This is a genomic window from Massilia sp. DD77 (assembly GCF_036961685.1).
GTDB lineage: Bacteria > Pseudomonadota > Gammaproteobacteria > Burkholderiales > Burkholderiaceae_D > Telluria.
In genome coordinates, this window is sequence record NZ_JBAMDH010000002.1 from 1 (window position 1) to 202270 (window position 202270).

Below are 202270 nucleotides of genomic sequence, written 5' to 3' on the forward strand. Positions count from 1 at the left end.
CACCTCACCGCAGTGATCGTGGCGACAATTATGTTATGGCTCCTCTGAACTCAGTCAGACAGACCCTAGGGCGCCTGTGCTTACACCGACTGTCATGGCCGACAACAGGAGCACTGCACTTTTCATAAGGTTTCGTTCTTTGTCATCGAATCATACATGTCCGCTCTTGGCCGACAGCAGCCCATCATGACCGGTAGCTCTCGACCCAAAGGAGACGGTCGCGTATTGCGCTAACGTCAACGAGGATTGTTCCAATTTTCTGCGATTGCATCATACAAACCCCCGTTTCTGCCGAGTCCATCATTGCACGAGAAGTAACAGATGGCGAGTGCGTTGTATTGGTTGCGATACCTCGCAACCTGTCTCATAGCTGCACCTGCGGTGCCAACGGGAATCAGTCCGCCTGATATGACTGTTGAGAATACCAAATCGAGCCGTGTTAGCAGGGGATGCCTGAAGCGTTGTTGTACGCATCGGTAAATTCGCAACCTTGTTTCTACTGAAACGCTAGATGATCTCGGAGGGCGACATAGCTCATGAATAATCATGAACACTGCATTTGGAGAAATGTTGCGTGCTACTGCTATCAAACGACGCCATTCGCGAGGGGCATCGTAGGGGAATCGGCAATCAATACTTGCAATGAAGTCTTCTTCAGTCATACGACAGCACACCCTAAGAACTAGCATAAGATTAATCCGAGACGGAATGTGAACGTCCGCTCCTGGCCGATACCAGACTCGCGCAGGCCGCGGCCCTAAGCTAGAACACCTTCGCCAGGGCCCTGCGCGCCTGCGGACGGCTGGTCGACTGACGCACCACCAGCCTGCCCTGCAGGCGCCGGCGGACACGCGCCTCGCCCTCGCCCTCACCACGAATGCGCTGGAACAGCAGCTCGGCCAGCTCGCGCCCCATGGCGTAGGTCGGCTGGGCGATGGTGGTCAGGCGCGGCGCGGCGAAGGCGGCGCAGCCCAGGTCGTCCCCGCCGATCACCGACAGGCGCTCCGGCACGTCGATGCCCGCCTCGCGGGCTGCGCACAGGGCGCCCAGCGCCATCAGGTCGTTGCAGGCGAACAGCGCGCTGGGCGGCGCGGGCAGCGCCAGCAGGCGCTGCGCGGCGTCGTAGCCGCCCTCGCAGTCCGGCTGGCCATGCACGAGGTAGGCGTGGTCGAGTTCCAGCCCGGCTTCGCCCAGGGCGCGCAGGCAGCCCGCCAGGCGCTCCTGGCCCGCCGGCTGGGAGGGCGGGCCGGCCAGGCAGGCGATGTGGCGATGGCCCAGTTCGATCAGGTGGCGGGTCGCCGCGTAGCCGGTGGCTTCGTGGTCCAGGCCGATGAAGTCGGTGTCGACGCCGGCCACCTCGTGGTCGGCCAGCACGATCGGCACGCGCTGGCTGGCCAGCAGCGGGGCCAGCTCGGCGCGCGCGCCGCCGGGCACCAGCACCAGGCCGTCGATGCGCTTCTCGATCAGGCCGCGCAGGTGGGCCGCCTGGCGCTGCGCGTCCTCGTAGCCGTTGCACAGCATGATGTTGTAGCCGACGGCGAAGGCCGCATCCTCGATACCGCGCAGCAGCTCGGCAAATCCGGAATGGGTATTGTCGGGAACGGAGACGCCGATGGTATAGGTCTTGTCGTTCTTGAGGCTGCGGGCCACGGCGCTCGGGATGTAGCCCATGTCGTCGATGACGGCCTGCACCCGCTTGCGCACGTCTTCGCTGACCGCCCGCGTATTGTTGATGACGTGCGAGACAGTCGAGGTGGAAACCCCCGCCCGGTCCGCGACCTGCTTCATTGTTGCCATCCTGCCTCCCTTTCCGGCAGGCATTATCCCCCGAATGTTACAAGACGGGCAATGCGTATTTACATAGATCTACGGAAAGTGTGACATTCCTGTCGTGTACAATTAATCAAGAACCACCTATAGTGGTCGCGATGCGACCCTTTCCCCGTGTCTCGACAAGGAGCGTGTAATGGCAATCAGTTTGCAGAAAGGCGGCAACGTCAATCTGAGCAAGGAAGCCCCGGGCCTGACCAAGGTCATCATCGGCCTGGGCTGGGACCCGCGTTCCACCGACGGCGCGGCTTTCGACCTGGATGGCAGCGCCTTCCTGCTGAAAAACGACGCCAAGGTGCGCAGCGACAGCGATTTCATCTTCTATAACAACCTCAAGTCGGCGGACGGCTCCGTGGTCCACGCGGGCGACAACACCACCGGCATGGGCGCCGGCGACGACGAGAAGATCGCGGTCGACCTGGCGCGGGTGCCGCCCGAAGTCGAGAAAGTCTCCTTCTGCGTCACCATCCACGAAGCGGATGCGCGGCGCCAGAACTTCGGCATGGTCGCCAAGGCCTATATCCGCTGCCTGAACGCCAGCGGCGACGCCGAGATCGCCCGCTACGACCTGTCCGAGGACAGCTCCACCGAAACCGCCATGATCTTCGGCGAACTCTATCGCCATGGCGGCGAGTGGAAGTTCCGCGCCGTGGGCCAGGGCTTCAAGGGCGGCCTGGGACCGCTGGCCCGCTCCTTCGGCGTCAACGTGTAATCCGATTTGCCCCGCTTTGGTCCGCGCCCGCGCGGGCCCGCTTGTCCCTCCAACCCGAGAAACCGCATGCGCGTCTGGTACAACAGGACGTTCTCGTCCGTCTACGCCGCTATCGAGCTGATCCGCAAAGCCGATGCCGATAGCCGCTTCACCCTCATCCACAGCAATCCCAACCGGCATGCGCCGGCGGGACGCCTGGCCCACGCCTTCCACGGCGAACCGACCGGGCTGGACACCGAGGCCTATGTCGACTGGTGCCTGGCCTTCTGCCGCGAGCACGCGATCGACATCTTCGTGCCGGGGCGCGAGGCGACCGCGCTGGCGGCCGAGCATGCGCGCTTTGCCGACGCGGGCACGCGGGTGCTGAGCGCCGCCAGCCAGGCTAGCTTGCAGCTGCTGCACGACAAGGCGCGTTTCTATTGCGAGACCGACCTGCCCCAGGCGCCGGTGGCGGACTTCCGGCGCTTCGAGACGGTCGAGGAATTCGACGAGGCCTACCGCCAGCTGCGCCCGCGCCACGCGAAGCTGTGCGTCAAGCCGACCCACTCGATCTACGGCCTCGGCTTCGCCCTGATCGATGAAGAGCGCAACAGCGCCGAGCTGCTGCTGGCCGGCGCCGAATACCAGGTCGGCCGCGACGACCTGCGGCGCGGGCTGGCCGCGCTGGGAAGCTTCCGCGGCATGCTGCTGATGGAATACCTCGACGGGCCGGAGTACAGCGTCGACTGCGTCGGCGACGAGGGGCGCCTGGTCTGCGCGGTGGTGCGCCGCAAGCTGTCCGGTTCCGGCAACGGCCAGCTGATCGACCAGCGCGCCGACATCCTGGACGCCACCGCGCGCCTGGCCGCGCGCCACCGCCTGAACGGCGTGTTCAACGTCCAGTTCCGCGAAGGCGGCGGGCGTCCGCGCCTGCTGGAGATCAATCCGCGCATGTCCGGCGGGATCGGTATGGCCTGCGTGGCCGGTCCCAACCTGCCCTATCTTGCGCTGCGCGGTTTCGCCGACGGCTTCGACGGGCTCGAGATACCGGAGGTGCGTAACGGGATCCGGGTGGCGGAACTGTCGCACGCCGTGGAGCTGGCATGAACGCGCCTTCGCCTCAGTTCAACCCTGCGCTGCTGGCGCGGCGCAGGGTCGAGCTGCCGACCGGGACACTGGACCTGAACCTCGAGCGCGGCGTGGAGGAACTGGACGAGCTGCTCGGCTTCGCCGCGCGCGCGAACGCCAAGCGCGGCTTCCTCTTCCTGAGCAAGGTGCTGGGCAAGCACTGGCCGGCCAAGCCGTCGGACATGCTGGCCGTCCATGCGCGCCTGGCCGCCACCGTGCCCGCGGTGGACGGGCCGGTCGTGTTCATCGCGATGGCCGAAACGGCGATCGGCCTGGGTCAGGGCGTGTTCGAAGCCTGGCTGCGCCGGCATCCCGGCCACCCCGCCCTGTTCCTGCACACCACGCGCTACCGTGTGGGCGCCGGCGAGCTGATCGAATTCGAGGAGGCGCACAGCCACGCGCCGCGCCAGTTCCTGCACGTGCCCGACGACCCGGCCCTGCGCGCCCTGCTGCTCGGGGCGCGCACCCTGGTGTTGGTGGACGACGAGGCCAGCACCGGCAATACCTTCGTCAATCTGGCCGCCGCCTGCCGGCGCCTGAACCCCGGCATCGAACGCGTGCACCTGGCGACGATCACGAATTTCATGGGCAGCGCAGCGGGTGCCCGCTTGGATGCGCGCTTCGGCCTGCCGGTCACCCAGGGTTCCCTGGTCGAAGGCGAATACCGCTTCACGCCGGGGCCGCATGCGCCGGACGGCGGCGTGGCGCAGCGCTTCGATGCGGGCGCCGACCGCGGCGCCAGCGCGGCCTTCGGACGGCTGGGCCTGAAGTCGGCATTGTCCGCGCCGGAGCAGCTTGCAGAGCAGCTGGCCAGCGAGATCGCGCCCGGAGAACGAGTGCTGGTGCTGGGCACCGGCGAATTCATGCACGCCTCCACCCTGCTGGGCGCGGCGCTGGAGCGGCGCGGCGTCGCCGCCTGGGTCCAGTCGACCACGCGCTCGCCGATCCTGGCCTGGGGTGCGGTGGAGCACGCGCTGCGCTTCCCCGACAACTACGGCGAGGGCATCGCCAACTTCCTCTACAACGTCGCGCCCGGGCAGTACGAGCACGTGTTCGTCTGCCACGAGACCGCGCCCAACGCCGCCCTGCGCGAGCTGGCCATCCAGCTCGGCGCGCGCCTGCTGCACCACCATACCGAGGACCGCATTGAAGAAGTTCCTGTTCGCTGACCTGGACGACACGCTGTTCCAGACGTTAGAAAAATGCGGCGGCGCCGAGGCGCTGGAGCCGGCCGCCTACTACAAGGACGGCAGCGTGTGCTCGTACACCACGCGCGCGCAGCGCGCCTTCCTGTCGCTGGTCCGGGACGGGATGACCGTCATCCCGACCACGGCGCGCGACCATGACGCCCTGCGCCGCGTGCACCTGCCCTTCCATAGCTACGCCGTCATCGACTACGGCGGCGTGATCCTCGAGCCGGGCGGCGCCCTCGACCGCCCCTGGCTGGAGCGGATGCGCACGGCGATGTCGGCCGCCCTGCCCGGCCTGCAGGAGCTGGCCGCGCACATCGACGAGCATGCGCGGCGAACCGGCTACGCAGGCCGCGCGCGCATGATCGAGGATTTCGCCACGCCTTTCTTCCTGGTCGTGAAGGACCCGGACCGGATCGCCGCGCGGCTCGAACCCCTTGAACGGGACGTCGTGCTGCCCTGGATCGCCGACGGCGCCAGGGACTATGTCGTCCACCGCAACGGCAACAACCTGGCCATCCTGCCCAGGGCGCTCGACAAGTCGCACGCCGTCGCCCACATCAGCGCGCGCCTGCGCGCCGAGCATGGCGACATCGTCACCTTCGGCATGGGGGACAGCCGCTCGGACGCGCGCTTCATGGCCGCCTGCGACTACGCGCTGATCCCGCGCGGCACCCAGCTGGCGGGACTGACCGTGGGGGCGCTATGAGCTTCCCGGGCAGCTACGCCAGTGAGGACGTCAGCTTCCTGCTGCGGCGCCTGCCCATGCCCGACTTCGTCGAGGTGGCGGAAAAAGAAAGGCTGATCCAGTCGGGACGGCGCCACTACAGCGAGATGCTCTCGCCAGAGTCCGCGCCGTCGAGCCGCTACATGGCGCTGTTCGACGCGGCCTGCCGCGCCAACAACGGCCGCATGGCGCGCGACTGCCTGCGCCTGGCGGGCCTGATCGCGGCGAAAGGGACGGCGGCGCCGGCCGTGGTGTCGCTGGCGCGCGCCGGCACGCCGGTCGGGGTCGTGGTGGCGCGCTTGCTGCGCCAGGTGTTCCGGCGCGAGGCGGCGCATTATTCGGTATCGATCGTGCGCGACCGCGGCATCGACACGGCGGCGCTGCGCCACATCCTGGCGGCCGGCCACGCGCCCGAGAGCGTCGTCTTCGTGGACGGCTGGACGGGGAAAGGCGTGATCGCGCGCGAGCTGGCCGTGTCGGTCGGCGCCTTCAACGCGGCGCAGCGCACGCGCATCGATCCCGGCCTGCACGTGCTGTCGGACCTGGCCGGCGCCGCTGCCTGCGCGGCCTCGTGCGAGGACTATTTGATCCCGTCGAGCATCTTGAATGCAACGGTGTCCGGATTGGTGAGCCGCACCGTGATGGACGCGGCGATGGGCCCGGACGACTTCCATGGCTGCGTGTTCTACGAACAGCTCGCGCCGCACGACCGCTCGCGCGCCTTCGCCGACGCGCTGACCGGGCTGGCGCTGGAGCAGGCGCCCGCCGGGGCCGGTGCGGCCGATGCCTCCGGCGCCAGGCAGCGTTCGCAGGCCTTCATCGCGCAGGCGCGCGCGAAATATGACGTCGCCGACGTCAATCTCATCAAGCCGGGCATCGGCGAGGCGACCCGCGTGCTGCTGCGGCGCGTACCGCGCCTGCTGGTCCTGCGCGATCCCGCGGCGCCCGAGGTCGCGCACCTGATGGCGCTGGCCGAAGAGAAAAACGTGCCGGTCGAATGCGACCCGGCTTTGCCCTACCACGCAGTTTCCCTGATCAGGAGCGCATCCGATGCTTGACCGGCTCACTGCCCCCTTGGGCGCCTCGCTGTACGTCCCCGCCAATCACAAGAGCCTGTCCCAGATTGCCAACGGCGACAAGCTGGAACAGGCGCGCTCGCTCATCTTCTGCCTGGAGGACGCGGTGGCGGAGCGCGACTTGAGCTGGGCACTGTTCAACCTGTCCGTGGTGCTGGCGCACATGCGCCCGAACATCGCCGCCGAGCGCTACGTGCGCGTGCGCAGCCCGGAAGTGATGGCGCGCGTGCTGGCGATGCCGGGCGTGGAGAAGCTGGACGGCTTTGTCCTGCCCAAGGTCACGCGCCACAACTTCGAGACCTATTTCAGGCTGGTGCGCGACACGGGGCACGCGCTGATGCCGACCCTGGAGACGGCGGAAGTCTTCGACGAGGCCGAAATGCGCCAGCTGCGCACCCTGTTCGACGCGCCGGGCGTGCGCACGCGCATCCGCGCCCTACGCATCGGCGGCAACGACCTGCTCGCCCTGCTCGGCCTGCGCCGTCCGCGCAACGTGACGATCTACCGCACCCCGCTCGGCCCCGTGATCGCGCGCCTGGTGACGACCTTCCGCCCCTACGGCTTCGTGCTGACGGCGCCGGTGTTCGAATACCTCGACCTGCCCGAGCTGCTGGACCAGGAGATGCAGGAGGACCTGGCCTACGGGATGGCCGGCAAGACGGCGATCCACCCGACCCAGATCGCGCCGATCGAACAGCACTTCACGGTGAAGGCCCATGACCTGGCGGTGGCGCGCGCCATCCTCGACGAGTCCAGTCCGGCGGTTTTCAGGATGAACGACGCGATGTGCGAGGTCGCCACGCACCGCGCCTGGGCCGAGCGGATGGTCGAACAATCCCAGGTGTTCGGCCCCGGCGACGCGCTTCGCCTACCGTAGGGTCGGCGGCTGCGCCGCCGACGCGTTCAACACCGCTCGCGCAAGCGCGCCGCCAGCAGTTCCGGCCGGTCCAGGTAGAGGAACACATAGCGGGGCAGCCGCTTGCGCACCTGCCAGTGCAGGATGTCGACCTCGGCTTGCGGCCTGAGCACCAGCACGCAATTCGGCTTGTCGAAGGGCGTTACCAGCAAGGTGTCACCACGCGCGGCTCCGTGCTTGCGTCGCCACGCCGGCAACAGCTCGCTGACGGACTCCAAGCGGTCGATGGCGTCCAGAGGCAGCACGCCGGACACACGCGCACCCACCCGCAGGTGCAGCGCGCCCTCGGTCAGCACATGCCGCCCCGCCCCCACGTGCCAGCGGTCTCCGATCGCCCACACCAGCGTGTACAAGGCGGCGAACGCGCACAGCGTGTGCACGACGAGCAGATCGGCCGGATCCTTGATGAACAGGTTGACGATCATGGCGTCGATCGGCAGCTCGAGGAAGACGCTGACAAAGACGATCGCCGCGGCCGTTCCGTAGGCGCCGCGTTCCAGGTAGGTGAGCGCCAACCCGTCCGGCGGCACGGGCTGCGGGCGGCCGCGCAGGCGGTTCAGGCAGCCCTGCCACATCAGGCGGTCGAGCCTGGCCATGCCGACCAGCTCGGGCGGGAGCAGCGCCGTGAGAAAGCGGTGCCACGGCCCGCGCTGGGCAAGGACTTGGCGCAGGCGCCGCCACGCGTCCGGCGCATGGGCGAGGTCCTTGGCCGCGATCACGGCCAGCGGGATGAGCAGGCTGGCTGGGCGCAGGGCATGTGCGAGCGGCGCGGGCGCGAGCAGCAGCGCGACCTGGCCCATGAGGAGGGCGCCGAAGGCGTAGCCGGCCAGCTCGCTCCAGGACATGGCGCGCAGCGTGGCGATAACAGGATGGGAAGGCATGATGCGGTGGGGGCCGGGCGGCCGAGTGGTCTTGACTTGCTGATTAGACCACCCGCGTGCCGCCCGCGGCAATCGTTCTCGGCAAATGATGCGGCGCGCATGGGCAAGGGGGAATCCAAGCGCCCGCTTCGTTCAGCACAAGGGCTAGGTGGAGGGAATCGGGAAGAATGGATTTTTGCGCGCGGAGGACCAGATGGCGGAACAAGACAAGGATCAGGTCAAGGAGCACGCTTGCATGGCCATGCGGCGAGCTCCGGAACCGACGCTGCGCGGCTGGATCGGCATCCTGGGACTGATGGCCGTGGTGTTCGCCGGCGCGGTGCTCACCGGCCGCTTGCTGGGGCGTGCGCTCTACCTGGTGCTGAGCTAGCGGGAGCTGACGCCGGTAAACGACAAAGGCCGGGTCGCCCGCGTACGGACTTCCCGGCCTCTAGCCTGCTGGCGGAACGGTCCGCCGGCAGTGGAAGCGATTACTGCAGCTTGATTTCGACGTCGACGCCAGCCGGCAGGTCCAGCTTCATCAGTGCGTCAACGGTCTTGTCGGTCGGGTCCACGATGTCCATCAGACGCTGGTGCGTACGGATTTCGAACTGGTCGCGCGAGGTCTTGTTCACGTGCGGGGAACGCAGCACGTCGAAACGCTGGATACGGGTCGGCAGCGGGACCGGGCCCTTGACAACCGCGCCGGTGCGCTTGGCGGTGTCGACGATTTCCAGTGCGGACTGGTCGATCAGCTTGTAGTCAAACGCTTTCAGGCGGATGCGGATTTTCTGGTTCGGAGCGGACATGCTATTTCCTTTAAAAGAACGTTCCGGCTTGGGGCCGGCAATGTGTAAAAGGTACTTCGGTACTGCTCAAGAGGCGGGAGTATAACATCGATCCCTCTCATAAAGATGGGGACAGACCAAAAAGTCTGTCCCCACCCGTTGTCACCGCGGGACAATGTCCCGCGGCAGATCTCGCTAATCGAAATTAGGCCAGGATCTTGGCAACCACGCCGGCGCCGACGGTACGGCCGCCTTCGCGGATTGCGAAGCGCAGACCTTCTTCCATCGCGATCGGAGCGATCAGCTTGACGGTGATCGACACGTTGTCGCCTGGCATGACCATTTCCTTGTCGGCCGGCAGCTCGATCGAACCGGTCACGTCAGTCGTACGGAAGTAGAACTGAGGACGGTAGTTGTTGAAGAACGGGGTGTGACGGCCGCCTTCATCTTTCGACAGGACGTAGATCTCGCCGGTGAAGTGGTTGTGCGGCTTGATCGAACCCGGCTTGGCCAGAACCTGGCCGCGCTGGACGTCTTCACGCTTGGTGCCGCGCAGCAGCAGACCGACGTTGTCGCCGGCTTGACCCTGGTCCAGCAGCTTGCGGAACATTTCCACGCCGGTGCAGGTGGTCTTGACGGTGTCGATGATGCCGACGATTTCGATTTCTTCGCCGACCTTGATGATGCCGCGCTCGACACGACCGGTCACCACGGTACCGCGGCCCGAGATCGAGAACACGTCTTCCACCGGCATCAGGAAGGCGCCGTCAACGGCACGTTCCGGGGTCGGGATGTAGCTGTCCAGGGCTTCGGCCAGGCGCTCGATGCACGCTTCGCCCATTTCGCCCGGCTGGCCTTCCAGCGCCATACGTGCCGAACCCTTGATGATTGGCAGGTCGTCGCCTGGGAACTCGTACTTCGAGAGGAGCTCGCGCACTTCCATTTCGACCAGTTCCAGCAGTTCCGCGTCGTCGACCAGGTCGCACTTGTTCAGGAACACGATGATGTAAGGAACGCCAACCTGACGCGCCAGCAGGATGTGCTCGCGGGTCTGCGGCATCGGGCCGTCAGCGGCCGAGCACACCAGGATCGCGCCGTCCATCTGGGCAGCACCGGTAATCATGTTCTTGATGTAGTCGGCGTGGCCTGGGCAGTCGACGTGCGCGTAGTGACGGTTCGCGGTTTCGTACTCGACGTGCGCGGTGTTGATGGTGATGCCGCGTGCCTTCTCTTCCGGAGCCGCGTCGATCTGGTCGTACGCCTTGGCTTCGCCGCCGAACTTCTTCGACAGAACGGTTGCGATTGCAGCCGTCAGGGTGGTTTTGCCGTGGTCAACGTGACCGATGGTGCCGACGTTGACGTGCGGCTTGGTCCGTTCGAATTTACCTTTTGCCATTTCCTATTTTCCTTAAAAAGAAACGATTGTTTTTTTTGATTGCGGGGGCAAGGTCATCCCTGCCCCCATTTCTTTAATTACTTGGCTTTTGCGGTGACGATGGCGTCGATCACATGCTTCGGTGCTTCAGCATAGTGCTTGAATTCCATCGTGTAGGTCGCACGGCCCTGGGTCGCCGAACGCAGCGAGGTCGAGTAACCGAACATTTCCGACAGCGGGACTTCGGCCTTGATGATCTTGCCGCCGCCGCCCGGGATTTCGTCCATGCCCTGCACCATACCGCGGCGGGACGACAGGTCGCCCATCACGGTACCGGCGTAGTCTTCCGGAGTCTCGACTTCCACGGCCATCATCGGCTCGAGGATGACCGGGTTGGCTTTACGGCAGCCGTCCTTGAACGCCATCGAACCAGCCATGCGGAACGCGTTTTCGTTCGAGTCCACGTCGTGGTACGAACCGAAGGTCAGGGTGACCTTGACGTCCACGACCGGGTAGCCCGCCAGCACGCCGGCGGTCAGGGTCTCGCGCACACCCTTTTCGACTGCCGGGATGTACTCGCGCGGAACCACGCCGCCCTTGATGGCGTCGACGAATTCGAAGCCCTTGCCCGGCTCTTGCGGTTCGATCGACAGCACGGCGTGGCCGTACTGGCCGCGGCCGCCCGACTGCTTGACGAACTTGCCTTCGACGTCGGTGACTGCCTTGCGGATGGTTTCGCGGTAGGCAACCTGCGGCTTGCCGACGGTTGCTTCCACGCTGAATTCGCGCTTCATGCGGTCAACGATAATTTCCAGGTGCAGCTCGCCCATACCACCGATGATGGTCTGGCCCGATTCTTCGTCGGTACGCACGCGGAACGACGGGTCTTCCTGAGCCAGACGGTTCAGTGCCAGGCCCATCTTTTCCTGGTCAGCCTTGGTCTTCGGCTCGACGGCCTGCTGGATCACCGGCTCCGGGAACACCATTTTTTCCAGGATGATCGGAGCGGCCGGGTCGCACAGGGTTTCGCCGGTGGTCGCTTCCTTCAGGCCGACCGCAGCGGCGATGTCGCCTGCACGGACTTCCTTGATCTCTTCACGCTGGTTCGCGTGCATCTGCAGAATACGGCCGACGCGTTCCTTCTTGCCCTTGATCGGGTTGTAGACGGTGTCGCCCGAATTGATGACGCCCGAGTACACACGGAAGAAGATCAGCTGGCCGACGAACGGGTCGGTCATGATCTTGAATGCCAGCGCAGCGAACTTCTCGCTGTCGTCGGCCTTACGGGTGACCGGCTGGTCGTCTTCGTCGGTACCAGCGACCGGCGGAATGTCGACCGGCGACGGCAGGTACTCGATGACCGCGTCCAGCATTGCCTGCACGCCCTTGTTCTTGAAAGCGGTGCCGCACATCATCGGGACGATTTCGCCGTTGATGGTGCGATCGCGCAGCGCCTTCTTGATCTCGGCTTCCGACAGTTCGCCTTCTTCGAGGTACTTGTTCATCAGGTCTTCCGACGCTTCAGCGGCGGTTTCGACCAGCTTCTCGCGCCACTCGTTGGCCTGGTCCATCAGTTCGGCCGGCACTTCGCGGTATTCGAACTTCATGCCCTGGGACGCGTCGTCCCAGAAGATCGCCTGCATCTTGACCAGGTCGACCACGCCCTTGAAGTTGTCTTCGGCGCCGATCGGGATCTGGATCGGGATCGGGTTGGCCTTCAGGCGAGCGCGCATCTGCTCGTAGACCTTGAAGAAGTTCGCACCGGTACGGTCCATCTTGTTGACGAACGCCAGACGCGGAACCTTGTACTTGTTAGCTTGACGCCACACGGTTTCCGACTGCGGCTGCACGCCGCCCACTGCGCAGTAGACCATGCAAGCACCGTCCAGGACGCGCATCGAACGTTCCACCTCGATGGTGAAGTCGACGTGGCCCGGGGTGTCGATGATGTTGAAGCGGTGCGGCTCGAAGTTGTTGGCCATACCCTTCCAGAAGCAGGTCGTCGCTGCCGAGGTAATGGTAATGCCGCGCTCTTGCTCCTGCTCCATCCAGTCCATGGTGGCGGCGCCGTCGTGCACTTCACCAATCTTGTGGTTCACACCCGTGTAGAACAGGATACGCTCGGTCGTGGTGGTCTTGCCGGCGTCGATGTGAGCGGAAATACCGATATTGCGGTAGCGCTCAATGGGGGTAGTGCGTGCCATAATTTTTCCTAAATCTTTGAATGGACAAAACCGAGCAGCATTTTGAAATCAAAATGTGCCCGGCCTGAACAACAGATACCTGGCCGCACCCCCTTCGAGGTTTGGCCACTTGCTTAGAAGCGGAAGTGCGAGAACGCCTTGTTCGCTTCAGCCATGCGGTGCACTTCGTCACGACGCTTCATCGCGCCGCCGCGGCCTTCCGCCGCTTCCATCAGTTCACCACCCAGGCGTTGCGGCATGGATTTTTCGCTGCGCTTGTTTGCGGCTTCGCGCAACCAACGCATGGACAGCGCCATACGACGAACCGGACGAACTTCCACTGGCACCTGGTAGTTGGCGCCGCCGACGCGGCGGGATTTCACCTCGACCATCGGCTTGCAGTTGTTGATCGCGGTCGTGAACACTTCCAGCGGGTCCTTGCCCGACTTGGATTGGATGTGTTCGAACGCACCGTAGATGATGTTTTCTGCGACCGACTTCTTGCCGGACAGCATCAGAACATTGACGAACTTGGCGACATCGGTGTTGCCGAATTTTGGATCCGGCAGAATCTCGCGCTTGGGTACTTCACGACGACGTGGCATTTCAATTCCTTCCTGTCTTCAGTTGAGTGCTTGCGCACTCGCGAGGGGCCCTCATGACCCTTCACTTACTCGGCCTTCCGGCCGGCTCAACTTATCTAGTTAAATGGCGTAACTGGAAATTACTTCTTCGCAGCCTTGGCACGCTTGGCGCCGTACTTCGAACGCGCCTGCTTACGGTCTTTCACGCCCTGGGTATCCAGTGCGCCGCGGACCATGTGGTAACGCACACCCGGCAAGTCTTTCACACGGCCGCCGCGCAGCAGCACGACCGAGTGTTCTTGCAGGTTGTGGCCTTCACCGCCGATGTACGAAATGACTTCGAAACCGTTGGTCAGGCGCACCTTGGCGACTTTACGAAGTGCCGAGTTCGGCTTCTTCGGCGTGGTGGTGTACACACGGGTGCACACGCCGCGCTTTTGCGGGCAGTTTTCCAGTGCCGGCGACTTGCTCTTCACAACCGCGGCTTCACGCGGCTTGCGAATCAGTTGATTGATGGTTGGCATCGTTCTTAATCCAACAAAGTACTACTACGTTGACGACCCGGACCGGCAAAAACCTGGCCCGGGGACTAAAACCTAGTCCCGTATCCTACAGACTGCAGAGGCGACGAAAGCCACTCACCGAAGGAGCGGCTGCGAATGCGTATACGATGTGCAGAATAAATTCGAGAACTCGCGAGTATAGACCCGATGGTCAAGCGGGTCAACCGATTTGCCGTCCCGCCAACCCATCGTCGGACTTGGACCCGGTAAACCGTGGCGATTGTGGCATGACCGCGACAGACGGGCATCTTCGCGGCATCAGGCTTGACTGGCGAACATAGCCGCTCAGCATATAAAGAACGCATAATAGCCGATTTTCCACGCTCTTCCGCCGATGCGAACCCTGCTGCGCCCCGCCGCCCCCGGCACCCTCTATCTGCTGCTGAGCTACGCGGCGCTGACGGCCGTCCCCTTCGCCGCGCCGCTGATGGGCGCGCCGCTCGACGATCCCTGGCGCCTGGCGGGAATCGCCCTGTTCGGCTGGATCACGGCCTGGGCGCTGTGCAAGCGGCCGGCCTATTTCCACTGGGCGCTGCTGCCGGCCTTCCTGGCGCTGCCGACCGAGCTCTACCTGCTGACCTATTACGGCCAGGGCATCTCCACCCACCACCTGGGCGTCATCGCCGAGACCAGCCCCAGCGAGGCCTCGGAATTCCTGGGCAGCCAGGCATGGCTGCTGGGCGCGGCGCTACTTGCCGTGCTGGCGTGGTGGATCTCGACCTGGGTGGTGGCCTGGCGCACCCGCGACCTGGACTGGGAGGACCGCTCGCGCTGGGTGGTGCTGGCCGTGCTGGGGACGGGCTTGCTGGTCCTCGCCTACAGTTATAAGTATGGCATTGCGCCGCAGCGCCCCGCCACCCCGGCCGCCGTCGGCGGCGCCGGCGTGCACCTGGTGAAAGCGACGCCCGCCGCCTCCACGCCCCAGGCCGTGCGCGTCGAAGCGCCTCCCCCCGCCCTGCCGCCGCTGCCGTACTGGGCCAAGCTGCCCTTCGACCTGCGCGCCGTGGCCCAGTCCTGGCCCTTCGGCCTGGCGGCGCGCGGCGTCGACTTCTACCGCGAGCGCGTCCACCTGGCCGAACTGAAAGGGCGCAGCGCCGCCTTCCGCTTCGGCGCCCACCAGGAGGGCGAGGCCCAGGCGCCCCAGGTGGTGGTCATGGTGCTGGGCGAGTCCTCGCGCTTCGACCGCTGGAGCCTGAACGGCTACGCGCGCCCGACCAATCCGCTGCTGTCGCAGGAAACGAACCTGGTGCCGCTGGCGGACGTGATCACGCCGGTGTCGGCCACCCGCCTGTCGGTGCCGGTGATCATTTCGCGCAAGCCCGCCATGCAGAGCCTGAAGGACGGCTTCTACGAAAAATCCTTTCTATCCGCTTTCAAGGAGGCGGGCTTCAAGACCTTCTGGCTGTCGAACCAGGTCTCGTTCGGCAAGTTCGACACGCCGGTCTCGGTGTTCGCCAAGGAGGCGGACGAGGTCGAGTTCCTGAACCTGGGCGGCTTCACCGACAACGCCAGCTACGACGCGGTGCTGCTCGACCCGCTGCGGCGCGCGCTGCGCGACCCGGCGCAAAAGGTGCTGATCGTGCTGCACACCCTGGGCAGCCACTGGAACTACGCCCACCGCTACCCGAAGGAATTCGACCGCTGGCAGCCCTCGCTCCATGGCATGGACAAGCCGGACGTCACCGACAAGTCGCTGCAGCCGAGGATGAGCAACAGCTACGACAGCGCCATTCTGTATACGGACTGGTTCCTGTCGAACGTGATCGGCGTGCTGAAGGAGTCCGCCTTGCCGGCCTCGCTGCTCTACGTGGCCGACCATGGGCAGACCATTTACGACAAGTCCTGCAAGATCGCCTTCCATGGCCATAACACGCAGTACGAATTCCACGTGCCGGCCTTCGTCTGGTATTCGGATGCGTACGGGGAACGCTACCCGGACAAGATCGCGCAGCTGCGGCGCCACCGCAAGGCCAGGCTGTCGACCGAGAACATGTTCCATACGGTGCTCGACCTGGCCGACATCCGCTATCCGGACGAGCGCCTGGAGCGCAGCTTCGTGAATGCGAAGTTCAAGCGCCACAAGCGCTACGTGGACAGCTACGGCTGGACCGACTACGACAACGCCACCATGAAAGGCGACTGCCGCGAAGTGATCGCGCGCGGCAAGCCGCTGCCGCGCGGCTGAGCGGCAGCGGCTTGTCCAGCGTGGAATGGGATGTCCTAGGACCAGAGACATTTGGAGATATTTACACCCCGAGGCTCGCGATATCATTGACAAATTTTTCATTGATATTCCCGAGTCACAATGGCGATCACCACTCTCACCCACCTCCTGAGCGTTCCCAAGTACGCTCAGCGTCCCTACCTCTCCGCCGACGGCCGCTCCATCGTCCTGTACGTGGAGGGCAGCGACTACTTCCTGTTCGGTAACCAGTACAAGGAAGGCCTGGTCGTGCTCGACCTGGTCGACGGGAGCGTGGTCCCGCTGGCGCCGGTGGGCGGCCTGGTGGTGGACGATGATTATTCCCGTTTCATCGGCATGAACGGGGACGCCAGCCAGGTCTACTTCAACACCGTCAGCGATGCCGCGACGCTTGGACGCGCCGTGTACATGACCGACACCACCACCGGCACGACCACCCTGGCCCTGCCTTTCCCGGGCGGCGCAGCCGGCGCGGCGGGCTCCTTCGGCCTGATGTCGGCCAACGGGCGCTACATGCTCGAAGAAACCCCGGCAAAGCCGGGAGGCAGCTACGGCTTGCAGTGGCGCGACCGGCAGACCGGTGAGACGCGCCAGATCGAGGCCGTCCTCAAAAGCCAAAGCTACACTGGTGCGGAAGCAGCCGGCATCTCGGACGATGGCCGTATGGTGATGATCAAGGCCCTTTCACCGGACATCGTTCCCGGCGATACGAACAACGGGTTTGATTACTTTGTCCAGGACATGGCCACCGGTAAGATCGTGGCCGTACAGTCCGCCACCGACGGCACCATCGGTAACGATACCGTCTTCGAGGCCGTCCTGTCCGCGAATGGCCGCTATGTCGCCTTCAGCTCGATGTCGACCAACCTGGTCGCCGACGGCGCCGGCACCGCCTACGGCAGCTACGTCAAGGATCTGCACACGGGAGCGATCGTGCGCGTGTCCGAAGACCTGTCCGGAAAGCCGCTGCCTTTCGGCGCCACCATCTCGAGCATCTCCGCCGACGGACGCTATGTGGCCCTGCGGACCTCCGACCGCATGGGAGTCGCTCCCGCGGACGAGTTCGGCGAGTTCGTGTTCGTGAAAGACATGCAGACCGGCGGCATCGGCGTGGTCAACGCGGATCAGCCGGTCGAGGCCGGCATCCTGGCATCGGCGCAGCTGTCGGACAATGGCGAGATGCTGACCTACATGGCCGTGAATTACGTGGACCTGCCGATCAGGCACGCGGTCTTCCATGTATTCGCCGCCCCGCGCCCGACGCTCGTCACGGCGGCAATCGACGGGCACTACCTCGGCAGCGCCGGGGCCGACACCCTCGCCGGCGCCTTGGGCAACGACAGCTATCTCGTCAACCACGCCGGCGACATCGTCCTCGAATACGCCGGTCAGGGCACCGACCTGGTTACCGCCTCGATCAACTACAGCTTGCCGGACACGGTGGAAAACCTGCAGCTGAGCGGCAGCGCGCGCAACGGCACCGGCAATGCGCTGAACAACGAGATTCGCGGCACGACCGCCGCCAATACCTTACGCGGCGGCGCCGGCGACGACGTCCTGGAGGGGATGGGCGGGTCCGACACGCTGTACGGCGACGGCGGCTTCGACACCGTCAGCTTCAGCGGCTCCGTGCGCGACTATACCTTCACGAAGACCAGCTGGCGCCACGAGGTGACCAAAACCGGCGCCGGCGGCGCGGTGAGCCATTTGTACGACATCGAGCACCTCAAGTTCGCCGATGCGGAAGTCACCTTCGAGACCACCGGCAAGGCCGCGATGGCCTACCGCGTCTACCAGGCGGCGTTCGACCGCACGCCGGACCTTGCCGGCCTGGGTTACTGGATCTCGCGCATGGAGGCGGGCATGACGCTCGACCAGGTCGCGCGCAGCTTCATCGATTCGGTGGAATTCAAGGGCCTGTTCGGCACCGCCCCGACCAACGCGCAACTGGTCGAGAAGATGTACCAGAACGTCCTGCACCGCAAGCCCGACGCGGCGGGCCTGGATTTCTGGGTGGACGTCATGGAGCGCGGCGCGCTCACGCGCTCCGAACTGCTCACCAGCTTCAGCGAATCGACCGAGAACCAGGATGCCCTGATCACCATCATCGGGCACGGCATCGCCTACACGCCCTACGGCGGCTAAGGTGGCGCCCGGCCGGGGAGCGAGGGCCGTGCTACCATGGACGGCCCCTCACCCGCCCGGCAAGCGCCATGAAATACAAGCTGTTCCTCTTCGACCTCGACGACACCCTGCTCGACTTCAAGGCCTCCGAACAGTGCTCCTTCACCCGCACGCTGCGCGAACTCGGATTCCCCGAACCGGGCGCGGCTCTTTTTTCGGACTACCAGGCGATCAACCTGGGACTGTGGAAGCGTTTTGAAGAAGGCAAGCTAACCAAGGACTTCCTCAAGGTGGAGCGCTTCCGCCAGACCTTCGCAAGGCACGGGCTGGAACTGGACGCCGAGGCCGCGAGCCGCCTGTACCTGGAATCGCTGTCCGAGACCGTGGTGCTGGTCGAGGGCGCGCTGCGCCTGTGCGAAACGCTCGCCGCGCTCGGCGAAGTCGGCATCATCACCAACGGCATCGACCACATCCAGCGGCGCCGCATCGCCAGCTCGGGGCTGGGCGGCTACCTGTCCTTCGTCGCGACCTCGGAGGCCTGCGGCTACGCCAAGCCGGACAGCCGTTTCTTCGACTACACCACGCGCATGGCGCGCAGCTTCTCGCATGACGAGACCGTCATCGTCGGCGACCGGCTGGATGCGGACATCCTGGGCGCCAACCGCTACGGCATCGACAGCTGCTGGTTCAATCCGGGGAAGCTGGTCAATGCGTCGCCGGCGATCCCCAGCTGCGAAGCGAGCCGGCTGGACGAGGTCCTGCCCGCGCTGGAAGGCCAGGCTAGCGCTTCGCCTTTCCTTCGATCCGCTCCAGCAGGAGCTTGATCTCGTCGATGACGATCCACGGGTCCTGCCCGCAGGAGGCGTGAAGAGCCGTTCAGGACCGGATGTCGACGATTTCATCCTCAGGCTTCGGCGTGCAGGCCGCATCGAGCGGCGCCCCGTCGCGCCGGACGACGATACGCTGCGCGTCATGGCAAATTTCCACCCGGCGCGTCCCCGGCGCCCGGCGCAGCACGAACTCCTCGATCGAGGCCGGCACGCTCACATGCAGCGCCAGCGCATGGATGTCGTCCAGCGGGTGGTCGTTCAGGTGCACCAGGGGCACGAACTGCCCGGCGAACATCAAGGCGTGCGAGGGAATCCGGACCGGGCCGGCGGCATAACCCTGGGCGCGCAGCCAGTCCTGCGCCTGCCGGCGCGGCGCTTCCCTGGCGTCCAGGCGGCCCCACGCGCTGGCGAGCAGCTCCGCCACCCAGCCGTTGCAGTTCTGGTAGCGCGTGCCGTAGGCATAAGCGTTCGCGCTGTACTGCCCGGCCAGAAGGGCCAGCGCAAGGCGCTTGTCCAGGGCCGCCCGTTCCAGCAGCGCCGCTTCTTCATCGGGCAGGAACAGCAGCGACATGTGGCCGCGCGCGGGCGCATCCGCCCCGAGCGCGAAGCCGGGCACGCCCTGGTCGAACAGGCGCGGACGCGCTTCGTCGCAGGCGTAGTAGAGCTGGCGCACGGCCCAGGAGCCGGCTGCGTCGTCCTTCAAGGCGACGCCGGCATGCGAGTACAGCAGGCCGAAGCGGCTCAGGTCCGTCCCCGCGCGCGCGACCAGGGCGACCCGCGCGCCGGAGCGTTCCAGCTCCTGCTTCACGACGCCGGCGAAGCGCAGCACGCGGTCCTGCTCGGCGGCCGTGATGTCGCGCGAGCGTTCGCAGAAGGCCGGCACTCCGGCCCAGGCGCCCGTGCCGGCGCACAGGGCCAGCCCGGCCAGGGTCAGCCGGGCCAGGCGGACGACCATCAGCCGGTGACTTTATGCGATTGCAGTTCGCGGTACCACTCGTCCTGCAGCGCCAGGAAGAAGGGACGCTGGGTGTCGGCGTAGGCGAATTCGAAGCCGTACACGCGCTCCTTGACATTCACCAGCTCGCCCGCGTTCACGCGGCGCTGGGCCAGGGCGCGGTCCGGCACGTCCAGGTTGAACGCGCGCGCACCGGCCACCGCACGCAGGGTCATGCGGGTAGTGCCCGGCTTGCCCGGCGCCTGGGCGACGTTGATCACGCGGTACTGGCCGGCGGCCACGCGGTCGTCGTCGCTCGAGCTGGTGCTGGAACCGCTGATCGAATCGGAAATGCTGGCCGACGAGGCCGAACCCGCACTGGAGGCCGAGGAGGTGAAGCTGTCCGCCTGGGCGGGAACCGACAGTGCGGCTGCGAAGGCGGCGAGGCCGAGAATGCGGGAGAGAAGACGGGGGAGAAGGCGGGAGAGAGTCGGGGTGCGCATGAAGGTCTTTCGTAAAAACGTGCTCGATGAGGCTATGGTACAAGTCCCGCGCGCCGCTGAGAAGGCGCAAGCGCGCGGCGGCGCGGCTTGTTTGTAACAAGATGTCAGGTCTGGCGCGCCAGCGTCACGAAGGCTTCCAGGTAGTCGAGTCCCGCATCCTCCTCGCGCGTGCCCAGGAAGATCTGCTTGGCGATGCCCTGACGGCCCAGGCGCACCGGCACCACCGGCATGCGCGCGGCGTATTCCTGCACCAGCCAGCCCGGCAGCGCCGCCACGCCGCGCCCGCCCGCCACCATCTGCACCATGATGTCGGTGGTCTCGATCGTCTTGCGCTCGCGCGGCGCGCAGCCGGCCGGCACGAAGAAGCCGTTGTAGATGTCCAGGCGCTCGATATCGACCGGATAGGTAATCAGGACTTCATCCGACAGGTCGCAGGGCTCGACGAACTCGCGGCCGGCCAGGCGGTGGCCGCTGCCGACCACCAGCATCTGCTCGTAGTCGAACACCGGTACGAAGCGCAGGCCCGGCTTGAACAGGGGGTCGGGCGTGACCAGCAGGTCGACCTCGTAGGAGGACAGGGCCTGCAGGCCGCCGAACTGGAATTTCTGCTTCACGTCGACGTCGACCGCCGGCCAGCTGGCCAGGTAGGGTGCGACGACCTTCAGCAGCCACTGGTAGCACGGGTGGCACTCCATCCCGATCCGCAGGGTGCCGCGCTGGCCCTGGGCGTACTGCGCCATCTGGCGCTCGGCATGGTCGAGCTGGGGCAGCACGCGCTGGGCCAGGCCGAGCAGGTATTCGCCGGCCTGGGTCAGGCGCAGCGTCCGCCCCTCGCGCGTCCACACCTGCGTGCCGAGCTGCTGCTCGAGCTTGCGGATGGTATGGCTCAGCGCGGACTGGGTCAGGCACAGCACCTCGGCGGCCGCGGTCAGCGAGCCGCGGCGGTCGACTTCACGAATGATGGACAGGTGAATACGTTCGAGCATGGCTGAACTATGAATGAAATTAATGGATGCATGAAATCATACCAATTTTATTCATGAATCAGCTCGCCTATGATGGGCTTATCCACTTACCAACGAACGGGCATCATGACCATCACGCACAATCTCGGTTTCCCGCGCATCGGCGCGCAGCGCGAACTGAAGTTCGCCCTGGAGCGCCACTGGAAGGGCGAGGCGTCCGCGCAAGAGCTGGCGCAACTGGCCGCCGGGCTGCGCGTCCGCCACTGGCAGCAGCAGGCCCGCCTCTCGCTGGCGCCAGTGGGCGACTTCTCGCTCTACGACCAGGTGCTCGACATGAGCTTCACCTTGGGGAACGTGCCGCGGCGGGCGCACGCCCACGATGGGGAGCCGCTCGACGCCTACTTCCGCATCGCGCGCGGCCGCTCGGGGGGCCAAGACCGCGGCCAGGACCGCGACCACGATTGCGGCTGCATGCAGGCGGGCGAGATGACCAAGTGGTTCGACACCAACTACCACTACATCGTCCCCGAGTTCAGCGCCGCCACCCGCTTCGCGCTCGACACCAGCCGCCTGGCGGAACAGCTGGCCCAGGCGCGCGCGCTGAAGGTGAAGGCCAAGCCGGTGATCATCGGCCCCCTCACCTACCTGTGGCTCGGCAAGGCCCAGGATGGCGTGGAGCGCCTGTCCCTGCTGCCGCAGCTGCTGGCGGTGTATGCCGAACTGCTGGCCTGGTTCGCGCGCGAGGGCGTCGAGTGGGTGCAGGTCGACGAACCGGCCCTGGTAACGGAACTCGACGGCGCCTGGCGCAGCGCCTACGCGACGGCCTACGAGGCCTTGCGCGGCAGCGGCGTCAAACTGCTGCTGGCCACCTACTTCGGCCCGCTGGAAGACAATCTGCCGCTGGCCTGCGCGCTGCCGGTCGACGGCCTGCACCTGGACGCGATCGGGGCGCCGCACGAAGTCGAGCCGGCGATCGGGATGCTGGGACAGGACAAGGTGCTGTCGCTGGGTGTGATCGACGGCCGCAACGTCTGGAAGACCGACCTGCACGCCACCCTGGCCTGGCTCGAGCCGGTGCAGCGCCGGATCGGCGAGCGCCTGTGGATCGCGCCGTCCTGCTCCCTGCTGCACGTGCCGGTCGACTTGCACCAGGAAGAGGCGCTCGATCCGGAAATCCGCTCCTGGCTGGCCTTCGCCGTGCAGAAGCTGGAGGAACTGGACATCCTCGCCACCGCCCTCGACCATGGCCGCAGCCGGGTGCAGGAAACGCTGGTGGAGAACGCCGCCGCCATCGACCGCCGCCGCGCCTCGCCCCGCGTGCGCAATCCGGCGGTGGCCGCCGCGGTGGATGCCATCACACCAGGCATGGGCCGGCGCGCCAGCGGCCACGCCGAGCGCAGCGCGCGCCAGGCCGCGCGGCTCCGGCTGCCGGCCTATCCCACCACCACCATCGGCTCCTTCCCGCAGACCGCCGCCATCCGCCAGGCGCGCCGACAGTTCAGGCAAGGGGAGCTCGACGCCGCCGGCTACGAGGCCGCGATGCGCGCCGAGATCGCGCGCTGCGTGCGCGAACAGGAAGCATTGGGACTGGACGTGCTGGTGCACGGCGAGGCCGAGCGCAACGACATGGTCGAATATTTCGGCGAACAGCTCGAGGGCTATGCCTTCACCGCCAAGGGCTGGGTGCAGTCCTACGGCTCGCGCTGCGTCAAGCCGCCCATCCTCTACGGCGACGTCCGGCGCCCGCGTCCGATGACGGTGGCCTGGACCGCCTATGCCCAATCGCTCACCGGCAAGCCGATGAAAGGCATGCTGACCGGCCCGGTGACGATGCTGAACTGGTCCTTTGTCCGCGACGACCAGCCGCGCGCCCTCACCTGCCGCCAGCTGGCGCTGGCGATCCGCGCCGAGGTGCTGGACCTGGAACGGGCCGGCGTGCGCGTGATCCAGATCGACGAGGCGGCCCTGCGCGAAGGCCTGCCGCTGCGCCGCGCGCACTGGGACGCCTACCTGGCGTGGGCGGTGGACGCCTTCCGCCTGGCCGCCAACGGGGTGCGCGACGAGACCCAGGTCCACACCCACATGTGCTATTCGGAGTTCAACGACATCCTGGCTGCGATCGCGGCCATGGATGCGGACGTGATCACCATCGAGACCTCGCGCTCGAACATGGAGCTCCTGGGGGCCTTCGACGACTTCCGCTACCCGAACGAGATCGGGCCGGGCGTGTACGACATCCATTCGCCCAACATCCCCAGCCAGGAAGCCATCGTGGGGCTGATGCACCAGGCGGCGGCGCGCATCCCGGCGCAGCGGCTGTGGATCAACCCGGACTGCGGCCTGAAAACCCGCAGCTGGGAGGAAGTGCGCCCGGCCCTGGCCAACATGGTGGCGGCTGCACGCACCCTCAGGCAAACGGCCGAGGTCTACTAGAGATATATCAAAAACTAATTTGAGACATCACAACATATCATTGGATTTATATTTTGCGGCGCAGCATACTGCACCTGTCTCCACTATTTCTCCTCCAAGAAAATAGTCTTCAAGCCCGCGCAATGCGGGCTTTTTTTTCGCCTGCGCGATTCGTGCAACGACACGGCGGCCCGCTCACATCTGGCGGAACAGGTGCACGAAGCTCCGGCTGACCGGCAGCGATTCGGCGCGGCGCTTCAGGTGGATGGTGGCGGTCTCGCTGCCGCGTGTGATGTGGCTGACGGCGCGCAGGTTGACCGCAACGGCGCGGTGCACCTGCACGAAGTGGTCGCCGTCGAGCTGCGCCAGCAGTTCCTTGAGCGGGGTGCGAACCAGCGCCTCGGCGGGCTGGCCGTTGTCGTGCCAGGCCACCGCCGTGTACTTGGTGTCCGAGCGCAGGTAGTCGATCTGGTCGACCGGGATCGGCCGGACCATCTGGCCGACCTGGGCGTAGATCCAGCGCAGCGGCTGTCGCGGCGCATCGCGCCGCAGTTGGCTTGCCAGCTGCTGCAGCAGCGCCTCGGTTTGCGCCACAGGCAGCGCGGCCGCCAGGCGGTCCCGCAGGCGCGCCACCGTCTCGGCCAGGCGCGCCATCTCGACCGGCTTCACCAGGTAGTCCAGCGCGCCCTGTGCGAACGCCTGCACCGCATACTGGTCGTAGGCGGTGACGAAGACCAGGTGGGCGCGCCGGCCGATCCGGCTGGCCGCCTCGACACCCGAGATGCCCGGCATGTGCACGTCGAGAAAGCAGATGTCCGGCGCCAGCGCCTCGAACTGCTCGATGGCCTCGCGGCCGTTGCGCGCCTGCGCCACGATACGCAGCTCGGGCCAGGCCTCGGCCAGCTGGCGCGCCAGCGCATCGCGCAGCAACGGCTCGTCGTCGGCGATCAGTGCGGTGGGGTGGTGCATGGTTCGCTCTCCAGTGCCGGGAATTCGACTTCGGCGCAGACGCCGTGAGGTTCGCGCGCCGCCAGGCGCAGCTGCGCGTCGCCGCCGAAAGTCAGTGCAAGACGTTCGCGCAAGCCGGCCAGCCCGGTCCCGGGCGGGCCGGCGTGGACGAAGCCGACGCCGGTATCGTTGACGCGGGCCAGGCAGCGGGTACCGCGCCGCTCGATGCTGATGTCGATGGCGCCGCCCTCCTCGCTCGGATCGATGCCATGACGAACCGCGTTTTCGACCAGGGTCAGCACCGTCGTCGCCGGGCAGCGCACATTGACGAGCGATTCGTCGACCTGCAGCGAATAACGCAGACGATCCGGCATCCGCATGTGCATCAGCTTCAGGTAAGCCTCCACCAGGCGGACTTCCTGCCCCAGGGTATTGCAGCCTTCGTCCAGTTGCGGGATGGCCGCGCGCAGGTAGGCCGTCAGGCTGCGCAACACCGCCGGCGCTTGCGGCGAGCCGATGTCGACCAGCGCCTGCACGTTCGCCAGGGTGTTGAACAGGAAATGCGGCGCGACCTGTGCCTGCATCAGCTTCATGCGCGCATCCAGGGCCTGGCGCGCCAGTTCGCTGCGTTCCAGGTCGAAGGCCAGCGCCTGGTGCCGCGCCAGCGCGTCCTTCTGGCGTATCAGCGCCACCAGCGCAGTCCACGACCCCGCCAGCAAGCCTGCCATGGTCAGGAGCATGAACCCGGACAGCCGCTCGTGAACTGTCCAGAAGGGCGGCGTGCCGGAACCGGTCGAGGCGAGATAGATCGCCAGCGTCGCGAGCGGCATGACCAGCGCCACGCCGCCGACCTGCAGCGCCCAGCGCCCCACCGGCCTGGGCAGGCGGCGCGGCCAGCGCTCGAGGAGGGAAAACATCAGCACCCCCATCAGCGCCAGGATGGCCGCACGGAACACCAGCGTCATCGGCGACTTCCACACGAAGCTGAGCGGAATGCTTGCCACCATGGCCACCGCCATGGCGACCGCGACACGCCGCAACAGCATCCTGGCGCCGAGCGGCTGGTCCGCATTGCTTTCAGTAATCATCTGCTCTCCTATGGATGGAGGCAGTATGGCCCAGGCGGCGGCCGGATGCATTCCCCATGCGACGAAATACGGCGGGAGGAGACCGGCTACGCCCAGGCGCGACAAGCTGACGGCGGCGAACTCAGACGCTCAGCCCCAGCTGGCCCAGGATCGCCTCCTTCATCTCCTGCAACTCGGGGCTGGACACCTTGCGCGGATGCGGCTGGGTGACGGCGAAGCTGGCCTGCACCGTGGTCGGGCGCGGCGACAGCACCACGATGCGGTCGGCCAGGTACAGCGCTTCCTCGACGTCGTGGGTGATCAGGACCACGGTGTGGCGCTCCTCCTGCAGGATGCGCAGCAGCTCGTTGCGCATGCGCAGATTCATCAGCGCGTCGAGGGCCGAGAAAGGCTCGTCCATGTACAGGATCTCGGGCTTGACGACCAGGGCGCGCGCGATCTCCACGCGCTTGAGCATGCCGCCGGACAGCTCGCGCGGGTAGGCGTTCTCGAAGCCCTTGAGCCCGACCATCTCGGCATAGTGGTCGGCCAGCCGCGCCTTGTGTGCGCGCTCGCCGTCGTTCAGGCCGAACATCAGGTTTTCCTGCACCGTCAGCCAGGGGAAGACCGAACCGTGCTGCGAGATCACGATGCCCTTGGGGCCGGGCCGCGTCAGGCGCTCGCCGTCGATCGTCACGGCGCCGGAATCTGGCTGCTCGAAGCCGGAGATCATCTTCATCAGGGTCGATTTGCCGCAGCCCGACGGCCCGACGATGGCGAGGAACTCGCCGTCCTGGATCTCCAGCTGGATGCCGCCCACCACCGGCAGGGTGGCGCCGCCCTTGGAAAAACTCTTGCGGATATCGTCGACAACAATCTTAACGGCCATAGCGCCACCTTACCGAGTTGAGTCCTTCCAGCCTGCGCATGACGACGTCCAGCAGCAGCCCGATGAGGCCGATGATCGCCATGCCCGCCACCACCAGGTCGTAGCGGTTGCCGGCGTTGCGCGCGTCGATGATCATGTAGCCCAGGCCCGAGGCGCGCACGATCATCTCGGCCGCCACCACCACCAGCCAGGCCACGCCCAGGCCGATGCGCATGCCGACCACGATGTCCGGCAGCACGGCGGGCACGATCACCTGGTGGAACATCTTCTGGCGCGAGACGCCGAAGTTCATGGCCGCATGCAGGTAGCGCTGCTCGATGGTGTGCACGCCGTTGGCCGTCTGCACGATCATCGGGAACACCGCCGCCAGGAAGATCAGGAATACCGGCGCCACGTCGCCCACGCCGAACCACAGGATCGCCAGCGGAATCCAGGCGATCGGCGAAATCGGCCGCAGGATCTGGAACAAGGGGTTGAGCGTGTGGTAGACGCGGTCCACGCGCCCCATCCACAGGCCGACCGGCACCGCCACCGCCACCGCCAGCAGGAAGCCGACGGTCACGCGCATCAGGGAGGCGCCGATGTGCTCCCACAGGGTGCCGTTCTGCGCCAGCTCCACGGTGCCGGCCAGCACCTGGCCCGGGGTCGGGAAGATCAGGCTCTGGCTCTGCGCGACGGCCAGGTGCCACACGGCCACCAGGGCCACGATCAGCAGCAGCGCGGGCCAACCGCGTTTCAGGTAGTCGACGAATTTATCCACTGATGTTATCCACTGAAGTGCTTTTCTCGGTCAATCGGTCGAGGCGCCAGCGCAGGCGCGCCAGGCCGGGGGCCGGGTAGGGTTCGACGATCACCTTCATCGAGCCGCTGCTGTGGGCGGTGCAATTGAACTCGTTTTCGGAGACGGTCTCGAAGGGCAGGCGGAAGTCCTGGCCCGGCATGATGAGCACCGGCCCGAAGACCTGCGGCACGGTGTCCTTGTTGCGCAGCAGGAGCACGTCCTGCACGCCCTGGGTCAGGCGGATGGTCGAAGGCAGGATGTCGCGCTTGTCGCCCTTCATGCGCCGCTCCCAGGTGCCGGCCGGGATCTCGAACAGCTTGTCGCGGCTGTTCGCCGCCAGCGGCGCGAACATGGCCCAGGCCAGCGCAAGCAAGACGCAAGCGAGTGTCAGCCACAGGGGCCAGAGGCGGCGCAAGGTCCTCACGCCCTACTTCTTCAACAGGATCGCCAGGTCGTGCGCGATGTCGGCGGCCGGGCGGCCGAAGGGCATCAGCGCGCGCAGCATGCCGCGCCGGTCGACGAAGTACAGGTAGGACGAATGGCCCAGCTGGTACCCGGCCTTGCCTTCGACGAGCTGCTTGCTCACGCTGATGCCGTAGTCTTTCAGCACGCCCTGGATTTGCTCGGGCGTGCCGCCGATGCCGATGAAGCTGGGGTCGAACCTGGCCAGGTAGCTGCGCAGGTGGCTGGTGCTGTCGCGCTCCGGGTCGACCGTGACAAACACCACCTGCACGTCGGCCGCCGCCGCCCCCAGCAGGGTGCGCGCCTGGGCCAGCGAGGCCAGCGACACCGGGCAGACGTAGGGACACTGGGTGTAGCCGAATTCCAGCACCACCACCTTGCCGCGCAGGCTGGACAGCTTGAAGGGCTTGCCGGTCGACGCCGGCAGCGCGATCTCGGGCGCGGCGCGCGGCGGCTCGAATACGCCGGATTTCAGGGTTTGGCCGTGGGCCAGGCTGCAACACAGCAGCAAGGACAGCAATAAGGTCTTCACAGCGGAATCGGCACCGGTTTGATGTTCTTGTAAAAACGTTCGTCGACGTAGCGCTCGTAGGCCACCGGGCGCTTGAGCGTCTTCGCTTCGACCGACAGCTGCATCAACTCGTCGAACTCGGCGCGGATCAGGCGCAGGTCGCCGTAGGTCACGCGGTCTTCGGGATTGTCCATCACGAACTTGATGATCTTCGGGTCCTGGCCAAAATACGTGCGGCTGGACGCGATCAGGGCCGCCTTGTCGCGGTTCGCCGGTCCCTTGTCGAGCCAGTCGCCGGCCGCCTGGATATGGTTGACCAGGTCCTGCACCAGCGCGGGGTTCGACTCGATCAGGTCTTCGCGCACGGTGAGCACGCAGCAGATGTAGTTGCGCCATTCGTCGCGCGTCATCGCCAGCGGGCGCGCATAGCCGGCGCGCTGGGCCGCCGCGCCGAAAGGCTCGCCGGTGCAGTAGGCGTCCACCGCCCGCGCGTACAGCGCGGCCGGCATGTCGGGCGGCGCCATCTCGATCAGGGTGATGTCCTTGGGCGTCATGCCGGCGCGCGCCAGCATCTTGCGCAGGAAGAGGTAGTCGACCGCGAAACGGCTGGGGATGGCGATGCTCTTGCCGCGCAGGTCGCGGAAGGACCGCGCCGGCGAATCGGTGCGCACCATGATCACCGCGCCCGAACGGTGGCCGAGCGAAACGATCTTGAGCGGGATGCGGCTGTCGACCAGGTCCATGACCAGCGGCGCCAGCATGTAGGCAGCCGGGATGCGGCCCGTCATCAGCGACTCCTTGACCTCGGGCCAGCCGCTGAACTTGGCGTAGGCGAAGGGCGAGGGTCCGGCGCCGGATTTCGCGTTGACGGCGATGCGGGCCTGGCAGGCGATCGGCAGGGTCAGGTTGCAGGTGACGGGCAGGCCGCCGACGACCAGCGGCTTGTGCGCACTGGCCGCGCCGGCCGGGGCGGACGGCAGTGCCAAAGGCGCGGCCGCGGCCAGGGCGCCCTTGAGCACCTGCCGGCGGCGCAGCGCGTGGAGTGTGGCAGGCTCGTCAGGCGTCATGGTGGATACCGAAGCAGAAGAAAAACGTTTCCAGATTGTACCTCAGGTGTCCTGGCGCCAGTACGGCTGTGAGGGGCCTGCACACCCGTGCACGCCGTTTCCGGGTGGCGGACTAGACTGTCGTTTTCGGTTTGCGAGCGCGCCATGAACATTGTCTGCATCGCCTGGGGTTCCCTGCTCTGGAAGCCGGGAGCGCTGCGCCTGGCCTCCGGCTGGCATCCCGGCGGCCCGCGCCTGCCGCTGGAATTCGTGCGCAAGAGCGACGACAGTCCCGAGGTGGCGCTGGTGCTGTGCGAAGGCGCCCGCCTCATGCCGACCTACTGGGCTTACCTGGCCACGCAGGACCTGGACATGGCCCGCGCCATGCTGAGCGCGCGTGAAAAGATCACGCCCGAGCGGCCGGACTGGATCGGCAGCCTGCCCTCCGCCGATGGGGCCCGCAGTGACGAACGCATCGCGGCCTGGCTGCGGGAGCAGCGCATCGACGCCGCTGTCTGGACCGCCCTGCCGCCCAAGTCGGCGGGAAGTGAGGGCCGCGTGCCGACGGCGCAGGAAACGGTGGCGATGCTGGACAGCCTGCACGGCGCCGAACGCGCCGAGGCGGAGAAATACGTGCGCCGTACGCCCGCCCATATCGACACCCGCTACCGCCGCCTGATCGCGGCCTCGCTCGGCTGGACGCCCTTGCGCGCGGCGCATGTCACCACCCGCAGTTGAGGGGGCCTGAGAAGTTCCTTATTGTCGTGACCCCGACAAGACCATACACTGAGCCATTCTGAACGTCTGGTATCGGTCCAGGCTGTGTAAAAACGCCAAATCTCGAAATTGCTATGGGTAGGGAGACCCTTCCCGACCTCGAGAAAATCGCGTAGCGGCCGTTCTGAGAGGTCTATTTTTTCGTTGTCGAATTTTCTTCACGTTTTTACACAGCCTGGGCCGATAGTGGACGTACACGGCCGCCATCGGAACGCCAAGATGACGGCCATATTAGTCGACGGACCGATGCCGCGGCCAAGCACTTCTCCAAGCCAGCCGCACCGTGTGCATATCCGATTTTCCCTGCTTCCAGCTGCAGCTGATGTAGGCTTGGCGTTCATTCACACGGACAGGAGATTTCATGCGGCGGCCTCTCGCTTCACTCGTCGGATTGCTGCTTGCGCTCGGTACACAGGCAGCAGACTTCGAACCCGGCAAGCTGAAGGGCCCGAAGAACGGCCCGCAGAACGAAGTCCTGGTCCTGGGCACGCCCCACCTGTCACAGCTGCCGCCTGTCTTCCAGCCGTCCGGCCTCGGCCCGCTGAACGAACGGCTGGCGCGCTGGCGTCCGCAGGCGATCGCCATCGAGGCGCTGTCCGGCCCGCAGTGCGCCTTCCTGCGCCAGTTCCCCCACCGCTACCGGGAGACGGTCGACGACTACTGCTGGGACACCGCACCGGCACGCGCAGCGACCGGCCTCGACGTCCCCGCCGCCACGGCGCAGGCCGAGGCCATGCTGGCCTCCTGGCCGCAAGCGCCCTCGCCCGCCCAGCGGCGGCGCCTGGCGGCCCTGTTCCTGGCGGGCGGCGAGCCGGCATCGGCCCTGGTCCAGTGGCTGCGCCTGCCCGAGTCCGAACGCCGCAGCGGCGACGGACTGGACGCCACCCTGGTCGCGGCGCTGGAGAAGCTGCGCGTGAAACGCCGCGAAGACTACCTGATCGCCGCCCCGCTGGCGGCGCGCCTGGGCCTGGAGCGCCTGTACGCCTTCGACGACCATACCGCCGACCAGCCGATGAAGGACGAAGCGGAGCAGAAGCGCTACGGCGCGGCGCTCATGAAAGCCTGGGACAACCCCGCCGGGGCGAAGCGCAAGCAGCTCGACGCCGCCCTGCAAGCGCGCCTCGGCACGCAGGAAGGCGTGCTGGCCATGTACCGCGGCTTCAACGCGCCCGACCAGTGGCGGCTCGTGTTCGACAACGACTTCGGCGCGGCCCTGGAAGAACCCTCGCCCCAAGGCTATGGACGCGACTACGTCGGCTACTGGGAAACGCGCAACCTGCGCATGGCCGCCAATCTGCGCGAGGTGATCAACGCGCGCCGGGGCGGCCGCACCCTGGTGCTGGTCGGCGCCTCGCACAAGGGCTACCTCGACGCCTATCTCGACCAGATGCACGACCTGCGCCTGGCCGACGCGCTGCGCGTGCTGGAGTAACCGTCAACCGAACCGGTGGACGCATATCGATATGCGGCCACCGACTCAGGCGTTTTCCGTATGTCGTAGCACGAAGAGATTCGTTCCCGTCACGCCAGCCCATCGATACCATCTTCGCAAGATCATCACCCGTCATGACAGGACTTGCGAATGCCATCCTTCCGAGCCATTGAACACTCTCCGGTGCCGCTGTACTCCCAGCTGCGCGAACGCATCCTGGACGGCACCTGCGGCCAGGACACGCGCCCGCCGGCCGAAAGCGAGATCGGCGCGATGTTCGGCGTCAGCCGCATCATCGTGCGCCAGGCCCTGGGCGACCTGCAGAACGAAGGGCTGATCGTCAAGGTGGCGGGCAAGGGACACCGGATCGTCAACCTGGTACTGTCGCAACGCGAGATCCCGGCCAGCGCCGCCGTCGGCGGCCGCCTGCGCGCCGAGAACCTGGCCGAACGCGACGTCTTCCTGATCCTGGAAAGCGACTATGGCATCGCCCTCGGCCATGCCGACCTCCAGATCGGCGCCCTGAATGCCGACGCAGAACTTGCCGCGGCCCTGTCAGTGGCGCCCGCCGCGGCCCTGCTGCGCATCGAGCGCCTCACCTGGACGGCCGGTGGCGAGCCGCTCGATTTCGAATACCTGTACGTGCGCGGCGAAGCCCAAGTGCAAATCGTTGACGTGCTGGTGATCGGCGGCGGCACCGCCGGCCCGATGGCCGCGGTCAGGGCCAAGGAAGCGGAGCCGGCCCTGCGTGTCCTGCTGCTGGAAAAAGCCAACGTCAAGCGCAGCGGCGCCATCTCGATGGGCATGGATGGCCTGAACAACGCCGTGGTGCCGGGCTTCGCCACGCCCGAGCAGTACGTCAAGGAGATCACGGTCGCCAACGACGGCATCGTCAACCGGAAGACCGTGATCGCCTATGCGCAGAACAGCTACGCCATGATCGAAGCGCTGGACAGCTGGGGCGTCAAGTCCGAAAAGGACGAAACCCGGCGACTATGCCATGCGCAAGGTGCATCACATGGGCACCTATGTGCTGCCGATGCCGGAAGGGCACGACATCTACGCCGGCAGCGGCGCGGTCCTGCCGGCGCTGCTGGCCGCGCCGGACGCCGCCGCCTGGCAGGTGCGCGAGGAAGCCGCCACCACGCTCGGCAAGCTGGGACTGGCTGACGCCTCCGGTGCATTGATTGCGGCGCTGGACGATCCCCTGTGCCGAGTGCCGGGCGAAGCGCCGCGCATCACCGCCATCGAGCCGGTCGGCGCCTACGCCCTCAACCTGGTCTTTGCCGACGGCCACCGGCGCGGCATCTATCCCTACGCGATGCTGGACCAGCCGGCGTTGGCCGCGCTGCATCACGCGTGATGTACGCGGGGCGGCAGCGATCAAAAGGATCAAAAAAAATGCCAGTCATTCGTCTGACTGGCATTTTTTTTCAGCACCGCCGGGATCGCCCCCGGCGGCATACGCGCCGTGCTCAGGCCTTCTTGCGGCGGCGCGCCAGCATGCCGGCGGCGCCCAGGCCGAGCAGCGCCAGCGAGGCGGGTTCCGGGACGTCGGCCGCGGTCACGGTGAACGAGCCGGTCAGGATGCCGGTACCGTCATAGTTGCCGCCCGTCGCCATAAAACCCCAGGCTTCGCCGGCAGTCAGGTCGAGGTCGATGGTCTTCGAGACCACGCCACCCCAGGTATTGCCGGTCAACTCGGTCGCATTGCTGGTCGAGCCTTCCCAGATCGACATCGTGGTGTACGACTGGAACCAGGCTGCGAACGAGGACAGGTCCACGTTGATCGACAGGTTGCCGTTTTTCTGCGCGGTCGTGGAGAACACGTAGGTCTGGCCCGGCACGCCCATGCCCGCATGGCCTGGATGTTGGAAATCGTAGCTCAGCTTGTCGCCGCCGACCGTCAGGTCGGAACCCATGCCATAGGCGTCGCTGCCGGTCCAGGTGGCGCTCCACTGCTGGCCGAGCGGGCCGGTGCCGGTGACGGCGGTGTTGGTCGTGACGATGGCCGCCGAGGCCGGGAGCATGAACGCCAGGCCGAGGGCTGCGGTGCTGAACAATTGTGCGAGTGGTCGATTCATTTTTCTTGGTCTCTATCCAGGTTATATTTAAAGAAAGACAAATTTACATGTAGCAATATACGTGCCAGTACTGCAAGTATTTGATTTGCAAGGAGGCATTTCGATCCTTCTTAAGCGAATGTAAGAAATTCCGACACGCATCATTTGTATCCCACAAGAAACTAACAGGCGGGTCATTACTCCCGCTCCAGCAGTTGCGCCCGCTCTGTCTATGTACGTTCCCTCACAAACCGCCGCTCGCCGCTCTGGCACGATGGCCGGGCTGTCTCCCCCACACGATGAAGAAAGGACGCCCCGATGAAACGCGCATTGCCCGCACTCCTGCCCGCAGTCCTCCCCAGCCTGTTGCTGTATCTCGCATCCGGCGCGGTCGCCGCCCAGCAGGGCGACGGCACCCAGGTCTCGAACGGTGTCAACGTCTTCAAGCCGAACAAGGTGGAGCCGACCGCGGAGCGCCTGCGCGGCATCAAGGCGCCCCAGGGATTCACGGTCACGCCCTTCGCCACCGGCCTCAAGAACGCCCGCATCCTGGTGGTGGCGCCGAACGGCGACATCTACCTGAGCCGGCGCGACCAGGGCGACGTGCTGCTGCTGCGCGACGCCGACAAGGACGGCCGCGCCGACGGCGCCCCCGTCACGGTGGCCAACCGCGCCGGCGTCCATGGCCTGGCGATCCGCGACAGCAAGCTCTACCTGACCACGGCGCGCGAGCTGTTCGCGGCCGGGATCGGGCCTGACGGCCGCCTGGGCAAGCTCGAGCTGCTGGCCGGCGACCTGCCCGACGCCGGCCAGCACCCCAACCGCAGCATGGCCTTCGGCCCCGACGGCATGCTCTACCTGAGCGTGGGCAGCACCTGCAACGCCTGCAACGAGAGCAACCAGGAAAACGCCACCATGCTGCGCATCTCGCCTGACGGCAAGCAACGCAGCATCTTCGCCAGCGGCCTGCGCAACACCATCGGCTTCGCCTGGCATCCGCAGACCGGCGAATTCTGGGGCTTCGACCACGGCATCGACTTCCTGGGCGACAACCAGCAACCGGAAGAACTCAACAAGCTCGAACTGGGCAAGCAGTACGGCTGGCCGCACGTCTACGGTGCGGGCGAGATCTACCCGCAAAGCACGCCGCCGGGCGAGATCAAGAAGGAAGAATGGAAGGCGCGCAGCCAGCCGATGGTGCTCGGCTATACCGCCCATGCGGCGCCGATGCAGATGGTGTTCGCCGCCGGCGACATGTTCCCGGCCGAGTTCCGCGGCGACGCCTTCGTGACCATGCGCGGCTCGTGGAACCGCAACCCGGCCTCGGGCTACGAGATCGTGCGGGTACGCTACGCCAACGGCCAGCCGAAGTCGGTCGAGCCCTTCGTCACAGGCTTCCTGACCGACGGCGGCAAGACCCATATCGCGCGTCCGGTCGGTTTGGCCTTCGCCAAGGACGGCGCGCTGCTGATGGCGGACGACGCCAACGGCGTCATCTACCGCATCGCCTACACGGGGCCGAAGACCGAGGCGGTGGGCAACGCCGTCCCGCCGGCCGGACCGATGCGCGAGCAGGCGAACAAGGGCAATGGCGTGCCGCTGGCGAACAAGCGCCCGGAAACCGAGGCCAAGGGCCAGCTCGCGCTCAGTTCGTCCGCCTTCCGCGACGGCGGCCAGCTGGACGTCCGCTTCAGCGAATACGCCGACGGCGTCTCGCCGCCGCTGTCCTGGAAAGCCGTGCCGAATGCGAAGTCCTATGCCATCGTGATGGAAGACCCGGACAGCAAGCCGGTCACGCCTTTCGTGCACTGGCTGGCCTGGAACATCCCGGCCAGCGTCACCAGCCTGCCGGAAGGCCTGCAGGAACAGCCGCGCCTGACCGATCCGGATGGCGTGCTGCAGGGCCGCACTACACGCGGTTCGATCGGCTGGTTCGGTCCCAAGCCGCCGGTCGGCGACCTGGCCCACCATTATCATTTCCAGGTGTACGCGCTCGACACCGTGCTCGACCTGCCCTTTGGAGCCGACCGCGACCAGCTGCTGCAGGCGATGCGCGGCCACATCCTGGCCAAGGGCGAGATCATCGGTAAGTACGGCCAGAAACAGAAGCCTCTCAAATAAGCCGTTCACGCAGGCTTCTTCGCTCTTTCTTGCTCAACTCATCACTTTCCGTTGCCACTCGGCAACGGAAAGTGATGCAAGTAAAGATTTCACTTCTTTCGCCTTCCCTCCTTTTCTACAATTCATCCTGCATATAGCGAACGTTCAAGGCTTCGCTTCTTCATGCTTTCTTTTCCGTCTACCTCATAGGTGCGCTGTCGCCGCACCGATCAAAGGATATCAACATGGCTGTTTCCAAGCTCCGCCAGTGGAAGAGCGTTCTCCCCGTTGTCGCGGCCGCCCTGCTCGGCGCCTCGTTCACGGCCTCCGCCGCCGAGGAAAACGAAGCGGCATCGCCGTTCAAGCTGAGCGGCTTCGCTTCCATCGTCGCCGGCAAGACCTTCGGTGCTTCGCTGTCGCCGGACTACCGCGGCATCACCGTCATGGACGGCCACCCCTGCCCGTGCTGGATCGCCGACTGGAGCACCGCCGGCGTCTACGACGGCGACCTGTCGTTCAAACCCGAATCGCGCGCCGGCATCCAGGCCAGCTACCGCTTCACCGACAAACTCAGCGCCGTCACCCAGGTCGTGGTGCGCGGCACCGAGCCCAAGCCCTCCGTGGAATGGGCCTATGCGGCCTACGAACTCGACAAGAACTGGGAATTCCAGGTCGGCCGCAAGCGCATTCCGCTGTACTACTACTCCGACTTCCAGGACGTCGGCTCGGCCTATCCGTGGATCGGCGTGCCGCCCGAACTCTATGGCTGGGAAGCGGTGAACTACAACGGCGGCAGCGCGCGCTACAAGGGCAAGCTGGCCGGCGCCACCTTCAACGCGGGCGTCTTCGGCGGCAAGGAAACCGTGAAGGAATCGAAGTACTACAAGCTGTACAGCCCCGAAGACACCAAGGTCAACTGGAACAACATCGTCGGCGCCGACCTCGAAGTCAGCCGCGGCCCGCTGACCGTGCGCGGCGTCTACCTGCAGTCGAAGGTCGAGACCAGCAGCCCGAGCGGCGAGATGGACAGCTTCGCCCGCCTGCGCGCCTACGGCCTGGCCGCCAACCTGGACTTCGACGACTGGTTCATCCTGAGCGAAGTCACCCGCCTGACCCGCGACTTCGGCGACTACGAGGTGGCCGCGCCGGCGTTCACGATCGGCGCCGGCTACCGCTGGGGCAACTGGACGCCGTTCATCAACTTCGCCCGCTATACCGAGAAGACCAGCGACCTCGAGCTCTATGACCCGCAGAGCTACCAGCGCGCCTCGTTCACCTTGCGCTACGACGTCGATGCGCGCAGCAGCATCAAGGCCCAGGTCGACCGCTTCGAAGACACGACCCGTAACTTCGGCGACAACGCCAACGTGATCCGCCTGTCCTACGACCGCCTGTTCTGATCACCACATTTAGGAATAACAATGAAGATGCATCTCATCCATGCAGCGCTGTGCGCAGGCCTGGCGTGCGCCGCGAGCGCCAACGCCCAAGTCGTCGTCGTGGTCAACGCCGCCAACCCGGTATCGGCCCTGACCCAGGAACAGATCAGCGAACTCTACCTGGGCAAGTCGAAGGACCTGACCCCCATCGACCAGGCCAAGGATTCGGAAACCCAGCGCGAATTCCTCGAAAAAGTCGTGTCCAAGAAGTCGCCGCAGTACGAGGCGGTCTGGGCCAAGCTGGAATTCTCGGGCAAGGGCATCCGTCCCAAGACCTACCCGTCGGACGCCGCCGTCAAGAAGGCGCTGGCAGCCGACCGCAATGCGATCGGCTACATCGACAAGTCCTCGGTCGACGGCAACGTCAAGGTCGTTCACCCGCAGAGCTGACCCTCGACGGCCGCGTCCGGCGGCCGTTCCCTACTCCCATCGGCCGCGTCCGGCGGCCGTTCCCACTCCCATCGGCCGCGTCCGGCGGCCCTTCCCTACTCCCATCGGCCGCGTCCGGCGGCCGTCCCGCGCTGTCCGCCGCTGTCCGCACAGCCTGGCGCGGACAGCGCGGACAGTGTCTCCCCTCCCTGTTCCTCCTTTGAATTCAAGCGCTTAGCCACATTGCAAGGCCTGGCACGGATCGTGCAGTAAAGACAGCATTCTGTCGCTACTGGACATTCCATGATCCGAGATACTTCACAACAAGACGCCGTCATCGCCCCGCCGCCGGCGCAGAAACTCAAGCGCGGCGCCCTCATCGGCGGCATCGCGGCCGCCGTGGTCGCCCTCAGCGGCTTCCTGCTGTCCGCCTGGAACAGCAGCGAACACTCGGTGTCCGGCGAGCGCCTGCGCATCGCCGAAGTCGGCCGCGGCACCCTGGTGCGCGACGCCTCGGTCAACGGCCGCGTGGTGGCCGCCGTCAGCCCCACCCTGTATTCCACCTCCCCGGCCACCGTCAACCTGAAGGTCGCCGCCGGCGACACCGTCAAGAAGGGCGATGTGCTGGCCGTGCTGGAGTCGCCCGACCTGAGCGATGAACTCAAGCGCGAAGTGTCGAGCTACGAACAGCTCAAGGCCGAGGTGGCGCGCCAGCAGATCCTGGCGCGCAAGCAGAAACTGCTGGCCCAGCGCGAAGCCGACACCGCCGAGATCGACCGGCTGTCGGCCCAGCGCACCCTGGAGCGCTACGAGAGCGTGGGCCAGCTGGGCATCATCGCCAAGATCGACCACCAGAAGGCCAAGGATGCGCTGAACTCGGCCCAGATCCGCGCCCGCCACGCCGCCCAGGCGGCCAGCCTGGAAGGCGACGACGTCCAGCTGGCGCTCAAGACCAAGGTCAACGAACTGGAACGCCAGCGCCTGTCGCTGGCCAACGCCCAGCGCCGCGTGGACGAGCTGACCGTGCGCGCCCCGGTCGACGGCTTCATCGGCACCCTGAATGTCCAGAACCGGATGGTGGTGGCCGCCAACGCGCCGCTGATGACCCTGGTCGACCTGTCCAAGCTCGAGGTCGAACTGGAAGTGCCGGAAACCTACGTGGCCGACCTGGGCCTGGGCATGAACGCCGAGATTACGCTGCCGAGCGGGAAAGCCACCGGCAAGCTGTCCGCCCTGTCGCCGGAAGTGGTCAAGAACCAGGTGCTGGCGCGCGTGCGCTTCGACGGCGAGCAGCCCAAGGGCCTGCGCCAGAGCCAGCGCGTGACCGCGCGCCTCCTGATCGAGGAAAAACCGAACGTCGTGATGCTGCCGCGCGGCCCCTTCGTCGAGAGCGAAGGCGGACGCCACGCCTATGTGGTGCAGGACGGCGTAGCCGTGCGGACCCCGATCCAGCTTGGCGCGACCAGCATCTCGGCCGTCGAGATCATCTCGGGCCTGAAGCCCGGCGACAAGGTCGTCATCTCCGGCACCGATACCTTCAACAACGCGAACCGCGTTTCGATCAACCGCTGAACCAGACAAGACAAACAAGGAGAAACCCATGCTGCGCATGACCAACCTGAGCAAGGTGTACCGCACCCACATGATCGAAACCCACGCGCTGCGCGGCTTCGAGATCGAAGTCAAGCAGGGCGAGTTCGTGACCGTCACCGGCCCCTCGGGCTCGGGCAAGACCAGCTTCCTGAACATCGCCGGCCTGCTCGAGGAATTCACCTCGGGCGAGTACATCCTGGACGGCGTCAACGTGAAGGGCCTGGACGACACCGCCCGCTCGCGCCTGCGCAACGAAAAGCTCGGCTTCATCTTCCAGGGCTTCAACCTGATCCCCGACCTGAACCTGTTCGACAACGTCGACGTGCCGCTGCGCTACCGCGGCTTCAACGCCAAGGAACGCAAGGAGCGCATCGAGGAGGCGCTGTCCAAGGTCGGCCTGGCCTCGCGCATGAAGCACTTCCCGGCCGAGCTGTCGGGCGGCCAGCAGCAGCGCGTGGCGATCGCGCGCGCCCTGGCCGGTTCGCCCAAGCTGCTGCTGGCGGACGAACCGACCGGCAACCTGGATACCCAGATGGCGCGCGGCGTGATGGAACTGCTGGAAGAGATCAACGCGGCCGGCACCACCATCCTGATGGTGACCCACGATCCGGAACTGGCGGTGCGCACCACCCGCAACGTGCACATCATCGACGGCCAGGTCTCGGACCTGGTGCGCAAGGGCCCGACCCTGGTCGACACCAAGGCCGCCAACGCCGCCAACGCCTGAGGAAACGCCATGTTCTCCTACTACTTCAAGCTCGGCGTGCGCAGCCTGCGCCGCAACCCGGCCCTGACCGCGCTGATGGTGCTGACCCTGGCGATCGGCGTGGCCGCCAGCGTGTCCACGCTGACCATCCTGCATGTGATGTCGGGCGACCCGATCCCCGAGAAGAGCGACCGCCTGTTCGTGCCGCACGTCGACAACGGCCCCGTCGAAGGCTGGGTGCCGAGCGACGGCCCCAACGACGACCAGCTGGCCTATGTCGACACCATGAACCTGCTCAAGAGCGGCCAGGGCGAGCGCCGCACCGCCATGTACGGCGTCGAGGTGCCGGTCGAGCCGCCGCGCAGCGACATCCCGGCCTTCACCGCCAACGGCATGGCGCCGACGCGCGACTTCTTCGCCATGTTCAACGTGCCCTTCCTGCACGGCCAGGCCTGGACCGAGGGCGACGACACCCGCGGCGCCGACGTCGTGGTGCTGGGCCGCGCCACCGCCGAGAAACTGTTCGGCGACGCCAGCCCGGTCGGCAAGCAGCTGCGCATGCTGGGCCATCCGTTCACCGTGGTGGGCGTGATCGACAAGTGGGCGCCGACGCCGCGCTACTACAAGCTGATCGGCGGCAGCCGCTTCGGCACCGGCGAGGAGTTCTTCATTCCCTTCGCCAGCGCGATCCGCCACGAGATCGGCCACAGCGGCAGCATGAACTGCAGCGCCAACCGCGATCCGGGCTGGGCCAACCTCCTGATCTCGGAATGCACCTGGATCCAGTTCTGGTTCGAGACCCGATCAAGCGCCGATCGCGCCGACCTGCAGTCCTGGCTGGACAGCTATGCCGGCGAGCAGCGCAAGCTGGGCCGCCTGAAGCGCAACGCGCCGAACAAGCTGTACAACGTGATGGAATGGATGGAACAGCTCAAGGTGGTCGGCAAGGACAGCAAGCTGTCGGCCTGGCTGGCCTTCGGCTTCCTGATCCTGTGCCTGGTGAACACCATCGGCCTGCTGCTGGCGAAGTTCTCGGTGCGCGCCTCCGAAGTGGGCATCCGGCGCGCCCTGGGCGCCTCGCGCGGCGACATCTTCCGCCAGTTCCTGATCGAGTCGAGCGTGATCGGCCTGGTCGGCGGCGTTCTGGGCCTGGTGCTGGCCTTCGGCGCCCTGGCCCTGATCGGCATGCAGAGCAAGGGCATGGCGATGATCGCCCGTATGGACTGGCAGATGCTGATCCTGACCTTCATCATGTCCGTCACCGCCGCCATCGTCGCGGGCCTGCTGCCGACCTGGCGCGCCTGCCAGGTGACGCCGGCGATCCAGCTCAAATCGCAATAACGTGAACGCATCCTGAAAGAGACCATCATGGAAATCCGTCCTATCCTGTCCGCCATGCTGCGCAACAAGACCGGTCCGATCCTGGTTGCGCTGCAGGTGGCGCTGAGCCTGGGCATCCTGGCCAACTCCCTGCACATCGTGAACGAGCGGCGCGAAGTGATCGCCCGCCCGTCCGGCCTGTCCGACGAAGCCTCGACCTTCTACTTCACGGTCCGTAACCTCAACAGCGACGGCCCCGAGCAGCAGCTGGCCACCATGAAGCGCGAAGCCGACGTGCTGCGCGCGGTGCCCGGCGTGGTGGCCGTCGCCAACGTGACCCAGATGCCGCTGTCGCGCAGCGGCAGCAACAGCAGCGTGGCCCTGGACCAGCGCCAGGAGCGCGAAAGCGCGATCGCCTCGCAGTACGTGTCCGGCGACTCGCTGGTCAAGGCCTATGGTCTGAAGGTCGTCGACGGCCGCGACTTCCTGCCCAACGAGTACGTCGAGATCAACGAGAACCAGCAGCGCGAGCTGCCCAAGCAGCTGATCATCTCCAAGCCCCTGGCCGACAAGCTGTGGCCGGGCCAGTCGGCGGTGGGCAAGACCATGTTCTTCGGTACCGGTGAAGGCTCGCAAGGCACCCAGATCGTGGGCGTGGTCGAGCGCCTGCAGTCGGCCCACGCCGAAGTGGGCGAACGGGGCGACTTCGCGGTGCACATCCCGGCCCGCCTGTACGGCAACCCGGGGGCGCTGTATTCGATCCGCACCGAACCGGGCCAGCGCGACCGCGTGATCAAGGACGCCGAGGAAGCGCTGCGCAAGTCCTCGGCCACCCCGATCATCCTGGAGACCAAGACCGTCGAGGAAGACCGCAAGAACCGCTACCGCGCCGACATGGCCCTGTCGTGGATGCTGATCACGGTGAGCGTGCTGCTGCTCCTGATCACCTGCTCGGGCATCGTCGGCATGGCCAGCCTGTGGGTCACCCAGCGCCGCAAGCAGATCGGCGTACGCCGCGCCCTGGGCGCCCGCAAGCTCGACATCCTGCGCTACTTCATCATGGAGAACTTCATGATCACCAGCGCGGGCGTGTTCGGCGGCGTGCTGTTCGGGGTCGGCCTGAACCACCTTTTGGTGAGCAAGCTGGAGATGGCGCGCCTGCCGATTCCCTACCTGATCGGCGGCGCCATCGTGTTCTGGGCGCTCGGCATCCTGGCGGCCTACGGCCCGGCCTGGCGCGCGGCCAGCATCTCGCCGGCGATGGCCACCCGCAGTGCCTAAGCTTGTGTCGTCAATGCTATGCTAGCGGCCATGCCTACCGTTCTCATTATTGACGACAACGCCGCCGTCGCGATCGCGCTCGAAGTGCTGTTCTCGCTGCACGACATCGCGGCGCTGCGCGCGGCCTCGCCCGAGGAAGGGCTGGCCGTGCTGGCCCGCCAGCCGGTGGACCTGGTGATCCAGGACATGAACTTCACCGCCGACACCACCTCGGGCGAGGAAGGCGTGACCCTGTTCCGCGAGATCCGCCGGCGCCATCCCGACCTGCCGGTGATCCTGCTGACCGCCTGGACCCACCTGGACGCGGCGGTCGACCTGGTCAAGGCGGGGGCGGCCGACTACCTGTCCAAGCCCTGGAACGACGAGCGCCTGCTGGCCACCGTCACCAACCTGATCGAGCTGGGCCAGGCCAACCGGGCCCTCACCTCGCGCCTGCAGCGCGAGCGCCGCGCCAAGCGCGAGCTGGAGCAGAACTTCGACCTGCGCGGCCTGGTGTGGCAAGACCCGGCCACCGAACGCGTGCTGCACCTGGCCTGCCAGGTGGCGCGCGCCGACGTGCCGGTCTTGATCACCGGCCCGAACGGCACCGGCAAGGAACGCATCGCCGAGATCATCCAGGCCAACTCGCAGGTGCCGGACGGCCCCTTCGTGGTGCTCAACTGCGGCGCCCTGCCCTCCGAGCTGATCGAGGCCGAGCTGTTCGGGGCCGAGGCCGGTGCCTACACCGGCGCCTCGAAGGCGCGCGAGGGCAAGTTCGAGGCGGCCGATGGCGGCACCCTCTTCCTCGACGAGATCGGCAACCTGCCGCTGGCCGGCCAGATGAAGCTGTTGCGCGTACTGGAAACCGGACGCTTCGAGCGCCTGGGATCGAACCGCGAGCGCCAGGTGAAGGTGCGCGTGATCAGCGCCACCAACGCCGATCTCAGCGCCATGATCCGCGCCGGGAGCTTCCGCGAAGACCTGTACTACCGCCTGAACGTGATCGAGCTGCGCCTGCCGCCGCTGGCGGCGCGTCCGGGCGACATCCTGCCGCTGGCGCTGTCTTTCCTCCCGCGCGGCAAGCATCTGCATCCGTCCGCCGAAGCGGCGCTGCTGGCGCACGCCTGGCCCGGCAACGTGCGCGAACTGAAGAACGTGATGGCGCGCGCCAGCCTGCTGGCCCAGGGTGAGCTCATCATGGTGGCCGACCTCGGCCTGCCGGCCGCGCCCGCGGCGGCCAACGAGACGGAGCCCGACCGCGAGGCCATCGCCCAGGCGCTGGCGCGCGCGGGCGGCGTAGTGGCCCAGGCCGCCCTCGAGCTCGGCCTGTCGCGCCAGGCGCTGTACCGCCGCATGGAGCGGCTGGGCATCGCCAGGTCCGCATGAGCGCGGGTCCAGGCGGTCAAGGAAAGGGATTCCGGCTCTCCCTGGTCACGCGCTGGTCGGCCCTGGTCGGCACCTTGCTGGCGCTCGGCATCCTGATCGCCATCGGCCTCGACACCCTGTTTCCCGACAGCCCGCTGCTGGTGTTTTCCGCCTGCCTGCTGGCGGTGGTGCCGATCGCGATCATCACCATCCGGTCGCAGATCCAGCCCATCCTGTCGCTCTTCCGCGCGCTCGAGGGCACGGTGACCAGCTACCGCGACGGCGACTTTTCCTTCAGCCTGCACTGGCAGCACAACGACGAACTGGCCGACCTGATCGCCGCCCACAACGACCTGGGGCGGGTATTGCGCGAGCAGCGCCTGGGCCTGGTGCAGCGCGAGCTGCTGCTCGATACCATGGTCCAGAACACGCCGGTGGCGATGTTGCTGGTGGCCGATTCGGCGGGCGGCCGCGGCACCATCGTCTACGCCAATCTGGCGGCGCGCCAGCTGCTGTCCAGCGGGCGCAAGCTGGAAGGCCACCAGCTCAAGGACATCCTGGATGGCGCCACGCCGGCCCTGCGCGATGCGGTGGCGCGCGGCGGCGACGGCCTGTTCACGGCCGGCGAGGCCGAGGACGAGGAGGTCTACCACCTGGCGCGCAGCGCCTTCACCCTGAACGGCCGCCGGCACGATCTGCTGCTGCTGCGGCACCTGACCCTTGAGTTGCGGCGCCAGGAAGTGCAGACCTGGAAGAAGGTGATCCGCGTGATCAGCCATGAATTGAACAATTCGCTGGCGCCGCTGGCCTCGCTCGCCCACTCGGGCGCGGAACTGGTGCGGCGCGGGCAGACCGAACGCCTGCCGCAGATCCTGGAAACCATCGGCGAGCGCACCCGCCACCTGGAGAGCTTCATCCTCGGCTATGCGCGCTTCGCCAAGCTGCCCACGCCGCGCCTGGAAGCCTGCTCCTGGGCGGCGCTGGTGGCGCGCCTGAGCGACCAGGTGCTATTCCGCTCCAGCGGCGAACTGCCGGCGGAACCCGCCTGGATCGACGCTGCGCAACTGGAGCAGGCCTTGGTCAACCTGCTGAAGAACGCCCACGAATCGGGTTCGGCGCCGGAAGACGTGGAGCTGCAGGTACGCCGCGTGCAGGACCTGCTGCGCATCGACGTGCTCGACCGTGGCAGCGGCATGAGCGAGGCCGTGCTGACCAACGCCCTGGTGCCCTTCTACTCGACCAAGCGCAGCGGCACCGGCCTGGGGCTGGCGCTGGCGCGCGAGATCGCCGAAGCGCACGGCGGGCGCATCACCCTGGCCAACCGCGAAGGCGGCGGACTGGCCGTCACCCTGATCCTGCCGGCCTTGCCGGCACCGATGGAGACCCCATGCTGACGATTATCGGAAAAGCGAGCTCGATCAATGTACGCAAGGTGCTGTGGACCTGCACCGTCCTGGGACTGGCCTACCGCCGCGAAGAATGGTGCGACGAGCATGCCGCGCTCAATCCCAACCGCATGGTGCCGGTGCTGGTGGATGGGGACTTCGTGCTGTGGGAATCGAACACGATCTGCCGCTACCTGGCCGGCAAATATGGCGGCGAGGCGCTGCTGCCCCACGAACCGCAGGCGCGCGCCGGGGTCGAGCAGTGGATGGACTGGCAGGCAACCGAATTGAACACGGCCTGGCGCTACGCTTTCATGGCGCTGGTGCGCGCCAGCCCGGCGCACCAGGATCCGGCGCAGGTCGAGGCCAGCAGCGCGGCCTGGAACCGGCTGGTCGGGCTGCTCGATGCGCGGCTGGCGCAGACCGGGGACTATGTGGCGGGCGAGCGCTTCAGCCTGGCCGACATCGTGCTGGGGGTGTCGGTCAACCGCTGGCTGATGACACCGATGCAGCGGCCAAGCTATCCGCAGGTGGACGCCTGGTATGCGCGGCTGGCGGCACATGCGGGGTTTAGTGAACACTGCGCGAACGGGACGCCGTAGCGAGGATGCGATAGCTGGTTGAACTTGGGTTCCGGCCTTCACCGGAACGACGTACGAAGGGAGCAGGCCACAAAAATTTTCGTAGGCCGCTCACAATAAAACCGTCGTTCCGGCGCAGGCCGGAACCCGAGTTTTCAAGCACACCACGTTCCAGGCCGTAAGCCACCGTCTGGTAAGATCCCCGAACCATGCCCCCGAAATCTCCCCGCAGCATCGATCCCCGCTTCGCCCAGCCCGGCCACCCGCCCGCCACCATCGACGAATTCGAGGGCGTGCGCTTCCTCCACCTCGGCACCTCCTGGGTCCAGGGCGCGATGCGCCTGTCCAAGCCGGATGCGATCGAGCTCGAATACGTGCAGATGATGATGATGTGGGCCCTGTTCCAGGCCGCGCCGCGCCACATCGTGCAGCTGGGCCTGGGCAGTGCGGCCCTGACCAAGTTCTGCTACCAGCGCTTTCCCGAGGCGCGGGTCACGGCGGTGGAGCTCAATCCCAACGTGATCGCGATCTGCCGCGCCCTGTTCGGCCTGCCGGAGGACGACGCGCGCCTGGCCGTGCGCGAGATGAACGCCCTCGATTTCGTGCTCGACAAGGCGAACCACGGCACGGTGGACGTGCTGCAGGTCGACCTGTACGACGAGGAGGCGCGCGGCCCGGTGCTGGACACGCCCGAGTTCTATCAGGCCTGCCACGACTGCCTGAAGGAAGGCGGCGTCATGACCACCAATGTGTTCGGCGAATTCAGCAACTACGACAGGAATTTGCTGGCGATGGAAGCCGTGTTCGACGCGGTGGTCTGGCTGCCCGAAGTGCACGACGCGAACATCGTGGTGCTGGCCTTCAAGAACGCGCCGGAGCTGGACTTTTCCGTGCTCTACGAGCGCGCCGCCGAGATCAAGCGGCGCCTGAACCTGCCGGCCAAGAACTGGGTCAATGGGCTGAAGGAGTGGATGCGCGACCACCAGGGCTGACCGCGCGCCGGGCCGCTCCCGCCGTGGCGCCGGCGACGGCGGCCAGCGACGGCCTTCCTCGGCGCGACAGCGAGGGCGCGCCCAGTTCCGAGGCGGGCACCGGCAGGCCGAGCACGGCGAACACGTCGCCGTCCGGCTCGCGCTCCAGCGCCAGCACCGGGAACACGCGCTCCAGGTTCGCATACTTGGCCCAGGCGCCCGCGCCGCGCTGGCGCGACGGCGGCACCGACATCGCCGCATAGGCCTTGGCGCCGTTCTCGACCGCGGCCAGGCTCCAGACCCGGCCCTGGTAGGCGTCCGCGCCGGACCGCTCGTGCTGCGCGCGCTCGAAGCACAGCACGCGCAGGTGGGCGCCGGGCAGTGGATGCTCGCGCAGGCGCTGGTTGGGCGCATGCCACAGCTGCATCAGCACGATGCCGGACGGCCCGAACGCATCCCAGGCGTCTTCCAGATTGCCGTAATGCTCGAGACCATATCGTTTGCAGAGCTGAGTGATGTTCATGGGCTAGTTGTTTCTTCGGTGTTGGCGCCGCTCCCTGCTGCGACGGGCTCCGGGCTCCTGCATGGCGCGCAGGAGGATGTCCCGGGAGACGTTGCAGCTGTCGAGATACACCATGCCCGCGCTGAGGCCGCGTGTCTCGGCCAGAAACAACGCATATTCGGTAGCGAGCGCGGTCCGCTCGTCGGTTCTTCGCTGGGTCATGGTGTGGCTGCAAAAACGGGTGCTGCACATTGCCGTCCGCAAGCTGGCCGGACGGCGAATCCAGGTCGGCGGAGCATGCCCCGCCTGGCCGGATACCCCCCGATTTCGGTACCGGCTTGTTGTTCATCGTATATCGTTCTTTTCGCGCACCATTGAGAATCTTGTTAGCGAACGTAACAAGGTCGCAGGCATGCGGCGATCCCGCTTTGCAGCATTTCTGGCCTGCTTTTTCTACCCAGGGCTCATAGTTGGGCGCTAACGAAAGCAATACGTGGCTTTTGCGCTACATCTATGCAAGGAAGAGACATTTGTACTTACCACTTTGCATGAGAAAAGCTTTCTTCTCTATAACTCGTTGTTAATATTAAATTGCGTCTTAGTAATTTGGACGAGACAACAACACAACGCAAAAAGGATTGAGGATGACGAAGAAGAAACTGCCACAACGCGCCCTGTTGGCGACCGCCCTCATGGCGGCTCTGGCACCTGTAGCCGCTCAACAAGCGGAAGAAGGCGTAGCCCAGGTCGTGGTCCTGGGTTCGCGCACCCAGGCCAAGACCGCGCTCGACACGGCGGTGCCGGTCGGCCTGATCGGCTCCAAGGACCTGCAATCCGCGGGCTCGCTGGAACTCGGCAAGATCCTGCAAGACCTCGACCCTTCGTTCAACTTCACCTCCACCTTCATCAGTGACGGTACCGACATCATCCGCCCGGCCACCCTGCGCGGCCTGGGCCCGGACCAGCTGCTGGTGCTCGTCAACGGCAAGCGCCGCCACCAGCAGGCGCTGGTGAACGTGCAGCAGACCATCGGCCGCGGCTCGGCCGGTACCGACATCAACGCCATCCCGCTGTCGGCGATCCAGTCGATCGAAGTGCTGCGCGACGGCGCGGCCGCGCAATACGGCTCGGACGCGATCTCGGGCGTGATCAACATCATCCTGAAGAAGGGCGCCCAGGGGAACATCAGCGCCAGCGCCGGCACCACCGACGAAGGCGACGGCGACACCGTCTCGCTGAGCGCGCACAAGGGCATCAACTTCGGCGAAGGCGGCTACTTCAACCTGTCGGTCGAAGGCCGCGACCGCGAAGAAACCAACCGCGCCGGCGTCGACACCCTGCGCGTGGATCCGCCGCGCGTGACCCAGCGCATCGGCGATTCGGACGCCAAGGACTACTACCTGTGGGCCAACGCCGCGCTGCCGACCGCCGGCGGCGAGTTCTACGTGTTCGGCGGCGCCTCCAAGCGCAAGGGCGATTCCTCGGGCTTCTTCCGCTCGGCGGGCGACGACCGCAACGTGCCGGCCGTGTACCCGAACGGCTTCCTGCCGAACATCATCACCACCGTCAAGGACGCCTCGATCTCGGCCGGCTACCGCCACGACCTGGCTGGCGACTGGAGCGCCGACATCAGCCTGACCCACGGCCGCAGCCAGCTCCAGTTCCACGAGCGCAACTCGATCAACGTCAGCTACTACTACGAGAACGGCTCCTCGCCACTGGAAGCCGACACCGGCACCCTGAAGTTCGACCAGACCACCTTCAACCTCGACTTCAAGGGTTCGGTGGACTTCATGGGCGGCCCGCTGTACGTGGGCACCGGCTTCGAATGGCGCCAGGATAACTACGAGATCGAAGCGGGCGACCCGGTGTCCTACCAGTATGGCCGCACCAACAACCCGGCGATCGTGATCCGCAACCAGAACGGCGGCATCGCGGCATCCGGCATCCAGGGCTTCCCGGGCTATACCCCGGGCACCGCCGTGGACGACGGCCGCCACAACACCGCGCTCTACCTGGACCTGGAACGCAAGTGGGGCGATACCTTCTCGGCCGGCGCCGCCGTGCGCCACGAGCGCTATTCGGACTTCGGCAGCACCACCACCGGCAAGCTGAGCGCACGCTGGGATCCGAGCCGCACCCTTGGCCTGCGCGGCAGCCTGTCGAGCGGCTTCCGCGCACCGGGCGTGCAGCAGAAGTTCTACAGCTCGGTCTCGACCAACCTGAACGCCGCCGGCGTGCTGACCGAGACCCTGACCGCGCGCGAGAACAGCGCCGTCACCCGCGCCTTCGGCATCGAGCCGCTGAAGGAAGAAACCTCGAAGAGCGTGAGCTTCGGCGCGATCCTGCGCCCGGCCCAGGGCCTGTCGGTGACCGCCGACGTGTACCGCATCAAGATCGACGACCGCATCGTCTTCTCGAGCACCATCTCGCCTGAATCGGGCGCCTGCGCGACCGCCGCGGCCTGCCCGATCAAGGCGATCCTGGATCCGCTGCGCGTGGGCCAGGCCCAGTTCTTCACCAACGCGATCGATACCACCACCACCGGCTTCGACCTGGTGGCCCAGCAGACCATCAAGGGCCAGGGCTCGACCCTGGTGCTGTCCGGCCAGCTCGGCTTCAACAAGACCGAAGTCGACAACCGCCGTTCGCAGTCGCCGGTCCTGACCGGTTCCCAGCTGTTCGACGACACCCAGGTGACCCTGATCGAAAAAGGCCAGCCGCGCCAGCACCACGTGGTGGCCGCCGACTGGACCACCGGTCCATGGAACGTGACGGCGCGCGCCAACTACTTCGGCGAAGTGGAAGGCCAGGGCTTCACCCCGGGCTTCATCCAGACCTGGGAAGCGAAGTGGATCGTCGACCTGACCGGCCGCTACGCGTTCAACAAGAACCTGAGCCTGAGCGCCGGTGTGAACAACCTGTTCGACACCTACCCGACCAAGTGGGATCCGGTCAAGGCGGCGCCGTTCCCGCAGCTGGGCTTCACCCACTGCTGGGAAACCTGCCCGTTCGGCATCAACGGCCGTTCGTTCTACGTGAAGGCGGACTACAACTTCTAAGCCTGATGGCGGCGTGGACGGTGTCATCGTCCACGCCCGGTACCATGCTGACGCCGGCCTTGCGCCGGCGTTTTTCTTTGTTCGCCGGTTTACGCCTTGGCGGCAAGCGGCGGACCCGCGCCGAATGGCTGCGCCAGCACGCGGCCCAGCGGCGCTTCGATCCAGCGCTGGAAGGCGGCGCCGGCCGCAAGGCTGGCGGCCCAGGCCACCAGCACGCCAAGCGCTTGCACATGCGGCTGCTCCGGCAGGAAGCGCGCGAAAGCCGCGTTGACGAGCAGGCAAACGGGGAAGTGCACCAGGAAGACGGCGAAGGAGATCTTGCCCGCGTAGTTCACCCAGGCCAGCCCTGCGCCGGCATGCGCAACCGGCCTGGCGCGGCCGAACAGGAACAGCACACAGGCGACGGCCAGGGCCAGGGCGATCCGGCTGCGGAAGTCCAGCACCAGCGCCAGCAGCGCCGTCCCCAGCATCACGGCCAGCAGCAGCGCGGCGCTTCCGGGCCGGCGCACCGGGTCGCTCGCCCACCAGGCGAGCACGCCCAGGCCATAGCTGCCGAAGAAGTACGGCGCCCACACATCCCAGTCCGCATCCAGGTTGACATACAGGAGCGAAGCGCCCACGCCCGCCGCGACCAGCACGGGCAGCAGCCAGGCCTGGCGGCCCGCCAGGCGGCCGGACAACCAGGCCAGCAAGGTGAGGAGCGCATACAGCTGGAAATCGATCGCCACGTACCAGGCCCCGGCCGCCAGCGACTCGGCGCCCAGTACGCTGTGCAGCAGCAGGACATGGGCCCACAGCTGCTTCAAGGTCGGCGGCGCCGAGATCGAATCGTGGCTCATCCAGGCCGCCGCCCAGGCGGATGCGGCGGCCGCAAGCAGGGTCGCGGCGATGAAGGGCGGGGCCAGCTTGAGGTAGCGCCGCCAGATGGCCTGCAGCGGAGGCGCGAATCCGGGAAGGCCCTGGGGCGACAGCGATTTCGCGGCCAGGAAGCCGCCGACGACGAGGAAGACCTGCACGGCGATGCGCGCATCGCCCTGGAGCCAGTCGACCAGCGCGGGCAGCAGGGGCCGCGCATGGTCGGCCATGGGGCCGTAGAACGCCAGATGGTGCAGGACGATCAGCTGCGCCGCGACGGCCTTCAATAGATTAATCAGGACAAACTGCTTTTCACCGGCCCGGTACTGCCCGGGCATTCCTTCAACTACCTTCCCTGCCATGCGCTATCAACCTTGTTTCAACGTGCTTCTCCGGCTTGCGTGAGGCAAAAGTGCGGTGCTGCCGCCGGGCGCGGCATCTTAACCGAACAGCAGGAGCTTAGGCTACGCGATACAGCTCAGCAATAAACATTGCAGCGCCAATCTTCCAGCGGCGCCGGCTTCGCCATGCGGCCGATGCACCGCGCATGGAATGCCATATGGACGAGATATGTTTATGTTTTTGCGCTTTGAAGTGCTAAATTCGACCGGCTTGTAACCCGCATCCCTGTTCGAGAAGAGGAAACCATGTCCAAGTCCGCCCTCAGCGCGAAAGTGTTCGCCGCCTATCTGTTCGTCATCGGTCCGGTGCTGATCCTCGCGCCGAACTTCCTGCTCGGGCTGTTTGGGATCGCGCCTACCACCGAGGTCTGGATCCGCGTCATCGGCGTCATGGCCTGCGTGCTCGGCGTCTATTCCTGGGTCGCGGGCAAGCACGAGAACAAGCCCTTCCTCGAGGCTTCGGTCTACACGCGCTCCCTCGTCTTCGTGGCATTTACCGTCTTCGCACTGAGCGGTATGGTCAGCCCCATGCTGATCCTGTTCGGACTCGTGGATCTCGGCGGCGCATTGTGGACCTGGTTCGCCCTGAGGGCCGATGCCCAGTCAGCCAGGCCCGTGCTGGCAGGACAGCATTGAGGCGCGGCACGCAGTCTTCGTTTGCTCAGCTGGCGGCCTTGGCTTTCGGCGGCTTTTTCGCTTTCGGCGGCGGCATCAGCGCCGCGGTTTCCAGGATCAGGCGCTGCAAGGCCTCCGGATCGTCGAGCAGTTCGTCGGCGATCGGATAGTCCTTCGCCCCAGGATAGGGCGGTCCCTTGGGCAGCCGCGGCGCCAGGGTGTCCACTGCCTGCGACGGCTTGATGAACAGGCTGTTGTCGCAGGCGAAGGCCACCACCTTCCCGTCCAGGTAGAGCGCGAACTCGCCGAACAGCTTCTTGCAGGCGAGCCGGCTGCCCAGCCGGGACTGCTCGATCACGTAGTCGACGAAATGCTTGTCGGTTGCCATAGGTTTTCCTCAGCGGCGTTCGCGCCACCATAGCGCCAGCATGGCCAGCGCGAAGATCATAGCGAAGGGCCAGGCGGGCAGCGCGCGCGTTGGCCCTTCCCCGGCCGCCGCGGGCGTACGTGCGGCGTAGCGCGCCGTCGCATCGCGCCGCTGCGCCGCCTGCCATTGCGGCCAGTCGCCCGGGGCATACACATAGACGGCATGGACGCCGGCCGTCTTGTCCTCCACCCGCAACCAGCCCGTCTTCTCCGGCCACACGGCGACGCAGGAGGCGTCCGCGCGGTCCGCCCTGCGCTGCCAGGCCAGCGTCTGTTTCAGTCCGGGGAAGCGCGCCTCGCCGCTCACGCCGCGCGCGCAGACTTCGAGGCGCTGGCCGGGCAGCGGCATCTCGGCAGGGGCCAGCCACTCGGCCTGCCGCTTCTGTTCGATGTCCAGTCGGTCCAGCACGCCCTGCCACCACAGCGCCAGCGCGCGCGGCTCGCTGATGGCATGGCGGTGCCATTCGGTCACGCCCAGCCAGGCGATGCGGCCCTTCTGCCAGCTGCGCGTCCAGACCATGTCCTCCGAGCCCGTCCACGGCCCCGCCACCCGCGAGGCGGGAACCAGCGGCGCGACCGGCAACTCCAGCGGCGCCTCGATCTTGCGGTCCGAGGGCTGCGCCTGCAAGGGCAGCTGCAGGCTGCGCGACCACAGGCCCGCGTCGTTCGCATTCCCGCCCAGGACCAGCAAGGACATGCCCTGCCCCACCTTGGCCAGCAGGGCGGAACGCTCGCCGGCGCCGGCGCGTTCGAACCAGGCGGCGTCGATCACCATCAGGTTGGGCGCCGCCATGGCTTCGCGCGCGGTCTCGGTGCGGGTCACTGCGCGGCTCAGCATCACCTGCCAGTCCAGCAGCGCGCCACTGCCCGTCAACAGCTCGTTCAGCACCCGCAGGTCGAAGGAAGGCGCGCCGAAGCGGCCCTGCACCTGCAGGATGGCCGGCTCGTGCACGACGAAGGGCACCGGCCCTTCGGCGATCAGCTTGTCCCTGGCGTCCAGCAGGCGCGCCTTCAAGACCACCGGCTCGGCCACCGGCGGCAGCCAGGTGGCGGCCAGCTCGCCGGCGCCCTTGGCCTGGGCCAGCACCTGGCCGTTCTCGGCCAGCAGCTCCAGGCGCGCTTCGCCCAGGTCCTCGCGGTCTACCTTCAGGACGAACAGGCGGCCCAGCGCCACTTCGCGCGGAAAGTCCAGCTGCAACCCGCCGGTGCGCGGCATGTCCCAGGCCAGCGGCCGCGCCGGCAGGTCGTTCCACTGGGCGGCGCGCAGGCCGTCACCCTTGAGCGTGAGCGCGCGGATGCCGTCCAGCGAGGACGGCACGGCCTTCGGATCGAGCGCCAGGGTGCGTCCGCCTTCGCCGGGCACGCGCAAATCCGCGGCGAACAGGCCAAGGGCGCCGGCCGCGATGGCGACCAGCAGCGCGTCCGGCCACTTGCGGCGCGCCAGGTAGAAACCTGCGCTCGCCACGCCGGCCACGGCGACCGCGGCGATCAGGATCGTGGTGTTCATGGCTTGACTCCTTCGCGCCAGCCGCGCACGAAAGGCGTCTCGACGCTTGGGCGGGCTTGCAGCAGCACCTGGCCCTGGCCCGCACCCGCACGCAACCAGGCGCGCAGCACGGGACGGCAGCTCGCACAGCCGTCCGCCACGTCCTGGATCGCGCGCTGGGCCGAGAGGCGCTGCTCGTCGTCAGTCAGTTTGGCGCGTACCCAGTCGTGGGCCGTGCGGGTCCACAAGGCCGGCAGCGGGCCGTCGTTCGACAGCGCCTGCACCAGGGTGCGGACCTCGTCCGGCACCGGCTGGTCCGGTCCCGCCTGCTCGCGGCGGTAGCTGGCCGTGCCATCCATGTCGCCGCTCATGCGCTTTTCTTCCTTGATCGGCGGCGGCGTGAAGGCGGTTTTGTGCAGATAGACGCGCTCGGCCTGCTGCAGTTCCTTGATCGCCTCGAGCGCCTTGTGCTCGGGCGGCAGCGCGGTTTTCGGCGCAATGGCGCGCAGGGCCTTTTCGGCGTCCCACATCGCCGACAGCGCGCGGCGCAGCACCTTCTTGGTGTCCTCGTCGTACAGGGTAGCGTTCTCGGACTCGTCGTGGGCATGGCCGAACTGGTGCAGGATGTCTTGCTTCTCCTCGCCACCGTGGCCGCCATGCTCGCCACCGCCCTCGTCGTCGGCGAACAGCGAGGATTCCTCGCCCAGGAACTGGCCGTAGCGGCGGCGCAGCATGCCCTGGTCGCCCGCGATCTTCTGGCTGCGGTCGCGCACCGCTTCCTCGCTCATTTTCGTCGCCCGCATGTCGGCCACCAGCTGCTCGGTATCGATGATGATCTGGCGCTGGCTGCGCAGGCTCTGCGGCTTGACCAGCATCGGCATCGCCGCGCTTTCCTCTTCGGCTTCGCCGGGCGGCGCCGGCATGCGCAGGGTATAGGTCGGCGACTGCACCGTGTGCGGACGGGTGGCGTTGTCCGTCGCGCGCACGAAGAAATACAGCTCGTCGCCCGGCTCCATGCCCAGGTCCGCCAGCGACCACTGTTTCGACCAGTTGCGCTGCTTTGGGTCGTTCGACGCCGGCAGCGGCATCTCGCGGTCGGTGAAGCGCACGTTCTCGCCGCTGCCGCGCGCCAGGGTCATGTGCAGGGTGGCGCGCTTGATCGCGTAGTCGTCGCGGATCCTGACGCCCATCGGCGCCGTGCCCGCGTTCTCGGGCAGCTCGACCACCATCTGGCCGGGCGCGGTGACCGTGATCTCGGGCGGCTGGTCGGGAAGCACGCGCAAGGTATAGCGCTTGCCGCGCCAGCGCCACAGCACGGATTCCGTCGCCGTCCAGCTGGCGCACTCCTTGCCGGGCTTGAGCACCTCGCCGTTGCCCAGTTCGATGCTGTCGGTATTCGCCGCGCCGTCCTTCAGGCACCAGGAGACCTTGGTCTGTTCGGGCACCTGCAGGTCGCGCGGCGCCGATTCGGACGCCGCCACGCCGGTATAGGCGGGCGGCGCCACGCGTACGCTGAGGGACGACAGCGGCGCGGCCACGGCCGCGGCAAGGGGTTGCGGCGGCTGGGCGCCGGCCTGCGGCTTGCCTTGGCCCGCAAACCACAGCATGCCGGCCAGCGCGGCGCTGGTCAGGACGATCGGCACGCCTGCGGCAATCCGGCCCTTGGCGATGCCGCGCAGCTGGGCCTTGGTGACGCTGGCGTCCAGGCGATCCAGCAAGCGCTGGCGCTGCAGGCGAGCGACCGGGCTGTCGGCATGGGCCAGCAGCGCCGAGCTGTCTTCCATCTCGGGCACGGCGCCGTCCAGCCAGCCGCTCCACTCGTGCTTGACGCGGCGGCGCAGCCTGGCCCAGTCCCAGGCGCACCAGCCGCCCCAGGCGAGCAGGCCCGGACCGGACGGCAGGGCCAGCCAAGGCAAGGCCCCGCCTACCCACAGCGGCAGGCGGCGCAGCTGGGCGGCGCGCCAGACGCGCCGGACGATCTCAGCGCTTTCTTGCATGCGTGAGCAACCTTTCCAGTACAAACAGGGCCACCAGGGCGGCCAGCAGCATGTCGCGCAGGGCGCCGCTCGGTTCGGGCGCGCGCGCATCCTTCGACGCCGTGAACACACGCGAGGGCGCCGTGTAGGGACGCGGGCCCACGTGCACCTGCTGCCAGTGTTCGACCAGGGCGCGCGCGGCGTCCGCATCGCGCGGCGGCCAGGACTTCGACAGCCACAGGCGTCCGCGCGCACTGTCCGCATGCAGTACGCCGCCGGCTTCACGCGCCTTGCTCATTTCAGGGAAGGCGGCCGGGTCGAGCACCCACCACAAGGGCGCGCGCAGCGACGCCGGCGGCGCACCCGGACGGTCCCAGACGATCAATTCGGTCTTGGCGCCTGGCGCGGCGTCGACGACCACGCGTTCCGGGCCGTCGAGCGCGGCGAACAGGCGGCGCCATTCCTGCGGGCGATCGCTCTCGATGTAGACATGGCGCTCGCTCCTCGCCGGCGCGCTGGCCTGGGTGCGCATCTCGACCGTGCGGCCGAATACCGGCAGGGTGGCCGGCATGGGGATATCGCCGACGATCAGCAGGCGCGCCCCGGGCTTCCATTCGCGCTCATGGGTGCGCAGCCAGGCGATGGCCTGGTGCGCGGGCATGACGATGCGTTCGGCCCTGGCCAGCCCGGCCTGCGTGGCCTGGCGATCGGTCCAGGCCGGGTCCGTTCCCTCGGCCACGATCACGGTGTCGCCGCGCCAGGGGAAGACCGGATCGGCCAGCCAGGCCACGAGCGTTGCCAGCAGCAGGCAGCGCAGCAGCAGCAACAAGGGATCGCTGAAGCGCCAGACGCGGGTCTGGCGCGGCTCGGTGCGCGGCAGGAAACGCGCGGTCGCCAGCGGCTCCGCCTTGTGCTGCTCGCGCTTCTTGCGGTGCCACCAGAGCGGCAGCGCCAGGCTCGCGAGGCCCAGCCACCACAGGCCGTTCATGAACGGCCTCCCGGACGGCGCAGCCAGCGCCGCAGCACCTCGGCCGGCGGCTGTTCGATGGCGGCCAGTGTCAGGGGCATGTCATTCTTGCGGCACTGGGCCGTGACCGCGGCGAAGTGTTCCTCGCGGTTGCGGCGATAAGCTTCCTTCAGGTCGGCGCCGAAGCGGAACACGCCGGCCCTTTGTTCCGGGTCGCGGTAGGCCGGCGCGCTTGAAAAGCTGGCGTCGATCTCGGCCTGGGTCTGCAGGCACAGCACACGCACGTCGTGGCGCATCTGGCGCAGCCTGGTCAAGGCCTGCGACAGCGGCGAAGGCCAGTCGAGCAGATCGCTGGCGGCAAAGATGGCGCTCGGCGCGCGTGCGAAGTGCAGGCTGGCGCGCAGGGTGTCGGCGTCGGGCAGCTCGCCCTTGGGTTCGGCGCGCTGCAACTGGGCCAGCACGCGCTGCAGCTGGCGCGGCCCGCGCGAAGCCGGAGTGAACTGCACCCTGCCCTCGCCCAGCACCACCAGGCCGAAGGCGTCGCCCTGGCGCTGGGCGATCGCGGCCACGCAGCCGAGCAGCATGCGCGCATAGTGCAGCTTGTCGAGTTGGTCCACGCTGCGGCTGGGCTCGGCCATCGAGGCCGAGGCGTCCAGCACCAGCCAGACGGCCACGTGACTGTCGCGCTCCGCCTCGCGTACGAAATAGCGGTCGGCGCGCGCCAGCAGCTTCCAGTCCACGCGGCGCCACTCGTCCCCGGGCGCATAGGCCCGGTATTCCGAGAACTCGACGCCCGCCCCGCGCTCGCGCCCGGCATGAATGCCGTGCCCGAGCCCGGCCAGCACGTGCCGGATCACGAGATCGATGTTCTGGGTGTGCGCGATCAGCGCGGTCTTCGCCAGCGACAACTCAGTCGACCTTGATCTCGTTGCGCAGGGACTGAAGGATGTCGGCGATGGCGATGCCGTCGGCCTCCGCCTCGAAGTTGCGCAGCACGCGGTGCGCCAGCACCGGCAGCAGCATGGCCTGGATGTCGTCGCGCGTGACCGCCAGGCGGCCATGCATCAGGGCGCGCGCCTTCGACGCCAGCACCAGCGCCTGGCCGGCGCGCGGACCGGCGCCCCAGCCGATGTGCTGCTTCACCGCAGCGACGGTGGTTTCGCTGGGGCGTGTGGCGCGCACCAGGCGGGTGGCGTAGCGCAGCAAGTGGTCGCCGATCTCGATGTCGCGCACCAGCTGCTGCAGGCGCAGCAACGTGTTCACGTCCATCGCCGGCTCGGCGTCGTCCAGCCCCGCGTGGGTGGTGCGCGAGACCATCAGCACCTCCTCGTCCTCGGTCGGGTAGACCACGTCGATGCGCAGCAGGAAGCGGTCGAGCTGGGCTTCCGGCAGCGGATAGGTGCCGGCCTGCTCGATCGGATTCTGGGTGGCCAGCACGAAGAAGGGACGCGGCAGCTTGTGGGTCTGGCCGGCGAAGGTGACCGCGCGCTCCTGCATCGCTTCCAGCAGCGCAGACTGGGTCTTGGGCGGCGCGCGGTTGATCTCGTCGGCCAGCAGCACCTGGGTGAACACCGGGCCTTGCTGGAAGCGGAACACGCGCTGGCGCGTGCTGGTGTCTTCCTCCAGGATTTCGGTGCCCACGATATCCGAAGGCATCAGGTCCGGCGTGAACTGCACGCGGCGGAACTGCATGTCGGTGGCCTGGGCCAGCGACTTCACCAGCAGGGTCTTGCCCAGGCCCGGCACGCCTTCCACCAGCGCGTGGCCGCCGGCCAGCAGGCAGGTGACCAGCAGGTCGACCACGTTCTCCTGGCCGATGATCACGCGCGCCATGCTCGCCTTCAGCGCGCCCACTTTGGCCGTCAGGCTGGCGATTTCCTGTTCACTCCACGCTACCGCATCACGTTCAGACACTGCTCATGCTCCCAACGCATATTGAATGATATTCACCGCAAAGCGGGTATTGTCGACCGCCAGGAAACGCTTGTTGCGGAAGTCGTAATCCCATTCGCAGCCATAGTCCTTGTTCGAGTACAGCACCCGGATGCGGCCGCCGAACTCGATGGCCTTCAGGTACTCGTGCACCAGGTCGTCGCCCCAGCCATTCAGCTCGCCGCCCGTGGTGGGCGGGCCGTCGAACTTGAAGAAGCACGAATACAGCCGGTGCGTATTCGGGATCTTCTTCAGGCTCGAGGCGCCGAAGATCTTGACCATCTCGGCCTCGAAGGACTTGGCGAACAGCCCGTCGATGTCGTGGTTGCAGTCGTCGACGAAGACGAAGCCGCCGCCACGCACGTAGCGCTCGAAATTGCGCCGTTCCGCCGGGGTGAACTGGACCAGCTTGTGGCCGGCCAGGTAGCAGAACGGCGCCTGCAGCATCTTCGGATCGGCGAGCGCCACCATGCGCTCGACCGGATCCACCCGCAAGGTGGTGTACTCGACGAGCGAGTTCAGCACGTTGCTGGGCATGCGGATATCCACGTCCCAGTCGCCCGACTCATACATCAGGCGCGTGAAGTAGAAATCGTAAGACGCCATTATTCGGCACTCACCTTAGACAGCGTCGGACAGCGAGGTGAAGTTGAAGTCGCGCACCTTCATCGGCGGCAGCACCATCTGGAACGGCACTTCGTCGCCGCCGATGACCTGCGGCTTGCCCAGTTCCTCGATGTTGTTGAGGATGGTGACCGGGCTTTCGTTGAAGCGGAAGTTCTTCACCGGGTGCTTGATCTTGCCGTTTTCGACGTAGAAGGTGCCGTCGCGGGTCAGGCCCGTAATCAAGAGCGACTGCGGATCGACCATGCGGATGTACCAGGTGCGGGTGACCACGATGCCCTTCTTGGTGCCTTCGATCAGCTCTTCCAGCGACTTGGTGCCGCCGGCCATGATCATGTTGCCGTGGCTGGCAGTAGCGATCTTGCCGGTCTTCTGCGCCCAGAACGGCGAGTACTCGAGCGACGCGATGCGGCCATCCTTGATCAGGTCCGTGCGCTTGCGCGCCAGCATGGTCTCGTTGTCCCACGGAGCCACCGGCACGTCCGGGTTCCATGGGTCGGCCCAGATGTTGACCTGCTGGTCGAACAGCTTGTCGCCCAGGCGGTTGCCGCCGCCCTTCTTGGCCAGGAAGCTGCGGCCTTCGTCGGCCGAACGCGCATCGAAGGAATTGAACATATTGCCCAGGATTTCCGACGTCGCCGCCGGCTCCAGGATCACGGTATAGCGGCCCGGCTCCAGGGCCTTGGCGTCGACCGAACGCAGTGCCTTCTCGATCGCCACTTCGGCCGCCTCGGCGGCGTTGAAGCGGCGCGCATCGACCGCCGAACGGGTCACCCAGCCGGAGCCGCGGCCGTCCTCGGTGCGTGCGGTGCAGGTGAAGGACAGGTCGGTGAACTCCTGGTAGCCGAATACGCCCTTGGAGTTGGCGATGCAGGCGAAGCGGGTCGAATCGGTGAAGAAGCCGGCGGTCACCAGCTTCTTGGCGCGCGCCTGGCTGATGCTGGCGGCGGCGACTTCGGCGCGGTAGTCCGGGTCGATCGCGGCAGTGCCTTGCACGAAGGTCTGGGTGCCGCGGTATTCCTGCTTGCCGACGGCCGGCACGAACTCCGGGTTCTCCGGCGCCAGGCGCGCCAGTTCCTCGGCGCGGCGCACGGCCTTTTCCAGCGACTTGTCGTCGAATTCATTGATCACCGCGGTGCCGACGCGCTTGCCGAAGGCGACCCGCACCTGCAGCTGCATGTCCTCGGTCAGCCCGGCGGTCGACACGCTGTTGCGCGCGAAGCGGATGTTGCCGGTGCGGTTGCCTTCGATCGACACATTGCATTCGTCGGCTTTCGAAAGACCGATCACGCGGTCGGTAATGCGTTTTGCTTGTTCCTGGTTCAGGGATTTCATCCGTGTCTCCTCATCCGATCTTGCGTGCGGTGTTAATCACATTGATGCCGTTGAAGCGCGTGGTGCTCGAGCCGTGCGACACGGCGCTGACCTGGCTCGGCTGGCCTTTGCCGTCGAAGAACGATCCGCCCATGCGCCAGTCGCGTTCGTCGCAGATGGCGCTGCAGGCGTTCCAGAACTCCTGGGTGTTCGACTGGTAGGCCACGTCTTCCAGCGGGCCGGCGATCTTGCCGTTTTTGATCTCGTAGAACAGGGTGCCGCCGAACTGGAAGTTGTAGCGCTGCTGGTCGATCGAGTAGGAACCGCGGCCGAGGATGTAGATGCCCTTCTTGACGTCCTTGATCATCTCGTCCGGGGTCAGGCGCGCCTTGCCCGGCTCCAGCGACACGTTGGGCATGCGCTGGAACTGGATCGTGCTCCAGCTGTCCGCGTAGGAGCAGCCGTGCGATTCCTTCTCGCCGATGATGTGGGCCTGGTCGCGCGTGGCCTGGTAGTTCACCAGTACGCCATTGCGGATGATGTCCCACTTCTTGGTCTTGACGCCTTCGTCGTCGTAGGCCACGTAGCCGAGCGAGCCCGGGGTGGTCTTGTCGGCGACGAAGTTGACGCGCTCATGGCCGTACTTGAATTTCTTCGTTTCCCACTTGTCGAGGGTGGCGAAGCTGGTGCCGGCGTAGTTGGCTTCGTAGCCGAGCACGCGGTCGAGTTCCGTCGGGTGGCCGACGTTTTCGTGGATGGTCAGGAACAGGTGTTCCGGCGACAGCACCAGGTCGTACTTGCCCGGCTCGACCGACTTGGCGCCGAGCTTCTGGCGCGCCTGCTTGCCAGCCAGGCGCGCGTCCTCGACGATGTCGTAGGAATCGGTGTACAGGGTGGTGACGCCGCCGGCGGCCATGACCTTGTGCTCGGGACGGGCGTCGAAGTACTCGTAGCCCATCGACACCGGTGCGCCCAGGCCGGCGCGCGAGCGGAACTTGCCGCTAGCCTTGTCGACGGCGGTAGCGTTGATCGGCGCCCACAGGCGGTGGATGTCCTGGTCGATGTAGGAGCCGTCGGTCGAGGCGAAGTACTTCTGCTGGTTGATCTGGAACAGCGAAGCGGTCATGAAGCTCGCGCCCGCGTCCATGCCGGCCTTGTTGGCGGCGATCAGCATGTCGGCCTTCTCCTTGACCGGCACGCTGCGCCAGTCCTTCTTGATCGGCGTGGCCCAGGCCACTTCGCCCACTCCCTTGACCGGCGCCAGGCGCACCGGCTCGGTCTGGAGCTTGGCGTTGGCCTTGGCGATGGCGACCGCCTGGCGCGCGGCATCCGCCACGCCGTCCGGGGTCATGTTGTTGGTCGAGGCGAAGCCGTAGGCGCCGTTGGCGATCACGCGCACGCCGACGCCGCTGGACTCGGTGTTGCTGATGTTCTCGACGTTCAGGTCGCGCGTGATGATGAACTGGTTCAGATAGCGGCCGATGCGCACGTCGCAATACGACGCGCCGGCCTTGGTGGCGGCGTTCAGGGCGACGTCGGCCAGGGCCTTCTTCGCCGCGGCGGCCATCGGGTTCAGGAGCTCGTCGGCGGCGATGGCGTTGCCGAAGACGGGGATGATCATGGCGCCCGCGGTGCCGGCGCCGACTTTGAGGAAGGTACGACGTTCCATGTTTGTTTTCCGTTAGCGTTCGCCCTGCCGCCAGCTTATGCCCGTCGTCTCCGCGAAGGCGGGGATCCAAGTTTTACGCCTACCGCTGCGCTACGAACTTGGGTCCCCGCCTGCGCGGGGATGACGGGCTAAGGGTGCGGGCTCACTGTTACGTGCTTCGGTGCTTAAACAGCGTCCGACAGCGACGTGAAGTTGAAGTCCCGAATCTTCATCGACGGAATCAGCATCGAATAATTCGCCTCATCCCCGCCGATCACCACCGGCTTGCCGATTTCCTCGATGTTGTTCAGCATCGTCACCGGACTCTCGTTGAAGCGGAAGTTCTTCACCGGGTGCTTGATCTTGCCGTTCTCCACGTAGAAGGTGCCGTCGCGGGTCAGGCCGGTCAGCAGCACCGATTGCGGGTCCACCATGCGGATGTACCAGGTGCGGGTGACCAGGATGCCCTTCTTGGTGTTGGCGATCAGCTCCGTGGTCGACTTGTCGGTGCCGGCCATGATGATGTTGCCGGCGCTGCCGACGGCGCGCTGGCCCTTTTTCTTGGCCCAGAACTGCGAGTAGTCGAGCGCATTGATGCGGCCGTCCTTCACCAGCTGCACGCGCTCGCGCGGCAGCATGTTGTTGTCCCACGGGAGCACCGGCACGTCCTTGTCCCACGGGTCGGACCAGATGTTGACCTGCTGGTCGAACAGCTTGTCGCCCAGGCGGTTCGCGCCGCCCTGCTTGGACAGGAAGCTGCGGCCCTCGTCGGCGCTGCGGGCGCTGAAGCCGTTCAGCATGAAGCCGACCAGGTCGCTGGTGGCGGCCGGTTCCATGATCACGGTGTAGCGCCCCGGCTCCAGCGCCTTGGCCTCGACCGAGCGCAGCGCCTTTTCGATCGCCACTTCGGCCGCTTCGCGCGGGTCGAATTTGGCGACGTCGCGCGCCGAGCGCTTCACCCAGCCGGAGCCGCGGCCGTCTTCGGTGCGCACGGTACAGGTGAAGTCGAGCGAGGTGGCGACCTGGTGGCCGAACACGCCGTTCGAGTTGGCGACGGTCTCGAAGGACGAGCGGTCGGTGAAGAAGCCGGCCGAGACCAGGCCCTTCTTGCGGCAGGCTTCCATCGCATAGGCCGCCGCCTGGGCGCGGTATTCCGGATCGATGTCGGCTGTGCGCTGGACGAAGGTCTCGGAGTTCTTGTAGCCGGTCTTGGCGATCGCGGGCATGAACTCCGGATTCGCCGGCGCCAGGCGCGCCAGGTCTTCGGCGCGGCGCACGGCGCGCTCGAGCGACTTGTCGTCGAACTCGTTGACGGTGGCGGTGCCCTGCTTGTTGCCGAAGGCGACCTGCACCTGCACGCGGGTGTCGTCGGCCAGGCCGGCGGTCGAGACGGCGTTGCGCGCAAAGCGGATGTTGCCGATGCGGCTGCCCTCGATGTTGACGATGCACTCGTCGGCCTTGGACAGCGACAGCACACGGTCGGTGATGCGCTTGGTTTGTTCCTGGGTCAAGATGCTCATGGGTCCCGTCCTTAGCCGATCTTGCGAGCGGTATTGATCACGTTGATGCCGTTGAAGCGCGTGGTCGAGGAACCATGCGAGACGATCGAGATCTGCGGCGGCTGGCCTTTGCCGTCGAAGAAGGAACCGCCCATGCGCCAGTCGCGCTCGTCGCAGATCGCGCTGCAGGCGCTCCAGAATTCCTGGGTGTTGGCCTGGTAGGCCACGTCTTCCAGCATCTGGCCGATCTTGCCGTCCTTGATCTCGTAGAACAGCTGGCCGCCGAACTGGAAGTTGTAGCGCTGCTGGTCGATCGAGAACGAGCCGTCGCCGACGATGTAGATGCCCTTCTTGATGCCCTTGACCATCTCGTCCGGGGTGAGCTTCTTCTTGCCGGCGGCCAGCGAGACGTTCGGCATGCGCTGGAACTGCACCGAATTCCAGCTGTCGGCGTAGGAGCAGCCGTGCGATTCGGCTTCGCCGATGATGTGGGCCTGGTCGCGGGTGGCCTGGTAGTTGACCAGGATGCCGTCCTTGATGATGTCCCACTGCTTGGTCTTGACGCCCTCGTCGTCATAGCCGACGCAGCCCAGCGAACCCGGCCGGGTCTTGTCGGCGTACAGGTTGACGATCGGCGCGCCGTACTTGAAGCTCTTGGTCTGCCATTTGTCCAGGGTGGCGAAGCTGGTGCCGGCGTAGTTCGCCTCGTAGCCCAGCACGCGGTCGAGTTCCGTCGGGTGGCCGACGTTCTCGTGGATGGTCAGCCACAGGTGTTCCGGCGACAGCATCAGGTCGTACTTGCCCGGCACGACCGACTTGGCGGTCAGCTTGCGCTTGGCGTCGCGGCCCGCGGCCTTGGCGTCCTCGATGATGTCGTAGCTCTCGGTGTACAGGGTGGCGACGCCGCCGGCGGCCTTGATCTTGTGCTCCGGGCGCGCGTCCAGGTATTCGTAGCCCTTGCCCACCGGGGAACTCAGGCCCGAGCGCGAGCGGAACTTGCCGGTGGCCTTGTCCACGGCGGTGGCCTGGAACGGCGCCCAGAGGCGGTGCACGTCCTGGTCGATGTAGGAGCCGTCGGTCGAGGCGAAGTACTTCTGCTGGTTCACCTGGAACAGCATCGACTGCATGAAGTTGGCGCCGTTGTCCATGCCGGCCTTGTTGGCGGCGATGAGCAGGTCGGCCTTTTCCTTGATCGGCACCGCGCGCCAGTCCTTCTTGATCGGGGTGGCCCAGGACACGTCGCCCACGCCCTTGACTGGTGCAAGGCGCACCGGTTCGGACTGCAGCTTGGCGTTGGCCTTGGCGATCGCCACCGCCTGGCGCGCCGCGTTGGCGATGCCGTCGCTCGACATGTCCGAGGTGGCGGCGAAGCCGTAGGCGCCGTTGCAGATCACGCGCACGCCCACGCCGGCCGACTCGGTGTTGGCGACGTTCTCGACATTCAGGTCGCGGGTGACGATGAACTGGTTCAGGTAGCGGCCGATGCGCACGTCGCAGTAGCTGGCGCCGGCCTTGGTGGCGGCGTTCAGTGCGACGTCGGCGAGCGCCTTCTTGGCGGCGACGGGCATGGTGCTGAGCAGTTCTTCCGCGGCGATCGCACGGCCGAACGGGACCAGCATCGAACCGAGCGCCATGCTGCTGAAATTGAGAAAAGTACGACGTTCCATAGGGTCTCCTGGGTATCCTCTCGGGCAGCGGTTCCGCCTGCACAGCACGGCGCCGCTCTTGTATGTACAGCGCTTCTGGGAACTTCGTCGTCTCCGATGAGGAAGACGGCAAACTTCTCAACCTTAGACTAAAGTTTTTGGTTAGGCAATCTTTATGCCACCACCCGAACGGCGTCAAGTGGCTGATTCGATGCCGTTCAACCGCGTCCGTCCAGGTGTCCGCGCACTGTCCGGCTGTCCGGTCCGGACAGGCCCGGACAATCGGACATATGCATGCACGACACGCTTGACTGCCCGGCCGCACTGCCCGATCATCAGCGCGGCGGCAGCGGCGTTCCGCCCTGCCGACGACAATCACCATGGAGACGCATCGATGAAACGACTGATCCTGGCCGCCATGCTGGCCACCGGACTGGCCGGCGCCGCGCAGGCGGACGACGCCCTGAAGGCCGCCATCGCCGGCGAACACCGCAGCGCCGCCAACAAGGCGCGCGACGTGTACCGCCATCCCTACGAGACCCTCAGCTTCTTCGGCATCAAGCCGAACATGACGGTGGTGGAACTGTCGCCCGGCGGCGGCTGGTACACCGAGATCCTCGCCCCCTACCTGCGCGACAAGGGCAAGCTGATCGTCGCCGGCGGCGCCATGGTGCCGGAAAACCGCGGCGCGATGGCGCTCAAGCAGAAGTTCGACGGCGCCCCGGCGGTCTACGGCAAGGCCGTGCCGGCCGTGTTCGCGCCGCCGTCCACCTACCAGATCGCGCCGCCGAACAGCGCCGACATGGTGCTCACCTTCCGCAACCTGCACAACTGGGTCGGCAACGGCGACGAAGCCTTCAAGAACACCCTGAAGGAAATCCACAAGGTGCTCAAGCCGGGCGGCGTGCTGGGCGTGGAAGAACACCGCCTGCCGGCCTCCATGCCGCAGGACGCCAAGGCATCGAGCGGCTACATGCACGAAGCCTGGGTCATCAAGACGATCGAGGGCGCAGGCTTCAAGCTGGCCGGCAAGTCCGAGGTCAACGCCAATCCGAAGGACACCGCCGATCATGAGAAAGGCGTGTGGACCCTGCCGCCGGTGCTGGCCAACAAGGACAAGGACCGCGAGAAGTACATGGCGATCGGCGAGAGCGACCGCATGACGCTCAAGTTCGTCAAGCAATAAGAAAGCCCGCCGGGGGAGCGGCGCCGCGGCCCCCCCGGTGACGATCGGTGTATTTCCATTTGCGCCGCAGGTGTATATTCTTCCGGTTGAGCACACACCACCGCAACCGAAGGAATTCATGAAAATCTACCGCCTTGCCGCCCTGGCGCTTGCCGCATCGAGCCTGGCCCACGCCCAGGACAGCACCCCGCAGACCACGCCCGTGCCGCCCGCCGCCACGACCCGGACCGCCGCGCCCGCACTGCCGGCGATCGAGGCCTCGGTGGTCAAGATCTTCTCGACCGTGCGCCGTCCCGATCCCTACAAGCCCTGGACCAAGTCCTCGCCGCAGGACATCACCGGCTCGGGCGTGATCATCGAGGGCAAGCGCATCCTGACCAACGCCCACGTGGTCAACTACGCCAGCCAGGTGGAAGTGCAGGCTTCGCAGTCGGGCGACAAGGTGTCGGCCAAGGTGGTCGCGATCGCGCGCGGCCTCGACCTGGCGGTGCTGGAACTGGAAGACCCCAGCTTCTTCGACAAGCGCCCGCCCGTGAGCCGCGCCGCGGTGCTGCCGGACGTGCGCGAGCAGGTGTTCGCCTACGGCTATCCGGTGGGCGGCAATTCGCTGTCGACCACCAAGGGCATCGTCTCGCGCGTGGAATTCGTGCCCTACACCTCGTTCAGCTCGGGCCTGCGCATCCAGATCGACGCGCCGATCAACCCCGGCAACAGCGGCGGCCCGGTGATCGCCGGCGACAAGATGATCGGCCTGGCCTTCTCGATGGCGGCCGGCGCCCAGAACATCGGCTACGTGATCCCGAACGAGGAGATCGAGCTGTTCCTGCGCGACGTGGCGGATGGCCGCTACGACGGCAAGCCGCTGCTGCACGACAGCATCCAGACCCTGGAGAACCCGGCCCTGCGCCAGTACCTCAAGCTCGACAAGTCGGTCGAGGGCGCGGTGGTGCACCGGCCCTACCGTACGGACTCCTCCTGGCCGCTGAAGGAATGGGACGTGGTCACCCACATCGGCGAGTTCCCGGTCGATAACCAGGCAATGGTGAAGCTGGGCTCCAACCTGCGCGTGCGCTTCCAGTACCGCATCCAGCAGGTGGCGAAGAACGGCAAGGTGCCGATGACCATCGTCCGCAACGGCAAGAGCATGAAGGTCGAGGTGCCGGCCACCGGTCCGCGTCCGCTCCTGATTCCGGACCTGAACGGCGGCTACCCGCCCTACTTCATCTATGGTCCGATCGTGTTCACCCGCGCCAGCGCCGAGTTCCTGAGCTTCATCGGCAACAACGCCGGCGCGATGCATGGCTATGCTTTCAACGCCAGCCCCTTGATCACGCGCCGCGGCGATTCGCCCGATGCCGAGCACGAGGAACTGGTGGTGATCAGCGCGCCCTTCTTCCCGCACAAGCTGGTGAGCGGCTATTCCAACCGCTTCGGTTCGGTGATCGAGTCGGTCAACGGCAAGCCGGTGCGCAGCCTGGGCCACCTGGTGGCGCTGCTGCGCGACCTCAAGGACGAGCAGATCGTGCTGCGTTTCGAACAGCGCTACGGCGAGACCATCGTCCTGCCGCGCAAGGCGATCCTGGACACCACCGAGGCGATCCTGACCGACAACGGCATCCGTGCGCAAGGCTCGGATGACATGCTGAAGGTCTGGAACGGCAAGTAAGCTGGCCTTCAGGTCCGGGCGGCGAGCGCCCGGATCGCTTGCGCCAGCCGGTCCAGCTCGGGCTTGCGGGTAAACCAGGACGGGGTGACGCGGACGCAGCCGCCGCCCGCCGCGCCGCTGCGGGCCACGGTGAAGATGCGGTACTCGTCCGCCAGGGTGCGCGCCAGCGCCGCATTGGCTTCGAAGCTGGTGCGTCCCTTCAAGCGGAAGGAGGTGATGGCGCCGGCCATGCCCGCTTCCTCCGGCGTCAGCACCTCGACCTGGGGCAGGTCACGCACCTGGCGCACCCAGTGGTCGCGCAGGCCGCGCAGGTGCGCGCTGCGTTCGGCCAGCGGTATCCTGGCATGGAATGTCAAGGCGGATGGAATCGTCATGACGGCGGCGGCGTTGGTCGTCCCCGTGTGCGCCCGCGCGCGGATGTCGGTCTCCGGGAACAGGCTGTTGCCCCGTTCGACGGCGATGTCCTGCAGGCGATCGGCGCGGATGTAGAGAAACCCCAGTCCCAGCGGCGCGCCGATCCACTTGTGCAGGTTGGCGCCGACGAAGTCCGCGCCCAGGGCGGGAATCCGGTAGTCCAGCTGGCCCCAGGAGTGGGCGGCGTCGAGGATGACGTCGACATTGCGTCCCTTGGCGAGGCGGATGAGTTCCTCGACCGGCAGCACCAGTCCGGTGCGGTGGCTGACGTGGGTGAGCAGCAGCAGGCGGGTGCGCGGATGGGCGCGCAGCGCCTTGTCGTAGGCGTCGATCACGCGCTGCCGGGTCGTCGGCTCGGGCAGCTCGACCTTGACCAGCCCGCAGCCGTGGCGGCGCGCCTTGTCCTGCATGGCGTCGATCATCGCGTCGTAGTCGAGATTGCCCACCATGAGGGTGTCGCCCTCCTTCAGCAGGCGGTAGTTCGCGATCAGGAGCTGGAGCGACTCGGTGGCGCCGCGGGTGAGCGCGATTTCGCCGGTGGCGGCGCCGGCGTAGGCCGCCAGCGTGGCCCGGATTGCTTCGACACCCTCGCGGTCGAATTCGCGGCGCAGGAAGTGGGAGTTATTCCGGTTGAGGTAATCGATGTTGCGCTTGAAGTCCTCGGCCACCGGCCTGGCCATGATGCCGTAGTAGCCGTTTTCCAGGTTCGCCAGGTTGGGGGCGACCTCGTAGCTGGCGGCCAGCCTGTCCCACTTCTGGCCCGGTGGCCACGGCTCGTCCACGGCGGATGCGCCAGCGGCCGTTCCGCCCAGGGCCAGGCCTGCCGCGCTGCGCAGCCAGGTGCGGCGGGTTTGCCAGAAAGTGCTCATCGATGCTCCTCGCTGTCAGGTCGAATTCGAACAGCTTCGACTGCAATGACATTCGCTGGCACATGAAAGTCGTTCCGGCGAAGGCCGGAACGACGGGCGCCGGCTAACTCAATGTCAGTGCAGTGCGCGGCGCTTGCCGCTTACTTCTCTTTCTTCTCTTCCTTCACCGGCGTAAACAGCAAGTCCTGGAAGTCATAGCTGAAATCGGTCTCGGTGGAGATCGGCTTCATGCGCATGCGCTCGATGCTGCCGTCGTGGTCGAGCGAGAAGGTCACGTAGGCGTCGGCGTTGAAGTTGCGTTCCTTCCAGCGCACGATGAAGGTGTCGTGCTGGAAGTGCTCCAGTTCGCCCGTCAGGTCCGGCGTGCGCGAGAAGCTCATCACCTGCTTGTTGCCCGCCTTCTTGATGGTCGCGATGCCGTACCAGGCGTCCTGGTACCGGCCTTCGTAGGCCGCCAGGGGCAGCGAGGGCTTGCTGTGCGCCGCGCGCGTCGCCGATTCCTTCTTGACGCGCGCCAGCTCCTTGGCGTGCATCTCCTTGTCGACGTCGGCGATGCGGCCGATCCAGTCGGTGGGCGCCAGGCCCAGGTACTGGTCCATCAGGCGGTATTGCAGCGCGTTGAGCGCGGGGCCGCTCTCGGCGTTGGTGAAGATCGCGATGCCCAGCTTCACTTCGGGCACCAGCAGCACGCGCGAATAGAAGCCCTGCAGCGCGCCGCCGTGCATGGCCACCAGCTTGCCCTGGTAGTCGCGCAGCTGGAAGCCCAGGCCATAGGCGTAGAAGTTCGGCTTGGTGGCTGCCAGCGGAGGACGCGGCTGGTTGATCTTCATCGGGGTCTGCGCGGTCCACATCTCGCGCGCCTGCTTCTCGGACCACAGCCGCACTTCCTTGCCGCTTGCGTCCTTGCCCACCCGGCCTTCGTCGAGCAGGACATTCATCCAGCGCGCGATGTCCTCGGTATTGGTGTTGATGCCCACCGCGCCGATCGCGTTCGCCACCGGCATGGGCTTGACCACCGCGGCCTTGCCGTTGATCTTGCTGTGCGGGGCGGACACGTTGCCGTTGTTCGCATGCTCCTCCAGGCTGGTGGTGGTCGTGTCCATGCCGACCGGCTTGAGTATCCACTCGCGCATGGTTTCGCCCCAGGGCTTCCCGGACTTCATGGCGATGATCTTGCCGGCGACAATGTAGAGCAGGTTGTCGTAGGCGTAGCTGTTGCGGAAGCTGGTCGCCGGCTTGATGTAGCGGAGATTGTGGATGATCTCGTCGGTGCTGAAGGTGGTGGTCGGCCACCACATCAGGTCACCCGCGCCCAGCCCAAGGCCGCTGCGGTGGGTCAGCAGGTCGCGCACCGTCATCTCGGCCGTCACGTAGGGGTCGTACATGCGGAAGTCCGGCAGGTGCTTGATGACGGGATCGTCCCAGGACAGCTTGCCCTGGTCGACCAGCATCGCCAGGCCGGCTGCCGTGAAGGCCTTGGAGTTCGAGGCGATCTCGAACAGGGTCTTGCCGTCCACCGGTGTCGGGTCGCCCAGCTTGCGTACGCCGAAGCCTTGCGCCGCCAGCACCTTGCCGTCCTTGACGACGGCGATGGCGATGCCCGGCACGTCGAATTCCTTCATGACGCGCTTGACGTCGGCTTCTAGATTGTACGCCGGCGCCTGGGAGGCAGTGGCGACGGCCGGCGCCTGGGCGAGCGCCGCGCCAGTGGTCGACAAGGCGATCAGGATCGCGGCCGCGAGTCGGTTCATTGCTTGCACTATCGTCATCCCCTTACTGTTTGTTCATCTGCTTGTCGACGCTGGACTGCGTCTCCGGGTGGTAACGCTCGCGCGCAGCCCGGTAGACGCGCTCGGCCCATACACGGTCCTCGCTCTTCGCACGCAGGGCGCCGTACAGCGGCACCACGAACTTCTGGCGGCCCACGCTCATCAGGAAGGCTTCCAGGTTCGGGCGGATGCCGCGGTAGCCCGCGTGCACCGCGGCGCGGTAGAAGCGGAAGGCGACTTCGTTGTTGCCGGTCCTGGCCAGGCCGAAGGCCTTGTCGAGTTCTTCCAGCTGTCTGGCGCTGGCCTTGTTGTCGATGTCGTTCAGGAACTTCATCCACTCGCTGGCGTTCCAGCTCTTTGTGTCCAGCTGGGCGGTCTTGCGCTCGCCCTTGAGCCAGGCATCGGTGGTGGCGTTCAGCTTCGCCAAGCGGCTGGAGACGGCGCGCTGGGCGCTGGCCGGGATGCCCGGGCCGTACAGCCATTCGTCCAGCTCCGCGTCGCTCATGACCTGCGGGTGCTTGGCCAGCAGATTGGCGCGCAGGTAGGCCACGAACTGGTCGGTGGTCACGCTCTGGAAGGCGTGCTGGTCGAACCAGCCGCGCAGGAAGGGGTCGAAGGCGGCGCGGCCGGCGCGCTGCTCGAGGGTGCGCAGGAACCAGGCGCCCTTCGGATAGGCCAGCTCCTCGTCGGTGTAGTGCTCCGACGAGGTGTCCGGATCGCGCGTCACCAGGGCCTGCTTGGCCGGCGGCAGGGTCTTGAGGTGTGCGAGGGCCTCTTCCTGCTCCAGCTGCAGGTTCATGGTGGCCACGTCCTCGCCGTAGATCTTTTCCAGGATACGGGTGGTCACGTAGGTCGTGAAGCCTTCGTTGAGCCACCAGTGCTTCCACGAGGCGTTGGTCACCAGGTTGCCCGACCAGCTGTGCGCCAGCTCGTGGGCGATCAGGTCGACCAGGCTGCGGTCGCCCGCGATCATGGTCGGGGTCAGGAAGGTCAGGCGCGGGTTTTCCATGCCGCCGATCGGGAAGGACGGCGGCAGCACCAGCATGTCGTAGCGCCCCCAGCGATAGGGGCCGTAGAGCGATTCCGCGGCGGCCACCATCTTCTCGGTGTCGGCCAGCTCGTACTCGGCGGCCTGGATGCGCTTCGGCTCGGCGTACACGCCGGTGCGCGGGCCCAGGCTGCGCACATCCAGTTCGCCGATGCCGATCGCCAGCAGGTAGGACGGGACCGGCTGCGGCATCCTGAATGTCCAGCCGCCCTTGCCTGACGCTTGTGGATCATTCTCCGCACTCATGACCACGCGCAGGCCTTCCGGGGCCTGGATGCGGGCGGTGTAGGTGAAGCGCACCGCCGGCGTGTCCTGGATCGGCACCCACGAGCGCGCATTGATCGACTGCGACTGACTGAACATGAAGGGCCGCTTGCCCGACATGGTCTGGGCCGGCGTCAGCCACTGCAGGGCGGTGGCGGCCGGCGCGGTGCGGTAGAAGATGCGCACCTTCTTCGGCTGGCCCGGCAGGGCGATGTGCAGGGCCTGGCCCTTTTCCTTGTCCAGCTTGTCCAGCGTGTAGCGCGCCGGGCGCCAGGCGCCGGCGGCGTCCTGGGCCTCGATCTTCGAGATCGCCAGCTCGCGCGTGTCCAGGTCGAGGGTGGCGGCGGACTTGTCCAGCCAGTCGAGGGTCAGCTCGGCGTGGCCGGCCAGGGTCTTGCGGGTGAAATCGGCCTTCAGGTCCATGTGCAGGGCACTGGTCTTGACCTGGTCGTATCTGGCGTAGCTCAAGGGGTCGAGCGCGAATGCGCTGGCGGTCCAGGCGCCCAGGATCAGGGCGGCGGCGGCGTGCGGCAGGAAGCGTGTCTTCATGGTCTCTCGCAGGGATGGCAGCCCCGGTAGGGCTGCGGGCGCGAGCAGAATAGCATGCGGCCTCCGCCAGTGAAAGCATGCCAAGCCGCGCGGCAAACTCGCCGTATGTACACGGCACGGCGCCCCGACTCTGCTATGATCGCGCCTTCCGCCTCACCGCGCTTTCCGCTTCACTTCGCCTGCTTCACTTCGCCTGCTTCACTTCGCCCGTTTCACTTCTTCCGCTTCACTTCTTTCACTTCATGGACGCCTTCCTCGTTTCGACCGGCATCGTGGCGCTCGCCGAGATCGGCGACAAGACCCAGCTGCTTGCCTTCCTCCTCGCCGCCCGCTTCCGCCGTCCGCTGCCGATCGTGTTCGGCATCTTCGCCGCCACCATCGCCAACCACGCCTTCGCCGCGGCGGTGGGCGCCCTGGTCAGCGAGCTGCTCGGACCGAACGTGATGCGCTGGGTGCTGGGCCTGTCCTTCCTGGGCATGGCGGCCTGGATCATGGTGCCGGACGAGATCGACGAAGAGGAAACGCGCCTGGCCCGCCACGGCGTCTTCCTCACCACCCTGATCGCCTTCTTCATCGCCGAGATGGGCGACAAGACCCAGGTCGCCACCGTCGCCCTGGCCGCGCGCTACGAGTCGATGGCCGCCGTCATCGCCGGCACCACACTGGGCATGATGCTGGCCAACGTGCCGGCCGTGTACTTCGGCGAGCGCATCGCCAACCGGGTGCCGGTCAAGCTGGTGCACGGCATCGCGGCCGTGGTCTTCGCGGTGCTCGGCATCGCGACCCTGCTGGGCGCTGGTGAAGGTCTCGGTTTCTGATCATTCCTGGCTTACCCATACTGGCGCCGACCACAGCAGGTTGCCGTCGTCCTGGGTGATGCGCGCGTAATAAAAATGCTCGCCCGGCGCCGGCGTGAAGCTGGTCGTCGCCGTGCCCGATAGCCGGCTCACCTGGCCATTGCGCCCCGGGACGCCTTCCATGATGGCCACCGCCGCCACCTGCCTGCCGGCGCTGCTGGCGAAGTTCGCCACCAGCTCCAACGCCCCCTTGTTGCGGAAACGCTCGCCCATCATGCGCCCGTTCGCGCTCAAGACCAGCTGCGAGCCCTTGTCCATGGTCGCGAACACGCGCCGCGCCTTCAGCGCTTCGACGAAGCTGTCCTGCGACAGCTTTGTTCCGGCCGGGATCAGCACCCCGGTGCGGTTGGTATAGGACGCGCCCCAGTTGGCGCAGTGGTTGTCCTGGTTGGTGCTGAAGGCCAGGTGATAGCCCGCCTCCAGCAGGCGGTTGCAGGCCGCCTCGAAATGACTGCGCCGGGTTTCCGCTTCGGCCAGGTTGGTCGAAAAAGCGGTGCTGTTCACCACCTCGCACAAGGCCATGACTTCGTCGCCGTCGGCGGTGTAGGCCAGCGGGACGCCGTTCACGATGAACTGCCCCGTCTGGGCCGGGTGGTTGAACTGCCCCACCCAGCCGCGCTCGCGCATCAGGGTGTAGAGGGCGGCATAGTCGCCGCGCGGCGTCAGCGTGTCGGCCAGCAGCTCGCCCTTGGCATTCGTCTCCCAGCCCAGCAGCTCGCGGCTGTTGAAGATGTTCACGTGGCCGCCCTTGTTGATGACGCCCCACTCCATGCCGTACAGCGCCAGGAAGCCGGGATGCGCCCGCGAAAAGCCGTCCGCGCTGGCCAGGCCGGCCTGGTACAGCGCCTTTGCCTTGGCCGGGTCGGCTTCCGGTGCGCTGCCTTCGGAACCGTCGTACATGTGGTTGTGCTCCGAGGCGACCAGGATGTCGAGCCCCTGGTTGCGGGCGAAGGCGTAGGCGGCCTCCGGACCGTGGGGAGCAGTCAGCGGCGACTGCGCGCCCTTGCAGTCCGTGACCTCGGCGCCGCCATCGCTGTGATTCGTCTGGCTGTGCAGGTTGCCCAGGTAGACGGTGTAGGGCAGCGCACCAGGCGCCGGGGCGGCGCCCGGTGTCGTCACGGCGCCCGGCAAGGCCTCGAAACGGGGCATGCGCACGGTGCGCTGCATGGGCGGGGCGCCGACCGCGATCTCCCAGCCCTGCGTGATCGCCTCGTGCGCCTCGTGCGCCTCGCCGCGCGGCGCGGCATGCATGCGCACCCGGTAGATGCCCGGCGGCGCCGGGGCAGGCCCGATCCGTCCCGACCACGGCACCGTCACGCTGCCAGCCGATCCGGTCAGCCTGGCCTGGCCGCGCCAGCGCAGCGCGACGCGGCCATTGGGGCGAAGCAGTTCGACGCGCCAGTCGACGATGCCCTTGCGCTCGCGACCCGGATAGTCGAAGCTCAAGGTGAAGCTGCGCTGGACCGCCGTGGCCTGGAAGGGTGCGTACAGGGTGGCTTCGAATTCCCTGTGCTCGCCGGGCGCCGCGCATGCCGGGCCCCAAGCCAGCAGGACGGAAAGAAGTGGGGGCAGGAAGGTGGTTTTCATGATGCAATTTTTGCAATTGCAGTGAAATCCGCCTTGTCCTGCCGCCCTACACTATTGCATTTTTATCTACAGCACTTGAGCGATTTTAAATTGTTATTCCGATAATATGCACCAAGCGTTTCATGCCTTGGCGGGCATCCGCATGCGGCGCTGTTCGAACCGCAGCAAGCCCCCCTGCAGGACGTTCACGAAGGACGCCGCCGCCCAGTACAGGCCCATCCCGGCGCCCAGTTTCCAGATCACCAGCGCCATCACCACGACCTGCACTACCAGCATCAGGATGGGCGTACCCGAGGCCGAAGGCATGGCCCAGGCGGCGACAGCCGTGAGCAAGAGCACCAGCATCGTCAGCGCGGTATCGGGCGTCGCCAGATTCCTGATCCACAGGAAGGCGCCGGCGCCGGCATTGCCGACCGCCTTGACCACCAGGGCGAACACGGGCCACTGGACCAGCGCGCCCACCAGGGCGGAACGGTCCAGCAGCGAGACGCCGTGTTCCCGGTACAGGGCCGAGATGGCGGCGAACATGGCTTTCGGGTCGGCCGCCAGGCGCTGCCTGATGGCGTCGGCTTGCGGCTGCAGTTCCTTCAACTTGTGCTGGTTCGCCAGCATCTTGCGCGCCAGGCGCAGGGTCAGGGGCAGCAAGGCGAGGCGCACGACCAAGGCCAGCGCCAGGATGGCCCAGCCCATGCTGCCGCCGAAGAGTTGCGCCAGCGAAGACATCGCCGATCCCAGGAATTCGTTCATCGTCTCCACACTTTATTAAAAGAACATGACCGACGATTGTAGCGATTCGCCTTATCTATAAAAGATGAGAAATGGGATGGATCACTTCCGTTTTCCAGAAGAAAACCGCCACGCATGCCGGCGCCTGCCTCTTGAAACCATGTTTAGTAAACGGGCCTAAAGATCGGGCGTTTTCCCGCACATGTCTTGCCGGTAAAGCAAACTCGGCATATAAGTTTCAGGTCGGCATTACCGGTTATGGAGACACGATGAACACCCGATTCCACTGCGGTCCCTTGTTCCTGAGCATACTGGCGGTGCTGGCCGCGGGCCCCTTGCCGGCGCAGGCCGCGGCGCCCGGCAGTCCGGCGGCGGCCGTCAACGTCTTCATCGGCACCGGCGGCGACGGCCATACCTTCCCCGGCGCCAGCCGGCCCTTCGGCATGGTGCAGCTCAGCCCGGACACGCAGGTACGCCACTTCCGCCAGAGCTATCCCTGGGCATCCGGCTACCGCCATGACGACAATTCCATCCTCGGCTTCTCGCACACCCATTTCTCGGGCAGCGGCCACTCCGACCTGGGCGACGTGCTCCTGATGCCCTACAGCGGCGAAACCAAGCTGGAACCGGGCTATCCCGAGCGTCCCTTCTCCGGCTACCGCTCGCGCTTCTCGCATGCGCAGGAAAAGGCCGAGCCGGGCTACTACGCCGTACGCCTGCAGGACAACGAGGTCGACGTCGAACTCACCGCCAGCGAACGCGTGGGCCTGCACCGCTACCAATTCCACAAGAATGCGCCGGCCAAGGTGATGCTCGACCTGCGCTCCAGCATCTACGACTACGGCAGCAAGAACCTGTGGTCGCGCCTGCGCGTGCGCGACGCCAGCACCCTCACCGGCATGCGCGAGACGCGCGGCTGGGCGCCGGGCCGCCAGCTCTACTTCGCGGTGAAGTTCTCGCGCCCGATGAGCGCGCACCAGCTGCACAACCGCGAGGAAGCAGTCGAATACCGCGGCTTCGCGCCGCCCGGCAAGACCCCGGCGGACAAGGTCCTGGTCGAAGGCAAGGCATTGGTCGCGGCGCTGGAGTTCGGCGTTCCCAGCGACGGGACGCTCATGGTGAAGGTCGCGGTCTCGCCGGTGAGCGAAGACAATGCGCTGGCCAACCTGGACGAGATGCCGGGCTGGGACTTCGACGCCGAGCGCGCCCGCGCCGGCGCGGCCTGGAACGAGGCGCTGTCGGCGGTGAAGGCCGATGCGCCGGAACCGATGCGCACCATGTTCTATACGAGCCTGTACCACAGCATGCTGGCCCCCTCGCTGTTCATGGACCGCGACGGCCGCTACCGCGGGCCGGACAACGCGGTGCACCAGGCCAAGGACTTCCGCTTCCACTCGACCTTCTCGCTGTGGGACACCTACCGCGCCCTGCACCCGCTGCTCACCCTGCTGGCCCCGGAAAAGCGCAACGCCGACTTCGTCAACTCGCTCATCGCCGCGCAGCGGCACAGCCCTTACGGCATCCTGCCGGTGTGGTCCTTCCACGGCCTGGAGACCTGGTGCATGATCGGCTACCACGCGGTGCCGGTGATCGCGGACGCCTACATGAAAGGCATCCGCGGCTTCGACGCCGGCCAGGCATTGACCGCGATGACCGCCAGCGCCGAATACGGCCCCTACGGCGGGCTGGAACACTACATGAAGCTGGGCTACGTGCCGATCGACCGCGAGCCGGAAGCGGCGTCGAAAACCGTGGAATACGCGTTCGACGACTGGACCATCGCCCGCATGGCCGATAAGATGGGCAGGAAGGACGTGGCCGCGCGCTACTACGGGCGCGCCCAGAACTACCGCAACGTGTTCGACAAGGAGACGGGCTTCATCCGCGCCCGCAAGTCCACGGGCGAGTTCCGTACGCCCTTCAATCCGGTGCAGTCGAACTTCGGCAGCGACTACACGGAAGGCAGCGCCTGGCAGTATTCCTGGTATATGCCGCACGATAACGCCGGCCTGATCGCCATGCTGGGCGGCGACGCGGCCCTGGTATCGAAGCTGGACCAGGTGTTCGACGCCAAGGTCGCGGACAATGTCTACGCCCACATGGAAGACATCTCGGGCCTGATCGGCCACTACGCCCACGGCAACGAGCCCTCGCACCACGTGGCCTACCTGTACAACTACGCCGGCGCGCCCTGGCGCACCCAGGAGCGCCTGACCCACATCATGGCGACCCAGTACGCCAACCGCCCGGATGGCCTGTCCGGCAACGACGACCTGGGCCAGATGTCGGCCTGGTTCGCCTTTACCGCGCTCGGCTTCTATCCGGTGGCCCCGGCCTCGAACGAATACGTGATCGGCCGCCCCTTCCTCGACAAGGCGACCCTGAACCTGCCGAACGGGAAGCGCTTCACGGTGCGCGCCGAGGGCCTCTCGGCATCGAATGCGTATGTCGGCCGCGTCACCCTGAACGGCAAGCCGCTGGCCCGGACCTTCCTGCGCCACGAGGACATCGTCGCCGGCGGCGAACTGGTGTTCACCATGCAGGCCACGCCGAACAAGGACTGGGGCAAGGAGCACGCCGCCCGTCCCTACACCCAGACCCGCTACTGAGACGACTTATGAAGACGAACACGATCATCCGCTGCGCCGCCACCCTGCTGGCCAGCTGCGCATTCAGCGCCTCCGCCCAGGTCGTCGGCAAGCTGAGCGACCCGGTCGAATGGGTCAATCCCCTGATGGGCACGGCCAGCAAGCCCGAGCTCTCGAACGGCAACACCTATCCGGCCATCGCCGTCCCCTGGGGCATGAACTTCTGGACGCCGCAGACCGGCAAGATGGGCAACGGCTGGGCCTACACCTACGACGCCGACAGGATCCGCGGCTTCAAGCAGACCCACCAGCCTTCGCCCTGGATGAACGACTACGGCCAGTTCGCCGTCATGCCGGTGACCGGCGCCAAGCGTTTCAACCAGGATGCGCGCGCCAGCTGGTTCTCGCACAAGTCGGAAACCGCCAAGCCCTATTACTACAGCGTCTACCTGGCCGACGCCGACGTCACCACAGAAATTGCACCGACCGAGCGCGCCGCCCAGTTCCGCTTCACCTTCCCGAAGTCGGACGCCAGCTACGTCGTGGTCGACGCCTTCGACAAGGGTTCCTACGTCAAGATCCTGCCTGACCAGCGCAGGGTGATCGGCTACAGCACCCGCCATGCGCGCGGTCCGCTGCCGAAGAACTTTCGCAACTACTTCGTCATCGAGTTCGACCAGGCTTTCGCGTCGAGCGATACCTGGCAGGGCGACAAGCTGGCCGAAGGCCGGCTGGAGATGGAAGGCGAGCATAGCGGAGCCCTGATCGGCTTCAAGACCGCCAAGGGCCAGAAAGTGCACATGCGGGTCGCTTCTTCCTTCATCAGCTTCGAGCAGGCGGAACTGAACCTGAAGCGCGAGCTGGCCCAGGACGACTTCGAGGCCACCCGCGCCAAGGGCAAGGCCGCGTGGAACGGGGTGCTCGGCAGGCTGCAGGTCGAAGGCGGCTCGGTCGACCAGACCCGCACCTTCTATTCCAGCCTGTACCGCACCGTGCTGTTCCCGAACAAGATGTACGAGCTGGACGCCGCCGGCAAGCCGGTGCACTGGAGCCCCTACAACGGCCAGGTCCTGCCCGGACGGCTGTTCGCCGGCACCGGCTTCTGGGACACCTTCCGCGCCCTCTACCCCTTCCTGAACCTGGTCTACCCCTCGATCAACAGCGAGATGCAGGAAGGCCTGGCCAACGCCTTCAAGGAAGGCGGCTGGCTGCCGGAATGGTCCAGCCCAGGCTACGCCGACATCATGGTCGGCAACAATTCAGCCTCGGTGGTGGCGGACGCCTGGATCAAGGGCGTGCGCGGCCAGGACATCGAGACCCTGTGGCAGGCCCTCAAGAAAGGGGCCAACAACGAAGGGCCGATGACGGCCGTGGGCCGCGCGGGCGTGAAGTACTACAACGAACTCGGTTACGTGCCCTACGACGTCGGCATCAACGAGAACGCCGCCCGCACCCTGGAATACGCCTACGACGACTTCACCATCTACCAGCTCGGAAAAGCATTGGGCAAGCCGAAGTCCGAGATCGACATCTATGCCCAGCGCAGCATGAACTACCGCAAGCTGTTCGACCCCGAGACGGGCCTGATGCGGGGCCGCAAGCGCGACGGCAGTTTCCAGACGCCCTTCAATCCCTTCAAATGGGGCGACGCTTTCACCGAGGGGAACAGCTGGCACTACTCGTGGTCGGTGTTCCACGACGTGGCCGGGCTGGCGGACCTGATGGGCGGACGCAAGGCCTTCGTCGACAAGCTCGACATGGTGTTCTCGCTGCCGCCGATCTATGACGAGAGCTACTACGGCTCGGTGATCCACGAGATCCGCGAGATGCAGATCGCGAACATGGGCCAGTACGCCCACGGCAACCAGCCGATCCAGCACATGACCTACCTGTACAACTACGCCGGCGCCCCGTGGAAAGCCCAGCACTGGATCCGCGAGACCATGGACCGCATGTACGCACCCACCCCGGACGGCTATTGCGGCGACGAAGACAATGGCCAGACCTCGGCCTGGTACGTGTTCTCGGCGCTCGGCTTCTATCCGGTCACGCCGGGTGTGAACCAGTACGTGGTGGGGACGCCACTGTTCAAGAAGGCCACCGTCAGGCTTGAGAACGGGCGCAGCTTCACGGTGAACGCACAGGGCGACGGCCGCTATGTCGACGCGCTGCGCGTCAACGGCCGCGCCATCGAGCGCACCTGGCTGGGCCACGATGAGCTGATGAAAGGCGCGAAGCTGGAGTTCAGCATGTCGGCCAAGCCGAACACGAAGCGGGGGACCCGCGAGCAGGATGCGCCCTACTCGCTGTCGCGCGAATTGAAACCTTAGCCGGAAAACCGCCGTAGCTGCCACTGGCAGCTACGGCGTGCGGGGCAGCAGGCCGTAGCCAGCGTCAGAAATGATACTCCGCACGCACCATCGGCGTGCTGGCCCGCTGCCCGCGCCCACCCGTAGTGACGCGCGAATTCCCGAACTTGTTGTTCCAGAACTGGTACTCGATGCCGATGCGGAAACGGTTCTTCTTCTGGCCGTAGCGCGCGCCGATGTCGTACATCAGCTGCATGTCGATGTTGGTCTCGGCGCTGGTCGGGTTGCCCACCTCGTCCAGTCCCTTGGAGGCGATGAAGTTGGCATAGCCTTCGAAGGACCAGCCCTCGGCCACCGGGATGCCCCAGCTGGCGCTGAACATGGGGTGGTTGTCGAAGGTGTAGCGGCGGCCTGCCACGCCGGAGATCGGCGGGAAGGCGCCGCTGGGCGCATTGCTTTCGTGGAGCAGCAGCAGGCTGGTGTTGAGGAAGCCCGGCACGTCCCACATCAGGGTCGGGCCCGCCACCAGCATGCGCTTGCGCGAGTTGTAGCCGACGTCCCCCTTGGTGTTCAGGTCGAAGCCGGCCGTCAGGCCCAGGCCCTTGATCTTGCCGAAACGGAGCTCGCGGCCGCTGAGCGCACCGATGTCGAGCGTGTGGCGGTACAGCAGGTAGGCTTCTTCCGCGCCCGAGCTGTCGGTCAGCGACCTGGGGTCCTTGCTGTCCGACTTGAGCAGGTCCAGGTTGAAGTAGTTGCTGCCGTACTTGTAGCCGCTGGCGTGGGTCAGCGCGATCACATGCTTGTTGATGTGGTCCGGATTGAAGGGTTCGGCGAAACGGGTGCCGTAGCGCCAGCTGATGGCGTTGTCGCTCCAGTCGAGCGCCTGGGCCGTACTTGCGGTGACGCCGGCGGCCAGCAGCAGTGCGGCGCAGCGGATGGTCTTGGTCATGTGTTGGTCCTTTTGTCGTCGTTGTCGCCCGCCAGGCGCAGTTCGATGCGGTGCAGGCGCGCGTCGTCCACCAGGGCGATGCCGCCTTCCGGCACCGGCTCGCCGTCGAGCGTCATGCCTTGCGGTCCGCCGCCACGCTGCACCGCGATCTCGTAGATCGTCCTGCGGTAGCGGTAGCGCAGCCGGAATGCGGGCCAGGCCGGCGGCAGGCGCGGATCCAGCAGCAGGCGCTGTCCGCTGCGTTCGAGGCCCAGCAGCGACTCCGCGACCAGCAACCAGGCCCACGCAGCCGCGCCAGTGTAGCAGCCGCCGATGGCGCGGCCCACATGGGGCTCAATCGTGCGCACGCCGTCGGTGAGGAAATACGGGGGGCCCGCGTAGCGTTCGCAGTCGTCAAGCGTGGCCGTGCGCCGCGCCGGGTCGAGCAGGCGCGCCAGCTCCCAGGCCCGCTGCGCCTCGCCCAGCCGGGCGAAGCCGATCCCGGCCCAGGCGGCGGCGCGGTGGTCCTGGCCCGGCCAGGCATCCAGCCCGTCGGCCCAGTGGCGGTCGAACGGCGGGTCGGAACGCAAGGCCAGGCCGCGCACCGCGTCCATGGCTTGTGGCGCACGTGGCGCCCCGGCCAGCAGCGCCCAGGCCTGGGTCGCCAGGTCGATGCGGCAGAGTCCGTTGGCCCCGGACCCCAGAGCGCTGCCGTCGCCGAGGAAGGCCCAGCGGTACCAGCCGCCGTCCCAGCCGTGTTCCTCGGTCTGCGCCGCCAGCGCCAGCGCCGCGCCGCGGCAGGTGGTGGCGAAGCCGAAATCGCCGCGGCGGTCGGCCACGTCGGCAAAGCGCTGCAGCACCGCGCTCATGAAGAAGGACAGCTGCACGCTCTCGGTGCGGCTGACCGGCCCCTGCGCTTCCTGGTGCAGGCGGGCGCCGGCCAGCGGCAGGCCGCGCGCGCCGAACTGCAGGCAGCCGCGCAGACCGTGCACGCAGTGCTGGTACAGGTCGTCCCCCAGGTCGAAGGGATGCTCGCCCAGCAGCGCATGGTCGCCCGTCACGGCGGTGTAGCGCGTCACGGCATAGGGCAGCCACAAGAAGTCCTCGACGGGCGGAGCCGCCGCGCCGGCGCCGGCGCTGTCGCGCGCCGCGCGCAGCAGCTGTTCGCGCAGCAGCTCCGGACGCGCGTGCAGGGCCGCCAGCGCCGACTGAAGGCGCAGGGCGAAGGCGCGCGCGCCCATGGCGCCGGCAATGGCCTGGTAGAGCAGCCAGCCGTTCGCCAGGCGGTCGAGCGAAGGATCGGGTGAATGCAGCTCCAAGACGCCGAGCGTATCTTCCCACCAGCGGCGCAACTGCTCCCAGGCCGCACCGGCCGCCTGTGCACCTCCGTGGCGCTGGACCACGCGGCTGGCGTCCAGGCTGCCGGGGCCGGCCACCCCGAGCACGAACACCAGCTCGGCCTCCTCGCCGGGCTGCAGGCTGACCGCCACCTGCAGCGCGCCGCAAGGGTCGAAGCCCGCGCCGGTATTGCCGGACAGGCTGGCGCGCGCCATCGCCGCCGGCTGGGCCATATTCCCGGCGGGGCCGAGGAATTCGAGACGGTCGGCCGTGGTGGCCACCTGTTCGGCGTCCGCGTGGAGGAAGGCCACCTTGTCGCGGAAGCCCTCGCCGAAGGCATTGCGCGCGAACAGCGCGCCGCTGGCCAGGTCGGCGCCGGTGACGACCTGCAGGCCCGGCGCGGCGCCCAGGGCGTCCAGGATCCATTCCACATACGCAGTGGCGGACAGGCGGCGCGGCGCGCTGCTGTCGTTGCGCAGACGTAGCACGGAATACTTGAGCGGGGCATCCGGCGCCACGAAGCAGCGCAGCTCGGAGCGGATGCCATGCGCCCGGTGCTCGAATATGCTGTAGCCGAAGCCATGGCGGGTCAGGTAAGGCTCGCCGGACGGCGCCGGCCAGGGGGCGGGCGACCAGAATGCGCCGCTGTCCTCGTCGCGCAGGTAGAAGGCTTCGCCCGCCTGCGGCGCCAGGTCCGCGCTGTCGCCCGCGCTCACGCGCGCGCCATGGTGGCCGCTCCAGCTCGTGGCATGGCCGCGTTCCGACACCACGCTGCCGAAGTCGGGATTGGCCAGCAGGTTGACCCAGGGCGCGGGCGGAACGGGCACGCCGGGACCGATCCTCACCACGTATTCGCGCCCGTCCGGGGTGAAGCCGCCGATGCCGTTGTCGTCGACCAGCTGCGGCGCCTGCAGGGGCGGCGCGTCCACCGTCCATGCCGGCTGTTCGGAGAGGGGTTCGAAGCCGGGCTGCGCCGGGCCGCGTGGACGCGCCGCCCGGCGCAGCTGGTCGTGCAGGTCGCCGCGCTGGTCCGACAGCACGGCGCTGGCGATCGAGCGCAGCAGGATGCGGTCTTCCTGCGCCACCTCGGGCAGCAGGTGCACGTGCACGCCGCCCGGCTGCTCGAAGGTGGACGGATCGAGCACCGGCGCGGCCAGGTGCATCACCTGCTCGCGCGAAGCGGCGCTGTCGCACAGCACCAGCAGGTCAATGGCCAGGCCGCGGCTGCGCCAGTAGGCGTGGGCTTGCAGGGTCTGGCGCACCAGCCCGGACTCCGGGCCCTGGCCCACCTGCAGCAGCACCACGGGAAGGGTCCCGTCGATACCGTAGGGCGCCAGGTCCTCACGCCCGCGCACATTGCGGGCGATGACGGCGGCGTCGATGCGCAGGGCCGGCACTGGATGCAGCAGGCAGCCGGCCAGGCGGGTGTAGAGCTGGGCGTCGGCCTCGCTGACGTCCACGCGGCGCAGGAAAGCCTGGCCGTGGGTCCATGCCGCCTCGACCGCATGGTCGACCGCATGGCCCGACTGGAAGCGCTGCGCCAGCTCGCGCGCGGCGGCCAGGCCGCCGGTGGCGCCCAGCACCAGGTCGACAATGACTTCCTGGCCGGGCGCCAGGCGCACGCTGCGGCGCATCGCCAGCAACGGCTGCTCCGGTTCGGGATCGACGCCCGGCAGCGCACCGCCGCGCAGTACCGCCTGCGGCGCGCGGCGGTCGTGGCCGCGCCGCAGGAAGCGCGCGCGGCTGGTCTCGCAGCTCTCTTCGCCGGCCTCGCCGCGCAAGGCCATCAGGTGCAGGACCACCGGCGCGTCCTGTTCCGTCACGCACATCAGCGCCCCGGCCTGCTCGTCCAGCCAGGCGGACACGCCGCTTTTCCTGCCCGCTTCCACCGGCGGCGCGACCAGCTCCACGCAGCTGGTCAGTTCCAGCGTGCGCGGCGCCGCGCCGCGGTTGGCGATGCGGATGCGGCGCAGCTCGACGTCCTCGTCCGGCGCCACCACGACGTCGGTCACCATGTCGATGCCGTGGTCGTGGCGGCGGAAGCTGGCGCGTCCTTCGGCGAACACGGTCTCGCCGCGCTCCGGCTGGGCCAGGACCGGCTGCGGGGTGTTGGACCACAGCTGGCCGCTGTCGGCGTCGCGCACGTAGCAGGCCATGCCGGAACGCGTGAGCAGACTGCCTTCCCAACGGGTAGGACCGGCGCCATCGCTACCGACCACCGCGTGCAGGGTGCCGTTGGACAGCAACTGGACTTCGGGCAGCGCACTGGCGCCCTGGGCGATCACGCGGGCATAGGCGCGCGCCGGCGGCAAGTCGTCCTGGGCCACGCCGGCGCCGTAGCGCACGGGCGTGGCCGCCCCGGAAGCAGGCAAGGCTTCCTGCAGCAGCACGCTGGCGGCGCGCAGCTCGGGGTCGGCCATGAAGCGGCGCTGCATCGGCGCCTCCAGCAAGGCCTGCGCCAGTCCCAGCAATCCCATGGCCTGGTGGCGCGCCACCCAGGCCCGCACCACTACCTGGCGCTCACCCTGCGGCAGGCGCGAAGGCGCGTAGTCGACCGCCTCGTAATAGCCATGCTCGCCCAGCAGCCCCGCCGCGCCCAGGCGTTCGAGGTTGGCCAGCGCCAGCGCCGGCGCCACGGGCAGCGCCAGCAGGGTGGCATAGGGGGCGGCCACCAGCTCGTCCGGCGCACGCCGCTGCAGCGAAGCGGCCGGGATGCCGAAACGGCTGAAGCGGTAGCGCGCGGCGCCGTCGACCGCGTTGCAGCCGGATTCCGAGAAGCCCCAGGGCAGGTCGTGGCGCCGCGCGTGGGCGGCCTGGGCGCGCACCAGGGCGCGCCCGGCGCCGTCGAGCAGGGTGTCGCGCCAGGACGGCATCAGGAGCTGGGGCGCCAGGTAGTCCGACAGCGCGCCGCAGCGCGACAGCAGCAGCGCGCCGGCTTCTTCGATGCGCACCGGCCGGCCCAGCAACTGCCAGTGCTCCTGTCCCAGCTGGCCCTGGGCCACGGCCGCGTAGCTGGCCATGCGCGCTTCCGATGCCAGCAGGTCGCAGCTGTCGGCGTCGAGGCGTTCGTCGCGCACGTGCCAGCCCGCCGCCAGCAGGCCGGCGGCGGAGTCGTAGAGCGCGCGGAAGTCCATGTTCGCCAGTTCGCGCGCCTGCTGCGCCAGCTCGGCTATGCGCGCCAGCCGGCGGCGCGCGCCGTCCCGGCCCTGGGCCACGTGGCGCGCCAGCGCCGCGTTCGAAGACGGCGGCTCGAAGGCGGCCAGCTCGCGCAAGGTGGGAATGCGGGTCAGGTCGGCGCCGATCACGTATTCCTGGGCCGTGCGCATCCAGGGCGCCAGGGCGAACAACTCCTCCATCTGGGCGTCGCACTGCTTCGCCAGGCGCGTGGACCAGGCGCGCAGGGCGGCGGGCGCGTTCTCGGGCATGGACTGGCTGAGGTGCAGCGCTTCGGTGGCCACCGCGCGCAGGCAATCGGCGAGGCCGGGCAAGGTGTCGGTGGCGCGGCAGCGGTCCGGCTCCAGGGTGCGCGCGACGGTAGCCACGGCGCGCTGCAGTTCGGGCGGCGCAACGGCTGCGCAGTCCTCGACCACGCGCAGCGCCGCGCGAATGCCGTCCAGCAGCGCCGGCTCCAGTACCGGGCGATCCGGCAGCTCGTCCAGGCCGGCGGCCAGGGTGCGGAGGGCCAGCAGCAGGCTGCCGCTGGCGGCGGTGGAGACAAAAGCCGGCTCGATCGGCGCCAGGGTGGCGCCGTCGTACCATTCGAAGACATGCCCGCGCCAGCTCTCCAGCAGCTCCATCGAGGCCAGGATCGCCTGGGTACGGCTCAACAGCGCGCCGGCCGGCAGGAAGCCGAAATCGTGGGCGGCGAGTCCGGCCAGCAGCGACAGGCCCATGCCGGCCGGCGAGACGCGCGCGTCGACGGCCGGCTGCGGATGCTCGAGCACGGCTTCAGGCGCCAGGCGCTTGGCGCCCGGATGGTCTTCGAAGAAGCTCCAGTTGCGCCGCGCCAGCGCGCGCAGGAAGGCGTTTTCGGCGGCCGCCAGGCGCGGCGTGCGCGGGCGCGCCGGCTGGCTGATCCACCAGGCCAGGGTCGGCGACAGGAACCACACCAGCAGCAGCGGCGCGGCCGAGAACAGGGCGTAGGGGTTGGCGAAGGTCAGCAGCAGCGCGAGGCCGACCGCCAGCGCGGGCGCGAACCACATGCTGCGCCAGTTGCTGTCGATGGCGGCGCCGGAGCGCGCCAGGAAGGCCGGGCGCGACTCCAGCAGGCGCCGGCGCGAGACGTTGCGCCGCCACAGTCCCTTGATCGCGGCATCGAACTGGCAAAACGCGGCATGGGGCAGGAAGGCGGCCGACAGCGCGGCGCGCACCAAAGGCACGCGCGCGCCGCGCGCCCAGCCGTCCAGGTGCTGGCGCCAGGGTGCGTCGTGCGGCCGGTCGGCCAGCGCCACCAGGCTGCCGAGCAAGGCCGGCAGGAAGTACACCGACAGCACGGCCATGCTCCAGAAGACGGGGGCGGCCAGCAGCGACCAGCACAGGATCAGCAGCGCCAGCAGAGCGGGCGCGACCAGGCTTTCGCGCAGGCGGTCGAACAGGCGCCAGCGTGCATGCGGCTGCACCAGCGGAGCCGGGTTCTTCCGGCTTCCCAGGCTGCCCGCGATCTGCCAGTGGGCGCGCGCGGCGCGGTGGCGGCGCAGCGCATGTTCGCCATAGGTGGCGGGATGCAGGGCGTCGAGTTGCAGGTCGGGCACGGCGCCGCAGCGCAGGCGATCTTCTTCCGGCAAGCCCGGCGCGAAGCGTCCCTCGCCGCGCCCGTCGCCGCCGCAGGCGCGCTGCCAGGCATCGATGTCGTAGATGGCCGCCCAGCCAAGGCCGGGATCGGTGCCGGCGCCGCAGCCTGCGCCAGGCGCGGCCCAGGTGCCCGCGCCATCCGCCCACAGCCGCTCGTAGCGGGTCGCACCCTGCTCCGGCAGCGCCGCGCGCACGCCGGGGCGCAGCAAGCCGTGGCCCTCCAGCACGCGGCCGTCCTTACCGAGCATCGGCTGGTTGAGCGGATGCGCCATGGCCGCCACCAGGCGGCGCGCGGCGTCGATCGGCAGGCTGGTGGCGGAATCGATGGCGATCACATAGCGCAGCTCGGCCAGCCCCTGGAGCGCGCCGGCGGCCAGCACGAACTGCGCGCTTGCAGTTCCCTGGGCGCCGCCGCACAGGTAGTCGTTCAGGTCGGCCAGCTGGCCGCGACGGCGCTCGCGCCCGATCCAGGCATGTTCGCTGGGGCTCCAGGCGCGGGCGCGCACCAGCAGCAGGAAGGGTTCGATCCTGGCGGTCGCCGCATCGGGCTCACCCTGTTCGTCGTAGGTCTCGACCACCTGCTCATGGCCGTATTTCGCGTTCAACGCGTCGATGGCGGCGCGCGCGCCGTCCAGCAGCGCCTGGTCGCCCGGCATCTGCTCGCTGCCGGCGTCCGGCAAGTCGGCCAGCAGGCAGAAACGCAGGCGCGGGTCGCGGTTGCCGAGGTAGCGCACCTCCAGGTCGCGGCACAGGGCGGCCACCTGGCCTCGCATCTGGGCACCCTCACGCAGCGAGGCCGACACGGCGACCAGGGCCTGGGCGCCGTGCGGGATGCCGGCGCCGAAGTCCATGCGCGGCGTTGGCGCCGGCGGCGCGATCCAGCCCGCCATCATGCGCACCAGGGCGCGCGCCAGCTCGCTCGCGCCGGCCAGGGCCAGCAGAGCGATCAGTCCCAGCAGGCCGGCGCCGCCGCCCTCCTGGCGCGCGTGGGCCACGAGGGTGGCCGCGAACAGCAGGGCCAGGACGACAACCGCGCCGATGCGGGTGGCCAGGGGGCGGCGCCGGACCAGGCGCCGCAGCCGGCGGGACGGTCCCGTATCGGCGCGCAGGCGTTCCTCCAGCTGCTCGCGTCCCGGCCCGGCCAGGTAGTAGCCGACGTGGCGGGTGCGCCGGTCCAGCCCGCCTTCGCCCGGCGCCAGGTGGATGCCGGCCAGGGCCAGCGCCTCCTGCGCCACTTCGGTCTCGCTGTGTCCCGTTGCCCGGGCCAGTTGTTCGACGGCTTGCCGGTACGCGTCGCGGGTGGCGCCGTCCATGCGGGCGTAGCTGCCGTCCGGGTCGGCGCGCAATACCTGTTCGACGGCGCCGATCTCCTCGGCGAAGGCGCGCCAGTCGACGCCGCCCGCCAGGCGCAAGCTGGCCAGGCTGTTGGCGGCCGACACCGCATCGTCGGCCTGCTCGCTGCGCTCCAGCTGCAGTTGCTGGGCGATGCCGGACCCGTCGTCGGCCAGGCGCGCATCGATCCAGTCCAGCGCCTGGGCCAGTACCCCACCCTGCCCCTGCAGGCGGCGCGCCAGCTCCGCCACAAAACTGCTGCCCAGCGGCTGGACTTCGCGCGCCATGTCCGCCACCAGCAGGATCAGGTCACCGGGACGCTGTTCGCTGGTGTCGACCATGCGCACGGCCCAGCCGGCGGCCTTGTCGCGTTCGAGGCAGGCGCGCGCCGCGCGCGCGGCCAGGCGGCGCAGGTTATCGATCAGGGCCAGGCGCAGCAGGCAGGGCAGCGCATCCAGTTCGGCCAGCGCCAGCGGCGCACCTTCCTGGTAGGCGGCCAGGAAGCGCGCCAGCTGGTCGGGCTCGACCCGGCCGTCGCCATGGGCCACGGCTTCCAGCACCAGGCGCCAGGCGCGCGGCTCGCCTTCCGCATTGCCTCCGGCGACAAGGCGCGGCAGCGGACGCACGCCCTGCAGCAGCCGGCCGCGCGCCAGACGCACCTGGGCGTCCACCAAGTGGTATTGGTCGAGCAGGCGCGCGCCCGCGGCCGGGACCTCGATGCCGGCGCGCGCCGCGCGATCGAGCGTGTCGCAGGCGCGCGCGATGGCGCCCGCGTTCGCGGACAGGAGGGTCAGCAAGTCGGCGGCGGGTGCGCTGCCGGCCGTCTGGTGCCGGGTGGCGAGCTGGCGCCCGTGCACGGCCAGCTGGGCCGCGCTCAGGGGGGCGGCCCGCAAGGGGGCGTCATCGTCCTGATCCGGGCCAGGACGCGCAGGCGGCTCGTCGGCCATCGGATTGTTCTCCAGTTTCAACAGGGACCTCGACACGGAGGCCTGCGCAGCTGGACCAGGGAAGCACTGATTTATTCTGGCGCGCAGGAATCGGTCACGAAAAATGTGCCCGGCAAGGCGCAAACCGGAGCGATACCTCGTGGTATCGCGAGGATTTGCAACGCCGCTGGGTGCATTTTCTCGTGGCCGAAGCCGCCGCCATGAATAAATCAGTGCTTCCCTAGGTGCGCACGGCCTCCGCCATGCTAGAAGAATGGCATGGCGGACACTGTGCGCTGACGAACAAAGAAGGCCAGTACGGCTGACCGTTGGGATTACCTGTTGCCTGGATGAGTCAGTGCACGAGGGCGAGGCCGCCAGCCAGGCACCAGGCCTGGCCGCGGCCCAGCTGGCGCAAGACGCGCGCCGCGCGCAGGCTGCGTGCGCCGCTGCGGCAAACGAAGAGCAGCGGACGGTGCTCTCCGCCGAGGAAATGGCCGCTATGCTCGGCCAGGCGCGCCAAGGGCAGGTTATGGGCCGGGCGGCCGTGCAGGCGCGCCTCGCCGGCGCCGTGCTCGCGCAGGTCGCGCACGTCGATGACCAGGGCATCCGGATGCTGTTCCAGCAGGCGCAGCGCCGCCTCGCTGTCGAGTTCCATGTCCTCTTCGCCCAGTGGCGTGGCCGCGGCCACGGCGACCGGACGCTCACTGTCGGCGCCGCAGCGCACGCCGCCCTGCGCCAGTTCAGGCCACAGCTCGCGGCCGCCGGTAAAGACGAAGCGCGGCTCCTGCGCTGCGCCGAACAGGTAGACGTTGCCGGCGCCGTGCTCCACGCGGCTCAGGCGTTCGCCGCCGAACGCGATGGCGTCCGCGGCGAACGGCCAGCCCGGCGCGCCGCCGCACTCGCGGCACAGGCTGGCCGCGCCCGCATCATCCAGGCCCGTATGCAGGGCCGCCAGCAGGCGGTAGCCGCCGGCGCGCAGCATGGCCGCCGCGCGCGCGGCCTGGGCGGCCGGGGGATCGATCGCGATGCAGGCGCGCGCGTCCGCATCGAACAGCAGCCAGCCGGTCTTGCCTTCGGCATCGAGCTGCACCAGGCCGTGCGGCCTGCCGAGCAGCGGCGACGGCGCCAGCACCGACAAGGCAAGGGCGCGGCCGCAGCGCGCGATCCTGGCGCAGGCGCGGTCGATGGTGGCGTCGTCGACCAGGGGGCCGAAGGACAGGCGCACCGCCGCGGCGCTGCGCTCGAGCGGCAGGCCCATCGCGTCCAGCACATGGCTGGGCGCGGCCTTGGCCGCCGAACAGGCCGAGCCCGCGCTGACGCGCACGCCGGCGGCGTCGAAGATCTCGAGCAGGTCCGAACTGCCGGCGCCCGGGACCGAGAAGTTGAGCGTGGTGGGCAGCGCAGGCGCCAGCGGGGCATTGAAGACGATGTCCGGGAAGGCCGCGCGCAAGGCCTGCACCAGGCGCTCGCGGCAGACCAGCAGTTCCGCATGGCTGCGGAAGGTGTCGCCCCGCTCCAGCGCGTCGAGGACGGCGCCGAAGGCCGCGATGCCGGCCATGTTCTCGGTGCCGGAGCGCTGCCCCTCTTCCTGGCCGCCGCCGCACATCAGGGGCGTGTAGGGCGCGCCTTCGCGCACGTAGAGCATGCCGATGCCCTTGGGCGCGTAGAGCTTGTGGCCGGAAAACGGCGCGTAGTCGATGCGGCTGCTGCCCAAGGCCAGCGGCAGCTTGCCCAGGGCCTGCACGCAGTCGACCATCCACAGCGCCGGGCTGGCGCAGTCTTCCAGCACGCCTTGAATCGCGGCCAGGTCGGACACGACGCCGGTCTCGTTGTTGGCGGCCATGGTGCAGACCAGGGCCGCGCGCGGCGCCAGCTCGCGCAGGACATCGAGCCGGTGGCGGCCGTCGCCGCCGACCGGCAGCGCGCGCAGTTCGAGCCCGGTGCCGAGCAGACGGTTCCAGTGCGCCAGGCTCTCCGGCACCGCCTTGTGCTCGGTGGCGCCGTAGAGCAGCAGCTCGCCGCAGGCTTCGCCGCGCGCGCGCCGTTCGCGCACCGCGCACAGCGCCGACAGCACCGCGGTCTGGATGCCTTCGGTGGCGCCGCTGTTGAACATGACCCTGCCCGTGGGCGCCCCGATCACCCGGCGCGCCGCCGCCCTTGCCGCCTCGCGCAGCGCCCGCGCGCGCAATCCGGCCGCATGGCTGCTGCTCGGATTGCCGAAGCAGTCGCGCATGGCGGCGCTGGCGGCATCGATGGCGGCGGGCAGTACGGGGGAGGTGGCGTTGGCGTCGAGGTAGATTTCCATGGTCATGAGTAAGTGACAAAAATGCAAAAAAAAGTCGGCGCAGACTGTTATTTTTAGTAATATGGTACGGAGTTATCTCGGTAGGGATGTCCTATATTCACTGGTTTATGGTCGAAATGAAGCATAATCATTCTCATAATCAATAAATCGACACATGAATTCTCTCGATAAGTTTGACTGCGCGATCCTTGCGGCACTGCAAGCGGACGCCACACTCTCTATTTCCGGCCTGAGCGAGAAGGTCGGCTTGTCCAGTACCCCGTGCTGGAAACGCGTCAAGCGCCTCGAAGAAGAGGGCTATATCGAAAGCCGGGTCAGCATCGTCAACCGCAACAAGGTAGGCTTGCCGGTGACGGTCTTCGTCAGCGTGCGCACGCCCGAGCACGACGAGAAATGGCTGGCGCGCTTTGCCTCCGCCGTGGAGGCCCTGCCCGAGGTGCTGGAATTCCACCGCATGAGCGGCGACGTCGACTACCTGCTCAAGGTGGTCACCACCGACATCGCCGGCTACGACCGCTTCTACAAGAAGCTGATCAAGACCGCACGCCTGAGCGGCGTCTCCTCGGCCTTCTCGATGGAGCAGATCAAGTGCACGACGGCGCTGCCGCTGGAGCTGATCTCGCATGGGATGGCGGCCTGAACGCCTGAGCGCCTAACAAGGCCCAGGGCAAGACGATGCAACGCCGCCATGGGCTTTGTTAAGCGCTCCGAATTCATGCGATGATGGCGGCCGTTGCGATATCAACGGAGACAATGGAATGCCATCCACAATGAAACTGGCGCCGCTGGCGCTGGCGGCGCTGTTCGCCGTCCATGCCAACGCCGCCGAACAGGTCGTCAAGATCGGCGTGAGCGGCCCGCTGTCCGGCGCGAATGCCTTCGCCGGCAAGGATAACGAGAACGGCGTACGCCTGGCCGTCGAAGAACTCAACGCGCAAAAGCTCCAGGTCGGCGGCAATACCATCCGCTTCGAGCTGCAGTCCGAGGACGACGGCGGCGACCCGAAGCAGGGCGTGAACGTGGCCCAGAAGTTCGCCGACGCCGGCGTCAAGTTCGTGCTGGGGCCCTACAACTCGGGCGTGGCGATTCCCGCTTCGCGCGTCTACAACGACAACGGCATCCTGATGTCGACGGTCGGCACCAATCCCAAGATCACCCAGTCCGGCTACCCGACCGTGTTCCGCATCGTCGCCAGCGACACCCAGGTGGGTGCTTCGGTGGCCTCGTACGCGGCCAAGGAGCTGAAGGTCAAGAACGTGGGCGTGATCGACGACCGCACCGCCTTCGGCCAGGGCATCGCGATGGAATTCAAGCGCCAGGCCCAGGGCGTCGGCATGAAGGTCGCGGGTCACGAGTTCACCACCGACAAGGCGAGCGACTTCGCCGCCATCCTCACCGCGCTCAAGGCCAAGCGGGTGGACGCCGTGTTCTACGGCGGCTACGCCCCGCAGGCCGCGCCGATGGCGCGCCAGATGAAGCAGCTCGGCCTGAACGTGCCGCTGCTGGGCGGCGACACCCTGTGCAGCCCCGAGATGGCCAAGCTGGGCGGCCCCGCCGTCGGCGAGAACGTGCGCTGCGCCCAGGCCGGCGCGATTCTCGCCAGGCAGCCGGGCGGCCCGGCCTTCCTGGCCGCCTACAAGCAGCGCTTCAAGCGCGAGCCGGACGTCTACGCGCCCTCCTTCTACGACCAGACCAAGTTCATCGCCCAGGCGATGAAGAGCGCGAATTCGCTGGATCCCGCCAAGGTCGGCCAGGCCATGCACAGCATCGGCTACCAGGGCGTGGTCGGCACCTATGGCTACGACCCCAAGGGCAACCTGAAGAAGACCGCCGTCACCGTGTATACCTTCAAGAACGGCGCCTTGACGCCGCTGGCCAGCTACTGAGCATCCACCCCCACGAGGACAACAACAAATGAACAAGACCTTCAAGCTCGGGGCACTCGCCGCGGCCGCCGTGCTGGCCTGCGCACCGTTTTCTCCCGCCGCCGCGGCCACGACGGCGCCGGCCAAGACCGAGCGCGTGGACACCCAGCCGGGCAAGGCGATCAACAAGCTGGCCGACGAGTACTACGACGCGCTGGCGCGCTTCGAGCCGGTGTACGCCAGCGAAGGCGGCGACAACCGCTTCATCGACCAGCTGGGCCTGTCGATCGCGCCCAAGAACCGCGAGCGCCAGTTCGCGCTCTACCGCGGCTACCTCAAGCGCCTGGGCGCGATCCCGCGCGACAAGCTGAGCGCCCGCGACCAGACCAGCTACGACATCCTGAAGTTCGAGCTCGACACCGCGCTGCGCCTGTCCCAGTTCCCGGAACACCTGCTGCCGGTCGACCAGATGGTCAGCATGCCGGTGATCCTGGCCAACTACGCCGGCGGCCAGGGCGCGCAGCCGCTGTCCACGGTCAAGGACTACAAGGCCTACCTGAACCGCCTGAACCAGCTCACGCCCTACATCGACCAGGCGATCGCCAACATGCGCGCAGGGATGAAGGCCGGCATCGTGCATCCGCGCGAGCCGATGCAGTCGCTGCTGCCGCAGCTGCGCCAGCTGGCCGCCGCCACGCCGGAAGCGAGCATCTTCTACACCCCGGTCAAGAGCATGCCGGCCGCCTTCCCGGCCGCCGACAAGCGCAGCCTGACCGATGGCTACCGCAAGGCCATCGGCGCCAAGCTCAATCCCGCCCTGACCCGCCTGGCCAACTTCGTCGAGAAGGAATACCTGCCGGCGACCCGCACCAGCGCCGGCTGGAGCGCGCTGCCGAACGGCGCGGCCTGGTACCAGGCGCGCGTGGCGGCCATGACCACCACCGACCTGCAGCCGGAACAGATCCACGAGATCGGCCGCAAGGAAGTGGCGCGCATCCAGGGCGAGTACGCCCAGATCGGTCCCAAGATGGGCTACAACGGTCCCGCCGCCGGCCTGCCGAAATGGGTGTCGGAGCAGCCGAAGTACAAGCCTTTCACCTCGGACCAGCAGGTGATCGAGGTGTTCCGCGAGCTGGACGCCAAGGTGCGCACCAAGCTGCCGGCCCTGTTCACCCTGATGCCGAAATCGCCGCTCGACCTGCGCCTGGAGCCGGAACTGTCGCGCGCGACGGCCTCGGACCACTACACCCCGCCGGCGGTGGACGGCTCGCGTCCGGGCGTGTTCTGGTCGGTGGTGAACGATCCCAAGGAGTATGGCAACACCGGCATGGTGACCCTGTACCTGCACGAAGGCCAGCCGGGCCACCACTTCCACATCGCGCTGGTGCAGGAGCTGGGCCTGCCGAACTTCCGCAAGTTCGGCGGCAACAACGCCTTTACCGAAGGCTGGGCGCTGTACGCCGAGACCCTGGGCAAGGAAATGGGCCTGTTCGACAAGCCGGAAGACTACTTCGGCCACCTGAACGACGAGATGCTGCGCGCCGCGCGCCTGGTGGTGGACACCGGCATGCACGCCAAGGGCTGGAGCCGTGAACAGGGCATCCAGTACTTCCAGGAGACGCTGGGCTATTCGGAACAGGAAGCGCGCGCGCAGATCGAGCGCTACATGGTGTGGCCGGGTCAGGCGCTGGGGTACAAGATCGGTTCGCTCAAGATCGTGGAGCTGCGCAAGCGCGCGGAGACGGCGATGGGCGGCAAGTTCAGTTTGCCGAAGTTCCATGAGATCGTGCTGGGGGAAGGGACGCTGCCGCTGGCGGTGCTGGAGGCCAAGGTCGATCAGTGGATTGCTGAGTCGAAGTGATGCGCGTCCTTAGCTGCACCTTGTAACATCATCCCCGCGAAGGCGGGGACCCAAGTTCGTTGCGTCGCCACTTACATCAAGCGTAGGAGGTGTGCGTAAAAACTTGGGTCCCCGCCTACGCGGGGATGACGGTTCCGAGGGTAGTGGTATGAATAAAAAACCGGGGCACGCCCCGGTTTTTCTGTTTACCGCTCGATCATGAAGACCGGATACCGCCGCCACTCCGGCTCGCGATACCGTTCGCAGTTCGCAAAGATAAAGTCCAGCACCGCCTCCTGGTTCGCCAGCAGCGCAGGATTGGCCGCCTTCCACGCGCCGAACTTCTCGGCCAGGGCCGGCTCCGCGCGCAGCAGTTCCTCGGCATGGTCCTCGAACACATAGTCCGAATACGCTTCCTTCTTCTCCAGCACGCTGTTGAAGAAGCCCCAGCGGAAGAAGCTGTCGTGCGCCAGCGGCTCCAGGGTCTCGACCGCGTAACGCGCCTGATCCTGGTCCAGCGGCACGATGTAGTCGCCCGCGCGCAGCTGCACGGCGCCCTGGCGTTTCTCCAGCACCACCTCGTCGTGGAACATGTGGCCTTCGTAGGCGTTCGGCCGCGATGCCACCGACACGATGTGGTAGTAGCCCACGTCCTGCATGCGGTCGGCTTCCACGCGCTCCATGCGCACGCCGTTCCACTGCAGGCGCTCGATCGCTTCGCGCCACTGCTGCGGCACCACGTAGGCGCGCGGGGCGCTCACGGTGACGTCGGCCGGGAAGCGGTTGTACCAGGCGATGTCGCGTTCCCACGGGCTCGTACGGTCGTACCACAGGCGGGTGTACTCGCCCAGCACGCTCTTCTTGTACCTGGCCTCGTAGCCCTTGAAGCGGAAGCTCGACGGGTTGGCCTCGTCCATCGCCCAGTGAACCGGCCACTCGGCGCGCGAACGGCCCGCCTCCCTGGCCGCGCGGCGCAGCTGCTGGATGCGGCCGGCGTTGTCCACGGTGAAGTCGAGCGCCGTCTCGACCAGGGCGCGCATCGAGTCGTAGCGGTCCTGGAAGGGTTTCAGCATGTGGGTCTCGGGCATGAAACCGATGGTGTGGTGCAGGGCCGCGTAGCCGGTCGAGAAGCGCGCGGTTTCCAGGAAGTCGGCGATGCCGTGGTCCGGGCTGTCCTTCACCGGGTTCACGTAGGGGCAGGTCGGCCAGCCGCGCTGCTCCATGCCGGCGTACATCGCCGGCAGCATCTCGTCGCGCAGGAAGTCGCCCAGACCGCCGCCCAGCTTGTCGGTCTGGGTGTGGATCAGGGTCATGGTGTAGCTGTAGTCGGCGCCGTTGGAAGTGTGGGTGTCGACCATCACGTCCGGGTCCCAGGCGGTGAACAGCTGGTTGAAGACCTGGGCCGTCAGGGTGTCGCACTTGACGAAGTCGCGGTTCAGGTCCAGGTGGCGGCTGTTGCCGCGGAAGCCGAACTGCTCGGGGCCGTCCTGGTTCACGCGCGAAGTGTCGGCGCGGTTCAGGCTGCCGTCCACGTTGTACAGCGGGACGAACAGGAACACGGTCTGGCCCAGCGCGGCCAGGCGCTCGGGCTGCAGGCAGAAGTCGCGCACCAGGGCCATGCAGGCGTCCACGCCTTCGGGCTCGCCCGGGTGGATGCCGTTGTTGTTGAAGAAGACCGGGCGGCCGCTGCGCTTGATGGTCTCGCGGTCGAACACGCCGTCGCTGCTCACCACGCCCGCGTGGATCGGCACGCCGGCATCCGAGGTCCCGACTTTTTCGAAGCGCAGGATGTGCGGGTAGGCGCGCGCGAGTTCCTCGTACCAGGCGATGCACTCGGCCCAGGTGGTGGTCTGGTTCAGGTTGCCCCTCTCGTAAGGGGTCTTCAGTTCGTTGGACATGGTAGGCTCAAGCTAGGATGTTAAGGATTGCGCCAGGGTCACCGGCGCCTCCAGGGGCAGGGAAATCGCGACGTCGGTCCCGTCGCCGGGCGCGGAGCGCACCTCGAACACGCCCTGCAGCGCGTAGACCCGCTCGCGCATGCCGATGATGCCGATGCCTTCCGAGGCGCTGGCGACGTCGAAGCCGTGGCCGTCGTCCACCACGCGAATGCGCAGCTTGCCCTTGGCTTCGTCGAGCAGCAGGCTGACGTGGGCCGAGCGCGCGCCCGAGTGCTTCATCACGTTGGACAGGGCTTCCTGCACGATGCGGTAGGCCGAGATCGCGAGCTCGTTGGGCAGTCGCGCGAAGTCGCCCTCGCTGTGCAGGTCGAAGCGGCAGCCGGAGGTGGAATCGTAGTGGCGCACCATCTCTTCCACCGCGCCGTGCAGGCCGAGCATGTCCAGCACCTCGGGGCGCAGGCGGCGCACCAGGCGGCGGCCGTTGGCGTACAGGTCGAGCGCGAGCTTGGTGATGGCCTCGGACTTGCGCTTGATCTCGTCCACTTCCTGTCCCGGCGGGGCCTTGACGGCCAGCGCGCCGATGGCCTGGGCCTCGAGGCGCGCGGCGATCAGGGACGCGTTCAGTTCGTCGTGGATCTCGACCGCGATGCTCTTGCGCTCGTCCTCGATGATCGAGTTGACCTTCTGGATCAGCTTGCGCTTGTCGGCGTCGGCGCGCACCGCCTCGTTGCGCGAGGCCAGCAGGTCGCGGGTGCGCTCGGCCACCTTGTTCTCGAGGTCGCGCTTGGATTCGTCCAGCGCCAGCGACATGTCGCCGATCGAGGACTGCAGCTCGCCGATCTCGCCGCCGGTGGTCACCGGCAGGTTGACGCGGTAGTTGCCGCCGCGGATGGAGCGCAGCGCGCCGATCGCCTCGCGCAGCGGCACCGTGAGCGAGCGCGCCAGCACCCAGGCCAGCACGCCGGAGGCGGCCAGCGCCAGCGCGGCGATGGTCAGCTCGACGCGAAAGCGCGCCGCCTGCTTGTCCATCATGTTCGCCGGCGACATCGTCACCCGCACCCAGCCCACCACCTCGGTGGTCAGGGTCGGCGGGCGCGACACGCTGGAGGCCGAGACGTGCGGCGTGCCGTTGTCCGAGAACAGGTTGATCCACACCACCTGCTTGCGGATCGGCGCCTCGTAGTAATGGGGCTGGGCGTCGCGCGCGGCTTCGGACACCACGCGCACCGCGGCGCGGCCGCTGGCGTCGATCACGTCGATGCGGTAGATGCTCATGTCGGACTGCACCAGGCCGTTGATGGTCAGGCGCAGGTCGGACAGGTTGCCCGAGATGACGTTGTATTCGCTGGTCTCGGCCAGCGCGCGCGACAGGATGCGGCCGCGCTCGGCCAGTTCCTCGGCCACCTGGGCGCGGTGCGCGTACCAGGAGTACCAGACGAAGGAGGTGAACAGGAACACCACGGGCAGCATGGTGATGAAGGCCATGCGCCGGCCGATACCCCAGCCGCGCCAGAAACGCAGCTTCATCGCGCCACCGCCACACCGGATGCCGCCCGCGACGGCACGCTCGAAGGCGCATTCGCGGCCGCGTTTTGCGCTGGGGCGAGCACGGCGCCGGGCGCGGGACGCGCGAAGTGGCGCGCGGTCTCGGTCACGCGCAGGTCGAGCGACTTGGCCACGCCCTCGTTGATCATGGTGCGGAAGTAGCGCGGGAATTGCGGTGGCGCCAGCTCGCCCGTGATCACGAAGGCGGCGGCGATTTCCGCCACCTGGGTGTTGATGTCCTCGATCTCGGAATAGGTGCTGGCCAGCGCCCCGACCTTGACCATGTCGGCCGAGAAGCCGATCACGCCCTGCTTGCGGCGGTAGGTCGAGAGCAGGATGTTGCGCACGCTTTCGGTGTTGTAGACCGCGCTGTCGGGCATCGCCAGCAGCACTTCGGAGCGCGTCATGCGGTTGAGCGTGTGGTTGATGTCGTCGCCGGAGTCGAAGTGCTGGATCTCGACTTCGCCGTCGAGCACCGGGCGCAGGAAGGCGGTATCGGGGCTGAGGATGGCGCCGATGCGCGGCTGGCGCCCGTAGAGCAGCGCGGCCAGGCGCAGCTGGTCGGCCGGCGCCGGCTCGGCATACACGGCGGTGAGCGACATGGCGCGGTTGCGCGGCTGGCGCGAGGTCACCGCATGCCACACCTGGCTCGAGGTATAGGCCGAGATCACCACGCAGTCGCAGCGGCGCGCCACGGCGTCGCGCAATGCGGTGGGGCCGATCGCCACGTACAGCATGCGGCGGCGCTGGGCCAGCTCGGTGCGGAAGGCGGCGAAGGTGGGCACCAGGCGCTTGTACAGGTCTTCCGCGATGCGGCGCGTGACCTCGGTGTCGTCGCCGGTGACGATCTGGAAGCGGAAACCGCTGGCTTCCGGGTCGCGGTACTGGTCAGCCGTGGACTGGGAGAAGGCAGGCGCACAGGCGGCGGCCAGCGCCAGCGCGCCGAACGCCAGCCTGGCCTGCCGCAGGATGCGCTTCATCGCGGGCTCAGGGTTCGATCAGGCCGTGCTTCACGGCCAGCAGGGTGATGCTGGCCTGGCGGTGCACGCCCAGCTTTTCCTTGATCGACTGGCTGATGTTGCTGATCGTCTTGGTCGACAGGTCGAGCTTTTCGGCGATCTCGGCGTTGGTCATGCCTTCGGCCATCAGCTTGAAGATCTCCAGCCCGCGTTCGTCGAGCTGGGACTGGGGCGTCACTTCGCCGCGCACCGCCATGCTGGCCAGGCGGGCCGCGATCTGCGGCAGGAAGTACAGCTTGCCTTCGCGCGCATAGCGCACTGCGGTGGCAAGGTCGGCCGGGTCACAATCCTTGGTAACGAAGGCGTGGGCTCCCATGCGGTAAGTTTCCTTGATCAAACTATCCTGATCAAACTGACTGAGGAAAACGATTTTTGCCTGGGGATCATTTTTGAGAATGGTCTGGGCCGCATCCAGGCCGGTCAGTTCGGTGCCGAAGCGCATGTCGAGCACGGCGACGTCCGGACGCTCGGCGGCGTACAGCGCAGTCGCTTCATTCGGCGTCTTGGCCTGCCCCACCACTTGCATCCCTGCCGCTTCGAGCGACATGGCAAAGCCGGTCATGACGATCGGATGATCGTCGGCAAGCATGACACGGATGGGTTTGCTGTTCTGTGTTGCCATCTTCTCTCCGGGCTATCGCAGCCGCTGACATCTACCTACCAAACAGTGGCACCCGGACTTACCACCACCCGGAAGGGCCAATGTGACAAATGGATTATTCCATACAACGCCCCGGCGCGCGAGAGGCCATAGCTGTCTAGACGAGCAAGCGCAACAGTTCCTCATCTCACATCTGGTAACGATTTTGCTAACTAATCGCTTTACACATTGCTAGGACCTAGCATATATTGATTCCAACAGATGTAGTTTTTGTCTTCCTTCGAGGTAACACAAGCTCAGCCAAGCGGTCAGCCGGGCGCTTTAAGAAAAGGAGAATGTCATGCATTTCTCTCACCTGAACGATGGAACGGGCGGCAAGGCGGGCCGGGTGGCCCTGGTCGCGGGACTGCACGTGCTGGTGGCGATGGGGTCATCCAGACGATGAACTCGAAAACCATCTCGCTGCCGGCGATGGTCGAAGACAAGCTGGTCTGGATCAAGCCCGACATTCCGCCGCCGTCCCCGCCGCCGGAACCGCCCAAGCCGCAGGCCAAGGTGGCGCCGCCGGAAATCGTGGTGCCCAAGGTGGAAGTGGCCGAGGTCGAGCCCCCGCCGGAACCGACCGTGAGCGCCACCACGGAAGCCCAGCCGCAGCCGGCGGAACCGATGCAGTCCGCGCCCAGCGACGCGCCGCCGGCCGAGCCCTCGGCCGACAGCGGCCAGATGCGCAGCGCCGTGCTGGCCGACGCCAACGGCTGCGCCAAGCCGGACTACCCGGTGCGCGCCGCGCGCAACGGCGAGACCGGCACCGTGACCCTGGCCCTGATGGTCGGCGCCGACGGCCGGGTCCAGGATTCGCGCATCCAGAGTTCGAGCGGTTCGCGCGAGCTGGACCGCGCCGCCGTCAACGCGCTGTCGCTGTGCCAGTTCAAGCCGGCCATGAACAACGGCGTCGCCGAAGCCGGCTGGGCGCAGCTGGCCTATGTCTGGACCCTGCAGTAGCAATACCGGTTTTCCCCTCTTGCCCGCCCTACTTCTCCCAGTTCGGCGGGCTTTTTTTTGTTTACAGACAGGCCAGCAAGGCCTGCGGGAGCACAACAACAATAAGGAGAGAGAAGCATGGAAGGCACCGTTCCCCCCGTCGTACCCTCAGCCATTCCCTCGGTCGTGCCGCTGTCACGCCTGGCCCGGGCCAGGCCGCTGGCAGGGCTGCTGCCCAGCCTGGCCGCCTGCCTGGCGCTGGCCATCCTGGCATGGATCGCCCTGGCGCCCGTGCCGATCCCGGCGCCGGTGCTGCCTGAGCCCGCGCGCTGGCAGGCGCGCGCCATGGAGCACGTGACGGCGCTGAGCGTGGCGCCGCGTCCGATCGCCACCGCGGCCAACGGCCGGGCGCGCGACTACATCCTCGAGCAGCTGCGCGCCATGGGCTACGCGCCCGAGATCCAGCGCACCACGGTGCGCCGGTCGGTGCTCCAGTTCGGCGTCCACACCAGCATCGGCGTGGTGAACAACATCGTGCTGCGCATTCCCGGCCACCGGCAGGACCGGTTGCGCCGGCCCGCCCTGCTGCTCACCGCCCATTACGACAGCGGCGCCGCCACCCTCGGCGCGGCGCGCGCGGCGGCGCCGGTGGCGGCGCTGCTGGAAACCGCGCGCGCGCTGCGCCGCGAGGGGCCCAGCGCCAACGACATCGTCCTGCTGTTCGCCGACGGCGAGCACGTGGGCGGGCTCGGGGCCAAGGGATTCGTCGATCAGCATCCGCTGTCCAGGCACATCGGCCTGGCCCTGCGCTTCGACAGCGCGGGCAGCGGCGGTCCCTTGCGCCTGTTCGCGGCCAGCGGCGCCGGCAAGGACGCGCTGCGCGGCTGGGCGCGCGCCACGCCCGACGTGGGAGGCACCTCCCTGGCGGCGGCGCTGATGCCGCCCATGCCCCAGCACCCGGATATCGGGCCGCTGGCGGAACTGGACGCGCCGGTGCTGCTGTTCGCGAACACGGAAAAACGCTTCGACCGGGAGCGCGCCAACGACGTGCCCGCAAGGCTGGAGCACGCCACCCTGCTGCACATGGGAGACGCCATGCTGCGCCTGACGCGCGAGTTCGGCGACGCGACGCTGGCGCGCGGCCGCCATCCCGGCCACGCCTGGTTTGCGCTGCCCGGCCTGGGACCGGTGCACCACTCGCCCGACTTGGCCTGGGGCGCGGCGCGGGTGGCGCTCCTGCTGCTGCTGGGCGCCTGCGTGCTCTCCTTCCGCCAGCTGGGCGCGGTCCCGGCGGTGCAGGGACTGTTCGGGGCCGCGCTGCTGCTGGTGGCGGCGCGTACCGCCGTCTGGTGGCAGCGCGAATCCTTGTGGGCGGCGGCGCTGGCGGACGACCACAACGCGGCGCTGGCCGCCGGCGCGTTTGTTGCGATCGGGTTCCTGGCCGCCCTGCTGCTGGTGCGGCGCGTGGCGGGCCAGGCGGCCGCGGTGCTGGGGCCGATGGCCTGGGCGCTGGCGGCGCTGGTCCTGTTGCTGTCCCTGCGGCCCGGCGCCGGCTACCTGTACGCCTGGCCGCTGCTGGGGATGCTCGCAGCCTACCTGGTGCTGGCTTCGAGCTGGGCGCCGGCCAGGGTGCCGGCGGTGCGCGCGCTGGTGCTGCTGGCCGGGCTGGCGCCCGCCGCGCTCCTGCTGCCGCCCGGGCTGCGCGAAGTCTGGACGAGCTTGGCGCCGCACGGCCTGTACGTGGCGGCCGTGCTGGTCGCGCTGCCGATGCTGTGCTTCGCCGCGCCGCTGCTGATGCTGCGCGCGCCGCATGCGCTCACCGCCGCGCTTGCGCTGGCGCTGGCGCTGGGCTTTGCGCTGCCGCGCACCACGGCCGCGCCTACGCCCGCCGAATCCACGCCGCCGCCCAACCGGCTCACCTATCTCAAGGACATGAACACCTGGCGCGCCTACTGGCTGATGCCGCCGCAGCCGCTCGATGCCTGGACCAGGCAGGTGTTCCCGGACCAGCGCGAGCCGGCCATCTACGTCGACGCCTTCGGCTGGAACAGCCCGCGCCAATGGCATGCGGTGGCGCCGCGCGACGATGCCTTGTCCTTCCCGGAAACCTATCTCTTGCGCAGCACCGTGATGCGCAATGGGGAGGGCCGGGTGCGCTACGGGCGCTTCACGGTGCGCTCGAAGAACAAGGCGCCCCACATCGAGATGTGGGTATCCGGCACCAAGCCGCTGCGCTCGCGCCTGGACGGACGCCCGCTGACCAGCACGGAAGGCCCGTGGTGGGTATCGCTGTACGGCATGGAAGACCGCACCATGGAGTTCGAGATCGAGGCCAAGCCGGAAGACATCTTCGCGGTGACGGTGGAGGAGCGTATCCCGGGGCTGCCGGAACACCTGCTGCCGCCGCGCCCCGTCGATGCGCCGCCGCTGCTGCCGGATACGGGGACCACGGTGTCGAAAGACATCCTGCGGTTTTACTAGGCGCTGGCATACAATGTCCGCGCACGCGCTGGCGTGCGTGCACATCACGGTAAATACACAACCCACTTCCGCAGCAGGATTCCATGCACAAGATCGTCTCCTCCGTTGTCCTCACCGCCCTGGCGGGCAGCCTGGCACTGGCCTACCCGGCCCACGCAGCCGCAAACAAGCAAGCTGCCTCGCAAGCCACCGTCAAGGAAGCGCCGCTGCGCGCGCACCTGGCCTTCCTCGCCTCCGATGCCGTCGAAGGACGCGGCACCGGCCAGCGCGGCGGCGAACTGACCGTCACCTATCTCGAGACCCAGGCGCTTGCCGCCGGCCTGAAGCCCGCCAACGGCGCCAGCTTCCGCCAGCCGGTCAAGATCGCCGGCGTGCGCGCCCTGCCGCAGCAGAGCAATGTCGGCATCGTGGCCGGCGGCCAGGCGCTGCCGCTGCAGTTCGGCGCAGACTGGGTCTGGGGTCCGGGCGACGCCAAGGCCGACCACGCGCTGGACGCGGAGATGGTCTTCGTCGGCTACGGCATCAGCGCCGCCGAGGAAGGCTGGGACGACTTCAAGGGCCTGGACGCCAAGGGCAAGGTCCTGGTGATGATGGTGAACGACCCGGCCCCGACCGCGGCCGAGCCCAAGCGCTTCAACGGCGCCGGCCTGACCTACTACGGCCGCTGGACCTACAAGCTCGAGGAAGCGGCGCGCCAGGGCGCGGCCGGCGTCCTGCTGATCCACACCGACGCCTCGGCCTCCTACGGCTGGAGCGTGGTGCAGAACAGCTGGGCCAACGCCGAGCGCTTCCAGCTGGCCGAGGGCGAGCTGGGCGCGGGCTTCGAAGGCTGGATGACCGACGCCACCGCGCGCAAGCTGTTCGCGGCAAGCGGCCAGGACCTGGACAAGCTGCGCGCCGCCGCGGAAGACAAGAACTTCAAGCCGGTGGTGCTGAACGCCCGCGTCAAGGGCGAGGCGCGCGCCGCGGTGCGCACCCTGAACGAGTTCAACGTGGCCGGCGTGGTGCCCGGCACCGACCCCAAGCTCAAGGACGAAGTCGTGATCTACAGCGCGCACTGGGACCACATGGGCAAGCAAGGGGAGCAAGGCGACACCATCTTCAACGGCGCCGTCGACAACGCCTCCGGCACGGCCGCCCTGCTGGCGATGGCGCAGGAAGCCGTGCGCAACCCGGCCAAGCGCAGCCAGATGTTCCTGTGGGTCGCGGCCGAAGAACAGGGCCTGCTGGGCAGCGCCGCCTACGCCAGCAAGCCGCTGTGGCCGATCGAGAAGACCGCCGCCAACCTGAACCTGGACAGCCTGAACTTCGTGGGCCTGGCCAAGGACGTCAACGTGCCGGGCAGCGAGCGCACCGACCTGGGCGCGATGGCCGCCGCCACCGCCAAGACCATGGGCCTGCAGATCGCCCCGGCCAAGCCCGACCTGGCCGGCGGCTACTTCCGCAGCGACCACTTCAGCTTCGCCAAGGCCGGCGTGCCGGCCTTCTCGGTGGGCGCGGGACACAGCTGGGTGAAGGATGTGGAAGCGAACGACGCCAAGCAGAAGGCCTACCGCGCGCGTTACCACCAGGTGTCGGACGAGTATGATCCGAGCTGGGACCTGGCGGGGATGGTGCAGCAGGCGCAGTTCACGCTGAACCTGGGACGCGCCGTTGCCGATGCGCCGAAGATGCCGGCGTGGAAGGCGGGGGATGCGTTCGGGAAGGCGCGGACGGCCGCCAAGTAAGCGCCGCCAACGACAAAGCCCGGCTCCATGGCCGGGCTTTTTTTTGGAGAGCCTGAACGATCAGGCGCGCTTGCGGCGGCGGACCATCCAGCCCAGCATCGCCAGGCTGCCCGCCATCATGCCGAGCGAGCCCGGTTCCGGCAGCTCGGTGACGGGCGGCTGCAGCAGCTTGACGTCGGCGCCGCTCATGCTGTGGTTGTAGATGCTGATGTAGTCGACCGCGCCGCGCCCCGCTTCGCCGCCGTTGTCGCGGAAGAAGTGCATGGCGTTCGCCGTGAAGTCGGCCACGTTGTCCTTGTCGAGGATGCTCATCACCAGGTCGCCGTTCTTGTACAGGTTGAACATCTTGCCGCTGTCGCGGGTGATGGTCAGGCGGGTGTCCTTGCCCAGTTCGAGCTTGCCGGCCGAGGTGCCGTAGTTGTAGAGGTTGAACTTGTCGGTCCAGGTGTACAGGCCGGTGTCGTCCGCCAGGTTCCGGAAGTCGAGCAGGCGTGTATAGCTGTTGAAGGCGTTGAAGGCGTCGAAACGGAAGACCATGTCGATCGTGTAGACGCCGCCCAGCTTCTCGTCCAGGCGCAGGCCCTGGTTGGGGCCGAACGCGTAGCCGCTTGCGCCCAGCTTGCCGTCGGCGTGCGCGACCAGGGACTTGCCGCCCTGGCTGTCGGCCAGCGAGCCGTTCAGGTCGTAGTGGTGGATCAGGGATGCACGGCTGTCGAAGGCCACGAACAGCAGGGCCGTCGCCATCAGCTTGTGAAATTTCATTTCAAAAATACCTTATAGGTGAAATTTTCTTTCATCCCTGATCGTCCAGGGATGGACTAGTGAATCACTCCGCAGGCCATGCGGCCTCCCCCGCCGCCCAGCGGCGCCGGGTGGTCGGCATGGTTGTCGCCGCCGGCATGGACCATCAAGGCCTTGCCCTTGACGTCGGCCAGCTTCAGCCGCGGCGCCAGGACCGGATTGGTGGCATTGCCCTTGTCGTCGACGGTGAGGCCCGGCAAATCGCCCAGGTGGCCATCGCCCCACGGCGTGCCGTGGCGCTTGCTGCCGCTCGGGTCGAGGTGGCCGCCGGCGGCGCCCGCGGGCACCGTCTTGCCATCCTTCTGGTTGGCGGCGCAGCTGCCGTTCTCGTGCACGTGGAAACCGTGCAGGCCGGGCGGCAGCTTGGACAGCTGGGGCGTGAACACCAGGCCGTACTTGGTCTCGCTGATGGTCACGGTACCGACCTCGGCGCCTTCGCCCTTGTCGCTTGCCATCTTCAGCGTGACCTTCATGTCGGCGGCGTTGGCGCTCGCGCATACGGCGCCCAGCAGGACCGCACCCATCCATCGAATGTTCATACATCCTCCTCGAAGAGATTCATAGAGATAATAAAAAGCCAATGAAGTGTAGACCATCCCCACGGGTGGGGGGTGTTCTGGAAGAGGGAGTGGTGGGGGGTTTTACAACGGTGCAAAGCGGGCGGAACCGTAGCATGGACGGCTCCGCCGTCCACCTTACATCCTGGACACCGTGGGGCGGAGAATCGCGAGCAGGCCAGCCTCGGAGGTACACCCGAACTTCTCGTACACCGCCTTGACGCAATCGCGCAGCACGGCGTCGCTGACGTCCATGCGCGAGCGCGCGGCTTCGCGGCCGCCGCCCAGGCCCATCCAGAACGCCACTTCCATCTGCTGCGGCGACAGCTCGACGCTGCCGAGCGCGCGCCAGATCCGTAGCGGCATCGGCACCACGTACTTGAGGAAGATGCCGACCGTGCGGTGATGCAGTACGTCCTGGCTGCCGGAACTCATCCACTGCGCGCGCGCTTCCAGCACGCCGCCGGCCAGGTCGAGCGTGCCGGCCGGCAGGCGCCATGGATAGCGCTCGCCGTGCACCACCGACTCCACCAGCCGCAGGCAGAACGGCGGCAGGGTGCGGCGGTCGAACACCTGCTGCTCCTGCGAGGCCAGCAGGTCGAGCAGCGCGCCGGCCGAATCACTCAGGAACAGGATGTCGCCGCCCAGGGTGGCCAGCAGCATGGCCTCGTCCTCGATGGTGCCGGACATGCCGGCGCCGGCACTGTCGGCATTGCGCAGCGCATAGTCAAAATAGTTGGCGACGCGGCCCAGGTCTTCCTCGTCGTCCCGGTCGAAGGCGGGCCCTTCCTCGCGCAGCAGGGTGACGGTGCCGAAGGGCGCGGCGCTGCTTCCCAGCTGCACTTCCAGCACGTGGGATGCGCGGGCGCGCGCCTGGGCCTGGGACACACCCGGCGCGACAACGCCGAAGTTGGCCGCGTCGCCGTAGAAGTAGCCATTGGGCGGGGGCAGCACGCCCAGCACGGTGGCTTCCTGCATGTCCTCGTCCGCTGCGCGCGGCGCGTGCAGGAACAGCTGGGACGCGCTGTTGGGAATCAGTTCGCGCACCAGCTCCAGGGCGTCGGGAATGATCGTCATCAGGTGCAGGCCGCCGGAACACAGGATCCGGAGCCGCGCCCACTGGCGGCTGTTCTTCTTTCGGGACACGAATCAGGCTAAAGTGATGTCAGGATTTCAATATTGCGGAGTTGCCGCAACATTGTCAACTGGCATCATCAAACCTGTCTCATCCTTGCCAAGCGTCGCGCCGCGCACCGGCAGCTGGGCCAGGATGTCGGACAGCGCGCGGATCTCGACCGGCTTCACCAGGTGATGGTCGAAACCGGCCTGCTTCGACAGGTCGCGGTCGCGCGCCTGGCCGTAGCCGGTGAGCGCGATGAAGCTGGCGTCCGGATGGTCGCGGCGCAGGCGGCGCGCCAGCTCGTAGCCGGTGATGTCGGGCAGGCCGATGTCGAGGATGAAGGCCTCGGTGCCGGCCAGCTCGGTCGACGCCAGGGTGCGCACCGCGTCCTCGAACACCTTGACCGTGTGGCCCTGGGCGCGCAGCAGCACGGCGAGCGACTGCACCGCGTCGGCATTGTCGTCGACGATGGTCAGCACGCGCGGCACCCCGCTTCCCGGCGCGTGGCGGATGCGCCCCGGTCCGTGCAGCACGGCGGCGTCGGCCAGCGGCAGCAGCACCGATACCGAGGCGCCCGTGTTCGGGCCATCGCTGTGCGCCTGCACCTGGCCCGCATGCATCTGGACGATGCTCTTGACCAGCGCCAGGCCGATACCCAGCCCGCCCTGCGAGCGGTCGGGCGCGCGCTCCCCCTGGGTGAACAGGTCGAATACGTGGGGCAGCAGCTGGGTGTCGATGCCGCTGCCGTTGTCGATGACGGTGACGCGCGCTTCTTCCTTCCCCGCCTCGAGGCGCAGCTGGATGCTGCCGCCGGCCTGGGTGTACTTGGCCGCGTTATTCAGCAGGTTGACCAGCACCTGCACCAGGCGCGTGCGGTCGCCCGCCACCACCACCGGCCGGGCCGGCGCCTCCACGCTCAGGGTGTGGGCCTTGGCCTCGATGTGCGGGCGCGCCTGCTCGACGGCGGCGCGCACCACGGCGTTCAGGTCGAGCGATTCGAGTTCGAGCTTGACCAGGCCGCGGGTGACGCGCGAGACGTCCAGCAGGTCGTCCACCAGCTCCGTCATGTGGCGCACCTGGCGCGAGATGATGCTGGTCGCCTTCAGGCGCAGGTTCTCGTCCACGCTCGGCATCTTGAGCAGCTGGGCCGCGTTGGTGATCGGCGCGAGCGGATTGCGCAGCTCGTGCGCCAGCATGGCCAGGAACTCGTCCTTCATCTTGTTGTGGCGCTCGGCCTCGGCGCGCGCGGCGCGCTCGCTGGCCAGGATGCCTTCGCGCTCACGCGCGGAACGCTGGGCCAGCTCGTACAGGCGCGCATTGTCGATCGCCACCGCGGCCTGCGCCACGAAGCCCGTGATCATCTTCTCGGTGCGCTCGTCGAAGCGGTTCGGCTGCGAATGGCCGAAGAACAGGCCGCCCAGCACTTCGCCCGAGCGCGAGATGACGGAGGCCGCCAGGTAGCTGACCACCGGCAGGTGGCCCTTCGGCATGCCGTGGTGCGGCCCCATCTGCCCGTAGCGCGGATCCTTGCGGATGTCGCCGCTGCGGATCGGCGGACCGCCGCGGAAGGTGGGGCCGAACACGGCGGTCGGGCGCGGCTGGCCCAGTTTTTCGAAGGCTTCGCGCGGCGCGCCGCTGAGCGTATACAGCAGATAGGCTTCTCCCTGCTCGTTGCGGCCGTTGTAGAAGAAGGAGCCGAATTCGGCACCGGTCAGTTCGGTGGCGGCGTCGGTGACCGACTGCAGCAAGGTGTCCAGGTCGAGGGTGGACGCCAGCACGTTGCCGGCGCGGTTGAGCAGCTCGAGCAGGCGGGTCTCTTCGCGCAGCGCCTCCTCGGCGCGGATGCGGCGCAGCGCTTCCCAGGTGCGGCGCGCCAGGTCTTCGGCCAGGGTGCGCTCGTCGTCGGTCCAGCGGTAGGCGTGGTCCTTGTACAGGAAGCCGGCGCCGACCAGCTTGTTGCCGTCCTTGAGCGGAATGACGATCACCGAATGGATGCCCAGGCCCAGGCATTGCGGCGCCACCGCGCCACAGGCCGGGTCGCTGGCGACGTCGACCGTGCAGATCGTGGTGCCGGCCTGGAGCTGTTCCAGCTGCGCGCCGGTGAGCAGGCCGAGCGGCAGGGTGGCCAGGGCGCCGCCGGTGGCGACGCCGTCCTTCCACTCCTCCTTGACCTGCATGGTGTGCGCTACCTCGTCGATCTCGACGTAGGAGACCTTCGAGCCGAGGAAGTATTCGCTGGTCAGGCGGATGGTCGCCTTCAGCATCGGATCGAATTCGGTCTCGCGCCGCAAGGTGTCGGCCAGCTTGAGCTGGAAGGCGTGGCGGCGTTCGCCCATCACCGCCTTGGTGGTGTCGACGAAGGTGACCAGGATGCCCTCGGGCTTGCCGGTGTCGCCGTAGACGGGGCTGTACGAATAATTGAAGTAAACGGTTTCGTCGTAGCCGAAGCGGTTGATGGTCAGCGAAAAGCCTTCGGAGCCGATCGGTTCCCCTTCCCGCACCTTGCCCCACATCGGGCCGATGGTCGGCCAGATCTCGGACCAGGTGACGCGCGCATCGTTACCCAGCGCGTCGACGTGCTTGTCGCCGAGGATGGGACGGTAGGCGTCGTTGAAGAACTGGGTATAGCTGTCGCCCCAGGCCAGGTAGGCCGGCAGGCGCATGTCGAGCAGGGTGCGGACCGCATTCTTGAGGCTTTGCGGCCAGGTGGCGACGGGACCGAGGGGCGTGGTCTCCCAGGCGTGGGAACGCATCTGCCGCTCCATGTCGGACATGGACGCAAGGCTCGTGGCGGCGTCGTAGGGCCAGGGCATCGTGCTCGAAGTGGACAGAAAGACCAGACTGTTAAATTTTTGATCTCCGCATCATAGCAGCCCTATCCGGAACGGGTCGTACTGCTGGGGAAAACGCGTGATCAAAACAACAGTACGGTCTTAGCCCCGTATTTACGCCGCAGCGCCGTGCCTCAGGCCAGCCAGCACGTCGCCCGTATCGACGATGGCCGCGTACTCGCCATCCAGGTTGGCGAGGGACATGGCGTGGACTTCATCGGCCGTGCGCCGGGCGCCGGCGTGGTCGCGTGTGGCGAAGGCGAAGCTGGCGTCGGCGACGACGGTCGTCCTGAAACCCAGGTTGCCGGCGGAGCGGGCGCTGTCTTCGACCGAGATGTTGGTGCTGACCCCGGTGATGACCAGGTCCGCGATCCCGCGCACGCGCAGCCAGCGTTCGAGGCCGGTATTGATGAAGGCGTCGGGGACGTTTTTCTCCACCACGTGTTCGCCGGCGCGCGGCGCGAAGGCCGGCTGGAAGGCGGCACCGGGCTGGCCGGGGGCGAAGCCGGAGGATGGATTGCGCGAGATGTGGCGGACGTGGACCACCGTGCCCTGGTGTTCGCGCCAGGCCGCGAGCAGGCTGGCGATGTTGGTTTCGGCTTGCGGGTTGTTGCGCGGGCCGGCGTCCGGGCTGGCCATGCAGTTCTGCATGTCGATGATGAGCAGGGTCGGGAAGGTGGTCATGGTCAGAGCTGCTTGTAATAGTAAGTGGTCGCGCACAGGGCGCCATCGGGCATCAAGGCATAGTTTGGCACGACGCCGACGCGCTGCCAGCCTAGTCGTTCGTACAGGCGCTCGGCATCGGGACTCGCCGTGTCCAGCACCAGCACGGTGCGCTGCTGGCGCCTGGCTTCCTCTTCGATGGCCAGCATCAGCTGCCGCCCTACCCCGCTCTTGCGCGCCTGGCGGTGCACGAGCAGCTTGGCGATATCGGCGCGGTGGGGCTGGTTGTCGGGCATGGCGGTGATCAATTGGACGGTGCCGACGATGGTTCCGTCTTCATCTTCCGCCACCAGCAGGGTGCGTTCGCCGCGCCCGATACCGTCGAAGACACCCTGCCAGAAGCTGCGCGCCTTGCTGCGCTCCAGGGGCAGCATGAAGCTGACAGAGGCGCCGCCTTCGACGCAATCGAGCAGGAGGTTGGTGAGGCCGTCGATGCAGTCGCCGGCTTCGGCTGCTTCCAGGCGGCGGATGGCGAGCGTGCTTGTCATGCGCTTCTCCTGGGTGGCTTGTAGGGCTGGCTGACCAGCGCGACCAGATAGCGCGCCGGCTTTGTCGTGGGGTTGTGATAGCTGATCGGCTGGTCGAGGTGCATGGCGAGGCAGTCGCCTGCGGAGAGCGTCCAGTGCGATTCGCCGACCGTGACCTCGATCATGCCTTCGATCAGCCAGACCTGCTGGTGGACGTCGACGTCACGGGCGGCGGTGTCGTAGGCGACGCGCCGGCCGGGTGGGAAGCTGACTTCGACCAGCTGGATGGGGGAGTCGATGAGTGGGGACAGGTTGCGGCGGATGTAGCCGGAACCGGGATCGGTCCATATTGGCTGGTCCGCTGCACGAGAAACGGGGACGGGCGTCTCGACTGGCTGCTCGAACAGTGAAGCGACAGTCACACCCAAGGCGGCGCTGAGTTTATCCAGCACAGTCGCGGTAGCGCTGCTCTCGCCGCGCTCGATCAGTGAGATATTGGAGCGGCTGACACCACTACGGTCTGCCAACGCAGCCAGAGACAAGTTCTGGAGGTCGCGCAACTGGCGAACTCGGTTAGCAATAACAGAATTGATGTCCATCCATCCATTATAATGGATATGTTTGTCTTGTAAACTGGATTACCCTGCTCATAGTCGACGCAAGATCGTGTGATATGAAGTCACAATTGTTGCGTCATCTCAGCATTCAAACAGCTCTTATGGCAAGAATCAGCCTCGAATTCTTCACTGGAGAGGCTGCTGACAACTGTTCCGATCAAGGACAATCGCGGCTTTTTTGTCCTGCCCCAAGGTTTCGAAGGTGGTGGTTATTACACATACGGAACGCCTACTTATGGGCGCAGCCAATATGCCCATCCGCGCATGCTGACAGTCATTCAATGGGTCGCAACCAGATGGTGCCAAGTTGACTCACGAAAATTCGGCATTGGGAACATTAGCCTGGCTGAGGGTGTCGACCATCCTGACCATAAATCCCATGAAAGTGGGCTGGAGGTGGATATTCGGCTTTTACGCAAAGATGGGAGAGAGATCGGCTGTACGCTCTTCGACGCCCAGTATGATCGTGAAGGAACGGCGAAGCTCATCGGTTTATTCTATCAGCATCCCATGGTGGGACTAGTGGCCTTCAACGACAGGCAGATTCCTCGAGTACGGCCAGTCAGAGGGCACGATAACCACTTCCACGTAGAGGTACGCTAAGGGGCAATGATGAAGACAATCTGGATCACTCTCGTGTTTGCTTGCGCAGCGGCGGCCTTACCTAGTCACGCGGATGAACTAGGACCGCACAAAAAACTTACCGGGGTCTACCGTGTCTATGGCGGCGGTCTTGGAGATCCATCCGTCCCGACTCCGCAAGACAAAAAGGTCATGTTCTCCATCAGCGGAGCCGCTGCAAAAGAGATATTTAACGCCATTGGACCAGACAAGAAAGATATCTGTACAGAAGGCAGCTCGACGCGAGTCCGGAGCAAAGATGATGGAAATCTCTCCTGTCTTCGGTCGGCAAAAGGCGAGTACAGCTGCAATTTTGGATTCGATCTTGTGAGCGGAAAAAGCATCGGCGGGATCGTCTGCTAGACAGGAGGATCAGAAGGTGTGTATTTTCGTGAGCAGCCAAGACGACTTCTCCTCAACACCATGATCCTCGGCCTGCACGTGCGTACGATACTAACGCTAGCCGCTTTCCTCGTTCTCTGGCCCACTATCACGCTTGCTGAAGTAAGCGATAAGGAGCCAGAGCCGAATCTGGTGTGGACTGTCGGCTTGGCAGCAGCATGTCTATGCCTGATTGCAGCGCGCATACGGCCACGGCTGGGAGTCATGGTCTTTGCACCAGCGGCACTTTGGTTCCTGATCCTCTTTTGGGAGCTCCACGCTCCTGACGTCGCTCCTCATCTGCGACTCGAACAGGGCAATAGCTACTTTTGGCATGCTTACGCAGCCTTTGCGGCCATTCCATGCGGGTTCATTCTCGGCTGCTTCTGGCGTAAGCGGAGATCATCGTGACATTGCTCGCCAATTACCCAGATGCCTTCACATCATCGCTGATGAATAGGTGAGTCGGAAATAAAAAAACGGCGCCCGAGGGCGCCGTTTTCATGAGCAGCGAAGACGATTACTCGCCATCGCCATGATGCTGTTCGGCCGAAGCCGCGGCAGTCTGCTGGTCTTCCATCGCCTGCAGTTCGGCAGCCATGTTGGCCTTCTCCTGCTGCAGCAGCGCCTGGCGCTCTTCCGCTTCCCACACTTCCTTCTCTTTGCGGGCGCGGTGGAATGCCAGACCGGTACCGCCCGGGATCAGGCGGCCGACGATCACGTTTTCCTTCAGGCCGCGCAGACCGTCGCGCTTGCCCATGATCGCGGCTTCGGTCAACACGCGGGTGGTTTCCTGGAACGATGCGGCCGAGATGAACGAGTCGGTCGACAGCGATGCCTTGGTAATACCCAGCAGCACGTTTTCGTACTGTGCCGGCAGCTTGCCGACGGCGTTGACCTTGTCGTTCTCTTCCAGCAGTTCCGAACGCTCGACCTGCTCGCCGACGATGTAGTCGGTGTCGCCTGCCTCGGTGATCTGGACACGGCGCAGCATCTGGCGAACGATCACCTCGATGTGCTTGTCGTTGATCTTCACGCCCTGCAGACGGTACACGTCCTGCACTTCGTCGACGATGTAGCGGGCCAGCGCTTCGATACCCAGCAGGCGCAGGATGTCTTGCGGATCGGCCGGGCCGTCCACGATCATCTCGCCCTTGTTCACCACCTGGCCGTCGTGCACCAGCACTTGCTTGTCCTTGGTAATCAGGAACTCGTGCTTGTTGCCGTCCATGTCGGTGATTTCCAGACGCTGCTTGCCCTTGGTCTCCTTACCGAAGGCGACGGTACCGGTGACTTCCGCCAGCATGCCCGCATCCTTCGGCGAACGTGCTTCGAACAGTTCGGCAACGCGCGGCAGACCACCGGTAATGTCACGGGTCTTCTGCGATTCGGTCGGGATACGTGCAAGCACTTCACCCACCGACACTTGCTGGCCGTCCTTCACCATGATCAGCGCGCCGACCTGGAAGCCGATCGTCACGGCGTGTTCGGTGCCGGCGATCTTCACTTCCTGGCCTTCGTCGTTCAGCAGCTTGACCTGCGGACGCAGGACCTTGCCCGAACCACGGCGCTTCGGATCGATCGCCACCAGGGTCGACAGGCCGGTCACTTCGTCCACCTGGCGAGCGACGGTGACGCCCTCTTCCACGTTTTCGAACTTGATCGTACCGGCGTACTCGGTAATGATCGGACGGGTCAGCGGATCCCAGGTCGCCAGGGCCACGCCGGCTTTCACCGTCATGCCATCCTTGACGATCAGGGTCGCGCCGTACGGCACCTTGTGGCGCTCGCGCTCACGGCCGTGGTCGTCGGTGATCAGGACTTCGCCCGAACGCGAGATGACGATCTGCGCGCCCTTGCCGTTGGTGACGTAACGCATGGTCGCGGTGAAGCGGACCGTGCCGTTCGACTTGGCTTCGACCGACGAGGCCACTGCCGCACGCGATGCCGCACCACCGATGTGGAAGGTACGCATGGTCAGCTGGGTACCGGGCTCACCGATCGACTGCGCCGCCACCACACCGACTGCTTCGCCGCTGTTGACCAGCATGCCGCGGCCCAGGTCGCGGCCGTAGCACTTGGCGCACAGGCCGAAGCGGGTGTCGCAGTTCAGCGGGGTGCGGACCTTCACTTCGTCGATGCCGAGGCGTTCGATCTCTTCGACCATGTCTTCGTCCAGCAGGGTGCCGGCTTCGAACACGGTTTCCTGGGTTTCCGGATTGACGACGTCCTGGCCGGTCACGCGGCCGAGGATACGGTCGCGCAGGGCTTCGATGACTTCACCGCCTTCGACCATCGCCTTCATGTGCGTGCCGTTGTTGGTGCCGCAATCGTCCTCGATCACCACCAGGTCCTGGGTCACGTCGACGAGTCGACGGGTCAGGTAACCCGAGTTCGCGGTCTTCAGTGCCGTATCCGCCAGACCTTTACGAGCGCCGTGGGTCGAGATGAAGTACTGGAGAACGTTCAGGCCTTCGCGGAAGTTCGCGGTAATCGGCGTCTCGATAATCGAGCCGTCCGGCTTGGCCATCAGGCCTCGCATACCGGCCAGCTGGCGGATCTGGGCTGCCGAACCACGGGCGCCCGAGTCGGCCATCATGTAAATCGCGTTGAACGATTCCTGGGTGCCTTCGGTGCCGTCACGCTTGGTGACCGGTTCCACTTTCAGCTGGTCCATCATCGCCTTGCCGACTTCGTCCGAGGTCTTGCCCCAGATGTCGACGACCTTGTTGTAACGCTCGCCGGCGGTGACCAGACCCGAGGCGTACTGCTGCTCGATCTGCTTCACTTCCGCTTCGGCGGTCGCGATCATGCCCTTCTTGACGTCCGGGATCAGCATGTCGTCGACGGCGATCGAGATGCCGGCGCGGGTCGCCAGGCGGAAGCCCGACTGCATCAGCTTGTCCGCGAAGACGACGGTCGCACGCAGGCCGCACTTGCGGAACGACGTGTTGATCAGCTTCGAGATCTCTTTCTTCTTCAGCGCGCGGTTCAGCACCGAGAACGGCAGGCCCTTCGGCAGGATCTCCGACAGGATCGCACGGCCGACGGTGGTCTCGTAGCGGGTCAGGGTCTGCTCGAATTCGCCATTGGCGTTCTTCGGGAACTCGACGATACGCACGGTGATGCGGGTCGCCAGTTCGACTTCCTTGTTGTCGTACGCGCGGATGACTTCCGACACGTCCGGGAACATCATGCCTTCGCCCTTGGCGTTGATCGCCTCGCGCGACGCGTAGTACAGGCCCAGCACGATATCCTGGGACGGCACGATCGACGGTTCGCCGTTCGACGGGAACAGGATGTTGTTCGAGGCCAGCATCAGGGTGCGGGCTTCCATCTGCGCTTCGATCGACAGCGGGACGTGGACTGCCATCTGGTCACCGTCGAAGTCGGCGTTGAACGCCGCGCAGACCAGCGGGTGCAGCTGGATCGCCTTGCCTTCGATCAGGACCGGCTCGAACGCCTGGATACCGAGACGGTGCAGGGTCGGCGCACGGTTCAGCATGACCGGGTGCTCTTTGATGACCTCTTCCAGGATGTCCCAAACCACCGGTTCCTGGATCTCGACCAGCTTCTTGGCCGCCTTGATGGTGGTCGCGAGACCCATCAGTTCGAGCTTGTTGAAGATGAAGGGCTTGAACAGTTCCAGGGCCATCAGCTTCGGCAGGCCGCACTGGTGCAGTTTCAGCTGCGGACCCACCACGATGACCGAACGGCCCGAGTAGTCGACGCGCTTACCCAGCAGGTTTTGACGGAAACGGCCGCCCTTACCCTTGATCATTTCAGCCAGCGACTTCAGCGGACGCTTGTTGGCGCCGGTCATCGCCTTGCCGCGACGGCCGTTGTCCAGCAGCGAGTCGACCGCTTCCTGCAGCATGCGCTTTTCGTTACGCGTAATGATTTCCGGCGCGCGCAGTTCCATCAGGCGCTTCAGGCGGTTATTACGGTTGATGACGCGGCGGTACAGGTCGTTCAGGTCGGAGGTCGCGAAACGGCCGCCATCCAGCGGGACGAGCGGACGCAGCTCCGGCGGCAGGACCGGGAGCACTTCCATGATCATCCACTCAGGCTTGATGCCCGAGCGCTGGAACGCCTCGAGCACTTTCAGGCGCTTGGCGTATTTCTTGATCTTGGCTTCGGATTTCGATTCCTTCAGCTCCACGCGCAGGGCTTCGGCATCGCGGTGGATGTCGATCGAGCGCAGCAGCTCACGGATGCCTTCGGCGCCCATGAATGCGGTGAAGTCGTCGCCGTACTCTTCGTACTTGGCGGCGTAGTCGTCTTCCGACATGATCTGGCACTTCTTCAGCGGGGTCATGCCAGGATCGGTCACGACGTATGCTTCGAAGTACAGCACGCGTTCGATATCGCGCAGGGTCATGTCCAGGACCATGCCCAGACGCGACGGCAACGATTTCAGGAACCAGATGTGGGCGACCGGCGAAGCCAGTTCGATGTGGCCCATGCGCTCGCGGCGCACCTTGGCCAGGGTCACTTCCACGCCGCACTTTTCGCAGATCACGCCGCGGTGCTTCAGGCGCTTGTACTTGCCGCACAGGCACTCGTAGTCCTTGATCGGGCCAAAGATCTTGGCGCAGAACAGGCCGTCGCGTTCAGGCTTGAAGGTACGGTAGTTGATGGTCTCCGGCTTCTTGACTTCGCCGAACGACCACGAACGGATTTTCTCGGGCGACGCCAGGCCGATCTTGATGGCGTCGAAGCTTTCGTTTTGCTGAACTTGCTTGAATAGATCGAGCAGTGCTTTCATTTATCACTCCAGGTGATTGAATTCTTTACGTACTACTTACCGCCAGCTTCTCACCGATTTTCGCCGGTGCTTGCCTGGCCCACCATCCTTAAAACCGTCATCCCCGCGCAGGCGGGGATCCAAGTTTTCGGCTATTCACCGACATTAGGCTCCCGCCTGCGCGGGAGCGACGTTGTAAGGTCGCAGGCCACGCCCGAAGGCTGGCGGCCGTGCTGATTAGTTGCGCTCGAGGTCGATGTCGATACCCAGCGAACGGATTTCCTTCACCAGCACGTTGAACGATTCCGGCATGCCGGCGTCGATCACGTGATCGCCCTTGACCAGGTTCTCGTACACCTTGGTACGGCCGTTCACATCGTCCGACTTCACAGTCAGCATTTCCTGCAGCACGTACGATGCGCCGTAAGCTTCCAGTGCCCACACCTCCATCTCACCGAAGCGCTGGCCGCCGAACTGGGCTTTACCGCCCAGCGGCTGCTGCGTCACCAGCGAGTACGGACCGGTCGAACGGGCGTGCATCTTGTCGTCGACCAGGTGGTGCAGCTTCAGCATGTGCATGAAGCCGACGGTGACCTTGCGCTCGAAAGCTTCGCCGGTGCGGCCGTCGAACATCGTGACCTGGTTCTTCGACGGGGTCATGCCCAGGTGGGCGGCGATCTCGTCCGGGAAGGCCAGGTCCAGCATGCGGCGGATTTCTTCTTCGTGCGCACCGTCGAACACCGGGGTCGCGAACGGCACGCCGTTCTTGAGGTTCTTCGCCAGGGTCAGGATCTCTTCATCGCTGAAGCTGTCCAGGTCTTCCTTGCGGCCGGTTTCGTTGTAGATCTTGCCCAGGAAGCCGCGGATCTCTTCGGCCTTGGCTTGCGCCTTCAGCATGTCGCCGATACGCAGGCCCAGGCCCTTCGCTGCCCAGCCGAGGTGGGTTTCGAGGATCTGGCCGACGTTCATACGCGACGGGACGCCCAGCGGGTTCAGCACGACGTCGGCCGGGGTACCATCGGCCATGAACGGCATGTCTTCCACCGGCACGATACGCGAGACCACACCCTTGTTACCGTGGCGGCCCGCCATCTTGTCGCCCGACTGCAGGCGGCGCTTGACGGCCAGGTAGACCTTGACCATCTTCTGCACGCCAGGCTGCAGCTCGTCGCCTTGCGTAAGCTTCTTGCGCTTTTCTTCGAAGGCCAGGTCGAACTGGTGGCGCTTCTCGTTGATCGATTCCTTGATCGCTTCCAGGGCGTTCGCGGTGTCGTCGTCCGCCGGACGGATGTCGAACCAGTGGAACTTGTCCAGGTCGGCCAGGTAGTCGGCGGTGATTTCAGCGCCTTTTGCCAGCTTCTTCGGACCGCCGTTGACGACCTTGCCGATCAGCATACGTTCCAGACGCTGGAAGGCGTCGCCTTCCACGATGCGCATCTGGTCGTTCAGGTCCAGGCGGTAGCGCTTCAGCTCGTCGTCGATGATCTGCTGGGCGCGCTTGTCGCGCTGGATGCCTTCGCGGGTGAACACTTGCACGTCGATGACGGTGCCGACCATGCCCGAAGGCACGCGCAGCGAGGTGTCTTTAACATCCGACGCCTTTTCACCGAAGATTGCGCGCAGCAGCTTCTCTTCGGGGGTCAGCTGGGTCTCGCCCTTCGGGGTGACCTTACCGACCAGCACGTCGCCGGCTTGCACTTCGGCGCCGATGTAGACGATGCCCGACTCGTCCAGGCGAGCCAGCTGGTTCTCGGCCAGGTTCGAGATGTCGCGGGTGATTTCTTCCGCGCCCAGCTTGGTGTCGCGAGCGACCACCGACAGCTCTTCGATGTGGATCGAGGTGTAGCGGTCGTCCTTGACCACGTTTTCCGAGATCAGGATCGAGTCTTCGAAGTTCAGGCCGTTCCACGGCATGAAGGCCACCAGCATGTTCTGGCCCAGTGCCAGTTCGCCCAGGTCGGTCGATGCGCCGTCGGCGATCACGTCGCCACGGGCCACGCGGTCGCCCACTTGCACGATCGGACGCTGGTTGATGTTGGTGTTCTGGTTCGAACGGGTGTACTTGATCAGGTTGTAGATGTCCACGCCGACTTCGCCAGCTTGCGCTTCGTCGTCGTTCACGCGGATCACCACACGGCCGGCGTCGATGTAGTCGACCACGCCGCCGCGCAGGGCCTGCACGGTGGTGCCCGAGTCGACCGCGACGGTGCGCTCGATGCCGGTACCGACGAAGGCTTTTTCCGGACGCAGGCAAGGCACGGCCTGGCGCTGCATGTTGGCGCCCATCAGTGCACGGTTCGCGTCATCGTGCTCGAGGAACGGGATCAGCGAGGCTGCAACCGACACGATCTGGCCCGGGGCCACGTCCATGTACTGGATGCGTTCCGGCGAGACCAGGATGGTTTCGCCGGCTTCACGGGCCGACACCAGTTCGTCGATCAGCTGGCCTTCTTCATTGATCATGGCGTTTGCCTGAGCAATGATGTAGCGGCCTTCTTCGATCGCCGACAGGTATTCGATCTTGTCGGTGACCTTCGAACCGTCGACCTTGCGGTACGGGGTTTCCAGGAAGCCGTATTCGTTCAGGCGGGCGTACAGTGCCAGCGAGTTGATCAGGCCGATGTTCGGGCCTTCAGGCGTTTCGATCGGGCACACGCGGCCGTAGTGGGTCGGGTGCACGTCGCGCACCTCGAAGCCGGCGCGTTCGCGGGTCAGGCCGCCCGGGCCCAGGGCCGAGACGCGGCGCTTGTGGGTGACTTCCGACAGCGGGTTGGTCTGGTCCATGAACTGCGACAGCTGCGACGAACCGAAGAACTCGCGGATCGCGGCCGAGATCGGCTTGCTGTTGATCAGGTCGTGCGGCATCAGGTTGTCCGCTTCGGCCTGGCCGAGGCGTTCCTTGACGGCGCGCTCGACGCGCACCAGGCCGGCGCGGAACTGGTTTTCGGCCAGTTCGCCCACGCAACGCACGCGGCGGTTGCCCAGGTGATCGATGTCGTCGACTTCGCCGCGGCCATTGCGCAGCTCGACCAGGATCTTGATCACGGCCAGGATGTCGTCGTTCGACAGGGTCATGTCGCCGGTCAGTTCGTCACGGCCGATGCGGCGGTTGAACTTCATGCGGCCGACAGCCGACAGGTCGTAGCGTTCCGGGCTGTAGAACAGGCCGTTGAACAGGGCTTCCACCGATTCTTCGGTCGGCGGCTCGCCAGGACGCATCATGCGGTAGATCGCCACGCGGGCGGCGGTCTGGTCGGCGGTGTCGTCGGTGCGCAGGGTCTGCGAGATGTAGGCGCCCTGGTCCAGGTCGTTCGTGTAGAGCGTCTGGATGTCGGTCACGCTGGCGTCGCGCAGCTTGCCCAGCAGTTCGTCGGTCAGCTCGTCGTTGGCGACGGCGATGATCTCGCCGGTGTCCTGGTCGACGATGTTACGTGCCAGCACGCGGCCCAGCAGGTAGTCTTCCGGCACCGAGATCGACTTGATGCCGGCGGCTTCGATGTCGCGCACATGCTTGGCATTGATGCGCTTGTCCTTGGTCACGATGGTCTTGCCCGACTTCGGATCGACGATGTCGAAGCGCGCGACTTCGCCGCGCAGGCGTTCGGACACGAACTCCAGCTCGCCGCCTTCGTTGCGGAGGGTGAAGTTGTCGAAGACGAAGAAGTTCGCCAGGATCTGCTCCGGCGTCATGCCGATGGCCTTCAGCAGGATCGTCACCGGCATCTTGCGGCGGCGGTCGACGCGGAAGAACAGGATGTCCTTCGGGTCGAACTCGAAGTCCAGCCACGAGCCGCGGTAAGGAATGATACGTGCCGAGAACAGCAGCTTGCCTGACGAGTGGGTCTTGCCGCGGTCGTGTTCGAAGAACACGCCCGGCGAACGGTGCAGCTGCGAGACGATGACACGCTCGGTGCCGTTGATCACGAAGGAGCCGTTGGTGGTCATCAGGGGCAGTTCGCCCATGTAGACTTCCTGCTCTTTCATTTCCTTGACGACCGGCTTGGTCGGCGATTCCTTGTCCAGGATCACCAGACGCACCTTGGCGCGCAGCGGCGACGCGAAGGTCAGGCCACGCTGTTGGCACTCTTTCACGTCAAACGCAGGGTCGCCCAGGACATAGGACAGGAATTCGAGGCGAGCGAAACCGTTGTGCGACACGATCGGGAAGATCGAGGTGAAGGCCGACTGCAGGCCTTCGTTCTTCCGGATGGAGGGGACGGAGTCTGCTTGCAGGAAGTTCTCGTAGGATTCCAGCTGGGTAGCCAGCAGGTAGGGAACGTTGTGAACGTTGGCGCGCTTCGCGAACGACTTGCGAATGCGCTTCTTCTCAGTAAATGAGTAGTGCATGGACACTCCGTGAGTGACAGAAAGGATGAGAATTCAGGAATTGCTAGTGGTTGCCGTACGACACTAAAACCACACGCAAGGCCTGAAGCCTCGAACTTTCACGCCAGATGAAAAGGACACCGAACTGCTGTGATACGATATTTCTGAACCGGTACTGCGCTGCATGCCAGACGGGTGGAACAGACGTTTGGCGCAGGGACGACAAAAGAGCCAAAGCCGCTTCCCCCGCCTTCCGACGGGTTCCGCAAGCTTTGACTCCTACGCTTGGGCACTGCGAACAGTGCCCGGAGCGAATGTATTACTTCAGTTCGGCCTTGGCGCCAGCTTCTTCCAGCTTCTTCTTGGCGGCTTCAGCGTCAGCTTTCGGCAGGGCTTCTTTCACGGTCTTCGGTGCGCCGTCGACCACGTCTTTGGCTTCTTTCAGGCCCAGACCGGTGATTTCGCGGACGGCCTTGATGACGCCGACCTTGTTCGCGCCGACTTCGGTCAGCACGACGTTGAATTCGGTCTGCTCTTCAGCAGCAGCTGCGCCGCCGGCTGCGCCGCCAGCTGCCGGTGCTGCCATTGCAGCTGCCGACACGCCGAACTTCTCTTCGAAAGCCTTGACCAGGTCGTTCAGTTCCATGACCGACATTGCGCCAACTGCGTCCAGGAACTCTTCTTTGCTAATTGCCATTTGAAACTCCAAATATTGTGTGTGTGTAGTACAGGATTGGTTCTACTTGAACAAAAAGTCGCGAAGCGATTACGCTTCGGCGGCTTCCGCTGCCGGAGCAGCGGCGCCTTCGCCTTTTTGTGCTGCGACTGCAGCCAGAACTCGTGCAAAGCCCGACACCGGTGCCTGCATCACGCCCAGCAGCTGGGCGATCAGGACTTCGCGGCTCGGGATGTTTGCCAGCGCGGTCACGCCAGCCACATCGAGCTGCTTACCGGCGTAGTTACCAGCTTTCACGACCAGCTTGTCGTTGGTTTTGGCGAAGTCATTGATGACTTTCGCTGCAGCAACGGCGTCGTCCGAGATCGAGTAGATCAGCGGACCGGTCATGGAATCAGCCAGCGAGGCAAACTGCGTGCCTTCCACAGAGCGACGTGCCAGCGTGTTCTTCAGAACACGCAGGTACACACCCTGGGCGCGTGCGGTTGCACGGAGCTTGGTCAAGTGAGCAACCTGGATGCCACGGTACTCAGCCACGACGATGGTCTGCGCGGTTGCAACTTTCGCGCTTACCTCTTCGACGACGGCCTTTTTGTCATTCAGATTAAGACCCACGGTCAATCTCCTTAAATGATGCGGACAACATTGTCTGCATCGGTTCGAACACGGCGTCCGAAGTTAAGAAGTCAATCTAACGCGGATGAACTCACGCAGCGTGGACTACAAAACTTGTTCGGGTACACCATCTGCGTTGGGTGGCCTATTAACCTCCGGCTCAACCTCTGCCTTCGGCCCAACGGTCTTTGATTGCCTGCTGGAGCGGTGGTTTGCTCCAACAGCCCAAAGATCTGCCCTGCGATGAAACTACAAGGACTTAAATTAGATTCCCGCCTGCGCGGGAACGACGGTGCAAGCACCGTCGCTTGATTCAGTGCTATTAAGCAGCGATCGAAGCGTGGTCGACGCGGACGCCGGCGCCCATGGTCGACGAGATCGCGACCTTGCGCAGGTACACGCCTTTCGAGCTGGCCGGCTTCGCCTTGTTCAGGGCGTCGATCAGCGCAACCAAGTTCGACTTCAGTTGTTCATCGCTGAACGACTTGCGGCCGATGGTGGCGTGGATGATACCTGCCTTGTCGGTACGGTACTGGACCTGACCGGCCTTGGCGTTCTTGACGGCGCCAGCCACGTCCGGGGTCACGGTGCCGACCTTCGGGTTCGGCATCAGGCCGCGCGGGCCCAGGATCTGGCCCAGGGTACCGACGATACGCATGGTGTCCGGCGAAGCGATGACCACGTCGAACGGCATGTCGCCGGCCTTGACGCGTTCCGCCAGGTCTTCCATACCGACGATGTCGGCGCCGGCTGCTTTAGCAGCTTCGGCCTTGTCGCCCGATGCGAACACGGCGACGCGGACGCTCTTGCCGGTGCCTGCTGGCAGCACGACGGAGCCGCGGACGACCTGGTCCGACTTCTTCGGGTCCACGCCCAGTTGAACGGCGACGTCGATCGACTCGTTGAACTTGGCGGTGGCGAATTCCTTGACGATCGACACAGCGTTGTCGAACGCGTAGACCTTGTTACGGTCCACTTTTGCTTTCATTTCTTTGACGCGCTTGGACAGCTTAGCCATTACACACCCTCCACCGTGATGCCCATCGAACGTGCCGAGCCGGCGATGATACGCACAGCGGCGTCCATGTCGGCAGCGGTCAGGTCCGGCTGCTTGGTTTTTGCGATTTCTTCAGCCTGGGCACGGGTCAGCGTACCGACTTTGTCGGTATGCGGCTTCGGCGAACCCTTGGTGATGCCAGCGGCTTTCTTGATCAGGTAGGTTGCCGGCGGGGTCTTCATCACGAAGGTGAAGGACTTGTCGGCGAACGCGGTGATCACGACAGGAATCGGCATGCCCGGCTCGAAACCCTGGGTCTGGGCGTTGAACGCCTTGCAGAATTCCATGATGTTCAGGCCGCGCTGACCCAGTGCTGGGCCGATCGGTGGGGATGGGTTTGCTTTACCAGCCGCAACTTGCAGCTTGATAAAACCAATAATCTTCTTGGCCATGGATGGCTCCTTGATTTGGTTTGAGTAGTAGCGCCCCACCACTACTACTCTGGCGGGGCTCCTCTTACCGGATTCCGCCTTGCTGCTGCGACGCTCCGATTAAGCGTTTTAGACTTTCTCTACCTGCCCGAACTCCAGCTCCACCGGAGTTGCGCGGCCGAAGATGGTGACAGAGACACGCACCTTCGATTTTTCGTAGTTGACTTCCTCGACGTTGCCGTTGAAGTCGGTGAAGGGGCCTTCCTTGATACGCACTTGCTCGCCCACTTCGTACAGGACCTTCGGCCTCGGTTTTTCGACGCCTTCCTGGACCTGCTGCATGATCTTGTCGATCTCGCGCGCCGGGATCGGCGTCGGCTTGTTCGACTTGCCACCGATGAAGCCGGTGACCTTGCTGGTGTTCTTGACCAGGTGCCAGGTCTCGTCAGTCATTTCCATTTCGACGAGGACGTAGCCCGGGAAGAAGCGGCGCTCGGAAACGGCCTTGGTGCCGTTGCGCATCTCGACGACTTCCTCGGTCGGCACCAGGATCTGGCCGAACTGTTCTTGCATCCCGGCGCGCTCGATGCGCTCGAGCAGTGCGCGCATCACGCTCTTTTCCATACCGGAATAGACGTGCACGACATACCAGCGCTTGTTGCTCACCGGAACACTGAGAGGCGCACCAGCGTCAGATGCCGGGGCATCGCCCGGCATGTTGTCTTGGTTTTCGCTCATGTTTATTTCCAACCCAGGATCACGTCGTACAACAGGAATTCGAGCAATTTATCCGTGCCCCACAGGAAAATCGCCATCACGACCACGAAGGCAAACACGATGCCGGTGATCTGGGTGGCTTCCCGACGGGTCGGCCAAACAACCTTCTTGGTTTCGCGCACCGATTCCTTGGCGAAGCTCAGGAAGTCGCGACCGGTAGCGGAAGTCCACAAAAGCAGGACAGCAAAAACTAAACCAGCCAAGAGGGCGCCGGCGGCGACCAAGGCTGGTTTGTTCTGGCCTTTCAGGTAAAAGAACCCGACAACGCCTGCAATCGTAGCAACTACCGCCAGGGCGACCTTGAACTTGTCATTCGAGGTGCTGACAGTTTGCACGGATTGGTTCGACATACTTTTTCTTTCGGTGCCTGGCACCAGAATTCGGTGGCAGGGGCGGAGGGAATCGAACCCGCGACCTTCGGTTTTGGAGACCGACGCTCTGCCAATTGAGCTACACCCCTACGAAAACTTCTCGCTGAATCCAGCATTATACACGGTGCGCGCGCACCCGACAATGCTGTTCGAGGGAAGTGGAAATGTTTCCGCTTCCCTCTTATCTTGGCTAATTAGGCCAGGATCTTGGCAACCACGCCGGCGCCGACGGTACGGCCGCCTTCGCGGATTGCGAAGCGCAGACCTTCTTCCATCGCGATCGGAGCGATCAGCTTGACGGTGATCGACACGTTGTCGCCTGGCATGACCATTTCCTTGTCGGCCGGCAGCTCGATCGAACCGGTCACGTCAGTCGTACGGAAGTAGAACTGAGGACGGTAGTTGTTGAAGAACGGGGTGTGACGGCCGCCTTCATCTTTCGACAGGACGTAGATCTCGCCGGTGAAGTGGTTGTGCGGCTTGATCGAACCCGGCTTGGCCAGAACCTGGCCGCGCTGGACGTCTTCACGCTTGGTGCCGCGCAGCAGCAGACCGACGTTGTCGCCGGCTTGACCCTGGTCCAGCAGCTTGCGGAACATTTCCACGCCGGTGCAGGTGGTCTTGACGGTGTCGATGATGCCGACGATTTCGATTTCTTCGCCGACCTTGATGATGCCGCGCTCGACACGACCGGTCACCACGGTACCGCGGCCCGAGATCGAGAACACGTCTTCCACCGGCATCAGGAAGGCGCCGTCAACGGCACGTTCCGGGGTCGGGATGTAGCTGTCCAGGGCTTCGGCCAGGCGCTCGATGCACGCTTCGCCCATTTCGCCCGGCTGGCCTTCCAGCGCCATACGTGCCGAACCCTTGATGATTGGCAGGTCGTCGCCTGGGAACTCGTACTTCGAGAGGAGCTCGCGCACTTCCATTTCGACCAGTTCCAGCAGTTCCGCGTCGTCGACCAGGTCGCACTTGTTCAGGAACACGATGATGTAAGGAACGCCAACCTGACGCGCCAGCAGGATGTGCTCGCGGGTCTGCGGCATCGGGCCGTCAGCGGCCGAGCACACCAGGATCGCGCCGTCCATCTGGGCAGCACCGGTAATCATGTTCTTGATGTAGTCGGCGTGGCCTGGGCAGTCGACGTGCGCGTAGTGACGGTTCGCGGTTTCGTACTCGACGTGCGCGGTGTTGATGGTGATGCCGCGTGCCTTCTCTTCCGGAGCCGCGTCGATCTGGTCGTACGCCTTGGCTTCGCCGCCGAACTTCTTCGACAGAACGGTTGCGATTGCAGCCGTCAGGGTGGTTTTGCCGTGGTCAACGTGACCGATGGTACCGACGTTAACGTGCGGCTTGGTCCGTTCGAATTTACCTTTTGCCATTTCAGACTCCTAAGATCTAACGATTTTTTTGAGAATTACCAGGCACACCTGACGGACGAGTACTACGCGACTGCCGTACAAAATTCTGGTGCCCTTGACGTGGATTGAACACGTGGCCTCTCCCTTACCAAGGGAGTGCTCTACCACTGAGCTACAAGGGCTTATTTGTGCGATGTTGAAACACACCGCGAATCACTGGAGCGGGTGAAGGGAATCGAACCCTCGTCGTAAGCTTGGAAGGCTTCTGCTCTACCATTGAGCTACACCCGCGAGGTACAACTTCTTTCAATTCGCTTCACGACTCTTCTTTTGGTGGTGGGGGCTGGATTCGAACCAGCGTACTCAGAGAGGGCAGATTTACAGTCTGCTGCCTTTAACCACTCGGCCACCCCACCGCGAAGAACCGCAGAGTATGAAGCAAGCTCAACGTATTGTCAACTATGTTTCAACAGACCTTGTCTGCATCGCATAGCAGCGTTGCTTCGGGGCGTGATTGTAACGGGCGGACCCCAAGTCTGCAAGGGCTGTTTTGTATGGTTTGCAAAAAAGGTGTTCTGCAGACATTGTTGATTCGCCCAGGCCGCTTGATCCTGGGGTCAGTTCACTTCGCCGGAACCCAATCTGATGTGGTGCTCAGGGAGCCAGCGCCGCCAGCACCTGCCCCTTCAGCGCCTTGATCAGCGAGGTCTCATCCGGCGGCACGCCCTCCGGTGCGGTGTTGGTGCGGTCCGCATAGAACAGCCCCAGCTGCGCCTTGCCCACCACCAGCGGCAGCACGATGAAGCTCTTGGCGTCCGGCAGCAGCTCCTTGTGCCAGGCCGGCAGCAGGTCGCGGATCTTGGGGCTGCCCGCGTCCGAGATCATCAGGTCGGCGTCGTTCTCCATCGCCAGGTGGAACAGGTCGCGCCCGGCCGCCGCGGGGAAGGCGAAGCCGGCCTGCAGGCGGGCGCCCTCCTCGCCCAGGGACACGCGGGCCCGGTACTGGCCCGCGCGCGCATCCTTCAGGCAGACGCAGGCGAAGCGGAAGCCCAGCGCCCCGTACAGGGTCTCGAGCACGGCGAGGATCACGTCGTTGACCTTGCCCTCGCCCGAGGCGCGCAGCTGGGTCACGTCCTGCACGCCCGCCAGCAGCAGCTCGCGCGCGTTCTTCGGCTTGCCGCTCGGGTGCACGCCATCCTGGTCTTCCTCGCCCGCGTCCAGCGTGGCCAGCAGCAGGACATTCGGCAGCCCGCTCGCGGCCTCCGGCTCGGTCTTGGGCGCGGGCTCCATGTTCATGCTCTGCAGCAGGGCGTTCATGCCTTCTTGCACCGCGGAGAACATGGCGTCCATGCGCGCCTTGTCCAGGTCCAGCGCCTGCCCATAGCGCAGCAGCAGCGTATGCGCCTCGAGCGTGTCGGCCGGCTCGTGGCTGCGCGCCATCAGGCGCGCCATGTCGAGGCCGAAGGCGGCCACCTGGCGCATCCACTCGCCGCGGTTGGCCGCCACCCGCACCGCGGTCGGCGGCAGCGCCGCCTGGGCGCGCACGATCACGTCCGGGATCTTCCATTCCGCCAGCACGGCCTCGGACAAGGCGTCGTAGCTGCAGCCCAGGATCAGCTGCGAGGCCTGGCCGGCGGTGTGCTTGCCGCCCGCGGTGAGGGCCGCGATCTCGCGGTAGCGGTCGTGCTCGTGGCAGGCCACCAGCAGCGGGCCCAGGTTCTTGAACAATGCGCAGATCGCCGCTTCCTCGGCGCCCTGGTAGAAGCTGTGGCGCGCCATTTCGCGCCCCACCAGGCTGGCGCACAGGGCGGCTTCCAGCTCCACCCGCACGCTGCCGGCATGCTCGCCGCTGTCGAGGGCGTCGACCAGCAGCATGGCCAGCGCGGTGGCCTTGACGTTGTCGAAACCGAGCAGCGAAATCGCGCGCGAGATCGTCGTCACCGGGGTCCCGGACGCGGTGCGGTACTGGACGGTATTGGACAGGCGCAGGATGCGCTGGGTGAGCGCCATGTCCGAGACCACGTAATAGGCCAGGTCATGGGTGCCCTGGTCGTCGCTGGACGCCATCTCGACCACGCGCGCGACCGAGGCCCCGAGGGCGAACATCTCCTCGTCGCCGCAGACCTTGTGCATCAGGGCTGCGCGCACGCGGCGGGTGACGCCTTCGGGTGGACGGGTGGTCATGGCGGCTTACTGCGCTTTCTGCGCCGAGCCCAGCACAGGCACGCCCAGCGCGGCCGGCACGGCGGCCGGACGGCCGGCGGCCGGGCGGGACGCGGCCTTGTTGTACTTCTTGAGCACCTGCTGGTGCAGGGCCGCCAGGGCGCCCAGCTTGGCGTTGGCCGGGTCGAGCTGGCGGATCTTGCCGATCAGGGCCGGCACCTGCTGGCCGAGCCGCTCTTCCCAGCCCTCGTGCTCCAGGCAGCGCAGCACCGCCAGCGCGGCATTGAAGGCCACGGAGGGGTTCTGCGGCAGCTTGACCGCCGCTTCCAGCATCAGGGTGACGGCGCCCTTGTAGTCGCCGCTCCTGGCGCGCGCGGCGCCGCCGGCGACCAGGTCGACCACGTGCTGGCGGCTTTCCTGGGCCAGGGTGCGCGCCAGCTCGGGGAAGCCCGCCTGCTCCATCACACCCATGGCGCGCGTCATCACGGCGTCGCTCGAGGCATTGCGCATCACGTCGCGCACGATGTCCGAGGCGCCGTCCTCCATGTTGTTCTGCAGGCAGGTGCGCGCCAGCTCCAGCTTGAGGTCGGGCGACAGCGTGGGCGCCTCCTTGCAGGCCGTCAGCGCGGTGGCGAGGGCGTCGTTCAGGCGGGTCTCGTTGCCGGTGTACTCATGCAGCAGGGCCGAGGAGATCGCGCTGCACAGGGCGGTGTTCGGACGCCCGCCCATCGAGCGGTCGAGGTCGCGGATCACCGAGGCGGCGGCCACCGGGTCGCCCTTGACGACCAGGGCGCGCACCAGCTTGACATGGTCTTCGGGATCGCGGAATTCGGAATACTTGGCCTTGTCGACCACCTTCTTGAAGGCCTTTTCGGCGGCCTCGGCGTCGCCCGCCTCGAACGCGGTCTCGGCCAGGGTGCGCAGGCGCCGCACCGCGTGCGGCGACACCGCCACCGCCTCGCTCAGCACCGCTTGCGACTTCGCCAGGTCGCCCACCGCCGCGTGGGTGCGCGCCAGCCAGTCGGCGGCGTCGACGAAGGTGCGGTTGGAGGACACCAGGTCTTCCAGGATCTCGCGCGCTTCCTCGAAGCGCTTGCGCACGAACAGGGTCTTGGCCAGGCCCAGGCGCGCCCAGGCGATGGCCTTGGCGTCGGCCAGCTGGCGGTAGATCGGCTCGGCCTGGTCGGCTTCGCCCAGGAACATGTGCAGTTCGGCGCGCAGGCGCAGGAAGTCGATCGCGTAGCGCGGGTATTGGGCCTGGGCCTCGATGCAGGCGGCGATCGCCTCGCGCTGGTCGCCGGCGTCCATCAGGGCATAGACCGGCAGGAAGGCGTTGCGGCGGTCGAGCGCGCGCGCGATGCGCTCCAGCAGGCGGTCGGCGGTAAAGGGCTTGAGCACGTAGTCGGTCGGCGCCAGCTCGGCGGCGCTGACCACCTTGCTCTGGTTGCCTTCGGCCGTGACCATGAAGAACATGGTCGACAGGGGCATCAGCTTGTGATGGCGCAGGTCTTCCAGCAGCTGCTGGCCGTCCTGGCCGCCCTCGAGGTCGTACTCGCACAGGATCAGGTCGAACGCGCGCAAACCCAGGTGCTTGACGGCCTGGTTCGAGCTGCTGGCGTGCTCGATCCGGGTCAGTCCACACAGGTTGAGCATGCTGTGGATGTTGGCGCGCATCCCGGCATGTGGCTCGATGATCAGGGCGGTGAGGCCTTCAAGTTCGTTCATGGGTTCCGTTTCAGCCTGCGTTGGGCGTGCCGGCCGGGCTCATGGGCGCACGGCATCGGCCCAGTATATTACGGCAGGGGAACAAAATAACTAAATCGGGTAAATACGGCAACACCGCCGCGGCCGGGGTGCGGACAAAATGCGACAGCCGGGCCGGCGGTTCAGCCTTCCGGGGTGATGGCGGCGGCCTGGCGCAGCGGCAGGCGGCGGCCGTTGACGCACTCGCCCGGGGGGGCGCCGATGAGGATGTTCTGGTAGCGGACTTCATACTTGCCGGCCGCGAGCTTGTCGATCAGGAAGCTTTCGCGCGCCTGGACGAAAGCGTGGCGCACGTTCGAGCGGCGGTCCAGGTCGTAGACCTTGACGAACACGGGCGAGGTATTGGCGCTGTTGTCGACCACCACCTGCATCTCGCTGCCGTTGTTGCCGACCGGGTAGCCGGCCAGGTAGCCGGAGTCCTCGGGCCAGGGGTCGCCGGTGGGGGCGTGCAGGGTCTGCAGGTCGGTGCCGCAGTCCGGCGCGCGCTGGGGCACGATCAGCTGGGTGACGGCGAGCGCCTTGACCTCGGGCGGCGGCTCCTTGCCTGCCTCGCCGCTGTAGCGGCGCGCCCAGCCTTCGATGCTGGTGTCGTTGCCCAGTTCGTCCTGGGGCACCGGGCTGGCGGCCGCCGTGTCGGAGGGACCGGCGGCCGGCCCCGGCTTGCCGGGCCAGGCCAGGGCGCTGGGCAGCATGCTGGGCTGCTGGGCCAGCAGCACCGCGCAGGCGGCGCCGGCCACGAAGCACGTGGTCAAGCCCAGCCACCAGCGCGGATCGCGCAGCAGGCGCGCGCGGCGCGGGCCCTCGGGCGGACGCGCTTCCCAGCTTTCGGGGCGGCCTCGCCCTTCTTCGGCGTTCGAGCTTTCCACCCACTCGACTTCCCATTCCTCGGACGCGATCCAGTCGTCGTGCTCCTTGCGGCGCACCGGGTCGGACAGGGTGTTATAGGCGGTGTTGACGATCGCCATGATGCGGGCGGCCTTTTCGTCGCCCGGATTCTTGTCGGGATGGTATTTCTGGCTGAGGGCCTTGTACGCCGCACGAATGACTTCCTGCGGCGCGCCGCGCGCAACCTTCAGGTTGTCATAGTGGGTGTGGATCTTGGCCATGGTGTGTGGTGTGCGTGTTCAGCGAATGATAGCCGATCCGGCTGCTGCCCCACCGTACAGCTTAGCCGGATTTGTATCCGCTGTGCAAGTTATTACCGGGTCTACAGCCGGTGGCTGCGGTCGGCCGCCGCGATGGCGTCCGGCAGGTCCACGTCGCGGCCCACCACCAGCACCTTGAACAGCTCGCCCATCTCGGCCGGCGAGACCAGCTTCTGCACCGCCTTGGCCTGGGGCAGGAAGCGCAGCGCGTCTTCGGGATCGTGCTCCATCAGCAGCTCGCCGATGCCCGCGCCCAGCAGGAAGGAGGCCTGGTTCATATAGGCCAGCACCGGCAGGCCGGCCTCCTGGGAGGCCAGCGCCATCGCCGTGAAATCGACGTGGGCCGTGATGTCCTGCAGGCCCGGCAAATAGAAGGGATCGGGATGGGAGTGATGGCGGTAGTGGCACATCAGGGTGCCGCCCATGCGCTGGTCGAGGTAGTACTCGTGGGCCGGGAAGCCGTAGTCCAGCAGGATGGCCGCTCCCTTTCCACCCTCGAACATGGCGGCCAGCGAGCGCATGAAGCCGGCGCTCACCGGATGCAGTTCGGTCAAATAGCCTTCCGGACGCGCGTCGTGCTCGGGCACCTGGCGCGCCAGCTGGGCTTCCAGTTCCGCGTCCAGGGGCTGCTGCACGAAGGCGAAGGCGCCGTTCTCGATGGTGACCATCTGGCGCCGCCAGCCGGCGGCCGTGTTCAGCACCAGCTCGACCGGCATGGCGTCGAGCACTTCGTTGGCCAGCACCACGCCCGAGAAGCGCTCGGGCATGGCGTCCAGCCAGCGCACCTGGGGCAGGTCCTTCAGGGCTTCCTGCTGGCGCGCGCGCAGCTCGCCCGAGAGTTCGATGATGGTATACGAGCCGACCGCCACGCCCTGGGCCGCCAGCGCGGCGAGCACGTCGCGCGCCAGCTTGCCGGTGCCGGCGCCGAACTCGATGATGTCGGGCGCGCTTTGGGCGATAATAGCGGCGGCCACGCGCGCGAGCGCCGCGCCGAACAGCGGCGAGATCTCGGGCGCGGTGGTGAAATCGCCTTCCGCGCCGAGCTTCGAGGCGCCGCCGCTGTAGTAGCCGAGCCGGGGTGCGTACAGCGCCAGCTCCATGAAACGCGAAAACGGAATCGCTCCGCCCCGCCCTTCGATCTCGTCGGCGATGAGCTGTTGCAGGGAATGGGACGCGGCAAGGGCGTCGTGGTCGGGTGCTGGCAGGGACATGCCGGCATTGTAGCGAGATCGGCCCGTATCAACAATTTAGACGACACCAAGATGACGGAAACCGCTTCGCCCGCCCTGCCCAGGGTCGCGCTCGTGACCGGCGGCGCGCGCCGCCTGGGACGCGCCATTGCGCTCGGCCTGGCCCATGCCGGCTGGGACGTGGCCGTGCACTACCGCCATTCCGAACCGGATGCGCTGGCCACCGTCGACGCCATCCGCGCCCTCGGCCGGCGCGCCGTGGCGCTGCAATGCGACCTCGCCGCCGAGGACGCCGTGCGCGCCTTGCCCGGACGCGCGGCCACCGAACTCGGTCCGCTGTCTTGCATTGTGAACAACGCTTCGTTGTTCCAATACGACAGCGCCACCGAATTCTCCCCCACCCTGCTGGCCACCCACATGCAGGCCAACGTCACTGCGCCGCTGCTGCTGGCGCAGGCGCTGCACGCGGCCACGCCGGAAGGACGGCAATCGGTGGTGATCAACTTGCTGGACCAGAAACTGTACAATCTCAACCCGGATTTTCTGTCGTACACGCTGTCGAAGGCAGCGCTGCACAGCGCCACCACGATGCTGGCCCAGGCGCTGGCGCCGAAGCTGCGCGTGGTCGGCGTGGCGCCCGGCATCACGATGGTGTCGGGCGAACAGAGCGAGGAAGGCTTCGCGCGCGCCCACCAGGCGACGCCGCTGGGGCGTTCCTCCACCCCGCAGGACATCGCCGACGCCGTCGTCTACGCCGCCGCCGCGCGTGCGCTGACCGGCACCACGCTGCTGGTGGACGGCGGCCAGCACCTGGTGCCGCTGGGCCGCGACGTGATGTTCCTGACCGAAGCACATCATTCTATTTAATCAATAAGGCTAACCATGTTGTCCGCCCTGTCCCACCCGAGCTTGCGCGATTGCCGCCGGCTGTTCCTGCGCAACTACGAAGTGATGATCAACATCGGCGTCCACGACTTCGAGAAGAAGGCGGAACAGCGTGTCCTGATCAACGTCGACCTGTTCATCCCGCTCGAGCAATCGACCCCGAAGGCCGACCAGCTGTCGGAAGTGGTCGACTACGATTTCATGCGCGAGACGATCGCGAAGCGCGTGTCCAAGGGCCATATCCACCTGCAGGAAACCCTGTGCGACGACGTGGTCAAGGCGATGCTGACCCACCCGCGCGTGCGCGCGGCCCGGGTGTCGACCATGAAGCCCGACGTCTACCCCGACTGCGAAGGCGTGGGCGTCGAAGTGTTCCAAGTGAAGGAAGAGGCATGAGCGAAGCGGATCTCGACCAGCTGGCGGTCGATACGAAGAAGGCGGAAAAGCTCGCCTACGAGAACAACAAGCTGCACAAGCGCCTGTGCCGCCTGGTGGGCCAGGCGATCGGCGACTTCAACATGATCGAAGACGGCGACAAGGTGATGGTCTGCCTGTCGGGCGGCAAGGACAGCTATGCCCTGCTCGACATCCTGATGACCCTGCGCGAGCGCGCGCCGATCCACTTCGACATCGTGGCGGTCAACCTCGACCAGAAGCAGCCGAACTTCCCGGCCGAGGTGCTGCCGGCCTACCTGGACAAGCTCGGCGTGCCTTACCACATCGAGAACCAGGACACCTACAGCATCGTCAAGCGCCTGATCCCGGAAGGCAAGACCACCTGCTCGCTGTGCTCGCGCCTGCGGCGCGGCATCCTCTACCGCGTGGCGGACGAGCTGGGCTGCAACAAGATCGCCCTGGGCCACCACCGCGACGACATCCTCGAGACCTTCTTCCTGAATATGTTCTTCGGCGGCAAGCTGAAAGGCATGCCGGCCAAGCTGGTCTCGGACGACGGCAAGCACATGGTGATCCGCCCGCTGGCCTACGTGAAGGAAGAAGACACCGAGCGCTACGCCGCGGTGAAGGGCTTCCCGATCATTCCGTGCGACCTGTGCGGCTCGCAGGAAAACCTGCAGCGCAAGCAGATCAAGGCCATGCTGCGCGACTGGGAAAAGAAGCACCCGGGCCGCGTGGACAATGTGTTCTCGTCGCTCAGCACCGTGGTGCCCTCGCACCTGCAGGACCGCGACCTGTTCGGCTTCGCCGACCTGAAGGTGGACGGCGTCGCCAATCCGAACGGCGACATCGCCTTCGACGAGGAGCCGTGCTCGACGCCGGCTCCGAATACGATCTCGCTGACCCAGCTGTAATCCGGCAAGCTCGCGCCGGACTTCGTCCGGCCGGGCGGCTTATTCGCCCGCGAGAACGCGCTCCACCACCACGGACGCGCCCTTGCTCCCGCCCCTGCTGCGGATGACAGCACCCAGCCAGTGCGGCCGCCAGGTCAGGGTGAACGCGACGGCGAGCGCGCTCGCCGGCATCATCAGCCCCCACAGCAGCAGGCCGAAACCCGGGCCGTCGCGCCATACGCAGGCCAGCGAAGCCGCGCCCAGCAGGGCCGCGCCCGCCAGCCGCAAGCGGCGCGCGCCCCCCGCCGGGTGGTCCTCGCTCCCTCCCACCCTGTGCCAGTAGTCCGGCATCGCCAGGGCCAGGCAGGCGAAGCCGGCGTAGCCGGCCAGTGCGGCAAGCAGCAGCAGCGAAACATCCATCATGGCACCGCCTCCGCCGCCTTGCCGCTCCGGCCTGGCCGGGCCGGCGCCGATGCCGGCCCGCCGCGCATGCGGACGCCGGCGAAAGCCGCCAGCGCGGCGGCCGCCAGCAGCATCATGTCGATGCCCGCCACCGCCCACATGCCCCTGGCCGCCGCGCGCACAGGATGGTCGCCGGTGGAAAGGGCATTGAGCGCCACGCAGGCGATCGCGAGCGCGCAGATCGCCCATGCCTGTTCGCGCCATGCGGCGCGGCGCCGCCCCCAGGCGTGCACGAAGCAGGCCAGCCACACCAGGAAGAAGATCCATAGCTCCAGCGCGGCGCGTGTGACCCCCGCCAGGCTGGCGTCCGGCGGCAGCAGCCGGTTGGCGGCAAGCCAGGCCAGCGTGGCCACGATCAGCCCCGTGATGCTGCCGGCGGCCAGTGCTTCCACCAGGCGCACACCCGCCAATCCATGCTTGGCATGGCGCGCGCGCCGGGCTTCGAGCCAGAACAGGAAACCGGTGCCGATCAGCACGCAGCCGCTCAAGCCTGCAAGGAAATACAGCCAGCGCAAGGGCCAGTGCTCGAACTGGATGAAATGCAGGCCCGAAACGGCACGCTGGAGCGTCATCACGGGCCCGGCTTCGAAGCGTTTCAGGACCGCGCCGCTCGCGGCATCGAAATAGATCTGGTCGAGGTTCATCGTGATGTCCTTTGCATAGGAGCGCCGCAGCTCGACATAGCTGTTGGCGTCGCCCGGATGCCAGACCCGTACGAAATAGGGCTGGCCGCCCTGCCATTGCTGCTCCGCCTGCGCGGCCATCGCGTCGAGCGACGCCATGGTTCCCGGGACGCCGGCCTTGGGCCGCGCGAACTTGCCGTAGGCTTCGGCGGTGAAGGCCTGCTTGGCCTTCGCGCCTTCATAGGCGCCGCGCTGCGCCTGCGGAAAATACATCGAGAAAAAGATGACCAGCCCCGAGAGCGTGATCACGAAGTGGAAAGGCAGGGCCAGCACGCCGGTCAGGTTATGCAGGTCCAGGCTGCTGCGCTGCAGGGATTTGTGCGGACGGAAGGTGAAGAACTGGACGAACAGCTTCCGGTGGATGATCACGCCGGAGACCAGCAGCACCAGCATCGCCATGCCGGCCGCGCCGACCAGCCATTTGCCCAGGTCCATCCATTTCAGGTGCAGGCCGTAGTGGAAGGGAAACAGGAAGCCGCTGGCGCCCTCGGTCCCCGGCTCGGGCAGGAAGGCCAGGCGCGCGGGATCGAGCCGGCGGACGCCCTCCTGTGCATCCTCCCCTGCGCCGGCCTTGTAGCTGAAGCGCAGCAGCGGCGCGCGCTCGGTCGCCAGGTCGACCCGCCACTGGCTTGCCCCGGCCGGCAGCGCCGGCGCGACCGCCTGCGCGATGCGGTCGAGCGAGAGCTCCCGCGGCGCGGGCGGCAGGCGCGTGTCGGGCATCATCCAGCGGTCGATTTCGCGGTCGAACACGATCAGGCTGCCGGTCCAGAACACGGCGAACAGCACGCCGCCAAGCACCACGCCCGCCCAGGTGTGCAGCCAGGCCAGCGACTTGCGCAGGCCCCACAGCAGCAGCGCCGGGTAGAGCACGAGGCCCAGCATGCCGCCCAGCGCCACCGCTTCGGCGCGCGCCATGCCGGACCAGGCCAGGCCGGCGCCGATGCCGCTCACCGCCAGCGCCGACAGCAGGTAGCCGCCCGGGATGGCGGCGAGCAGGCGCAGCAGGCGAAAGTTTGGCGGCGTGGGCTGCATGGCGGCCCGGGTCAGAGGTCCAGGCCGTAGCCCAGGGTCAGCGTGCGCCCGCGGCCGGCGAAGTAGCGCGCCGGCTCGACCAGCGCGCTTTGCGAGTAGTAGGTGATGTAGTCCTTGTCGAACAGGTTGGCGACGCCCAGGCGCAGCTGCCCTTTGCCCAGCTTGTAGCTGAGGGAGGCGTCGGCCAGGCTGTAGCCGCTGAAGGCCTTGGCCGGATCGTCGAAGCGCTGCTTGAACGCGTGCTGGACCTGCACCATGGTGGACAGCTTGTCGCTCCAGTCGGCGTTCCAGCGCGCGATCAGGCGGTTCGGCGCCACGTTCAGCCCGTCGAGCCGCGCGTCCAGGCTGCCGTTGGCGTCGCTGTCGTAGCGGCCCCTGGTGTAGGCATAGGCCAGGCTGGCGCGCTGCCCCTTGGCGAAGCGGTAGCCGGCGCTGGCGTCCACTCCTTCCAGGCGGGTCTTTTCGCGCGCCATCATGAAGACCCCGTTGACCGACACCACGCGGGTGCCGAGGTCCGAATCCGAGCGGTACCAGGCCGCGTCCAGGTTCCAGTCGCCCTTGCGCACGCGTACGCCGGCTTCCACGCCTTCGGTCAGGATGGGCGCCAGGGCGCCCAGGCTGGTGATGCTCTGTCCCGGGGTATTGATCGAACGCAGGGTGCGGCCGATGTCGGGCAGCCCGAAGCCTTCGGAATAGCTGGCGTAGAGCGTCACGTCCCGCACGGGCGTGGCGACCAGGCCGGCGTTGAGCAGCGTCTCGTCGAACGTGATCTTGCCGCCCTCCACCAGCGTGTTGCGGTAGGCGGCCAAGGTGCGGTAGGTATCGACCTTCAGGTCGGCTTTCTCGCGGCGCGCGCCGGCGTGCACGGTCAATGCCTCGAACAGCTTGTACTCGCCCTGCGTAAACAGCGACAGGTTGCGGTAGGTCGATTCCGGCACGAAGGTGCGCCCGGTCCCGTACAGGTCCTGCTTGCCCTTGTCGACCAGGGTATCGACGCCGGCGCTCAGCTTCAGGCGCCCGTCCAGCATCCCGGATTTGGTCAGGCCGAGCTTGCTGCCATACTTCGAGGCCACAGCGCGCGACTGGTCGTACAGCTCGCCCCTGGGCGCGATCGTCACGTCCTGGAAGGTGGCCGAGTTGTCGGCGCCGAACAGGCCCTCGAACTCCTGGTTGAAGACCATGGCGGACAATTCCATGCCCGCCAGGTCGGCGTGGGCATAGCTGGCGCTGGAAGTCCACACATCGTTGTGGGCCGGCGTGCCCGGCGGCGTTCCCTCGATCGAGGTCGACGGGATGCCGAGCTGGCGCTTGCCCGGCACGCCGAGGTAGCTGCCCTTGGACTTGATGCGGTAGCGGTTGACGCTGAACTGCAGCTTCTGCAGGCCGTCCGGTCGATAGCCGATCTTGGCCAGCACGTCGTGGCTGCGCGAATCCATCAGGTCGCCCTGGGTGACGTCCACGCCGATGCCGCGGCCCGCGCCGTCAAGGTGCAGGCCCTGGTCCTCGGCGCTCAAGGCGAACAAATAGTCCAGCTTGTCCATGCGGCCGCTCAGGCGGTAGCTGGCCTTGTAGTTCAGGGTCTCGCCCTCGACATCCGTGGTGGGCGCCGTCACCTGCAGCTCGGCGTGCTGCTTGAGCGCGCCCTTCTCGGGACGCCGTGTGACGATGTTGATCGTGCCGCCGGTCGCGCCCAGGCCGTTGATGGCGTTCGGGCCCTGGATGATTTCGATGCGCTCCACCATCGCGTAGTCGATCGTGTGCGCTTCGCGGCCGGTCGGCCGCACCGGGTTCGATTGCGGCACGCCGTCGATCAGGATCAGGGGAGCGCGCCCGCGCAGGGTCTCGCCGGAGCCGTTCATCTTGCCGCGGCTGGGCGTGTAGGAAGGGAGGATGTTGCTCAGCACCTCGGAGGAATTGCCGGTGATGGCCAGTTGGCCTTCGATGGCTTCCTTTCTGATGACCACGACCGTCTGCGCCGTCTTGTCTTCCGCGACATTCGACCGCAATGCCGAGACGACGACGGTTTCCATGCCGGCCTGTTGGTCCTGGGCCTGGGACGGGCAAGCGAATCCCAGCAGGATGGCCGCCGCGAGCGGACGATAGTTGAACGGCACAGGCCAACACGATTGCACTACGCACCTCCGTCTAATTGATAATGATTATCATTATTATTGACATGTGCAAGCTTGTCAACACAGCTGGGCGCGCCGTTCGGCGTCCTGGCGCTGCTTGGCCTGGGCACGCGCGCCAATTTCCCGCGCCTGCGCGGGGTCGAGGATGAACAGGCCATCGTCGTCGCCGACGACCAGGTCGCCCGGCTGCACGCGCACCGCGCCGACCCGTACCGGGACGTTCACCGCCCCGCCCCGGTCCAGGCTGCGGGTGGTAAGCGCGCTGGCGCCGCGCGAAAACACGGGAAAGCCCAGCGCGCCGACCGCCCGCACGTCCGTGACGCAGCCCGCGATCACCACGCCGGCCAGGTCCTTCTTCAGCGCGGCCAGGGTGCGCAACTCGCCCCAGCAGGCGCGGTGCCGGTCGCCTTCGGCCATCTCGATCACCAGCACATCGCCCGCCCGGGCGAGCAGCAGGGCCTGGCGGATCGCGCCGCCGTCGGCAACCGGGAGCCGCACCGTGACGGCATTGCCCAGCAGGCGGATCGGCCGGACCAGCGGCTGCACGCCGTCCACATGGCCATCGTCGAGCAGGTGGCCGATGGTGGAGGCGTCGACCTCCGCGAACAACGCCCGCAGGGCCGGCCCGGCGCCCTCAACCCGCGGCTGGATGGTGAACATGGTCTTGCCGGGCCGAGGCCGCATGGAAGGGATTGGCGGTGACGCTCTTACCGAAGGGCATGCTGCCGGGGCCGGCGGCGCGCTCGATCATCGGCCGCACCAGCAGCTTGAGCGGCCACTGCGGCGCCTCGAACAGTCGCTCGCGCAGCATCGCCCTGGCCTCGGCGGGGAAGTCGACGCGGTCGACGGCCAGGTCCAGCTCCTTGCGCAGCACCGCCCACAAGTCCGCTTCGGCGATGCCATAGCGCTGGGCCAGGACCTCGGCGATGGCGCGCAGGTTGACCTGGATCGCCAGCGTCTGCAGGTAGAACAGCAGCTCCCCGGGGGTGTCGTGGTACAGGGTATTCGCATGCCCCGGCTTGAGGCGATACGCGGGATCGGCCATGCCATGGCGCTCCAGCCAGGGCACGTGGATGCGCAAGGAGTCGTGGTCGCGCAGCAGCAGGCCTTCTACCCGTCCCGCACGCCAGACCAGCACCGCGTTCTGGCCATGCACCTCGGCCAGCATGCCGAGCCGGAACATGCGCAGATTGATGTCGAAGAAACGCTCGCACACTTCGCGGAACAGGATCAGGACCTGTGCGCCCTCGGACGCCATGCCCCGGAAGCGCAGCCACGCGTCGAAGAAATGGGTCTGGCCCGGCGCCGGCGCCACCCCGAGCGCCGCCATCGGCACCAGGCGGCATGCCGGATCGTCGACCAGCTCGGACGGGTAACTGCGCACCATGGCCGACAGGTGGCGCGGCCCCTCGTCGAACAGGTCGGCATGCGCCGGCAGATAGGCCCACCACTTGGTCTCGTCGCACAGGAACACGCGTTCGGCCAGCACGCTGTCCCTGGCCATGGCCTGGCGCAGCAGGCGCTCGCTGCGCTGGCCATTGATCATCTTGATCGCGGGCAGGTAGCGCGAGGCGCCGAGCGAATAGATCCCGAGCGGCAGCTTCAGGTAATGCGGGCTGCCGCTGGTGGGCGCCAGCGAGCGCACCGACGACGTCGGCAGGAAGCCGCCATGCTCGAGGTCGAGCGCGACGCACACGCCGTCGCGCAGGTCCGGCCCCAGCATGACGGGGAGGGTGTGGCGCAGCTGCCAGGGATGCACCGGCAGCGCGACATGGCTCTCGAGGAGGCCGCGGCGGCGCATTTCCTGCCGCAGGGCGCCGCGCTGGGCCTCGTCCAGCAGGAACTGTTCCGGTCCCGGATCGGCTTGCCCCTCCACGCCCTCGCCGGCCGCGATGGCGCCGCGGTCGACGGCCACCCAGCGCAGCGGCACCTCATTGCCGAATTCCGCCATGTAGGCGAAGTAGTCCTCGCGCGAGAAGCCCTTCTTGGGCTTGGCCACCGGATGGAAGGGCCGGTCGCGCAGGGAGGCGCACTGTTCCAGGATCTGGAAACAGGCGGCGGCCGGGCGTTCGAGCAGGCTAGACGTATCGATCCGGTGCTCCAGCGACCATGCGCCTTGCCGCACCGCTTCGTCCACCCAGTCGGCGAACATGGCGGCCCCCTGCGGGTTCTGCGCGATGAGCGGGTCCGGCGCGTGGGACACCAACAGCCGCATCAAGCCGGCCGGGTCGAGCGCCGCGGCCTGTCCGGCCTCGTAGCCCAGGGCAGCCGTTCCGGGAACACAGCGCAGGGGCTGGCCGATGCCGCGCACCACGGGCGCCAGCACGCAGTGCAGCGGTGCTTGCGCGAGGGTCCATTGCCACATCAGCGCGCCTTCTGGAAGTGTGGGAAAGCGTCCGGCCAGGCCGGGATGGGCCGCGCACAGGCCGCGCCATTCCTCCGGCGCGAGCAGTCTGGTATCGGCGGCGCCGAAGAAGCCTTCGGCCAGCAGGCAGTCGATCAGGTCCTGCAGCACCAGGCGCGCGGATTGCGCCTGGCAGCGTTGTTCGTTGGTCACGTGTTGATTCCTTTATCGAGCGTCATGGAGTGGAGGGCCGCGCGCAGGGCGCGGAAGGCGATGCCGCGCTCGTCGCCGAGCACAAAGGCAGTGACGCCGCCGGCGCGCCAGCGCGCGTAGTCGCCGGCGGCGCGCGGGATGGCGCAGTAGGGGATGCCGGCCCTTGTGCAGGCCTGGTGGACTTGCCGCAGCGCGTCCTGCACCGCATCGGCGCCGATCTGCCAGGGCTGGCCGCAGGACTGCGAGAGGTCGGCGGCGCCTTCCAGCACCAGGTCGACGCCGGGCACCGCGAGGATGGCCTCGATGTTGCGCACGCCGGCCAGGCTCTCGATCATCGGCACCACCATGATTTCCTCGTTGGCCCGCAGCACGTAGTCGGCCAGCCGGTCCCGGCCGAAGGCGCCCGGACGCCCCGCGTTCAGGCTGCGCATGCCCTGTGGATGGTATTTGCAGGCGGCGACGATGCGGCGCATGGCGTCCGCGCTTTCCACGCAGGGCGCGACGATGCCTTGCGCGCCGCCGTCCAGGGCGCGCAGGATTTCCTTGGGATCGGCGCCGCTGCCGTCCCCGATGCGCACCAGCGGCGTGATCCCGAGCGCTTCGGCGGTCCGGAGCATGTTCTCCAGCGTCTCCGGATTGATCAGGGTGTGCTCGGTGTCGACGATCACGAAGTCGAAGCCCGCCATGGCGGCCAGTTCGACCGATGCGGGCGTGGGGATCGAGCAGAACAGGCCGAAGGCTTGGTCGCCGCCGCCCAGCTTGCGCTTGAGCAGGTTCGGCCGCATCAGGCCGCGTCCCGGAAGGCGTGCAGGGGATTCGGCGCCTGGCGGAAGCGCGGCTCGGCGTCGCCCAGCAGGCGGCGCTTGGTCAGCTCTTCCACCTGGAAGCTGGGCGCGAACACGTCGAAGGCGCGGAAGCGCTCGGCGTGCTGCGGGTGGCGCCGCTGGTAGCCGTGGATCACCTGGGCGGTCATGGCCCAGAACTCGGTCTCCGGCAGGGCGTAGTGGCGCGCCAGGAAGATCGCCGTTTCGGCCATGCAGATGAAGAAGAAGGCGTCGCAGGAGAAGTCGCGCACCGCGTCCAGGTCGTCGGTGACGATGAAGGAATTGCGGTTGATGCGCGCGTGGCTGGCCGCCACCGGGACCAGCCTGGGCGCCAGTTCCGGCTGCGCCAGGTGGGCCGGCGAGAAGCGCACGCCGTCGTGGAAGTCCTTCAGGGCGATGCGCGTGGGCCAGCCGTCCTGGTGGAGGAGCGCGATGTTCTGCGCGTGCGATTCCATGCCGATGCCATGCCCCAGCAGCATGTGGATGATGGGGCCGACCGCCACCTGCAGCAGGCGTTCGGTCCAGGCGCGCACGCCGTGGCGCGCGATCCAGGGATCGATCAGCGGACGTCCGTCCTGGTCCAGGTGGCACAGGCCGTTGAAGGGGACGGCCGCCTCGCCCTCGCGCAGGTGGCGATGCAGGCTCTCGCGCCAGATCGCGCCCAGGCTGCCGTAGGCGCGCGCCTGGCGCGGCTCCGGCAGGGTGTCGTAGTCGAAGCTCACGCCCAGCACTTCGCCGAGGATGACGAAGCCCAGCTCCTGCGCATAGGCGTCCTGGCGCACCAGGCCATGCAGCCAGTCGGTCACGATCGGCCCGTTCATCACCGTATGCGCGGCGAGGATCCGGCTGGTGGACGTATTGGTGATGCCCAGCGAGAGCTTGACGTAGGCCTTGTCCTTGTGGCTCAGGTTGGCCAGGGTGCGGATCGATTGCTGCGCGCGGTAGCTGTCCTGGCCGGGCCCGAGGGCGACGATGTCGCCGTTGGCCAGTTCGGCATGGAAGACCGTTGCGGCGCGTTCCCGCCACTGCCAGGGGTGGACCGGCATCAGCAGGTAGTCGCCGATGGCCCCGCCCTGCCGCGCGAGGATGGCGGCGAGGCGGCCGTATTCCGTTGCACCCAGCTCATCCTGGATCATCTCCTCGTAGCCGGTGTGCGCCGAGTGATTGACGCGGGCGCGGCCGCGGTGCACGGCGATCCACTGCAGCTGGAGCGCCTGCTTGAATTCCGGCCCGTAGCGGCGGTTGTCGTCCAGCGAGAAGCCGATGCGCGACTTGTAGCTGGGGTGGTAGAGGTGGGCGTCCATGATGTCGCCTTCCAGCTCGTCGAAGCCGCGCAGGGCCGCGGGCGGCCGCGGACCGTGCTGCTGGCTGTGCGCCTGCAGGTCCTTGACCAGGGTCTGCTCCAGTTCGTCGACGAAGGCGGACAGCCGCTCGGAAGGCGGGAGCAGGCCCAGGACCTCGGCGCACACGTCGGCCAGGGTGGCGGGCCTGGCGTCCTCGCCGCGCGCGCTGCGCAGCACCGTGCCTTCCAGCTTGACCAGGCCGAAGCTCAGCTTCATCTCCCCCGGGCAGCGGTAATGCACGGTCTTGCCCTCGGCGCCGCGGCCGGCCAGCAGGAACCCGTCGCGCCCGTACTGGCATTCCAGCACCCCTTCGTAGATCAGCGCCTGCAGCAGCTGGCGCACCACGCGCTGCTCGACCTGCCGGTAGCGCGCCGAGCGCAGGGCCGCGCTCCATGCTTCACCGGTCCCGCCGTCGTTGGTCGGAACCGTCATTTCCTTGGCTTCCATGATGTGCATTGATGTACTTTCTGAACCGTTAGTGAGATGTCATTGAGGAGATGTCATTGCATGTGCCGGCGGCATGGCGCCGCCCGGCTTCGGGAACAGCAGCGCCAGCGGCACGGCCAGCAGGAGCAGGCCGCCGATGGCGATGAACAGGTGCTCGAGCGCGGACCCGCTCGCGGCCGCGGGCGGGAGTCCTTGCACCATAAGGCCGGCGCGATGCAGCTCGTAGTAGATCGAGACCGCCACCACCGCCAGCGAGGCCGCGACGCGGCGCAGGATATTGTTCATCGCCGCGCCTTCCGTCACCAGCGGCGCGGGAATCGCGTTCAGGCCGGCGGTGCTGACCGGCATATAGGACAGTCCGATGCCGATCCCGCGCGCCGCCATCAGCGCCAGGATCAGCCACAGCGGCGCTTCCGGCCCGGCCAGGCCGAAGGCCATGGTCGCCAGCGCGCTGCACAGCAGGCCGGCCGCGACGACGGCGCGCGGGCCATGCCGGTCCAGCAGCCTGCCTCCCAGCGGCGAGACCATGCCCGCGCACAAGGCCGTGAGGCACAGCGCCGCGCCGGTCGCGAGCGCGCCATGGCCCTGCACGTCCTGCATCAGGAGCGGCAGCAGGACCACCACGCCGAACATGCCCACCGACTGGACCGCCACCACCGCCACGCTCAGGCTGTAGGCCGGCTCGGCGAAGATGCGCAGGTTCAGCAGGGGCGCCGGATGGCGCAGTTCGGCGCGCACGAACAGCGCCAGGCAGGCGCAGGCGCCCAGCAGCAGGCCGGTATTGAGCGGATCGGCCAGCGCCTGCGCGCCCTTGAAGCGGCTCAGCGCCGCCAGCAGCATGCCCACACCCAGGCTCGCCAGCGCGAAGCCGCGCCAATCGAAGGCGGGCGCAAGGAAGGCCGACGCGGCCGGCGCGGCGGGCAGGTGGCGCCAGCCGATCGCCCAGCCGGCCAGGCCGAGGGGAATGTTGAACGCGAACAGGGCATGCCAGCTGCTCAGCTCCACCAGCACGCCGCCCACCAGCGGCCCGGCCGCCGGGGCCAGCATGACCGCCATCCCCCACCAGCCGCCGACGCGGCCACGCTCTTCCTTGGGATAGACCTCGAACACCAGCGCCAGCGACAGCGGGATCATCAATCCGCCGGCCACGCCCTGGATGCAGCGCGCCGCGATCACCCAGGCCATCGAGGGCGCCAGCGCGCCGGCCAGCGAGCCGCCGAGGAACAAGGCCAGGCCGGCCAGGTACACGCGCTTCGCGCCGAAGCGCTTGCCCAGGTAGCCCGTCAGCGGCATCGTCATGCCCATGCTGATCATGAAGGCCGTAAGCACCCAGCCGGCCGCCACGGCGTCGATGCCGAACACCTCGATGAACACGGGAATGGCCGGGTTCAGCGCCGTGTTGTTCAGGCTCACGGAGAGCGTGCCCAGCAGCACAGTGGCGACGACCAGCCGGCGCCGGACCGGCGGGGCCAGTGGGGCCGGGGACGGCGGGATGCTCATGCGGCCACGCCGCCCCTGACGGAGGCCGTGACCTCGCGCACCGCGTCCTCGAACATGCCTGCAATGGCGTCGACCTGGGCCGCGCTGACGATCAGCGGCGGCAGGAAGCGCACCACCGAGGAATGTCGCCCGCCCAGTTCCAGGATCAGGCCGCGCTGGAAGCAGGCGCGCTGGATCGCACTGGCCAGGGCGGGATCGGCGAGCGGCTGGCCGAGCGTGTCGCTCCTGCCATGGCCGTCGACGATTTCCACGCCGATCATCAAGCCGCGCCCGCGCACGTCGCCGATGGCCGGGAACGCGCGGTGCAGCGCGGACAAGCGCTCCATCAGCTGGGCGCCGCGCTGCGCCGCATGCTGCGCCAGGTTCTCGCTGCGGAGATGCTTCAGGCTCGCCAGCCCCGCCGCCATCGCCAGCTGGTTGCCGCGGAAGGTGCCGATGTGGGCGCCCGGTTTCCACACGTCGAACTGCTTGCGGTACAGCAGGACCGAGAGCGGCAGGCTGCCGCCGATCGCCTTGGACATCACCACGATGTCCGGCACGATGCCGGCGTGTTCGAAGGCGAACAGCTTGCCGGTGCGCCCGAAGCCGGTCTGCACCTCATCGACGATCAGGAGGATGCCGTGCTCCTCGGTGATGCGGCGGATCTCGCGCAGCCACTCGTTCGGGGCGGCGACGACCCCGCCCTCGCCTTGCACCACTTCCACGATCATGGCGGCGGGCGGGCGCACGCCGCTTTCCGGGTCGGCCAGCAGGCTGCGGATGTAGTGCGCGCTGAGCTGCTGGCAGCGCGCGCCGCCGGCGCCGAAGGGACAGCGGTAGGCGTAGGGATAGGGCAGGAACTGCACTTCGGGCATCAGGCCGGGGATGTCGATCTTCTGGTGCAGGCTGCCGGACAGGCTCATGGCCGCATGGGTCGAGCCGTGGTAGCCGCCGTGGAAGGACAGGATGCCGCTGCGGCCGGTCGCGATCTTGGCCAGTTTCACCGCCGCCTCGACGCCGTCGGCGCCGGTCGGCGCGCAGAAATGCACCCGCGCCTGGCTCGCGAATTCGGGCGGCAGGCTGGCGAACAGCTCGTCGACGAAGGCTTCCTTCACCGGCGTCGTGATATCCAGCGTATGCAGGGGCAGCTTGCTGTCGAGCGCCGCCTTGATCGCATCGACCACCACGGGGTGGTTGTGGCCCAGCGCCAGGGTGCCGGCCCCGGCCAGGCAATCGACATAGGTCTTGCCGTCCATGTCGGTCACGTGGATGCCTTCGGCGCGCGCGATGGCGAGCGGCAGGCGGCGCGGGTAGGAGCGCGCGTTCGATTCGCGCGCGGCCTGGCTGTCGAGCAGCTGGCGGTTTCCGCGGCGTTCGGTGTCTAGGATGTGCAGCATGTGGTGGACTCCATGGTGTTGTTGTTGGATGCCTCCGGCTCGAGGAAAACCTGGCGCGGGCGCGGATGGCAGAGGAAATCGGCGTGCGAAATGTTGTAGCCGTAGGCGCCGGCCATAGGCAGGACCAGCAGGTCGCCGACCGCCAGGCCGGACAGCACGGCCCGGCGCGTCAGCACGTCCTTGGGTGTGCACAGCTGGCCGACGACGCTCCACTCCTCCCCGTCTTCGGTGCGGGCGGCCGTGTTGCCGGGTGCCGGCAGGTGCAGCACCGGATGGTCGTGGCCCTGGGCGGCCGGCAGGCGGAACTGGTGGGTACCGCCCCGGCACACGGCGAAGCGCTTGCCGTGGCTGCGTTTCAGGTCCAGCACCTGCATCACGTAGTAGCCGCAGAACGCGCTCACCAAACGGCCCGGCTCGAACCGGATGCGCGGCGCCTCGGCGTCGAGCTCCAGGCGCGCCAGTCGCGCCGCCAGGTGGCGGCACAGGCGCTCCCAGTCGAACTGCGCCGGCCCCAGGTAGTCGACGCCCATCCCGCCGCCCGCGTTCAGGCAGCGCACCAGACGCGGATCGGCGGCCAGCGCGCGCCAGGACGGCCATTTGTCCAGGTACCAGTCGAGCAGCTCGATATGCCGCTCGACGTCGAGCTGGTGCGACATGGCGTGGATGTGGAAACCGTGCAGCGCCAGGTGCGGGCTCTGCTCGACCAGGGCCACGGCCTGGGCCAGCTCTTCCTCGTCGATGCCGAAGGGCGTCGGCCCACCGGCCATCGAGAGCCGGGTGGCGAGATGCGGCGGCAGCGCGGGGTTGATCCGGATGAGCACCGGCTGGCGCCGTCCCATCCGGCCGGCGATCGCGCCGAGACGGCGGATTTCGCCCAGGCTCTCGACGTGGACCAGCTCCACGCCCTGCTCCAGCGCCTGTTCCAGGTCCGCATCGAGCTTGCCGGGACCGGAAAAGACGAAGGGCAGGCGGCGGCTGCACTGCGCCACGCGCGCGATTTCGCCGCCGGACGAGATCTCGAAGCCGTCCACCCAGGGCGCGAGCGTCTCCAGGAGGGGCGCCTCGCTATTGGCCTTGATGGCGTAGAACAGCTCGACGCCGGACGGCAGGCAGGACGTGAGCCGCTGCACGTGGCGGCGCAGCGCGGGCAGGTCGTAGAGGAAGGCGCTGACCGGATCGGCGCCGGCGGCTGCCAGGTGCCGCGCCTGGCGGACGACCGCCGCGGGCAAGGCCGCGTGGATAGCCTGGGTCATTGCAGCGTCTCCCAGGGAGCGCGCAGATCGACATAGCCGGCGAAGCGGTCGGCGGCCGCCGCCAGCCGGATGCGGAAATTGGCCTTGCAGGGAATCGCGGCGCCTGCCAGCAGCTCGTCGAGCTCGGGCGCCGGCGCCTGGAGCTCGGCGCGGATGTCCTGCAATTGCCGGCGCACCTGCCGCCACATGGCCGGCGCCAGCCCGGGCCGCCCTTGCGTCAGCGCCAGCACGGCTTCGGACAGGTTGTTGACGAACAGGCAGTAGGCGATCCGCTTCCAGCCCTGCGCACGCGGATACGCCATCGACTGGCGCACCCGCTCGTGGGTTTCCTGCGGCACCTCGCGCATCCCGTGCTCGGCGCTCAGCTTGACGCCTTCGAAATCGCGCAGCAGCAGCTTGCGCGGCTGGCCGCGACGGTGCACCAGCACCGTGTTCTGCAGGTGCGGCTCGAAGATGACGCCATGGTGGAAGAACATGGCCAGTACCGGGCGCAGCAGCAGCGCCGCATAGGCGGCGAACCACTCCAGCAGGTCGCGCTCGGACGGCGCGCGGCCCAGGTGATGCTCCAGGAAGACCAGCACGTTCGAGCGCAGCGCCAGGTCGCGTCCGAACACGGTGCCCGCCAGCAGGCACTGCCCTTCCCCTTCGTCCAGGCAGAAGTTACGGCGCAGGATGGCGCCGGTCTGCTCGCGGAACCAGATCCTGTCCGCTTCGGAGCAGCCGTCCGGCGACCAGCTGAGCGCGGCCGGTTCCGCCACCACCTCCAGGCCGCCGGTGGTGCCGGGCTGTTCGTGCACCAGGCGCGCCAGCAGGCGGTCGATCAGCAAGGCGCTTTCCAGTTCGTACCAGGCGTTCTTGCGCACACAGTTCGTGATGCGCACGTTCAGCGACCCCTTGATGAAGTAGCCGTGTTCTTTCACGTACATGGTGCGCACCGACGCCGTCGGGTGGGACAGGAAGCCGCCGCGGCCGAGGTCGCGGATGCGCCCCGCCTTCAGCAAACCCTGGACGCGCGGGTCGGCAAGGAACAGTTCGGCCTGGATGGGATGCATGCTGATGCGGACATGGCCGGCCGCGGCGCCATCCTGGTCGGCGAACGCGTCCAGCGCCTGTTGCCGCGACAAGCCGTTGGCCGCGACCCACAGCCCGTCGGCGGGCACGTCGAACAGGTGCAGACGCAGGGCGGCGCCGAATTCCGGCGACACCTCCTCCTGGGGCAGCGAGGCCGGCCACAGCCTGGCCTTCGGCGCCACCTGGGCCGGATGGCCGTACCACAGGCACTGCTCGCTGCGCAGGTAATCGGCCAGCGGCGCCGGCGCCCGGCCCGCGAAGTGCGCCGTGACGGCGCGCTTCAGGTCGCGGCTGGCGAGGATCTGCTCCAGCAGCTCGGGATTGCGCTCCTTGGTGATGGCAGCGCAGCTGTCCAGCATGAAGCGCGCCAGCAAGGCCGGCGTCAGCATGCGCCAGCCTTCGCCCGGACGCTTGCCGAATACGGCGGAGCGGTAGGACTGGCTGCCCAGGCTGTCCTTGCGGTCGGCCAGCACCACGAAGCGCACGCCGTCCGGCATCCGGACCGGCAAAGGCACGACGTCCGGCGACTGCAGCCTGCGGTACAGCTGGAAAGGCAGTCCGAGGGGCCGCCTGAGACAGCCCTCGTCGGCCAGCGCGAGCGGCAGCGCGAATTCCTTGACCAGGCAATTGAGCAGCGCGTGGCACGCGGCCTGGTCGGCCGTCGCGCGCGCGGCGGAAAGGCGTGCCGCGCTCATGCCGCCACGCCCAGCGCCGCCGGCTGAGGCGTGTCGGCCTGGCGCAGGCGCAGGAGCCTGCCCGGCATGGCGAGGCTGGCCTTGACCACTTCCTCGAACAGCTCGCCGTCCAGCTGGTCGTCCAGGGCGAACTCGGACTCGTCGTCGTGCAAGCCGTTGTGGATCTCGCGGATCCGCAGGCCGGCTCCCGACACCGCATACTCGATATGGTGGCGCCCATGGCCCAGCTCATGGGACAGCAGCATGGACAGGAGTTCCTCGCAGCGCGGAGGACGCGGCATGAAGGACTGCACGCGCTTGGTGCGCACCGCATCCCTGTCGAAGGCGATGCGGCTTCCGCCCAGGATGGCGAAGCCTTGCGGGGTGGCCAGGGCGTCCAGCGCGTAGACCTCTTCGTCGTCGCGGTACTGTTCCAGCAGCGCATAGCCGAACTGCAGGTCGGCCAGCCGGCGCTCGAGCTCGGCCGGACTGCGCACGATCGCGCCGCCGCTCGCCGCCCCGCCCTCCAGCGGCTGCACGGTGGCCGGGAACCAGTCCGGCGCGAGCTCGCCGGCAGGCTGGGCGCAATCCACGATGCGCCGGCGGACCTGGAATGGGCGATGGGCATGCAGCCGCTGGTCGTGCAGCACGGCGTTGCGCCATGCGGCGCCGGGCAGTCCGAAATAGGCCGCGCACACCGCCGCCGAGGCGTGCAAGGCCGCATCCGCCGCCAGCACGCCGGCTACACGCTTGTTATGCACGGCGACGAAGCGCGCCACGGCCAGCGGGTTCGAGACGTCGCATTCGGCCAGTTCGCACTGGTCGTAGAAGGGCGACTCGCCGGCCCGCGCGATATGCTCGCCGACACAATCGGTCAGGATCGTCACCTTCTGCTGCAGTCCGGCCGCGGCCGGCAAGAAACCCACCTCCAGGCCACGGGTTGGCGCGTGGGCCAGTATCAAAAGTTCCATCAAGCTCCTCTCGTCATGGGTAGTGACCGCATCCGATCAAGGCGCTCTCCGCCTAAATCTAAATGCTTCTCATTTACATTGACGAAGCGGGCTTGTAGAAATTTAACAATTCATTGAAAAAGCATGAACTGCTGCCTATGCACCGGACGCCGGCTCGCTACCTGTCCTGCACAACGCCTTGTCGCACAGGGCCAAGGCGTCCCGTATCATGAAGTTCACGAGCGTCACGGACACGCCGAGCTGTTTGCCGACCTCGCGCTGGGTCAGCCCGCCCAGCCGGTGCAGTTCGAAGGCGGTACGGGTACGTTCGGGGAGGCCGGCCAGGGTATCGGCCACGATGCGCAGGTCCTGCCGGCTCTCCATGAGCGACTCCGGCGTGCCGGCGCAGGACGGAACGGCTTCGCCCTGTTCCTCGTCGGCCAGGAGACTGGCTTCCAGCGCCGCACGGCGGTACGTATCGATGGCCATGTTACGGACCATCCGGGACAGGTAGGCCGCGGGTTGCCGCACCGTGCCCATGGCCCCGGCCTCGCTCATCTTCAGGTAGGTGTTCTGGACCACGTCCTGCGCCCAATGCATATTGCCGAGCACCTTGAAAGCGGTACGCCTCAGCTGCGGCAGGCATTCGACGAACACGGCATGCCAATCGAGATCCTGTTGGTGTGATTCCATGTGCTTCTCCCCGTCCATTGCCACGACAGCCGCGAAAAGAGCGGGGATCGCGCTTTCCGCGCCCCTGCCGCTTCCGCGCTGGAGATCATATTTACAACGCCTCCAAAAAGCAATGAGAATCATTCTCATTAACAAAATTATGAAATCGGCATGGCCGAAGGGCGCCCCGGGCGTGCTACCCTGCTTTTTTTCGCCCGAGAGGAATGCGATGCACCTGATTTCCCGCCTGCTGCGCCCACTGGTCCTGGCCTTGGCCGTCTTCCCGCCCTGTGCCGCGATGGCCGGGCCAAGCATGGTCTACCTGGTGCGCCACGGCGAAAAAGCCACCGTCGGCCAGGACCCCGAGCTCACGCCGCAGGGACAGGCGCGGGCGCGCAATATCGCCACCATCCTGGGGCGCGCCGGCATCACGGCCATCTTCAGCACGCCGTATGCGCGCACCCAGCAGACCGCGAAGCCGCTGGCCTCGTCGCTGGGGCTGGAGGTGCAGAGCTACGATCCGCGCGCGCCGAAGGCGCTGGTGGAGAAAGTGAAGACGCTCCAGGGGCCGGTGCTGGTGGTGGGGCACTCGAATACGCTGGGGGAGCTGGTGACGCTGTTCGGCGGGACGCCGGGGGCGGAGATCGGGGATGACGAGTATGACCGGCTGTATCAGCTGATCGGGACGGAGGGGAAGGTGACGACGGTGATGTTGAGGTCGGTGGGGCAGTGATAAGGTAAAAAGTACCACCAGCCTCAAAACCGTCATCCCCGCGAAGGCGGGGATGACGTGCCAAGGGAGCGGGCCCGAACGGGGACGCTCCCCACTATTCAGCGATCACAACCCCACATTCGTCCGCATCACCGGATACAGGTTGAAGCGCTCATCCCACGACGAATGCCGCTTCGCGAAGAACTCCAGGCGCGCGTGCGGGTTCTTCGCAAATGCCGGGTCGGTCGCCAGCAGGCGCTGGAATTCCGCCGCCACCTGCGGATCGGCCGCCATCTGCTCGCGCGCCACGTCTTCCGCCACGTATTCTTCCATGTATTCCTTGCGCTCGTAGGCGGTGTTGAACAGGCCCCAGCCGGCCAGCGAGTCCGGCGCCTGCGGCTCCAGCATCGCCATCACCAGGCGCGCCTTCGGCTGGTCGATCGGCACGAACAGCGAACCGCGCAGGATGCCGCGCGCCTCGGTCTTCCACTTGCCTTCCACGGTCAGGCGCTGGTGGCCTTCGAAGGAGGTGGCGCCGAAGCTGGCCTTGTCGGCGCGGAAGGTCTCGACCTCGGCGCGCGCGACGGACTTGTCCAGCTTGCGGAAGGCGATGCCGTGCAGCTTGAGTTTCGCGGCCACCTGCGCCGCATGCGCGGCCGGGACGATGTAGCCGGCGCGCGGCGCGCTCACTTCGAGGTCCGGCACCACTTCCTGACGGAGCGGCACGCGCCACACCTGGGGCTTGCTCTCGTCGTAGCGGGTCATCAGCACGCCCGACACGTCCGAGTGTTGACGCGTGTACTCGTAGCCCTGGAAGTCGACCATCTCGGTCTTGTCGGTGGTGCGATAGGTCAGCGCCACCTTGGCGTCGGCCAGCTTGGCGGCGCGCGCGTCGGCGGCCCAGGCGGCCTGCTGCCAGGCCTTGCCGTTCTTGGCGACCTGCTCCAGGATCGAGATCACGGTGTTGCGGGTGACGCGCACACGGGTCGGGTAGTCCTTCCACGAATGGGTTTCGACCAGCAGCGCCATGCGGTTGCGCAGCTGGAAGTAACCGGTCGAGAAGCGCGGATCGGACACGCTGTCGACGAAGCCCGACATCGGGTCGTCGGTCCTGGCGAAGGACATGTAATAGGACTGCGGCGTCGAGCCCTGCTTGGCGATGTCGGCGATCACGTTGGTGCGCAGCGCCAGGCCGGCCTTGCGGAATTCCGGGTCGCCCGAATACACCGGCTCGACCTGGATCGAGACGTCGTGCTGGAATTTGGCGCCGTCGGTCACGTGCAGGTCGACATAGGTCAGCGGATCCCAGGCGTTCACCAGGCCCAGCATGGCCTGCATCTCGGGCGCGTCGGCCTTCACGTAGTCGCGGTTCAGGTTGTAGTTCTGGGCGGTGGTACGCCAGCCCATCTCGACCGGGCCGCGCTGGTTCGGGCGGTTCCACTTGCCGAAGCGCTCGTGGCCGTCGACGTTGAACACCGGGACGAAGAGCAGCACCTGCTTGTCCAGCGCGCCCTTGGCCAGGCGGCCTTCCAGCACCTCGCGCAGGGCCAGGAAGCCGGCGTCCTTGCCGTCGATCTCGCCCGCGTGGATGCCGCCCTGGATCAGGGTCACCGGCAGGCCCTGGCGCTTGGCGTCGAGCGGCGTGAAGGCGCCGCTGGCGCTCACGATCAGGGCCTTCATCGGACGGTCTTCCGGCGTGCGGCCGAAGTCGATGCACTTGACCTGCTTCGGATAGGCCTTCTGGAAGGCGGCGCACAGGGCGACCACTTCCTCGTAGCGGCCAGTGGCCTGGAAGCCGGAGCGCTCCGAGACGGTGCTCAAGGCGGAGGCGGGAGCGGCATGGGACAGCGGCGCGGCGGCAAGAAGGGCCAGCAGGAACGCGGAACGGATCATCGGGAAAGTCTCCGGCAAGTGAAGAGGTCGCAAAGCCGGAGATTATAGACGCGTTGCCCGACACCGGCAGGTGTCGGGCAAGCGCGAGCGAGCGCGGGCAAGCGGAAAACGCCGTCTAGCGGCGCTCGGGGTAGATCGCGATTTCCTTCGCCTGCGGACGCACCAGTTCCATTTTCACCTGGCGCGCGCGGCTCTGCGCCGACGGCGCCGGGCAGGCGTTATTGGTGCGGTAGGCCAGGGCTGCGGCCAGCAGGCCTTCGGCCGGGTCGCCCACCGGGCGCGACAAATCGTCCGCCACCTGGCAGGTCGGCGCCAGGCCGTCCGCGAAGTCGCCGTAGCCCTTGTGGTTCACGCCCTTGAACTCGATCGAGAAATAGGTCGTGCCGCAGTTCGGCACCGGCGTGAAGCCGTAGGGCTTGCCGCAGGTGGCGCCGCCGATCTGGATCACCTCGATGTCGGCGCCGCGCAGGCCGTTGATCACCGCCTCGCTGGCCGAGCAGGTGCCCGAGGTGCTCAGCACCGTCACGCGGTTCAAGCCCAGGTAAGGCAGGGCCGTACCGCTGCGGATCGGGTCGGGCGACGAGAAGCCCCAGGCGGTGGAGCGGAACATGATCGGCGCGTCGGCGCCCTGCTTGTCGTTGTACTGCGGGCGCTCGAACACCTTGCCGGCGGTGGCCGCCGGGCCGGCGATCATGTAGGCCAGCTCGCTGGCGACGTAGAGCAGGCCGCCGCCGTTGTAGCGCATGTCCAGCACCAGGTCGCTCACGCCTTGCTGCTTGAAGGTGGTGAAGGCGTCGACCAGCTGCTTCTCGGACACGCCGTTATGCGTCTCGAAGCTCAGGTAGCCGACCTTGCCGTTGGCGGTGTCCAGCACCTTGACGTTCTTCACCGGATCGACGCGCACTTCGGCGCCGGTCATGGTGACCTCGAAGGGCGCGCCGGCGCGCTCGAAGGTAAAGCGGTGCGCCGTGCCCGCCGAGGTCGGGAACAGGCCCTCGTTGATGGCGTCGACCGCGGCGTCGCCGCTCGCATTGATGAAATCGATGTTGTCGACCCGGGTCAGCATGTCGCCGCGGCGCAGGCCGGCCGCTTCCGCCGGCGAGCCCGGTTCGACCGCGGTCACCAGCCAGGTGCGCGGAATCTTCGGCTCGGTGTTGCGCGCGAAGGTGAGGCCGTAGCCCAGGTCGATGCCTTCGTTCTGCATCGCTTCCCATTCCGCGGTCGGATAGGTGAAGTGATACCGGTCCTTGGCCTTGCCCGAGGCCGTCAGCGCCGGGGTCTTGAGCACGTCGAAGTAGTCGAGCGCGCTGGTGAAATCCGCCATCCGGTAGGTGTTCGGCACCTCGTTGTACCAGAGGTAATACTCGTTGGTCCAGGCGCGCAGGAACTTCAGCTCGTCGAGCAGGGTGCCCTGGCGGTCCGGGAAAGGCCGGCCTTTGGCGTCGACGCCGGTGCGCGGGGTGGCGCACAGGTTCCAGTAGGTGCCGAAGGCCTCGCCCAGCAGGTTGGGATTGAGGTCTTCCGGCGACTGCTGGCCCGTGGCCGGCGGCGGCGTGGGCGCAGTGGCCGGGGGCGGCTGCTGGCCGGTGGGCGGAGGCGTCGTCGTGCCGGCGGTGGCGCCGGGCGAGCCACCGCCACCGCCGCCGGCGGCAAGCACCAGCAGCGCTGCGAGCGAGGTGGCGACGAGGCGGAGGGAGGCGGAAGGCGTTCTCATGCGCCCGATTATAGACGTGCATATCGGGCGAAAGTGCAAGCAACTGTAACAGTTGGGTCTGGTGAACAACAGGTGATGCTAGCCGGACATCAAATGGCGGGCTGGCGGCTTAGCCGCCAACCCTACCGCTTATGCTGCCTGCGACCTCGTGCCGGCCGGTGCGTGGAAGGCCTGCACCAGCGCGGCTTCCTTCTGCTTGGCCGCCTTCAGGTGACGCTCCTTCACGTGGCCGTAGCCGCGGATGTCTTCCGGGATGCTGGCAATGGCCACTGCCTGGGGAAGGTTTTCAGGCGTCAGCTTCGGCAGCAGCGCTTCGACAGTCGCACGGTATTCGCCGATCAGGGCGCGTTCGGTGCGGCGCTCGGCGGTGTAGCCGAACACGTCGAGCGGGGTGCCGCGCAGGCCCTTGAACTTGGCCAGCACGCCGAAGGCGCGCATCATCCAGGGACCGTATTCCTTCTTGATCGCGCGACCTTCCTTGTCGTGCTTGGCCAGCAGCGGCGGGGCCAGGTGGAACTTGAGCTTGATGTCGCCTTCGAACATGCCGGCGATTTTGGCCTTGAAGGCCGGATCGGTATGCAGGCGGGCGACTTCGTACTCGTCCTTGTAGGCCATCAGCTTGTAGAAGTAGCGTGCGACCGCTTCGGCCAGGCGCGTTCCCTTGCCCAGCTTGGCCTCCTCGGCGCGCACCTGGTCCACGAAAGCCTTGTACTGCGCTGCGTAGGCGGCGTTCTGGTAGGCGGTGAGCAGCTCGACGCGGCGCTTGATCAGCTCGTCCAGGGTCTGGGTACGCTTGAACTCGATCACCTGGGCCGGGGTGGTCAGCTTCTTGACCGCGGCCAGGTCGTGGGCCGCGGTGCGGCCCCAGTTGAAGGCGGCCTTGTTGAAGGGCACCGAGACGCCGTTCAGCTCGATCGCCTTGAGCAGCGAGGCTTCCTGCAGCGGCACATGGCCCTTCTGGAAAGCGTAGCCCAGCATGAACATATTGGTCGCGATCGCGTCGCCCATCAGGGCGGTGGCGATCTGGCCGGCGTCGACGAAATCGACGTTCTCGGCGCCGCAGGCTTGCAGGATGGCGCCGCGCGAACCCTCGGCCGGGAATTGCCAGTCCGGGTTCTTGACGAAGGCCGCGGTGGTGGCGCCGGTCGAATTGACGGCGGCCCAGGTGCGGCCCTCGCCCATGCGGCTCAGGGCGTCGCGGCTGGAGGTGACGATCTGGTCGCAGCCGATCACGAGGTCGGCGCTGCCGGTGCCCACGCGGGTCGAGTGCAGGTCGGACTGGCGTTCGGCCAGGCGCACGTGCGACATCACCGGGCCGCCCTTCTGGGCCAGGCCGGACTGGTCGAGCACGATCGCGCCCTTGCCTTCGACGTGGGCCGCCACCGCCAGGATCTGGCCGACGGTGACCACGCCGGTGCCGCCGACGCCGGCGACCAGGATGCCGAAGGGTTCGGCCACCGACGGAATAGTCGGCAACGGCAGGGCCGGCGGAGCGGCGTCGGAAGTCGCCGCTTTCTTCGGCTTCTTCAGGCCGCCGCCTTCGACGGTGACGAAGCTCGGGCAGAAGCCCGATACGCAGGAGAAGTCCTTGTTGCACGAGGACTGGTTGATCTGGCGCTTGCGTCCCAGTTCGGTTTCCAGCGGCTCGACCGACAGGCAGTTCGACTGCACCGAGCAGTCGCCGCAGCCTTCGCACACGGCTTCGTTGATGACCGCGCGCTTGGCCGGGTCGGGGAACTCGCCTTTCTTGCGGCGGCGGCGCTTCTCGGAGGCGCAGGTCTGGTCGTAGATCACGGCCGACACACCCGGCATCTCGCGCAGTTCCTTCTGCACGTCCATCAGTTCGGAACGGTGGCGCACGGTGACGCCTTCGGCCCAGGCGTAGTCGTCCGGGTATTTTTCCGGCTCATCGGTGACCACGATGATCGGGCGCACGCCTTCGGCCGCGATCTGGCGCGTGATCATGCCCGGGTCGAGCGGGCCGTCGACGTTCTGGCCGCCGGTCATGGCGACCGCGTCGTTGTACAGGATCTTGTAGGTGATGTTCACCTTCGCGGCCACGGCCGCGCGGATCGCCAGGATGCCCGAGTGGAAATAGGTGCCGTCACCCAGGTTGACGAAGACGTGCTTCTCGTCGGTGAAGGGCGACTGGCCGATCCAGGTCGTGCCTTCGGCGCCCATGTGGGTGAAGGTGGAGGTCTCGCGGTCCATCCACAGCACCATGTAGTGGCAGCCGATGCCGGCCATGGCGCGCGAGCCTTCCGGCACCTTGGTCGAGCTGTTGTGCGGGCAGCCCGAGCAGAAGTAAGGAATGCGGTCGGTCTGCGGGTTGGCCTTGGCCGGAATGTTCTTCAGCACCAGTTCCTTGGCTTCCAGGAAGGCGATGCGCTCTTTCACGCGCTGCTCGACCGGGTGGCCGGCGCAGTAGTGCGAAATGCGCGAGGCGATGGCGCGCGCGATCTGGGCCGGGCTCAGCTCATAGGTGGCCGGCAGCAGCCAGTCGCCGTGGCCCATGCGGTCCTTGTTGCTCCACTCGCCGGTGTCGTCGAACTTGCCGACCACGCGCGGACGCTCGGCGTCCGGCAGGTTGTACAGGGCTTCCTTGAGCGCATATTCCATCACCTGGCGCTTCTCTTCGACCACCAGGATCTCGTCCAGGCCGCGCGCGAACTCGTGCACGCCTTCGGATTCGAGCGGCCAGGTCATGCCGACCTTGTACAGGCGCAGGCCGATGTCGCGCGCCGCGTCCTCGTCGATGCCGAGGTCGGCCAGGGCCTGGCGGGTGTCGACATAGCTCTTGCCGGCGGTGATGATGCCGATCTTCGGCTTCGGGCTGTCCCAGATGATGCGATTGAGCTTGTTGGCGCGCGCATAGGCCAGCGCGGCGTACCACTTGAAGTTGTTCATCCGGACTTCCTGGTCCAGCACGGCGTCCGGCCAGCGGATGTTCAGGCCGCCCTGGGGCAGTTCGAAGTCGGTGGGCGTGACGATCTGGACGCGGTCCGGGTCGAGGTCGACCACGGCGCCCGATTCGATGATGTCGGTCACGCACTTCATCGACACCCACAGGCCGGTGTAGCGGCTCATGGCCCAGGCGTGCAGGCCGAAATCGATGTATTCCTGGACCGAGGACGGGTACAGGACCGGGATGCCGCAGTGGGTCAGGATGTGGTCGGACTGGTGCGCGGTGGAGGACGACTTGGCCGCATGGTCGTCGCCGGCCAGCACCAGCACGCCGCCATGCTTGGCGGAGCCGGCGTTGTTGCCGTGCTTGAAGACGTCGCCGCAGCGGTCCACGCCCGGGCCCTTGCCGTACCACATGGCGAACACGCCGTCGTACTTGGCGTCTTTGTACAGGTTGGTCTGCTGGGTGCCCCAGACGGCGGTGGCCGCCAGGTCTTCGTTCATGCCCGGGTGGAACTTGACGTGGTGGGCCTCGAGGTGCTTCTTCGCCTTCATCGCGGTCTGGTCGACCGAGGTGACCGGCGAACCGCGGTAGCCGGTGATGTAGCCGGCGGTGTTCAGGCCATCCTTGAGGTCGCGCTCGCGCTGCAGCATGGGCAGGCGGATCAGGGCCTGGGTGCCGGTCATGAAGGCGCGGCCGCGCTCGAGCGTCCACTTGTCGTCGAGCGTGATGTCTTGCTGGTGCTGAGCGTGCTGCGGCAGCGCCAGGTCGGCGCGCTCCAGGGGTGCGTTCATTGGGTGTCTCCGTGTGTCGCTTCAAATGTGCGGAAGGCGGCTGGGGGCCGCCGGTCCGCATGGCGAACTGGCCTGCGTGGCGCCGGCGCGACGGACTCTTCTTGGTCTTGTGGTCGCGCGGCAGGCGTGGGTCAGTCTCCTCCCGTGTTGCGGAGAGTATAGTCCTGGCCTCCAAGCATTAAATTCCAAACAATTCCCCCCACTTCGCAATTTGCGCAATAAAATTGCGGTATGCACGAGAACACCGAGGGAAGCATGTCAAAGATTGAGCTGGATAAAACCGACCGCAAGATTCTTGAAATCCTGCAAACAGACGGGCGCCTGTCGAACCAGGACGTGGCCGAGCGCGTGAACCTGTCGCCCTCGCCCTGCCTGCGCCGCATCAAGCGGCTGGAGGAAGCGGGCGTGATCCGCCAGTACGTGGCCCTGCTCGATCCGGACAAGATCGGCCTCGGCTTGCTGGCCTACGTGAACGTGCGCCTGGAAAAACACAGCGAAGTGGCCAGCGCCAGCCGCGCCCCGGGCCTGCCGGCGACCTCGCCGCGCAACGACTTCGCGGTGTCGGTGGGGTCCTGGCCGGAAGTGGTGGCCTGCTATGCGATGACGGGGGAGATGGATTTCCTGCTGCGCGTGCATGTGGGCGACATGGACCACTTCTCGCGCTTCATGATGGGGACGCTGCTCAAGCATCCGGCGGTGCTGGATGTGAAGTCGAGCTTTGCGCTGCAGCGGATCAAGGAGACGACGGCGATGCCGCTGGTGTAAGAGCGCGCAACCCGATTTCGCTCGGTTTAGCCGCGATATATGCCCGTCGTCCCCGCGAAGGCGGGGATCCAAGTTCTGCCAGCGTCATCGCTACGCTTGCAAACTTGGGCCCCCCGCCTGCGCGGGGGTGACGGTCTTAAGGCTAAGGGTCTTCTCAGCCGTCAGACCCTGATCTCCCCAAAAAACCCCAGCTGTAAACTGGACGCGATCCGCTCCGCCACCAGGATCGCCTCCTTCGCCTCCTCCGCGCCGAACACCTCCACCGTGGTCAGCTTGAACAGCATCAGCCAGCGGATGAAATGCTCGCTCCCGATGCCGCTCAGGGCCATGTGCTTGCCGAATACGTTGCCTTCGAACTCGCCGGTACCGAGCAGGACCTTGGTCCAGAACGCATACATACGCGGCATGTGCTCCTGCCAGCGTCCGGCCAGCTTGGCCTCGAACACGGGACCGAGCACGGCGTCCTCGCGCACGCGCCCGTAGAAGGTATCGACCAGCCGGATGATGGAGGACGGGTTGATTGCGGGTGAAGTCATCGCTTGCCTCTGATGGAATGTCCCCATTCTAACTAATATGCATTTCCAATGCTGCTTAAAACCGGCAGTGGCCGCCTGCCTGTCAGCAAATTTCCACTTCTTCCTTGCGCCCCCCGGATTCCGACCTAAGCTGAGTAGGCGTGGCCATGTTGGCAACGCCGTGCCGCGCCCGCCAGGCGCGCCGACCACGTCGATCATCCCGGAGGGAATGATGAACCATCGCCTGATCTTCCGACTCGCGGCCGTCCTTGGAGTGGGTTTCGGCCTTATGCTGATGCTCACGCCGGATGCGCTGATGAACGCCTACGGCGCGGAGAGCATGAATATCACGGGCCGCCATATGGCCATGCTGTACGGCGCATCGCTCGCCGGTTACGGTCTCATGAACTGGGGCGCCAGCCGCGCCGTCGAACTTGCCGAGATCCACTACGTCCTGATCGGCAACCTGGCCGGGCATGGGCTCGGGCTGGTGGTCAGCCTCTACCGCCAGCTGATGGTGCCGGGGACGCCGGACACCGCGTGGCTCAACGTCCTGATCTTCCTGACTTTCAGCATCCTGTTCGGCTACCTGTACCGGACCAGCCCGGCAGGCTACCGCCTGCATGCGGCGGCCCGCCACGCCTAGCGGGTAGCATCGTCCGGCGCGAGCGCCGCATACCATTGCGCGTAGGGCGTGTTGGCCACCATGCGCCGGTTGTAGTCCGGAGCCCCGTCGGTCCACCAGACGGGGCCCCGCTCCCCCAGCGCGCGCTTGGCCGCATCGACCGCCGCGCGTGCGCGGCGTTCGGCATCGGTGTCCTTCGCCTTCACCGCCAGGCCGACCTGGCGCCGCGCGCCCATGAGCGCGTTCACCAGTTCCTGGCGCCGCTCCGGCGCCAGTCCGGGATCGCTGGTGCGCCAAAGGCGGCCAGCCACCACGAAGTAGCGGCCATCCGGCGTGACGGGGTGCTGGGCGGAAGCTGGCATGGCCCTACTCTAGCCAAGTTCAGCGGCCGGCGCCGTCCTCCAGGTCGTGGATGCGCAGGGTCGCTTCCAGCCCGCCCTGAGGGTGGTTGCGCAGTTCCAGCCTGCCGTTCATCGCCGTCGCCAGCTGCCGGGCGATGGCCAGGCCCAGGCCGGTGCCGCCGGTATCGCGGTTGCGCGAGGCTTCCAGGCGGTAGAAGGGCTCGAACACCTTCTCCAGTTCAGCCTCGGGAATGCCCGGACCGAAATCCCTGATACGGATGGCGATCTCGCCCGGGCTCTCCTGCGCGATACCGACCTGCACCGCGCCCGCGTACTTCAGGCCGTTGTCGATCAGGTTGCCCAGCACGCGGCGCAGGGCCTGGGGGCGCGCCGCGATGGAGACGCCGGCCCTGCCCTCCAGGCTGACGTCCTGCCCGGCGTCGCGGTAGTCGCCCACCAGGCTCTCCAGCATGGAGTCCGGGTCGACCCGGACCGGCGCTTCGCGCGCGCCGTGCAGGGTACGCGCATAGGCCACCCCGTCCTTCACCAGGGCTTCCATCTCGCGCAGGTCACGGTTCATCTTGTTGCGCTGGACCTCGTCGTCCATCATGTCGGCCCGCATGCGCATGCGCGTGATCGGCGTCTGCAGGTCGTGCGAGATGGCGGCCAGGATCTGGGTGCGCTCGCTCATGTAGGCGGCGATCCGCTCCTGCATCGCATTGAAGGCCCTGGCGGCGCGCGCGACTTCGAGCGGGCCGGATTCGGGCAGCCGTTCGGACTGCAGGTCGGGCCCCAGGCTGTCGGCCGCGCGCGCCAGCTGGGCCAGCGGGCGGGTCGCCAGGCGCACCCCGGCCCAGGTGCACAGTCCCAGCAGGGCCAGCTGGCCCAGCAGCACGGCGGGCAGCCAGGACGATACCGGCAGGCCGGCGGGACGCATGTCGATGGTCAGGGGCGTGCCGTCGCTGAGGGTCACGTGGGCCTGGACCCGGTTCGGATGGCCCGGCGCGGCGCTTGCCGTGACCCGGTAGCGCCTGCCGATCGATGCGACGAAGGAATCCGCGATCCGCTTCGACAGCGCGGTATCGGGCTCATGGCCGGGCTCGCCGGGGCCGAGCGTGAAGCGGTAGGTGCGGCGCGCCAGCCGGGGCAGCCAGTCGGCGCGCTCGGCGGCCGGCAGCCGGTCCAGCAGGGCGACCGAGCTGGCCACGTCCTGTTCCAGGAAGTTGAGCATCAGGCCGACCGTGGCTTCGCGGCGTTCGCTCATGATCCAGACATAGGTCAGCGCCTGCGCCAGCGCCAGCCCGGCCAGCAGGACCAGCATCAGCCGCATGAACAGGGAGCGCGGCAAGCGCAGTGCGCCGGCGTTCATGCCGCGCCGTCCACGAAGTCCACCGTCGACGAGAACACATAGCCTTCGCTGCGCAGGGTCTTGATGTAGCGCGGCTCGCGCGCATCGTCGCCCAGGCGCTGGCGCACGCGGCTCACCAGGAGGTCGATCGAGCGGTCGAACAGGTCGGCCTCGCGGCCCTGGGTCAGGTTCAGCAGCTGGTCGCGGGTGAGCACGCGCTGCGGGTGGTCGAGGAAGACCCGCAGCAGGCGGTATTCGGCCCCGCTCAGGGACACCATCGTGCCCTCCCGGTCCAGCAGGTGGCGGCCGACCGTGTCGAGCCGCCAGTCGCCGAAGGCGATGAACTGCCCGGGCTCCTTGACCTCGAGATTCGGCGGCAGCATGCGTGTGCGGCGCAGGATCGAGCGGATGCGGGCATACAGCTCGCGCACCGCGAAGGGCTTGGTGAGATAGTCGTCGGCGCCCATCTCGAGGCCGACGATGCGGTCGGTCTCCTCGTCGCGCGCCGTGAGCATCAGGACCGGCATGCTGCGCCATTTGCCGGCGCGCAGGTCGCGGCACAGAGTCAGGCCGTCCTCGCCCGGCATCATCAGGTCGAGCACCACGAGGTCGAACTGCTGCTGCTCCATCAGACTGCGCATCTGGCGGCCGTTGGCGGCGGTGGCGGCGCGCATGCCCTGCTTGTCCAGGTAGGCGGCGATCAGTTCGCGGATCTCGAGGTCGTCGTCGACGATCAGGATGTGGTCGGGGGTATCCATGGTTTCCTGCCAAAGGTGATTGAGGTCTATTTATAGCCTGCCTGCGCCGGACTTTTGTATCCCAGTGTATCCGGCCCGGCTCCCGGTACAGTACATTGCAAAACCGCCCGGTCTGGACACAGCCGGGATACGCCGGGGCGATGTAATGCGGTCATCCAACCAGGAGGACCGACACCATGCAACATCTTATCGACGCCCCGCTCGCCCTGCTCGGCGGGGTGCTGACCATCGCCTCGCCCTGCGTGCTTCCCATCCTGCCCATCGTCCTGGGCGGCTCTCTGCAAGACACGGACCGCGGCCGCCCCGTCTTCATCGTCGCCGGTTTCGTCCTGGCCTTCGCATCGCTCGGCATGCTATTGGCCGGTGCCTCTCAGCAGTTCGAGCTGGCCCACGAGACGCTGCGCCTGGCCGGCATCGCGATGCTGGCGCTGACCGGACTCGCCATGCTGTGGAAGGCGCCCTATGCCTGGGCGATGCGGTACGCGGCCCGCTTCGCCGGCACCCTGCTGCCCTCCTCCTCGCCGGAGCGTGCGGGCAAGCTGGGCGGCCTGCTGCTCGGCATGTCGCTGGGCGCGGTCTGGACGCCCTGCGCCGGACCGGTGCTGGCCTCGATCCTGGTGCTGGTCGCCCAGGCACAGGATATCGGCTGGTCGGCGACCCTGCTTCTCCTCTACGCCATAGGCGCGGGCATTCCCATGCTCGCCATCGCCTACGGCGGCCAGTTCGTGCGCCGGCACATCCGCAGCGTGGCCCGCTATACCGACCGCCTGCAGCAGGTGTTCGGCCTGCTGATCCTGCTGACCGCCGTCGTCATCTATTTCCAGGTCGACGTCCTGCTGTACGCCCACCTTGCCGACTTCACTTTCGCCGACTTCACTGTCGCCAATTTCATCCCGCTTTGAAAGGACACACCATGAAAACCCTGATCGCCGCCCTGTTCGCCACCGCCAGCTTCTCGGCCCATGCCGCTTCCGCCAGCCCTATGGCGGCGCCGGAATTCACCGGCATCAACAACTGGCTGAACTCGCCCCCGCTGAGCATGCAGCAGCTGCGCGGCAAGGTGGTGCTGGTCGACTTCTGGACCTACACCTGCATCAACTGCATCCGCACCCTGCCCTATGTGAAGAGCTGGCACGAGAAGTACAAGGACAAGGGCCTGGTGGTGGTGGGAGTGCATACGCCCGAGTACCCCTTCGAGCGCTCGACCTCGAACGTCCAGGCGGCCATCAAGCGCTTCGGGATTCCCTACGCGGTCGCCCAGGACAACCGCTATGCCACCTGGCAGGCCTACTCGAACCAGTACTGGCCGGCGGTCTACCTGGTCGACAAGCAGGGCCAGGTCGTGTACTCGCATTTCGGCGAGGGCGACTACGCGGAGACCGAGGCCAAGATCCGCGCCCTGCTCGCGGAAGCGAACTGAGCTTGCTTTTTGTATCCCAGTGTGTCCGGGCCGGGGCCATACACATGCGATTGCAGTCGGCCCGCTTCCCGACACAGTGGGGATACCTGCGGGATTTTTAATAGAGCCATACCAACTCACCAAGGACCAGACATGAACACCGCTAGCACCCGGAACAAGACTGCCCTCGTCATCGGCGGATCGCGCGGCATCGGCGCCGCCATCGCCCTGCGCCTGGCGCGCGACGGCGCCAACGTCGCCCTGACCTATGCCAGCGCCGGCGCCAAGGCCCTCGATGTCGCCGCCGCCATCGAGGCGCAGGGCGTGCAGGCCATGGCGCTGAAGGCGGACAGCGCCAGCGCAGCCGAGCTGCAGGACGCTGTCGGCCAGGCAGTGGCGCGCTTCGGCCGCATCGACATCGTGGTCGTCAACGCCGGCGTCCTGCACATCGCCGACGTGGCCGCCTTCAGCCTGGAGCAGCTGGACCGCATGCTGGACGTGAACGTGCGCGGCGTCTACCTGGCGATCCAGGCGGCGCTGCCGCACATGCCGGCGGGTGGGCGCGTGATCACCATCGGCAGCAATACGGCGGTGCGCAGCGGGCACCCGGGCTCCAGCGTGTACTCGATGACCAAGGGCGCGGTCGCCGTCATGGTCAAGGGCCTGGCGGTCGACCTGGCGCCGCGCGGCATCACGATCAACAACATCCAGCCGGGCCCGATCGAGACCGACATGACGGCCGACATGATCGAGATGGTCAAGGAATGGATTCCCCTCAAGCGCGTCGGCCAGCCGGATGAAGTCGCGGCCCTGGCGGCTTACCTGGCAAGTACCGAATCCGGCTACATGACCGGCGCCAGCCTGACCATCGACGGCGGCATGTCGCTCTGAATCCATCCCCCGAGACCCCGACCCTGGAGAACATCATGACCGAGACCACCAACCTGAAACGCCGCAGCTTCCTCAACACCGCCTCGCTGGGCCTGGCCGCCGCCCAGCTGGGCCTGGCCGGCAGCGTGCACGCCGCCGTCTCGTCGCTGGCCGGCGGCATCACGCCCGCCAGCAACACCTTCACCGACATCAAGCAGATCCGCGCCGGCCTGCTCGACGTGGGCTATGTCGACGCCGGCCCGCGCAACGGCTATCCGATCGTGCTGTTCCATGGCTGGCCCTACGACATCCACGCCTTCATCGACGTCGTGCCGGTGCTGGCCGCCGCCGGCTACCGGGTGCTGGTGCCGCACCTGCGCGGCTATGGCAGCACCCGCTTCCTGTCCACGGACACGCCGCGCAACGGCCAGCAGGCCAGCTTCACCGCGGACGCCGTCGCCTTCCTGGACGCGCTCAAGATCGACAAGGCCATCGTCGCCGGCTTCGACTGGGGCGCGCGCATCGCGGCCACCCTGGCGGCGCTGTGGCCGCAGCGCTGCACGGCCCTGGTGTCGGTCAGCGGCTATCTGATCGGCAGCCAGGAAGGCAACCGCAAGCCGCTGGCCCCGAAGGCGGAACTGCAGTGGTGGTATCAGTACTACTTCGCCACCCCGCGCGGCGAACAGGGCTACCGCGAGAACACCCACGCCTTCGCGCGCCTGATCTGGGAGCTGGCCTCGCCGCAGTGGAAATTCGACGACGCCACCTTCGCGCGCTCGGCCAGGTCGCTCGACAACCCCGACCACGTCGCCATCTCGGTCAGCAACTACCGCTGGCGCCTCGGCCTGGCGCCATCGGAAGCGCGCTACGAGGACCTGGAACAGCGCCTGGCCCGCTTCCCGGACGTCAAGGTGCCGACCATCACGATGGAAGGCGACGCCAACGGCGCGCCGCATCCGGACCCCAAGGTCTATGCGAAGAAATTCCTGGCCAGGTACGAACACCGCCACCTGACTGGCGGCATCGGCCACAACCTGCCGCAGGAAGCGCCGCAAGCCTTTGCCCAAGCCATCCTGGACGTGGCCAAGTGGCTCTGACTCATTCACCAAGCTGAAAGGAAATCATATGTTGACCTCGCCTCGCCGCCATGCCGTCCACACCCTCGCCGCCGGCGCCCTCCTGTTCGCCGCGGCCTTGCAGGCCAACGCGGCGGAGATCGCCCAGCCCTATGGCATGGCCGCCGACAGCGGCGCCGCCCAGCGCGATATCCGGATCGACGCCTCGACCCGCTACGTCAACGTCCAGCAGGGCGAGATCGTGCGCTTCGTGAGCGAGCAGGGCAGCTTCGTATGGCGCTTCGACACCGCCCGCACCCGCCTGGTCTTCGACTTGGCGCACATCGTGCCGGAGCTCGCCCCTGCCCAGGACATCATGGTCTATGTCGCCGAATCCGGCGACGACCGCTAAGCCTTTTCACCCCACCCAGAAGGAATGCATCATGCGTGATACCACCACCGTGCTTTACACCGGCAAGACCCGCACCACCGGCGGCCGCGACGGCTCCGCCCGCAGTACCGACGGCCGGCTCGACCTCAAGCTGTCCTCGCCCGGTTCGCGCGGCGCGGGCACCAATCCGGAACAGCTGTTCGCGGCCGGCTGGTCGGCCTGCTTCATCGGCGCCATGGGGCTGGCTGCGGGCAAGCTCGGCCTCACACTGCCTTCCGAGTCCTGCGTCGATGCCGAAGTGGACCTGGCCAACCTGAACGGCGAATATTTCCTGCAGGCGCGCCTGAACGTGCACCTGCCGGGCCTGCCCGCCGAGGTCGCGCAATCGCTGGTCGCCGCCGCGCACCAGACCTGTCCCTATTCGAAGGCGACGCGTGGCAATATTGATGTCGATATCCGCGTGATGTAAAAAGATCTGCCGGCATGTCGAATCTCGGCGCGTCCGTTCGTCGTGCCGGCAGAGGGTCGTCCTCTGCCACTGTCGAAAAAAGGAATCGATCATGTCCACCAACAGCGTTGAACTGCACCGTGTCCTGAAGTCCACGCCCGATCGCGTGTACCGCGCCTTCACCAATCCGGACGCCCTGGCCAAGTGGCTGCCGCCGCACGGCTACTTCGGCACCGTGCACGAGATGGACGCCCGGGTCGGCGGCCGTTACCGGATGTCCTTCACCAACCTGACGACCGGCAACAGCCATGCGTTTGGCGGCGAATACCTGGAGCTGGTTCCGGGGGAGCGCCTGCGCTACACGGACGAGTTCGACGATCCGAACCTGCCGGGGCGGATGCAGACCACGGTCAGCTTGCGCCCGGTATTCTGCGGGGTCGATGTGCGGATCACGCAGGAAGGGATTCCGGCCGCGATTCCGGCGGAGATGTGCTATCTCGGGTGGCAGGAGTCGCTGCAGCTGCTGGCGCAGCTGGTCGAGGCGGAGATCAAGGAGTAGCGGCGGCTTGGATAGAAGCAGCTGCGCGGATCGTAAGGTGGGCGGGGGACCCGCCCACCCTACGGCTAGTGTGAGCGATCAACGCATGAACATGATGCTGCTTATTTCTTTGGCGAGAACCACTTCACGGCCGCGCGGGCGTTGGCCTTGACGGTGTAGTCGATCACGGCGAACTGCTCTTCCAGCGCCTCGGCCATCACGCTGCCCGGGCTGGGCGGGGGCAGCTGCAGGTAGGCATCGGCTTCGCCGTACTCGCGCTTGATCTGCATGCCGGCCTTTTTCGCGATGTGCATCATGGTCTTGTTCGTGGACAGGCACTGCATGTACAGGGTGTCGATGTCCGAATTGCGGCAGTGGATCGCGGCGCGCTGGAACAGGCGGGTGCCGACCCCCTGCCCGCGCGCGGATGCCGAGACCGAGACGCCGAATTCGGCCACCCGCTCCTTGCTCGTCGTGCCGCGCCCCGCGGCGGTCGAAAACGCCAGGTGGCCGACGCCGACCAGCTGGAACACGCGGTTGACCACGCCGAACACGATGTCCTGTGAAAAATCGATCTTGGCAACGTAGGCCTTGATCTGCTCGTCGGGAATCATGCTGCCGAAGCGCAGCAGGCGGTCGCTGGCGTCCAGCGCCAGGAAGTGCTTCAGCACACGGCGGCGGTCGCGCTCGGCCAGTTCCTTGACCAGCACGGTCGGCTGGCCTTTTCTTCCGCTCAGGCCCTGGATCCAGCGGCGCAAGGGATTGTCCAACATTGGTCGCACCTTTATTGTGCACTGCAACAAACAGCATTCTAGCCGAACCCGGCCGTCCCCGCTCATTGTCGCGCTTGCCGTGCGGAAACGCCAGCCTGGCTTTACGGCGGGCCGGTCCATTGTGACTGCGGGCTGACCACGAAGCTGCCCTTGCCCGACTGCTTGGCCTGGTACATGGCCTTGTCGGCGTCCGCCAGCAGGGCGGCCTGGCCGCGTACGGCGCCGGCCTGCCCTTTCGCCGCGGCGATGCCGATACTGGCCGAGATCCGTACCGGATTGCCGTCGGCCTCGGTGATCGACTCGATCTGCTCGAGCGCGAGCCTGGCGACACGCAGCGCCCCATCGCGCGAGCTGACGTCTTCGAGCATGATGACGAATTCGTCGCCGCCCAGGCGCGCCAGGGCGTCCTCGGCGCGCAGCTTGTCCTGCACGCGGCGCGCCACCATTTGCAGCACCAGGTCGCCGGTGGCGTGCCCCCAGGTATCGTTCACGGCCTTGAAACCGTCCAGGTCGATGAACATCAGCACCACCACGCTGTCGCGGCGGTCGGCGCGCGCCAGTGCGCGGTCGAGCAGGCGGGTCAGCTGGCGGTAGTTGATCAGGCCGGTCAGGCTGTCGTGCTGGGCCAGGCGTTCAAGCTGCTTCGATTGCGTCTCCAGCTCGGCGGTGCGCTCGGCCACGCGCTGCTCCAGGGTTTCGTTGGCGGCCTGCAGGCGCTGGTTCACTTCGCCGATGATGCGGTAACTGCGGCGCAGGCGCCAGCCGGCGTAGGCCAGCAGGATCAAGAGCAGCGCCGAATAGGCGAACAGGTAGCCGCGGAAGCGCTGGCGCTCCAGCAGCACGGTGTCGAAGGAACGGTCGAACTCCCGGCCCAGGCGGTCGAGGGCGGCGCCGGTGCCGGCGGCGGCGATCTGGGCTTCGAGGCGGTTTTCCAGCGGACGCTTTTCCAGGATCACGCGGCAGCTGTGGATCAGGGCGTCCATCTTGTCGACCACGGCCGGCGAGAAGGCGATTTCCTGGGCCGCGACATCGCCCAGGATCTCGTCGATGCGGGTCGCCAGGGCCGGGCTCGGCGCCAGGTTGTAGCGCAGGATCTCGGTCAGCAGCGCATTCAGCGTGGTGTCGAGCCGGACCACGATGCGGGCCGGCGCCAGCGCGCCCTCGATGCCGCTCAACTCCGTCTTGAGGTCGGCCACGGCCGGCGGCACGTGCAGCAGGGCCTCGCGCAGCGGCGGATTGTGGACGGCGAACAGGGTGACCAGCTGCTCCTTGGTGCGCAGCGATTGGCGCAGCTGGGCGTAGGCGGCCGGCGCGGCGTCGCCGGTGGTATGGGGCAGCGCCTCGCCCAGGCGCGCCATCAGGTCGTGCATGCGCGGCAGCTGGGTGGTCAGGCGCGCTTCCTGGGGCGCGCGGCCGATGTGGGCGCGCAGGATGTTCGCGTCCCATTCGGCGTCCAGCTTCTCGAGCTCGCGCAGGTTGAGCATGACCCGGTTGCGGATTTCCGGATCCACCGCCTCGGTGCGGACGAACAGGAAGACGAGCAGGAAGCTGAGCGCCGCCACCGCCAGGCCTGCCAGCAGCAGGCGGCGGCGCGGACTCAGGCTCGCTACGCGCTGCGCCAATGTGGCAAGCATATTTTCCCCCAACGCAACAAATTACCGACAGGGAAGCATAGCAAAACTATTAACTGTATTGCAGGCAGGGTGTAAGCGAATGTAACACATGCATGGCGGGTTGCCGCGTTCGATCCGGCTTGGACCGCGTCAAGACATGGCGTCCAGGACTGCCGCTACCGCCTCCACCCTTCCCGCATGGACCGCTGCGGGAATCTGCGCCTTGTTCCCGGCACAGCGCTGGGCGATCTCACCCGCGTTCACGCCGCGCGCCGCCGCCAGCGTGGGCAGCAGGCGCGCTTCCTGGAGAGCCGGCGGCAGGTCGGCATCCCGGACGGTGCAGGCCGCGGCCTGCAGCATCTGGACGAAGCGCTCCGGCTTGCGGAAGGCGTCGCAGCGCTGGAACAGCGCGACCAGTGCGGGCGCATCGGGTACGCCCGCCTGGGGCGCCGCCAGGCCGAGTTCGCGCACCGTCATCACGGCCAGGTCGCGGCATTCGTTGGGCGTCTTGAGGCGCGTGCACACGTCCTGGACCGCTTGCAGGCCGGCGCCGCCGGCCTGCAGTCCGCACATCAGGACCGCGAAGCGCACCTCGAGCGGGTGCGCACGGCGCGCCGCCTCGTCGATCATGTCCATCGTGCGCGCACTGCTGTCGAGTTCGGGAAGGATGCGGGCCAGTGCGCCGCAGTCGTCCAGCACGGCCAGCATGCGCGAGGGACGCGCTTCCATCAGGCCGCGCGCCAGCTCCTGCCAGACACGCTCCGCCACCAGGGCGTCGACCTCGCCCTCGTCCACCATGCGCCGCATCAGCGCATTGGTGGCATCGGCAACGCGGAAGTCCGGCAAGCGCGCGGCGAAGCGCGCCACGCGCAGGATGCGCACCGGGTCTTCGGCGAAGGCTTCCGACACGTGGCGGAATATGCGCTCGTCCAGGTCCCGCTGCCCGCCGTAGGGGTCGACGATCGCGCCGTCTTCGCCCAGCGCCATGGCGTTGATGGTCAGGTCGCGCCGCACCAGGTCCTGTTCCAGGGTGACGTCGGGCGCGGTGTGGAAGGCGAAGCCGTGGTAGCCCTTGGCGGTCTTGCGCTCGGTGCGCGCGAGCGCGTATTCCTCGTGGGTGGCGGGGTGCAGGAAGACCGGGAAGTCCTTGCCCACCGGGCGGAAGCCGGCCGCCAGCATCTGCTCGGGGGTGGCGCCGACCACCACGTGGTCGCGGTCCTGCACGGGCAGGCCCAGCAGCTGATCGCGGACCGCCCCGCCGACGACGTAGCTGCGCATCCTCAATCGCCCGGCAGCTCGGCGTCGTGCAGCGGGGTCGGGTCGTCCTCGACCAGGGCCTCCTTCACCCAGCGGGCGACGGCCGGGTGGGCGAGCACGCGGTCGCAATAGGCCTGCAGGGCCGGCGCCAGGGCCACCCCATAGGTACGGAAGCGGGTAACGACCGGCGCATAGAAGGCGTCGGCGATCGAGAAATCGCCGAACAAGAAGTGGTGGTGGCCGAAGCGCGACAGGCAGTCTTCCCAGATCTCGCAGATACGGCCGATGTCGGCCTGGGCGCCAGGCGTGCGGCCGCGGCCCGGCAGGTGGGCCTGGATATTCATCGGCATCGCGCCGCGCAGTTCGGAAAAGCCCGAATGCATCTCGGCCACGATGGAACGGGCCAGCGCGCGCGCCGCCACGTCCTGCGGCCACATGTGCTTGTCGGGGAACTGCTCCGCCAGGTATTCGGTGATGGCCAGGCTGTCCCAGATGGTCATGTCGCCGGCCAGCAGCACCGGCACCCGGCCCGCATGCGAATAGCGCGCGATATTGGCGGAGGTGTCGGGCTGGTCGAGCAGCACGCGCACTTCGGTGAAGGGAATGCCGAACGCGACCGCCGCCACCCAGGGACGCATCGACCAGGACGACAGGTTCTTGTTGCCGATGACGAGGGTCAGGCCCGGGCGGCGCGCCTGGTCCAGGGTGTGCGAGAGGATCGGGTCGAGTTCGATGGTCTGCATGGCGTTCCTGTGGTGTTCGTAGGGTGGGCGGCTTTGCCGCCCACGCGGTGATCGTTATCGGTTCCAGTTTCGTACCGGATGATCTTGCTGCCAACCATCACCGCGCGGGCCTTCGTCATTCAGGCCATTGGCATGAATGACCCCGCCCACCCTGCACATCCTCAACGGCCTGCGCGGGTACGGTAGGCATCGAGCGGATCACCCGGCGTCAAATAATGCGGTGCGGCGGCCTCGAGCGGTGTGAGCTTGATTCCGAGCGCCTCCGCTGTCAAGGCTTTCGTGGCCGGATCGACCACGTTGTCGGTCTTCATGGAGTCGAGGTTGTCGCGGCTGATGACGGGGTCCCCCGGCAGCATCTCGAACATGCCCGCCTGCACGCGCGCCATCCAGTCCGGCAAGCCAATCACCGTGCGCTCGCAGCCCGCATAGCGACCGGCCAGGCGCACCAGCTCGGCCAGGGTATAGACCCGGGGGCCGCCCAGTTCGATCACGGCGCCGCGCGTGTGCGGCTGGGCCAGCGCGCGCACGAAGGCGCTGGCGACGTCGCCGACATAGACCGGCTGGAAGCGCGCATTGGCACAGGCCAGCGGGACCACGGGCAGATGGCGCTGCAGGCGCGCGAACATGGTGAGGAAATGGTCGCCCGGGCCGAACACCACCGAGGGCCGGAAGACCGTGGCCGCCACCTGCGGCCGGCTGCGCGCGGCGGCTTCGCCGTCGGCCTTGGAGCGCTGGTACATCGAGGCGCCCTGCGCGCTCGCGCCCAGGGCGCTCATGTGGAGGTAGCGCGCCACGCCCAGGTCGGCGCAGGCGGCGGCGATGCGGTGCGGCAGCTCCACGTGCAGGCGGCGGAAGCCCTCGCCGTAGGGCCGGCCGTGGCCGCCGTGCAGCACGCCGACCAGGTTGATCACCGCATCGCAGCCTTCCATCAGGCTGCGCAGCACCTTGTCGTCGTGGATATTCGCCACGCGCAGGTCGACGTCGGGCAGCAGGGTCAGCTGCTTGGCGCTTTCGTAGTGGCGCGCCGGGACGACGACGTCGACGCCCTCCTCGGACAGCCGCGCCACCAGGTGGCCGCCGATGAAGCCGGTCGCGCCGATCGCGACCACCTTGAGCGAGCCCATGGCGGCCTCAGGGCAGGACGGAACTGCCGCCGCGCGGCTGGATCGTGGACAGGCGCGTCTTGATCGACTGCGGCTTGTTGTCGAACACGGCGGCGTAGTTGGTGGCGTTGGCCATCACGTTGCGCACGTAGCCGCGCGTCTCGGAGAAGGGAATGGTCTCGACGAAGACCGCGCCTTCCATCGGTTCCGCCAGCCGTCCACGCCAGGCGCGCGCGCGTCCCGGGCCGGCGTTGTAGGCGGCGGTGGCCAGCACCTCCGAGCCGTCGAAGTTTTCCAGCACCATGTTCATGTAGTTCGCTCCCAAGGTGATGTTGGTGCGCAGGTCGTTCAACATGTCGTGCACAAAGTTGTCGAGGCCGATCTTGGCGGCCACCCACTTGCCGGTGGACGGCATCACCTGCATCAGTCCCGAGGCGCCGACGCCGGAGCGCGCGTCCTGGATGAAGCGCGACTCCTGGCGGATCAGGCCATATACCCAGGCCTTGTCCAGCCCGAGGTCTTGCGCGGTGGGGCGCAGGATCTCGAAATGGGGCGCGGGAAAGCGCTGGGCGTAGTCGAGCTCGGTACGCGTGCGCAGCGAGGTCTCGACCATGCGGTCGAGCAGCTCGTTGCGGCGCGCGAATTCGGCCGCGGCCAGCAGCTGACGTTCAGACAGCCCGCGCAGGCCCCAGTTCCATTCGCGGTTGCCATCCGCGCGCAGGCGCAAGGCGTAGAACTTGAGGGCGCGCTGCAGGCTCGGATTGGCGGCCGCCTGCGCCAGCTCCGGGGCGGTGACCGGCGCCACCGCCGGCGGCGCCGTCACCATGCGGCCCAGTTCGTCCATCGCCAGTTGCCCATAGAAATTCGACTGCACGGCGATACGCTCGAACAGCTCGCGCGCCTGCTCGGCATGGCCTTCGGCCTTGTGGGCGCGGCCCAGCCAGTAGACCCAGGCCGGCTCCGCGCGCAGGCCGGCGGGCATCGCCTCGATGGTGGCGCGCACGCCCTTCCAGTCGCCCTTGCGCAGCGCGATGCGGGTCTTCCACTGGATCTGCTCATTGGTCAGGCGGGCGCCGTTGGCGCGCCGCCAGTAGTCGTCCGCCTCCGGCGACAGGCCGATCGAGGCCGCCAGCGCCAGGTTGGCCCAGCCGGTGGCCCGCTCGTCCTGCGAGAGCTTGGGACTGTTCTTGTTCAGGGCGACGGTAGCCAGCTTGAGGCTCGAGCGCGCCATGCGGCCGAGGGCGACCAGGTAGATCTCGCGCTCGGCGCGGGTGGTGCCGATGCCGCGCGCCATGGCCACGGCCGGCAGGTCGACCGCCTGCGCCGCGCGGGTATCCGACGCCCCGAGCAGGGAGGCGGTGCGGCGCGCGGGGCCGGTGGCGTTCATCTCGCCCGCCAGGCGCAGTTGCCACAGCAGGTCGGCTTCGGTGAACTGGCCGTTCTGCGCCAGTTGCGCCATCAGGGCGGCGCAGGCTTCGCCGTAGGCGGGAGGGTTGGTCAGGAGCGCGCGCGCGTCCTGCAGGACCGGTTCGCCGCGGCTGGCCCGCGCCAGCAAGGCGTAGCAGCGGATCTGCAGCTCGCCGTTCTGGGCCAGCGTCCCCGCTTCGCGTTCGAAGGTGGTCCAGTCGCGGCGCCGGCCCAGCTCCAGCAGCCAGTCGGCGCGCAGGCGCTCGGCGATGGCGCTGCCCTCGTGGCGGCGCAGCACCTCGCGGATTTCCTCGGGCGCGGCCTCGCGCAGGCGCGGTTTCAGACGATAATAGTCGACATAGGAGGCCAGCGGATACTGCGGCGGCAGGCGCGAAGCCAGGGCCTGGATCCTGGCGCTGTCGTTCTGGCGCGCGGCTTCGCGCAGGAGCAGGAAGTTGCTGTCGTCGTCGGCCCTGATGTCGGCGGCCGGCGCTCCCGGCACGGCCGGCGCGCCGGGCGGCACGGGCAATACGGGTGGTTGCGCCTGCTCGGGCTGGGGGGCTTCGGGATCTTCCTGGGCCAAGGCAGGCGGCATCCATGCAAGGGCCAGGAGAAGGGCAATAGCGGTCGGCAAGACGCCGGTTGTCAAACTCGATCGAAACATCAGAACTCTCAAAGTACGCTGCATTCAAACCATGACCGGCGATTCAAGAATACCACGCGCATCCAGCGCTCTGCCAGACGGCACCGAGCTCATCACAAGCGCTGATGACTTGCTGCAACAAGACAAATCCGCCCTGCGCAGCGCGCTCAAGGCCCGCCGCCGCGCCATCGACCACGCCACCAAGCTCGCCTGGGACGACCGCATCGGCGCCCAGGTCCTGGCCTGGTGGCGGGCCCATCCCCAGGCGATGCTGGGGGTGTACTGGCCGCTGGCGGGCGAGCCGGACTTGCGTCCAGCCTACGCGGAATTGGCGCAGGCAGGCGTACGGCTGGCGCTGCCGGTCGTGCTGGCGCGCGACGCGGCGCTCGGGTTTGCCGAATGGATACCGGGGGAGCCGACCGTGAACGACCGGCTGGGCGTGGCGGTGCCGGCCGAGCTGCGCCTCGTGGCCAGGCCGCCGGCGCTGCTGGTGCCCTGCCTGGGATTCAATGCGCAGGGATACCGGCTGGGGTATGGGGGCGGGTTTTACGACCGCACGCTCGAGGCGCAGCCAAGGCCGCGGACCTTGGGGATCGCGTATGCCTGCCAGCTGGCGGAATTCGCGGGCGACGTGCATGACGTACCGCTGGATCGGGTGATTACCGAGGAAACGTGATCGACCGGTGCCGTCACGGGTGCGCGAGAGCGAGTTGAACGCGTCGGCGGCATAGCCGCCAACCCTACCGTAGGGTCGTCAGGCCCCCCGCCGACGCGTTCGAGCGACGGGTATTACTTCACCAGCCGCTGCCAGATCGCGGTGGTCGCCACCGCCTGGTTCATGCTGTAGAAATGCAGGCCCGGTGCGCCGCCGGCGAGCAAGCGCTCGCACAGCGCCGTCACCACGTCCAGGCCGAAGGCCTTGATCGAGGCGCTGTCGTCGCCGTAGCTGGCCAGCTTCAGGCGCACCCAGCGCGGGATCTCGGCGCCGCACATGTCCGAGAAACGCATCAGCTGCGTATAGTTCGTGATCGGCATGATGCCCGCCACCACCGGCACATCGACGCCCAGCTTGCGTGCGTTGTCGACGAACTGGAAATAGGCGTCGGCATTATAAAAGTACTGGGTGATCGCCGCATTCGCGCCGGCTTGCACCTTGCGCGCGAAGTTCTGCAAATCGTCCTGGGGCGAACGGGCCTGCGGGTGCATCTCGGGATAGGCCGCGACCTCGATGTGGAACCAGTCGCCGGTCTCCTGGCGGATGAATTCCACCAGCTCGTTCGCGTAGCGGAACTCGCCGGCGCCGCCGTAGCCGCTCGGCAGGTCGCCGCGCAGGGCCACCAGGCGGCGGATGCCATGCTCCTGGAACTGCTTGAGGATGGCGCGGATCGAGTCGCGGTCGCCGCCGATGCAGGACAGGTGAGGCGCCGCCTCATGGCCTTCCTGCTGGATCTCGAGCACGGTCTGCAGGGTGCCGGCCTGGGTGCTGCCGCCGGCGCCGAAGGTCACCGAAAAATACTTGGGCTGGAGCCCGGCCAGCTTCTGGCGCGTGGCGCGCAGCTTTTCCGCGCCCTCTGCCGTCTTGGGCGGGAAGAACTCGATACTGAAATTAGGAGTTTCCATCTTTGTCTGAGAGGAGCAAGGTTGAAAGCGCCCACGAAATGATGCTGTACAAGATGGCCGCCACGAAGGCCGACCAGAAACCCGCCACCTCGAAGCCCTCGATCCAGTGCGCCACCAGCCAGAACAGCAAGGCGTTGATCACCAGGATGAACAGGCCCATCGACACCAGGGTCACCGGCAAGGTCAGCACCACCAGCACGGGACGGATCAGGGTATTGACCAGCCCCAGCACCAGCGCGGCGATGAAGGCCGTGCTCACATTGGTGATCTGGACGGAGTCCATCAGGAACGGCAGGGCCATGAGGGCGGCGGCATTGATCAGCCAGGTCAGGAGCAGGCGCATCGGGCATCGCTTTCGTGGTACGCGGACGTGCGGGGGCACGCCCGGCTTGGGGAAGACGCCAGGCCGCGACAACAGCATGCGGCCTGGCGTGGCGGTACAGCGGAGCTACCGGATCAGTAGCGGTAGTGCTCCGGCTTGTACGGGCCTTCCTTGCTCACCGAAATATAGGCAGCTTGCTCTTCGGTCAGTTCGGTCAGCTGCGCGTTGAGCTTCTTGAGCTGCAGGCGCGCCACTTTTTCGTCCAGTTTCTTGGGCAGCGTGTAGACGCCGACCGGGTATTGCGCGGTGTTGCTGAACAGTTCGATCTGGGCGATGGTCTGGTTCGCGAACGACGAGCTCATCACGTAGGACGGGTGGCCCGTGCCGCAACCCAGGTTCACCAGGCGGCCTTCGGCCAGCAGGATGATGCGCTTGCCGTCCGGGAAGATCACGTGATCGACTTGCGGCTTGATGTTGTCCCACTCGTACTTCTTGAGCGCGGCGACTTCGATTTCGTTGTCGAAGTGGCCGATGTTGCAGACGATCGCCTGGTCCTTCATCTTGAGCATGTGCTGCTCGGTGATGACGTGGTAGTTGCCGGTGCAGGTGACGAAGATGTCGCCGTGTTCGGCGGCGTAGTCCATGGTCACGACACGGTAGCCTTCCATCGCGGCCTGCAGGGCGCAGATCGGATCGATCTCGGTGACCCAGACCTGGGCCGACAGTGCGCGCATGGCCTGGGCCGAGCCCTTGCCCACGTCGCCGTAGCCGGCGATGACGGCGATCTTGCCGGCGACCATGACGTCGGTGGCGCGCTTGATGCCGTCCACCAGCGATTCGCGGCAGCCGTACAGGTTGTCGAACTTCGACTTGGTGACCGAGTCGTTGACGTTGATCGCCGGGAAGGCCAGCTTGCCGTCCTGGTGCATCTGGTACAGGCGGTGCACGCCGGTGGTGGTCTCTTCAGTGACGCCCTTGATGCATGGCAGGCGCTTCGAGTACCAGGCCGGATCGCGCGCGAGGCGGCCCTTGATGGCGTTGAACAGGCAGATCTCTTCGTCCGAACCCGGCTTGTCCAGCACCGAGATGTCCTTTTCCGCGCGCACGCCCAGGTGCAGCAGCAGGGTGGCGTCGCCGCCGTCGTCCAGGATCATGTTGGCGTGGTTGTCCGCCGGCCATTCGAAGATGCGGTGGGTGTATTCCCAGTATTCGTCCAGGGTTTCGCCCTTGACGGCGAACACCGGGGTGCCGACCGAGGCGATGGCGGCGGCGGCGTGGTCCTGGGTCGAATAGATATTGCACGAGGCCCAGCGCACTTGCGCGCCCAGGGCTTCCAGGGTGCGGATCAGGACCGCGGTCTGGATGGTCATGTGCAGGGAACCGGCGATGCGCGCGCCCTTCAGCGGCTGGGCCGCGGCGTATTCCTCGCGGATCGCCATCAGGCCCGGCATTTCGGTTTCGGCGATGCGGATTTCCTTCTCGCCCCAGGATGCCAGGGAGATGTCGGCGACGAGATAATCGGGGGATTCTTTGAGTACGGCGCTCATCACGCCCTCCTTTCAATGTTTAGAAAAAAGTAACGTGAGCGCAGTTCTTGATGTCCGAGCCTGGCGAAAACTGGTTTCGTCGCAACGCTCCTCGGCCCGCCAGTTTAGCATCGGACGGCCCTGCTGTCATCTTGCTTGTCGGGTTGGCGCACGCGCCGACGCTCGCAAAAGACACCGGACGCCAAGGCGCCCGATGTTCGTCTCGGAGGCGAATGCGTCTAGAATGGGGTGATCCCACCGTTTGCGCACGAGCGGTGCCTTGAGCGGCGATGCGAACGGAAGGTTGAACCATGGAAAACCAGACTGACTCTTGTCCGCCCCGCCCGTCGGATGCCGGCGCCAGACAGCCTACTGCGGCTCACCTTGGCGAGATGCTTGATAGCCTGAGCGACGGATTCATGTCCTTGGACCGATCGTGGCGCTTCACCTACCTCAACCATACAGCTGAACGATACTTGCAGCAGCAACGGGAAAACCTGCTTGGACGCGAAATATGGCAGTGTTTTCCGGAGTTGGCAGACTCCCACTATGGTCGCGTTTATCGGCAGACTGCGGCAACTGGACAGCCTGGCCGGCACACCGACTATTACGCGCCGCTCAGCACTTGGTTCGAGGTGCGCGCATTTGCCCACGACGATGGCATCACCGTGCTTTTTCGCGACGTCACATGCGACCACCAGCACGAGGCGCAGCTGGAATTCGAAGCCAACCACGATTACTTGACGGGATTGCCCAACCGGCGCAAGTGCATGGAAGTGTTGTCACGCGCGGTCGCCGAGGCTGCTTGCTCGGGCTTTATGCCTGGCGCTCCCCTGGCGGTGCTGTTGATCGACCTGGACCATTTCAAGGAAGTCAACGACGCCTTCGGTCATGCGGCCGGCGATGGGCTGCTGTGCGACTTTACGAATAGGCTGCTCGCGATTCTCAACCCTGAGGTCTTCGCCGCGCGCGTAGGGGGCGATAAGTTCATTATCTTGTTACGCAATACGACTGAAAGCGCAGCGGAAGCGCTCGGGCACGCGGTGCTGAGGGAGTTCGCAACGCCATTCGAAGCAGGCGGACGATCTGTCTCCCTGTCCGCCAGCATTGGCATCGCGCTGCTGAGAGAAGCATCGGAATCAGCCGAGACGCTGCTGAGTCATGCTGACACGGCCATGTACGCAGCGAAGTCATCTGGTCGGTTTCGGGTGCGCATGTTCGACGAAGCACTCGACCGGGGCATGCGTGACCGTCTTGCTTTGCGCATGGATCTTCGTGGGGCGTTTGCCGCGAAGCAGTTCGAGCTTCATTTTCAGCCACAGATAGCACTCGCAGACGCTTCCCCAGTCGGCGCCGAGGCGCTGCTTCGCTGGCGCCATCCTGAACGCGGCTTGCTCGCGCCGGGCGTATTCCTGGATGTGTTACTGGACTCGCCCTACGAAGAAACCCTCGTCGACTGGCTGCTCGATGAAGTTTGCGAGCATATCGAGGCATGGCGACGCCTGGGGATGCGCAATCTGCGGATCAGCGTCAATTTGTCGGCTCGACAACTCCTGGCTGCGGGACTGGTCGATAAAATTCTCCGTATCGCGGAGGCTCATGGCGTCTCCCCCGCAATGCTCGACGTCGAAGTCACGGAGGACTCCCTGGTTACCGATATCGAAAAGGCAACCTCGGTTCTTGCCGCGCTGAAGCAAGCTGGCATATCCACATCGCTGGACGATTTCGGCTCTGGATATTCCAGTCTCGGCTACCTGGTTCGATTGCCTATCGACACGCTGAAGATCGACAGGTCGTTCGTCCAGGCGCTGCTCGTTTCAGAGAAGGCATCGGCCGTCATCCGGGGCATTGTCGGTCTCGCCCGGTCTCTGGGCATGAAAACGGTCGCGGAAGGCGTCGAGAACGAGCTCCAGGTCGCGGAGCTGAAGGACGCCGGATGCGATGTCATTCAGGGCTATCTCATCAGCCGCCCGCTCGAACCGGATGCCTTCGCGGAATTCATGCCGCGCCTGTCATAGTGTGCCGACAAAGCGAGTTGGCCACCAGTCTCGTCAACCTATGTCAGGCTGGCGAAACACTCGAACCCATGCGGTGCCAGCTGAGTTGCATAGCCCAGGTCAAGGTGAAGAGCCATAATTAAAAACGGATTCACGTTGGACGTGAATCCGTTTTATCCCAAGCCGCCGGCAGGTCGATGCCTTAAGTGACAGGCATCACCCCGCAGGGCGCACTGGACAGTCCGCAGTCCGGAAATTACAGACCGGCTTCCGCGCGCAGCAGCGCCGCCTTGTCGGTGCGCTCCCAGGTGAATTCCGGCTCTTCGCGGCCGAAGTGGCCGTAGGCCGCGGTCTTGGCGTAGATCGGGCGCAGCAGGTCGAGCATCTGCACGATGCCTTTCGGGCGCAGGTCGAAGTGTTCCATCACCAGCTGGGCGATCTTCTCGTCCGGGATCACGCCCGTGCCTTCGGTGTACACGGTGATGTTGATCGGGCGCGCCACGCCGATGGCGTAGCTGACCTGCACCTGGCACTGGCGCGCCAGGCCGGCGGCGACCACGTTCTTCGCCACGTAGCGGGCGGCGTAGGCTGCCGAACGGTCGACCTTGGACGGGTCCTTGCCCGAGAACGCGCCGCCGCCGTGCGGGGCTGCGCCGCCGTAGGTGTCGACGATGATCTTGCGGCCGGTCAGGCCGCAGTCGCCCTGCGGGCCGCCGATGACGAAGCGGCCGGTCGGGTTGACCAGGAACTTGGTGCCGTCCAGCCATTCGCGCGGCAGGACCGGCTTGATGATCTCTTCGATGACGGCTTCCTGGATCTGCGAGTGGCTGATCTCGGGTGCGTGCTGGGTCGACAGGACCACGGTGTCGACGGCCACCGGGCGGCCGTTCACGTAGCGCAGGGTGACCTGCGACTTGGCGTCCGGGCGCAGCCACGGCAGGCGGCCATCCTTGCGCAGCTGCGACTGGCGCTCGACCAGGCGGTGCGAATAATAAATCGCAGCCGGCATCAGTTCCGGGGTTTCGTCGCAGGCGTAGCCGAACATCAGGCCCTGGTCGCCCGCACCCTGGTCGAGGTCGATGCCGGCGCCTTCGTCCACGCCCTGGGCGATGTCGGGCGACTGCTTGTCGTAGGCGACCAGCACGGCGCAGCCCTTGTAGTCGATGCCGTACTCGGTGTTGTCGTAGCCGATGCGCTTGATGGTGTTGCGCGCGACCTGAATATAATCGACGTTGGCGTGGGTCGTGATTTCGCCGGCCAGCACCACCAGGCCGGTGTTGCACAGGGTTTCGGCAGCGACGCGCGCGCGCGGATCCTGTTCCAGGATGGCGTCGAGGATGGCGTCGGAGATCTGGTCGGCGACCTTGTCGGGGTGGCCTTCGGAGACGGATTCGGAAGTAAAGAGGTAGTCGTTGGACATTGGGGCTCCAAGTTACTGGTCAAAAAACTGCCGCAGCAACTCGTGCCTGCGACGCTTTAGCGACATTTATATTCCGCTTCGCAAGTTGTCATTAACTCGGCGGATCCTGCATAAAGTGGTATTTTACGCTCCTTGTGAATTTTGGTGTGGAAACTCGCACACCTTTCAACCTGATCAAACGCATGCTAGTCGTCCTCTTCCGTATCCTGTCCGTGTTTCCCTTGCCAGCCCTGCATGCCCTGGGTGCGGCGCTGGGCTGGCTCGTCTATGGGCTGTCGCCCTCCTACCGGCGCCGGCTGCGCGCCAACCTGCGCCAGGCCGGCTATGAGGCCCACTGGCGCGCGGCCGTCTCCGAAGCCGGCAAGGCGATCGTCGAGCTGGCTTTCGTGTGGTGCGCCAAGCCGGAACGTGTTGCACGTCATGCATCGGTCGAGAACTGGGAACTGGTCCAGGCCAGGCTGGACGCCGGCCGCGGGATTGTGTTCCTGACGCCACACCTCGGCTGTTTCGAGATGACCGCCCAGCAGATCGCGCTGCACACCGCCCTGACGGTCATGTACCGGCCGCCGCGCAAGAGCGCGCTCAAGCCGCTGGTCGAAGGCGCCCGCGCGCGCCACAACCTGCACCTGGCCCCGGCCACCCTGGCCGGTGTGCGCATCCTGGCCAAGACCCTCAAAAGCGGCCAGCCGATCGGCATCCTGCCCGACCAGGTGCCGCAGGAAGGCGAAGGCGCCTGGGCGCCCTGGTTCGGCCGCAACGCCTATACCATGACCCTCCCGGCCAAGCTGGCCCAGCTGGGCAAGGCCGACATCCTGCTGGTCTATGCCGAACGCCGGCCGCACGGCGCCGGCTATACGGTGCGCTTCGTGCCCTTCGAGGGGGAGCTGTCGGGCACCCCGGCCGAGCAGGCCGCGGCCATCAACCGCGCGATGGAGCAACTGATCGCGCGCTGCCCGGCCCAGTATTTCTGGAGCTACAACCGCTACAAGCAGCCGGAAGGCGTGGCGGCGCCGGACGCCGAGGTGGCGCCATGAGAGCCCTGATCTTCGTCATGTGGCTGCTGCACTTCCTCCCGCTCCCCATCCTGGGGCGCCTGGGCGAGGCGGTCGGCAGCCTGATGTTCCTGATCCTCGGCAAGCGCCGCCACATCGCCCTGACCAACCTGCGCCTGTGCATGCCGGAGCTGGACGAGGCCCAGCGCCGCGACATCGCACACCGCCATTTCCGCGCGTATGCACGCAGCATTTTCGAGCGCTCGATCCTGTGGTGGGCGCCGGAGGAGCGCGTGCGCAGCCTGATCCGGGTCGAGCCGGCGGTGCCCCAGGCCGAGATGGAAGCCGGCCCCACCATCCTGCTGTGCCCGCACTTCGTGTGCCTGGACGTGGCCGGCGTGGCCGCGCGCGTGATCCCCGTGTGCAGCATGTACGTGCCGCAGAAAAACGAGTCCTTCGACAAGCTGCTGCGCCACGGACGCGAACGCTACGGCCCGGTGCGCCTGGTGACGCGCAAGGAAGGCATCAAGCCTATCCTGCGCGCCCTGCGCGACGGCCTGCCCTACTTCATGCTGCCGGACATGGACTTCGGCGAGAAGGATGCCGAGTTCGTGCCCTTCTTCGGCATCCCGGCCGCCACCCTCACGGCCATGGGCCGCATCGCGGCCACCACCGGCGCCAAGGTGATCCCGGTGATCGCTACCTACCTGCCGAATTACCAGGGCTGGCGTGTGGTGTTCTACCCTTCGTGGGAGAATTACCCCGGCGAGGACATGATCGCGGCGACGCGCCGCATGAATGCCTTCATCGAGGACCGTGTGCGCGAAGCGCCGGAGCAATACTTCTGGACCCACAAGCGTTTCAAGACCCGCCCGCCGGGCGAGCCTTCGCTTTACTGAGTAATCACACCACGCTGCCATGAAACTGACATTCACCAAGATGCACGGCGCAGGCAACGATTTCATCGTGGTCGACGCCATCAACCAGGACGTCTCGCTGAGCACCGAACAATGGCGCCGCCTGGCCGACCGCCGCTTCGGCATCGGCGCCGACCAGATCCTGATCGTCGAGCGTCCGAGCGAGCCGGGGGTGGATTTCCGCTACCGCATCTTCAACAACGACGGCAGCGAAGTCGAACAGTGCGGCAACGGCTCGCGCGCCTTCGTGCGCTTCGTGGTCGACAAGGGCTTGAGCCGGGAGCGCAGCATCCGCGTCCAGACCATGTCGGGCATCATCAACCCGCGCATGGAAGACGACGGCAGCATCACCGTGGACATGGGCGCGCCGCGCCTGGAACCGGGCGAGGTGCCCTTCGATACCGCCGGCCTGGCCGGCTGGGCCGAAGGCGAGGACACCCTGTGGCCGCTGCCGGTACAGGGGAAGACCGTGTTCGTGTCGGTGGTCTCGATGGGCAATCCGCATGCGGTGCAGGTGGTCGACGACGTCGACAGCGCTCCCGTGGCCCAGAACGGCCCGCTGATCGAAACCCACCCGCGCTTCCCGAAACGGGTCAACGCCGGCTACATGCAGGTGCTGGACCGCCATCACATCCGCCTGCGCGTGTTCGAGCGCGGCGCGGGCGAGACCCTGGCCTGCGGCACCGGCGCCTGCGCGGCGGTGGTGGCCGGCATCCGCCGCGGCCTGCTCGATTCGCCGGTACGCGTGTCGGCGCGGGGCGGCGAGCTGAGCATCGCATGGGCGGGACCGGGCCAGCCGGTCTACCTCAGCGGTCCGGCGGTGACCGTGTTCGAAGGCGAAGTCGAGATCTGACGTCCCTGGCGCCGGCGCTCAGGCCGCCAGGCCGATGTCGGCCGTCCCGCCAGGCGCTCCTGTGTCCGAAGATCCTGCCCCGGGCGTTTCTGTAGGCGACGTCCCGGCGGGCGTCCCTGCCCCGGATACCGGCCGGCCGGGCGCCTCGTCCTCCTCGCCTGCCGCCGCCGTTCCCAGCACGGTACGCAAGCGGTACAGGCGCTGGCGGTAATTTCCTTCGGGCCCGGACGGTCCGCAATCGACGTGGTCGAACATGCGCACGATGCGGTCGAGCGCCAGGCGCTCCGCGCCCGGTTCGACCAGCACCAGGCGGCGCTTGCTGCGCCCATAGCTGGCGCGGATATCGATCACCAGGCAATGCCCCTGGTCGGCCGCCTTCACGTCCAGCAGCAGGGCTTCGGCGCGCGTCAGCCCGAACAGGGCGGCCAGCTCGAGCCTGGCGCTCAGCAGCGGATGGGCCTGCTGCAGGACGCTGCGCGCCGCGCCGGTGCGCGCCGCCAGCAGGGCGCCGGTTTCCGTGTACAGGGGCGTGGCCGGACGCGGTGCGATGCGCGCCAGCAGCGCGCCGGCCTCGCTCGAACCCTGGGCCGCCGCCTTCTGCAGCCAGTAGGCCGCCCGCACGTCGTTGTTCTCGTTCTCGCGCCGCGCGCGCCAGGCGTTGTGGCCGCATTCGAGCTGGGCCTCGCGGTAACCCATCTCGGCCGCCCGCTCCAGGTATTTTTGCGCATCGGCGATATTGCGCTGGGAGAATTCCGGCTTGATAAAGATACGCGACAGCGCATACCAGGCTTCGGCCAGGCCCTGCTCGCCGGCCAGGGTCAGCCAGCGGATCGCCTTCTTGAAATTGGCCGGGCCGTGCCAGGCCGGGCCGCGCCAGGCCGGGGCGCTGCGCTCCCCTCCCTTGCCGCCGGCGATCCGGCGGCCGTCGACCTGCATCCGGGCGCAGCGCAAGCCCATCGCCAGCTGGGCATGGCGGTCATGCTCGGCCGCCGCCAGTTCCCAGAAGCAGTCGGGTTCGTCCGCGCCCGGCGCCAGGCCATGTGTGCCGCCGCCATCGAGCAGGCGGGCGCAGCGCGACAGCAAGGCGATCTCGTCGGGCGCGAAGCGCCGCAGCTCGCCCTGCTCGGCCCGGAGCTGCACCAGCTCGCGCGCCAGCGGCAGCGCGCGCTCCAGGTAATCCCGGGCCTGGCCGGTGTCCCAGGCCTGCTCGAGCATCACGTACTGGGCGGCCCCCACGCCATTGCCGGCGGCGCGCTGCAGCCAGCTGGACGGCGCGCCCGCGTCGCGCGGCGCCGGGGCGGACATGGCGGCGGCCGTGGGAGAGGACGTGGGAGCGGCCGGGCGCAGCGCGGAAACGGGCGCAGCGGGCACGGATGCCGGGGCGGGAACCGTGGCGGGCGCACCGGACACCGGGCCCTGCTGCTGGGCCAGCAGCCACTGCGCATGGGCGAACCCGGCGCGCGCGGCGTCCTGCAACGCGCGCAAGGCCTTGGCGCGGGCATCCGGCGGGGCGGCAGAGCCGGCGTCCAGCACCAGCTGGGCGAACACCAGTCCGGCATGGACGCTGCCGTCGTCATAGGCGCGTTGGTACCAGGACAGCAGCTCCGGGCCGTTGCGCTGGGCCAGTTCAAACGGAATATGATTGCCGATCAATTGCCACGCAGGGGCGCAGTCCTGCTTCGCGGCCCGCTCCAGCCAGTGCAGGGCGGTCGGCAGGCTCTGCGGCAGTCCGGTGCTGCCGAACAGGTAGAGCTTGCCCAGCTCGAGCTGGGCGGCAGCCTGCCCGGCCCGGGCGTTGCGGATGATCGCCAGTTCTTCGCGGTTAGCCATTGTTCGAATAAACCATCGGTAAGTCAGGTCGGCAAAAGCACAGCGGCGACGCACAACAGCAGACTAGGGCGCGAGCCAGGCCGGCTCGGCGGAAAAGTTGCCAATATACAAGGTATTGACAAACTGCGTCGCCACGCACGGGGATGTGGGCAGAGTCTAAGCCGTGGCCGGGTCCGATTCGTTTCAAGCCATGGCATTGTTTGCGCCTCCGCAAACGCTGAAAACCGGGCTGGGCTGTAGTAGCCGGGAGGGCGACAGGGGCGCGCGAAGTCGGCAAGCTGGGCCGGCGAGACCGAGCGCGCCGGGCCGTTCGGTCTCACGCCGGGCATCCGCCGGCTGACGCGCGCCCCACCATTCATGCCGCTGCAAATGTGTTACATCCTGAATGACGCACGTTTCAAAAAAACAACAGCACAATTGGATTTATTGGCTTTCCACCAAGTGCGCCCGCCATAATTGACCAATCAGTCAATCTTGTCGCAGGAAACTATTAAGGTGCACGCATCCGAGGATTCAGCACATGTCTCAATGCTCAGGATGAAGCGTAACTTAATCAAGGAACACGAATAATGAAGAAATCCCTCCTGGCCGCCGCACTGCTTGGCGCGTTCGCCGGCGCGGCCCACGCGCAAACCTCGGTACAGATCTACGGCAACCTCGATGCCGGCATCGTCAAGCGTACCGGCCAGTCCCTGAACATCGGCAAGCGCGCCGCCAACACCCTGGGATTCAAAGGCACTGAAGAGCTGGGCAACGGCCTGAAGGCGCTGTTCCAGCTCGAAATCCGCTACGAGCCGGACACCGGCACCCTCGAAGTGGGCGGCAACGGCGTGCAGCGCCAGCTGTTCCAGGGCCAGAGCCGCGTCGGCCTGCAAGGCGACTTCGGCATGCTGCGCATCGGCCGCGGCCTGACCCCGTACCACGAAACCATCGGCGCCTTCGAGCCCTTCCACGCGCTGCCCTCGCCTTCCGGTTTCTACACCGACCTGAGCGTCGCCGGCTACACCTCGCAGCCACTGGACCCGTCGGGCGCCTCGCATAACCGCTGGAGCAACGCCGTCTGGTACAACTCGCCGATCGTCAGCGGCTTCCAGCTGAACACCGCGATCGCCACCAAGGAAAACACCGGCGGCGCAGCCGTGATCGGCCGCGGCACCGCGGCCGCGCCGCAATACCCGGTCGGTGCCGAAGCCTCGGCCAACCCGTTCTCGGTCAGCGCGACCTACAACAACGGCCCGGCGGCCTTCATGGCCGGCTACGAGCGCAACGCGATCGAATCGAAAGTCTGGTCGATCGGCGCGTCGGTCAACGCCACCCCGGAACTGAAGCTGATGGGGACCTACAGCAAGCAGGACCAGGAGCACAACCGCATCCTCAACGCCGACACCAAGTCGTGGGTGCTGGGCGCCAACTACAGCATGGGTCCGGGCAAGTTCCTGGCCGGCTATGGTCAAAAGGACACCGACGGCCTGCAGAAGGTCAAGCAGTTCTCGCTGGGCTACGAGTACAGCCTGTCGAAACGCACCTACCTGTACGTGGACGCATCGCGCAAGAAGGGCATGAGCGCCGTGCCGTCGACCGTGAACCACTACGACGTGGGCATCAACCACTCGTTCTAAGCGCCAAGCGGCTGCTGTCCGCCGCGCCAGACCAGGGGGCGGACGTGGGAAACCATGTCCGCCTTTGTCGTTTACCTCGCTCCTTGTAGTGTTTTCACAACGAGAAGCCGACTTCATCAACTTTCCGCACGAGCGTTCTGTACAGGGCGCAAGACGGATGGCATATTGGCAAGGTGAGTTAAAGCAACTCGCTAGCCAAGAACATAAACGGAGACCCAATGAAGAAGAGCCTCATCGCCGCCCTGCTCGGCGCCACCTTTGCCACTTCCGCCCTGGCCCAGTCCAGCGTCCAGATCTATGGCATCGCCGACGCCGGCGTGATGTTCCAGAAAGGCGGCCCGACCAAGATCTACAGCGGCGGCGCCGACGGTTCGCGCATCGGCTTCAAGGGTACTGAAGACCTGGGCAACGGCTTCAAGGCGATGTTCAACCTGGAAGCACGCGTCGAGCTCGACACCGGCACCCAGCAGCCGACCCTGATGAACGACAATCCGGGCCGCTACCTGCTGCGCGGCATGAATGCCATGCCCCTCCCGGCACCCGTCCGCGACCGCCTGCTGACCGGCCTGCAGGCCGCCATCCAGCCGCCTGGCGGCCCGGCCGTCAACCAGGAACGCGCGCTGTTCGACCGCATGGCGATGGTTGGCCTGGTCACCCCGGTCGGCGCCTTCCTGATCGGCCGCATGTACACCCCGGGCTATGAAGTCTTCAACATGGCCGACACCTTCGAGTCGGGCACCGCGGGCACCTGGGGCCATGTGACCGGCGGCACCGCCGGCTTCACCGCCCTGAGCGCCGATATCCGCTCGCAGGAATCGGTCCAGTACCGCATCGCCCTGCCGAACGGCATCGGCGCCGCGCTGATGTACGGCGGCAAGGGTTCGGGCTACCTGGGCCGCTACAATAAGTTCCGCGCCGGCCACGTGACCTATAAGGCCAACGGCTTCGATGTCGGCGTCGGCTACAACCACGGCTATGACCGCCAGGACCGTCCGAGCCTGCGCACCACCACCGTGGGCGGCTCCTACACCCTGAACGAGTGGAAGATCTTCGCCGGCTTCCACAGCCAGCGCAACACCAACTCGGCCCTGCTGCCCGACTACCTGGCCGGCTGGGACAGCGTCGTGGTGCCGCAGTTGACCGCCGGTGGCGTTCCTGCCGCCAACCAGACCGCGCTGCGCGCCTTCTTCTCGCGCACCATCGCCGCCAACACCGTGCAGGACGCGAACAGCTACCAGTTCGGCCTGCACTACAAGATCGGCAGCGGCCGCGTCATGGCCTCGTACGCGCACCAGAACGACCGTACCGCGTCGAACAGCGACGCCAACCTGTTCGCGATCGGCTACGACCACTTCCTGTCCAAGCGCACCGACCTGTACACCGTGGTCGCCAACATCAAGAACAAGAACGAAGCCCAGTACGCTCCTGGCACCGCCGGCAACCCGGGCGGCTTCACCAAGGGCCCGGGCGAAGACGGCCGCGCGCTGCAAGTCGGCATCCGTCACCGCTTCTGATACGCCGTACCTGGGGCGGGCGCAAGCCCGCCGTCCGAAAGACGCCTGCGGGCGTCTTTTTTCTTGCCCGGGCGTTTCGCCGTCCGGCTCGGGTAAAATGCCCCCTTGCACCTACTTAATCCACCGAAGATTTACATGACCACCGCCACCCTGGACTCCAGCGCCGTCGCGCAATACCTGATCGACCATCCGCAGTTCTTCGAGGAGCACGCCGGCCTGCTGGGCGAGGTCAAACTGTCCAGCCCGCTGACCGGCCGCGCCGTGTCGCTGCAGGAGCGCCAGATGGAAGTCATGCGCGACAAATACCGCGCCCTCGAACTGCGCCTGGCCGAGCTGACCCGCCGCGCCGAGGAAAACGCCGCCATCGCCAACCGCTTCCACGCCTGGACCCAGGCCCTGCTGGTGTCGAAGGGCGGCGCGGCGATGGCGCGCGACCTGGCCGAGGGCCTGCGCATCCACTTCTCGGTGCCCCAGGTGAGCTTGCGCCTGTGGAACGTGGCGCCGGACCATGCCGGCGAGTGGTTCACCGGCGGCGTGTCGGACGATGCGCGCATCTTCGCCAACAGCCTGCGCGCGCCCTACTGCGGCCCCAACAACGACTTCGAAGCGGTGCGCTGGCTGGACGACCCGTCCGCCGTGCGCTCGACCGTGATGCTGCCCCTGGGCCAGCCGGGCCAGACCTTCGGCATGCTGGTGCTGGGCTCGCCCGATCCGGACCGCTTCACCACCGTGATGGGGACCGAGTTCCTGGTCCACATCGCCGCCACCGCCAGCACCGCGCTGGCCCCGCTGCGCGCCTGAGCCGCGCCCAAGGCAAGGACAGCATGAGCGCGCCGGCCGACGCCACCGACTGGGCCGCGCGTTATCTGGGCGAACTGTCCACCCAGCGCCAGCTGTCGCCGCACACCGTCGAGGCCTACCGGCGCGACCTCCACGAACTCGGCCGGCTGGCCGGCCACAGCGACTGGCCGCGCCTGACCCATTTCGACATCCGCCGCTTCGCGGCCAAGCTGCATGCCGGCGGCCAGTCGGCGCGCTCGATCGCGCGCAAGCTCTCGGGCTGGCGCGGCTTCTATGAATGGCTGGCGCGCCACGTGGCGCTGCCGGCCAACCCGGTCGAGGGCGTGCGCGCCCCGAAACGTCCCAAGACCCTGCCCAAGGCATTGGCGGTGGACGCCGCCGTGCAGCTGATGGAAGCCAATGTCCACGGCTACCCGGAACCCTTCGAGCTGTGTAACCGTGCCATGTTCGAGCTGCTGTATTCGAGCGGACTGCGGGTATCGGAACTGAGCGGCCTGGACCTGGCCTACACGGAAGCGCAAGCCGGCCAGGCGGCCTCGCTCGGCTGGCTGGACCGCGAAGCGGGCGAGGTGGTCGTTACCGGCAAGGGCGGCAAGATGCGCCGGGTGCCGGTCGGCGGCCCCGCGCGCGCGGCGCTCGACGCCTGGCTGGCGGTGCGCCCCGGCGCGCGCGACGGCAGCGCCGCCTTGTTTTTATCGGCGCGCGCCACCCGCATCACGCCGCGCGTGGTGCAGCAGCGCCTCAAGCAGCACGCCCTGCGCGCCGGCAGCCCGGTACACGTGCATCCGCACGTGCTGCGCCACTCCTTCGCCTCGCACCTGCTCCAATCCTCGGGCGACCTGCGTGCGGTGCAGGAATTGCTCGGGCATGCCAGCATCACCTCGACCCAGGTCTACACCTCGCTCGACTTCCAGCACCTGGCGGCGGTGTATGACCGCGCCCATCCGCGCGCCAAGTCCAAGTAGCCGGCGTCAAGCCTGCCGGGCGGTCGCGATCCGGATAAGCTCCAGCAAGGCAAGGATGTTCCTGTAGGCGTTGCGGCAGAAATCGCGATCGGCATCGTCGTCGACCCAGGCAAAGGGATGCGCGGCTTCCTGGTACGCCTTCAGCTTGCCGTTCTGGACCAGCGCGGCCAGAAAACCGTTTGCATATTCGGGTTTGACGGGTTTGAAGGCGTCGAATTTTTCGTGCGGAACGGCGTGCGCAACGATGCCGAGCAGCCCCAGTTCCGCCAGCAGCAGATAGGCGTAGCAGCGGAGGGTTTCGCGGCCGGTCTGCATTTCCCGGATGGCGGCCGGGGTCGGCATGCCCGCATACGCGCTGTCGGCGGAACCGGTGTCGGTATTGATGAGCGTGTTCTCGACCAGCAGGTCGATGTCCGGCAAGGAGGCCAGGTCCAGCAGGGTATCGACCTGGGCAAGTACCCGGGTGATCGTGGCGGCGAAGCTGTCCTCGATGGCGCCAGGCTCGGCCCGCAACAGCTTGGCATGCATGAACATGGCCGCGCAGTATTGGACGAGCAGGGCTTCCACGCTCAGCATGTCGCGGTAACTCTTGTGCTGCAACTCCTGGAAGCGTTTGTGCGACTGCGCGGCATCGCGCAGCAGCTCGTCGGTCCGGTCGAAAAACGCCGACATGGACAGGCTTTCCTGGCCCGGAATCTCGATCTCGCCCGCGATCGCATCGACCTCCGGCGGCAGGGGCGCGGCCATGGTCTCCAAGGTCACATCCGTCCAGGGCGTGCCCTGGCACAGCAGATACAGGTCCAGCGGCAGCACGTCCTTGTCGGCAAGTTCGCTCAAGGGCATGCCGGCCGAGCGGTAGGCATGCGCCACCAGCCGCGAGCAGAACTGGGTCGTGTCGGTGTCCCTGGCTTTCTTGAAATAAGTGGCGAAGCTGTATTTCTGCTGCATATAGCGGATGCCCGCCCTGGCCACCTGGCCCCCCGTCGCCGCCGGCAGGCCGGAGCGCCGGAACACCTGGTAGCTGGTCGAGGCGAAGTCCAGGGCATCGGTCACGACTTCCAGCGCCACTGTCTTGCCGTCGGCGTGGATGATGAGCCCATCGCCCGCGCCCAGCATGACGTGCGAGTACTTGCGCACCCTTGCTGCCAGCCCCAGCCGCTTCGACCTGCGTAGTTTCGCCAGCACATGCTGCCCTTGGACATTGGCCAGCTGCTTCAGCCAGGACCAGCCCGAGGCCTTGGGAAGCACAAAGATGATGTCCCCCGCCTGGATCGACAGGGGATCGAATTTCGCTTGTGCCTGCGCTTGCGCTTGTACGGGTGGTGCCATCTCAGAGCAGGCCCAGCAAGGCGGCCTTGACCACGGCGGCGGTCTTGTTGGCCGCGCCCAGCTTAAGCAGGGCGTTCGCCACGTGGAAGTTCACCGTGCGTTCCGACAGGCCCAGGATGATGGCGGCCTCGCTCGAGGTCTTGCCGTCCGCCATCCAGCGCAGCACTTCGGCTTCGCGCACGCTGAGCGGGGCTTGCGGCCGCTTCTGTCCCTGCAGCCGGACCATGGCTTCGTGCGCCGCGTGCGCCAGCCAGATCATGTCGCGTTCGCTGCGCGCCAGCTCGGTGTCGGAAAGCCGCTCGTGCGAGCGGGCCAGGGTCAGCATGCCGGCGCTGCCGTCGGCCGCACGCGAGGACTGGGCCCAGCCGATGCGCAGCTGGTGGCCGCGCGCTTCCTCCCAGAGCGGGCGGGCGCCGGCGAACAGGGGCTCGCTCCACACCAGGGGATCGAGCGAGGCGACGCCGTGCGCCACCGTGGGGTCGACCTCCAGGTAGCCGGCGGCGGCATAGCGGGCCTGCCAAGCCTGCGGGTAATTGTTCACCATCACGGTGGCCGGATTCGACAGCGGCAGCGGCAGGCGCATGCCGTAGGCGCAGTAGTCGAAACCGAGCTCGCGCGCCGCCGCGGCCAGGACGGCGAGCAGGCCGTCGGCATCGCGCGCCCGCGCCATTCCTTCCAGGTGGCGGCCGCGCCAGCCGGTCACTGCCTCTCCCATCACTGCCATCGCGTCTCCTGTCCGTCTGCTGTTGCGGCTGTTATTTTTGACAGTTTCGAGTCCGGTCCCCGCTTCCTACAATGGACCTCGCCGTCGGATTGTCGCCCCTGGCGGCAACGGCGGCAACGATTTCCGGAGTCTTCATGCATCTTGCATTTCCGCGCCGTCCCGGCGCCGCCGTCCTGCTGTGCGCCTTGATGGCGGCAGCCCTTCCCGCCCCCGCCCAGGACCAGATCAAGGTCGGCGACTACCAGGTCCAGATGGCGACGCTCGGCACGGGGCGCTATACCGTCCTCCTCGAGGCCGGTTTCGGGCGCGACCTCACGGTCTGGCGGCGCGTGGCCCCGGCGCTGGCGGATGCGGCGATCGTGGTCGCCTACTCGCGTGCCGGACTCGGCCGCTCCGATGCGCGCCCTGGCCCGGTCGACCTGGCCGCCCGCACCCGCGAGCTGGAGCAGCTGGTTGCCACGGCCAAGCTGCAGCCACCCTTCATCCTGGTCGGACATTCCTATGGCGCCTTCCTGATCCGCAGCTACGCCGCGCGCCATCCGGAGCAGGTGGCCGGCATGGTCTTCGTCGACCCCAGCCACGAACGCTTCGAGCTCGAGCTGCGCAAGCTCGACGCGTCCCGGGTCGACAGCGACAACCGCGCCATCGAAGGCTTCACGCCCCCTGCCATGCGGGCCGAGCTGCGCAGCGTGCAGGCGATCCTGGAACGCGGCGAACTGGGCACGCCAGGGCGGCTGCCGGACGTCCCGGTCGCCGTCCTGACCTCGGTCCAGCAGCGCGAGGCGCCCCAGCTGTTCCTGGAAACGCCGGCCGCGGTCAAGGTCTGGCGCGGGCTGCACGACAGCCTGTTCCGCGAGTTCAGCAGCGGCAGCCACGTGGTCACGCCCGACAGCGGCCACAATATCCACCTGGAGCAGCCCGAACTGGTCGTGAGCGCCGTGCGCCAGGTGATCGCCACCGCCGGCGCCCGGGAGGCGAAGCGCAAACTGGCGCAGGCGCGCGCGGACTTGTTCCAGCGCCTTGCCGAGGATGGCGCCGACGTCGGCGCGGCCCTGGCCGCGAGCGGCTTCGACGAGGCCGAGCGCAACCGCATCGCCTACGAGCTGCTCGGCCCGCGCAAGCAGGTGCAGCTGGCGGTGCGGGTCATGCGGGCGAATGCCGAACGCTTTGCCGATTCGGCGAATGCCCAGGACAGCTATGGCGAAGGCTTGCTGGCCACCGGGCAGGCGGGCGCCGCCAAGGCGCAGTTCCAGAAGGCCCTTGCGCTGGCAGAGGCCCAGGGCAAGGCAGGTAAAGCCCTGGCCGGCTACCGCGGCAACCTGGACAAGGCCGAGCGGGCACTGGCGGCCTCTCCTTGACCCGCGCCTCGCTCGGAAGGGTCGCTTGAGCTTTATCAAGCGCTCAGACGGTTGATGGTGGTCTTGCAGGAATTGCGGCATAATCCCCCGATTCTCCTGTCCACCCCGGACCTCCATCCCGGACCCTTCTGAACGAGTAGCGAACCATGGACCTGATTCCCAGCACCATCCTGACCGGCTTCCTCGGCGCGGGCAAAACCACCCTGCTCAACCGCATCCTGCAGGAAGAGCACGGCATGCGCATCGCCGTCATCGAGAACGAATTCGGCCAGGAGAACATCGACAACGAGATCCTGGTGCAGGACACGGGCGAGCAGATCGTGGAAATGAACAACGGCTGCATCTGCTGCACCGTGCGCGGCGACCTGATCGTGGCGCTGACCAATTTGGCCCAGAAGCGCGCCGCCGGCGAGATCAGCTTCGACCGCGTGGTCATCGAAACCACCGGCCTGGCCAATCCCGGCCCGGTGGCCCAGACCTTCTTCGTGGACGAGGAAGTGGGCGCTAACTACCTGCTCGACGCCGTGGTCACCGTGGTCGACGCGCGCCATGCGATGGACCAGCTGGACCGGCACGAGGAAGCCCAGCGCCAGGTCGGCTTCGCGGACAAGATCCTGCTCTCGAAAACCGACCTGGTCGATGCGGCGGCCGTCGATGCGCTCAAGGCGCGCCTGCACCGCATGAACCCGCGCGCCCCGATCTCGACCAGCGACTTCGGCCGCGCGCCGATCGCGGACGTGCTCGACCTGCGCGGCTTCAACCTGAACGACAAGCTGGAACTCGACCCCGACTTCCTGCGCGTCGAGGAAGGCCACGACCATGGCCACGAGCACGACCATGCGCACTGCGGCCACGACCACGCCCACGGCGAGGCCTGCGCCCACGATCACCACCACAGCCACCATACTGACGACATCGCCGCCTTCGTGTTCAAGAGCGAGCGCGCCTTTGACCCGGAACGCCTGGAACAGTTCCTTGGCAGCCTGGTGCAGGTCTTCGGGCCGCAAATGCTGCGCTACAAGGGCGTGCTGCGCATGCAGGGCGTCGACCGCAAGGTGGTGTTCCAGGGCGTGCACCAGATCATGGGCAGCGATGTAGGGCCGAAATGGGGCGAAAACGAGACACCTGCCAGCAAAATGGTGTTTATTGGCAAAAATTTACCAAAGGACGTTTTTATCAGCGGCCTCGAACAATGTTTGGTATAAACTACATCAGTTTTACTGGTAACCCACGGTCTGCCTGACACCTGCCCCAGGAGTTGGCAAGCAGTTCGCGGCCACCAGAGAGAAGGGATGGCGCTCGACGCCATCAAGGCAGCTGCTCCCCGCGCACGCCAGCCGCAAGGGGGCGTCACGGCTGAGCAAGCTGATACAATGAAACCTCTGTCGTATCGAAGGCATCATGACTAAAACAACGAAACCGAATACCGCGCAACCCGAAGAACGCCTCCTGACGGAAGAAGAGATTCGGGCGATGAGCGACGACGACTACATGAATCCGGCCCAGCTGGCATTTTTCAAGAATCGCCTGCAGGAGCTCGAGAAGGAACTGCTGAAGAACGCCGGAGAAACCACCGAACACCTGCGCGAAACCGTGCTGGTACCGGATCCGGCCGACCGGGCGACGATCGAGGAAGAGCACGCCCTGGAACTGCGCACCCGCGACCGCGAGCGCAAGCTGCTCAAGAAAGTGCAGCAGTCGCTGCAATCCATCGAGGCCGGCGAGTACGGCTGGTGCGAAGAAACCGGCGAGCCGATCGGCATTCCACGCCTGATCGCCCGTCCGACCGCGACGCTGTCGCTGGAAGCCCAGCAGCGCCGCGAACTCAAGCAAAAGCTCTACGGCGACTGACCCACTTGTCGCTCCACGAAAAAAGCATGCGGCTACCCTCGCATGCTTTTTTTGTTTGTACGGTCCCCTTCATCAAGCGTGCATACTTTTGTGTCCCTTCGGATACACTACCTGCCGCCGCGTGTGCGCAGCACGCGGGCATCCGCTCCGTGCTACCGTTTTGCACGGACGGGCTGGCTAAGGGATCACGGTAAGCATGGGGCTTTTTTCCTTCCTGAAGAGAAAGAACGACGATGCGGGCGCAGGCCTCCTGGCGCCCGAGACCCGGCTGCGCGCCGGCGAACCCTCGCGCCTGGGCAGCGAAGCCGAGCGCGAGCGCCAGCGCGAGATCGCGCGCGCCACCGCCGCCAAGATCGACGAGATCGAGCTCGAGATGGCGTCCAGCATCTTCAACGACGAGCCCGACTGGGGCAGCGGCGCCCGCCGCCCGGCCGCCACGGCAGCCGCCTTCGACGGCCCGGCCGAACCCGAGGAAGCCCCCGAGCCGGCGGCCGCGCCCGCCAGCGCCCCGGCGGTCGAGGAAAGCGCCATCCTGTACGCCAATGGCCAGGCGCCGCTGGCCGAGCAGCTGCTGCGCGACAGCCTGGCCACCCTGGGGCGCCACGAGCGCCTGCCGTGGTGGATGCTGTTCGACCTGTACCAGGCCACCGGCCGCGAGCAGGAATTCGAGAGCATCGCGATCGACTACGCCAGCCACTTCGAGACCTCGCCTCCCGCCTGGCAGCCGCTGCTGCCTGCGCCCGCGCCGGATCCTGCCCGCCAGGCGCCGGCCCTGGCCGCCGCCGAACGCTTCGGCGCCGTGCTGGACGCGGGCGTGGCGCCCAGCCTGGCGCCTTTCTCTTCTCCCCACCTTACGCTGCCGACGAATTCCGTCCG

General features: G+C 66.9%; 162 protein-coding genes, 4 tRNA genes, 2 pseudogenes and 1 riboswitch. Of the genes and pseudogenes, 67 read left to right on the forward strand and 101 right to left on the reverse strand.

Annotated elements, in window-relative coordinates; all coding sequences use genetic code 11:
• Positions 1-762: 762 nt before the first annotated feature.
• Positions 763-1788, reverse strand: coding sequence for a LacI family DNA-binding transcriptional regulator (locus V7778_RS01165; protein ID WP_335551530.1), 1026 nt, complete (start codon positions 1786-1788; stop codon positions 763-765).
• 178 nt (positions 1789-1966) lie between these two features.
• Between V7778_RS01165 and V7778_RS01170 the strand changes: the two genes are divergently transcribed.
• The 6 genes from V7778_RS01170 to V7778_RS01195 all read left to right on the forward strand — a co-directional run bounded on the left by V7778_RS01170 (position 1967) and on the right by V7778_RS01195 (position 7519).
• Complete coding sequence (locus tag V7778_RS01170) at positions 1967-2542, forward strand: TerD family protein (RefSeq protein WP_335551531.1); 576 nt, start codon at positions 1967-1969, stop codon at positions 2540-2542.
• Between the two features lie 66 nt (positions 2543-2608).
• On the forward strand, positions 2609-3628 hold the full coding sequence (locus V7778_RS01175) for an ATP-grasp domain-containing protein (protein WP_335551532.1): 1020 nt from the start codon (positions 2609-2611) through the stop codon (positions 3626-3628).
• On the forward strand, positions 3625-4818 hold the full coding sequence (locus tag V7778_RS01180; protein WP_335551533.1) for a phosphoribosyltransferase domain-containing protein: 1194 nt from the start codon (positions 3625-3627) through the stop codon (positions 4816-4818). Before V7778_RS01175 ends, V7778_RS01180 begins: the two co-directional genes overlap by 4 nt.
• Entirely contained in the window at positions 4796-5548 is a 753-nt protein-coding gene (locus tag V7778_RS01185; RefSeq protein WP_335551534.1) for a hypothetical protein, read from the forward strand. The genes V7778_RS01180 and V7778_RS01185 overlap by 23 nt, the downstream gene beginning before the upstream one ends.
• Positions 5545-6624, forward strand: a complete 1080-nt coding sequence (locus V7778_RS01190; RefSeq protein WP_335551535.1) for a cysteine protease StiP family protein — start codon at positions 5545-5547, stop codon at positions 6622-6624. Before V7778_RS01185 ends, V7778_RS01190 begins: the two co-directional genes overlap by 4 nt.
• Entirely contained in the window at positions 6617-7519 is a 903-nt protein-coding gene (locus V7778_RS01195) for an HpcH/HpaI aldolase/citrate lyase family protein (RefSeq protein ID WP_335551536.1), read from the forward strand. The genes V7778_RS01190 and V7778_RS01195 overlap by 8 nt, the downstream gene beginning before the upstream one ends.
• Positions 7520-7545: 26 nt before the next feature.
• On the opposite strand, the gene V7778_RS01200 is transcribed toward V7778_RS01195, so the two are convergent.
• Positions 7546-8439: a hypothetical protein gene (locus V7778_RS01200; RefSeq protein WP_335551537.1), complete on the reverse strand. Its 894-nt coding sequence runs from the start codon at positions 8437-8439 to the stop codon at positions 7546-7548.
• 193 nt (positions 8440-8632) lie between these two features.
• On the opposite strand from V7778_RS01200, the gene V7778_RS01205 reads away from it, so the two are divergent.
• Complete coding sequence (locus V7778_RS01205; protein ID WP_335551538.1) at positions 8633-8809, forward strand: hypothetical protein; 177 nt, start codon at positions 8633-8635, stop codon at positions 8807-8809.
• A gap of 100 nt (positions 8810-8909) precedes the next feature.
• On the opposite strand, the gene rpsJ is transcribed toward V7778_RS01205, so the two are convergent.
• The 5 genes from rpsJ to rpsL all read right to left on the reverse strand — a co-directional run bounded on the left by rpsJ (position 8910) and on the right by rpsL (position 13872).
• Entirely contained in the window at positions 8910-9227 is a 318-nt protein-coding gene (gene rpsJ / locus V7778_RS01210; RefSeq protein WP_005663509.1) for a 30S ribosomal protein S10, read from the reverse strand.
• 184 nt (positions 9228-9411) lie between these two features.
• Positions 9412-10602: an elongation factor Tu gene (gene tuf, locus V7778_RS01215; RefSeq protein WP_141835865.1), complete on the reverse strand. Its 1191-nt coding sequence runs from the start codon at positions 10600-10602 to the stop codon at positions 9412-9414.
• Positions 10603-10679: 77 nt separating this feature from the next.
• Entirely contained in the window at positions 10680-12785 is a 2106-nt protein-coding gene (fusA, locus tag V7778_RS01220) for an elongation factor G (protein ID WP_335551539.1), read from the reverse strand.
• A gap of 113 nt (positions 12786-12898) precedes the next feature.
• Positions 12899-13369 carry a 30S ribosomal protein S7 gene (gene rpsG / locus V7778_RS01225; protein WP_211518410.1) on the reverse strand — a complete coding sequence of 157 codons (471 nt, stop codon included), beginning with the start codon at positions 13367-13369 and terminating at the stop codon, positions 12899-12901.
• Positions 13370-13488: 119 nt separating this feature from the next.
• Positions 13489-13872, reverse strand: a complete 384-nt coding sequence (gene rpsL / locus V7778_RS01230; protein WP_005663517.1) for a 30S ribosomal protein S12 — start codon at positions 13870-13872, stop codon at positions 13489-13491.
• A 373-nt stretch (positions 13873-14245) separates the two neighbouring features.
• Between rpsL and V7778_RS01235 the strand changes: the two genes are divergently transcribed.
• The 3 genes from V7778_RS01235 (at position 14246) to V7778_RS01245 (ending at position 19062) form a co-directional block, all read left to right on the forward strand.
• Positions 14246-16096: a phosphoethanolamine transferase gene (locus V7778_RS01235; RefSeq protein ID WP_335551540.1), complete on the forward strand. Its 1851-nt coding sequence runs from the start codon at positions 14246-14248 to the stop codon at positions 16094-16096.
• A 120-nt stretch (positions 16097-16216) separates the two neighbouring features.
• Positions 16217-18259 (forward strand): DUF4214 domain-containing protein, encoded by a 2043-nt coding sequence (locus V7778_RS01240; protein ID WP_335551541.1) that lies wholly within the window; start codon positions 16217-16219, stop codon positions 18257-18259.
• Positions 18260-18327: 68 nt separating this feature from the next.
• Positions 18328-19062 carry a YjjG family noncanonical pyrimidine nucleotidase gene (locus V7778_RS01245; RefSeq protein WP_335551542.1) on the forward strand — a complete coding sequence of 245 codons (735 nt, stop codon included), beginning with the start codon at positions 18328-18330 and terminating at the stop codon, positions 19060-19062.
• A gap of 52 nt (positions 19063-19114) precedes the next feature.
• On the opposite strand, the gene V7778_RS01250 is transcribed toward V7778_RS01245, so the two are convergent.
• From V7778_RS01250 to V7778_RS01260, 3 genes are all read right to left on the reverse strand, one after another.
• Entirely contained in the window at positions 19115-20023 is a 909-nt protein-coding gene (locus V7778_RS01250) for a DUF2145 domain-containing protein (RefSeq protein WP_335551543.1), read from the reverse strand.
• Positions 20023-20505: a hypothetical protein gene (locus tag V7778_RS01255; RefSeq protein WP_335551544.1), complete on the reverse strand. Its 483-nt coding sequence runs from the start codon at positions 20503-20505 to the stop codon at positions 20023-20025. The genes V7778_RS01250 and V7778_RS01255 overlap by 1 nt, the downstream gene beginning before the upstream one ends.
• 104 nt (positions 20506-20609) lie before the next feature.
• Entirely contained in the window at positions 20610-21491 is an 882-nt protein-coding gene (locus tag V7778_RS01260) for a LysR family transcriptional regulator (protein WP_335551545.1), read from the reverse strand.
• 105 nt (positions 21492-21596) lie between these two features.
• Between V7778_RS01260 and metE the strand changes: the two genes are divergently transcribed.
• On the forward strand, positions 21597-23903 hold the full coding sequence (metE, locus tag V7778_RS01265; RefSeq protein WP_335551546.1) for a 5-methyltetrahydropteroyltriglutamate--homocysteine S-methyltransferase: 2307 nt from the start codon (positions 21597-21599) through the stop codon (positions 23901-23903).
• A gap of 174 nt (positions 23904-24077) precedes the next feature.
• Here the strand turns inward: metE and V7778_RS01270 are convergent, their stop codons facing one another.
• The 7 genes from V7778_RS01270 to V7778_RS01300 all read right to left on the reverse strand — a co-directional run bounded on the left by V7778_RS01270 (position 24078) and on the right by V7778_RS01300 (position 29607).
• Entirely contained in the window at positions 24078-24851 is a 774-nt protein-coding gene (locus V7778_RS01270; protein WP_335551547.1) for a LytR/AlgR family response regulator transcription factor, read from the reverse strand.
• The gene (locus V7778_RS01275) at positions 24830-25918 is read right to left on the reverse strand and encodes a sensor histidine kinase (RefSeq protein WP_335551548.1); all 1089 of its coding nucleotides are present in this window, start codon (positions 25916-25918) and stop codon (positions 24830-24832) included. The genes V7778_RS01270 and V7778_RS01275 overlap by 22 nt, the downstream gene beginning before the upstream one ends.
• Positions 25919-26039: 121 nt before the next feature.
• The gene (locus V7778_RS01280) at positions 26040-26786 is read right to left on the reverse strand and encodes an ABC transporter ATP-binding protein (protein ID WP_335551549.1); all 747 of its coding nucleotides are present in this window, start codon (positions 26784-26786) and stop codon (positions 26040-26042) included.
• Entirely contained in the window at positions 26776-27546 is a 771-nt protein-coding gene (locus V7778_RS01285) for an ABC transporter permease (protein ID WP_335551550.1), read from the reverse strand. Before V7778_RS01285 ends, V7778_RS01280 begins: the two co-directional genes overlap by 11 nt.
• Positions 27539-27991, reverse strand: a complete 453-nt coding sequence (locus tag V7778_RS01290; protein WP_335551551.1) for a cupredoxin domain-containing protein — start codon at positions 27989-27991, stop codon at positions 27539-27541. Before V7778_RS01290 ends, V7778_RS01285 begins: the two co-directional genes overlap by 8 nt.
• 3 nt (positions 27992-27994) lie before the next feature.
• Complete coding sequence (locus V7778_RS01295; RefSeq protein ID WP_335551552.1) at positions 27995-28561, reverse strand: SCO family protein; 567 nt, start codon at positions 28559-28561, stop codon at positions 27995-27997.
• Complete coding sequence (locus V7778_RS01300; protein WP_335551553.1) at positions 28558-29607, reverse strand: ABC transporter substrate-binding protein; 1050 nt, start codon at positions 29605-29607, stop codon at positions 28558-28560. Before V7778_RS01300 ends, V7778_RS01295 begins: the two co-directional genes overlap by 4 nt.
• A 144-nt stretch (positions 29608-29751) precedes the next feature.
• Between V7778_RS01300 and V7778_RS01305 the strand changes: the two genes are divergently transcribed.
• From V7778_RS01305 to V7778_RS01325, 4 genes are all read left to right on the forward strand, one after another.
• Positions 29752-30324, forward strand: coding sequence for a hypothetical protein (locus tag V7778_RS01305; RefSeq protein WP_335551554.1), 573 nt, complete (start codon positions 29752-29754; stop codon positions 30322-30324).
• A gap of 400 nt (positions 30325-30724) precedes the next feature.
• Positions 30725-31795: a DUF5694 domain-containing protein gene (locus V7778_RS01310; RefSeq protein ID WP_335551555.1), complete on the forward strand. Its 1071-nt coding sequence runs from the start codon at positions 30725-30727 to the stop codon at positions 31793-31795.
• A 150-nt stretch (positions 31796-31945) separates the two neighbouring features.
• A complete protein-coding gene (locus tag V7778_RS01315; protein ID WP_442920678.1) occupies positions 31946-32965 on the forward strand; it encodes a UTRA domain-containing protein in 1020 nt (339 codons plus the stop codon).
• A 46-nt stretch (positions 32966-33011) separates the two neighbouring features.
• Positions 33012-33158 carry a gamma-butyrobetaine hydroxylase-like domain-containing protein gene (locus V7778_RS01325; protein ID WP_335551676.1) on the forward strand — a complete coding sequence of 49 codons (147 nt, stop codon included), beginning with the start codon at positions 33012-33014 and terminating at the stop codon, positions 33156-33158.
• 112 nt (positions 33159-33270) lie between these two features.
• Here the strand turns inward: V7778_RS01325 and V7778_RS01330 are convergent, their stop codons facing one another.
• On the reverse strand, positions 33271-33879 hold the full coding sequence (locus V7778_RS01330; protein WP_335551556.1) for a PEP-CTERM sorting domain-containing protein: 609 nt from the start codon (positions 33877-33879) through the stop codon (positions 33271-33273).
• A 297-nt stretch (positions 33880-34176) separates the two neighbouring features.
• On the opposite strand from V7778_RS01330, the gene V7778_RS01335 reads away from it, so the two are divergent.
• From V7778_RS01335 to V7778_RS01385, 11 genes are all read left to right on the forward strand, one after another.
• Positions 34177-35979 (forward strand): YbhB/YbcL family Raf kinase inhibitor-like protein, encoded by a 1803-nt coding sequence (locus V7778_RS01335; protein WP_335551557.1) that lies wholly within the window; start codon positions 34177-34179, stop codon positions 35977-35979.
• Positions 35980-36203: 224 nt separating this feature from the next.
• Positions 36204-37358: a hypothetical protein gene (locus V7778_RS01340; protein ID WP_335551558.1), complete on the forward strand. Its 1155-nt coding sequence runs from the start codon at positions 36204-36206 to the stop codon at positions 37356-37358.
• Between the two features lie 21 nt (positions 37359-37379).
• The gene (locus V7778_RS01345) at positions 37380-37787 is read left to right on the forward strand and encodes a hypothetical protein (protein WP_335551559.1); all 408 of its coding nucleotides are present in this window, start codon (positions 37380-37382) and stop codon (positions 37785-37787) included.
• Positions 37788-38069: 282 nt separating this feature from the next.
• On the forward strand, positions 38070-39338 hold the full coding sequence (locus V7778_RS01350; RefSeq protein WP_335551560.1) for an efflux RND transporter periplasmic adaptor subunit: 1269 nt from the start codon (positions 38070-38072) through the stop codon (positions 39336-39338).
• Between the two features lie 28 nt (positions 39339-39366).
• Positions 39367-40086: an ABC transporter ATP-binding protein gene (locus V7778_RS01355; RefSeq protein WP_335551561.1), complete on the forward strand. Its 720-nt coding sequence runs from the start codon at positions 39367-39369 to the stop codon at positions 40084-40086.
• 9 nt (positions 40087-40095) lie between these two features.
• Positions 40096-41406, forward strand: coding sequence for an ABC transporter permease (locus V7778_RS01360; protein WP_335551562.1), 1311 nt, complete (start codon positions 40096-40098; stop codon positions 41404-41406).
• Between the two features lie 27 nt (positions 41407-41433).
• A complete protein-coding gene (locus V7778_RS01365; protein WP_335551563.1) occupies positions 41434-42666 on the forward strand; it encodes an ABC transporter permease in 1233 nt (410 codons plus the stop codon).
• Positions 42667-42696: 30 nt separating this feature from the next.
• Positions 42697-44031, forward strand: a complete 1335-nt coding sequence (locus V7778_RS01370) for a sigma-54-dependent transcriptional regulator (RefSeq protein ID WP_335551564.1) — start codon at positions 42697-42699, stop codon at positions 44029-44031.
• A complete protein-coding gene (locus V7778_RS01375; protein ID WP_335551565.1) occupies positions 44028-45404 on the forward strand; it encodes a sensor histidine kinase in 1377 nt (458 codons plus the stop codon). The genes V7778_RS01370 and V7778_RS01375 overlap by 4 nt, the downstream gene beginning before the upstream one ends.
• A complete protein-coding gene (locus tag V7778_RS01380) occupies positions 45398-45997 on the forward strand; it encodes a glutathione S-transferase family protein (RefSeq protein WP_335551566.1) in 600 nt (199 codons plus the stop codon). Before V7778_RS01375 ends, V7778_RS01380 begins: the two co-directional genes overlap by 7 nt.
• A 188-nt stretch (positions 45998-46185) precedes the next feature.
• Entirely contained in the window at positions 46186-46968 is a 783-nt protein-coding gene (locus tag V7778_RS01385) for a spermidine synthase (RefSeq protein ID WP_335551567.1), read from the forward strand.
• On the opposite strand, the gene V7778_RS01390 is transcribed toward V7778_RS01385, so the two are convergent.
• Positions 46928-47470, reverse strand: coding sequence for a hypothetical protein (locus V7778_RS01390; RefSeq protein ID WP_335551568.1), 543 nt, complete (start codon positions 47468-47470; stop codon positions 46928-46930). The two genes, V7778_RS01385 and V7778_RS01390, sit on opposite strands and share 41 nt — an antisense overlap.
• 3 nt (positions 47471-47473) lie before the next feature.
• On the reverse strand, positions 47474-47671 hold the full coding sequence (locus V7778_RS01395) for a hypothetical protein (protein ID WP_335551569.1): 198 nt from the start codon (positions 47669-47671) through the stop codon (positions 47474-47476).
• Between the two features lie 422 nt (positions 47672-48093).
• Here V7778_RS01395 and V7778_RS01400 point away from each other — a divergent pair, with 422 nt between their 5' ends.
• The gene (locus V7778_RS01400) at positions 48094-50511 is read left to right on the forward strand and encodes a TonB-dependent receptor plug domain-containing protein (RefSeq protein ID WP_335551570.1); all 2418 of its coding nucleotides are present in this window, start codon (positions 48094-48096) and stop codon (positions 50509-50511) included.
• An 89-nt stretch (positions 50512-50600) separates the two neighbouring features.
• Here V7778_RS01400 and V7778_RS01405 read toward each other — a convergent pair whose 3' ends face one another.
• Complete coding sequence (locus V7778_RS01405; RefSeq protein ID WP_442920679.1) at positions 50601-51728, reverse strand: acyltransferase family protein; 1128 nt, start codon at positions 51726-51728, stop codon at positions 50601-50603.
• Between the two features lie 285 nt (positions 51729-52013).
• On the opposite strand from V7778_RS01405, the gene V7778_RS01410 reads away from it, so the two are divergent.
• Complete coding sequence (locus tag V7778_RS01410) at positions 52014-52403, forward strand: hypothetical protein (RefSeq protein ID WP_335551571.1); 390 nt, start codon at positions 52014-52016, stop codon at positions 52401-52403.
• Positions 52404-52428: 25 nt separating this feature from the next.
• Here V7778_RS01410 and V7778_RS01415 read toward each other — a convergent pair whose 3' ends face one another.
• The 11 genes from V7778_RS01415 to V7778_RS01465 all read right to left on the reverse strand — a co-directional run bounded on the left by V7778_RS01415 (position 52429) and on the right by V7778_RS01465 (position 65921).
• Positions 52429-52770 carry a TfoX/Sxy family protein gene (locus V7778_RS01415; RefSeq protein WP_335551572.1) on the reverse strand — a complete coding sequence of 114 codons (342 nt, stop codon included), beginning with the start codon at positions 52768-52770 and terminating at the stop codon, positions 52429-52431.
• A gap of 9 nt (positions 52771-52779) precedes the next feature.
• A complete protein-coding gene (locus V7778_RS01420) occupies positions 52780-54315 on the reverse strand; it encodes a hypothetical protein (RefSeq protein WP_335551573.1) in 1536 nt (511 codons plus the stop codon).
• Positions 54312-56291 carry a DUF4175 family protein gene (locus V7778_RS01425; protein ID WP_335551574.1) on the reverse strand — a complete coding sequence of 660 codons (1980 nt, stop codon included), beginning with the start codon at positions 56289-56291 and terminating at the stop codon, positions 54312-54314. The genes V7778_RS01420 and V7778_RS01425 overlap by 4 nt, the downstream gene beginning before the upstream one ends.
• Positions 56275-57258 (reverse strand): BatA domain-containing protein, encoded by a 984-nt coding sequence (locus V7778_RS01430; protein ID WP_335551575.1) that lies wholly within the window; start codon positions 57256-57258, stop codon positions 56275-56277. The genes V7778_RS01425 and V7778_RS01430 overlap by 17 nt, the downstream gene beginning before the upstream one ends.
• On the reverse strand, positions 57255-58145 hold the full coding sequence (locus tag V7778_RS01435; RefSeq protein WP_335551576.1) for a DUF58 domain-containing protein: 891 nt from the start codon (positions 58143-58145) through the stop codon (positions 57255-57257). The genes V7778_RS01430 and V7778_RS01435 overlap by 4 nt, the downstream gene beginning before the upstream one ends.
• Position 58146: 1 nt before the next feature.
• Entirely contained in the window at positions 58147-59151 is a 1005-nt protein-coding gene (locus V7778_RS01440; protein WP_335551577.1) for an AAA family ATPase, read from the reverse strand.
• A gap of 3 nt (positions 59152-59154) precedes the next feature.
• Entirely contained in the window at positions 59155-59775 is a 621-nt protein-coding gene (locus tag V7778_RS01445; protein WP_335551578.1) for a DUF4159 domain-containing protein, read from the reverse strand.
• 15 nt (positions 59776-59790) lie between these two features.
• On the reverse strand, positions 59791-61128 hold the full coding sequence (locus V7778_RS01450) for a TldD/PmbA family protein (protein ID WP_335551579.1): 1338 nt from the start codon (positions 61126-61128) through the stop codon (positions 59791-59793).
• A 10-nt stretch (positions 61129-61138) separates the two neighbouring features.
• Complete coding sequence (locus V7778_RS01455) at positions 61139-62776, reverse strand: TldD/PmbA family protein (RefSeq protein WP_335551580.1); 1638 nt, start codon at positions 62774-62776, stop codon at positions 61139-61141.
• 164 nt (positions 62777-62940) lie between these two features.
• Positions 62941-64275 (reverse strand): TldD/PmbA family protein, encoded by a 1335-nt coding sequence (locus tag V7778_RS01460; RefSeq protein WP_335551581.1) that lies wholly within the window; start codon positions 64273-64275, stop codon positions 62941-62943.
• An 11-nt stretch (positions 64276-64286) separates the two neighbouring features.
• Positions 64287-65921: a TldD/PmbA family protein gene (locus V7778_RS01465; RefSeq protein ID WP_335551582.1), complete on the reverse strand. Its 1635-nt coding sequence runs from the start codon at positions 65919-65921 to the stop codon at positions 64287-64289.
• A gap of 373 nt (positions 65922-66294) precedes the next feature.
• Here V7778_RS01465 and V7778_RS01470 point away from each other — a divergent pair, with 373 nt between their 5' ends.
• A complete protein-coding gene (locus tag V7778_RS01470; RefSeq protein WP_335551583.1) occupies positions 66295-67086 on the forward strand; it encodes a class I SAM-dependent methyltransferase in 792 nt (263 codons plus the stop codon).
• A 118-nt stretch (positions 67087-67204) separates the two neighbouring features.
• Positions 67205-68752 carry a S1C family serine protease gene (locus V7778_RS01475; protein WP_335551584.1) on the forward strand — a complete coding sequence of 516 codons (1548 nt, stop codon included), beginning with the start codon at positions 67205-67207 and terminating at the stop codon, positions 68750-68752.
• 8 nt (positions 68753-68760) lie between these two features.
• Here V7778_RS01475 and V7778_RS01480 read toward each other — a convergent pair whose 3' ends face one another.
• The 3 genes from V7778_RS01480 to V7778_RS01490 all read right to left on the reverse strand — a co-directional run bounded on the left by V7778_RS01480 (position 68761) and on the right by V7778_RS01490 (position 73665).
• Positions 68761-70035: an aminotransferase class V-fold PLP-dependent enzyme gene (locus V7778_RS01480; protein WP_335551585.1), complete on the reverse strand. Its 1275-nt coding sequence runs from the start codon at positions 70033-70035 to the stop codon at positions 68761-68763.
• A 140-nt stretch (positions 70036-70175) separates the two neighbouring features.
• Entirely contained in the window at positions 70176-71786 is a 1611-nt protein-coding gene (locus tag V7778_RS01485) for a serine hydrolase (protein WP_335551586.1), read from the reverse strand.
• A gap of 22 nt (positions 71787-71808) precedes the next feature.
• Positions 71809-73665: a M1 family metallopeptidase gene (locus tag V7778_RS01490; RefSeq protein WP_335551587.1), complete on the reverse strand. Its 1857-nt coding sequence runs from the start codon at positions 73663-73665 to the stop codon at positions 71809-71811.
• A gap of 242 nt (positions 73666-73907) precedes the next feature.
• Here V7778_RS01490 and V7778_RS01495 point away from each other — a divergent pair, with 242 nt between their 5' ends.
• The gene (locus tag V7778_RS01495; protein WP_335551588.1) at positions 73908-74483 is read left to right on the forward strand and encodes a TMEM165/GDT1 family protein; all 576 of its coding nucleotides are present in this window, start codon (positions 73908-73910) and stop codon (positions 74481-74483) included.
• On the opposite strand, the gene V7778_RS01500 is transcribed toward V7778_RS01495, so the two are convergent.
• Positions 74484-76109 carry a CehA/McbA family metallohydrolase gene (locus V7778_RS01500; protein WP_335551589.1) on the reverse strand — a complete coding sequence of 542 codons (1626 nt, stop codon included), beginning with the start codon at positions 76107-76109 and terminating at the stop codon, positions 74484-74486.
• Positions 76110-76229: 120 nt separating this feature from the next.
• Positions 76230-76856 carry a membrane protein insertase YidC gene (yidC, locus tag V7778_RS01505; RefSeq protein ID WP_335551590.1) on the reverse strand — a complete coding sequence of 209 codons (627 nt, stop codon included), beginning with the start codon at positions 76854-76856 and terminating at the stop codon, positions 76230-76232.
• 248 nt (positions 76857-77104) lie between these two features.
• On the opposite strand from yidC, the gene V7778_RS01510 reads away from it, so the two are divergent.
• Together V7778_RS01510 and V7778_RS01515 are read left to right on the forward strand one after the other, a co-directional pair.
• Complete coding sequence (locus tag V7778_RS01510; RefSeq protein WP_335551591.1) at positions 77105-79444, forward strand: GH92 family glycosyl hydrolase; 2340 nt, start codon at positions 77105-77107, stop codon at positions 79442-79444.
• An 8-nt stretch (positions 79445-79452) separates the two neighbouring features.
• Positions 79453-81753: a GH92 family glycosyl hydrolase gene (locus V7778_RS01515; RefSeq protein ID WP_335551592.1), complete on the forward strand. Its 2301-nt coding sequence runs from the start codon at positions 79453-79455 to the stop codon at positions 81751-81753.
• 64 nt (positions 81754-81817) lie between these two features.
• Here V7778_RS01515 and V7778_RS01520 read toward each other — a convergent pair whose 3' ends face one another.
• The 3 genes from V7778_RS01520 to V7778_RS01530 form a co-directional block, all read right to left on the reverse strand.
• Positions 81818-82681, reverse strand: a complete 864-nt coding sequence (locus tag V7778_RS01520; protein ID WP_335551593.1) for an outer envelope protein — start codon at positions 82679-82681, stop codon at positions 81818-81820.
• Positions 82678-91104 carry a GH36-type glycosyl hydrolase domain-containing protein gene (locus V7778_RS01525; RefSeq protein WP_335551594.1) on the reverse strand — a complete coding sequence of 2809 codons (8427 nt, stop codon included), beginning with the start codon at positions 91102-91104 and terminating at the stop codon, positions 82678-82680. Before V7778_RS01525 ends, V7778_RS01520 begins: the two co-directional genes overlap by 4 nt.
• Before the next feature lie 298 nt (positions 91105-91402).
• Positions 91403-93361, reverse strand: a complete 1959-nt coding sequence (locus V7778_RS01530; RefSeq protein ID WP_335551595.1) for an aminotransferase class V-fold PLP-dependent enzyme — start codon at positions 93359-93361, stop codon at positions 91403-91405.
• A 148-nt stretch (positions 93362-93509) separates the two neighbouring features.
• On the opposite strand from V7778_RS01530, the gene V7778_RS01535 reads away from it, so the two are divergent.
• The 3 genes from V7778_RS01535 to V7778_RS01545 all read left to right on the forward strand — a co-directional run bounded on the left by V7778_RS01535 (position 93510) and on the right by V7778_RS01545 (position 97081).
• A complete protein-coding gene (locus tag V7778_RS01535) occupies positions 93510-93995 on the forward strand; it encodes an Lrp/AsnC family transcriptional regulator (protein ID WP_335551596.1) in 486 nt (161 codons plus the stop codon).
• Between the two features lie 118 nt (positions 93996-94113).
• Positions 94114-95241 carry a branched-chain amino acid ABC transporter substrate-binding protein gene (locus tag V7778_RS01540; RefSeq protein WP_335551597.1) on the forward strand — a complete coding sequence of 376 codons (1128 nt, stop codon included), beginning with the start codon at positions 94114-94116 and terminating at the stop codon, positions 95239-95241.
• Between the two features lie 28 nt (positions 95242-95269).
• Positions 95270-97081 (forward strand): DUF885 domain-containing protein, encoded by a 1812-nt coding sequence (locus V7778_RS01545; protein ID WP_335551598.1) that lies wholly within the window; start codon positions 95270-95272, stop codon positions 97079-97081.
• Between the two features lie 185 nt (positions 97082-97266).
• Here V7778_RS01545 and V7778_RS01550 read toward each other — a convergent pair whose 3' ends face one another.
• From V7778_RS01550 to V7778_RS01565, 4 genes are read right to left on the reverse strand one after another with little or no spacing between them, the layout of a single operon-like run.
• Complete coding sequence (locus tag V7778_RS01550) at positions 97267-98958, reverse strand: M14 family zinc carboxypeptidase (protein WP_335551599.1); 1692 nt, start codon at positions 98956-98958, stop codon at positions 97267-97269.
• A gap of 12 nt (positions 98959-98970) precedes the next feature.
• Positions 98971-100485: an ATP-binding protein gene (locus tag V7778_RS01555; RefSeq protein WP_335551600.1), complete on the reverse strand. Its 1515-nt coding sequence runs from the start codon at positions 100483-100485 to the stop codon at positions 98971-98973.
• Positions 100482-101483 carry a hypothetical protein gene (locus tag V7778_RS01560; protein ID WP_335551601.1) on the reverse strand — a complete coding sequence of 334 codons (1002 nt, stop codon included), beginning with the start codon at positions 101481-101483 and terminating at the stop codon, positions 100482-100484. The genes V7778_RS01555 and V7778_RS01560 overlap by 4 nt, the downstream gene beginning before the upstream one ends.
• Before the next feature lie 7 nt (positions 101484-101490).
• A complete protein-coding gene (locus V7778_RS01565; RefSeq protein WP_335551602.1) occupies positions 101491-102144 on the reverse strand; it encodes a response regulator transcription factor in 654 nt (217 codons plus the stop codon).
• Between the two features lie 420 nt (positions 102145-102564).
• Here V7778_RS01565 and V7778_RS01570 point away from each other — a divergent pair, with 420 nt between their 5' ends.
• The 3 genes from V7778_RS01570 (at position 102565) to V7778_RS01580 (ending at position 107312) form a co-directional block, all read left to right on the forward strand.
• On the forward strand, positions 102565-103125 hold the full coding sequence (locus V7778_RS01570) for an energy transducer TonB (RefSeq protein ID WP_335551603.1): 561 nt from the start codon (positions 102565-102567) through the stop codon (positions 103123-103125).
• Between the two features lie 117 nt (positions 103126-103242).
• Positions 103243-105585, forward strand: a complete 2343-nt coding sequence (locus V7778_RS01575; protein ID WP_335551604.1) for a M28 family peptidase — start codon at positions 103243-103245, stop codon at positions 105583-105585.
• Between the two features lie 83 nt (positions 105586-105668).
• Positions 105669-107312, forward strand: a complete 1644-nt coding sequence (locus V7778_RS01580) for a M28 family peptidase (protein WP_335551605.1) — start codon at positions 105669-105671, stop codon at positions 107310-107312.
• 60 nt (positions 107313-107372) lie between these two features.
• Here the strand turns inward: V7778_RS01580 and V7778_RS01585 are convergent, their stop codons facing one another.
• The 7 genes from V7778_RS01585 to V7778_RS01615 all read right to left on the reverse strand — a co-directional run bounded on the left by V7778_RS01585 (position 107373) and on the right by V7778_RS01615 (position 114410).
• Complete coding sequence (locus V7778_RS01585) at positions 107373-108074, reverse strand: LamG-like jellyroll fold domain-containing protein (protein WP_335551606.1); 702 nt, start codon at positions 108072-108074, stop codon at positions 107373-107375.
• 56 nt (positions 108075-108130) lie between these two features.
• A complete protein-coding gene (gene sodC / locus V7778_RS01590) occupies positions 108131-108652 on the reverse strand; it encodes a superoxide dismutase [Cu-Zn] SodC (RefSeq protein ID WP_335551607.1) in 522 nt (173 codons plus the stop codon).
• 156 nt (positions 108653-108808) lie between these two features.
• On the reverse strand, positions 108809-109816 hold the full coding sequence (locus tag V7778_RS01595; RefSeq protein WP_335551608.1) for a helix-turn-helix transcriptional regulator: 1008 nt from the start codon (positions 109814-109816) through the stop codon (positions 108809-108811).
• Positions 109817-109843: 27 nt separating this feature from the next.
• Positions 109844-112543 (reverse strand): ATP-binding protein, encoded by a 2700-nt coding sequence (locus V7778_RS01600; protein WP_335551609.1) that lies wholly within the window; start codon positions 112541-112543, stop codon positions 109844-109846.
• Between the two features lie 192 nt (positions 112544-112735).
• Positions 112736-113305, reverse strand: a complete 570-nt coding sequence (locus V7778_RS01605) for a cysteine hydrolase family protein (protein WP_335551610.1) — start codon at positions 113303-113305, stop codon at positions 112736-112738.
• 2 nt (positions 113306-113307) lie between these two features.
• Positions 113308-113832 carry a GNAT family N-acetyltransferase gene (locus V7778_RS01610; protein ID WP_335551611.1) on the reverse strand — a complete coding sequence of 175 codons (525 nt, stop codon included), beginning with the start codon at positions 113830-113832 and terminating at the stop codon, positions 113308-113310.
• A complete protein-coding gene (locus V7778_RS01615; RefSeq protein ID WP_335551612.1) occupies positions 113829-114410 on the reverse strand; it encodes a helix-turn-helix domain-containing protein in 582 nt (193 codons plus the stop codon). The genes V7778_RS01610 and V7778_RS01615 overlap by 4 nt, the downstream gene beginning before the upstream one ends.
• Before the next feature lie 201 nt (positions 114411-114611).
• On the opposite strand from V7778_RS01615, the gene V7778_RS25095 reads away from it, so the two are divergent.
• A complete protein-coding gene (locus tag V7778_RS25095; protein ID WP_442920681.1) occupies positions 114612-115031 on the forward strand; it encodes a penicillin-insensitive murein endopeptidase in 420 nt (139 codons plus the stop codon).
• A gap of 6 nt (positions 115032-115037) precedes the next feature.
• Positions 115038-115412, forward strand: a complete 375-nt coding sequence (locus tag V7778_RS01620) for a hypothetical protein (RefSeq protein ID WP_335551613.1) — start codon at positions 115038-115040, stop codon at positions 115410-115412.
• Between the two features lie 538 nt (positions 115413-115950).
• On the opposite strand, the gene rpoC is transcribed toward V7778_RS01620, so the two are convergent.
• The 17 genes and pseudogenes from rpoC to V7778_RS01705 all read right to left on the reverse strand — a co-directional run bounded on the left by rpoC (position 115951) and on the right by V7778_RS01705 (position 136017).
• The gene (gene rpoC, locus V7778_RS01625; RefSeq protein WP_335551614.1) at positions 115951-120198 is read right to left on the reverse strand and encodes a DNA-directed RNA polymerase subunit beta'; all 4248 of its coding nucleotides are present in this window, start codon (positions 120196-120198) and stop codon (positions 115951-115953) included.
• A 216-nt stretch (positions 120199-120414) separates the two neighbouring features.
• Positions 120415-124524, reverse strand: coding sequence for a DNA-directed RNA polymerase subunit beta (gene rpoB / locus V7778_RS01630; RefSeq protein ID WP_335551615.1), 4110 nt, complete (start codon positions 124522-124524; stop codon positions 120415-120417).
• Between the two features lie 298 nt (positions 124525-124822).
• Positions 124823-125200, reverse strand: coding sequence for a 50S ribosomal protein L7/L12 (gene rplL / locus V7778_RS01635; RefSeq protein ID WP_027868024.1), 378 nt, complete (start codon positions 125198-125200; stop codon positions 124823-124825).
• 69 nt (positions 125201-125269) lie between these two features.
• Positions 125270-125794 (reverse strand): 50S ribosomal protein L10, encoded by a 525-nt coding sequence (gene rplJ, locus V7778_RS01640; protein WP_335551616.1) that lies wholly within the window; start codon positions 125792-125794, stop codon positions 125270-125272.
• A gap of 322 nt (positions 125795-126116) precedes the next feature.
• Positions 126117-126812, reverse strand: coding sequence for a 50S ribosomal protein L1 (gene rplA, locus V7778_RS01645; RefSeq protein ID WP_335551617.1), 696 nt, complete (start codon positions 126810-126812; stop codon positions 126117-126119).
• The gene (gene rplK, locus V7778_RS01650; protein WP_020653552.1) at positions 126812-127243 is read right to left on the reverse strand and encodes a 50S ribosomal protein L11; all 432 of its coding nucleotides are present in this window, start codon (positions 127241-127243) and stop codon (positions 126812-126814) included. The genes rplA and rplK overlap by 1 nt, the downstream gene beginning before the upstream one ends.
• Positions 127244-127351: 108 nt before the next feature.
• Complete coding sequence (nusG, locus tag V7778_RS01655) at positions 127352-127960, reverse strand: transcription termination/antitermination protein NusG (protein WP_442920680.1); 609 nt, start codon at positions 127958-127960, stop codon at positions 127352-127354.
• Between the two features lie 2 nt (positions 127961-127962).
• Entirely contained in the window at positions 127963-128349 is a 387-nt protein-coding gene (gene secE / locus V7778_RS01660) for a preprotein translocase subunit SecE (RefSeq protein WP_211518317.1), read from the reverse strand.
• Between the two features lie 34 nt (positions 128350-128383).
• Positions 128384-128459 (reverse strand) — tRNA-Trp (locus tag V7778_RS01665).
• A 105-nt stretch (positions 128460-128564) separates the two neighbouring features.
• Positions 128565-129755 carry an elongation factor Tu gene (gene tuf, locus V7778_RS01670; RefSeq protein ID WP_141835865.1) on the reverse strand — a complete coding sequence of 397 codons (1191 nt, stop codon included), beginning with the start codon at positions 129753-129755 and terminating at the stop codon, positions 128565-128567.
• An 86-nt stretch (positions 129756-129841) separates the two neighbouring features.
• Positions 129842-129916, reverse strand: a tRNA-Thr gene (locus V7778_RS01675).
• A 35-nt stretch (positions 129917-129951) separates the two neighbouring features.
• Positions 129952-130025, reverse strand: a tRNA-Gly gene (locus tag V7778_RS01680).
• 40 nt (positions 130026-130065) lie between these two features.
• Positions 130066-130150, reverse strand: a tRNA-Tyr gene (locus tag V7778_RS01685).
• A 238-nt stretch (positions 130151-130388) separates the two neighbouring features.
• Positions 130389-131918, reverse strand: a complete 1530-nt coding sequence (locus tag V7778_RS01690; protein WP_335551618.1) for an HDOD domain-containing protein — start codon at positions 131916-131918, stop codon at positions 130389-130391.
• A gap of 6 nt (positions 131919-131924) precedes the next feature.
• Complete coding sequence (locus V7778_RS01695) at positions 131925-133622, reverse strand: tetratricopeptide repeat protein (protein WP_335551619.1); 1698 nt, start codon at positions 133620-133622, stop codon at positions 131925-131927.
• Positions 133623-134623: 1001 nt separating this feature from the next.
• Positions 134624-134767 (reverse strand): annotated as a pseudogene (locus V7778_RS25100) (DnaJ domain-containing protein); the annotation flags it as partial.
• A 101-nt stretch (positions 134768-134868) separates the two neighbouring features.
• Positions 134869-136017 carry a class I SAM-dependent methyltransferase gene (locus tag V7778_RS01705; RefSeq protein WP_335551621.1) on the reverse strand — a complete coding sequence of 383 codons (1149 nt, stop codon included), beginning with the start codon at positions 136015-136017 and terminating at the stop codon, positions 134869-134871.
• A 51-nt stretch (positions 136018-136068) separates the two neighbouring features.
• On the opposite strand from V7778_RS01705, the gene V7778_RS01710 reads away from it, so the two are divergent.
• Genes V7778_RS01710 through ttcA form a run of 3 tightly spaced genes read left to right on the forward strand, consistent with a single transcriptional unit; the run spans position 136069 to position 138191 of the window.
• Positions 136069-136863 carry an SDR family oxidoreductase gene (locus V7778_RS01710; RefSeq protein WP_335551622.1) on the forward strand — a complete coding sequence of 265 codons (795 nt, stop codon included), beginning with the start codon at positions 136069-136071 and terminating at the stop codon, positions 136861-136863.
• A 15-nt stretch (positions 136864-136878) separates the two neighbouring features.
• Positions 136879-137277 (forward strand): dihydroneopterin aldolase, encoded by a 399-nt coding sequence (locus V7778_RS01715; RefSeq protein WP_211521018.1) that lies wholly within the window; start codon positions 136879-136881, stop codon positions 137275-137277.
• Positions 137274-138191: a tRNA 2-thiocytidine(32) synthetase TtcA gene (gene ttcA, locus V7778_RS01720; protein ID WP_335551623.1), complete on the forward strand. Its 918-nt coding sequence runs from the start codon at positions 137274-137276 to the stop codon at positions 138189-138191. Before V7778_RS01715 ends, ttcA begins: the two co-directional genes overlap by 4 nt.
• 39 nt (positions 138192-138230) lie before the next feature.
• Here ttcA and V7778_RS01725 read toward each other — a convergent pair whose 3' ends face one another.
• The 13 genes from V7778_RS01725 to V7778_RS01785 form a co-directional block, all read right to left on the reverse strand.
• Complete coding sequence (locus V7778_RS01725; RefSeq protein ID WP_335551624.1) at positions 138231-138593, reverse strand: DUF3325 domain-containing protein; 363 nt, start codon at positions 138591-138593, stop codon at positions 138231-138233.
• On the reverse strand, positions 138590-140347 hold the full coding sequence (locus tag V7778_RS01730; RefSeq protein WP_335551625.1) for a PepSY-associated TM helix domain-containing protein: 1758 nt from the start codon (positions 140345-140347) through the stop codon (positions 138590-138592). Before V7778_RS01730 ends, V7778_RS01725 begins: the two co-directional genes overlap by 4 nt.
• A gap of 11 nt (positions 140348-140358) precedes the next feature.
• Positions 140359-142461: a TonB-dependent receptor gene (locus V7778_RS01735; protein WP_335551626.1), complete on the reverse strand. Its 2103-nt coding sequence runs from the start codon at positions 142459-142461 to the stop codon at positions 140359-140361.
• Positions 142462-142536: 75 nt separating this feature from the next.
• On the reverse strand, positions 142537-143139 hold the full coding sequence (locus V7778_RS01740; RefSeq protein WP_335551627.1) for an RraA family protein: 603 nt from the start codon (positions 143137-143139) through the stop codon (positions 142537-142539).
• Positions 143114-145036 (reverse strand): IucA/IucC family protein, encoded by a 1923-nt coding sequence (locus V7778_RS01745; RefSeq protein WP_335551628.1) that lies wholly within the window; start codon positions 145034-145036, stop codon positions 143114-143116. Before V7778_RS01745 ends, V7778_RS01740 begins: the two co-directional genes overlap by 26 nt.
• Positions 145033-145821: an HpcH/HpaI aldolase family protein gene (locus tag V7778_RS01750; RefSeq protein WP_335551629.1), complete on the reverse strand. Its 789-nt coding sequence runs from the start codon at positions 145819-145821 to the stop codon at positions 145033-145035. Before V7778_RS01750 ends, V7778_RS01745 begins: the two co-directional genes overlap by 4 nt.
• Positions 145821-147659 carry an IucA/IucC family protein gene (locus V7778_RS01755; RefSeq protein WP_335551630.1) on the reverse strand — a complete coding sequence of 613 codons (1839 nt, stop codon included), beginning with the start codon at positions 147657-147659 and terminating at the stop codon, positions 145821-145823. The genes V7778_RS01750 and V7778_RS01755 overlap by 1 nt, the downstream gene beginning before the upstream one ends.
• A gap of 30 nt (positions 147660-147689) precedes the next feature.
• The gene (locus V7778_RS01760) at positions 147690-149150 is read right to left on the reverse strand and encodes a DHA2 family efflux MFS transporter permease subunit (RefSeq protein ID WP_335551631.1); all 1461 of its coding nucleotides are present in this window, start codon (positions 149148-149150) and stop codon (positions 147690-147692) included.
• A complete protein-coding gene (locus V7778_RS01765) occupies positions 149147-150526 on the reverse strand; it encodes a diaminobutyrate--2-oxoglutarate transaminase (RefSeq protein ID WP_335551632.1) in 1380 nt (459 codons plus the stop codon). Before V7778_RS01765 ends, V7778_RS01760 begins: the two co-directional genes overlap by 4 nt.
• Positions 150511-151779, reverse strand: coding sequence for a type III PLP-dependent enzyme (locus tag V7778_RS01770; protein ID WP_335551633.1), 1269 nt, complete (start codon positions 151777-151779; stop codon positions 150511-150513). Before V7778_RS01770 ends, V7778_RS01765 begins: the two co-directional genes overlap by 16 nt.
• Positions 151776-153545, reverse strand: a complete 1770-nt coding sequence (locus V7778_RS01775) for an IucA/IucC family protein (protein ID WP_335551634.1) — start codon at positions 153543-153545, stop codon at positions 151776-151778. Before V7778_RS01775 ends, V7778_RS01770 begins: the two co-directional genes overlap by 4 nt.
• A complete protein-coding gene (locus V7778_RS01780) occupies positions 153542-154495 on the reverse strand; it encodes a hypothetical protein (protein WP_335551635.1) in 954 nt (317 codons plus the stop codon). The genes V7778_RS01775 and V7778_RS01780 overlap by 4 nt, the downstream gene beginning before the upstream one ends.
• A gap of 135 nt (positions 154496-154630) precedes the next feature.
• Entirely contained in the window at positions 154631-155167 is a 537-nt protein-coding gene (locus tag V7778_RS01785; RefSeq protein ID WP_335551636.1) for a sigma-70 family RNA polymerase sigma factor, read from the reverse strand.
• Between the two features lie 172 nt (positions 155168-155339).
• On the opposite strand from V7778_RS01785, the gene V7778_RS01790 reads away from it, so the two are divergent.
• Entirely contained in the window at positions 155340-155879 is a 540-nt protein-coding gene (locus V7778_RS01790) for a SixA phosphatase family protein (RefSeq protein ID WP_335551637.1), read from the forward strand.
• A 105-nt stretch (positions 155880-155984) separates the two neighbouring features.
• Here V7778_RS01790 and V7778_RS01795 read toward each other — a convergent pair whose 3' ends face one another.
• The 3 genes from V7778_RS01795 to V7778_RS01805 all read right to left on the reverse strand — a co-directional run bounded on the left by V7778_RS01795 (position 155985) and on the right by V7778_RS01805 (position 163164).
• Entirely contained in the window at positions 155985-157751 is a 1767-nt protein-coding gene (locus V7778_RS01795) for a M14 family metallopeptidase (protein WP_335551638.1), read from the reverse strand.
• Between the two features lie 115 nt (positions 157752-157866).
• Positions 157867-159465, reverse strand: a complete 1599-nt coding sequence (locus V7778_RS01800; protein WP_335551639.1) for a S41 family peptidase — start codon at positions 159463-159465, stop codon at positions 157867-157869.
• A 129-nt stretch (positions 159466-159594) separates the two neighbouring features.
• Positions 159595-163164 carry an indolepyruvate ferredoxin oxidoreductase family protein gene (locus tag V7778_RS01805; RefSeq protein WP_335551640.1) on the reverse strand — a complete coding sequence of 1190 codons (3570 nt, stop codon included), beginning with the start codon at positions 163162-163164 and terminating at the stop codon, positions 159595-159597.
• A gap of 255 nt (positions 163165-163419) precedes the next feature.
• On the opposite strand from V7778_RS01805, the gene V7778_RS01810 reads away from it, so the two are divergent.
• A complete protein-coding gene (locus tag V7778_RS01810; protein WP_211521012.1) occupies positions 163420-163929 on the forward strand; it encodes an Lrp/AsnC family transcriptional regulator in 510 nt (169 codons plus the stop codon).
• Positions 163930-164090: 161 nt separating this feature from the next.
• Here V7778_RS01810 and V7778_RS01815 read toward each other — a convergent pair whose 3' ends face one another.
• Positions 164091-164465: a group III truncated hemoglobin gene (locus V7778_RS01815; protein ID WP_335551641.1), complete on the reverse strand. Its 375-nt coding sequence runs from the start codon at positions 164463-164465 to the stop codon at positions 164091-164093.
• Between the two features lie 268 nt (positions 164466-164733).
• Between V7778_RS01815 and V7778_RS01820 the strand changes: the two genes are divergently transcribed.
• Positions 164734-165090, forward strand: a complete 357-nt coding sequence (locus V7778_RS01820) for a hypothetical protein (RefSeq protein WP_335551642.1) — start codon at positions 164734-164736, stop codon at positions 165088-165090.
• On the opposite strand, the gene V7778_RS01825 is transcribed toward V7778_RS01820, so the two are convergent.
• From V7778_RS01825 to V7778_RS01835, 3 genes are read right to left on the reverse strand one after another with little or no spacing between them, the layout of a single operon-like run.
• Complete coding sequence (locus tag V7778_RS01825) at positions 165087-165431, reverse strand: hypothetical protein (protein ID WP_335551643.1); 345 nt, start codon at positions 165429-165431, stop codon at positions 165087-165089. The two genes, V7778_RS01820 and V7778_RS01825, sit on opposite strands and share 4 nt — an antisense overlap.
• A gap of 19 nt (positions 165432-165450) precedes the next feature.
• Positions 165451-166779, reverse strand: a complete 1329-nt coding sequence (locus tag V7778_RS01830) for an ATP-binding protein (protein WP_335551644.1) — start codon at positions 166777-166779, stop codon at positions 165451-165453.
• The gene (locus V7778_RS01835) at positions 166776-167516 is read right to left on the reverse strand and encodes a response regulator (protein ID WP_335551645.1); all 741 of its coding nucleotides are present in this window, start codon (positions 167514-167516) and stop codon (positions 166776-166778) included. The genes V7778_RS01830 and V7778_RS01835 overlap by 4 nt, the downstream gene beginning before the upstream one ends.
• A gap of 176 nt (positions 167517-167692) precedes the next feature.
• Between V7778_RS01835 and V7778_RS01840 the strand changes: the two genes are divergently transcribed.
• The 7 genes from V7778_RS01840 to V7778_RS01870 all read left to right on the forward strand — a co-directional run bounded on the left by V7778_RS01840 (position 167693) and on the right by V7778_RS01870 (position 172238).
• Positions 167693-168418: a cytochrome c biogenesis CcdA family protein gene (locus V7778_RS01840; protein ID WP_335551646.1), complete on the forward strand. Its 726-nt coding sequence runs from the start codon at positions 167693-167695 to the stop codon at positions 168416-168418.
• 11 nt (positions 168419-168429) lie between these two features.
• Positions 168430-168936: a thioredoxin family protein gene (locus tag V7778_RS01845; protein ID WP_335551647.1), complete on the forward strand. Its 507-nt coding sequence runs from the start codon at positions 168430-168432 to the stop codon at positions 168934-168936.
• A 132-nt stretch (positions 168937-169068) separates the two neighbouring features.
• Positions 169069-169806, forward strand: coding sequence for an SDR family NAD(P)-dependent oxidoreductase (locus V7778_RS01850; protein WP_335551648.1), 738 nt, complete (start codon positions 169069-169071; stop codon positions 169804-169806).
• A 35-nt stretch (positions 169807-169841) separates the two neighbouring features.
• Positions 169842-170882 carry an alpha/beta fold hydrolase gene (locus tag V7778_RS01855; RefSeq protein ID WP_335551649.1) on the forward strand — a complete coding sequence of 347 codons (1041 nt, stop codon included), beginning with the start codon at positions 169842-169844 and terminating at the stop codon, positions 170880-170882.
• 28 nt (positions 170883-170910) lie between these two features.
• Positions 170911-171252, forward strand: coding sequence for a CzcE family metal-binding protein (locus V7778_RS01860; RefSeq protein WP_335551650.1), 342 nt, complete (start codon positions 170911-170913; stop codon positions 171250-171252).
• A gap of 31 nt (positions 171253-171283) precedes the next feature.
• On the forward strand, positions 171284-171700 hold the full coding sequence (locus V7778_RS01865) for an organic hydroperoxide resistance protein (RefSeq protein ID WP_335551651.1): 417 nt from the start codon (positions 171284-171286) through the stop codon (positions 171698-171700).
• A 91-nt stretch (positions 171701-171791) separates the two neighbouring features.
• On the forward strand, positions 171792-172238 hold the full coding sequence (locus tag V7778_RS01870; RefSeq protein ID WP_335551652.1) for an SRPBCC family protein: 447 nt from the start codon (positions 171792-171794) through the stop codon (positions 172236-172238).
• Positions 172239-172339: 101 nt separating this feature from the next.
• Here V7778_RS01870 and V7778_RS01875 read toward each other — a convergent pair whose 3' ends face one another.
• The 6 genes from V7778_RS01875 to V7778_RS01900 all read right to left on the reverse strand — a co-directional run bounded on the left by V7778_RS01875 (position 172340) and on the right by V7778_RS01900 (position 179708).
• Positions 172340-172990 (reverse strand): GNAT family N-acetyltransferase, encoded by a 651-nt coding sequence (locus V7778_RS01875; protein ID WP_335551653.1) that lies wholly within the window; start codon positions 172988-172990, stop codon positions 172340-172342.
• A 101-nt stretch (positions 172991-173091) separates the two neighbouring features.
• On the reverse strand, positions 173092-174624 hold the full coding sequence (locus V7778_RS01880) for a diguanylate cyclase (protein WP_335551654.1): 1533 nt from the start codon (positions 174622-174624) through the stop codon (positions 173092-173094).
• Positions 174625-174753: 129 nt separating this feature from the next.
• Positions 174754-175881, reverse strand: coding sequence for a multifunctional CCA tRNA nucleotidyl transferase/2'3'-cyclic phosphodiesterase/2'nucleotidase/phosphatase (locus tag V7778_RS01885; RefSeq protein WP_335551655.1), 1128 nt, complete (start codon positions 175879-175881; stop codon positions 174754-174756).
• 2 nt (positions 175882-175883) lie between these two features.
• The gene (locus V7778_RS01890; protein ID WP_335551656.1) at positions 175884-176603 is read right to left on the reverse strand and encodes a glutathione S-transferase family protein; all 720 of its coding nucleotides are present in this window, start codon (positions 176601-176603) and stop codon (positions 175884-175886) included.
• Between the two features lie 161 nt (positions 176604-176764).
• Positions 176765-177727, reverse strand: coding sequence for a complex I NDUFA9 subunit family protein (locus V7778_RS01895; RefSeq protein WP_335551657.1), 963 nt, complete (start codon positions 177725-177727; stop codon positions 176765-176767).
• 7 nt (positions 177728-177734) lie between these two features.
• Positions 177735-179708 carry a lytic transglycosylase domain-containing protein gene (locus V7778_RS01900; RefSeq protein WP_335551658.1) on the reverse strand — a complete coding sequence of 658 codons (1974 nt, stop codon included), beginning with the start codon at positions 179706-179708 and terminating at the stop codon, positions 177735-177737.
• 178 nt (positions 179709-179886) lie between these two features.
• Here V7778_RS01900 and V7778_RS01905 point away from each other — a divergent pair, with 178 nt between their 5' ends.
• Positions 179887-180432 carry a 5-formyltetrahydrofolate cyclo-ligase gene (locus tag V7778_RS01905; RefSeq protein WP_335551659.1) on the forward strand — a complete coding sequence of 182 codons (546 nt, stop codon included), beginning with the start codon at positions 179887-179889 and terminating at the stop codon, positions 180430-180432.
• Positions 180433-180545: 113 nt separating this feature from the next.
• Here the strand turns inward: V7778_RS01905 and metF are convergent, their stop codons facing one another.
• The 3 genes from metF to ahcY form a co-directional block, all read right to left on the reverse strand.
• On the reverse strand, positions 180546-181376 hold the full coding sequence (gene metF / locus V7778_RS01910; RefSeq protein ID WP_335551660.1) for a methylenetetrahydrofolate reductase [NAD(P)H]: 831 nt from the start codon (positions 181374-181376) through the stop codon (positions 180546-180548).
• Positions 181363-181719, reverse strand: a complete 357-nt coding sequence (locus tag V7778_RS01915; protein WP_335551661.1) for a phage holin family protein — start codon at positions 181717-181719, stop codon at positions 181363-181365. Before V7778_RS01915 ends, metF begins: the two co-directional genes overlap by 14 nt.
• A 113-nt stretch (positions 181720-181832) precedes the next feature.
• Complete coding sequence (gene ahcY, locus V7778_RS01920; RefSeq protein WP_335551662.1) at positions 181833-183245, reverse strand: adenosylhomocysteinase; 1413 nt, start codon at positions 183243-183245, stop codon at positions 181833-181835.
• A 29-nt stretch (positions 183246-183274) separates the two neighbouring features.
• A riboswitch (S-adenosyl-L-homocysteine riboswitch) is annotated at positions 183275-183344 on the reverse strand.
• A gap of 191 nt (positions 183345-183535) precedes the next feature.
• Here ahcY and V7778_RS01925 point away from each other — a divergent pair.
• Positions 183536-185242, forward strand: a complete 1707-nt coding sequence (locus V7778_RS01925) for a putative bifunctional diguanylate cyclase/phosphodiesterase (RefSeq protein ID WP_335551663.1) — start codon at positions 183536-183538, stop codon at positions 185240-185242.
• Between the two features lie 235 nt (positions 185243-185477).
• Here the strand turns inward: V7778_RS01925 and metK are convergent, their stop codons facing one another.
• Complete coding sequence (metK, locus tag V7778_RS01930; RefSeq protein WP_335551664.1) at positions 185478-186641, reverse strand: methionine adenosyltransferase; 1164 nt, start codon at positions 186639-186641, stop codon at positions 185478-185480.
• A 146-nt stretch (positions 186642-186787) separates the two neighbouring features.
• Here metK and V7778_RS01935 point away from each other — a divergent pair, with 146 nt between their 5' ends.
• From V7778_RS01935 to dapF, 3 genes are read left to right on the forward strand one after another with little or no spacing between them, the layout of a single operon-like run.
• Positions 186788-187675, forward strand: coding sequence for a lysophospholipid acyltransferase family protein (locus tag V7778_RS01935; protein WP_335551665.1), 888 nt, complete (start codon positions 186788-186790; stop codon positions 187673-187675).
• Positions 187672-188532, forward strand: coding sequence for an LpxL/LpxP family acyltransferase (locus tag V7778_RS01940; protein WP_335551666.1), 861 nt, complete (start codon positions 187672-187674; stop codon positions 188530-188532). The genes V7778_RS01935 and V7778_RS01940 overlap by 4 nt, the downstream gene beginning before the upstream one ends.
• Positions 188533-188551: 19 nt before the next feature.
• Positions 188552-189403 carry a diaminopimelate epimerase gene (gene dapF, locus V7778_RS01945; protein ID WP_335551667.1) on the forward strand — a complete coding sequence of 284 codons (852 nt, stop codon included), beginning with the start codon at positions 188552-188554 and terminating at the stop codon, positions 189401-189403.
• A gap of 18 nt (positions 189404-189421) precedes the next feature.
• Here the strand turns inward: dapF and V7778_RS01950 are convergent, their stop codons facing one another.
• The gene (locus tag V7778_RS01950) at positions 189422-191233 is read right to left on the reverse strand and encodes a tetratricopeptide repeat protein (RefSeq protein ID WP_335551668.1); all 1812 of its coding nucleotides are present in this window, start codon (positions 191231-191233) and stop codon (positions 189422-189424) included.
• Positions 191234-191802: 569 nt separating this feature from the next.
• Here V7778_RS01950 and V7778_RS01955 point away from each other — a divergent pair.
• From V7778_RS01955 to V7778_RS01970, 4 genes are all read left to right on the forward strand, one after another.
• Positions 191803-192852, forward strand: coding sequence for a porin (locus tag V7778_RS01955; RefSeq protein WP_335551669.1), 1050 nt, complete (start codon positions 191803-191805; stop codon positions 192850-192852).
• 218 nt (positions 192853-193070) lie between these two features.
• Entirely contained in the window at positions 193071-194366 is a 1296-nt protein-coding gene (locus V7778_RS01960; protein ID WP_335551670.1) for a porin, read from the forward strand.
• Between the two features lie 135 nt (positions 194367-194501).
• The gene (locus tag V7778_RS01965) at positions 194502-195167 is read left to right on the forward strand and encodes a DUF484 family protein (RefSeq protein WP_211522152.1); all 666 of its coding nucleotides are present in this window, start codon (positions 194502-194504) and stop codon (positions 195165-195167) included.
• Positions 195168-195190: 23 nt separating this feature from the next.
• Positions 195191-196132, forward strand: coding sequence for a tyrosine recombinase XerC (locus V7778_RS01970; RefSeq protein ID WP_335551671.1), 942 nt, complete (start codon positions 195191-195193; stop codon positions 196130-196132).
• Between the two features lie 6 nt (positions 196133-196138).
• Here the strand turns inward: V7778_RS01970 and V7778_RS01975 are convergent, their stop codons facing one another.
• Positions 196139-197461 (reverse strand): hypothetical protein, encoded by a 1323-nt coding sequence (locus V7778_RS01975; RefSeq protein ID WP_335551672.1) that lies wholly within the window; start codon positions 197459-197461, stop codon positions 196139-196141.
• Between the two features lies 1 nt (position 197462).
• Complete coding sequence (locus V7778_RS01980; protein ID WP_335551673.1) at positions 197463-198185, reverse strand: autoinducer binding domain-containing protein; 723 nt, start codon at positions 198183-198185, stop codon at positions 197463-197465.
• Between the two features lie 134 nt (positions 198186-198319).
• Between V7778_RS01980 and V7778_RS01985 the strand changes: the two genes are divergently transcribed.
• From V7778_RS01985 to V7778_RS02000, 4 genes and pseudogenes are all read left to right on the forward strand, one after another.
• Entirely contained in the window at positions 198320-199543 is a 1224-nt protein-coding gene (locus V7778_RS01985) for an alpha/beta fold hydrolase (RefSeq protein ID WP_335551674.1), read from the forward strand.
• 146 nt (positions 199544-199689) lie between these two features.
• Positions 199690-200748, forward strand: a complete 1059-nt coding sequence (locus V7778_RS01990; RefSeq protein ID WP_335551675.1) for a CobW family GTP-binding protein — start codon at positions 199690-199692, stop codon at positions 200746-200748.
• Between the two features lie 196 nt (positions 200749-200944).
• Positions 200945-201394: an RNA polymerase-binding protein DksA gene (dksA, locus tag V7778_RS01995; protein ID WP_026354555.1), complete on the forward strand. Its 450-nt coding sequence runs from the start codon at positions 200945-200947 to the stop codon at positions 201392-201394.
• 196 nt (positions 201395-201590) lie between these two features.
• Positions 201591-202270 (forward strand): annotated as a pseudogene (locus V7778_RS02000) (STAS domain-containing protein); the annotation flags it as partial.

Bases quoted from the DNA above. Each gene is read 5' to 3' on its own strand.
- V7778_RS01165 (WP_335551530.1), bottom strand. From the start codon at position 1,788: ATGAAGCAGGTCGCGGACCGGGCGGGGGTTTCCACCTCGACTGTCTCG.
- V7778_RS01170 (WP_335551531.1), top strand. From the start codon at position 1,967: ATGGCAATCAGTTTGCAGAAAGGCGGCAACGTCAATCTGAGCAAGGAA.
- V7778_RS01175 (WP_335551532.1), top strand. From the start codon at position 2,609: ATGCGCGTCTGGTACAACAGGACGTTCTCGTCCGTCTACGCCGCTATC.
- V7778_RS01180 (WP_335551533.1), top strand. From the start codon at position 3,625: ATGAACGCGCCTTCGCCTCAGTTCAACCCTGCGCTGCTGGCGCGGCGC.
- V7778_RS01190 (WP_335551535.1), top strand. From the start codon at position 5,545: ATGAGCTTCCCGGGCAGCTACGCCAGTGAGGACGTCAGCTTCCTGCTG.
- V7778_RS01195 (WP_335551536.1), top strand. From the start codon at position 6,617: ATGCTTGACCGGCTCACTGCCCCCTTGGGCGCCTCGCTGTACGTCCCC.
- V7778_RS01200 (WP_335551537.1), bottom strand. From the start codon at position 8,439: ATGCCTTCCCATCCTGTTATCGCCACGCTGCGCGCCATGTCCTGGAGC.
- V7778_RS01205 (WP_335551538.1), top strand. From the start codon at position 8,633: ATGGCGGAACAAGACAAGGATCAGGTCAAGGAGCACGCTTGCATGGCC.
- rpsJ (WP_005663509.1), bottom strand. From the start codon at position 9,227: ATGTCCGCTCCGAACCAGAAAATCCGCATCCGCCTGAAAGCGTTTGAC.
- tuf (WP_141835865.1), bottom strand. From the start codon at position 10,602: ATGGCAAAAGGTAAATTCGAACGGACCAAGCCGCACGTCAACGTCGGC.
- fusA (WP_335551539.1), bottom strand. From the start codon at position 12,785: ATGGCACGCACTACCCCCATTGAGCGCTACCGCAATATCGGTATTTCC.
- rpsG (WP_211518410.1), bottom strand. From the start codon at position 13,369: ATGCCACGTCGTCGTGAAGTACCCAAGCGCGAGATTCTGCCGGATCCA.
- rpsL (WP_005663517.1), bottom strand. From the start codon at position 13,872: ATGCCAACCATCAATCAACTGATTCGCAAGCCGCGTGAAGCCGCGGTT.
- V7778_RS01235 (WP_335551540.1), top strand. From the start codon at position 14,246: ATGCGAACCCTGCTGCGCCCCGCCGCCCCCGGCACCCTCTATCTGCTG.
- V7778_RS01240 (WP_335551541.1), top strand. From the start codon at position 16,217: ATGGCGATCACCACTCTCACCCACCTCCTGAGCGTTCCCAAGTACGCT.
- V7778_RS01245 (WP_335551542.1), top strand. From the start codon at position 18,328: ATGAAATACAAGCTGTTCCTCTTCGACCTCGACGACACCCTGCTCGAC.
- V7778_RS01250 (WP_335551543.1), bottom strand. From the start codon at position 20,023: ATGGTCGTCCGCCTGGCCCGGCTGACCCTGGCCGGGCTGGCCCTGTGC.
- V7778_RS01255 (WP_335551544.1), bottom strand. From the start codon at position 20,505: ATGCGCACCCCGACTCTCTCCCGCCTTCTCCCCCGTCTTCTCTCCCGC.
- V7778_RS01260 (WP_335551545.1), bottom strand. From the start codon at position 21,491: ATGCTCGAACGTATTCACCTGTCCATCATTCGTGAAGTCGACCGCCGC.
- metE (WP_335551546.1), top strand. From the start codon at position 21,597: ATGACCATCACGCACAATCTCGGTTTCCCGCGCATCGGCGCGCAGCGC.
- V7778_RS01270 (WP_335551547.1), bottom strand. From the start codon at position 24,851: ATGCACCACCCCACCGCACTGATCGCCGACGACGAGCCGTTGCTGCGC.
- V7778_RS01275 (WP_335551548.1), bottom strand. From the start codon at position 25,918: ATGATTACTGAAAGCAATGCGGACCAGCCGCTCGGCGCCAGGATGCTG.
- V7778_RS01280 (WP_335551549.1), bottom strand. From the start codon at position 26,786: ATGGCCGTTAAGATTGTTGTCGACGATATCCGCAAGAGTTTTTCCAAG.
- V7778_RS01300 (WP_335551553.1), bottom strand. From the start codon at position 29,607: ATGACGCCTGACGAGCCTGCCACACTCCACGCGCTGCGCCGCCGGCAG.
- V7778_RS01305 (WP_335551554.1), top strand. From the start codon at position 29,752: ATGAACATTGTCTGCATCGCCTGGGGTTCCCTGCTCTGGAAGCCGGGA.
- V7778_RS01310 (WP_335551555.1), top strand. From the start codon at position 30,725: ATGCGGCGGCCTCTCGCTTCACTCGTCGGATTGCTGCTTGCGCTCGGT.
- V7778_RS01315 (WP_442920678.1), top strand. From the start codon at position 31,946: ATGCCATCCTTCCGAGCCATTGAACACTCTCCGGTGCCGCTGTACTCC.
- V7778_RS01330 (WP_335551556.1), bottom strand. From the start codon at position 33,879: ATGAATCGACCACTCGCACAATTGTTCAGCACCGCAGCCCTCGGCCTG.
- V7778_RS01335 (WP_335551557.1), top strand. From the start codon at position 34,177: ATGAAACGCGCATTGCCCGCACTCCTGCCCGCAGTCCTCCCCAGCCTG.
- V7778_RS01340 (WP_335551558.1), top strand. From the start codon at position 36,204: ATGGCTGTTTCCAAGCTCCGCCAGTGGAAGAGCGTTCTCCCCGTTGTC.
- V7778_RS01345 (WP_335551559.1), top strand. From the start codon at position 37,380: ATGAAGATGCATCTCATCCATGCAGCGCTGTGCGCAGGCCTGGCGTGC.
- V7778_RS01350 (WP_335551560.1), top strand. From the start codon at position 38,070: ATGATCCGAGATACTTCACAACAAGACGCCGTCATCGCCCCGCCGCCG.
- V7778_RS01355 (WP_335551561.1), top strand. From the start codon at position 39,367: ATGCTGCGCATGACCAACCTGAGCAAGGTGTACCGCACCCACATGATC.
- V7778_RS01360 (WP_335551562.1), top strand. From the start codon at position 40,096: ATGTTCTCCTACTACTTCAAGCTCGGCGTGCGCAGCCTGCGCCGCAAC.
- V7778_RS01365 (WP_335551563.1), top strand. From the start codon at position 41,434: ATGGAAATCCGTCCTATCCTGTCCGCCATGCTGCGCAACAAGACCGGT.
- V7778_RS01370 (WP_335551564.1), top strand. From the start codon at position 42,697: ATGCCTACCGTTCTCATTATTGACGACAACGCCGCCGTCGCGATCGCG.
- V7778_RS01375 (WP_335551565.1), top strand. From the start codon at position 44,028: ATGAGCGCGGGTCCAGGCGGTCAAGGAAAGGGATTCCGGCTCTCCCTG.
- V7778_RS01380 (WP_335551566.1), top strand. From the start codon at position 45,398: ATGCTGACGATTATCGGAAAAGCGAGCTCGATCAATGTACGCAAGGTG.
- V7778_RS01385 (WP_335551567.1), top strand. From the start codon at position 46,186: ATGCCCCCGAAATCTCCCCGCAGCATCGATCCCCGCTTCGCCCAGCCC.
- V7778_RS01390 (WP_335551568.1), bottom strand. From the start codon at position 47,470: ATGAACATCACTCAGCTCTGCAAACGATATGGTCTCGAGCATTACGGC.
- V7778_RS01395 (WP_335551569.1), bottom strand. From the start codon at position 47,671: ATGACCCAGCGAAGAACCGACGAGCGGACCGCGCTCGCTACCGAATAT.
- V7778_RS01400 (WP_335551570.1), top strand. From the start codon at position 48,094: ATGACGAAGAAGAAACTGCCACAACGCGCCCTGTTGGCGACCGCCCTC.
- V7778_RS01405 (WP_442920679.1), bottom strand. From the start codon at position 51,728: ATGGCAGGGAAGGTAGTTGAAGGAATGCCCGGGCAGTACCGGGCCGGT.
- V7778_RS01410 (WP_335551571.1), top strand. From the start codon at position 52,014: ATGTCCAAGTCCGCCCTCAGCGCGAAAGTGTTCGCCGCCTATCTGTTC.
- V7778_RS01415 (WP_335551572.1), bottom strand. From the start codon at position 52,770: ATGGCAACCGACAAGCATTTCGTCGACTACGTGATCGAGCAGTCCCGG.
- V7778_RS01420 (WP_335551573.1), bottom strand. From the start codon at position 54,315: ATGAACACCACGATCCTGATCGCCGCGGTCGCCGTGGCCGGCGTGGCG.
- V7778_RS01425 (WP_335551574.1), bottom strand. From the start codon at position 56,291: ATGCAAGAAAGCGCTGAGATCGTCCGGCGCGTCTGGCGCGCCGCCCAG.
- V7778_RS01430 (WP_335551575.1), bottom strand. From the start codon at position 57,258: ATGAACGGCCTGTGGTGGCTGGGCCTCGCGAGCCTGGCGCTGCCGCTC.
- V7778_RS01445 (WP_335551578.1), bottom strand. From the start codon at position 59,775: ATGGCGTCTTACGATTTCTACTTCACGCGCCTGATGTATGAGTCGGGC.
- V7778_RS01450 (WP_335551579.1), bottom strand. From the start codon at position 61,128: ATGAAATCCCTGAACCAGGAACAAGCAAAACGCATTACCGACCGCGTG.
- V7778_RS01455 (WP_335551580.1), bottom strand. From the start codon at position 62,776: ATGGAACGTCGTACCTTCCTCAAAGTCGGCGCCGGCACCGCGGGCGCC.
- V7778_RS01460 (WP_335551581.1), bottom strand. From the start codon at position 64,275: ATGAGCATCTTGACCCAGGAACAAACCAAGCGCATCACCGACCGTGTG.
- V7778_RS01465 (WP_335551582.1), bottom strand. From the start codon at position 65,921: ATGGAACGTCGTACTTTTCTCAATTTCAGCAGCATGGCGCTCGGTTCG.
- V7778_RS01470 (WP_335551583.1), top strand. From the start codon at position 66,295: ATGAAACGACTGATCCTGGCCGCCATGCTGGCCACCGGACTGGCCGGC.
- V7778_RS01475 (WP_335551584.1), top strand. From the start codon at position 67,205: ATGAAAATCTACCGCCTTGCCGCCCTGGCGCTTGCCGCATCGAGCCTG.
- V7778_RS01480 (WP_335551585.1), bottom strand. From the start codon at position 70,035: ATGAGCACTTTCTGGCAAACCCGCCGCACCTGGCTGCGCAGCGCGGCA.
- V7778_RS01485 (WP_335551586.1), bottom strand. From the start codon at position 71,786: ATGAACCGACTCGCGGCCGCGATCCTGATCGCCTTGTCGACCACTGGC.
- V7778_RS01490 (WP_335551587.1), bottom strand. From the start codon at position 73,665: ATGAAGACACGCTTCCTGCCGCACGCCGCCGCCGCCCTGATCCTGGGC.
- V7778_RS01495 (WP_335551588.1), top strand. From the start codon at position 73,908: ATGGACGCCTTCCTCGTTTCGACCGGCATCGTGGCGCTCGCCGAGATC.
- V7778_RS01500 (WP_335551589.1), bottom strand. From the start codon at position 76,109: ATGAAAACCACCTTCCTGCCCCCACTTCTTTCCGTCCTGCTGGCTTGG.
- yidC (WP_335551590.1), bottom strand. From the start codon at position 76,856: ATGAACGAATTCCTGGGATCGGCGATGTCTTCGCTGGCGCAACTCTTC.
- V7778_RS01510 (WP_335551591.1), top strand. From the start codon at position 77,105: ATGAACACCCGATTCCACTGCGGTCCCTTGTTCCTGAGCATACTGGCG.
- V7778_RS01515 (WP_335551592.1), top strand. From the start codon at position 79,453: ATGAAGACGAACACGATCATCCGCTGCGCCGCCACCCTGCTGGCCAGC.
- V7778_RS01520 (WP_335551593.1), bottom strand. From the start codon at position 82,681: ATGACCAAGACCATCCGCTGCGCCGCACTGCTGCTGGCCGCCGGCGTC.
- V7778_RS01530 (WP_335551595.1), bottom strand. From the start codon at position 93,361: ATGACCATGGAAATCTACCTCGACGCCAACGCCACCTCCCCCGTACTG.
- V7778_RS01535 (WP_335551596.1), top strand. From the start codon at position 93,510: ATGAATTCTCTCGATAAGTTTGACTGCGCGATCCTTGCGGCACTGCAA.
- V7778_RS01540 (WP_335551597.1), top strand. From the start codon at position 94,114: ATGCCATCCACAATGAAACTGGCGCCGCTGGCGCTGGCGGCGCTGTTC.
- V7778_RS01545 (WP_335551598.1), top strand. From the start codon at position 95,270: ATGAACAAGACCTTCAAGCTCGGGGCACTCGCCGCGGCCGCCGTGCTG.
- V7778_RS01550 (WP_335551599.1), bottom strand. From the start codon at position 98,958: ATGTCCAACGAACTGAAGACCCCTTACGAGAGGGGCAACCTGAACCAG.
- V7778_RS01555 (WP_335551600.1), bottom strand. From the start codon at position 100,485: ATGAAGCTGCGTTTCTGGCGCGGCTGGGGTATCGGCCGGCGCATGGCC.
- V7778_RS01560 (WP_335551601.1), bottom strand. From the start codon at position 101,483: ATGAAGCGCATCCTGCGGCAGGCCAGGCTGGCGTTCGGCGCGCTGGCG.
- V7778_RS01565 (WP_335551602.1), bottom strand. From the start codon at position 102,144: ATGGCAACACAGAACAGCAAACCCATCCGTGTCATGCTTGCCGACGAT.
- V7778_RS01570 (WP_335551603.1), top strand. From the start codon at position 102,565: ATGAACTCGAAAACCATCTCGCTGCCGGCGATGGTCGAAGACAAGCTG.
- V7778_RS01575 (WP_335551604.1), top strand. From the start codon at position 103,243: ATGGAAGGCACCGTTCCCCCCGTCGTACCCTCAGCCATTCCCTCGGTC.
- V7778_RS01580 (WP_335551605.1), top strand. From the start codon at position 105,669: ATGCACAAGATCGTCTCCTCCGTTGTCCTCACCGCCCTGGCGGGCAGC.
- V7778_RS01585 (WP_335551606.1), bottom strand. From the start codon at position 108,074: ATGAAATTTCACAAGCTGATGGCGACGGCCCTGCTGTTCGTGGCCTTC.
- sodC (WP_335551607.1), bottom strand. From the start codon at position 108,652: ATGAACATTCGATGGATGGGTGCGGTCCTGCTGGGCGCCGTATGCGCG.
- V7778_RS01600 (WP_335551609.1), bottom strand. From the start codon at position 112,543: ATGCGTTCCCACGCCTGGGAGACCACGCCCCTCGGTCCCGTCGCCACC.
- V7778_RS01605 (WP_335551610.1), bottom strand. From the start codon at position 113,305: ATGACCACCTTCCCGACCCTGCTCATCATCGACATGCAGAACTGCATG.
- V7778_RS01610 (WP_335551611.1), bottom strand. From the start codon at position 113,832: ATGACAAGCACGCTCGCCATCCGCCGCCTGGAAGCAGCCGAAGCCGGC.
- V7778_RS01615 (WP_335551612.1), bottom strand. From the start codon at position 114,410: ATGGACATCAATTCTGTTATTGCTAACCGAGTTCGCCAGTTGCGCGAC.
- V7778_RS01620 (WP_335551613.1), top strand. From the start codon at position 115,038: ATGATGAAGACAATCTGGATCACTCTCGTGTTTGCTTGCGCAGCGGCG.
- rpoC (WP_335551614.1), bottom strand. From the start codon at position 120,198: ATGAAAGCACTGCTCGATCTATTCAAGCAAGTTCAGCAAAACGAAAGC.
- rpoB (WP_335551615.1), bottom strand. From the start codon at position 124,524: ATGCACTACTCATTTACTGAGAAGAAGCGCATTCGCAAGTCGTTCGCG.
- rplL (WP_027868024.1), bottom strand. From the start codon at position 125,200: ATGGCAATTAGCAAAGAAGAGTTCCTGGACGCAGTTGGCGCAATGTCG.
- rplA (WP_335551617.1), bottom strand. From the start codon at position 126,812: ATGGCTAAGCTGTCCAAGCGCGTCAAAGAAATGAAAGCAAAAGTGGAC.
- rplK (WP_020653552.1), bottom strand. From the start codon at position 127,243: ATGGCCAAGAAGATTATTGGTTTTATCAAGCTGCAAGTTGCGGCTGGT.
- nusG (WP_442920680.1), bottom strand. From the start codon at position 127,960: ATGAGCGAAAACCAAGACAACATGCCGGGCGATGCCCCGGCATCTGAC.
- secE (WP_211518317.1), bottom strand. From the start codon at position 128,349: ATGTCGAACCAATCCGTGCAAACTGTCAGCACCTCGAATGACAAGTTC.
- tuf (WP_141835865.1), bottom strand. From the start codon at position 129,755: ATGGCAAAAGGTAAATTCGAACGGACCAAGCCGCACGTTAACGTCGGT.
- V7778_RS01690 (WP_335551618.1), bottom strand. From the start codon at position 131,918: ATGACCACCCGTCCACCCGAAGGCGTCACCCGCCGCGTGCGCGCAGCC.
- V7778_RS01695 (WP_335551619.1), bottom strand. From the start codon at position 133,622: ATGAACGAACTTGAAGGCCTCACCGCCCTGATCATCGAGCCACATGCC.
- V7778_RS01705 (WP_335551621.1), bottom strand. From the start codon at position 136,017: ATGTCCCTGCCAGCACCCGACCACGACGCCCTTGCCGCGTCCCATTCC.
- V7778_RS01710 (WP_335551622.1), top strand. From the start codon at position 136,069: ATGACGGAAACCGCTTCGCCCGCCCTGCCCAGGGTCGCGCTCGTGACC.
- V7778_RS01715 (WP_211521018.1), top strand. From the start codon at position 136,879: ATGTTGTCCGCCCTGTCCCACCCGAGCTTGCGCGATTGCCGCCGGCTG.
- ttcA (WP_335551623.1), top strand. From the start codon at position 137,274: ATGAGCGAAGCGGATCTCGACCAGCTGGCGGTCGATACGAAGAAGGCG.
- V7778_RS01725 (WP_335551624.1), bottom strand. From the start codon at position 138,593: ATGATGGATGTTTCGCTGCTGCTGCTTGCCGCACTGGCCGGCTACGCC.
- V7778_RS01730 (WP_335551625.1), bottom strand. From the start codon at position 140,347: ATGCAGCCCACGCCGCCAAACTTTCGCCTGCTGCGCCTGCTCGCCGCC.
- V7778_RS01740 (WP_335551627.1), bottom strand. From the start codon at position 143,139: ATGTTCACCATCCAGCCGCGGGTTGAGGGCGCCGGGCCGGCCCTGCGG.
- V7778_RS01750 (WP_335551629.1), bottom strand. From the start codon at position 145,821: ATGCGGCCGAACCTGCTCAAGCGCAAGCTGGGCGGCGGCGACCAAGCC.
- V7778_RS01755 (WP_335551630.1), bottom strand. From the start codon at position 147,659: ATGCACATCATGGAAGCCAAGGAAATGACGGTTCCGACCAACGACGGC.
- V7778_RS01760 (WP_335551631.1), bottom strand. From the start codon at position 149,150: ATGAGCATCCCGCCGTCCCCGGCCCCACTGGCCCCGCCGGTCCGGCGC.
- V7778_RS01765 (WP_335551632.1), bottom strand. From the start codon at position 150,526: ATGCTGCACATCCTAGACACCGAACGCCGCGGAAACCGCCAGCTGCTC.
- V7778_RS01770 (WP_335551633.1), bottom strand. From the start codon at position 151,779: ATGACCCAGGCTATCCACGCGGCCTTGCCCGCGGCGGTCGTCCGCCAG.
- V7778_RS01775 (WP_335551634.1), bottom strand. From the start codon at position 153,545: ATGAGCGCGGCACGCCTTTCCGCCGCGCGCGCGACGGCCGACCAGGCC.
- V7778_RS01780 (WP_335551635.1), bottom strand. From the start codon at position 154,495: ATGGAACTTTTGATACTGGCCCACGCGCCAACCCGTGGCCTGGAGGTG.
- V7778_RS01785 (WP_335551636.1), bottom strand. From the start codon at position 155,167: ATGGAATCACACCAACAGGATCTCGATTGGCATGCCGTGTTCGTCGAA.
- V7778_RS01795 (WP_335551638.1), bottom strand. From the start codon at position 157,751: ATGATCCGTTCCGCGTTCCTGCTGGCCCTTCTTGCCGCCGCGCCGCTG.
- V7778_RS01800 (WP_335551639.1), bottom strand. From the start codon at position 159,465: ATGAGAACGCCTTCCGCCTCCCTCCGCCTCGTCGCCACCTCGCTCGCA.
- V7778_RS01805 (WP_335551640.1), bottom strand. From the start codon at position 163,164: ATGAACGCACCCCTGGAGCGCGCCGACCTGGCGCTGCCGCAGCACGCT.
- V7778_RS01810 (WP_211521012.1), top strand. From the start codon at position 163,420: ATGTCAAAGATTGAGCTGGATAAAACCGACCGCAAGATTCTTGAAATC.
- V7778_RS01815 (WP_335551641.1), bottom strand. From the start codon at position 164,465: ATGACTTCACCCGCAATCAACCCGTCCTCCATCATCCGGCTGGTCGAT.
- V7778_RS01820 (WP_335551642.1), top strand. From the start codon at position 164,734: ATGCTGATGCTCACGCCGGATGCGCTGATGAACGCCTACGGCGCGGAG.
- V7778_RS01825 (WP_335551643.1), bottom strand. From the start codon at position 165,431: ATGCCAGCTTCCGCCCAGCACCCCGTCACGCCGGATGGCCGCTACTTC.
- V7778_RS01830 (WP_335551644.1), bottom strand. From the start codon at position 166,779: ATGAACGCCGGCGCACTGCGCTTGCCGCGCTCCCTGTTCATGCGGCTG.
- V7778_RS01835 (WP_335551645.1), bottom strand. From the start codon at position 167,516: ATGGATACCCCCGACCACATCCTGATCGTCGACGACGACCTCGAGATC.
- V7778_RS01840 (WP_335551646.1), top strand. From the start codon at position 167,693: ATGCAACATCTTATCGACGCCCCGCTCGCCCTGCTCGGCGGGGTGCTG.
- V7778_RS01845 (WP_335551647.1), top strand. From the start codon at position 168,430: ATGAAAACCCTGATCGCCGCCCTGTTCGCCACCGCCAGCTTCTCGGCC.
- V7778_RS01850 (WP_335551648.1), top strand. From the start codon at position 169,069: ATGAACACCGCTAGCACCCGGAACAAGACTGCCCTCGTCATCGGCGGA.
- V7778_RS01855 (WP_335551649.1), top strand. From the start codon at position 169,842: ATGACCGAGACCACCAACCTGAAACGCCGCAGCTTCCTCAACACCGCC.
- V7778_RS01860 (WP_335551650.1), top strand. From the start codon at position 170,911: ATGTTGACCTCGCCTCGCCGCCATGCCGTCCACACCCTCGCCGCCGGC.
- V7778_RS01865 (WP_335551651.1), top strand. From the start codon at position 171,284: ATGCGTGATACCACCACCGTGCTTTACACCGGCAAGACCCGCACCACC.
- V7778_RS01870 (WP_335551652.1), top strand. From the start codon at position 171,792: ATGTCCACCAACAGCGTTGAACTGCACCGTGTCCTGAAGTCCACGCCC.
- V7778_RS01875 (WP_335551653.1), bottom strand. From the start codon at position 172,990: ATGTTGGACAATCCCTTGCGCCGCTGGATCCAGGGCCTGAGCGGAAGA.
- V7778_RS01880 (WP_335551654.1), bottom strand. From the start codon at position 174,624: ATGCTTGCCACATTGGCGCAGCGCGTAGCGAGCCTGAGTCCGCGCCGC.
- V7778_RS01885 (WP_335551655.1), bottom strand. From the start codon at position 175,881: ATGCGCAGCTACGTCGTCGGCGGGGCGGTCCGCGATCAGCTGCTGGGC.
- V7778_RS01890 (WP_335551656.1), bottom strand. From the start codon at position 176,603: ATGCAGACCATCGAACTCGACCCGATCCTCTCGCACACCCTGGACCAG.
- V7778_RS01895 (WP_335551657.1), bottom strand. From the start codon at position 177,727: ATGGGCTCGCTCAAGGTGGTCGCGATCGGCGCGACCGGCTTCATCGGC.
- V7778_RS01900 (WP_335551658.1), bottom strand. From the start codon at position 179,708: ATGCCGCCTGCCTTGGCCCAGGAAGATCCCGAAGCCCCCCAGCCCGAG.
- metF (WP_335551660.1), bottom strand. From the start codon at position 181,376: ATGGAAACTCCTAATTTCAGTATCGAGTTCTTCCCGCCCAAGACGGCA.
- V7778_RS01915 (WP_335551661.1), bottom strand. From the start codon at position 181,719: ATGCGCCTGCTCCTGACCTGGCTGATCAATGCCGCCGCCCTCATGGCC.
- ahcY (WP_335551662.1), bottom strand. From the start codon at position 183,245: ATGAGCGCCGTACTCAAAGAATCCCCCGATTATCTCGTCGCCGACATC.
- V7778_RS01925 (WP_335551663.1), top strand. From the start codon at position 183,536: ATGGAAAACCAGACTGACTCTTGTCCGCCCCGCCCGTCGGATGCCGGC.
- metK (WP_335551664.1), bottom strand. From the start codon at position 186,641: ATGTCCAACGACTACCTCTTTACTTCCGAATCCGTCTCCGAAGGCCAC.
- V7778_RS01940 (WP_335551666.1), top strand. From the start codon at position 187,672: ATGAGAGCCCTGATCTTCGTCATGTGGCTGCTGCACTTCCTCCCGCTC.
- dapF (WP_335551667.1), top strand. From the start codon at position 188,552: ATGAAACTGACATTCACCAAGATGCACGGCGCAGGCAACGATTTCATC.
- V7778_RS01950 (WP_335551668.1), bottom strand. From the start codon at position 191,233: ATGGCTAACCGCGAAGAACTGGCGATCATCCGCAACGCCCGGGCCGGG.
- V7778_RS01955 (WP_335551669.1), top strand. From the start codon at position 191,803: ATGAAGAAATCCCTCCTGGCCGCCGCACTGCTTGGCGCGTTCGCCGGC.
- V7778_RS01960 (WP_335551670.1), top strand. From the start codon at position 193,071: ATGAAGAAGAGCCTCATCGCCGCCCTGCTCGGCGCCACCTTTGCCACT.
- V7778_RS01965 (WP_211522152.1), top strand. From the start codon at position 194,502: ATGACCACCGCCACCCTGGACTCCAGCGCCGTCGCGCAATACCTGATC.
- V7778_RS01970 (WP_335551671.1), top strand. From the start codon at position 195,191: ATGAGCGCGCCGGCCGACGCCACCGACTGGGCCGCGCGTTATCTGGGC.
- V7778_RS01975 (WP_335551672.1), bottom strand. From the start codon at position 197,461: ATGGCACCACCCGTACAAGCGCAAGCGCAGGCACAAGCGAAATTCGAT.
- V7778_RS01980 (WP_335551673.1), bottom strand. From the start codon at position 198,185: ATGGCAGTGATGGGAGAGGCAGTGACCGGCTGGCGCGGCCGCCACCTG.
- V7778_RS01985 (WP_335551674.1), top strand. From the start codon at position 198,320: ATGCATCTTGCATTTCCGCGCCGTCCCGGCGCCGCCGTCCTGCTGTGC.
- V7778_RS01990 (WP_335551675.1), top strand. From the start codon at position 199,690: ATGGACCTGATTCCCAGCACCATCCTGACCGGCTTCCTCGGCGCGGGC.
- dksA (WP_026354555.1), top strand. From the start codon at position 200,945: ATGACTAAAACAACGAAACCGAATACCGCGCAACCCGAAGAACGCCTC.